The sequence below is a fragment of the Microbacterium imperiale genome, from assembly GCF_017876655.1.
GTDB classification, from domain to species: domain Bacteria; phylum Actinomycetota; class Actinomycetes; order Actinomycetales; family Microbacteriaceae; genus Microbacterium; species Microbacterium imperiale.
Map to the genome: position 1 here is coordinate 2206454 of NZ_JAGIOK010000001.1, position 228692 is coordinate 2435145.

General features: G+C 71.4%; 207 protein-coding genes and 2 riboswitches (2 of these 209 running past the window's edge). Of the genes, 115 read left to right on the forward strand and 92 right to left on the reverse strand.

What is annotated here, in order from left to right:
- Together JOF37_RS10820 and JOF37_RS10825 are read right to left on the reverse strand one after the other, a co-directional pair.
- Window positions 1–88: the 5' end (the start) of an MFS transporter gene (locus JOF37_RS10820; RefSeq protein ID WP_210006817.1), read on the reverse strand. The gene continues 1367 nt to the left of window position 1, outside the view; 88 of the gene's 1455 nt are visible here — the first part of the coding sequence; it begins with the start codon at window positions 86–88; its stop codon lies off the left edge, out of view.
- 126 nt (window positions 89–214) lie between these two features.
- Entirely contained in the window at window positions 215–937 is a 723-nt protein-coding gene (locus JOF37_RS10825; RefSeq protein ID WP_210006818.1) for a response regulator transcription factor, read from the reverse strand.
- A 324-nt stretch (window positions 938–1261) separates the two neighbouring features.
- On the opposite strand from JOF37_RS10825, the gene dnaK reads away from it, so the two are divergent.
- The 5 genes from dnaK (at window position 1262) to JOF37_RS10850 (ending at window position 6546) form a co-directional block, all read left to right on the forward strand.
- Window positions 1262–3130: a molecular chaperone DnaK gene (gene dnaK, locus JOF37_RS10830; protein WP_210006819.1), complete on the forward strand. Its 1869-nt coding sequence runs from the start codon at window positions 1262–1264 to the stop codon at window positions 3128–3130.
- Between the two features lie 2 nt (window positions 3131–3132).
- A complete protein-coding gene (locus tag JOF37_RS10835; RefSeq protein WP_210006820.1) occupies window positions 3133–3744 on the forward strand; it encodes a nucleotide exchange factor GrpE in 612 nt (203 codons plus the stop codon).
- A gap of 11 nt (window positions 3745–3755) precedes the next feature.
- Entirely contained in the window at window positions 3756–4760 is a 1005-nt protein-coding gene (locus JOF37_RS10840; protein ID WP_210006821.1) for a DnaJ C-terminal domain-containing protein, read from the forward strand.
- 86 nt (window positions 4761–4846) lie between these two features.
- Window positions 4847–5314, forward strand: a complete 468-nt coding sequence (locus tag JOF37_RS10845) for a heat shock protein transcriptional repressor HspR (RefSeq protein WP_210006822.1) — start codon at window positions 4847–4849, stop codon at window positions 5312–5314.
- Between the two features lie 23 nt (window positions 5315–5337).
- Window positions 5338–6546, forward strand: coding sequence for an AI-2E family transporter (locus JOF37_RS10850; RefSeq protein ID WP_271175051.1), 1209 nt, complete (start codon window positions 5338–5340; stop codon window positions 6544–6546).
- Here the strand turns inward: JOF37_RS10850 and JOF37_RS10855 are convergent.
- The gene (locus JOF37_RS10855) at window positions 6465–7058 is read right to left on the reverse strand and encodes a hypothetical protein (RefSeq protein ID WP_210006823.1); all 594 of its coding nucleotides are present in this window, start codon (window positions 7056–7058) and stop codon (window positions 6465–6467) included. The two genes, JOF37_RS10850 and JOF37_RS10855, sit on opposite strands and share 82 nt — an antisense overlap.
- 227 nt (window positions 7059–7285) lie before the next feature.
- On the opposite strand from JOF37_RS10855, the gene JOF37_RS10860 reads away from it, so the two are divergent.
- The 5 genes from JOF37_RS10860 (at window position 7286) to JOF37_RS10880 (ending at window position 13984) form a co-directional block, all read left to right on the forward strand.
- The gene (locus tag JOF37_RS10860; RefSeq protein ID WP_245338674.1) at window positions 7286–8434 is read left to right on the forward strand and encodes a glycosyltransferase; all 1149 of its coding nucleotides are present in this window, start codon (window positions 7286–7288) and stop codon (window positions 8432–8434) included.
- Between the two features lie 2 nt (window positions 8435–8436).
- Window positions 8437–9543: a glycosyltransferase gene (locus tag JOF37_RS10865; protein ID WP_210006825.1), complete on the forward strand. Its 1107-nt coding sequence runs from the start codon at window positions 8437–8439 to the stop codon at window positions 9541–9543.
- 217 nt (window positions 9544–9760) lie between these two features.
- Window positions 9761–10780 (forward strand): helix-turn-helix domain-containing protein, encoded by a 1020-nt coding sequence (locus JOF37_RS10870; RefSeq protein ID WP_210006826.1) that lies wholly within the window; start codon window positions 9761–9763, stop codon window positions 10778–10780.
- A 64-nt stretch (window positions 10781–10844) separates the two neighbouring features.
- Complete coding sequence (locus tag JOF37_RS10875) at window positions 10845–13064, forward strand: ATP-dependent Clp protease ATP-binding subunit (RefSeq protein WP_210006827.1); 2220 nt, start codon at window positions 10845–10847, stop codon at window positions 13062–13064.
- Window positions 13065–13156: 92 nt separating this feature from the next.
- Window positions 13157–13984, forward strand: coding sequence for a UbiA family prenyltransferase (locus tag JOF37_RS10880; RefSeq protein WP_210006828.1), 828 nt, complete (start codon window positions 13157–13159; stop codon window positions 13982–13984).
- A 31-nt stretch (window positions 13985–14015) separates the two neighbouring features.
- Here JOF37_RS10880 and JOF37_RS10885 read toward each other — a convergent pair whose 3' ends face one another.
- From JOF37_RS10885 to JOF37_RS10925, 9 genes are all read right to left on the reverse strand, one after another.
- Window positions 14016–15167, reverse strand: a complete 1152-nt coding sequence (locus JOF37_RS10885) for an FAD-dependent oxidoreductase (protein ID WP_210006829.1) — start codon at window positions 15165–15167, stop codon at window positions 14016–14018.
- Window positions 15160–15858 (reverse strand): methyltransferase domain-containing protein, encoded by a 699-nt coding sequence (locus JOF37_RS10890; protein WP_210006830.1) that lies wholly within the window; start codon window positions 15856–15858, stop codon window positions 15160–15162. Before JOF37_RS10890 ends, JOF37_RS10885 begins: the two co-directional genes overlap by 8 nt.
- Window positions 15849–17045: a type III polyketide synthase gene (locus JOF37_RS10895; RefSeq protein WP_210006831.1), complete on the reverse strand. Its 1197-nt coding sequence runs from the start codon at window positions 17043–17045 to the stop codon at window positions 15849–15851. Before JOF37_RS10895 ends, JOF37_RS10890 begins: the two co-directional genes overlap by 10 nt.
- 129 nt (window positions 17046–17174) lie before the next feature.
- Window positions 17175–17756, reverse strand: coding sequence for a nitroreductase family protein (locus JOF37_RS10900; RefSeq protein ID WP_210006832.1), 582 nt, complete (start codon window positions 17754–17756; stop codon window positions 17175–17177).
- Between the two features lie 166 nt (window positions 17757–17922).
- A complete protein-coding gene (locus tag JOF37_RS10905) occupies window positions 17923–19011 on the reverse strand; it encodes an ABC transporter permease (RefSeq protein WP_210006833.1) in 1089 nt (362 codons plus the stop codon).
- Window positions 19008–19904, reverse strand: a complete 897-nt coding sequence (locus JOF37_RS10910; RefSeq protein ID WP_210006834.1) for an ABC transporter ATP-binding protein — start codon at window positions 19902–19904, stop codon at window positions 19008–19010. The genes JOF37_RS10905 and JOF37_RS10910 overlap by 4 nt, the downstream gene beginning before the upstream one ends.
- A gap of 134 nt (window positions 19905–20038) precedes the next feature.
- Complete coding sequence (locus JOF37_RS10915; protein WP_210006835.1) at window positions 20039–20806, reverse strand: ABC transporter ATP-binding protein; 768 nt, start codon at window positions 20804–20806, stop codon at window positions 20039–20041.
- Window positions 20803–21834, reverse strand: a complete 1032-nt coding sequence (locus JOF37_RS10920) for a FecCD family ABC transporter permease (RefSeq protein WP_271175052.1) — start codon at window positions 21832–21834, stop codon at window positions 20803–20805. Before JOF37_RS10920 ends, JOF37_RS10915 begins: the two co-directional genes overlap by 4 nt.
- Window positions 21831–22874 carry an ABC transporter substrate-binding protein gene (locus JOF37_RS10925; RefSeq protein WP_210006837.1) on the reverse strand — a complete coding sequence of 348 codons (1044 nt, stop codon included), beginning with the start codon at window positions 22872–22874 and terminating at the stop codon, window positions 21831–21833. The genes JOF37_RS10920 and JOF37_RS10925 overlap by 4 nt, the downstream gene beginning before the upstream one ends.
- A gap of 142 nt (window positions 22875–23016) precedes the next feature.
- Here JOF37_RS10925 and JOF37_RS10930 point away from each other — a divergent pair, with 142 nt between their 5' ends.
- The gene (locus tag JOF37_RS10930; protein ID WP_210006838.1) at window positions 23017–24357 is read left to right on the forward strand and encodes a glycosyltransferase family protein; all 1341 of its coding nucleotides are present in this window, start codon (window positions 23017–23019) and stop codon (window positions 24355–24357) included.
- A 22-nt stretch (window positions 24358–24379) separates the two neighbouring features.
- Here JOF37_RS10930 and JOF37_RS10935 read toward each other — a convergent pair whose 3' ends face one another.
- From JOF37_RS10935 to JOF37_RS10945, 3 genes are all read right to left on the reverse strand, one after another.
- On the reverse strand, window positions 24380–25030 hold the full coding sequence (locus tag JOF37_RS10935) for a response regulator (RefSeq protein WP_245338678.1): 651 nt from the start codon (window positions 25028–25030) through the stop codon (window positions 24380–24382).
- A gap of 47 nt (window positions 25031–25077) precedes the next feature.
- Window positions 25078–26388: a sensor histidine kinase gene (locus tag JOF37_RS10940; RefSeq protein ID WP_210006840.1), complete on the reverse strand. Its 1311-nt coding sequence runs from the start codon at window positions 26386–26388 to the stop codon at window positions 25078–25080.
- A gap of 75 nt (window positions 26389–26463) precedes the next feature.
- Window positions 26464–27303, reverse strand: coding sequence for an exodeoxyribonuclease III (locus tag JOF37_RS10945; protein WP_210006841.1), 840 nt, complete (start codon window positions 27301–27303; stop codon window positions 26464–26466).
- Between the two features lie 63 nt (window positions 27304–27366).
- On the opposite strand from JOF37_RS10945, the gene JOF37_RS10950 reads away from it, so the two are divergent.
- The 3 genes from JOF37_RS10950 (at window position 27367) to JOF37_RS10960 (ending at window position 29932) form a co-directional block, all read left to right on the forward strand.
- Window positions 27367–27861 (forward strand): metallophosphoesterase family protein, encoded by a 495-nt coding sequence (locus tag JOF37_RS10950; RefSeq protein WP_210006842.1) that lies wholly within the window; start codon window positions 27367–27369, stop codon window positions 27859–27861.
- A gap of 41 nt (window positions 27862–27902) precedes the next feature.
- Window positions 27903–28481 (forward strand): orotate phosphoribosyltransferase, encoded by a 579-nt coding sequence (gene pyrE / locus JOF37_RS10955; protein ID WP_210006843.1) that lies wholly within the window; start codon window positions 27903–27905, stop codon window positions 28479–28481.
- Between the two features lie 359 nt (window positions 28482–28840).
- Window positions 28841–29932, forward strand: coding sequence for an alkene reductase (locus JOF37_RS10960; protein ID WP_210006844.1), 1092 nt, complete (start codon window positions 28841–28843; stop codon window positions 29930–29932).
- Between the two features lie 41 nt (window positions 29933–29973).
- On the opposite strand, the gene JOF37_RS10965 is transcribed toward JOF37_RS10960, so the two are convergent.
- Complete coding sequence (locus tag JOF37_RS10965; protein WP_245338149.1) at window positions 29974–30159, reverse strand: hypothetical protein; 186 nt, start codon at window positions 30157–30159, stop codon at window positions 29974–29976.
- 138 nt (window positions 30160–30297) lie between these two features.
- Window positions 30298–31107: an HAD-IIA family hydrolase gene (locus JOF37_RS10970; protein WP_210006845.1), complete on the reverse strand. Its 810-nt coding sequence runs from the start codon at window positions 31105–31107 to the stop codon at window positions 30298–30300.
- A 42-nt stretch (window positions 31108–31149) separates the two neighbouring features.
- Between JOF37_RS10970 and JOF37_RS10975 the strand changes: the two genes are divergently transcribed.
- Window positions 31150–32112 carry an SDR family NAD(P)-dependent oxidoreductase gene (locus JOF37_RS10975; protein ID WP_271175053.1) on the forward strand — a complete coding sequence of 321 codons (963 nt, stop codon included), beginning with the start codon at window positions 31150–31152 and terminating at the stop codon, window positions 32110–32112.
- Between the two features lie 13 nt (window positions 32113–32125).
- Here the strand turns inward: JOF37_RS10975 and JOF37_RS10980 are convergent, their stop codons facing one another.
- Entirely contained in the window at window positions 32126–32764 is a 639-nt protein-coding gene (locus JOF37_RS10980; RefSeq protein ID WP_210006846.1) for a metal-dependent transcriptional regulator, read from the reverse strand.
- Between the two features lie 161 nt (window positions 32765–32925).
- On the opposite strand from JOF37_RS10980, the gene JOF37_RS10985 reads away from it, so the two are divergent.
- On the forward strand, window positions 32926–33531 hold the full coding sequence (locus tag JOF37_RS10985) for a TrmH family RNA methyltransferase (RefSeq protein WP_245338680.1): 606 nt from the start codon (window positions 32926–32928) through the stop codon (window positions 33529–33531).
- Between the two features lie 16 nt (window positions 33532–33547).
- Here JOF37_RS10985 and JOF37_RS10990 read toward each other — a convergent pair whose 3' ends face one another.
- Both JOF37_RS10990 and JOF37_RS10995 read right to left on the reverse strand, forming a co-directional pair.
- Complete coding sequence (locus JOF37_RS10990) at window positions 33548–34057, reverse strand: hypothetical protein (RefSeq protein ID WP_210006848.1); 510 nt, start codon at window positions 34055–34057, stop codon at window positions 33548–33550.
- Window positions 34058–34160: 103 nt separating this feature from the next.
- Window positions 34161–35477, reverse strand: a complete 1317-nt coding sequence (locus JOF37_RS10995; RefSeq protein WP_210006849.1) for an MATE family efflux transporter — start codon at window positions 35475–35477, stop codon at window positions 34161–34163.
- 118 nt (window positions 35478–35595) lie between these two features.
- On the opposite strand from JOF37_RS10995, the gene JOF37_RS11000 reads away from it, so the two are divergent.
- The 3 genes from JOF37_RS11000 to JOF37_RS11010 are packed head-to-tail and all read left to right on the forward strand — an operon-like array spanning window position 35596 to window position 40403.
- Window positions 35596–37392 carry an alpha/beta fold hydrolase gene (locus JOF37_RS11000; RefSeq protein WP_210006850.1) on the forward strand — a complete coding sequence of 599 codons (1797 nt, stop codon included), beginning with the start codon at window positions 35596–35598 and terminating at the stop codon, window positions 37390–37392.
- Window positions 37393–37438: 46 nt separating this feature from the next.
- Window positions 37439–39436 (forward strand): M13 family metallopeptidase, encoded by a 1998-nt coding sequence (locus JOF37_RS11005; RefSeq protein ID WP_210006851.1) that lies wholly within the window; start codon window positions 37439–37441, stop codon window positions 39434–39436.
- A 46-nt stretch (window positions 39437–39482) separates the two neighbouring features.
- Window positions 39483–40403, forward strand: coding sequence for a serine hydrolase (locus JOF37_RS11010; RefSeq protein ID WP_210006852.1), 921 nt, complete (start codon window positions 39483–39485; stop codon window positions 40401–40403).
- Between the two features lie 25 nt (window positions 40404–40428).
- Here JOF37_RS11010 and purU read toward each other — a convergent pair whose 3' ends face one another.
- From purU to JOF37_RS11035, 5 genes are read right to left on the reverse strand one after another with little or no spacing between them, the layout of a single operon-like run.
- On the reverse strand, window positions 40429–41307 hold the full coding sequence (gene purU, locus JOF37_RS11015; protein WP_210006853.1) for a formyltetrahydrofolate deformylase: 879 nt from the start codon (window positions 41305–41307) through the stop codon (window positions 40429–40431).
- A 43-nt stretch (window positions 41308–41350) separates the two neighbouring features.
- On the reverse strand, window positions 41351–41986 hold the full coding sequence (locus tag JOF37_RS11020) for an alpha/beta fold hydrolase (RefSeq protein ID WP_210006854.1): 636 nt from the start codon (window positions 41984–41986) through the stop codon (window positions 41351–41353).
- A 56-nt stretch (window positions 41987–42042) separates the two neighbouring features.
- Window positions 42043–43236, reverse strand: a complete 1194-nt coding sequence (locus tag JOF37_RS11025; protein ID WP_210006855.1) for a cobalamin-independent methionine synthase II family protein — start codon at window positions 43234–43236, stop codon at window positions 42043–42045.
- A gap of 5 nt (window positions 43237–43241) precedes the next feature.
- Window positions 43242–43511, reverse strand: coding sequence for a hypothetical protein (locus tag JOF37_RS11030; RefSeq protein WP_210006856.1), 270 nt, complete (start codon window positions 43509–43511; stop codon window positions 43242–43244).
- Between the two features lie 27 nt (window positions 43512–43538).
- Window positions 43539–45023: a peptide MFS transporter gene (locus JOF37_RS11035; protein ID WP_210006857.1), complete on the reverse strand. Its 1485-nt coding sequence runs from the start codon at window positions 45021–45023 to the stop codon at window positions 43539–43541.
- Between the two features lie 86 nt (window positions 45024–45109).
- Between JOF37_RS11035 and JOF37_RS11040 the strand changes: the two genes are divergently transcribed.
- Window positions 45110–45841: a GNAT family N-acetyltransferase gene (locus JOF37_RS11040; protein WP_210006858.1), complete on the forward strand. Its 732-nt coding sequence runs from the start codon at window positions 45110–45112 to the stop codon at window positions 45839–45841.
- Window positions 45842–45845: 4 nt separating this feature from the next.
- Here the strand turns inward: JOF37_RS11040 and JOF37_RS11045 are convergent, their stop codons facing one another.
- Window positions 45846–46652, reverse strand: a complete 807-nt coding sequence (locus JOF37_RS11045; RefSeq protein ID WP_210006859.1) for an SDR family oxidoreductase — start codon at window positions 46650–46652, stop codon at window positions 45846–45848.
- A 183-nt stretch (window positions 46653–46835) separates the two neighbouring features.
- Window positions 46836–48215, reverse strand: a complete 1380-nt coding sequence (locus JOF37_RS11050) for an SPFH domain-containing protein (RefSeq protein WP_210006860.1) — start codon at window positions 48213–48215, stop codon at window positions 46836–46838.
- A 141-nt stretch (window positions 48216–48356) separates the two neighbouring features.
- Here JOF37_RS11050 and JOF37_RS11055 point away from each other — a divergent pair, with 141 nt between their 5' ends.
- Window positions 48357–49745 (forward strand): glycine--tRNA ligase, encoded by a 1389-nt coding sequence (locus JOF37_RS11055; RefSeq protein WP_210006861.1) that lies wholly within the window; start codon window positions 48357–48359, stop codon window positions 49743–49745.
- Window positions 49746–49784: 39 nt separating this feature from the next.
- Here JOF37_RS11055 and JOF37_RS11060 read toward each other — a convergent pair whose 3' ends face one another.
- Complete coding sequence (locus tag JOF37_RS11060) at window positions 49785–53390, reverse strand: endo-1,4-beta-xylanase (RefSeq protein WP_210006862.1); 3606 nt, start codon at window positions 53388–53390, stop codon at window positions 49785–49787.
- A gap of 118 nt (window positions 53391–53508) precedes the next feature.
- The gene (locus JOF37_RS11065) at window positions 53509–54087 is read right to left on the reverse strand and encodes an HhH-GPD-type base excision DNA repair protein (RefSeq protein ID WP_210006863.1); all 579 of its coding nucleotides are present in this window, start codon (window positions 54085–54087) and stop codon (window positions 53509–53511) included.
- A gap of 40 nt (window positions 54088–54127) precedes the next feature.
- Here JOF37_RS11065 and JOF37_RS11070 point away from each other — a divergent pair, with 40 nt between their 5' ends.
- From JOF37_RS11070 to JOF37_RS11095, 6 genes are all read left to right on the forward strand, one after another.
- Window positions 54128–55522 (forward strand): protoporphyrinogen/coproporphyrinogen oxidase, encoded by a 1395-nt coding sequence (locus JOF37_RS11070; RefSeq protein ID WP_210006864.1) that lies wholly within the window; start codon window positions 54128–54130, stop codon window positions 55520–55522.
- Between the two features lie 94 nt (window positions 55523–55616).
- Complete coding sequence (locus JOF37_RS11075; protein ID WP_210006865.1) at window positions 55617–55976, forward strand: hypothetical protein; 360 nt, start codon at window positions 55617–55619, stop codon at window positions 55974–55976.
- Window position 55977: 1 nt separating this feature from the next.
- Window positions 55978–56388 (forward strand): phage holin family protein, encoded by a 411-nt coding sequence (locus JOF37_RS11080; protein ID WP_210006866.1) that lies wholly within the window; start codon window positions 55978–55980, stop codon window positions 56386–56388.
- Window positions 56378–56644 (forward strand): hypothetical protein, encoded by a 267-nt coding sequence (locus JOF37_RS11085; RefSeq protein ID WP_210006867.1) that lies wholly within the window; start codon window positions 56378–56380, stop codon window positions 56642–56644. Before JOF37_RS11080 ends, JOF37_RS11085 begins: the two co-directional genes overlap by 11 nt.
- A 226-nt stretch (window positions 56645–56870) precedes the next feature.
- Window positions 56871–57668: a uroporphyrinogen-III synthase gene (locus JOF37_RS11090; protein WP_210006868.1), complete on the forward strand. Its 798-nt coding sequence runs from the start codon at window positions 56871–56873 to the stop codon at window positions 57666–57668.
- Window positions 57669–57745: 77 nt separating this feature from the next.
- Window positions 57746–58138: a hypothetical protein gene (locus JOF37_RS11095; protein ID WP_210006869.1), complete on the forward strand. Its 393-nt coding sequence runs from the start codon at window positions 57746–57748 to the stop codon at window positions 58136–58138.
- A 10-nt stretch (window positions 58139–58148) separates the two neighbouring features.
- On the opposite strand, the gene JOF37_RS11100 is transcribed toward JOF37_RS11095, so the two are convergent.
- Together JOF37_RS11100 and JOF37_RS11105 are read right to left on the reverse strand one after the other, a co-directional pair.
- Window positions 58149–58970: an ABC transporter permease gene (locus JOF37_RS11100; protein ID WP_210006870.1), complete on the reverse strand. Its 822-nt coding sequence runs from the start codon at window positions 58968–58970 to the stop codon at window positions 58149–58151.
- On the reverse strand, window positions 58967–59920 hold the full coding sequence (locus tag JOF37_RS11105; RefSeq protein ID WP_210006871.1) for an ATP-binding cassette domain-containing protein: 954 nt from the start codon (window positions 59918–59920) through the stop codon (window positions 58967–58969). The genes JOF37_RS11100 and JOF37_RS11105 overlap by 4 nt, the downstream gene beginning before the upstream one ends.
- A gap of 130 nt (window positions 59921–60050) precedes the next feature.
- On the opposite strand from JOF37_RS11105, the gene JOF37_RS11110 reads away from it, so the two are divergent.
- Together JOF37_RS11110 and JOF37_RS11115 are read left to right on the forward strand one after the other, a co-directional pair.
- Window positions 60051–61121, forward strand: coding sequence for an enoyl-CoA hydratase/isomerase family protein (locus JOF37_RS11110; RefSeq protein ID WP_210006872.1), 1071 nt, complete (start codon window positions 60051–60053; stop codon window positions 61119–61121).
- A 99-nt stretch (window positions 61122–61220) separates the two neighbouring features.
- Window positions 61221–62144 (forward strand): DnaJ domain-containing protein, encoded by a 924-nt coding sequence (locus JOF37_RS11115; RefSeq protein WP_210006873.1) that lies wholly within the window; start codon window positions 61221–61223, stop codon window positions 62142–62144.
- A 14-nt stretch (window positions 62145–62158) separates the two neighbouring features.
- Here JOF37_RS11115 and JOF37_RS11120 read toward each other — a convergent pair whose 3' ends face one another.
- Window positions 62159–63565: a D-alanyl-D-alanine carboxypeptidase family protein gene (locus JOF37_RS11120; protein ID WP_271175056.1), complete on the reverse strand. Its 1407-nt coding sequence runs from the start codon at window positions 63563–63565 to the stop codon at window positions 62159–62161.
- Between the two features lie 36 nt (window positions 63566–63601).
- A riboswitch (TPP riboswitch) is annotated at window positions 63602–63711 on the forward strand.
- Between JOF37_RS11120 and JOF37_RS11125 the strand changes: the two genes are divergently transcribed.
- The 3 genes from JOF37_RS11125 (at window position 63704) to JOF37_RS11135 (ending at window position 66701) form a co-directional block, all read left to right on the forward strand.
- A complete protein-coding gene (locus JOF37_RS11125; RefSeq protein ID WP_210006875.1) occupies window positions 63704–64339 on the forward strand; it encodes an ECF transporter S component in 636 nt (211 codons plus the stop codon). Its footprint overlaps the riboswitch before it by 8 nt.
- A 2-nt stretch (window positions 64340–64341) precedes the next feature.
- Window positions 64342–65913 carry an ABC transporter ATP-binding protein gene (locus JOF37_RS11130; protein ID WP_271175057.1) on the forward strand — a complete coding sequence of 524 codons (1572 nt, stop codon included), beginning with the start codon at window positions 64342–64344 and terminating at the stop codon, window positions 65911–65913.
- Window positions 65910–66701, forward strand: a complete 792-nt coding sequence (locus JOF37_RS11135; protein ID WP_210006876.1) for an energy-coupling factor transporter transmembrane component T family protein — start codon at window positions 65910–65912, stop codon at window positions 66699–66701. The genes JOF37_RS11130 and JOF37_RS11135 overlap by 4 nt, the downstream gene beginning before the upstream one ends.
- Before the next feature lie 9 nt (window positions 66702–66710).
- Here JOF37_RS11135 and JOF37_RS11140 read toward each other — a convergent pair whose 3' ends face one another.
- Window positions 66711–67691 (reverse strand): sugar-binding transcriptional regulator, encoded by a 981-nt coding sequence (locus tag JOF37_RS11140; RefSeq protein WP_210006877.1) that lies wholly within the window; start codon window positions 67689–67691, stop codon window positions 66711–66713.
- 119 nt (window positions 67692–67810) lie between these two features.
- On the opposite strand from JOF37_RS11140, the gene JOF37_RS11145 reads away from it, so the two are divergent.
- From JOF37_RS11145 to glpK, 3 genes are all read left to right on the forward strand, one after another.
- A complete protein-coding gene (locus tag JOF37_RS11145; protein WP_210006878.1) occupies window positions 67811–69529 on the forward strand; it encodes a glycerol-3-phosphate dehydrogenase/oxidase in 1719 nt (572 codons plus the stop codon).
- Window positions 69530–69638: 109 nt separating this feature from the next.
- Entirely contained in the window at window positions 69639–70391 is a 753-nt protein-coding gene (locus JOF37_RS11150; protein WP_210006879.1) for an MIP/aquaporin family protein, read from the forward strand.
- Window positions 70392–70422: 31 nt separating this feature from the next.
- Entirely contained in the window at window positions 70423–71937 is a 1515-nt protein-coding gene (gene glpK, locus JOF37_RS11155) for a glycerol kinase GlpK (RefSeq protein ID WP_210006880.1), read from the forward strand.
- A gap of 54 nt (window positions 71938–71991) precedes the next feature.
- Here the strand turns inward: glpK and JOF37_RS11160 are convergent, their stop codons facing one another.
- Window positions 71992–72474 carry a GNAT family N-acetyltransferase gene (locus tag JOF37_RS11160; RefSeq protein WP_271175058.1) on the reverse strand — a complete coding sequence of 161 codons (483 nt, stop codon included), beginning with the start codon at window positions 72472–72474 and terminating at the stop codon, window positions 71992–71994.
- Window positions 72475–72592: 118 nt separating this feature from the next.
- Between JOF37_RS11160 and JOF37_RS11165 the strand changes: the two genes are divergently transcribed.
- Genes JOF37_RS11165 through JOF37_RS11175 form a run of 3 tightly spaced genes read left to right on the forward strand, consistent with a single transcriptional unit; the run spans window position 72593 to window position 75037 of the window.
- A complete protein-coding gene (locus tag JOF37_RS11165) occupies window positions 72593–73354 on the forward strand; it encodes an SDR family NAD(P)-dependent oxidoreductase (RefSeq protein ID WP_210006882.1) in 762 nt (253 codons plus the stop codon).
- A 58-nt stretch (window positions 73355–73412) separates the two neighbouring features.
- Complete coding sequence (locus JOF37_RS11170) at window positions 73413–74198, forward strand: enoyl-CoA hydratase/isomerase family protein (RefSeq protein WP_210006883.1); 786 nt, start codon at window positions 73413–73415, stop codon at window positions 74196–74198.
- A complete protein-coding gene (locus JOF37_RS11175) occupies window positions 74195–75037 on the forward strand; it encodes an SDR family oxidoreductase (RefSeq protein WP_210006884.1) in 843 nt (280 codons plus the stop codon). The genes JOF37_RS11170 and JOF37_RS11175 overlap by 4 nt, the downstream gene beginning before the upstream one ends.
- A 28-nt stretch (window positions 75038–75065) precedes the next feature.
- Here the strand turns inward: JOF37_RS11175 and JOF37_RS11180 are convergent, their stop codons facing one another.
- From JOF37_RS11180 to JOF37_RS15795, 6 genes are read right to left on the reverse strand one after another with little or no spacing between them, the layout of a single operon-like run.
- Window positions 75066–76061: an ornithine cyclodeaminase family protein gene (locus JOF37_RS11180; protein WP_210006885.1), complete on the reverse strand. Its 996-nt coding sequence runs from the start codon at window positions 76059–76061 to the stop codon at window positions 75066–75068.
- A complete protein-coding gene (locus JOF37_RS11185) occupies window positions 76058–77278 on the reverse strand; it encodes an amidohydrolase family protein (protein WP_210006886.1) in 1221 nt (406 codons plus the stop codon). Before JOF37_RS11185 ends, JOF37_RS11180 begins: the two co-directional genes overlap by 4 nt.
- Window positions 77275–78816: an ABC transporter substrate-binding protein gene (locus JOF37_RS11190; protein ID WP_210006887.1), complete on the reverse strand. Its 1542-nt coding sequence runs from the start codon at window positions 78814–78816 to the stop codon at window positions 77275–77277. Before JOF37_RS11190 ends, JOF37_RS11185 begins: the two co-directional genes overlap by 4 nt.
- The gene (locus JOF37_RS11195) at window positions 78813–80414 is read right to left on the reverse strand and encodes a dipeptide ABC transporter ATP-binding protein (protein WP_210006888.1); all 1602 of its coding nucleotides are present in this window, start codon (window positions 80412–80414) and stop codon (window positions 78813–78815) included. The genes JOF37_RS11190 and JOF37_RS11195 overlap by 4 nt, the downstream gene beginning before the upstream one ends.
- Entirely contained in the window at window positions 80411–81319 is a 909-nt protein-coding gene (locus tag JOF37_RS11200) for an ABC transporter permease (protein WP_210006889.1), read from the reverse strand. Before JOF37_RS11200 ends, JOF37_RS11195 begins: the two co-directional genes overlap by 4 nt.
- A complete protein-coding gene (locus tag JOF37_RS15795) occupies window positions 81316–82233 on the reverse strand; it encodes an ABC transporter permease (RefSeq protein WP_210006890.1) in 918 nt (305 codons plus the stop codon). Before JOF37_RS15795 ends, JOF37_RS11200 begins: the two co-directional genes overlap by 4 nt.
- Before the next feature lie 188 nt (window positions 82234–82421).
- On the opposite strand from JOF37_RS15795, the gene JOF37_RS15800 reads away from it, so the two are divergent.
- On the forward strand, window positions 82422–83111 hold the full coding sequence (locus JOF37_RS15800) for a GntR family transcriptional regulator (protein WP_210006891.1): 690 nt from the start codon (window positions 82422–82424) through the stop codon (window positions 83109–83111).
- A gap of 7 nt (window positions 83112–83118) precedes the next feature.
- On the opposite strand, the gene JOF37_RS11215 is transcribed toward JOF37_RS15800, so the two are convergent.
- Both JOF37_RS11215 and JOF37_RS11220 read right to left on the reverse strand, forming a co-directional pair.
- A complete protein-coding gene (locus tag JOF37_RS11215; RefSeq protein ID WP_210006892.1) occupies window positions 83119–83601 on the reverse strand; it encodes a GNAT family N-acetyltransferase in 483 nt (160 codons plus the stop codon).
- Window positions 83601–84470: a Cof-type HAD-IIB family hydrolase gene (locus JOF37_RS11220; protein ID WP_210006893.1), complete on the reverse strand. Its 870-nt coding sequence runs from the start codon at window positions 84468–84470 to the stop codon at window positions 83601–83603. Before JOF37_RS11220 ends, JOF37_RS11215 begins: the two co-directional genes overlap by 1 nt.
- Window positions 84471–84544: 74 nt before the next feature.
- Here JOF37_RS11220 and mmuM point away from each other — a divergent pair, with 74 nt between their 5' ends.
- The gene (gene mmuM, locus JOF37_RS11225) at window positions 84545–85432 is read left to right on the forward strand and encodes a homocysteine S-methyltransferase (protein ID WP_210006894.1); all 888 of its coding nucleotides are present in this window, start codon (window positions 84545–84547) and stop codon (window positions 85430–85432) included.
- 27 nt (window positions 85433–85459) lie between these two features.
- Here the strand turns inward: mmuM and JOF37_RS11230 are convergent, their stop codons facing one another.
- The 4 genes from JOF37_RS11230 to JOF37_RS11245 all read right to left on the reverse strand — a co-directional run bounded on the left by JOF37_RS11230 (window position 85460) and on the right by JOF37_RS11245 (window position 90902).
- Entirely contained in the window at window positions 85460–86335 is an 876-nt protein-coding gene (locus tag JOF37_RS11230) for an HAD family hydrolase (RefSeq protein WP_271175059.1), read from the reverse strand.
- Window positions 86336–86449: 114 nt separating this feature from the next.
- Window positions 86450–87865, reverse strand: a complete 1416-nt coding sequence (locus JOF37_RS11235; protein ID WP_210006895.1) for a glycoside hydrolase family 1 protein — start codon at window positions 87863–87865, stop codon at window positions 86450–86452.
- Between the two features lie 77 nt (window positions 87866–87942).
- Entirely contained in the window at window positions 87943–89805 is a 1863-nt protein-coding gene (locus tag JOF37_RS11240; RefSeq protein WP_210006896.1) for a beta-glucoside-specific PTS transporter subunit IIABC, read from the reverse strand.
- A 185-nt stretch (window positions 89806–89990) separates the two neighbouring features.
- The gene (locus tag JOF37_RS11245) at window positions 89991–90902 is read right to left on the reverse strand and encodes a PRD domain-containing protein (RefSeq protein WP_245338151.1); all 912 of its coding nucleotides are present in this window, start codon (window positions 90900–90902) and stop codon (window positions 89991–89993) included.
- A gap of 79 nt (window positions 90903–90981) precedes the next feature.
- Between JOF37_RS11245 and rlmN the strand changes: the two genes are divergently transcribed.
- From rlmN to JOF37_RS11265, 4 genes are all read left to right on the forward strand, one after another.
- A complete protein-coding gene (gene rlmN, locus JOF37_RS11250) occupies window positions 90982–92244 on the forward strand; it encodes a dual-specificity RNA methyltransferase RlmN (protein WP_210006897.1) in 1263 nt (420 codons plus the stop codon).
- Window positions 92245–92316: 72 nt separating this feature from the next.
- A complete protein-coding gene (locus tag JOF37_RS11255; protein ID WP_210006898.1) occupies window positions 92317–93330 on the forward strand; it encodes an aldo/keto reductase family protein in 1014 nt (337 codons plus the stop codon).
- Between the two features lie 22 nt (window positions 93331–93352).
- The gene (locus JOF37_RS11260) at window positions 93353–93835 is read left to right on the forward strand and encodes an NUDIX hydrolase (protein ID WP_210006899.1); all 483 of its coding nucleotides are present in this window, start codon (window positions 93353–93355) and stop codon (window positions 93833–93835) included.
- A 6-nt stretch (window positions 93836–93841) separates the two neighbouring features.
- Complete coding sequence (locus tag JOF37_RS11265) at window positions 93842–94792, forward strand: hypothetical protein (protein ID WP_210006900.1); 951 nt, start codon at window positions 93842–93844, stop codon at window positions 94790–94792.
- A 17-nt stretch (window positions 94793–94809) separates the two neighbouring features.
- Here JOF37_RS11265 and JOF37_RS11270 read toward each other — a convergent pair whose 3' ends face one another.
- On the reverse strand, window positions 94810–95340 hold the full coding sequence (locus JOF37_RS11270) for a ribonuclease H family protein (protein WP_036304688.1): 531 nt from the start codon (window positions 95338–95340) through the stop codon (window positions 94810–94812).
- 107 nt (window positions 95341–95447) lie between these two features.
- Here JOF37_RS11270 and JOF37_RS11275 point away from each other — a divergent pair, with 107 nt between their 5' ends.
- From JOF37_RS11275 to JOF37_RS11290, 4 genes are read left to right on the forward strand one after another with little or no spacing between them, the layout of a single operon-like run.
- Window positions 95448–96110, forward strand: a complete 663-nt coding sequence (locus tag JOF37_RS11275; RefSeq protein ID WP_210006901.1) for a GntR family transcriptional regulator — start codon at window positions 95448–95450, stop codon at window positions 96108–96110.
- Window positions 96107–97627, forward strand: coding sequence for an MmgE/PrpD family protein (locus tag JOF37_RS11280; RefSeq protein WP_210006902.1), 1521 nt, complete (start codon window positions 96107–96109; stop codon window positions 97625–97627). The genes JOF37_RS11275 and JOF37_RS11280 overlap by 4 nt, the downstream gene beginning before the upstream one ends.
- Entirely contained in the window at window positions 97627–98553 is a 927-nt protein-coding gene (gene prpB / locus JOF37_RS11285; RefSeq protein WP_210006903.1) for a methylisocitrate lyase, read from the forward strand. Before JOF37_RS11280 ends, prpB begins: the two co-directional genes overlap by 1 nt.
- Before the next feature lie 41 nt (window positions 98554–98594).
- Entirely contained in the window at window positions 98595–99785 is a 1191-nt protein-coding gene (locus JOF37_RS11290; protein ID WP_210006904.1) for a bifunctional 2-methylcitrate synthase/citrate synthase, read from the forward strand.
- Between the two features lie 107 nt (window positions 99786–99892).
- Here the strand turns inward: JOF37_RS11290 and JOF37_RS11295 are convergent, their stop codons facing one another.
- Window positions 99893–103702: a choice-of-anchor I family protein gene (locus JOF37_RS11295; protein WP_210006905.1), complete on the reverse strand. Its 3810-nt coding sequence runs from the start codon at window positions 103700–103702 to the stop codon at window positions 99893–99895.
- A gap of 119 nt (window positions 103703–103821) precedes the next feature.
- Here JOF37_RS11295 and JOF37_RS11300 point away from each other — a divergent pair, with 119 nt between their 5' ends.
- Both JOF37_RS11300 and JOF37_RS11305 read left to right on the forward strand, forming a co-directional pair.
- Window positions 103822–104598 (forward strand): enoyl-CoA hydratase-related protein, encoded by a 777-nt coding sequence (locus JOF37_RS11300; RefSeq protein WP_210006906.1) that lies wholly within the window; start codon window positions 103822–103824, stop codon window positions 104596–104598.
- Between the two features lie 30 nt (window positions 104599–104628).
- Complete coding sequence (locus JOF37_RS11305) at window positions 104629–105576, forward strand: cytochrome b/b6 domain-containing protein (RefSeq protein ID WP_271175060.1); 948 nt, start codon at window positions 104629–104631, stop codon at window positions 105574–105576.
- A 191-nt stretch (window positions 105577–105767) separates the two neighbouring features.
- On the opposite strand, the gene JOF37_RS11310 is transcribed toward JOF37_RS11305, so the two are convergent.
- Both JOF37_RS11310 and JOF37_RS11315 read right to left on the reverse strand, forming a co-directional pair.
- Window positions 105768–107216: an HNH endonuclease signature motif containing protein gene (locus JOF37_RS11310; protein ID WP_372445458.1), complete on the reverse strand. Its 1449-nt coding sequence runs from the start codon at window positions 107214–107216 to the stop codon at window positions 105768–105770.
- Window positions 107217–107518: 302 nt separating this feature from the next.
- Window positions 107519–108025, reverse strand: coding sequence for a GNAT family N-acetyltransferase (locus tag JOF37_RS11315; RefSeq protein ID WP_210006908.1), 507 nt, complete (start codon window positions 108023–108025; stop codon window positions 107519–107521).
- Between the two features lie 72 nt (window positions 108026–108097).
- A riboswitch (TPP riboswitch) is annotated at window positions 108098–108194 on the forward strand.
- Here JOF37_RS11315 and thiM point away from each other — a divergent pair.
- From thiM to JOF37_RS11385, 14 genes are all read left to right on the forward strand, one after another.
- Window positions 108185–109030, forward strand: coding sequence for a hydroxyethylthiazole kinase (gene thiM / locus JOF37_RS11320; RefSeq protein WP_210006909.1), 846 nt, complete (start codon window positions 108185–108187; stop codon window positions 109028–109030). It overlaps the preceding riboswitch by 10 nt.
- Window positions 109027–109686 (forward strand): thiamine phosphate synthase, encoded by a 660-nt coding sequence (thiE, locus tag JOF37_RS11325; protein ID WP_210006910.1) that lies wholly within the window; start codon window positions 109027–109029, stop codon window positions 109684–109686. The genes thiM and thiE overlap by 4 nt, the downstream gene beginning before the upstream one ends.
- Window positions 109687–109709: 23 nt before the next feature.
- On the forward strand, window positions 109710–111200 hold the full coding sequence (locus JOF37_RS11330; protein WP_271175061.1) for a bifunctional hydroxymethylpyrimidine kinase/phosphomethylpyrimidine kinase: 1491 nt from the start codon (window positions 109710–109712) through the stop codon (window positions 111198–111200).
- A gap of 4 nt (window positions 111201–111204) precedes the next feature.
- Window positions 111205–112254 carry a LacI family DNA-binding transcriptional regulator gene (locus tag JOF37_RS11335; RefSeq protein WP_210006912.1) on the forward strand — a complete coding sequence of 350 codons (1050 nt, stop codon included), beginning with the start codon at window positions 111205–111207 and terminating at the stop codon, window positions 112252–112254.
- Window positions 112255–112342: 88 nt separating this feature from the next.
- A complete protein-coding gene (locus tag JOF37_RS11340) occupies window positions 112343–113674 on the forward strand; it encodes an extracellular solute-binding protein (RefSeq protein ID WP_210006913.1) in 1332 nt (443 codons plus the stop codon).
- Window positions 113671–114645, forward strand: coding sequence for a carbohydrate ABC transporter permease (locus tag JOF37_RS11345; protein WP_210006914.1), 975 nt, complete (start codon window positions 113671–113673; stop codon window positions 114643–114645). The genes JOF37_RS11340 and JOF37_RS11345 overlap by 4 nt, the downstream gene beginning before the upstream one ends.
- Window positions 114642–115550 (forward strand): carbohydrate ABC transporter permease, encoded by a 909-nt coding sequence (locus tag JOF37_RS11350; protein ID WP_210006915.1) that lies wholly within the window; start codon window positions 114642–114644, stop codon window positions 115548–115550. Before JOF37_RS11345 ends, JOF37_RS11350 begins: the two co-directional genes overlap by 4 nt.
- A gap of 41 nt (window positions 115551–115591) precedes the next feature.
- Window positions 115592–117133, forward strand: coding sequence for an arabinosylfuranosidase ArfA (gene arfA / locus JOF37_RS11355; protein WP_210006916.1), 1542 nt, complete (start codon window positions 115592–115594; stop codon window positions 117131–117133).
- Between the two features lie 147 nt (window positions 117134–117280).
- Complete coding sequence (locus JOF37_RS11360; RefSeq protein ID WP_210006917.1) at window positions 117281–117841, forward strand: acyl-CoA thioesterase; 561 nt, start codon at window positions 117281–117283, stop codon at window positions 117839–117841.
- An 81-nt stretch (window positions 117842–117922) separates the two neighbouring features.
- Window positions 117923–121624 carry a bifunctional proline dehydrogenase/L-glutamate gamma-semialdehyde dehydrogenase gene (locus tag JOF37_RS11365; protein ID WP_210006918.1) on the forward strand — a complete coding sequence of 1234 codons (3702 nt, stop codon included), beginning with the start codon at window positions 117923–117925 and terminating at the stop codon, window positions 121622–121624.
- A 21-nt stretch (window positions 121625–121645) separates the two neighbouring features.
- Window positions 121646–121909 carry a hypothetical protein gene (locus JOF37_RS11370; protein ID WP_210006919.1) on the forward strand — a complete coding sequence of 88 codons (264 nt, stop codon included), beginning with the start codon at window positions 121646–121648 and terminating at the stop codon, window positions 121907–121909.
- A 65-nt stretch (window positions 121910–121974) separates the two neighbouring features.
- A complete protein-coding gene (locus JOF37_RS11375) occupies window positions 121975–122256 on the forward strand; it encodes a metal-sensitive transcriptional regulator (RefSeq protein WP_210006920.1) in 282 nt (93 codons plus the stop codon).
- Between the two features lie 29 nt (window positions 122257–122285).
- Window positions 122286–122615, forward strand: coding sequence for a heavy-metal-associated domain-containing protein (locus JOF37_RS11380; RefSeq protein ID WP_210006921.1), 330 nt, complete (start codon window positions 122286–122288; stop codon window positions 122613–122615).
- Window positions 122612–124831, forward strand: coding sequence for a heavy metal translocating P-type ATPase (locus JOF37_RS11385; protein ID WP_210006922.1), 2220 nt, complete (start codon window positions 122612–122614; stop codon window positions 124829–124831). The genes JOF37_RS11380 and JOF37_RS11385 overlap by 4 nt, the downstream gene beginning before the upstream one ends.
- A 59-nt stretch (window positions 124832–124890) precedes the next feature.
- Here JOF37_RS11385 and JOF37_RS11390 read toward each other — a convergent pair whose 3' ends face one another.
- Complete coding sequence (locus tag JOF37_RS11390) at window positions 124891–125781, reverse strand: aldo/keto reductase (RefSeq protein WP_210006923.1); 891 nt, start codon at window positions 125779–125781, stop codon at window positions 124891–124893.
- A gap of 181 nt (window positions 125782–125962) precedes the next feature.
- Here JOF37_RS11390 and JOF37_RS11395 point away from each other — a divergent pair, with 181 nt between their 5' ends.
- From JOF37_RS11395 to JOF37_RS11410, 4 genes are all read left to right on the forward strand, one after another.
- Entirely contained in the window at window positions 125963–127105 is a 1143-nt protein-coding gene (locus JOF37_RS11395) for an aminotransferase class III-fold pyridoxal phosphate-dependent enzyme (protein WP_210006924.1), read from the forward strand.
- Window positions 127106–127188: 83 nt separating this feature from the next.
- Window positions 127189–128853 carry a circularly permuted type 2 ATP-grasp protein gene (locus JOF37_RS11400; RefSeq protein ID WP_210006925.1) on the forward strand — a complete coding sequence of 555 codons (1665 nt, stop codon included), beginning with the start codon at window positions 127189–127191 and terminating at the stop codon, window positions 128851–128853.
- Window positions 128847–129779: an alpha-E domain-containing protein gene (locus JOF37_RS11405; protein WP_210006926.1), complete on the forward strand. Its 933-nt coding sequence runs from the start codon at window positions 128847–128849 to the stop codon at window positions 129777–129779. Before JOF37_RS11400 ends, JOF37_RS11405 begins: the two co-directional genes overlap by 7 nt.
- Window positions 129776–130621 (forward strand): transglutaminase family protein, encoded by an 846-nt coding sequence (locus JOF37_RS11410; RefSeq protein ID WP_210006927.1) that lies wholly within the window; start codon window positions 129776–129778, stop codon window positions 130619–130621. Before JOF37_RS11405 ends, JOF37_RS11410 begins: the two co-directional genes overlap by 4 nt.
- Before the next feature lie 68 nt (window positions 130622–130689).
- Here JOF37_RS11410 and JOF37_RS11415 read toward each other — a convergent pair whose 3' ends face one another.
- The 7 genes from JOF37_RS11415 to JOF37_RS11445 form a co-directional block, all read right to left on the reverse strand.
- On the reverse strand, window positions 130690–130869 hold the full coding sequence (locus tag JOF37_RS11415; RefSeq protein ID WP_210007851.1) for a hypothetical protein: 180 nt from the start codon (window positions 130867–130869) through the stop codon (window positions 130690–130692).
- A 172-nt stretch (window positions 130870–131041) separates the two neighbouring features.
- Window positions 131042–132475 (reverse strand): rhamnulokinase, encoded by a 1434-nt coding sequence (locus tag JOF37_RS11420; RefSeq protein ID WP_210006928.1) that lies wholly within the window; start codon window positions 132473–132475, stop codon window positions 131042–131044.
- Window positions 132476–132572: 97 nt separating this feature from the next.
- Window positions 132573–134609 carry a bifunctional aldolase/short-chain dehydrogenase gene (locus JOF37_RS11425; protein WP_210006929.1) on the reverse strand — a complete coding sequence of 679 codons (2037 nt, stop codon included), beginning with the start codon at window positions 134607–134609 and terminating at the stop codon, window positions 132573–132575.
- A 28-nt stretch (window positions 134610–134637) separates the two neighbouring features.
- A complete protein-coding gene (locus JOF37_RS11430) occupies window positions 134638–135483 on the reverse strand; it encodes an alpha/beta hydrolase fold domain-containing protein (RefSeq protein WP_210006930.1) in 846 nt (281 codons plus the stop codon).
- Window positions 135480–136796, reverse strand: a complete 1317-nt coding sequence (locus tag JOF37_RS11435; protein WP_210006931.1) for an MFS transporter — start codon at window positions 136794–136796, stop codon at window positions 135480–135482. Before JOF37_RS11435 ends, JOF37_RS11430 begins: the two co-directional genes overlap by 4 nt.
- Window positions 136793–137959, reverse strand: coding sequence for an L-rhamnose isomerase (gene rhaI, locus JOF37_RS11440; RefSeq protein ID WP_210006932.1), 1167 nt, complete (start codon window positions 137957–137959; stop codon window positions 136793–136795). Before rhaI ends, JOF37_RS11435 begins: the two co-directional genes overlap by 4 nt.
- On the reverse strand, window positions 137956–138360 hold the full coding sequence (locus tag JOF37_RS11445) for an L-rhamnose mutarotase (RefSeq protein ID WP_210006933.1): 405 nt from the start codon (window positions 138358–138360) through the stop codon (window positions 137956–137958). The genes rhaI and JOF37_RS11445 overlap by 4 nt, the downstream gene beginning before the upstream one ends.
- Before the next feature lie 148 nt (window positions 138361–138508).
- Between JOF37_RS11445 and JOF37_RS11450 the strand changes: the two genes are divergently transcribed.
- Entirely contained in the window at window positions 138509–139516 is a 1008-nt protein-coding gene (locus JOF37_RS11450) for a LacI family DNA-binding transcriptional regulator (protein ID WP_210006934.1), read from the forward strand.
- Between the two features lie 100 nt (window positions 139517–139616).
- Window positions 139617–142496, forward strand: coding sequence for a rhamnogalacturonan lyase (locus tag JOF37_RS11455; RefSeq protein ID WP_210006935.1), 2880 nt, complete (start codon window positions 139617–139619; stop codon window positions 142494–142496).
- A gap of 643 nt (window positions 142497–143139) precedes the next feature.
- On the opposite strand, the gene JOF37_RS11460 is transcribed toward JOF37_RS11455, so the two are convergent.
- Window positions 143140–144486: an MFS transporter gene (locus tag JOF37_RS11460; protein ID WP_245338152.1), complete on the reverse strand. Its 1347-nt coding sequence runs from the start codon at window positions 144484–144486 to the stop codon at window positions 143140–143142.
- A gap of 8 nt (window positions 144487–144494) precedes the next feature.
- Window positions 144495–144965 carry a MarR family winged helix-turn-helix transcriptional regulator gene (locus tag JOF37_RS11465; RefSeq protein ID WP_372445459.1) on the reverse strand — a complete coding sequence of 157 codons (471 nt, stop codon included), beginning with the start codon at window positions 144963–144965 and terminating at the stop codon, window positions 144495–144497.
- 75 nt (window positions 144966–145040) lie between these two features.
- On the opposite strand from JOF37_RS11465, the gene JOF37_RS11470 reads away from it, so the two are divergent.
- A complete protein-coding gene (locus JOF37_RS11470; RefSeq protein ID WP_210006937.1) occupies window positions 145041–145886 on the forward strand; it encodes an alpha/beta hydrolase in 846 nt (281 codons plus the stop codon).
- A 24-nt stretch (window positions 145887–145910) separates the two neighbouring features.
- Here the strand turns inward: JOF37_RS11470 and JOF37_RS11475 are convergent, their stop codons facing one another.
- Together JOF37_RS11475 and JOF37_RS11480 are read right to left on the reverse strand one after the other, a co-directional pair.
- The gene (locus tag JOF37_RS11475) at window positions 145911–147317 is read right to left on the reverse strand and encodes an FtsX-like permease family protein (protein ID WP_210006938.1); all 1407 of its coding nucleotides are present in this window, start codon (window positions 147315–147317) and stop codon (window positions 145911–145913) included.
- On the reverse strand, window positions 147314–148066 hold the full coding sequence (locus JOF37_RS11480; RefSeq protein WP_210006939.1) for an ABC transporter ATP-binding protein: 753 nt from the start codon (window positions 148064–148066) through the stop codon (window positions 147314–147316). Before JOF37_RS11480 ends, JOF37_RS11475 begins: the two co-directional genes overlap by 4 nt.
- Before the next feature lie 138 nt (window positions 148067–148204).
- Between JOF37_RS11480 and lplAB the strand changes: the two genes are divergently transcribed.
- Window positions 148205–149254, forward strand: coding sequence for a lipoate-protein ligase LplAB (gene lplAB / locus JOF37_RS11485; RefSeq protein ID WP_210006940.1), 1050 nt, complete (start codon window positions 148205–148207; stop codon window positions 149252–149254).
- 12 nt (window positions 149255–149266) lie between these two features.
- Here lplAB and JOF37_RS11490 read toward each other — a convergent pair whose 3' ends face one another.
- From JOF37_RS11490 to JOF37_RS11510, 5 genes are all read right to left on the reverse strand, one after another.
- Complete coding sequence (locus tag JOF37_RS11490; protein WP_210006941.1) at window positions 149267–150025, reverse strand: hypothetical protein; 759 nt, start codon at window positions 150023–150025, stop codon at window positions 149267–149269.
- A gap of 6 nt (window positions 150026–150031) precedes the next feature.
- Entirely contained in the window at window positions 150032–150979 is a 948-nt protein-coding gene (locus JOF37_RS11495) for an alpha/beta fold hydrolase (protein WP_210006942.1), read from the reverse strand.
- Between the two features lie 128 nt (window positions 150980–151107).
- A complete protein-coding gene (locus JOF37_RS11500) occupies window positions 151108–151428 on the reverse strand; it encodes a hypothetical protein (protein WP_210006943.1) in 321 nt (106 codons plus the stop codon).
- On the reverse strand, window positions 151425–152012 hold the full coding sequence (locus JOF37_RS11505) for an Asp23/Gls24 family envelope stress response protein (protein WP_210006944.1): 588 nt from the start codon (window positions 152010–152012) through the stop codon (window positions 151425–151427). The genes JOF37_RS11500 and JOF37_RS11505 overlap by 4 nt, the downstream gene beginning before the upstream one ends.
- Complete coding sequence (locus tag JOF37_RS11510; protein ID WP_210006945.1) at window positions 152012–152581, reverse strand: RNA polymerase sigma factor; 570 nt, start codon at window positions 152579–152581, stop codon at window positions 152012–152014. The genes JOF37_RS11505 and JOF37_RS11510 overlap by 1 nt, the downstream gene beginning before the upstream one ends.
- Window positions 152582–152721: 140 nt before the next feature.
- Between JOF37_RS11510 and JOF37_RS11515 the strand changes: the two genes are divergently transcribed.
- From JOF37_RS11515 to JOF37_RS11540, 6 genes are read left to right on the forward strand one after another with little or no spacing between them, the layout of a single operon-like run.
- Window positions 152722–153219: an Asp23/Gls24 family envelope stress response protein gene (locus tag JOF37_RS11515; RefSeq protein WP_210006946.1), complete on the forward strand. Its 498-nt coding sequence runs from the start codon at window positions 152722–152724 to the stop codon at window positions 153217–153219.
- Window positions 153216–153407: a DUF2273 domain-containing protein gene (locus tag JOF37_RS11520; protein WP_023952539.1), complete on the forward strand. Its 192-nt coding sequence runs from the start codon at window positions 153216–153218 to the stop codon at window positions 153405–153407. Before JOF37_RS11515 ends, JOF37_RS11520 begins: the two co-directional genes overlap by 4 nt.
- Window positions 153404–153799 (forward strand): hypothetical protein, encoded by a 396-nt coding sequence (locus JOF37_RS11525; RefSeq protein ID WP_210006947.1) that lies wholly within the window; start codon window positions 153404–153406, stop codon window positions 153797–153799. Before JOF37_RS11520 ends, JOF37_RS11525 begins: the two co-directional genes overlap by 4 nt.
- Entirely contained in the window at window positions 153796–154380 is a 585-nt protein-coding gene (locus tag JOF37_RS11530) for a DNA/RNA endonuclease G (protein WP_210006948.1), read from the forward strand. Before JOF37_RS11525 ends, JOF37_RS11530 begins: the two co-directional genes overlap by 4 nt.
- Window positions 154377–154991 (forward strand): hypothetical protein, encoded by a 615-nt coding sequence (locus tag JOF37_RS11535; protein ID WP_210006949.1) that lies wholly within the window; start codon window positions 154377–154379, stop codon window positions 154989–154991. The genes JOF37_RS11530 and JOF37_RS11535 overlap by 4 nt, the downstream gene beginning before the upstream one ends.
- 56 nt (window positions 154992–155047) lie before the next feature.
- Window positions 155048–155218 carry a CsbD family protein gene (locus tag JOF37_RS11540; protein WP_210006950.1) on the forward strand — a complete coding sequence of 57 codons (171 nt, stop codon included), beginning with the start codon at window positions 155048–155050 and terminating at the stop codon, window positions 155216–155218.
- Window positions 155219–155296: 78 nt separating this feature from the next.
- Here JOF37_RS11540 and galK read toward each other — a convergent pair whose 3' ends face one another.
- Complete coding sequence (gene galK / locus JOF37_RS11545; RefSeq protein WP_210007785.1) at window positions 155297–156448, reverse strand: galactokinase; 1152 nt, start codon at window positions 156446–156448, stop codon at window positions 155297–155299.
- Window positions 156449–156483: 35 nt separating this feature from the next.
- On the reverse strand, window positions 156484–157644 hold the full coding sequence (gene galT / locus JOF37_RS11550) for a galactose-1-phosphate uridylyltransferase (RefSeq protein WP_210007786.1): 1161 nt from the start codon (window positions 157642–157644) through the stop codon (window positions 156484–156486).
- Window positions 157645–157707: 63 nt separating this feature from the next.
- Here galT and JOF37_RS11555 point away from each other — a divergent pair, with 63 nt between their 5' ends.
- Window positions 157708–158679, forward strand: a complete 972-nt coding sequence (locus tag JOF37_RS11555; protein WP_245338153.1) for a LacI family DNA-binding transcriptional regulator — start codon at window positions 157708–157710, stop codon at window positions 158677–158679.
- 123 nt (window positions 158680–158802) lie between these two features.
- On the opposite strand, the gene galE is transcribed toward JOF37_RS11555, so the two are convergent.
- From galE to JOF37_RS11585, 6 genes are all read right to left on the reverse strand, one after another.
- Window positions 158803–159783, reverse strand: a complete 981-nt coding sequence (galE, locus tag JOF37_RS11560; RefSeq protein ID WP_210006951.1) for a UDP-glucose 4-epimerase GalE — start codon at window positions 159781–159783, stop codon at window positions 158803–158805.
- Window positions 159784–159823: 40 nt separating this feature from the next.
- A complete protein-coding gene (locus tag JOF37_RS11565) occupies window positions 159824–161575 on the reverse strand; it encodes a glycoside hydrolase family 35 protein (protein WP_210006952.1) in 1752 nt (583 codons plus the stop codon).
- Window positions 161572–163110: an arabinosylfuranosidase ArfA gene (gene arfA, locus JOF37_RS11570; protein WP_210006953.1), complete on the reverse strand. Its 1539-nt coding sequence runs from the start codon at window positions 163108–163110 to the stop codon at window positions 161572–161574. The genes JOF37_RS11565 and arfA (JOF37_RS11570) overlap by 4 nt, the downstream gene beginning before the upstream one ends.
- Before the next feature lie 70 nt (window positions 163111–163180).
- Window positions 163181–164518 carry an ABC transporter substrate-binding protein gene (locus tag JOF37_RS11575; protein WP_210007788.1) on the reverse strand — a complete coding sequence of 446 codons (1338 nt, stop codon included), beginning with the start codon at window positions 164516–164518 and terminating at the stop codon, window positions 163181–163183.
- Between the two features lie 86 nt (window positions 164519–164604).
- Window positions 164605–165483, reverse strand: a complete 879-nt coding sequence (locus tag JOF37_RS11580; RefSeq protein WP_210006954.1) for a carbohydrate ABC transporter permease — start codon at window positions 165481–165483, stop codon at window positions 164605–164607.
- Window positions 165480–166403, reverse strand: a complete 924-nt coding sequence (locus JOF37_RS11585) for a carbohydrate ABC transporter permease (RefSeq protein WP_210006955.1) — start codon at window positions 166401–166403, stop codon at window positions 165480–165482. Before JOF37_RS11585 ends, JOF37_RS11580 begins: the two co-directional genes overlap by 4 nt.
- A gap of 113 nt (window positions 166404–166516) precedes the next feature.
- Here JOF37_RS11585 and JOF37_RS11590 point away from each other — a divergent pair, with 113 nt between their 5' ends.
- Window positions 166517–167560 (forward strand): LacI family DNA-binding transcriptional regulator, encoded by a 1044-nt coding sequence (locus JOF37_RS11590; protein ID WP_245338154.1) that lies wholly within the window; start codon window positions 166517–166519, stop codon window positions 167558–167560.
- Between the two features lie 13 nt (window positions 167561–167573).
- Here the strand turns inward: JOF37_RS11590 and JOF37_RS11595 are convergent, their stop codons facing one another.
- Window positions 167574–168509 carry an AEC family transporter gene (locus JOF37_RS11595; protein ID WP_210006956.1) on the reverse strand — a complete coding sequence of 312 codons (936 nt, stop codon included), beginning with the start codon at window positions 168507–168509 and terminating at the stop codon, window positions 167574–167576.
- A 35-nt stretch (window positions 168510–168544) separates the two neighbouring features.
- Here JOF37_RS11595 and JOF37_RS11600 point away from each other — a divergent pair, with 35 nt between their 5' ends.
- Both JOF37_RS11600 and JOF37_RS11605 read left to right on the forward strand, forming a co-directional pair.
- Window positions 168545–169039 (forward strand): CGNR zinc finger domain-containing protein, encoded by a 495-nt coding sequence (locus tag JOF37_RS11600; RefSeq protein WP_210006957.1) that lies wholly within the window; start codon window positions 168545–168547, stop codon window positions 169037–169039.
- Window positions 169040–169190: 151 nt separating this feature from the next.
- A complete protein-coding gene (locus JOF37_RS11605; RefSeq protein WP_210006958.1) occupies window positions 169191–173042 on the forward strand; it encodes a glycoside hydrolase in 3852 nt (1283 codons plus the stop codon).
- A 63-nt stretch (window positions 173043–173105) separates the two neighbouring features.
- On the opposite strand, the gene JOF37_RS11610 is transcribed toward JOF37_RS11605, so the two are convergent.
- The 7 genes from JOF37_RS11610 to JOF37_RS11640 all read right to left on the reverse strand — a co-directional run bounded on the left by JOF37_RS11610 (window position 173106) and on the right by JOF37_RS11640 (window position 180922).
- Window positions 173106–175358, reverse strand: a complete 2253-nt coding sequence (locus tag JOF37_RS11610) for a beta-galactosidase (RefSeq protein WP_210006959.1) — start codon at window positions 175356–175358, stop codon at window positions 173106–173108.
- Window positions 175355–176326, reverse strand: coding sequence for a serine hydrolase domain-containing protein (locus JOF37_RS11615; protein WP_210006960.1), 972 nt, complete (start codon window positions 176324–176326; stop codon window positions 175355–175357). Before JOF37_RS11615 ends, JOF37_RS11610 begins: the two co-directional genes overlap by 4 nt.
- Window positions 176323–177432, reverse strand: a complete 1110-nt coding sequence (locus JOF37_RS11620) for a mandelate racemase/muconate lactonizing enzyme family protein (protein WP_210006961.1) — start codon at window positions 177430–177432, stop codon at window positions 176323–176325. Before JOF37_RS11620 ends, JOF37_RS11615 begins: the two co-directional genes overlap by 4 nt.
- On the reverse strand, window positions 177429–178328 hold the full coding sequence (locus JOF37_RS11625; protein ID WP_210006962.1) for a 5-dehydro-4-deoxyglucarate dehydratase: 900 nt from the start codon (window positions 178326–178328) through the stop codon (window positions 177429–177431). The genes JOF37_RS11620 and JOF37_RS11625 overlap by 4 nt, the downstream gene beginning before the upstream one ends.
- A complete protein-coding gene (locus JOF37_RS11630; RefSeq protein WP_210006963.1) occupies window positions 178325–179257 on the reverse strand; it encodes an NAD-dependent epimerase/dehydratase family protein in 933 nt (310 codons plus the stop codon). The genes JOF37_RS11625 and JOF37_RS11630 overlap by 4 nt, the downstream gene beginning before the upstream one ends.
- On the reverse strand, window positions 179254–180582 hold the full coding sequence (locus JOF37_RS11635) for a Gfo/Idh/MocA family protein (protein ID WP_210006964.1): 1329 nt from the start codon (window positions 180580–180582) through the stop codon (window positions 179254–179256). Before JOF37_RS11635 ends, JOF37_RS11630 begins: the two co-directional genes overlap by 4 nt.
- Before the next feature lie 103 nt (window positions 180583–180685).
- Window positions 180686–180922 (reverse strand): hypothetical protein, encoded by a 237-nt coding sequence (locus tag JOF37_RS11640; protein ID WP_210006965.1) that lies wholly within the window; start codon window positions 180920–180922, stop codon window positions 180686–180688.
- Between the two features lie 197 nt (window positions 180923–181119).
- Between JOF37_RS11640 and JOF37_RS11645 the strand changes: the two genes are divergently transcribed.
- The 4 genes from JOF37_RS11645 (at window position 181120) to JOF37_RS11660 (ending at window position 184759) form a co-directional block, all read left to right on the forward strand.
- Window positions 181120–181860: a hypothetical protein gene (locus JOF37_RS11645; protein ID WP_210006966.1), complete on the forward strand. Its 741-nt coding sequence runs from the start codon at window positions 181120–181122 to the stop codon at window positions 181858–181860.
- Between the two features lie 123 nt (window positions 181861–181983).
- A complete protein-coding gene (locus JOF37_RS11650; protein ID WP_271175066.1) occupies window positions 181984–183096 on the forward strand; it encodes a Gfo/Idh/MocA family protein in 1113 nt (370 codons plus the stop codon).
- The gene (locus JOF37_RS11655; RefSeq protein WP_210006967.1) at window positions 183093–184037 is read left to right on the forward strand and encodes a DUF6807 domain-containing protein; all 945 of its coding nucleotides are present in this window, start codon (window positions 183093–183095) and stop codon (window positions 184035–184037) included. Before JOF37_RS11650 ends, JOF37_RS11655 begins: the two co-directional genes overlap by 4 nt.
- A complete protein-coding gene (locus JOF37_RS11660; RefSeq protein WP_307803463.1) occupies window positions 184034–184759 on the forward strand; it encodes a cupin domain-containing protein in 726 nt (241 codons plus the stop codon). Before JOF37_RS11655 ends, JOF37_RS11660 begins: the two co-directional genes overlap by 4 nt.
- Window positions 184760–184856: 97 nt before the next feature.
- Here the strand turns inward: JOF37_RS11660 and JOF37_RS11665 are convergent, their stop codons facing one another.
- Window positions 184857–187826, reverse strand: a complete 2970-nt coding sequence (locus tag JOF37_RS11665) for an NACHT domain-containing protein (RefSeq protein ID WP_210006968.1) — start codon at window positions 187824–187826, stop codon at window positions 184857–184859.
- A gap of 33 nt (window positions 187827–187859) precedes the next feature.
- On the opposite strand from JOF37_RS11665, the gene JOF37_RS11670 reads away from it, so the two are divergent.
- Window positions 187860–188300, forward strand: a complete 441-nt coding sequence (locus JOF37_RS11670; protein ID WP_210006969.1) for a hypothetical protein — start codon at window positions 187860–187862, stop codon at window positions 188298–188300.
- A gap of 32 nt (window positions 188301–188332) precedes the next feature.
- On the opposite strand, the gene JOF37_RS11675 is transcribed toward JOF37_RS11670, so the two are convergent.
- Window positions 188333–188995, reverse strand: coding sequence for a hypothetical protein (locus JOF37_RS11675; protein WP_245338155.1), 663 nt, complete (start codon window positions 188993–188995; stop codon window positions 188333–188335).
- 180 nt (window positions 188996–189175) lie between these two features.
- Between JOF37_RS11675 and JOF37_RS11680 the strand changes: the two genes are divergently transcribed.
- The 15 genes from JOF37_RS11680 (at window position 189176) to JOF37_RS11750 (ending at window position 206761) form a co-directional block, all read left to right on the forward strand.
- Complete coding sequence (locus JOF37_RS11680) at window positions 189176–190954, forward strand: ABC transporter ATP-binding protein (protein ID WP_210006970.1); 1779 nt, start codon at window positions 189176–189178, stop codon at window positions 190952–190954.
- Window positions 190955–191019: 65 nt separating this feature from the next.
- Entirely contained in the window at window positions 191020–192111 is a 1092-nt protein-coding gene (locus JOF37_RS11685; RefSeq protein WP_210006971.1) for a Gfo/Idh/MocA family protein, read from the forward strand.
- Entirely contained in the window at window positions 192108–193082 is a 975-nt protein-coding gene (locus JOF37_RS11690; protein ID WP_210006972.1) for a glycoside hydrolase family protein, read from the forward strand. Before JOF37_RS11685 ends, JOF37_RS11690 begins: the two co-directional genes overlap by 4 nt.
- A 183-nt stretch (window positions 193083–193265) precedes the next feature.
- Window positions 193266–194564 carry an ABC transporter substrate-binding protein gene (locus JOF37_RS11695; RefSeq protein ID WP_210006973.1) on the forward strand — a complete coding sequence of 433 codons (1299 nt, stop codon included), beginning with the start codon at window positions 193266–193268 and terminating at the stop codon, window positions 194562–194564.
- Between the two features lie 77 nt (window positions 194565–194641).
- Window positions 194642–195634, forward strand: a complete 993-nt coding sequence (locus JOF37_RS11700; RefSeq protein ID WP_210006974.1) for a carbohydrate ABC transporter permease — start codon at window positions 194642–194644, stop codon at window positions 195632–195634.
- Window positions 195631–196557 carry a carbohydrate ABC transporter permease gene (locus tag JOF37_RS11705; protein WP_210006975.1) on the forward strand — a complete coding sequence of 309 codons (927 nt, stop codon included), beginning with the start codon at window positions 195631–195633 and terminating at the stop codon, window positions 196555–196557. The genes JOF37_RS11700 and JOF37_RS11705 overlap by 4 nt, the downstream gene beginning before the upstream one ends.
- Before the next feature lie 2 nt (window positions 196558–196559).
- Window positions 196560–197225 carry a hypothetical protein gene (locus tag JOF37_RS11710; RefSeq protein WP_210006976.1) on the forward strand — a complete coding sequence of 222 codons (666 nt, stop codon included), beginning with the start codon at window positions 196560–196562 and terminating at the stop codon, window positions 197223–197225.
- Window positions 197226–197294: 69 nt separating this feature from the next.
- On the forward strand, window positions 197295–198575 hold the full coding sequence (locus tag JOF37_RS11715) for an ABC transporter substrate-binding protein (RefSeq protein WP_210006977.1): 1281 nt from the start codon (window positions 197295–197297) through the stop codon (window positions 198573–198575).
- Between the two features lie 59 nt (window positions 198576–198634).
- Window positions 198635–200158, forward strand: a complete 1524-nt coding sequence (gene arfA / locus JOF37_RS11720) for an arabinosylfuranosidase ArfA (protein ID WP_210006978.1) — start codon at window positions 198635–198637, stop codon at window positions 200156–200158.
- A gap of 116 nt (window positions 200159–200274) precedes the next feature.
- Entirely contained in the window at window positions 200275–201477 is a 1203-nt protein-coding gene (locus JOF37_RS11725; RefSeq protein WP_210006979.1) for a Gfo/Idh/MocA family protein, read from the forward strand.
- Between the two features lie 10 nt (window positions 201478–201487).
- Window positions 201488–202690 (forward strand): dihydrodipicolinate synthase family protein, encoded by a 1203-nt coding sequence (locus JOF37_RS11730; protein WP_210006980.1) that lies wholly within the window; start codon window positions 201488–201490, stop codon window positions 202688–202690.
- Window positions 202687–203571: a sugar phosphate isomerase/epimerase family protein gene (locus JOF37_RS11735; RefSeq protein ID WP_210006981.1), complete on the forward strand. Its 885-nt coding sequence runs from the start codon at window positions 202687–202689 to the stop codon at window positions 203569–203571. Before JOF37_RS11730 ends, JOF37_RS11735 begins: the two co-directional genes overlap by 4 nt.
- 9 nt (window positions 203572–203580) lie before the next feature.
- Window positions 203581–204615: a LacI family DNA-binding transcriptional regulator gene (locus JOF37_RS11740; protein WP_271175067.1), complete on the forward strand. Its 1035-nt coding sequence runs from the start codon at window positions 203581–203583 to the stop codon at window positions 204613–204615.
- A gap of 5 nt (window positions 204616–204620) precedes the next feature.
- Window positions 204621–205778, forward strand: coding sequence for a glycerate kinase (locus JOF37_RS11745; protein WP_210007794.1), 1158 nt, complete (start codon window positions 204621–204623; stop codon window positions 205776–205778).
- A complete protein-coding gene (locus JOF37_RS11750) occupies window positions 205775–206761 on the forward strand; it encodes a Gfo/Idh/MocA family protein (RefSeq protein WP_210006982.1) in 987 nt (328 codons plus the stop codon). The genes JOF37_RS11745 and JOF37_RS11750 overlap by 4 nt, the downstream gene beginning before the upstream one ends.
- 22 nt (window positions 206762–206783) lie before the next feature.
- On the opposite strand, the gene JOF37_RS11755 is transcribed toward JOF37_RS11750, so the two are convergent.
- From JOF37_RS11755 to JOF37_RS11765, 3 genes are read right to left on the reverse strand one after another with little or no spacing between them, the layout of a single operon-like run.
- Window positions 206784–208427: an acyltransferase gene (locus JOF37_RS11755; RefSeq protein WP_210006983.1), complete on the reverse strand. Its 1644-nt coding sequence runs from the start codon at window positions 208425–208427 to the stop codon at window positions 206784–206786.
- On the reverse strand, window positions 208424–209539 hold the full coding sequence (locus JOF37_RS11760) for a substrate-binding domain-containing protein (RefSeq protein WP_210006984.1): 1116 nt from the start codon (window positions 209537–209539) through the stop codon (window positions 208424–208426). Before JOF37_RS11760 ends, JOF37_RS11755 begins: the two co-directional genes overlap by 4 nt.
- Window positions 209536–211422, reverse strand: coding sequence for a heparinase II/III domain-containing protein (locus JOF37_RS11765; protein ID WP_210006985.1), 1887 nt, complete (start codon window positions 211420–211422; stop codon window positions 209536–209538). Before JOF37_RS11765 ends, JOF37_RS11760 begins: the two co-directional genes overlap by 4 nt.
- A 168-nt stretch (window positions 211423–211590) precedes the next feature.
- Here JOF37_RS11765 and JOF37_RS11770 point away from each other — a divergent pair, with 168 nt between their 5' ends.
- The 11 genes from JOF37_RS11770 to JOF37_RS11820 all read left to right on the forward strand — a co-directional run bounded on the left by JOF37_RS11770 (window position 211591) and on the right by JOF37_RS11820 (window position 222821).
- On the forward strand, window positions 211591–213609 hold the full coding sequence (locus tag JOF37_RS11770; protein ID WP_210006986.1) for a DUF2264 domain-containing protein: 2019 nt from the start codon (window positions 211591–211593) through the stop codon (window positions 213607–213609).
- Window positions 213606–214889 carry an ABC transporter substrate-binding protein gene (locus JOF37_RS11775; RefSeq protein WP_210006987.1) on the forward strand — a complete coding sequence of 428 codons (1284 nt, stop codon included), beginning with the start codon at window positions 213606–213608 and terminating at the stop codon, window positions 214887–214889. The genes JOF37_RS11770 and JOF37_RS11775 overlap by 4 nt, the downstream gene beginning before the upstream one ends.
- 93 nt (window positions 214890–214982) lie before the next feature.
- Window positions 214983–215918: a carbohydrate ABC transporter permease gene (locus JOF37_RS11780; RefSeq protein ID WP_210006988.1), complete on the forward strand. Its 936-nt coding sequence runs from the start codon at window positions 214983–214985 to the stop codon at window positions 215916–215918.
- The gene (locus JOF37_RS11785; protein ID WP_210006989.1) at window positions 215918–216838 is read left to right on the forward strand and encodes a carbohydrate ABC transporter permease; all 921 of its coding nucleotides are present in this window, start codon (window positions 215918–215920) and stop codon (window positions 216836–216838) included. Before JOF37_RS11780 ends, JOF37_RS11785 begins: the two co-directional genes overlap by 1 nt.
- Before the next feature lie 4 nt (window positions 216839–216842).
- Window positions 216843–217514 (forward strand): DUF624 domain-containing protein, encoded by a 672-nt coding sequence (locus JOF37_RS11790; RefSeq protein WP_210006990.1) that lies wholly within the window; start codon window positions 216843–216845, stop codon window positions 217512–217514.
- A gap of 21 nt (window positions 217515–217535) precedes the next feature.
- Window positions 217536–218744 carry a glycoside hydrolase family 88 protein gene (locus JOF37_RS11795; protein WP_210006991.1) on the forward strand — a complete coding sequence of 403 codons (1209 nt, stop codon included), beginning with the start codon at window positions 217536–217538 and terminating at the stop codon, window positions 218742–218744.
- A complete protein-coding gene (locus tag JOF37_RS11800) occupies window positions 218741–219595 on the forward strand; it encodes a fumarylacetoacetate hydrolase family protein (protein WP_210006992.1) in 855 nt (284 codons plus the stop codon). Before JOF37_RS11795 ends, JOF37_RS11800 begins: the two co-directional genes overlap by 4 nt.
- The gene (kduD, locus tag JOF37_RS11805) at window positions 219592–220356 is read left to right on the forward strand and encodes a 2-dehydro-3-deoxy-D-gluconate 5-dehydrogenase KduD (protein WP_210006993.1); all 765 of its coding nucleotides are present in this window, start codon (window positions 219592–219594) and stop codon (window positions 220354–220356) included. The genes JOF37_RS11800 and kduD overlap by 4 nt, the downstream gene beginning before the upstream one ends.
- A gap of 55 nt (window positions 220357–220411) precedes the next feature.
- On the forward strand, window positions 220412–221254 hold the full coding sequence (kduI, locus tag JOF37_RS11810; protein WP_210006994.1) for a 5-dehydro-4-deoxy-D-glucuronate isomerase: 843 nt from the start codon (window positions 220412–220414) through the stop codon (window positions 221252–221254).
- On the forward strand, window positions 221251–222189 hold the full coding sequence (locus JOF37_RS11815) for a PfkB family carbohydrate kinase (protein WP_271175068.1): 939 nt from the start codon (window positions 221251–221253) through the stop codon (window positions 222187–222189). The genes kduI and JOF37_RS11815 overlap by 4 nt, the downstream gene beginning before the upstream one ends.
- Window positions 222186–222821 (forward strand): bifunctional 4-hydroxy-2-oxoglutarate aldolase/2-dehydro-3-deoxy-phosphogluconate aldolase, encoded by a 636-nt coding sequence (locus JOF37_RS11820; protein ID WP_210006995.1) that lies wholly within the window; start codon window positions 222186–222188, stop codon window positions 222819–222821. The genes JOF37_RS11815 and JOF37_RS11820 overlap by 4 nt, the downstream gene beginning before the upstream one ends.
- Window positions 222822–222868: 47 nt before the next feature.
- Here JOF37_RS11820 and JOF37_RS11825 read toward each other — a convergent pair whose 3' ends face one another.
- On the reverse strand, window positions 222869–223798 hold the full coding sequence (locus tag JOF37_RS11825) for an NADP-dependent oxidoreductase (protein WP_210006996.1): 930 nt from the start codon (window positions 223796–223798) through the stop codon (window positions 222869–222871).
- A gap of 94 nt (window positions 223799–223892) precedes the next feature.
- Between JOF37_RS11825 and JOF37_RS11830 the strand changes: the two genes are divergently transcribed.
- Window positions 223893–224387, forward strand: coding sequence for a MarR family winged helix-turn-helix transcriptional regulator (locus JOF37_RS11830; RefSeq protein ID WP_210006997.1), 495 nt, complete (start codon window positions 223893–223895; stop codon window positions 224385–224387).
- Between the two features lie 33 nt (window positions 224388–224420).
- Here JOF37_RS11830 and pgm read toward each other — a convergent pair whose 3' ends face one another.
- The gene (gene pgm / locus JOF37_RS11835) at window positions 224421–226061 is read right to left on the reverse strand and encodes a phosphoglucomutase (alpha-D-glucose-1,6-bisphosphate-dependent) (protein ID WP_210006998.1); all 1641 of its coding nucleotides are present in this window, start codon (window positions 226059–226061) and stop codon (window positions 224421–224423) included.
- A 135-nt stretch (window positions 226062–226196) separates the two neighbouring features.
- On the opposite strand from pgm, the gene pheA reads away from it, so the two are divergent.
- Entirely contained in the window at window positions 226197–227162 is a 966-nt protein-coding gene (pheA, locus tag JOF37_RS11840; RefSeq protein ID WP_271175069.1) for a prephenate dehydratase, read from the forward strand.
- A 21-nt stretch (window positions 227163–227183) separates the two neighbouring features.
- On the opposite strand, the gene JOF37_RS11845 is transcribed toward pheA, so the two are convergent.
- Both JOF37_RS11845 and JOF37_RS11850 read right to left on the reverse strand, forming a co-directional pair.
- Window positions 227184–228230, reverse strand: coding sequence for an LLM class flavin-dependent oxidoreductase (locus tag JOF37_RS11845; protein ID WP_210006999.1), 1047 nt, complete (start codon window positions 228228–228230; stop codon window positions 227184–227186).
- 78 nt (window positions 228231–228308) lie between these two features.
- On the reverse strand, window positions 228309–228692 hold the final stretch of the coding sequence (locus JOF37_RS11850; RefSeq protein WP_210007000.1) for a cryptochrome/photolyase family protein. 981 nt of this gene lie beyond the right edge of the window; the window shows 384 of its 1365 coding nt (coding positions 982–1365); its start codon lies off the right edge, out of view — the gene reads right to left on this strand; the stop codon is at window positions 228309–228311.

The following is a 228692-nucleotide window of genomic DNA, read 5'->3' on the forward strand; positions in this document are numbered from 1 at the left end:
GCGTGTCGGCGGTGGTCGGCGGGGCCGGCACGCCGGGCGCGGTCGCCCGCGGAGTGCCCTCACCGGGTGGGTTCGTCTCGGGTGACATGCGGGGCACGCTAGGTCCTCTTCGTGAACAACGGGTGCCGCCCGTCCCGGCCGTCGCATCGTCGCGACGGGGTCAGCGTATCCGCCGGGGCTCCCGGATGCGGGTGCCGGTGCCGCGTGCGTCGATTCAGTCCGTGTGGCGCGCGAAGCGATAGCCGATCCCGCGGACGGTCTCGACCCAGCGGCCCGAGCGGCCGTCGTCGCCGAGCTTGCGGCGAAGGTTCATCATGTGCACCTCGACGGCGTGCAGATCGTGCGCGCTGACGTGCTCACCGCTCGTGCCGCTCTGACGCCGCAGCATGAGCGCCATCCATGACTTCTCGATGACGTCGCCGGGTCGCTGCATGAGCGCCTGCAGAACATCGAATTCCGAGCGCGTCAGATCCAGCAGCTCGCCGTCCAGCTCGACGCGCCGCGACGCCGGATTGAGTCGCAGCGGACCCGCCTCGAGCCACGCGGGCGCGGCGGGCTCGTCCGACCGGATGCTGCGCGGCCGGCGCATCAGCGCATCGATGCGTGCACGCAGCTCGTAGGGGCGCCAGGGTTTGACGACGTAGTCGTCCGCGCCGCTGCGGAAACCTTCGACCGTGGCGGTCTCATCGCCGACCGCGCTGATGATGAGGATGTAGCCGTCGTGGAAGGAACGGATGCGGCGCACGGCCTCGAAGCCGTCGATGCCGCCGAGCATGACGTCCACCGTCGTCAGCTCGGGGCGGAGAAGCCGCACGGCGTCGACGCCGGAGGCGCCGTCGCGGAACGCGTGGACGTCGAACCCGTGCTGCTCGAGGGTCTGGGTCAGCAGGTGGCGCAGGTCGTCGTCATCCTCGATGACGACGACGGTGCGCCTCATGATCGTCTCCCGGCGCGCGGGAACGCTCGACGACCAGCCACCACGGGCTCGAGATCGTCGAGAGGCGAGTTCGGGTTCACGCTTCTTGACATCGGTGGCCTCAGCATATTTTCCGAGCCTGGGAGTATCACCAGATGACGGCCTGGAAACCCTCAGGTTTCACTCAACGCCTCATCACCTCCGCAAGGCTGGCGAAAGTTGATAGCAGTGCACTCAAGTTCGTTTGACACTCGCAAACCGTCGGCGTATCCTTGAGTCATCGCGGCTCAGGTTGGGCCGCCGCAGACTTCCGATCCACCGAACCGAAAGCAAAGGAGACAACTCATGGCACGTGCAGTGGGTATCGACCTGGGTACGACGAACTCCGTCGTCGCCGTCCTCGAGGGCGGCGAGCCCAAGGTCATCGCCAACGCCGAAGGGCTCCGGACGACCCCCTCGGTCGTCGCATTCACGAAGGACGGCGAGGTGCTCGTCGGCGAGACCGCGAAGCGCCAGGCCGTCACCAACGTCGACCGCACGCTGACCTCGGTCAAGCGCCACATGGGCACGACCTGGAAGACCCAGGCGATCGACGGCAAGGCCTACACGCCGCAGGAGATCTCGGCCCGCATCCTCCAGAAGCTCAAGCGCGACGCCGAGCAGTACCTGGGCGACACCGTCACCGACGCTGTCATCACGGTTCCCGCGTACTTCAACGACGCCGAGCGCCAGGCGACCAAGGAGGCCGGTGAGATCGCGGGCCTCAACGTCCTGCGCATCATCAACGAGCCCACCGCGGCCGCACTCGCCTACGGCCTCGACAAGGGCAAGGAAGACGAGCTCATCCTCGTCTTCGACCTCGGTGGCGGCACGTTCGACGTCTCGCTGCTCGAGGTGGGCAAGGACGACGACTTCTCCACGATCCAGGTGCGCGCGACCGCCGGTGACAACCGACTCGGTGGCGACGACTGGGACCAGCGGGTCGTCGAGTACCTCATCAAGCAGTTCAAGGACACGACCGGCGTCGACGTCTCGGGCGACAAGATCGCTCTCCAGCGCCTCAAGGAGGCCGCTGAGCAGGCGAAGAAGGAGCTCTCGAGCTCGCAGTCGACCTCGATCAACCTGCCCTACCTCTCGCTGACCGACTCGGGCCCTGTCTCGCTGTCCGAGACCCTGTCGCGCGCCAAGTTCGAGGACCTCACCAAGGACCTGCTCGACCGCACCAAGAAGCCGTTCGAGGACGTCATCCGCGAAGCCGGCATCAAGGTCGGCGACATCGACCACGTGGTGCTCGTCGGTGGCTCGACCCGCATGCCCGCCGTGTCGGAGCTCGTCAAGAAGGAAGCCGGCAAGGAGCCCAACAAGGGCGTGAACCCGGACGAGGTCGTCGCCGTCGGCGCCGCCCTGCAGGCCGGTGTCCTCAAGGGCGAGCGCAAGGACGTCCTCCTCATCGACGTCACCCCCCTGAGCCTCGGCATCGAGACCAAGGGCGGCATCATGACCAAGCTCATCGAGCGCAACACCGCCATCCCCACCAAGCGCAGCGAGACCTTCACGACCGCCGACGACAACCAGCCGTCGGTCGCCATCCAGGTCTTCCAGGGCGAGCGCGACTTCACCCGCGACAACAAGCCGCTGGGAACGTTCGAGCTCACCGGCATCGCGCCGGCGCCCCGCGGCATCCCGCAGGTCGAGGTCACCTTCGACATCGACGCGAACGGCATCGTGCACGTCTCGGCGAAGGACAAGGGCACCGGCAAGGAGCAGTCGATGACCATCACGGGCGGCTCGTCGCTGCCCAAGGAGGACATCGAGCGCATGGTGCGCGAGGCCGAGGAGCACGCGGCCGAGGACAAGAAGCGCCGCGAGGCCGCCGAGGTCCGCAACCAGGCCGAGACCCTGTCGTACTCGATCGAGAAGCTCATCGCCGACAACGCCGACAAGCTGCCCGAGGACGTCAAGACCGAGGTCCAGGGCGACGTCGACGCGCTGAAGACCGCTCTCGCGGGCGATGACGACGACGCCGTCAAGACGGCGTTCGACAAGCTCAACGCGTCGCAGGGCAAGCTCGGCGAGGCGATCTACGCGCAGGGTCAGGCCGACCAGGCGCAGGGCACCCCGACCGACGCCCCCACCGGCGACGCCGGCAGCACGGCATCCGATGAGGATGTCGTGGACGCCGAGGTCGTCGACGACGAGGACGAGAAGAAGTAACCATGACCAACAAGGACTTCGAAGAGCCCAACGGCAACGACGAGGTCCTCGGCGAGGAGGGGTCGGAGGCGCGAGTCTCCGGCCCTGACGCGCAAGAGGACACCAGCACCGAGGCGCCGGCCGACGACGAGCTGACGATCGACGACATCCTCGGTGCGGCCCAGTCCGACGAGGCGGCGGTGGCCGAGGCGCCGGCCGAGGAGCACGACCTCCTCCTCGACCTCAAGCGTGTGCAGGCCGAGTACGCCAACTACCGTCGGCGCACGGAGGAGCAGCGCGATGTGGAGATCGAGCGCGCGAAGGGTTCGGTGGCCAAGGGGCTGCTGCCCGTGCTCGACGACCTCGACCGCGCGGGCAAGCACGGTGACCTCGTCGAGGGCTCGCCGCTGGCCGCCATCGCCGAGAAGCTCCGGGGCGTCGTCACGCGGCTGGGCGTCGAGACCTACGGCGCAGCCGGCGAGGCGTTCGACCCGCAGCAGCACGAGGCCATCTTCCAGGCGCCCACTCCGGGCACCACCGAGCCGACGATCCTCGAGGTCGTCGAGGTCGGGTATCGCCTCGGGAGCATTGAGCTGCGTCCGGCGAAGGTCGTCGTCGCCGTGCCGGCCGAATAGGAGGCATCCATATGGCCAGTCAGGACTGGTTCGACAAGGACTTCTACAAGGTGCTCGGCGTCGCGAAGGACGTCTCGGACACCGACCTGAAGAAGACCTACCGCAAGCTCGCGCGCACTTACCACCCCGACTCGACGCAGGGCGATCCTGCGGCCGAGGCCAAGTTCAAGGAGATCAGCGAGGCCTACTCGGTGCTTTCCGACAAGGAGCAGCGGGCCGAGTACGACCAGATCCGGGCGATGGGTTCGGGCAATGCCCGCTTCACCGCGGGCGGCCAGGGCGCCGGCGGGTTCGAAGACGTGTTCAGCGCCTTCAACCAGGGCGCACGCGGCGGCGCCGGCGCGCGCGGTGCGGACTTCGACGACATCTTCGCGATGTTCAATCAGCAGACCGGACGCTCCGGGCGCTTCGGGTCGGGCGGCTTCGGCCGCTCGACCGGGGGCTTCCAGGGCTTCGGCGGCCCGCAGCGCGGTGCCGACGTGACCGCGCGCACGACGCTCGACTTCGCCACGGCCGTGCGCGGCGACACCGTCACGCTGCAGGGCGAGGACGGCAAACCGTTCAAGGTGAAGGTGCCCGCCGGCGTCGCGGACGGCCAGAAGATCCGGCTCCGCGGCCGCGGGCGGCCCTCGCCGGACGGCGGCGAGGCGGGCGACATCGTCGTGTCGGTCACCGTGCGTCCGCATCCCGTGTTCACCCGCGACGGGCTGAACCTGCGCGTCGTGGTGCCCGTCACCTTCACCGAGGCGGCGCTGGGTGCGACCATCGAGGTGCCCACTCTGGGTGGCGACCCCGTCAAGCTGCGTGTGGCTCCGGGCACCCCCTCGGGCCGCGTGCTGCGAGTGAAGGGGCGCGGTGTGAGCACGGCGAAAGGCACCGGCGACCTGCTCGCCGAGGTGCAGGTGGCCGTGCCCGCCCACCTCGACGAAGACGCCCGCGCCGCGCTCGAGCGCTTCGCCGAGCTCGAACCGAAAGAGAATCCCCGCGCCGACCTCATGAACAAGGCGCGGACCTGACCCGGTGCTTCGGCCCGCTGCGCCCGGACTGCCCGGCGGCGCAGTGGGTCGGAGCCCCCGCATCCGACTTCCGGAGGTGAGATCCCATGAGCGACGACGCCATCGACGAGGACGCGCCGATCTTCGCGATCGCCGCTGCCGCCGAGCTCGCCGGCATGCACGCGCAGACCCTGCGCCAGTACGACCGGCTCGGACTCGTGGTGCCCGGGCGCACGCAGGGCGGGTCGCGGCGGTACTCGCTGCGGCACATCCGGCAACTGCGCGAGGTCGCGCGGATGTCGGCCGAGGGCATCAGCCTGCCGGCGATCACGCGCATCCTCGAGCTCGAGAACGAGGTGGCGGGGCTGCGCCGTGAGAAGCGCGAGCTCGAGCAGCGGTTGCGCGACGAGCTGCAGCAGCGACCCGGAGCCCGCGTGTTCGCCGCCGGCGCTACGGGAGCGGTCGTCACCCTGCGCCACGGGGCGCGCGTGCGCCGCGCCACCGAGATCGTGCTCTACCGGCGCCCGACCGACCCGGCGCCCGCTGACGAGCCCCGGGCGACCCCCCCGCGGTGAGCGCCCGGCGATAGCCTGACGGCGTGAGACAGAAGGCCGTGCCGCACCCCGAACCCGTTCCCGGCGTGACCCCTGCCGCCTCCGGCGGTCTGCCGCCGATGCTCCGCATCCTCGTCGGACTCGCCGCCGCCGTCATCGTTCTCGCCGGTCTGTACGCGGCGCGCGAGATCGCCGGACCCCTGCTGCTCGGCGCGGTCATCGTGATCATCTGCCACCCCGTGCGCCGCCCCCTCGAGCGCCGCGGCTGGCCGAGCTGGGCCGCCACCACGGCGGTGATCGCGGTGGCCTACCTCATCCTCGCCGCGCTCGCCGCGATGCTCGCCTACGCGGGCGTGCAGTTCACGCGTCTGGTGACCGACTCGACGCCGCAGCTGCGCGCGACGGCCGACGCCGTCCTGGACTGGCTGCAGGCGATCGGCTTCGAGCAGCAGGTCGCCGACGCCGCGGCATCCGTCCTGCAGCCCGGCACCCTCGCGTCGTTCGCGACGTCGCTGGGCTCGAGCGTGCTGTCGGTGCTGACGGCGTTCTTCTTCGTGCTCGCCTATGTCATCTTCATGGCCGCCGACGGGGCGCGGTACGCGCGCGCCGAGGCGACCTTCGGCGAGCGTGCGCGTCCGACGATGCAGCGCTTCCGCGCGTTCAACCACGGCGTGCGCACGTACTACGTCGTCAATGCGAGCTTCGGTGCCGTCGTCGCGATCATCGACGGACTGGCCCTGTGGGCACTGCAGGTGCCGGCGCCGGTGGTCTGGGCCGTCCTCGCGTTCGTCACCAACTTCGTCCCGAACATCGGCTTCGTCCTCGGTCTCGTGCCGCCTGCGCTCCTCGCGCTGGTCGTCGGGGGCTGGCCACTCATGCTGATCGTCATCGCGATCTACTGCGTCGTCAACGTCACGCTGCAGGTGATGATCCAGCCGAAGTTCGTCAGCGACGCCGTCGACCTGAGCCTCACGCTGAGCTTCTTCTCGGTCATCTTCTGGACGTTCGTGATCGGCCCGCTGGGCGCGATCCTGTCCATCCCCCTGACCCTCCTGGTGCGCGCCCTCGTGTTCGAGTCCGATCCCGGCGCGGGATGGATGCGGTGGCTGTCGGGCGACCGGCAGGCTGTGCCGCGATTCGCCGAGCCCGAGCCCGCTCCGCCCGCCCCGACTCAGGCCGGCGGCAGGCGCAGGGTGTTCGACTTCTCGTCGAGCGTCAGATCATCGACCACGCGCAGCGACCGCGCGAGGTGATCGAGTTCGTCGAGCACGGTGCCGACGCGCTCGCGGTCGCTGCAGACGGCCGACAGGGTCACGAGGTGCGTGCCGGTGTCCCACGTATACGACACGAACGGCGGCGTGCGCGGGTCGGGCGGCAGCGTCATGACGAGCTTCTCGCCGCTGCCCAGGTAGGGCGATCGGAAGTCCTCGGTGTCGTCGTACTCCATCGGCATCATCGCCCGCGCGGTGCGCAGCTGCGGAGTCGCCTCCTGCACCTGCGCGAGGACCACCAGCAGCTCGGGGTCGGCCTTCCACATCCACGCGCGCACGCGGCCGCCCGCGCGGCGCATGAGCATCGGCACAGCCTGGCTCGCTGCCCACGCCGCGAACCGGCCGCCGGGCCGCGGGGCACCGCCGATGGCGGCGTTCGCCTGGCCCAGCAGCATCCCGATCGCGCGCTTGCGGGCGCGGCGCCCGGCGAAGCCGAACGATTCGGTCACGGGCACCCAGCGGGCGGGGTCGGCATCGGCTTCGAGACGGGCCATGCCCCCAGCCTAGGGATGCCGCCTGTGCGTCCGCCCCTCCGTGGCCGGTTTGGTCTCTCCCGGCGGTGCCTCCGGGGGGCGCATCGGGCCCTCGGGTAAGCTCGGGGCCGCCGCGACGGCCACAGCCGCCGGCACGCCGCCGTACAGATTGGGCCTGACCCGTGACCGAATCCACGACGACCGAGGGTGTTCCCGCCGCCCGTTCGCGCGCACCTCTGACCATCGTGATGGGCGCCGACACCTTCGCCCCCGACGTCAACGGCGCCGCCCGCTTCGCCGAGCGCCTGTCGGCGGGGCTCGCCGCGCGCGGACACGACGTCCACATCGTCACGCCGAGCGTGAAGCACTCGCAGTCCGGCACCTTCACCGAGAACATCGAGGGTGTCGATCTCACCGTCCACCGGCTGCCGGGGTGGCGCTGGTACCCGCACGACTGGCTGCGGTTCGTCCTGCCGTGGCGCTCGAAGCACTACGCCCGCCGCGTGCTCGACGAGGTCAAGCCCGACGTGGTCCACAGCCAATCGCACATCGTGATCGGGCGCGGGCTGACGCGCGAGGCCCGCAAGCGCGGCATCCCGGTCGTCGCGACCAACCATGTCATGGCCGAGAACGTCATCGATTTCACGACGCTGCCGCCCTTCCTCGACAAGATCATCATCAAGCTCTGCTGGGACGACGCCCGGCGCACGTTCGAGATGTCGCGCGCCGTGACGACGCCTACGCGCAAGGCGGCCGAGTTCCTCGAGAGCACGATCGACATCTCGGGCGTCATCCCCATCAGCTGCGGCATCGACAAGCGCAACTACACCCCCGACCTCACGCCCCGCGAGCACCGCCGCGTCCTCTTCGTCGGCCGCCTCACGACCGAGAAGCACGTCGAGGTCACCCTGCAGGCGGTGGCCAAGCTCGCGCCCGAGCTGGACGTGCACTTCGACATCGTCGGGGGCGGCGACCAGCGGCGGAACCTCGAGCAGACGGCGCAGCAGCTCGGCATCACCGACCGCGTGACCTTCTACGGGCGCACCGACGAGGCGCAGCTGCGCGCGGCTTACACGCGCGCCGACGTCTTCGCCATCGCGTCGATCGCCGAGCTGCAGTCGATCGCGACGATGGAGGCCATGGCGTCGGGGCTGCCGGTCGTGGCGGCCGACGCCGTCGCGCTGCCCCACCTCGTGCAGTCGGGCGTCAACGGGTACCTGTTCGAACCGGGCAATGTCGACGACCTCGCCGACAAGCTGCGGCGCGTGCTCACAGCCTCACCCGAGGAGTACCTGCGGATGCAGCAGGCGTCGCTCGACGGCGTCGAGATCCACGACATCGAGCGCACCCTCGACACGTTCGAGAAGCTCTACCGCGGCGAGCCGCTCGACGCCTGACGATGCGCCTCTTCTTCGACGCGCGCTACATCCGCACGGACTTCCACGACGGCATCAGCCGGTTCTCGCACGAGCTCGCGCACGCCGTGTACATCGCCGCCCCGAAGGCGGGGGTCGAGGTGACCTTCATCGTGCACGACCCGGCACAGGTGGCTTTCCTGCCCGAGGGGGCGCCGCACGTGACGCTGCACGCGCCGACGTCGGTGCTCGAGCCCGTCGCGGCGCTGCGTCTGAACCGGCACCGCCCCGACGTGGTGTACTCGCCGATGCAGACGATCGGTGCGCTCGGTCGCCGCTTCGCGCTCATCCTCACGCTCCACGACACGATCTACTACCGGCACCGCACACCGCCGCGCGACCTGCCGTGGTTCGTGCGCCTGGGGTGGCGACTGTTCCACCTGTCGTACGCGCCGCAGCGGGCGACGCTCAACGCGGCCGACGTCGTCGCGACGGTCAGCGAGACGAGCAAGCGGCAGTTCGCCGACGTGAAGCTGACGAAGCGCGAGGTGGTCGTGCTGCCCAACGCCCCGCAGCGGCTGGCCGACCTGATGCCGGCGGGGGCGATGCCGGGGGCGGCCGCGCCGCGCAACATCGTCTACATGGGCTCATTCATGCCCTACAAGAACGTCGAGACGCTCGTGCGCGCGATGCAGTGGCTTCCCGGGCGCACCCTTCACCTGCTGAGTCGGATCTCGCCGGCCCGCCGCGCCGAGCTCGAGAGCCTCGCGCCCGACGATGCGCGCATCGTCTTCCACGGGGGAGTGACGGATGCCGAGTACGCGGCGCTGCTGGCGGATGCCGGGGTGCTCGCGACGCTGAGCCTCGACGAGGGATACGGGCTGCCGATCGCCGAGGCGCTCGCGCTGGGCGTGCCGGCCGTCGTGAGCGACATGGAGATCTTCCACGAGGTCGGCGGCGGCGGTGCGCGCTACGTGCCCGCGCGCGACGCGCGGGCGTTCGCCGCAGCGGTGGAGGCCCTCGACGACGACGACGTCCGGGCTCGGACGGTGGCGGCGGGGCGCGCGCACATCTCCCGGTTCACGTGGGAGGAATCGGCGGCCCGACTGCTCGCGGCTTCGCGGCGGGCGCTCGAGCTCCGCTCCCGCTGACGCCCGGGTGCGACGCCGTCATCGGGCAGGCGTGATGGGTCCGTCGCGACGGGGCGGTAGCCGTCCCGCATCGTGATGACGAGCGTTCCGGACGCCGCGGCCAGCGCGGCGAGGACGATGATTCCGAGAAGCAGTGCAGCGGTCATGGCGGAAACGCTACGATGGTCGTCATCCTGCCGCGTCTGGCAGTCGGGACATCTTCCGGAGGAAATCTGCCATGCACACCGTCGCCTGCGTTGTTCAGCCCGGTTTCGCGCCGTTCGAGTTCGGGCTCGCGTGCGAGGCCTTCGGGCTCGACCGCAGCGATGAGGGCATCCGCAACTTCGACTTCCGCATCGTCACCCCCGATCCCGGCGCGGTCGACGCGAACCTGCCGTTTTCGATCAACGTCGACGCCGACCTCTCGTTCGCCGATGAGGCCGATCTCGTCGTCATCACGCCGATCCCGCGGGAGCAGTGGGATGCCGTCGACGAGCGCGTGACCGCGGTCGTGCGCCGTGCCGTCGCTCGGGGTGCGTGGGTGCTGACCGTCTGCAGCGGCGCGTTCGTCGTCGCGGCGTCCGGGGTGCTCGACGGCAAGCGCGCGACGACCCACTGGCGCTATGCCGAGACGATGGCCCGGATGTATCCGGAGATCGACGTCGACCCGGACGTGCTGTACGTGCAGTCGGGGCGCATCATCACCTCGGCCGGCACCGCCGCCGGGCTCGATGCGTGCCTGCACCTGCTGCGTCTCGAGCTGGGCGCCGAGGCGGCCAACACGATCGCGCGCCGGATGGTCGTGCCGCCCCTGCGCGACGGCGGCCAGGCGCAGTTCATCGCGCGCCCGCTGCCGGAGGCGGCGTCGCTCTCGCTCGCCCCCATCACCGACTGGATGATCGAGAACCTGGACCTCGATCTGTCGGTCGACCTGCTGGCGGCCCGCGCGCACATGTCGCCGCGCACCTTCGCCCGCCGGTTCAAGGCCGACTACGGCACCACGCCGGCGGCGTGGCTCGGGCGTCAGCGCATCCTTCGGGCTCAGCGCCTGCTCGAGCAGACCGACCTCGGCCTCGAGCAGGTCGCAGCGGACAGCGGCTTCGGCTCGGCGTCGGTGCTGCGACAGAACTTCGCCCGCGCGCTCGGTCTGAGCCCGTCGGCGTACCGGGCGCGCTTCGCCTGCACGCCCGAGGCGGTCGCAGCAGCCGGTGCCGAGCGCCCCGACGTTGCGCGGATCGCCGAGCCCGTAGCGTCCTGACGGCGTCGGTGATAAACTTGAGTCAGCAAGGCTCAAGTTTAAGCCGAGAGATTTCAGGAGAACCATGAACGCCACTCAGCAGCCGGGACAGGAGGACGCGCGAAGCGCCCTCGAACAGTTCGGCATCAACCTCACCGACCGTGCCCGCCAGGGCAAGCTCGATCCCGTCATCGGTCGCGACAGCGAGATCCGGCGGGTCAGCCAGGTGCTCACGCGTCGCACGAAGAACAACCCCGTCCTCATCGGCGAGCCCGGCGTCGGCAAGACCGCCGTCGTCGAGGGTCTCGCTCAGCGCATCGTCGCGGGCGACGTCGCCGAGAGCCTCAAGAACAAGGAGCTCGTCTCGCTCGACATCTCGGCCCTCGTGGCCGGTGCGATGTATCGCGGGCAGTTCGAGGAGCGCCTCAAGAGCGTCCTCAAGGAGATCACCGAGTCCGACGGCCGCATCATCACCTTCATCGACGAGCTGCATGTGCTCATGGGCGCGGGCGGCGGCGAGGGCTCGGTCGCGGCGTCCAACATGCTCAAGCCGATGCTCGCGCGCGGCGAGCTGCGCCTCATCGGCGCGACCACGCTCGACGAGTACCGCGAGTTCATCGAGAAGGATGCCGCGCTCGAACGCCGCTTCCAGCAGGTCTACGTCGGCGAGCCGAGCGTCGAAGACACGATCGCGATCCTCCGCGGCCTCAAGGAGCGCTACGAGGCCCACCACAAGGTCGCGATCGCCGACGGTGCCCTCGTCGCGGCGGCATCCCTGTCGAACCGCTACATCCCCTCGCGACAGCTGCCCGACAAGGCGATCGACCTGATCGACGAGGCCGCGTCGCGCCTGCGCATGGAGATCGACTCGGCGCCCCTCGAGATCGACGAGCTGCGTCGTCACGTCGACCGGCTCAAGCTCGAGGAGCTGGCGCTGAAGAAGGAGAAGGATGCCGCGTCGCGCGAGCGTCTCGACGCCCTCCGCGCGACGCTGAAGGACGAGCAGCAGAAGCTCGATGACTTGCAGGCGCGCTGGGAGCGCGAGCGGGCGTCGCTCAACCGCGTCGGCGACCTGAAGACGCGCCTCGACGCTGCCCGCGTCGAGGCCGAGCGGGCCCAGCGCGAGGGCAACCTCGAGAAGGCGTCGCGCCTGCTGTACGCCGAGATCCCCGCGCTCGAGCGCGAGGTCGTCGAGGCCGAGCGCGCCGAGACCGCCGTCGACGGTCCCGAGCGGATGGTCAACGAGCAGGTCACCGACGAGGACATCGCCGCCGTGATCGCCGCGTGGACCGGCATCCCCGTCGGACGCCTGCTGCAGGGCGAGACCGAGAAGCTCGTCCGGCTGGAGTCCGAACTCGGCAAGCGCCTCATCGGGCAGAAGGTCGCGGTCAAGGCCGTCGCCGACGCCGTGCGCCGCTCGCGCGCCGGGATCAGCGATCCGAACCGCCCGACGGGCTCGTTCCTCTTCCTCGGACCGACCGGTGTCGGCAAGACCGAGCTCGCCAAGGCGCTCGCGGAGTTCCTCTTCGACGACGAGCACGCCATGGTGCGCATCGACATGTCGGAGTACGGCGAGAAGCACTCCGTCTCGCGTCTGGTCGGCGCCCCTCCCGGGTACATCGGCTACGAGCAGGGCGGTCAGCTGACCGAGGCCGTGCGGCGGCGCCCGTACTCGGTCGTGCTGCTCGACGAGGTCGAGAAGGCCCACCCCGAGGTGTTCGACGTGCTGCTGCAGGTCATGGACGACGGCCGCCTCACCGACGGCCAGGGGCGCACGGTCGACTTCCGCAACGTCATCCTGATCCTGACCTCGAACCTGGGCTCGCCGATCCTCATCGACCCGACGCTGAGCCTGGAGCAGAAGCGCGAGCAGGTGCAGATCCTGCTGCGGCAGGCGTTCCGGCCCGAGTTCCTCAACCGTCTCGACGACACGGTCATGTTCGAGGCGCTCAGCCAGGACGACCTCGCGCAGATCGTCGAGCTGTCGGTCGACGCGCTGCAGCGCCGGCTCAAGGACCGTCGTCTCTCGCTCGCCGTGACCCCCGATGCCCGCGCCTGGCTGGCCGAGCGCGGCTACGACCCGGTGTTCGGAGCGCGGCCGCTGCGCCGCCTCATCCAGTCCGAGATCCAGGACCGCCTCGCCATGGCGATCCTGTCGGGCGGCGTCCACGACGGCGACGTCGTGCGGGTGGATGTCGCCGCCGACGGCTCGGCGCTCGTGCTCACGAGCGCCGGCCCCGCGTCGGAGCCGGCGTCAGCGGCATCGGACGACGAGGTGATCGAGGCCGAGCTGCTCGACGACTGATCGCGGCGCGTCGGCGTCCGCTTCCGCCGGAACCGATCTCCTCGGGCGCAAGCCCCGCGGGGCGATCGGTTCCGGCGTGGAAGCATAGGGGCATGCGCACCGTACGGGCCCTGTGGGGCGCCTCCCATCCCGGACCGGCGCTCGTCGTCACGACCCTCTCGCTCGCCCTCGGCCTCGCCGCGGGCCTCGAGCCGTGGCGCGTCGTGGTGCTCGTCGCTGCCGTGCTGTTCGGCCAGCTGTCGATCGGCATCTCGAACGACGCGATCGACCGCGAGCGCGACCGCGCGGTGGGCCGCCGCGACAAGCCGCTCGTGCGCGACGAGGTGTCGAACCGGACGGCGTGGACGGCGGCGATCGGCTCGGTCGTCGTCGCGCTCGCACTGTCGGTGCCGCTCGGATGGGGGATGCTGCTGGCGCACATCGTCACGATCGGCGCGGGCTGGGCGTACAACGTGGGGCTCAAGGGCACCGCGGTGTCGATCGTCCCGTTCATCGTGAGCTTCGGGCTCTTCCCCTCGCTCGCCACCCTCGCCGCTCCCGAGCCCGAGCTGGCCGCCCCGTTCGCGGCCCTCGCCGGCGCCGCGCTCGGCTCGGCTGTGCACTTGACCAACGTGCTGCCCGACCTCGACGACGACCGGGCCACCGGAATCCGCGGACTGCCGCACCGGCTCGGTGCGACGGCGTCGGTGCTCGTCGCGGTGGCGGGCGTCGTCGTCGCGGCGCTTGCGGTCGTGCTCGGCGGCGGCGGCGACGGCCTGCTTCCGTGGCTCTTCTTCGCCGCCGTGGTCGCCCTGGCCATCGCCGTCGTCGTACGGATGCGGCTGCGCGGGCCCGATCGCACCGGTTTCCGCCTCGTCATGGCGGCCGCGCTGCTGCTGGCCGTCCAGCTCGTGGTCACGGCCGGCGCACTCGCCGCCTGATCCGCGGCGCCGCCCGAGCCGGCACGCGGCGTCAGCGGGCGGCGGCGTCGAGCCCCATCGCGTACGCATGCGGGACGAGTGATCCCGTCGCCGCCAGAGCCGCGCCCAGCGTGCGTCCGCGCAGGGCGTGGGTCGCGGCGCTCACGGGGCGGCCGAGGCGCATGTTGACCGCCGCCATCCGCCCCGCCGTGCGGGCCGACCGCAGCCGCTCGCGCTCCCAGCGGGTGAGCGCCGCGGCCGGCTCGACCCCGGTGCGGATCCACTCCGCGAGCAGAGGCGCCAGGGTGACGGCATCCAGCAGGCCGAGGTTCATGCCCTGTCCGCCGATGGGGCTGATCTCGTGCGCGGTGTCGCCGATGACGACGAGGCGGCCGCGGCGCATCGCGGGCGCGAGCACGCGACGCACGCGGAAGCCGGTGGCGCTCGTGAGCGTCTCGGCGGCGTCGGCCTCGCCGCGCTCACGCAGCGCTGTGCGCAGTCGCGCGAGCCGGGCGTCGGGCTCATCGGCGGCGGGATGGTCGGCGACGGCATCCCATGCGACGAAACGTCGACGTCCGCCCGGAAGGGGGAACGACTCCAGCACGCCGGCAGCGGCGAGGTGGACGACGGCGGTGTCGGCGTCGGGCCGGTCGGGCACGTCGGCGTCGCTCATGAGGTAGCGGTCGGGGTAGCTCGTGCGGCGCACCGCGCCCGCACGGAAGACGAGGTCCCGCGCGCCGACTCCGGCGGCCACCACCACGATCGGGGCGCGCAGCTCGTCGTCGCCGCGCGGGCCGGTGACGCGCACCCGGACGTCCGCGTCGCCGGCACGCACCGCCGTGACGGCCGTTCCCCGCCGGGGGGCGGGCGCGCCGACGGCGAGCGCGGCCTCGGTTCGCGCCTGCGGGAGCGTCGCGACGTAGGGATGCCGCACCGACAGCCTGTCGAAGCGCACGACCCCCAGCAGCGCGCCGTCGCTGCGCGCTTCGCCGCGCGACACCCGCACGGCGTCCGCGAGGATGCGGTCGGTCGCGCCGCCCGCCTCGAGGGCGGCGAGCACCGGCGCGTGCAGGCCGATGGCGCGCGACCCGTCACCGGCGTTCGGTCGCCGCTCGACGATCTCGACGTCGACCCCGCGGCGGGCGAGCTCGGCCGCCAGCGTGGTTCCCACGGGACCCGCGCCGATGACGATGACCTCAGGCACGACCCGAGCCTACGGCGAGCAGCCGGAACGGCGCCGGGCGCAGCACATGCCAGGTGCCGTGGCGGGCGAGCGACAGGCGCAGCTCGGGTGCCCGGTAGCTGCGACGGATCGAGCGCAGCCCGTCGGTGCGCAGGAACGTGCCGCGCTGCAGCGGAAGGATCCCGGCGGCGTAGAGGGCGTAGGCGGTGCGGCCGCGCTCGATGTCGGCGTGCAGCACGAGACCGGTCGACAGGGCGAGCGAGTCGTCGAGGAACGAGCGCAGCTCGGGCTCGCCGAGGTGGTGCAGCACGTGGTTGGAGATGACCGCGTCGAAGCGCTCGCCGGTCGCACGAAGCGCGGTGGAGTCGGTGCTGCGGAACTCCACGCCCGGGCGGGCGCGCTCGCGCGCGACGGCGAGAGCCCGTGGGTCGGGGTCGATGCCGAGCCACTCGACGCGCAGGCCGTCGCGCTCGGCGAGGCCGGCGAGGCGCGCCGTGACGTCGCCACCGCCCGAGCCGATGTCGAGCACACGCGCCGGACGGTCGAGACGGGCGAGGGCGGGTCGCAGGTGCCGTCGCCAGACCGTGCCCCAGCCGCTGACGGCGCGATTGACGACGTCGAAGCGTCGCAGCGTGGCCGCCAGCGCGACCGGATCGCAGTCCGGATCGTCCATCAGCTCGCGCAGGTCGACGTCGCGGTGCCTCAGGTCCACGACGCGACGGGCTCGGTCAGGGCGGCATCGGCGTGCACGGGTTCGAGGTTCGCGACGCCGGCCGTGAGCAGTGCCGCCTCCATCGTGAGGCCGGGCCCGAAGGCGAGCGTGGCGATCGTCTCGCCGTCGCGCAGGTCGTCGCCCTGCAGCAGCGAGCGCAGGATGAACAGGATCGTCGCGCTCGACATGTTGCCGTAGTCGCGCAGCACCGCCCGGGATGTCGCGAGCGCGTCGGCGGGCAGTCCGAGTCCCGCCTCGACCCGGTCGACGACCGCGCGGCCGCCGGGGTGGACCGCCCACGTGTCGACCGACGCTCCGCCGAGGAAGCCGTCGACGGCATCCCGGATCTCACGCCCGATGATGCGGGGCACCTCGGCGGAGAGGACCATCTCGAAACCGGCGTCGCCGATGGTCCATGTCATGTCGCGTTCACCGTCATCGGTGACCGCGGTGGCGAACCGCTCGAGGTCGAGCCAGCGCTCACCGCGCCGGGACGGGTCGGCGCTCACGACCGCTGCGGCCGCGCCGTCGGCGAAGAGCGACGCGGCGAGGATCTGATCGGGATCGTCGGCGACGCGGAAGTGCAGCGTGCACAGCTCGGCGCAGACGACGAGTACGACCGCCTCGGGCTGCGCCGCGCACATGCGGGCCGCTGCGCGCAGGGCCGGCACGGCGGCGGCGCACCCGATGAAGCCGAGGTGGTAGCGCTCGACGCTCGTGGGCAGGCCGAGGTCGCGCACCAGGCGGTAGTCGGGTCCGGGGGCGAACATCCCCGTGCACGAGACGGTGACGACGTGGGTGACGTCGGCGGGATCGACGGATGCCTCAGCGAGCGCTTGTCGCGCAGCGTCGGCGAACAGCGCGGGGGCCGTGGCGATGTACGTGTCGTTGCGGGCGCCCGTCGGCGGCGACAGCAGGCGGCCTGCGTCGTCGACGACCGGCAGGCGCTCAGCGGCGGTCGCCGGGTCGTCGGCGAGGGTGGCCGTGCTGCGACCCGCGAGGGCGTCGGCCAGTTCCGTCAGCACGGTGTGCCGGGTCTCGATGGCGGAGGCGTCGAACGCGGCGCGGACGAGTCGTTGCGAGAGTCGACCGATGCCGGGCTGCGACGCGAACAGATCGCGCACGGCGTCCTGTTCCAGCACGGCCGGCGGCACAGCGGTGCCGATCGACAGGATTCGGGCGGTCATGCTTGACGATAACCGGCCGCGGGGGTCTCACGGGCGGTACTGTCGCACGACCCGGGTGTCGTCTATGGTGCGGATGCACGAGCGCCCCGCGAGCCAGGGCTCGGCGGGGCGCTGCGCGGTGTGGACCGGTCAGTCGTCGATCAGCACCGACTCGGCGACGGGGCGACGCGTCCGGGGCGAGAGCTCGCGCTCGCGGACGGCGGCGGGAGCGGCATCCACGTCGCCGAGGTCGCCGACCGCCATGACCGTGATCGGCACGAGGGGCGCCTCGATGCCGAGCTGCTCGGCGAGGACGACCGGGTCGAAGCCCGTCATCTGGTGCGTGTACAGGCCGGCGGCGTGCGCCTGCACCGTGAAGTGCGCGGCCGCCTGCCCGAGGTCGTACAGGGCGGTGGGCACAGGCTTTCCGTCGATCTCGGTCTGAGCGACGAAGACGATGAGGGCTCCGGCCGGGCCGGCCCAGGCCTTGTTGAAGTCGACGAGAGCCGAGACGACCTTCTCGTGCGTCGCGGTGCCGCGGCGGGCGACGACGAAGCGCCACGGCTGGGCGTTGAACGCCGACGGAGTCCAGCGTGCCGCCTCGAGCGCGCTCGCGAGAGCGTCGTCATCGACGGGCGTGACGTCGTCGTACAGGCGGGTGCTCCAGCGGGCGGCGAGGATGTCGAGGATCGGGGCGTCGGTGTCGGCGACGCGCTCTTCAACGAGGGACATGGGTTTCTCCGGTTCGTTCGGCGGACAGCGGCGGACGCCATCGTCCCGTCACCGCAACGACGCGGCATCCCTCCTCATTCCCCGAACACGCGCGAAAGTGGCGCCGGGCGGCAGTCCCTGGCGGGATGCCGCACCCGGCGCCACCGTCGCGGCGAGGGGCGCGGGCTCAGCGGCGCAGCGCCTCGGCGAGCTTCACGCGGGCGCCCATGCGCAGCAGCGAGTTCTCGTAGATCTTCGCGCCCACGAGGATCGCGCCGACGCAGGTCACGAGCAGGATCGCGAGCGAGAGCAGCGGCTCCCACCACAGCGCGTCGCCGAGGAACAGGCGCATCGGCATGCCGACGGGCGCCGAGAAGGGCACGTACGACATGATGCCGAGGATCAGCGGGTTGTCCCAGGCGAAGATGACGAGGAAGTACGGCGCCATGACCAGCATGAGCAGCGGCGTCGTCGTCGCGCCGATGTCCTCCTGACGCGAGACCATCGCGGCGGCCGCCGCGAACAGCGACGCCAGCAGCACGAACCCGAAGAGGAAGAACACCGCGAACCAGGCGATGGGGGCGCCGATGCCGGTCAGCAGCTCGGTCTGGTCGGTCACCGTGAGGCCGACGACCGCCACCGCCGCCAGGATGAGGATCTGCCCCATCGCCAGCACCGTGTTGCCGATCACCTTGCCCGCCAGCAGGGCCCGGACGGGAACCGCCGAGATCAGCAGCTCCACGACGCGGGTCTGCTTCTCTTCGACGACCGACTGGGCGATGGTCGCACCGAAGATCTGCGCCGAGATGAAGAACACCGCGCCGAAGCCGATCGCGACGATGTACCCGAGGAAGCCCGCGTCGCCGGAGGGGTCGAGCAGCTCGACGGGCGGCAGCTGCGCGAGTGAGAGCAGGATCGTGTTCGACACCGAGGTGTCGCCGATGACGACGAAGCCCACCGGCGAGGCGCTGTCGGCGACGATCGCGGCGTCGACGTCGCCGTCGCGCACGGCGGACTCGGCCGCGGCCCGGTCGGCGACCTCCTGCAGCTCGAGCCCCGGTGTGCCCTCGACGTAGGTGGCGGCGTCGGCGCTCACGGCGACCGGCGCACCGCTGTCGTTGCCGGCCGAGAAGCCGCCCCACACCACGAGGGCCAGGGCGCCGAGGAAGAGGATCGCGAACGAGATGACGAACGACTTGCTGCGCAGCTTCGAGCCGATCTCGCGCTCGGCGACGAGCCAGGTGCTCTGGGCGAATGAGGGGGATGCGGCGCTCACGGGGCGACCTCCTGGATGACTTCGGTGAAGATCTGGGCGAGGGAGGGATGCCGCGGCGTGAAGCTCGCCACGTCACCCTGATCGACCGCGCGGCGCAGGACGCGCTGCGCGGTCTCGTCGGCGTCGACGTCGAACAGCGCGTAGCCGCCGTCGAACTCGATCACCGTGACGCCCGGCTCGGTGCGCAGCCAACCGGCGTCGCCGGTCGAGACGAGCTCGTAGCGGTGGCCCTGGTGCTGCCGGCGCAGGCCCTCGCGGGTGCCTGCGGCGCGGATCGTGCCGCCGGCGATGATGACGAGGTCGTCGCACAGACGCTCGACGACGTCGAGCTGGTGGGACGAGAACAGCACGCCGACGCCGCTCGCGGCTCGTGTCTGGAGGACTCCCGCGACGACGTCGACCGCGATCGGGTCGAGGCCCGAGAACGGCTCGTCGAGGATCAGCACCTGCGGGTCGTGGACGAGCGCCGCAGCGATCTGCGCGCGCTGCTGGTTGCCGAGGGAGAGGGTCTCGATGTTGTCGTTCAGGCGCTCGCCGAGGCCGAGCTCTTCGAGCAGCGACCGGGCGCGCGTCGTGGCGTCGGCCTTCGAGAACCCGTGCAGCCGGGCGAGGTAGACGATCTGCTCGAGCACCTTCATCTTCGGGTACAGACCGCGCTCCTCGGGCATGTACCCGAACCGGCGACGGTCGGCCGCGGTGAGCGGTGCGCCGTCGAGCGTGACGCCGCCGGCGTCCGCCGACAGCACCCCGAGCATGATCCGCATCGTCGTGGTCTTGCCCGCGCCGTTCCCGCCGACGAAACCGGTCAGGCGCCCGTCGGGCACCCGGAACCCCACGTCGTCGAGCACGCGGTGCGTGCCGTAGCTCTTGGTGATGCCGCTCAGTTCGAGCATTCCGCCTCCTTGTCCGATGCTTCAACGCTAGGGATCGGGCGGGTGCGGACACCTCCCCCCTGCGGCGGATCTCCGGGCGGCGGCGCCCGCCGGGCGGGGGAGGACCGGAGGGGGGAGGCTCGGTGAGGAGGGCGCTATCGGGAGCGGGTGTAGGTGATGACGGGGTGCCCGCGCCGCTCGTCCCACGCGACCTCGGCCTCGACGCCGTACACGCTCGAGATCAGCGGGGCGGTCAGGACCTCGCGCGGCGGTCCGCCGGCCACGACGCGTCCCTGCTGCATCACGAGCACGCTGTCGCAGTACATCGCGGCGAGGTTCAGGTCGTGGATGGCGACGACGGTCGTCACCGGCAGCGCGCACACCAGGTCGAGCAGCTCGAGCTGGTGCCGGATGTCGAGGTGGTTGGTCGGCTCGTCCAGCAGCAGCTCCCGCGGTTCCTGGGCGAGCGCGCGGGCGATCTGGGCACGCTGCCGCTCGCCGCCCGACAGCGTGTGCCACAGGCGCTCGGCGTGCTCGGTCAGCCCGACGTGGGCGAGCGCCCGGTCGACCGCGGCCTCGTCGGCTTTCGCGTCGCCGCCGAAGGTCCCGCGGTGCGGGATGCGGCCGAGGCGGGCCACGTCGCGGACGGTGATGTCGACCTCGGTGTCGGCGTGCTGGCTGACCGAGGCGATCGTGCGTGCGGCCCGCCGCCGCCCGACTCGCGTCAGGTCCTCGCCGTCGAGGGTCACCCATCCGGCGGTGGGGCGGACGAGCCCGTGCAGCACGCGCAGGAGCGAGGACTTCCCCGAGCCGTTGGGACCCAGGAGTCCTAGGGTGCGCCCGGGCTCGGGCTCGACCGTGACCCCGTCGACGACGAGCGACCCGCCGCGGGCCCACGAGACGTCGCGCGCGTGGAGCGTCATGAGCGCCGCCTCCGTCGCGCGAGCAGAGCCATGAAGACGGGGACGCCGACGAGCGCCGTCCCGACCCCGACGGGCAGCGGTGTCGGCGAGAAGACCACGCGCGAGCCGGCATCCACCCACACCATGAACAGCGCGCCGATGATCGCCGTCGCGGGGATCAGCCGGTGGTGCCGTGACCCCACGACCAGGCGGGCGGCGTGCGGGAGGACGAGTCCGACGAAGCCGATGGCGCCCGCGACGCTCACGAGCGTCGCGGTGATGAGCGCGGTCGACAGCAGCAGGACGGTGCGCGTGGCGCGGACGTGCACCCCGAGAGATGCAGCGACCTCGTCGCCGAAGGCGAACGCGTCGAGGGCATGCGCGTAGCGCAGGCACACCACCGAGCCGAGGGCCACGACGATCACGCACAGCTGGACGTCGTCCCACCGCACCCCCTCGAGCGACCCGAGCAGCCAGAACATCACGCCGCGGGTCTCGTCGGAGTCGGCGAATGCGAAGACGATGAGCGAGGTCAGGGCGGAGAACAGCTGCGTGCTCGCGACACCGGCGAGCACGACGCGGTCGTTCCCGCCGCCCGACAGGCGCGCCAGCAGCAGCACGAGTCCGAAGGCGAGCAGGGCGCCGATGAAGGCACCGCCCGAGACGCCGAGCGCGGCACCACCGAGGCCCAGGATGCCGATCGCGACCGCGCCCGTGGACGCGCCCGACGAGATGCCCAGGATGAACGGGTCGGCGAGGGGATTGCGCAGCAGCGACTGCATGATGACGCCGCAGAGCCCGAGCCCCGCGCCGCACGCGGCGGCCACCAGGGCGCGGGGCAGCCGCTCCTCCCACACGATGGCGTCCTTCGCGACGCGGACGGGGATGTCGGTGAGCCCGAGGTGGTTGGTGACGATGTCGCGGACGTTGACGAGCAGGATGTCCGCCGGGCCGAGCGTGATCGCAGCGCCCACGGATGCGAGCAGCAGCAGGGCGCCGGCGGCGAGCAGGCCCGCTGTCGCCAGAACGCGCGTGGAGCGCGGGCTCACAGCTCGTCGCGATGCGCGCGCCACCAGGCCTCGATCTTCTCGAGGCCGTCGACGAACCGGATGGACGGGTTCAGCTCGGCGCCGTGCAACGCGATGTACCGCTCGTTCTGCACGGCATCCATCGTCCGGGTCAGCGGGTCGGACTCGAGGAAGGCGATCTTGTCGTCGAGGCGGTCACCGGGGAAGCGGTCGCGCTGCAGGTCGCCGAGAACCAGCACGTCGGGATCCCGCGCCACGAGGTTCTCCCACGTCGTCGCCGGCCAGTCGTCGGTGAGGTCGGAGAAGACGTTGTCGAAGCCCGTCGTCGAGGCCAGCAGGGCAGCCGAGCCCAGGCCTCCGGCGACGTAGGGCGTCTTCGTGTCGGCGAACCAGAACGCGACGCTCGCCCCCGCGGCATCCATCTCGTCCGTCGCGGCCGCCGCGCGCGCCTGCAGGTCGGCGATCAGCGCGTCGGCGCGGTCGGACACGTCGAAGATCTCGCCGAGCTCGGCGATCTCGTCGTACAGGGCGTCGATCGTGAGGGGTGTCGTGCGCGTGCCGCCGCCGTTGACGCTCTCGCCGTTGTCGCAGTCGGTGGGGGAGAGGTAGCTGGGGATGCCGGTCTCGGCGAAGCGAGCGCGCTCCGCGACGCCGCCCGCCGCGAAGTGCCGCCCGAACGAGGCCGTCACGAAGTCGGGATCGGCGCCGAGGACGACCTCGTACGTCGGGGCATTGTCGGCCAGGCGGGGCACCGCGGCGTTGGCCTCGGCGAGCGCGGGCAGGATCGGGTCGGTCCACGAGGCCGTGCCGACGATCCGGTCGGCCAGGCCCAGCGATAGCAGGATCTCGGTCGAGTTCTGGTCGAGCGACACCACGCGCTGCGGTGCGCTCTCGATCGTCACCTCGGTGCCGCAGTTGTCGATCACGAGCGGATAGGTGGTCGTGCCCGCCCCGGGTTGCACCGCCGCCGCCCGGTCGACGGCCTCGGACGCTCCGCACGCGGTGAGCGCGAGGGCGATCGCCGGGGCGAGGACGAGGCTGAGGGCGACGCGAGGGCGCATGGCGGTCTCCTGAAAAAGCGAGGCATCGGTGAGAGGCGGGCGCACGCGGGCGGTGCGGCTCACCAAGGATAGCCTTACCTGCCTCGTCGGTTCGACGCTGAGCGTTCATCCCACGGCTAGGTGCGCGGCCTATGATGCGCGGGTGACGTCTGAACCGGCCGCCCCCCGCCGAACGACGCGCCGAGAGCGGCTCGCCGCGTTCGGTCGAACCCGACGCGGTGTCGTGACCGGCTTCGTCGGCCTGCACGTCGCCTATATCGTCGCCCTCCTGCCCCTCATCGTCACCGGTGGAACGGAGGGCGATCTGCCGCTGTACCGCCAGTGGGCTCAGGATGCGGTGCAGGGCACGTGGCCCATCATCGACTTCCCATGGGTGTACCCGGCGGGCGCCTTGATCCCGATCGTCGGCTCGATCGCGCTCGGGCCGTATCTCTACCAGCTCGTGTGGCTGATCATGATGGCGGCGGCCAACTGGCTCGCGCTCGCCGCGATCTCCGGGGCCCGCCTGCAGCGGCGGAGCGCGTACCCCGCCGCCTGGTACTGGCTGCTCAGCGTCTTCCTGCTCGCGCCCGTCTCGATGCTGCGGCTCGAGGGCGTCGCCGCGCCGCTCGCGATCGCCGGCCTCGTCTGGGTGTCGCGCCGCCCGGTCGTCGCGGGGGCGCTCATCGCCCTCGCGACCTGGATCAAGGTCTGGCCGGCCGCCATCGCCGCCGCCGTCGTCGCCGTGTGCCGCAGCCGCTGGTGGGTCGCACTGGGCGGACTCGGCGCGAGCACCCTCATCATGGTGGCGGTCGTCGCCGCGGGCGGTGCGTCGAACCTCTTCAGCTTCCTCACGATCCAGGGCCAGCGCGCGCCGCAGCTCGAGGCTCCCGTCGCCACCCCCTGGGTCTGGGCGACGATCTGGGAGATGCCGGGCGCCCGCATCCGCCAGAACTACGAGCTCGCGACGCGCGAGGTCATCGGCCACGGCGCCATGGCCGCCGGCGAGATCGTCGGCTGGCTGATGATCGTCGCCTTCGTCGCTATCGCGCTGCTGCTGATCCGTGCGCGGATGACCTGGGTTCGCGGTGCCGCGCGCATGGACATCGCGGAAGGTCAGCTGGTCGTCCTGGGGGCGTTCGCGCTGACAGCCGCCCTCATCGTCTTCAACAAGGTCGGCTCGCCGCAGTACATGCTGTGGCTCGCGCCGATCGTGACCGTCGGGCTGCTGGTCGATCCGCAGCGGTGGCGCACGCCCGCCATCTGGATGGCGATCACGAGCTTCCTGACCACGCTCGTCTTCCCGATCTTCTACATGCCGCTCGTTCGCGCCGACCCGTTCGCCGCCAGTCTGCTGCTGGCGCGCAACGCGCTCCTCGTGGTGCTGTTCGTCTGGAGCGTGCAGGCCCTGTGGCGCGTGGCCCGCGCCCGCCGTGCCGACGAGGTCGCCCCGGCAGTGCCGGCGACGCGTCCGTCGCGCTCGCGCGTCTCCGACCCCGCCTGACGCGCACAAGCGGCGCGGCCGGTCAGGCCAGACCGTTGCGGTGCGCGAAGACGACGGCTGCGACCCGGTCGCGCGCGCCCAGCTTGATGAGGATGTTCGACACGTGCGTCTTCACCGTCGCGTCGCCGATGAAGAGCTCGCGCGCGATCTCCGCGTTGCTCAGCGCGCGGGCGAGCAGGCGCAGCACTTCGGCCTCGCGGTCGGTGAGCCCGTGATCCGCCGCTGACGCCGCGGGTGTCGGTGGGGATGCCGTCGGTGCGGATGCCGTCGGCGCGGGCTCCTCTCCCGCCCCCGCGAACCGCTCGATCACGCGCCGCGTGACCTCGGGCGCCAGCAGCGCGTCGCCGGCGGCGGCGACGCGCACCGCGGCGGTGAGCTCTTCGGGGCCGGCGTTCTTGAGCAGGAATCCGCTCGCGCCGGCCTGCAGCGCCTGGAACAGGTAGTCGTCTCGGTCGAAGGTCGTCACCACGACGACAGCGCTCGTGTTGCTCGGTTCGGCGACGATGCGGCGTGTGGCCTCGAGGCCGTCCATCCCGGGCATCTGCACGTCCATGAACACCACGTCGGGGCGCAGGCGGGCGACGGCGTCGAGTGCCTGCGCACCATCGGCCGCCTCGCCGATGACGGCGATGTCGCCCGCGGCCTCGAGGATCATGCGGAATCCCGCTCGCATCACCGCATGATCGTCGACGAGCAGCACCGTGAGCGGCGCCGCGCCGCTCACGCGAGCACCCCGCGGTCGTCGGCGGTCTCGCCGGCGCGGTCGTCGGGGACGGGCGTCGCCGCCCCGGCGGGGACGCGCGCCCGCACGAGGAAGCCCCCACGCGGCCGGGGCGCCGCCTCGAGCCACCCGCCCGAGGCGGCGGCGCGCTCGCGCATGCCCACGAGGCCGAGGCCCGGCGTCCCGCCGTAGCGCACGCGCCCCTCGTTGCCCACCTCGAGCTCGATCTCGTCGCCGTCGTAGCGCAGCCGCACGTCGGCGCGGGCCTCGGGGCCGCCGTGGCGTCGAGCGTTCGTCAGCGCCTCCTGGGCGATGCGGTAGAGGTTCACCTGCGCGACGTCGGATGCCGCAACCGGCGTCCCTACGACGGAGAAAGTCGTCGGCATCCCGTTCTCGTTCGCATACCGCACGAGCTCGCCGATGGCGTCGAGCCGCAGGGTCGAGGCGCCGGGGGCGGCGGCATCCGTCGTCCGCAGGGTCTCGAGCAGCTGCCGCAGTTCGACCAGCGACGCACGAGCGGACTCCTCGACGCCGGCGAGGGCCCGACGCGCCGCCTCGGGGTCGCGGTCGAGCACCGTGCGGGCGGCGCCGGCCTGCACGCCCATCGCCGAGACGTGGTGCGCGACGACGTCGTGCAGCTCGCGCGCGATGCGGACGCGATCGAGGGCGACCGCCTGCGCCGCCGTGAGCTCGCGCTCGCGCTCGAGCTCGCGGGTGCGCTGCTCGAGCATCTCCCGGCTGCGGGCGCCGGCGTACGCACGCTCACCGAACGCGAACGCTCCGGCGAAGAACACGACGTTGAAGAGGAACTGGAGCATCATCATCGCCGCGACCGGGGAGAACAGCGAGAACTCCGCCGCCGTCTGCTCGCCCTCGGCTCCGGTGGCCTGGAACATCGAGACCATCAGCCAGATGAACATCCCGACGATGACGATCACGCGGACGACCATGGCGCGCCGACGGTCGGCGACCCAGGCGCCGACCGAGTACATCGCGATGAACAGGGCGATGCTGCCGACGTAGAGCTCGGGGATCAGCGCCGACATCCCGACGAAGTAGACGATCGCCACGACGATGAGCGTGATCTCCGGCATCCGGCGACGGAGGGCCAGCGGAACGGTGAGCGCGACGGAGTAGAGCAGCCCCCAGCCCAGGTGCGGGGTGTCCTCGCCGAACACGCCGGCGACCTGACCGAGCCACGTGCTGAGGATCGCGCCGACGAGCAGCGCGCCGGCGAGCCAGAGGTCGTTGCGCAGCTGTTCGGGCGTCGGTGCGATGCGGCCGTCGGAAGCGGGAGAGGGCGCGGACATGCCGTCCACGCTACGGGGCCGGCCGCCGCGCGACATCCCCCGTCCGGGGGAGCGGGGCGTCCGTTCCGGGGCGCGTCAGAAGATCATCGGGCGATCGTCGTCGTCGCCGGCGTCGATGTCGAGGTCGACGACGACCGGGACGTGGTCGCTGGGCGCCTCGCCCTTGCGCTGGTCGCGGTGGATCGCCGCGGCCGTGACCGCGTCGGCGAAAGCGCGCGATCCCAGGATGAAGTCGATGCGCAGCCCCTCGTTGCGGGGGAACCGCAGCTGCTTGTAGTCCCAGTACGTGAAGCCGGTCGGCACGAGCGGGCGCACGGTGTCGGCGAGCCCGGCGTCGAGCAGTGCCTGGAAGGCCGCGCGCTCGGGCGGCGAGACGTGGGTCGTCACGCCCTCGACGAGGGTCGGGTCGCCGACATCCTCGGGTGTGGGGCAGATGTTGAAGTCGCCGGTGAGGGCGAGCGGCAGGTCGGGGTCGGCGGCGAGGGTATCGCGCGTGTACTGCTCGAGCGCCTGCAGCCAGTGCAGCTTGTAGACGTAGTGCGGGTCGTCGAGCGAGCGGCCGTTCGGCACGTACAGGCTCCACACCCGCACCCCGCCGACGGTCGCGGCGATCGCGCGGGCCTCGCGCGGGGCATCCGGTCCTTCATGGCCCTTGAGGAAGCCCGGCATGCCGGGGAAGCCGATCTGCACGTCCTCGAGGGGCTCGCGGCTGGCGATCGCGACCCCGTTCCACTGGTTCAGTCCGTGCAGCTCGACGTGGTACCCGGCGGCCTCGAACTGTTCGAGCGGGAACTGCTCGGGCTTGCACTTGATCTCCTGCATCGCCAGGACGTCGACGTCCTCGTTCACGGCGAAGCCGACGATGCGGTCGACGCGAGCGCGGATCGAGTTCACGTTCCAGGTGGCAAGACGCATGCCCCCAGCCTATTCGCCGCCTCGGACCTCGCCCGGCCCGCGGCATCCGGATAGCGTCGGGGGATGGCCACGCGACTGCTGCTGCTAGCCGACACCCACATCCCGGGGCGGGCCCGAGCGCTGCCCGACGCCGTGCTCGCCGCCGCCGACGCCGCCGACCTCATCGTGCACGCGGGCGACTGGGTCGCGGCATCCGTGCTCGACGAGCTCGAGCGCCACGGCGAGGTGCTCGGCGTCTGGGGCAACAACGACGGCGACGACCTGCGCGCGCGGCTGCCCGAGGTCGCCCGTCGGCGCATCGAGGAGGTCGACCTCGCGGTGGTCCACGAGACCGGTGCGGCGACCGGGCGCGAGAAGCGGATGGATGCCGCCTACCCCGACGACGACGTCCTCGTGTTCGGTCACAGCCACATCCCCTGGGACACGACGACCCCGCGCGGCCTGCGCCTGCTCAACCCCGGCTCGCCGACCGATCGGCGGCGGCAGCCGCACAAGACCTTCCTGACGCTGACCGTCGACGGCGCAGAGCTGCGCGATGTCGAGCTGGTGGTGGTCTGAGGCATCCGGATGCCGCCGGTGCGGCTCGTAGACTCGGACGCATGACCGTCGCAGGCACGCCCGAGCTCGAAGCCGACCGCCAGGACCTCATCCGGCTGATCCAGGACGAGGCGGTGTTCCACGGCGACTTCACCCTCTCGAGCGGCAAGAAGGCCTCGTACTACGTCGACATGCGGCGTCTCACCCTCGACCACCGCGCGGCTCCCGCGATCGGTCGCATCATGCTCGATCTCATCGCCGACGTCGACGGCGTCGTGGCCGTGGGCGGTCTGACGCTCGGCGCGGACCCCATCGCCAACGCCGTCATGCACGAGTCGGTGCGCGCCGGCCAGCCGCTCGACGCCTTCGTCGTGCGCAAGGAGCCGAAGGACCACGGCCGCGGCCGCCAGGTCGAGGGAGCGGATGTCGCGGGCAAGCGCGTCGTCGTCGTCGAAGACACCTCGACGACGGGTCAGTCGGCCCTCAAGGCCGTCGAAGCACTGCGACGTGAGGGCGCCGAGCCGGTCGCCGTCGCCGTCATCGTCGACCGCAAGACCGGTGCTCAGGCCGCCGTCGAGGCCGAGGGCCTGCGCTGGCTCGCCGCGATCGACCTCGACGACCTCGGCCTCCAACCCCAGTAAGCCGGGCCCCCGGGCGGTGCGGGCGCGTGCCCGGGCCCGCGCCTCCACCTGGCACTCCCCATCCCTTCGCCTCGCGCGAGGCGCCGTCACCTGTCAACTGAACCCCCACCCCGCAGGGTCCAGCTCGCGCGTGCCCGGGCTCCGCGCTTCACCTGGCACTCCCCGCCCCTTCCCCTCGCGCGAAGCGGCGTCACCTGCCAACCGAACCCGCCACCACTCTCAGCCCGCGCTTCACCTGGCACTCCACGCCCCTTCCCGTCCCGCGAGGCGGCGCCACGTGCCAACGGAACCCGCCGCCAACCCCAGTGCTGCCCCAGGCGGAGGAATAGCCCGGTGGCGGGGTGGGGTTGGGCTTGGGTATGAGCCTGTACGAGCCCGCCGTCTTCGGCGCCCTGAACCTCTCGAATCGCGTCGTGATGGCGCCGCTGACGCGCACGCGCGCCGATGCCGACGGTGTGCCGACCGACGTGATGGTCGAGCACTACCGGCAGCGCGCCGGGCAGGGGCTCATCATCACGGAGGGCACGTGGCCGGTCGCCGAGGGCAAGTCCTACCCGGGCCAGCCGGGCATCGAGACGGACGAGCAGATCGCGGGCTGGCGCCGCATCGCTGACGCCGTGCACGCGGCCGGCGGCACGATCGTCATGCAGCTCATGCACGGCGGACGCGTCTCGCACCCCGACATCACCGGCGCCGACCGCGTCGTCGCTCCCAGCGCCCTCGCTGCGCCGGGCCAGACCCGCACGCCGAAGGGCAAGGCCGACCTGCCCGTCGCGCACGCGCTGACCGCCGCCGAGATCCCCGTCGTGATCGAGCAGTTCGCCCAGGCTGCGCGCAACGCCATCGCCGCCGGGCTCGACGGCGTCGAGGTGCACGGCGCCAACGGCTACCTCGTGCACGAGTTCCTCTCGCCGGTCTCGAACGTCCGCGACGACGCGTACGGCGGGTCGCCCGAGAACCGTGCCCGCTTCGCGATCGAGGTGACGCGGGCGGTCGCCGCGGCGGTCGGCGCGGAGCGCACCGGCATCCGGCTCTCGCCGCAGCACAACATCCAGGGCGTGCTCGAGCACGACGACGCCGACGCCCGCGCCACCTACACGGCCGTCGCCGAAGGGCTCGCTCCGCTGGGGCTCGCGTTCGTCGACGTGCTCAGCGCCGACCCCACCGGCGACCTCGTGCAGCACATCCGTCGCACCGCCGGCGCACCCTTCATCCTCAACTCCGGGTTCGGCTCGCCGACGACGCGCGAAGAGGCCGAGACGCTCGTCACGGCGGACTGGACGGATGCCGTGGCCGTGGGCCGTCCCGTCATCGCGAACCCCGACCTGGCCCGGCGCTGGGAGCTGCGGGCCGAGCTGAACGAACCGCGCCCGGAGCTGTTCTACGGCTCGACCGCTGAGGGCTACACCGATTACCCGTCGCTCGACGAGGTGCGGGCCGGCGTCTCCTGACGCCGCGCTCCGGCTGATCCCGACGCCGCCGGGCGCCGGGGTCAGCCCTGGAAGACGGGCAGCTGCGAGGCCAGGCCCAGCACGAGCCCGAAGAAGGTCAGCAGGATGATGCCGCGGCGAGTCGAGCCGCGATTGGTGCCGTCGTCGCCGATGCGCTGATTGCGCACGAAGATGACGAGCGCGATCAGCAGCACGGCGAGGCCGGTCAGTGCCAGGACGATGGACATCAGTCGTCTCCTCCGCGCCGGCGGCGCACGAACTGCACGACGATGACCACGAGGGTCGTCGTGATCATCAGCGCCGCGCTGATCAGCAGCAGGTTCTGCTCGAACTCGTTCACGCGTCGCCCTCCATTCGCGCGGCCGTCACAGGATCCCCGGGTCTTCGGTCTCGTAGGGCTCCGCGTCGACGAGGTCGGCGACCGAGTCGAGGATCTCGTCGGGACGGAAGGGGTACCGCTCGATCTCGGCGTCGTCCGAGATCCCCGTGCGCACGAGCACCGTGTGCAGTCCCGCCTCGATGCCGGCGACGACGTCGGTGTCCATGCGGTCGCCGATCATGCCGGTGTTCTCGGAGTGCGCGCCGATGCGGTTCATGGCCGAGCGGAACATCATCGGGTTCGGCTTGCCCACCACGTACGGGGCCTTGCCCGTCGCGTGCGAGATGAGCGCGGCGAACGAGCCCGTGGCGGGCACGACGCCCTCGGGCGTGGGCCCCGTCGCGTCGGGGTTGGTGATGATGAACCGCGCACCCGCGTTGATGAACCGGATCGCCTTCGTGATGGCGTCGAAGGAGTAGTTGCGCGTCTCGCCGACGACGACGTAGTCGGGGTCGGTCTCGGTCATGATGTAGCCCGCCTCGTGGAGGGCGGTCGTGAGGCCCGCCTCGCCGATGACGAACGCCGAGCCGCCCGGATGCTGCGAGCGCAGGAACTCGGCCGTGGCCAGGGCCGAGGTCCAGATGCGTTCCTCGGGCACCTCGAGCCCCGATCGGGCCAGGCGTGCGCTGAGGTCGCGCGGCGTGAAGAAGGGGTTGTTGGTGAGCACGAGGAACGGTGTGCCCGTCTCGCGCCACTGCGCGAGAAGCTCCGCCGCTCCCGGGATGGGGTGGTTCTCGTGGACGAGAACGCCGTCCATGTCGGTGAGCCAGCACTCGATATCGGCGCGTGTCCGCATGGCCCCAGCCTAGCCGTGGCGATCGGGCCGTAGTCTTCAGTCGTGGCCCGCGATGACTGGAATCCCCGCATGCTGCCCGACCTGTCGGGCAAGCGCTACCTGGTCACGGGCTCCAACGCCGGCCTCGGCTATTTCGCCTCGCTGCAGCTGGTCTCGGCGGGGGCGCACGTGGTCATGACGGGCCGCAATCCGCAGCGCCTCGCGACGGCGCGCGCGTCGGTCGAGCGGGCCGTCGGCCACGACGCGGGAACGGTCGAGACGCTGCTGCTCGACACCAGCAACCTCGGCTCGGTGCGCGCCGCCGCGGCCACCGCCCGCGGGCGCAAACCGCTGCACGGTCTGCTGCTCAACGCCGGGGTGGTGCATCCGCCGCGCCACCGCGAGACCACCTACGACGGCCACGAAGTGGTCTTCGCGACGAACGTGCTGGGCCACTACGCCCTCGCCGGCGAGCTGCTCATCGCGCTCGCCGCCGGACGCGGGCGCATGGTGTGGGTCGGCTCGGTGTCGACGTCGATCTGGAAGTACGATCCCACCGACATCGAGCTGGCCGAGAACTATTCGCCCTGGCGGGCGTACGTGCAGTCGAAGGTCGCCACCACGGCGCTCGGTCTCGAGGCCGACGACCGGCTGCGTGCCGCGAGCGTGCCGGTCGCGAGCCTCGTCGCCCACCCCGGCTATTCGACCAGCGGCCGCACCCGCGGCATCGCCGGCATCAACGAGCCGTCTCGGATGACCCGCTTCGCCGACAACCTGCAGGTCGCGGTGACGCAGTCGAAGGAGCGCGGCGCGTGGCCCCTCGTCCGCGCGCTCGTCGATCCGGAGGCCGAGGGCGGCGAGTTCTACGGACCGACGGGCGTGCTGCGGGGCGAGCCGCGGCGTGCGACCCCCGCGGCGATCACCCGCGATCCCGAGGTCGCCGCGCGCCTGTGGTCGTACTGCGAGCAGTCCACCCGAGCGCCCTGGCCCTATCTCAAGGCGAGCCGCACCCGCGCGAAGGGCTGACGCCGGCTCCGTCTCAGGCGGTGACCCAGATCGCGGCGGCGGCGCCTGGCGGCAGCACGACCGATCCGCCGTCGTCGACGCGGACGGTGTCGCGACCGCTGACGGTGAGGGCGTGGCCGACATCGACACCCCGTTCCTCGAGCGCCCGCAGCAGCGACGGGTCGCGGTCGCTGACCCGCAGGATGCGGCCGGTGTGACCGAGGGTGGCGTCGGCGAGGAGCACGAACGGCTCGCGGTGCACGTCGCCGGCGGCATCCGGGATCGCGTCGCCGTGCGGGTCGAAGCGGGGGTCGCCGAGGCGTTCGGCGATGCCGGCGAGCAGCCGGTCGCTGATGGTGTGCTCGAGCACCTCGGCCTCGTCGTGCACCTCGTCCCACGCGTAACCGAACTCGCGCACCAGCCAGGTCTCGATGAGACGGTGCCGGCGGATGATGGATGCCGCGCGCAGACGGCCCGCCTCGGTGAGGGCGACGGGGCCGTAGGGGCGGTGCGAGACCAGGCCTTGGGCGGCGAGCTTGCGCACCATCTCGGTCACCGTCGAGGGGGCCAGCCCGAGCGTCGCGGCGAGCTGGGAGGGGGTGATGGGTGCCGGCTGCCACTCGGTGTGGTGGTAGATCGTCTTCAGGTAGTCGTCGACGGCGGGGGAGGGCACACTCCAGAATATCCGGCGCCCGTGGCGGGCCGCAGGCGCCGGGATAGCCTGTCTCGGTGACCCGTCCCGATGCCGCAGACCCGGATGCCGCAGACCCGGATGCCGCAGAGCCCGATGCCGCAGAGCCCGATGCCGCCGACCCGGATAACGCCGAGCCGCAGCTGCCGGTCGGCGTCGGACCGTGGCCGGGCGGGCCCGCGAACTGGCCGGACGATCCGCGATACGACCCGGTGCTGCTCGCGGAGGGAGACCGGCGCAACGTCGTCGACCGGTACCGCTACTGGCGGCTCGAGGCCGTCGTCGCCGATCTCGACGAGCACCGGCATCCGTTCCATGTCGCGATCGAGAACTGGCAGCACGACATGAACATCGGGTCGATCGTCCGCAGCGCCAACGCGTTCGGTGCGGCCGAAGTGCACATCGTCGGTCGCCGGCGCTGGAACCGCCGCGGCGCCATGGTCACCGACCGCTACCAGCACGTCCGTCACCACGAGGATGTCGCGAGCTTCGCCGCCTGGGCGCGCGAGGCCGACATGCCGATCGTGGCCGTCGACAACGTGCCCGGTTCGGTGCCGGTCGACCGGGCCGACCTGCCCGAGCGTGCCGTGCTGCTCTTCGGCCAGGAGGGCCCGGGACTCTCGCCCGAGGCGATCGCCGCGGCATCCGTCGTCGTCGAGATCACCCAGTACGGCTCGACGCGCTCGATCAACGCCTCGGCCGCGGGGGCGGTCGTCATGTACGAGTGGTGCCGCCGGTGGGCGCGCTGACGGACGCGCCGCGGGCTCAGCGCGACGGGTCGGTGTCGGGCGCGACGGCGTAGACGAACAGCCCCGATGCACTCGACGAGAGCTCGACGGTCGCCTCGGCCGGCACGTCCGGGATGGCGTGAGGTTCTGCTCGGGCGTCGACCGCCGCGCACGCGATCTCTCCTCGCTCGATGTCGGCGCCGGCCGCGGTCACCGCATACGACAGCTCGGCGCCTGACCCGCTGACGCATGCGATCGTCACGACGGCGGGCGCCTGATCGGCCGGCACACTGATGATCGGCTCGTTCCCGGGCGCGAGGACGCCGGCTTCGCGCTGCGTCCACGCCGCTCCGCCGAGGGCGTTCTCGGGGATCACGGCGTCGGCCCACGCGACGGCGTCGTCGAGGGTGGGCTCGGGCAGCGTCCGAGGATCATCGGACCGGGTCGGGACCTCGATCGGCGGGGCGCTTCCGGAGCAGCCGGAAGCGAGCATCCCGACCGCGAGGACCGCGACGGTCGCGGCTGCTGCGGAGGTGAGCTTCGGCATGCCGCCACGCTAAAGGCGCAGGCTGAGGTTCGGGCGAGAAAGGGGTTCCGACTCGCTCACAGTCGTGCGCATGCCGGACCGCCGGTCCGCCGTGCGCACCCGGTCAGACCGCGATCGACAGCCAGGCGCCGCGTCGCACCCGCCACCCGAGCGTGAGCAGGCGGGCCACCATGTAGACGCCGAAGAACGACACGGCCAGCCAGGCCAGACCGGTCGCACCGACCGGATGCAGCATGCCGACGATGATCAGCGCCGGCACGAAGGGCACGAGGTTGAGGCCGCCCGCGATGGCGAGGTAGCGCGCGTCGCCCGCGCCCATCAGCACGCCGTCGAGCACGAAGACGATGCCGCAGATCGGCTGGGCCACGGCCAGCACGAGCAGCGCGGGCTGCACGAGGGCGGCGACGGCCGGGTCTCCCGTGAAGACGAATCCGATGACCCCGGATGCCGCGGCGATCCCGATGCCCACGATGACACCGAACCACGCACCCCAGGCGACCGTGCGGCCGACCACGCGTCGGACGAATGCCTCGTCGCCGGCACCCATGCCGCGCCCGATGAGCGCCTGCGCGGCGATGGCGAGCGCGTCGAGGGCGAACGCGGCGGTCGAGAAGATCGTGAACGCGACCTGCCAGCCCGCCAGCTCGCTCGTGCCGAGGCCGGTCGCCACCGCGACGGTGGCCAGCAGCGCGACGCGCAGCGACACCGTCCGCAGGAAGAGCCATCCGCCCAGGCGGGCCGAGCCGCGCATGCCGTCGGCGCTCGGTCGCAGCGACGCGGCGTGCCGGCGGGCGAGCCGGCCCACGACGACGGCGTATGCGCCGACCATGCCCCACTGCGCGACGACCGTGCCCAGCGCCGAGCCGCCGATGCCCCAGCCGAACCCGTAGATGAACAGGACGTTCAGCAGGGCGTTGGCGCCGAAACCGAGGCCCGCGATCCACAGGGGCGTCACCGTGTCCTGCATCCCGCGCAGCAGCCCGGTGGCCGCGAAGACGATGAGCATCGCCGGCAGGCCCCACATCGACAGGCGCAGGTACGTCTCGGCGTCGGTCGAGACGGCCTCGCCGGCGCCGAACAGTCCGACCAGCAGCGGCGTCGCCGCCGACCCCGCCACGGCGAGCACGGCGCCCAGGCCGAGCGCCAGCCACAGCCCGTCGATGCCCGCCGCCACGGCGCTCGACGAGTCGCCCGCGCCGAAGCGCCGTGCGACTGCCGGCGTCGTGGCGTACGCCAGGAACACCATGAGCCCGACGATCGTCTGCAGCACCGCCCCCGCGATGCCCAGGGCTGCGAGCGGCACGACACCGAGGTGCCCGATGAGGGCGGCGTCGACGATGAGGAACATCGGCTCGGCGATCAGCGCGCCGAGCGCGGGAACGGCCAGCCGCAGGATCTCGCGGTTGAGCGTCCGGGGCATGCCACGAGCCTAGGGCGCGGCATCCCCTCGCACGGCCACCGGTCCCGTGTCGAGCGCGCAGGGCCGCGGGCCCCGATTGACTACGGTGGATGATCCGGAAGCGGACGGAGGGATTCGGATGCGGCTGCTCCAGCGCCTGGCGATCGCGCGCCTGCACGCGCGCCTGCCCGCCTGGGTCCGCATCGCCGTCGCGATCGTCGCCGTCGTGCTCGGCGTCGTCATCGTCATCCGGCCGACGACCGCGCTCGACGTGCTGGCGTGGCTGATCGGCGGCGGCATGGTGCTGACCGGCCTGCTCGAGCTCACCGGACGGGAGGGCGAGGTCCGGCGCCCGCGCTGGCGCACCATCACCGGTGTCGCATGGCTCGTCGGCGGCGGCATCGTGCTGCTCGCGCCCGGACTGACGGTGCGCGTCGTGGCGGTCGTCGTCGGCGTGCTGCTGCTCGTCAACGGCATCCTGGGCGTCGTGGCCGTCTTCGCGCGCGGACGCTCGTGGGACGCGCGCATCGCCGACGGTGCTTTCGGCGTCTCGGGCGTCATCTTCGGCGCGCTCGCGCTGTTCTGGCCCGACATCACCCTTCTCGTCGTGGCGGTGGTGTTCGGGGCCCGCCTCATCATGAGCGGCGTCGTCGACCTGTGGACGCGACTGCGGCGCCGACACGACGACCGCGCGGCCGAGCAGACGGGACGGACCGCGACCCCGAAGCGTCGCTGGGGGCGCACGGTCATCGCGATCGCCTCCGTCGCTCTTGCGGTCACCACCACGATCGTCACGACGCCGTTGCGCGAGGGATCGACGGTCGTCGACGACTTCTACGCGGCTCCCCGCGATCTGCCCGACGAGCCGGGACAGCTCGTGCGCTTCGAGCCGTTCACGGGCGGCATCCCCGCGTCCGCGCAGGGCTGGCGCATCCTCTACACGACCACCGGCGTCGACGGTCGGGTGCGCGTCGCGAGCGCCATCGTCGCGGTCCCCCGCGAGGGAGAGGGGCGCTGGCCGGTCATCAACTGGAACCACGGCACGACCGGCTTCGCCCCGCACTGCGCGCCCTCGCTGCAGCCGCGGGGGCTCTGGGCGGGTGCGTTCTACATGCTGCCGCGCGCCATCAAAGAGGGCTGGGCCGTCGTCGGCACCGACTACATCGGGCTGGGGACGGAAGGCCCGCATCCCTACCTCATCGGACCCCCCAGCGCGCACGCCTCGCTCGACGCCGTGCGTGCGGCCCGCCAGCTCGACGACGCGGATCTGGGTGCGCGAAGCGTCGTGTGGGGCCACTCGCAGGGCGGCGGCGCGGCGCTGTGGGCCGGCTCGCTCGCGCGAGAGTACGCGCCGGACGTCTGGGTGCAGGGGGTCGCGGCGCTCGCGCCGGCCAGCGACCCCGCGGCCCTCGTCCAGGGCATCTCGAGCGTGACCGGCGGCAGCATCTTCGCCTCGTACGCGTTCGCGTCGTTCTCGCAGATCTACCCCGAGATCGAATACCGCGACTACGTCCGCCCGGGAGCCGAGACGGCCCTGCGCCAGATGTCCGAGCGCTGCCTGTCCGATCCGACGATCGTGCTCTCGGTCGCGGCCGCGCTGGGCATGAGCCGCGATCCGGCACTGTTCTCGCGCTCACCGGCATCCGGCCCCCTCGGACGCCACCTGCGCGAGAACACCGCTCCGCTGCACTCGACGGCTCCTGTGCTGCTCGCACACGGCGGGGCCGACAGCGTGATCCCCGTGGCCGCGCAGGCCGACTTCGTCGATCGGATGTGCGCCGCCGGTCAGGACGTCGACTTCCGCACGTACGCGGGCTACGAGCACGCGGGGGTGATCGAGCGGCCGTCGCCGCTGATCGACGAGCTTTTCGAGTGGACGCGCGACCGATTCGCGGGGGTTCCGGTAGCCGAAGGGTGTACCACCACCGAACGCTGAACGCGCTCCGAAGTTGGCGTCGCCGGGTCGGCCTAGCATGGGTCACATGACCGACCCCGCCCTTCCCTCCGGCATCGACATCGCCGAGCTCAGCACCGAGATCCGCCCGCAGGACGACCTGTTCCGCCACGTCAACGGCAGCTGGCTCGAGCGCACCGAGATCCCCGATGACAAGGCCCGCTGGGGGTCGTTCCACCTCATCGCCGAGCAGGCCGAGAGCGACGTGCGCGCGATCATCGACGAGGCGACGACGGCAGAGCCGGGCACGGTCGAGCGCAAGATCGGCGACCTGTTCACGAGTTTCATGGACACCGCGCGCATCGACGAGCTGGGCGCCGAGCCGTTGCGCCCGCAACTGGCCCGTGTCGACGCCGTCGACTCGATCCCGGCGCTGCTGCGCACGGTCGGCGAGCTCGAGCGCGAAGGCATCGGCGGCATGATCGGCACCTTCATCGAGCCCGACCCGGGCAACCCCGAGCGCTACGTCGTCTTCTTCGTGCAGGGCGGTCTGTCGCTGCCGGACGAGAGCTACTACCGGCTCGACAGCTTCGCCGCGACGCGCGAGGCCTTCGGCGGGTACGCCGAACGCATGCTCGCGCTCGCGGGCGTCGAGGGCGCCGCCGAGCAGGCGCAGCGCATCGCCCGCCTCGAGACCGAGCTGGCGACCCACCACTGGGACAACGTCCGCAACCGCGACGCCGTGGCCACCTACAACCTCCACTCGTGGGATGACGTTCAGGCCCTCGCGGGCGTCGACCTCGACCCCTGGCTCACCGGGCTCGCTCCGCGCCACCGCGACGGTTTCGCCGAGATCAACGTCAATCAGCCGAGCTTCCTCACCGGCCTCGGAACGCTGCTGGTCGACGACCGGCTCGAGGACTGGAAGGCGTGGCTGCGCCTGCAGGTCGTGCGCGCCTCGGCCCCCTTCCTGCCCGATGCCTTCGTCGCCGAGAACTTCGCGTTCTACGGCACGCAGCTCACCGGTGTGCCCGTCAACCGCGAGCGGTGGAAGCGCGGCGTGAGCATCGTCCAGGCGGCGCTCGGCGAGGCGGTCGGCCGGATCTACGTCGAGCGCCACTTCCCGCCGCGGGCGAAGGAGGAGATGGATGCGCTGGTCGCCAACCTGATCGAGGCGTACCGGCAGTCCATCTCGGGTCTCGAGTGGATGACGCCCGCGACGCGCGAGCGCGCGCTCGAGAAGCTCGCGGCGTTCACGCCCAAGATCGGCTACCCCGAGCGCTGGAAGGACTACTCCGCGCTCGAGATCGACCCGACCGACCTGCTCGGCAACGTTCTGCGCTCGACCGAGTGGGAGTACGAGCGTCAGCTCGCGAAGCTGGGGCAGCCCATCGACCGCGACGAGTGGTACATGACGCCCCAGACCGTCAACGCGTACTACAACCCGCTCATGAACGAGATCGTGTTCCCCGCGGCCATCCTGCAGCTGCCGTTCTTCTCGTCCGACCGCGACGCCGCTGCCAACTACGGCGGCATCGGCGCCGTCATCGGCCACGAGATCGGCCACGGCTTCGACGACCAGGGCAGCGCCTACGACGGCACCGGCGCGCTGAACGACTGGTGGACCGACGCGGATCGCGCCGCGTTCGAGCAGCGCACCGGCGCCCTCATCGAGCAGTACAACGCCCTCGTGCCGCGCGGTCTCTCCGACGAGAACACCGTCAACGGAGCGCTCACGATCGGCGAGAACATCGGCGATCTCGGCGGGCTCGGCATCGCCCTGAAGGCCTACCGGCTCCACCTCGCCGCGACCCTGTCGGCGGACGAGCTGGCGGCCGCACCCGACGGTCCCGTCATCGACGGTTACACCGGTGTGCAGCGTCTGCTGCTGAGCTGGGGCCAGATCTGGCAGCAGAAGGGTCGCGACGCCGAGACGATCCGCCTGCTGACGATCGACCCGCACGCGCCGAACGAGTTCCGCTGCAACCAGATCGTCCGTAACATCGATGCGTTCTACGAGGCGTTCGGCGTCACCGAGAGCGACGATCTCTGGCTGGCACCCGAGCGCCGCGTCACGATCTGGTGACCACCCGACCGCAACCGCAGGAACCGACTCCGACGGAGACGACGAGATGAGCGTGGACGGATCCGAGTCCTCCGGGACCGCCCGATCGCGGGCGGAGCGCCGCACGGACGCGCGGCCGCTCCGCCGCTCGGCGGCGCGGCGGCGCGGCTTCGCGGCGACCGAGAAGGCCCTCGACGCCCTCGCGGCGTCGGGCGCGCGTGTCTCGGTGCGCGTGAGCGACCTCGACCGCGGCACCCCCGTGCTGGCCGGTGACGACTTCATCACGCTGCCGGTGGCGGGGCTGGGCATCGTCCCGCTGCTCATCGAGGTGGCCGCGCGCTTCGAGGCCGGCGGGCTCGACCCCCTCGAGATCGTCGAGCGGTCGGCGATGCCCGGCGTCGCGGTGGCCGGGGTCTGGCGGCACCTCGCCGCGCCCGCGCTGCCCCTCGGCGACCTCGCGGTGCTGGCCGCGGCGACCGGCGACGCCCTGGCGGCGAACGCCCTGCTCGACCGTGTCGGGCTCGATGCGGTGCGGGCGCGACTGGGCGCCCTGGGGATGCCGCGGACGGCCCTGCTCGATCGGTTCCGCGACGACCGCGGGCCTGACGATGCGCCGCACTACGCGCTGGGCACGGCCCGCGAGCTGGCGTCGATGTTCGCGGCGCTGGTCAACACCGACATCGTCTCGCCCGGCGTGAGCGCGCAGGTCAGCGAATGGCTGAGCCTGAATCACGACCTCTCGCTCGTCGGGTCGGTCACGGGCCTCGACCCCTTCGCGCACGACGACGACAAGCACGAGCTGCTCTTCGTGAACAAGACCGGCCGCGCCGACGGCATCCGGGCCGAGGCGGGCGTGCTCGCCGGCCCCCGTGCCGGCCTCGCCTACGCCCTGATCGTGGAGTTCGACGACCCGTCGATGAGCCACCGGCTGCGTTCGCACGAGGCCTTCCGCGCACTCGGGCTCGACCTCATGGAGTACGTCTTCTGACTCGATCGCCCGGACCGCTGCGGGGTCAGAAGACGATCGTGTGGTTGCCGTGGCGGATGACGCGGTCCTCCGCGTGCCACAGGACGGCGCGCGAGAGCACCTGCCGCTCGACGTCCGCGCCACGGCGGGCGAGCTCGGCCACCGTGTCGGCGTGGGTGACGCGGATGGTGTCCTGCTCGATGATGGGACCCTCGTCGAGATCGGTAGTGACGTAGTGGCTCGTCGCGCCGATGAGCTTGACGCCGCGCTGCTTGGCCTTCTTGTACGGCTCGGCGCCGATGAAGGCCGGCAGGAACGAGTGGTGGATGTTGATCACGGGAACGCCGAGCTTCTCGAGGAAGTCCGACGACAGGATTTGCATGTAGCGGGCCAGCACCACGAAGTCGACATTGCCCACGAGCAGCTTGAGGATCTCGGCCTCCGACGCCGACTTGTCCGGCCCCGGCGTCGACGGCACGTGGAAGAACGGCACGTTGAACGAGCGGACGTCCTCGGCCGAGGTGGTGTGGTTCGACACGACCATGGGCACCGACACCGGCAGGTCTCCCCGGCGGTGGCGCCACAGCAGATCGAGCAGGCAGTGGTCCTGCTTCGACGACAGGATCGCCATGCGCTTGGGCACCGACTGGTCGGTCAGTGACCACTGCAGGTCGAAGTCCGCGAGGGTCTCGGCGATCTCGGCCTCGATGGCGGGCCGATCGACGGCGAAGTTGGGCCGGTGGAACACCACGCGGCAGAAGTACGCGCCGCCCGTGGGATCGTCGGAGTACTGGTCGAAGGCGACGATGTTGCCGCCGACACGGGTGACCATCGCCGACAGGGCCGCGATGATCCCCGGCTTGTCCTGACCGTGGACGATCAGGCAGGCGTGGGCGGGATGCAGCGCAGTCGACGAATCGGTCATGCTTCGATTCTGCCCTGTCGCGGCACCGGGTTCGGCACGCGCGTCAGTCGACGTCGAGGTAGTCCTCGATGACGAACGCGGCCTCGCCGGCGTGGGTCGCCGGGAAGAGGTGCCCGCCGCCGTCGAGCGTCACCAGGCTCACGAGGCCGGGCGCCGCAGCCTGCAGCCGCTCGCCGTTGGCCGGGGGAAGCACCTCGTCGGCACCGCCCTGGATGAGCATGACCGGAACGGTCGGTGCGAGCGCCCGCCACTCCTCGGGCGACGCGGATGCCGCAGCCGCCGCCTGCAGCGGCTCGAGGTCGGTGCGCGGCTCTTCGCCTTCGGCGCCGAGCAGCAGCACGCCGTCGACGCGGTCGGTGTGGTCGATCGACACGGTGCGCGCGACGGCGCCGCCGAAGGCGTGACCGCCGACCCACGCGTCGCCGAGTCCGACGTGGTCCATGACGTCGACGACATCCTGGGCCAGATCGCGCAGCGTGACGCCGTCCGTCTGCGCCGTGCGGTAGCCGACCCGCAGGATGCGGAAGTCCTCCTCCGCCAGGACGTGGGCGAGCGTGCCGAGGGCGGCGACGTTGCTGTAACCGGGGATCAGCACCAGGACGGGCTCGCTGCCGGCATCCTCGACATAGGGGATGGCGCGGCCCTCGGGCTCGAAGATCTGCGGCTGTGTCTCGGTCATGGCTTCCTCTCGCGGTGTCGTGCGACCCTTCACGCTAGCCGAATCGCGCGGCGGGGTCAGGCGCGGGCGGCGGCGATGCGGGCGCCCTCGCCGAGGGCGGCGAGCTTCGCCCACGCGATGTCGGGATGGATGCGGCCGCCGAGCCCGCAGTCGGTCGAGGCGATGACCCGGTCGCGCCCGACGATCGCGGCGAAGCGCTCGATGCGCTGCGCGACGAGCTCGGGGTGCTCGACGACATTGGTGGCGTGGCTGACGACACCGGGCACGAGGACGAGGTCGCTCGGCACCGCGGCATCCGCCCAGACGCCGGACTCGTGCTCGTGGCGGACGTTGCCTGCCTCGAACGAGATCGACCCGACGTTCGCCTCGAGGACGACCGGCAGGATGTCGGCGAGCGGGATGTCGGTCGTGTGCGGTCCGTGCCACGAGCCCCAGCACAGGTGCAGGCGCACGAGCTCCTTCGGCAGCCCGGCGATGGCGTGGTTGATTGCCTCGACCCGCAGCCGCGTGAATGCCTGGTAGTCGGCGACCGAGGGCTCCGGGTTGATCTGGTCGAAGTTCTCGGCGAGCGAGGGGTCGTCGAGCTGCACGATGAGGCCGGCGTCGGTGATCGCCTTGTACTCCTCGCGCAGCGCGTCGGCCCACGCGAAGATGTGCTCCTCGTCCGAGCCGTAGTACTCGTTGCGCACGCGCGAAGCCGAGCCCGGCGCGATCGCGGTGAGGAAGCCCTGCTCGCCCTCGCGCAGCGTCGCCTTCAGGTTCGCGATGTCGGATGCCACGGCGTCGTGCCCGCGGTAGCGGATCGGTCCCGTCGTGGTGGGGAACGCGGTGGCGGTGGCGCCGGAGTCGACCGCCTCGGCGTAGACGGCGGGGAAGAGCTGCCGGTCGCGGCGGTCGAGGAACGACGTCAGCCGGATGCGGCCGGGCTCGGAGCGGACGGGCGGCTCGGTGAAGGCGTTGACCTCGGTCAGCGACAGCCCGGTGGCGCGCTGGAACGAGTACGACCACCAGGCGCCGTAGTCGACGGCGTTCGACATCGCCTTGCCGAACTCGCCGTCGCCGACCTGCGTGATGCCGGCGGCGCGCTGGCGAACCACGACATCCGCGACCGCTTCGGCCGTGAGCTCATCGAACTCCGGGCTCGACTGCAGCGTGAAGCCGTCGTCGGCGAAGGTCCGGGCGCGGTTCGCGTCGATGAGCGCCGGCGTCCGGGGCAGGCTGCCGGCGGTGGTCGTCTGGATCCCGGTCACGCGCGTCACCAGATCGTGCCGCCGCCGATCGAGATGCCGCCCCACGTCAGCAGCACGAAGATCGCGGCGAAGACCACCGGCGCGATGCCCTTGCCGCTGCGGGCGAGTCCCTTCAGCAGGGCGATGACCACGAGCACGGCGGCCACGAGCGAGAGCCCGCCGCCCAGGATGAGCCCGATGAACAACGGGATCGGCATGAGGATCAGTCCGAGGAGCGCGACCCAGAAGGCGGCCCAGGCGGTGGGGTTCGAGCGGCGTTCGACGTATGAGGACATGCAGCCATCCTCTCGCGTAGGACCGTGTCAGCGCACCCCGCGCATGAGCCGGAGCACCGGTTTCGCCGAGAACGCCAGACTCACGCCCACCGCGATCGCGATGATGCCGAGGACGGTGAAGTAGGGCGCCTCGTCGGCGGGGTCGTAGAAGGTCGCCGCTTGACCGGCGACGGCCGTGCCCAGCGCGACCGAGAGGAAGAAGAGTGCGACCATCTGCGTCGTGAACCGCGCCGGTGCGAGCTTCGTCGCCGCCGAGAGCCCGACAGGCGAGAGGAACAGCTCGGCGATCGTGAACACGAGCAGGATGCCGATGACGGCCACGAGCGGCGTGCCGTTCGCTCCCGTGCCGGCGAAGGGCAGGAACAGCAGGAACGCCGCGCCCATCACGATCGCCCCGATCGCGAACTTCACCGGCGTGGAGGGCTGACGCCGGCCCAGCCGGGTCCAGGCGGCGGCGAAGACGCCCGAGAGCAGGATGATGAACACCGGGTTGATCGACTGGACCCACGACACCGGCATCTCCCACCCGAACAGGTTGCGGTTGAGCCGCTCGGCGGAGTAGATCGTCACGACGGTGAACTGCTGCTGGTACAGCGACCAGAACGCCACCGAGGTCAGGAACAGCGGCACGAAGCCCCAGACGCGGCTGCGCTCCTCGGCCGTGATCGCGGAGCTGCGCAGGATGACGACGAAGTACGCGATCGCCGCCACGACGGTGGCCGCGATGACGAGGACGGCGAGGTTGTCGGCGCGGATGACCCCGGTCAGCGCGAGCACCGCGATGAGGGCCGCGCCCGCTCCGCCGATGATCCACACCAGCGGCATCCGGTTCTTCGGCAGCGGGTTCGGGACGCGTCGGGCGCTGTCGGGCAGGTGGCGGCGACCGATCGAGTACTGCACGAGACCGGCGGCCATGCCCACGGCGGCGAGCCCGAAGCCCCAGTGGAAGCCGAGCGTCGTCTGCAGCAGACCGGTCAGCAGGGGGCCGGCGAACCCGCCGAGGTTGATGCCGAGGTAGAAGAGCGAGAAGCCGCTGTCGCGGCGGACGTCGTCGGCGGCGTACAGGGTGCCGACGACGCTGGTCGCGGTCGCCTTGAGTCCGCCCGAGCCGAGCGCCACGAGCACGAGGCCCACCCCGAGCCCGACATAGCCGGGCAGCAGGGCCAGGGCGATGTGGCCCGCCATGATGACGAACGCGCTGGAGAACAGCACGCGCTCCGAGCCGTAGAGCCGATCGGCCAGCCAGGCGCCGAGCACCGTCGCGAGGTAGACGGAACCGCCGTAGGCGCCCACGATGCCGGTGGCGATCGCCCGATCGATGCCGAGTCCACCGTCCGCCACGGTGTAGTACATGTAGATCAGCAGGATGCCCTGCATGCCGTAGAAGCTGAACCGCTCCCAGAGCTCGACCCCGAAGATGTGGGTCAGGGCCCAGGGTTGGCCGAAGAAGCGGGTGTCCTTCTCGGAGGTGCGTTCGACGGATGCGGTGGAGGCTGCGTCCTCGTGACTCATGATTAGCGAGACTACGCCTGCCTGGGCCGCCGAGTCCCGCCAGCGGGCCGTCCATGCCGCCGACGGCGGCGGCGTAGGGTGGGCTCATGAGCGAGAGCGTTCCCCCGATCGAAGCCGAAGTGCCCGCCGGGATCGACATCCGCCCCCTCGAGACCGTCGCCGACATCTTCGCCGGCGCCGCCGTGCTGCGCGAGGTGTGGGGTGGCGACCGCGACTCGGTGCCTACGAACCTCATGCGCGCCCTCGCGTACGCCGGCAACTACGTCGTCGGGCTGTACGACGGCGACCGGCTCATCGGCGCCTCAGTGGCGTTCTTCTCCGCGCCGGGCGCCCGGTCGATGCACTCGCACGTCACCGGCGTGCTGCCGGAGTACCAGCAGCAGGGTCTGGGCCGCGTGCTCAAGCAGCACCAGCGGGCGTGGGCGTTCGCCCGCGACGTCGGAACGATCACCTGGACGTTCGACCCGCTGTTCGCCCGCAACGCGCACTTCAACCTGCAGGTGCTCGGCGCCCGCATCAGCGACTACCTCGTCGACCAGTACGGCCTCATGGACGACGGCCTGAACCGCGGCACGGTCACCGACCGGCTCATGGTGACGTGGCCGCTGGCCGCGCCGCCGCAGCAGAAGCCCACCGACGACCGTGTCGTCGCGACGATCGCGGTGCCCGCCGACATCCATGCGCTGCGTGCGTCGGCGCCGGCCGAGGCCGACGCCTGGCGCGACCGGGTACGCTCGCAGTTCCTCGAGCACCTGGCGGCCGGGCTCGTCGTCGGCGGCTTCGACGACGAGCGCGGCTACCTGCTCGTGAACCCCTGACCGGTCACTCGGAGCCGGCGTCGCGCCAGGCGTCGGACTCGAGGTGCGACCCGGCCTGAGGCCCCATCTGCAGCATCCCGCCGTCGACGACCCACGTGGCGCCGGTGACGTACGACGAAGCCGGTGAGGCCAGGAACGCCACGACCGACGCGATCTCCTCGGGCTTGCCCGGGCGGGGGATCGGGATGCCGGGGCGGTGGGTCTGCTCGGCGTCCTCACCCTCCATGTCGTTGATGGGCGTCGCGATCTCGCCGGGGGCGACCGAGTTGACGGTGATGTCGCGGGGTCCGAGCTCCTGGGCCATCGTCTTCACGAGGCCCTCGAGTCCGTGCTTCGAGGCGACGTAGGCGGCCGATCCGACCCGCGGCTGCGAGCCGTGCACGCTCGTCACGGCGATGATCCGTCCGCCGTCGCCCGCGTCGGCCATGAGCTTGGCGGCGGTCTTCATGCCGACGAAGGCCCCGTCGAGGTTGAGGGCGACGACGGTGCGCCACCCGTCGAGGTCGAGGTCGAGCACCGGCCCGCCCGTGCCGCCGCCGGCGTTGTTGACGAAGACGTCGAGGCCGCCGAGCTCGGCGGCGAGGTGCTCGATGACCCCGGGGATCTTCTCGAACTCGGTTGCGTCGAACTGCGCGACGATAGCCTTGCGGCCCCGGGCGCGAACGCCCTCGGCCGTCTCGTTGGCGCCGTCCTCATCGGAATGCCAGGTGACACCGACATCCATGCCGGCGTCGGCGAGCGCAAGGGCGGTGGCGCGGCCGATCCCCGAGTCGGAGGCGGTCACGATGGCACGGCGGGGAGTGAACGTCATGGCTCGACGCTACGAACCGCGCCGCGCGCCGCGCACCCGGTTGACAATCCCGGTCGGGACGGTGAGGGCGAGCGGGGCGCCGCGTCGTAACTCCTCAGATCTGAGCACCCGGAAACGGCGACGCCCCGTCAGCACGCGGTACGTGGGACGGGGCGTCGTCGTTCGTGAGGAGTTAGCGCGGGGTCACTCCGCTGCCGCGGCCGGCGCCGCCGCCGCGTCGTCCTCGCGCAGGCCCTGAGCCACGCCGCGGCCGGTGGCCTGGCCCTGGATGATCTGGCGCAGGTCGATGCCGGTCGTGGCCTGCACGGCGTCGAAGGTCGCGCGCATGCTCGACGCGCTCTCGGAGGCGATGTGGCTCGATGCGCCGTCGCCGCCGAGCACCGTGATCGAGCCGACCTTGTCGAAGCCGCGGGCGAACTCGGTCATGAGCGGCACGAGCGCTTCGATGGCGCGCTGGGCGAGGAGCGCCTCCTGGTTCTGGGCGATGGCGGCCGCCTCGGCCTCGATCGCCTCGGCGCGGGCCTCACCGGCCAGGCGCACGGCGTCGGCCTCGGCCTGCGCGCGCAGCCGGGTGGCCTCGGCCTCCTGCGCGGCGATCTGGGCGCGGGCCTCGGCGGCCTTGACCTCGGCGTAGGCGTCGGCGTCTGCCTTGCGCTGCCGCTCGTACAGCGAGGCGTCGGCGACCTTCTTGATGTCGGCGTCGAGCTGGGCCTGCCGGTTCTCGGCGGCCTGCAGCAGGACGTCCTGCTCGCGCTGGGCGCGGGCGAGGGCCTCGGCCTGCTCGGCTTCGGCGCGGGCGCGTCCGACCTCGGCCGAGGCGGCGGCGGAGTTCTTGTCGTACGCGGTCTGCTCGATGAGGTTGGCCTCGTCGGTGGCCAGCTGGCGCGCCTTGACCTCACGGGCGGCGTTGATGCGGGCGACCTCGGCCTCGCGGCGCACGCGCTCGACCTCGGTCGCACCGAGGGCGTCGATGTAGCCGTTCTTGTCGGTGATGCCCTGGATCTGGAACGAGTCGAGGATGAGGCCCTGCGCCAGCAGGTCGCTCTTGATGCCCTCGGCGATCTGGTCCGACAGCTTCTGCCGGTCCTTCATGAGCTGCTCGACGGTCAGGGTCGCCACGACACCGCGGAGCGCACCTTCGAGCTGCTCGGTCGTGAACTGCTCGATCGCGCCGTCCTGCGAGAGGAAGCGCTCGGCCGCGCGCCGCACGAATTCGGGGTCGGACCCGATCTTCACCAGGGCCACGCCGGCCACCATCACGGTGACGCCGTTGGATGCCTGCGCCGTGGGCTCCATCTTGATCTGGCGTGCACGCAGCGAGATCATCTCGGCGCGCTGCGTCAGCGGGTTCACGAGGGCGCCGCCGCCGGTGATCACCGAGATGCGCGAGGAGTCTCCCGCCGCGTTCTTCTGGTTGCGTCCGACGACGACGAGCGCCTGGTCTGCCTTGGCGACCTTGTACCAGGCCCGCACCATGATCAGCAGGAAGATCAAAAGGATGATGACGGCGATCACGGCGATGCCGCCGATCACGAGCGCGCCTCCGGCGAAGAGAGCTTCCATGCTGACCTTTCCCGTGCGTAACGATGTGTCCTTCGACCGTATCGGGGCGGGCATGCGCGGCGCGACTAGAATCGGGGATGCCGTCGCCTGCGGCGTCCGCGCCGATCGGCGCATCCCGAAAACGACCATTTGGAGCCACCTGTGGCCGAGCAGTCCCGCCTCGACAAAGTCATCGCCCTCGCCCGTCACCGCGGGTTCGTCTTCCAGGCGGGGGAGATCTACGGCGGTTCACGCTCCGCGTGGGACTACGGCCCCCTGGGTACCGAGCTCAAGGAGAACATCCGGCGCCAGTGGTGGCAGACGTTCGTGCGCGGACGCGGCGACATGGTGGGCCTCGACTCGTCGATCATCCTGCCCAAGCGCGTGTGGGAGGCGTCGGGTCACGTCGCGACCTTCACCGACCCGCTGGTCGAGTGCCTGCAGTGCCACAAGCGCTTCCGCGAAGACACGCTCATCGAGGACTTCGAAGCGCGCAAGGGCCGCGCGGCCGAGAACGGTCTTGCCGACGTCCCGTGCCCGAACTGCGGCACGAAGGGTCAGTACACCGAGCCCAAGTCGTTCTCGGGTCTCGTGAAGACCTACCTCGGCGTCGTCGACGACGAGTCGGGCCTGCACTTCCTGCGCCCCGAGACGGCCCAGGGCATCTTCGTGAACTTCTCGAACGTGCTGACAGCGAGCCGCAAGAAGCCGCCGTTCGGTATCGGTCAGGTCGGCAAGGCGTTCCGCAACGAGATCACGCCGGGCAACTTCATCTTCCGCACACGCGAGTTCGAGCAGATGGAGATCGAGTTCTTCACGCCGCCCGCCGAGGCCCAGGAGTGGTTCGAGCACTGGGTCGAGGCCTGCTGGAACTGGTTCATCGACCTCGGCGTGAAGGCCGACAACATGCGGCGCTTCGACGTTCCCGAGGACGACCGCGCCCACTACTCCGCCGGCACGATCGACGTCGAGTACCGCTTCGGCTTCCCCGGCAAGGAGTGGGGCGAGCTCATGGGCGTCGCCAACCGCACCGACTACGACCTCGGCAGCCACACCGAGGCCTCGGGCCAGTCGCTGACGTACTTCGACCAGGCATCCGGTGAGAAGTACATCCCGTACGTCATCGAGCCCTCGTTCGGCCTGACGCGCGCCATGATGGCGTTCCTCGTCGACGCGTACGACGAAGAAGAGGTGCCCAACGCGAAGGGCGGCGTCGACACCCGCACGGTGCTGCGCCTGGACCCGCGCCTGGCTCCCGTCAAGGCCGCGGTGCTGCCGCTCAGCCGCAACGAGCGCCTGTCGCCGCTGGCCCGCGAGGTCGCCGACACCCTGCGCGGCCGCGGCTGGAACGTCGACTTCGACGACGCCGGTGCGATCGGGCGCCGCTACCGCCGCCAGGACGAGGTCGGCACGCCCTTCTGCGTCACGGTCGACTTCGACTCGCTCGACGACCGTGCCGTCACCGTGCGCGACCGCGACACGATGGCGCAGGAGCGCATCGGCCTCGACGCTCTCGAGGGCTACCTCGCCGAGCGCCTGCGCGGCGCCTGACCCCCGAGGCTCAGGCCCAGGGGTTCAGGCGCCGCGGGCTCAGGCCCGCGGGCGGCGGCGCAGCGCCAGGAACAGGCCGCCCGCGGTCAGCAGCACCGCGGCCGCGAGCGCCGCACCCCACGGCAGTTCGCCGCCGGTCGTGCTGAGGCTGCTGCTCGCGCTGCCGCCGCCGCTGACCACGGTCACCGCCACGCGGATGTCGTCGTACCCGGATGACGTGACCACGAGCGTGTGCTCGCCGGTCGCGAGGTCGCGGGGAACGGCGACGGAGAAGCGCACCTCGCCGGAAGCATCGGCCGCGGGGATGCCGCTGACGACGATCGGGTCGCTGTAGAGCGTGGCGCCGATCCGCTGCTGCGGCTCGAGGCCCGAGACCCGCACCGGCAGCGATCCGCCCTGCGCGACACGGCCGTCACCGACGTCGACGGTCGCCCACGCGCCGCCATCCACCGGCTCGCCCGGTGTACCCGGTTCGGTCGGTTCGCCGGGTTCGGTCGGTTCGCCGGGCTCGCCCGGCGCGGTCACCGCGTCGACGAGGTGCACGACGCCCCACCGCGACGTGCTCTGGTAGCCCGTTCCCGTCGGCTCGGCCCACGTGTGCACGGCGAAGCGGGAGCCGCCGCGGGCGTCGTTGACCTGCGCGTCGAAGCCCTGGAACGTTCCGGCACCGCCCAGGGGCACGTCGCTCTGCCCGCCGGACTGCCCGACGAGGTCGATCGCCGCCTCGACGATGTAGCCGCCCTCGGTGCGCGAGGTCGCGCTCGCGAGCAGTCGCGACCGCTGCGCGGCCTCGTTCCCGGTGCCGAAGGTGACGTCGCCGTCGACCGTGATGCGGATCTGCGTGTCGTTCGGACCGTACGCCCCGCTCTTGGTGTTGCCGAGGTCGAGGAAGATCTCGACCCCGTCGCGGTTCCAGGGGTCGCTGTTCGTCGTGTCGATGTCGGGATCCTCGACCTCGAACAGCGTGTAGAGGACGTTGTCGCGCCAGAGGGTGCGAACCGTCGCGGTGGCGCCGGCGGCATCGCCCTCGACCCGCTTCGCGGTCTCGATCACCGGGGCCGAGGCCCAGGCGGCATCCACGACTCCGTCGACGGTGATCTCGTCGCCGCGGGGGATCTCGAGGTACGACAGCTCCTCGTAGAAGGTCAGCTGGCCCGTCGATCCCGCCGAGTTCCACGCGCCGGCGAGCCCGTCCGCGGCGAAGACGCGGACGTCGAAGGCCGCGGTGTCGCCCACGGCCGGGGCGGTGTGGGGCAGCTGGACGACGGTGAAGAACTCGCCGTCGGCTTCGACCGTGCGCCCCGTCAGCGGGCCGTCACCGCCGAAGGCGACCTCCTCGCCGCGATAGGTGAACTCGATCCGTTCGGGGCGCGCGCTCGAGCGGATCAGCGCCGTCAGGTGCTCGTCGCTCCACCGCGCCTGGAAGCCGCCCGCGTCACGGGTGAGCGGGTGCTCGGGCAGGTTCCGCCACTCGGGGACGTCGGCGATCGCTCCGTCGAGGGCGACGTCGCCGCGGAACACGTCGGCTGTGGTCACGAGCGGCGGAAGCCCCTCGTCGTCGCCGATCGCGCCGAAGAACGCCGCCTTGGCGCTCAGGTCGCCCGCGAACAGGAGCGGCGCCTGCTCCGCCCGCCACGAGCGGGTGTCGGTCAGGCCCCACACGGTCACCGCGAAGAGGCTCTCGGATGCCGGCGCCGCGGCGTGGTAGTCGCGGAACACCTCGAAGGCGTCGCGGTAGTAGTACCCCTGACGTGCGAGGTTCGCCGCCGTGGCCGGGTTGACCGTGACGTCGAGCTCGGTCACCGCCTGCATGAGCCCGCGACCGGCGAACCGCTCGAGCGTGCTCGCGAGGGCGGGCACCGGGGTGTTGACCGAAACGTGGAATTGGTGACCCACACCGTCGAGGGGCGTGCCGGCGGCCAGCATCCGATCGACCAGCGCGGCGTACTGCGTGCCCTTGGCGTCCTGCTCGGTGTTGTAGTCGTTGATGAACAGCGCCACCGGCCGGTCGGTGCCGGGAGCGGCGTAGTCCTCGTTGAACGCCTGGTCGGCCAAGCGGAAGGCGAGGTGGATGAACTCCTCGCCGAGGATGTCGTGCCACCGGCTGGTCCGCAGCCCGTCCGGCGTCGCCTGGTCGGAGATGACTTCGTTGACGACGTCCCATGCCACCAGCGGGTTCGTCTCGGACCCGAAGAGGCCGTAGTCGTCGGCGATCGACCGGGCGACGTCGTCGATGTGGGTCGCGAGCCGGTCGCGCAGCAGCTGCTTGTCGGCCTCGGAGTCGGTGAGCTCGCGGCCCGAGGCGTCCTGGAAGAACCACGCCGGGGTCTGCGAGTGCCACAGCAGCACGTGTCCGTACAGTCGCAGGTCGTTCGCGCTGGCGTAGTCGAGCAGCGCGGTGGCCTGCGGGTGGCGCTGGAAGCGTCGCTGGTCGTCGTACCAGGCCTCGACCTTCATGTGGTTCTCGGGGGTGATCTGATCGAAGTGGTGGCGCAGCAGATCGGATGCCGCCCCGCCGGTCTCACGCTCGTCGATGGCGACACCGACCGGAAACTCCGTGGTGTCCTTCAGCGGGGTGAGGTCGAGGTCGCCTTCGCCCGCCTCGGGCACCGCGATCCTGACCTGGTCGACGAGGAACGGTGAGGTGTTGCCGGAGTTGTACCGCGCCTCGATGTACAGCTCGGCCGCGGCGTCGTACCCGGGGATGGTGATGTCGCCGGCGACCGTCGTCCAACCGCTCGCCGACACGCTCTCGGCCTGCAGCAGGTTCGTGTACGACACCGCTCCGCCGTCGTCGGTGCGCATCGAGACGGTGAGGCCCTGGCCGCGGTCGGCTCCCGGCGCGAACCGCAGCGCGGCGGAGAACGCGTAGGTCTGGCCCGCGAGCAGGGTGTCGGTGACGTCGAGGAGGATGCCGTCGCCTTCGTGCGTACGCTCGCTCACGAGGGCCGCGTGCGAGGACTCGTCGGCTCCGCCCGTCACGACCTCGACGGTCGGACCGGCTCCGCCCGAGCCGACCCGCGGCTGCCAGGCGCCGAGAGCGCCGTCGTCGAAGGTGCTGTCGATGAGAACGGTGCCGGGTGCCTGCGGTCCCGTGCCGGGATCGGTGCCCGGGTCGCCGTCCGCCGCGGTGACGGTGACATCGTCCACGAGGTAGGTGTACGCGTCGGCTCCGGGGATGTCGGCGGTGCCGAGGTAGAGCCGGACGGTGTCGGTCGTCGCCGGCGACGTCCACGTGCCGGTGACGATCGTCCATTCGTCGGCCGAGATCGTGGTGTCGCCGATCCAGGTGTATCCCGGGACCCCGACCCAGCGCGCCTGCGTGTCGGGCGTGCCCGCGGCGAGCCGGACCCGGGCGCTGACGGTGTAGGTCGTCTCGGGCTCGAGGATGCCCGGCGCGGTCTGGATGCCGACGTAGTCGGCGTCGCGGTCCTGCACGACGAGGGCTCCGTCGGCGTAGTCGAGCGTCGAGCCGTCGCCGCCGCTCTGCGTCAGGGCATCACCGAGGGACGCCGTCGAGAAGTCGTGGGCGACGACGGTGGTGGCAGCCGTCGGGGCCGCGGCGGCTCCCGTCGCTGCGAGCAGTGGTGCGGCGAGGGCCGCGGTCGCAGCGGCGGCCAGGAAACGGGGTCGACGAGTTCGCATGGTGGAAGCGCTCCTTTGCGCAGACCGGGGGAACGGAATGTCGACTACTCAAACATATTCGCGATGTTCCGCCAGTCTTTTCGAAAACCGCCGCGAACAGCAGGGCGCGGGGCGCCGCTCAGGACGATGCCGCGCCCTTCGCCGCCGCCTTGGCGGCGCGCTTGTGCTCGCGCACCTTCGTCAGCGACTCGGGCGAGACGATGTCGGCGACCGACCGGAACGAGCCCTCCTCGCCGTACGCGCCGGCGGCCTCCCGCCAGCCCGCGCCGGTGAAGCCGTACTGCTTGCCCAGCAGCGCCAGGAAGATTCTGGCCTTCTGCTCGCCGAAGCCGGGCAGAGCCTTGAGCCGCTTCAGGACGGTCGGGCCGTCGGGGTCACCGGATGTCCAGATCGCCGCGGCGTCACCGCCCCATTCGTCGACGATCGTCTGACACAGCGTCTGCACGCGCCCGGCCATCGAGCCGGGGAAGCGGTGCACCGCGGGCGTCTGGCGGAACACCTCGATGAAGCCCTCGGGGTCATACCCCGCGATCGCCGCCGCCTCGACCGATCCGGTGCGCTCCCGGATCTTCAGGGGGCCCGAGAACGCCGTCTCCATCGCGATCTGCTGGTCCAGCAGCATCCCGATCAGCAGCGCGAGCGGGTTCTCGGTCAGCAGCTGGTCGGCGGCGGCGTCGTCGGTGATGTGCAGGCTCATGCTCTCCATGTTCTCATCGGCGACGCGGCAGGATGGGGGCATGAGCGATCTCGTGAGGCACGCCCACGACACCCGGGTCGTCGTCGTCGGCGGCGGAATGGCGGGCATCGTCGCGGCGCTGGAATGCGCGCGGCTCGGCCTGCGCGTCACACTCTTTGAGGCGGCGCCTCACCTCGGCGGATCGCTCGACCGCGTGACGCTGGGCGACGTGACGGTGGATGCCGCGGCCGACGGCATCCCCGCCTCGGCCCCCACCCTCGCGGGGCTGGTCGAGGAGGTCGGACTCGCCGACCAGCTCGAGGCCGCTCGTGACGACGAACTGTGGCTCGCGGCGGGCCCCGACGGGGCGGCACCGGCTCCCGCCGAGACGGTGCTCGGCATCCCCGCCAACCCGTGGGCCGCAGACGTCCGGCGGCACATCGAGACGCGCGGCGCATGGCGGGCCTACGTCGACCGCCTGCGCCCGCCGATGACGGTGGGGCGCCGGCGGAGCCTCGGCGAGCTCGTGTCGTCGCGGATGGGCCAGCGGGTGCGCGACCGACTCGTCGCGCCGTACATGCTGGCGGTGCACGGCGTCGCTCCCGAGCACATCGACGTCGACGTCGCCGCCCCGTCATTGAACCCCGCGCTCACCCGCACCGGCTCGCTCAGCGGTGCCGTCGCCCAGACCGTGCGCCCCAGGTCTGCGCAGCGCCGAGCGCCGCGGGGCGGACTGTTCCGTCTGATCGACGGGCTGGAGGCGCGTCTGCGTGATTTCGACGTCGTCATCCGCACGGACGCCGCCGTCGGCGCGATCGAGCGCGACGGCGCCGAATGGGCCGTGCATCCGCTCGACTCCGACGAGCCGGTGCCCGCCGACCTGCTGATCGTCGCCGTGGATGAAGACACCGCGCGCGGACTGCTGGCGCCGCACGTCGAGCTGCCCCCGAACGCGCAGCCGCAGCCGGCGCCGCTCGACGTGGTGATGCTGCGCATCGCGGGCGTCGCGCTGCCGGACCGGGGATCGCTCGTCATCGGCGCGGGACCCCAACCGGTCGCGGTGCGCCCGGTCTCGCGCACGTGGCCCGGGATCGCGGATGGGCTCGCGGCGGACGAGCACATCCTGCGCGTGACGCTGCCGCACGCCGACGCACCCGATGCCGACGTCATCGCGGCGGCTCGCGCCGCGGCATCCGAGCTGTGCGGCGTGCCGATCCCGGCCGGAGCCGTCCGCGCCGCCGCGCGCGTGTCGTACCGCCGCGCGGCGCCGGGGTCGCTGCTCGGTCACGAGGCCGCCGTCGAGGCCATCCGGGCTCGGGTGCGCACCGTGCCAGGACTGGCGCTCGTGGGCGGCTGGCTATCGGGCAACAGCCTGGAACGCGTCGCCGCCGACGCCGTCACCGAGGCGGATGCCGCCCGGCACGCGGCCCTGTGGCGCGGAACGGATCCGGCATGATAGCCCCCCGCCGACCGTTTCGGGAGTGGATACCCCGCGCGGCATACGGCGATAGCCTGAGACAACGCAGCAACGTCGAACGTGAGGAGACCCCATGAAGGGCAAGATTGGCATCGCCGTCGGACTCGCCGCGGGTTACGTGCTCGGCGCGCGCGCCGGGCGTGAGCGCTACGAGCAGATCAAGGCGAAGGCCCAGGACGTCTGGGAGCTCGAGCCGGTTCAGAAGCAGGTCGGCAAGGTCACCGAGCTCGGCAAGTCCGCCGCGCTCTCGGTGCCGAGCGTCGTGTGGGACAGCGCGAAGAAGGTGGCTCAGGCCGCCGGCAAGAAGGGTTCGGCGGGCGAGAAGCTCGACGCGGCCGTCGCCGAGGGCGAGAACGCGGTGAGCGATGTGCGCAAGGCCGCCGAGCGCGACGCGCGCAAGGTCGCCGACGCGAGCGCCGCGGCGGACAGCTGAGATGAGCACCCCTCGCGGATTCCGCGATCGCGCCGACGACAGCCTGTTCACCCTCATCGGTGACATCCCGGAACTGGTCCGCAACCTCGTCGTCGCCGAGATCGATTCGGCCAAGACCTGGGCGAAGAAGACGGGGAAGGATGCCGGCCTCGGCGGTGTCTGGTTCATCGTAGCGCTGTTCTTCCTCTTCTGGACGATCCCGGCCATCGGCGCTTTCGCGATCATCGGTCTGTCGTCGTGGATGCCCGCGTGGGTCGCGTCGCTCATCGTGATCGGGATCCTCCTCGTCGTCGCGGTCGTGTTCGCGCTGCTGGGGCTGATGCGCTTCAAGCGGTTGAGCTCGCGTCAGAATCCCGCGCAGGCGATCTCCACCGACGCCAAGATCGTGAAGGAAGTGGCCGATGAGTTCTGAGCTGCCCGACACCGCCGTGCCCCTCGGCATCGCCGACCCGGTCCAGAAGGCCCGGGCCGAGCTGAAGGCGGCGCTCGCCGCGATCGAGCACAAGGCGAACCTGCCCAAGCGCGCGGTCATCGCGACCGACCGCGCCTCGCGCGAGGCGCGTGCCTACGCACGCCGCAACCCGACCGGTGCCGCCGCCGCAGCCGTCGGTGTCGCTGTCGCCGTGGGTGCCGTCGTCTGGGGCGTCGCCCGCCTCATCGCCCGCTGACCCCGCGGCATCCGCTCCGATCCGGCCCCGTCGCTGACGCGACGAGACCGGATCGATACGCTGCCCCGAGCATGCCCCCGCCACGGCGGGGGTATGCTCGGAAAACGAGGCAGCGGCAATGGAGCGGATGCTGCCGATGTTGCGTACCCGGGTTGCACCATCCGGGTGCCCGAATCGTGCGTCGGCCGCTCTTCCGGGGGCGGCGGCGCCTCATGAGAGTCACGAAATGGACCCCGAGCCCCGAAACGCAGAGCCGCACAAGCCGCTGCGCGGCTGGCGGGTGCTCGTGCCTCGCGGCGGGCCCTGGGGTGATCAGGTCGCCGCTCTGCTGCGTTCGCACGGGGCGACGCCGGTCATCGCCCCGCTGGTGAACTTCGCGCCCACGACCGAGGTCGCCGAGCTCGACGCGGCGCTGGCCGACCTCGCGGCAGGCGCGTTCGACTGGATCACCCTGACCAGCGCGACGACCGTCGACGTGCTCTACGCCTATCGCGCCGAGATCCCCGCGCACACGCGCGTCGCCGCCGTCGGCGAGACGACCGCGGCCGCGCTGACCGCGGTCGGGTACCGCGTCGATCTCGTGCCCGACGAAGACGACTCCGCCGCCGGCCTGGCCGAGCAGATCATCGCGATCGAGTCGTCGCCCACACGTGTGCTCGCGCTGCGCAGCGAGACCGCCAAGCCCGTCCTGACGCGGATGCTCGTCGAGGCGGGCCACGAGGTGCGCAGCGTCGTCGCCTACCGCACCGTGGGCGTGCCGGTCACCGAGCGGATCGCCGCGGACGTCGCGAGCGGTCGCATCAACGCCGTCCTCGTGACGAGCGGTTCGGTGGCCGAGCAGGTCAGCGAGCAGTTCCCCGATCTGCCCGCGAGCACGCTCGTCGCCGCGATCGGCCCGCGCACGGCCCGCGACGCCCGCAAACTGGGGCTCACCGTCGACGTCGTGGCCGGCGAGACGACCGTGACCTCGCTGCTCGAGGCGATCGCGCGGCAACCCGCGCCGACCGGCGGCGCACCCGCCTGACCGGAGCCGCGCGACCGTGCTGCGATCGTTGTCGGTCTGTGAGCAAACCGGCAGGGGCCGCCTGGCAGACTGAGGTCATGGTGACCCTGCTGCTCGACTCCGCGCAGCTCGAAGTCGTCCTCTCGGCGACGGAACGGGCCGCGGCATTCCGCAAGAGGAATGTCCAGGTGGCGCGCGAGCACATCACGAAGGTCCAGTTGACCGACGACGCGTGGTCGTGGCTGCGCGGCGTCCCGCGTCCCGGCCTGCTCGTGCCCGGGGTCATCGCCTCGGGGTCGTTCGAGTCTGCCGGCGGCGTCGACTTCGTCCTCGTCCGCCGGCGTCGCCCGTCGGTCGTGGTCGACCTCGACGGCGACGCGGAGTTCCAGCGCCTCGTCCTGACCACGCGCCACGGACTGGCGCTCGTGCAGGCGCTGCGGCTCGACGTCGAGGATGAGCCGGCCGACGTCGCCGATCTCGTCGCGCCGTGACGCGGGCTCGTCAGACGACGTCGCGTCGCCACGACGCGGCGTAGCCGAGGAGCGCGAACAGCAGCGCGTAACCGGCCAGCACGAGGCCGCCCGCCCACCATTCGAGCGGCTGGTCGGCGCCGCCGCCCATGATCGCGTAGATGCTGTCGCCCGCGAGGGCATCGGACGCCGCCCCGGGCAGGAAGCGCGCGACATCCCCGAGTCCCTCGACGAGTCCCGCTCCGAGGCGGGCGATCGGCTCGACGAACTGGGTGAAGGCCAGGATGCCGACCACGGCGGCGATCTGGTTGCGGATGAGCGTTCCCAGCCCGATGCCGACGAGCACCCACAGGACGAGGGCGAGGACCATGCGCCCCAGCAGGGCCCAGGTCTCGGCGCTGTCGAGTTGCGGATCGATGCCGAACAGGGCGAGGACGCCGCCGCCGGCGACGACGGTCGAGCCGACGGCGGCGACCGCGAAGACGAGGCCCATGACGATGCCGGCGAGCATCTTGGCCGACAGGGCGACGCCGCGCCGGGGCGTGGCGAGGAAGGTCGGGGTGAGGGTCTTGTGGCGATACTCGCCCGTCACCAGCAGCGTGCCGACGATGAGCGGGAAGACGTAGCCCATGGCGGTCGCGAGCCCGTAGATCAGTCGCGGGATCCGCTCGCCGAGTCCGGTCGGCATCGTCGTCGCGCCGCCGAGCGAACCCGTCTCGCCGGCGGCGATGACGGCGGCCATGCCGCCCGCGGTGCTGCCGATGTAGAGCACGAGGACGATCAGCAGGATCCACCACACGGACGTCGAGAACTGCTTCGTCAGTTCCGAACGGGTCGCGTTCAGAAGGTTCATCGGCCCGCCTCCTCGTCCGCCGCAGGCGGTGCCTCGCCCGCGGCCGACGGGTGCACGCGCGTCCCGCTGACCAGTTCGAGGAAGACCTCTTCGAACGCCGGTCCCTTCCGCTGCAACGACGTCAGTGCGATGCCCGCCGCTGCCGCGATGCGGCCGACCGTGGGCGCGTCGGCGCCGCGGACGGCCAGGCCGGTGCGCCGTTCGTCGCTTTCGAAGCCGGCGGCGCTCAGGGCGGCGCGCAGCGCGTCGCGATCGTCGGCGTCGACGACGGTCGCGATCTCGTCCTGGGGCACGACGCTGTCGATGCCGCCCTGATAGACGAGGCGCCCGCGCGTGATGATCATGAGGGCGTCGACCGACTGCTGGACCTCGGCCAGCAGGTGCGACGACACGAGCACGGTGCGACCCTCAGCGGCGAGGTCGCGCAGGAACCGGCGGATCCAGCGGATGCCTTCGGGATCGAGGCCGTTCGTCGGCTCGTCGAGCACGAGCACACCGGGGTCGCCGAGCAGCGCATACGCCAGCCCCAAGCGCTGGCGCATGCCGAGCGAGAAGCCGCCGACGCGACGGCCCGCGACGTCGGCGAGCCCGACCGTCCCGAGCGCGTCGTCGACGCGAGTGACCGGGATGCCGGCGGCGCGGGCGTACACGCGCAGGTGCGCGGCCGCCGAGCGCCCGGGGTGGAAGCTCGACGCCTCCAGGACGGCGCCGACGGTCTGGAGGGGGTGCTTGAGCTCGCGGTAGCGCTGGCCGCCGATGGTCGCCGACCCGGATGTCGCCGAGACGAGGCCCAGCAGGATGCGCAGCGTCGTCGTCTTGCCGGCGCCGTTCGGGCCGAGGAACCCGGTCACGGTGCCCGGCTCGACGCGCGCCGTCAGCCCGTCGACCGCGGCGACGGGGCCGAAACGCTTCGTCACCTCGGAGAATTCCAGAACCTGTCCGCTCGACATCGCGCCCCCTTTCGCCGGATGGTGTTGCGACCATCCTGCCCGAGGCGGAGCGCCGCACGCGAACTCCCGCCTGTGGGCTGCCGGTTGCGGCAGCCCGCGCGGAGCGTGCGGCGCGGGTAGCGTGGCGAGGGTGACCGACGCCGCTGCATCCGTTTCGCACGTCCGAATCCGCGTCGATCGCGCGCTCGGACACCTGACCCTCGACCGGCCGCGCGCGATCAACGCGCTCGACCTCGGGATGATCCACGACCTGGCGGCGGCGCTCGACGCGTGGGAGCGCGACCCCGGTGTCGACGCGGTGCTGCTCGACGGCGCCGGTGAGCGCGGCTTCTGCGCGGGCGGCGACGTACGCGGGCTGCACGACCAGATCGCCGGTGGCGACGTCGCGGCGGCGGCGCGCTTCTTCCGCGCCGAGTACGCGCTGAACGCGCGCATCAGCTCGTACCCCAAGCCGGTGATCGCCGTCGCCGACGGGGTGACGATGGGCGGCGGTATCGGTCTCGCGGGGCACGCGGCGGTGCGCGTGGTGACGGAGCGCTCGCGGTTGGCGATGCCCGAGACGCGCATCGGCTTCACCCCCGACGTCGGCGGCAGCCTGTTGCTCGCTCGCGCCCCGGGACGGCTCGGGGAGTACCTCGCCCTGACCGGGGGCACGATGGATGCTGCCGACGCCATCTACGCCGGTTTCGCCGATCATCTCGTGCCCGCCGACCGGCTCGACGATCTGCGCGAGGCCCTCGTCAGTCGTGCCGACCCGCAGACGGCCACCGAGCTCGTATTGCTGTTCGACGAGACGGCGGGGCCGTCACAGCTCGAGGCGGACCGTCCCTGGATCGACGACGCCTTCGCAGCCGACACCGTCGACGGGATCGTCGAACGGCTGCGCCGACGGCCCGAGCCGCGGGCCCGCGAGACGGCCGCCGAGCTCGACGCCCTTCCGCCGACGGCGCTCGCCGTCACCCTCGCCTCGGTCCGTGCCGCGCGGCAGCGTCCCGATCTGCGGTCGGTGCTGGCCCGGGAGTACGGCCTCGTCCTGTGGTTCGCCCAGACGCAGCCCGATCTGCTGGAGGGCATCCGCGCGCGCCTCGTCGACAAGGACGGCGCGCCGCGCTGGTCGCCGGCGTCGCGTGCCGATCTCGCCGACGACATCCTCGATCGCGCGTTCGGCTTCGAGCCGCATCCCGCGCTGTGGAGTGACTGAGACGCCCCGCCACCCGAGGCCCGGACGCGCCGAGCCGTAATAGTCTCGGGATGTTGTGCGCCCACGCCCGAACGGAGCGTGCCGGCGTGAGGAGGGTTCGTGTTCGACAGTCCGCTGTCCGCATCGGCGTACGAGGTGCTCGGGGTCGCGCACGACGTCGACGACGACGAGCTGCGCCGGGCGTACCGGCTGCGCCTGCGCGAGACGCACCCCGACACCGGCGGCGACGCGGCCCGGTTCGTCCAGGTCCAGCGCGCGTGGGACCTCGTCGGCACGCGCGAAGCCCGCGCCGTCTACGACCGCGGTCACGGCTTCGCCGACGCGCCGTCGTTCTCGCCGGATGCTCCGGGCTGGCGACCGCCCCAGCGCCCCGCCGACACGCGGCCGCGTGCGCGGTCGTTCGGCCAGCCGGGCGGATGGCGTCGCGAGCGCTACCTGACCCTGATCCGCGAGTGGGTCGGACGCGGGGCGCCGCTCGACGACCCCTACGACCCCGCCCTGGTGCGCACCGCGCCGCACGAGATCCGCCGGCTGCTGGCCGACGCCTTGGCCGAAGAGGCCACAGCCCGCATCGTGGCCGACCTGGGCATGGGCTACACCGTGTGGCACGACGTGGCAGCGGATCCGCGCGATCCCGAGGCGAAGCTCGACCATGTGGTGCTCGGCCCCTCGGGGCTGTACGCCGTGCTGTCGGAGGACTTCGGCAGCCCCGTGCGCACGCGCCGCGGCGAACTCATCGGCGACGGCGTCGGCGCACCCGTCGCCACCCTCGTGCAGCGGGCGCGTGCCCTCGGTCGCGCGGCACGCGTGAAGTTCAGCGGCGCGATCGTCGTGCTGCCCGACGACGACGTGGCGCAGGCCATCGACGAGCTGGGCCGCGTCCGCGGCCTCGTCGTCGCGGTCGTCGGACGCTCGGCGCTGTCGACCGTGCTGCGGCGCGGGGTCGCCGGTGCGCGCGAGATCGGCGGCAACGAGCTCTTCGACGTCCGCACCCGGCTGCAGCAGACGGTTCGCTTCGTCTGACCCGCGCGGGTCGGTCAGTCCGCGAGACCCCACAGCTGAAGCGGGTGGCTGAGGCGCCACCAGGCATCCGGGTCGGGGATGTCGGATGCCAGCTTCAGCGTCGTCGTCGCGGAACCCAGAGGCCCCGTCAGCACGAGCTCGCCGACGGCGTCCCCGGCGGCGCGGGCGTCACCGAGCTCGATCTCGGGTGTCGCTTGGGCGGCTTGGGCGTTCCACAGGGCGACCCGCACATCCGCATCGGTGACGATGTCGGCCGCAGCGCCCCACGCCGTCGTGACGGTGCCCGCCAACGTGCCGGCGGACAGGCTCGGCGATGCCGCGACCTCGGCGAGGGTGCGCTCGAGAAGTGCGGCGGTGGCGGAGTGGCGGGTGTCGTCGTCGGGCTGGCCGAGCGCGACGGCGTACGCGCGGACGGTCGTTCCGTCGAAGGTCGCGTCCTGCGCCGCGACGAGGTTGAACGAGCCGAAGAGGCTGCCGGTCTTGATCCCGACCACTTCCGGGTTCGCCAGCAGCGCGTTCGTGTTCTCGACCAGGCCGGCGCCGGGCAGGTCGACGGAGCGCTGCCCGACGATCTCGGCGACGACCGGATTCGACATCGCGGCCCGGCCGAGCGCGATGACGGATGCCGGGTCGGCGGTGTTGTCGGAATCGATCCCGCTGGGATCGACGACGGTGATCCCGTCGAGTCCATGCTCCGCGAGCCAGGTGTTGGCCGCACGCGCGTAGACCTCGTCGTTGGGCCACAGCTCCGACACGAGCCGGTCGGCGTAGTTGTTCGCTGAGCCGATCAGCACTCCCTGCAGCAGCTGATACTGCGTGAGGACACCGTCGACGGGGACGTCGAGGGCGGACTGGTCGTCGGCGAGGTAGGCGCGGTAGTCGCGCCGGTCGGCCGCGGTGAACGCGTACTCCGGTCCCTGTTCGCCGACGCCCAGCGGCTGCTCGTCGAGAACGACGAGCGCCGTCACGAGCTTCGTGATGCTCGCGATGGAAGCCGGGTCGGTGCTCGAGGCGGCGGTGGCGCCGAGGCCCTCGACCGCCGTCGCCCCGGCGCCGTCGGCCGGCCAGGCGGGCTGGGCCGCGGTGGCGGCGGGCGCGGCGACGAGAGCGGGGAGGACCGTGGGGGCGACGGCGTCGAGGGGCCACAGCAGCGTCGCCGCCGCGTAGCCCCCGACGATGAGCGCGGGGATGCCGAGGGCCGGCACGGCTGCTCCGGGCCCGGGGCGAGAGCGCGGCGGATCGTCCGCGAGCAGGTCGGCGTGCGCGATCGCGTAGGGCCCGGCGGAGGCGGCGAGGTCCTGGCGCGGACTGCGGCCGGCGACGGCATCCTCGTCCACCCAGGCCAGCGCGGTGCGGCGCGACCCCTCGGCGGCAGCCCTCCGGGCTCGACGCGTCGTCGCTGACGCGTCGGGAGAACTCACCCGCCCAACGTACAACGCCGCCGCGACGTATACTTCATCGACAACCACGGGAGTCCGGTGAGCCGGGCTGAGAGGAAGCGATCCACGCTTCGACCGTCGAACCTGATCCGGATCATGCCGGCGCAGGGAGGAGAGAACATGCACACTGCTGCGTCCACGACCGAGACCGCCGATCGTCGCCCCGATGCACCGGGACGGTTCCGGTGGCGCGTCGTCGACATCGTCATCGCGAGCGTCATCGGGGTCGCCTGCGCGGCCGTCTTCCTGCTGTGGAACGTCGGCTACGAGGGCCCGTCCGCGCTGCTCTCGCCGCTGCTGCCCGGCGTGCAGGGGCTGCTCGCCGGTCCCTGGCTGATCGCGGGTGTGCTCGGCGCGCTCATCATCCGCAAGCCTGGCGCGGCGATCTACACCGAGCTGCTGGCCGCCGTCATCTCGGCGCTCGTCGGCAACCAGTGGGGTCCGCTGACGATCGTGTCGGGCATCGTGCAGGGTCTGGGCGCTGAGCTGATCTTCCTGCTCTTCCTCTACGCCTCGTGGCGCCTGCCCGTCGCGATGCTGGCCGGCGCCGGCGCCGGCCTGGCCTGCGGCATCAACGACCGCGTGCTCTGGTACCCCGGCGCCGACACGCTGTTCACGTCGGTGTACATCGCCTCGACGACCATCTCGGGAGCCGTCATCGCCGGCCTCGGCGCCTGGCTCATCACGCGCGCCCTCGCGCGAACGGGCGCGCTCAGCCGCTTCGCCGCCGGGCGAGAAGCGGCGACGCGCGTCTGACGGTGGCGGCGACGGCATCGCCGCGGCCCGCGACGATCGAGGCGCGCGGGTGGGGCTGGCGCTACGCCACCCGGCGCGCCTGGGCGCTGCGCGACACCTCGTTCCGCATCGAGGCGGGGGAGCGGGTGCTGCTGCTCGGGGCATCGGGCTCGGGCAAGTCCACCCTGCTGCAGGGGATGGCCGGCGTGCTCGGGGGAGCGGACGAGGGCGAGCAGCAGGGACAGCTTCTCGTCGACGGCGAGCCCGCCGCCGCGACCCGCGGCCGGACGGGACTGGTGCTGCAGGACCCCGACAGCCAGACCATCCTGGCGCGGGTCGGCGACGACATCGCCTTCGGCTGCGAGAACCTCGGCGTACCCCGTCCGGAGATCTGGGCGCGCGTGCGCGACGCCCGCGATGCGGTGGGCCTCGACGTCCCGCTCGATCGCTCGACCTCGGCGCTGTCGGGCGGGCAGAAGCAGCGCCTCGCTCTGGCGGGTGTCGTGGCGATGCGCCCCGGCGCCGTGCTGCTCGACGAGCCGACGGCGAACCTCGATCCCGCCGGAGTCACGGACGTCCGGGATGCCGTGGCCCGCGCGCTCGATGCGACGGGGGCGACGCTCGTCGTGATCGAGCACCGCATCGAGGCCTGGCTGCCGCTGGTGACCCGGGTGATCGTGCTCGGCCCCGGCGGCGGGGTGGTCGCCGACGGTGACCCGCGCACGGTGTTGCAGCAACGCGGGCCGGAACTCGCCGCGGCGGGCGTGTGGGTGCCCGGCATCCGCCCGCCGTTCCCGCCCCTGCCTCCCGCGCTCGACGGCTCCCCGGCGCGCGGTGACGCGCTGGTCTCGGGCGAGGGGCTCGTGGTGGGCCGGGTGCCCGGTGTGCCGGTGGCCGGTCCGCTCGATGTCGAAGTGCGCCGCGGCGAGGTGCTCGGCATCGTCGGCGCGAACGGTGCCGGCAAGTCGACGCTCGGACTCACCCTCGCCGGGCTCATTCCCGCGCTGGGCGGCACGGTGCGCGCCGCGTCCGCGCTCGCGGACGGTGCGGCGCTGACGCCGCGCGCGCGTCGCCGGCTCCGCCGCGGATCCGGGCCCGCTGCTTCTCCCGCCGATCCCGGTACCTGGACCTCGACGGCCCTGCTGACCCGCATCGGCACCGTGCTGCAGGAGCCCGAGCATCAGATCCTGCGGGCGACGGTGCGCGAGGAGCTCGAGGTGGGACCCCGCGCGCTCGGCCTTCCCGACGCCGAGATCGCGGCGCGCGTCGACGAGCTGCTCGAGCGGCTGCGTCTGGCGGCGCTCGCGCCGGCGAACCCCTACACGCTCTCGGGCGGAGAGAAGCGGCGCCTGACGGTCGCCGCGATGCTGGCCGCCCGGCCGCGTGTGGTCGTGCTCGATGAGCCCACCTACGGGCAGGATGCCCGCACCTGGAGCGAGCTGGTCGCGATCATCGCGGCTCTGCGCGACGGCATCGACGACCGCGGGCCGCTGGGCGTGGCGGCCATCACCCACGACGAGGCCGTGCTCGAGGCGCTCGCTGCTCGGCGGTTCGAGCTGCGCGCATCGGGGCTTCCGACGGAGGCGTCGAGGTGAGCGCCGACGCGACGGCTGCCGAGCGCCGCCGGGGCGTGGCCGGGCTCAACGCGGTCGCGAAGCTCGTCGCCGCGCTGCTGATCGCGTTGCCCCTCGTCGTCACGATCGATCCGGTCTCGGCCGCGGTGGCCCTCGTGCTCGAGCTCCCGCTGCTGCTGGCTGCGGGACTGGGATGGCGGCGGTTCTGGGTGCGCACGACGCCGCTGTGGCTCGCGGCGCCCGCGGCGGCGGTGACGATCGCGCTTTACGGGCAGCGCAGCGGTGAGGAGGTCTTCTCGTGGCTGTTCGTGCACGTGAGCGAGGGCTCGCTCGTGCTGGGGCTGGCGACGCTGCTTCGCGTGCTGGCGATCGGGCTCCCCGCCGTCGTGCTGTTCGTCACGGTCGACCCGACCGATCTCGCCGATGGTCTCGCGCAGATCCTGCGCCTGCCGGCACGGTTCGTCATCGGCGGATTGGCCGGGATGCGGATGCTGGGGCTGCTGGCCGACGACTGGCGCGCGCTGTCGTTGGCGCGGCGGGCGCGGGGCGTGGCCGACGCCGGGCGCATCCGCCGTGCAGCGGGCATGGCGTTCGCCCTGTTCGTGCTCGCGATCCGCCGCGGATCGTCGCTCGCCACCGCGATGGAGGCCCGCGCTTTCGGTGCGCCGACGCCGCGCACGTGGGCGCGAGCGTCGCGCCTGGCCCCCGCCGATCTGCTGCTCATGGCGGCGGGGCTGGCCATCTCGGTGACGGCCCTGGGCGTTGCCCTCGCCGTCGGGGCGTTCCACCCGATCTTCGGCCCCGCCTAGGCCGACCCGTCAGAGCGAGCCGACGGTGGTCTCGGCCACCCGCCGCGCGAGCGACTCCTCGACGACCAGCTCGGTGATCAGGCCCGCCGCGAGCGCGCCGCGGAGCGCATCGAGCTTCGACAGGCTCGAGACGGCGCAGAGGCGGCGCGGGATGCGCCGGATCGACTCGAGCGACGGACCGCTCGAGCGGGCGTTCAGTTCGATGCCCGTCGCCGACCCGTCGAGGCGGTAGAAGACCGTCGCGCAGTCGCCGACCACGCCGTCGCGCAGCAGTCCGCGCAGGTCGTCGCCGGTGAGGTACCCGCCGGCGTAGACATGGGAGGGGACGTCCGCCTGCGGCGAGCCGAGGCCGAAGACGAACACCTGCACGCGCGATTGGGCGTCGAGTACCCGGCGGATCGACCGCTCCCGCCACAGCAGCTGCTTGGTGAGCGGATCGTCGAAGAGCGCGGGCACGGGGAACTGCTGCACATCGGTGCCGAAAGCCTGCCCGAAACGTTCGAGGATCGCGCCGGAGTACGAGATGCCCGAGGTCGACTCATTGGCGGCTCCGTTCATCTGCACGATCTGCGAGTCGTGCAGGCGCTTGGTCGGCAGGTGGCGGGCGATCGCCGATACCGTCGCACCCCACGCGATGCCGATGCTCGCATCCGGATCGAGCGTCGACGCGAGCACGTGCGCCGCGGTGCGCGCCGTCCGCTCGAGGCGTTCGGCGTCGGTCGAGCGCGGCGGCGTGCTCACCACGTGCACCGAGATGCCGAACCGCTCGGCCAGGCGCCGGGCGACCACCGAGTTCGCCTCCTGCGGCGAATGGACCGTGATCTCGACGAGCCCGATCTCGCGCGCGTGGGCGAGCAGGCGCGACACCGACGATCGCGAGAGCGTCATCTCCGCCGCGATCTGATCCATCGTCTGGTCCTGCACGTAGTACAGCTGCGCGGCGTGCAGGGCATCGCGGGTGCGGGCATCGGCCTCGGCGTCGGCGCTCATCCGTCTCCGTCCTGCACGATCGTGCACTGAGCCGCGGGTTCCGCACGTTTGTTCACAACGGTTGCGCATCCGTGCGGCGGCATCCCAGTGTAGAAGAGACCGCTGGGAAGAGAGACACGATGACCGAGTCGACGACGACCACACGCCCGAACATCCGAGCCCTGCGCGACCGCCCGCATGCCGAGGTCCTGGTCATCGGCGGAGGGATCAACGGCATCGCGACGTTCCGCGATCTGGCGCTGCAGGGTGTCGACGTGGCGCTCGTGGAGCGCGGCGACTACGTCAGCGGGGCCTCGTCGGCCTCCAGCCACATGATCCACGGCGGCGTGCGGTACCTCGAGAACGGCGAGTTCCGCCTGGTCAAGGAGTCCGTCACCGAGCGCAACCGCCTCGTGCGCAACGCGCCGCACTTCGTCAAGCCGCTGCCGACGACCATCCCGATCCACCGGACGTTCTCGGGCATCCTCGCCGCCCCGTTCCGGCTGCTCGTGACGCACGGCCGCGGCAAGCCCCGCGAGCGCGGCGCACTGCTGATCAAGCTCGGCCTGATCATGTACGACACCTTCTCGCGCGACGGCGGCGCCGTGCCGCGTCACAGCTTCCGGGGACGCCGAGCGTCGCGGCGCGAGTTCCCCGAGCTGGACGAGCGCTTCCGCTACACCGCCACCTACTTCGACGCCTCGATGCACGACCCCGAGCGCATCGCCCTCGACGTGCTGCGCGACGGCGGGCGCGAGGAGTCCGCGCGCGCTGCCAACTACGCACCGGTCGTCGGGGCGGAGGGCTCGGCGGTCGTCATCCGCGATGACGTCACCGGCGAGGAGTTCCCCTTCACCGCCGACGTCGTGATCAACACGAGCGGCCCGTGGACCGACATCACGAACACCGCGCTCGGCGCCCCGTCCCGGTACATGGGCGGCACGAAGGGCTCGCACATCGTCCTCGACAACCCGGCGCTGCTCGAAGCGACCCGGGGCAACGAGATCTTCTTCGAGGCCGCCGACGGCCGCATCGTCCTCATCTACCCGCTCAAGGGGCGCGTCATGGTCGGGACGACCGACATCGACGCCGACCCGGCGCAGTCGACGGTGTGCACCGATGACGAGATCGATTACTTCTTCGACCTGATCGCGCAGGTCTTCCCGGATCTGGCGGTCGATCGCTCGCAGATCGTGTACACCTTCTCGGGCATCCGGCCGCTGCCCCGCCACGACGACCTCGCCCCCGGCTTCGTGTCGCGCGACTACCGGATCGAGCGGGGAGACCTGGGCGGCGTCCCGGTGCTCAGCCTCGTCGGCGGCAAGTGGACGACCTTCCGCGCACTCGCCGAGCACCTGTCGACCGACGTGCTGAGCCTGCTCGGGCGACAGCGCCGGGTCGACACGACCGACCTCGCGATCGGCGGCGGCGCCGGCTATCCGCGCAGCGACGCCGAGCGGTCCGCATGGCTCGACGCTCACCGCGGTGCGCACTCCCGCGAGATCGCCGATCGGATGCTGGAGCGCTATGGCACGTACGCCGCCGAGGTGCTCGCAGCGCTGCCGGTGACGCAGCAGTCGCTCCCGCACGCACCCGGCTACTCCGCCGAGGAGATCGCGTTCCTCGCCGAGCGCGAGGAGGTCGTGTCGCTGCTGGACCTGCTGCTGCGCCGGACGCACATCGCCTTCGTCGGCGGCGTGACGACCGAGACCCTCACCGAGGTCGCCGAAGCCGCCGCACCCGTGCTCGGGTGGGACCGCGACGCGGTCGAGGCCCAGGTGCACGACGCGGCGACCACGCTGCTGACCCGGCACCGCATCGACGTCACGACGTCGTCGCTCGCTCCGACGGGAGCGTGACGGCGGCTGACCCCAGCCCCGGCGCGGCCTGACGCCGGCATCCGTTCAGGCCACTTCTCATCGCGGCGCGTCGTCGCGCGCGTGATCCTGCAGAAAGGTCAATGTTGACATGCAAGACATCAACCTCGGGCTCTACTTCGTGTCGGAGCTCGTCGGGACGGCGATGCTGCTCCTGCTCGGCGGCGGCGTGGTGGCCAATGTCATCCTCGCCAAGTCGAAGGGCTTCGGCGGCGGCACCCTGATGATCAACTGGGGCTGGGGCCTCGCGGTGTTCGCGGGTGTGCTGGTCTCGTCGTACTCGGGAGCGCAGCTCAATCCCGCCGTCTCGATCGGGCTGCTCGTGGCGGCCAAGATCGGCTTCGCGCAGTTCCTCGTCGCAATCGCCGCGCAGTTCGTCGGCGCCTTCGTCGGCGCCGTGCTGTGCTGGTTGGTGTACCGCGACCACTTCGACGCCGAGCCCGACCCCGGCGCGAAGCTGGGTGTGTTCTCGACCGGCCCGGCGATCCGCTCCTACGCCTCGAACCTCGTGACCGAGGTCATCGCGACCTTCGTGCTGGTCTTCGTCATCTTCGCGTTCGCCGACTACGGCGACATCGAGATCGGCACGCCGGGTGCGCTCGGGCCGCTCACCGCCGTGCCCGTGGCCCTGCTCGTGGTCGGCATCGGCGCGTCGCTCGGTGGACCGACGGGATACGCGATCAACCCGGCCCGCGACCTCGGTCCGCGTATCGCCCACGCGGTGCTGCCCATCAAGGGCAAGGGGTCGAGCGACTGGTCGTACGCGTGGGTCCCCGTCGTCGGACCCCTCATCGGCGGTACGCTCGCGGCACTCGCTGCTCCCGTCCTGCTCAACCTCGCCTGAACCGAACCCCGAACAGACAAGGACGTCACTCATGACCGACTACATCATCGCCCTCGACCAGGGCACGACCTCCAGCCGCGCGATCATCTTCGACAAGAAGGGATCGATCATCTCCGTCGGCCAGAAGGAGCACGAGCAGATCATGCCGCGGGCCGGCTGGGTCGAGCACGACCCGATCGAGATCCGCGACAACATGCGCGAGGTCATCGGTATCGCGCTCGGTCGCGCCAATCTGACGCGTCACGACATCGCCGCGATCGGCATCACCAACCAGCGCGAGACCGCCGTGGTGTGGGACAAGAACACCGGCATCCCGATCTACAACGCCATCGTGTGGCAGGACACCCGCACGCAGTCGATCGTCGACCGGCTCGCGGGCGACGCCGGCGTCGAGCGGTACAAGGACATCGTCGGGCTGCCGCTGGCGACCTACTTCTCGGGCACCAAGATCGTGTGGATCCTCGAGAACGTCGAGGGGGCGCGCGAGAAGGCCGAGGCCGGCGACCTCATCTTCGGCACGACCGACACCTGGGTGCTGTGGAACCTCACCGGCGGCCCCGCCGGCGGCGTGCACGCGACCGACGTGACGAACGCCTCACGGACGCTGTTCATGGACCTGCACACCCTCGAGTGGCGCGACGACATCCTCGCCGACTTCGGTGTGCCGCGCTCGATGATGCCGGAGATCCGCTCGTCGAGCGAGGTGTACGGCGAGGCGCGCGAGACGTCGCTGCTGCGTGAGACGCCCGTCGCGGGCATCCTCGGCGATCAGCAGGCGGCGACGTTCGGCCAGGCGGCGTTCGACGCGGGCGAGAGCAAGAACACCTACGGCACCGGGAACTTCCTGATCTTCCAGACCGGCACCGAGATCGTGAAGTCCGAGAACGGACTGCTCACGACCGTCGGCTACAAGCTCGGCGACGGACCCACCCACTACGCCCTCGAAGGCTCGATCGCCGTCACGGGCTCGCTCATCCAGTGGCTGCGCGACCAGCTCGGCATCATCAGCACCGCTCCCGAGGTCGAGCAGCTGGCGCTGTCGGTCGAGGACAACGGCGGCGTGTACTTCGTGCCCGCGTTCTCGGGTCTGTACGCGCCGTACTGGCGTCCCGACGCCCGCGGCGCGATCGTCGGCCTGACGCGCTACGCCAACCGCGGGCACCTGTCTCGCGCCGCGCTCGAGGCGACGGCGTTCCAGACGCGCGAGGTGCTGGATGCCGTCAACGCCGACTCCGGCGTCGACCTGACCGAGCTCAAGGTCGACGGCGGCATGATCGCCAACGACACGCTGATGCAGTTCCAGGCCGACATCCTCGGCGTTCCCGTGGTGCGTCCGGTCGTCGCCGAGACGACGGCGCTGGGCGCGGCCTACGCCGCCGGGCTCGCGGTCGGGTTCTGGAACGACCTCGACGAGCTGCGGGCGAACTGGCAGGAGGACAAGCGCTGGACGCCGAACGACGACGTCGAGGAGCGCGAGCGCCAGCTGCGACTGTGGAAGAAGGCCGTGACGAAGTCGATGGACTGGGTCGACCAGGACGTCCGCTGATCCCCGGCGCCTGATGTGCGGCCCCGAGTCCCGCCGGACTCGGGGCCGCTGGCGTCAGACGTCGCGGGCGAAGCAGACCGATCGCGGCATCGTCTCGACGTACGGCTCGTAGACGGGGATGCGGGTGAAGCCCATCGACGCGTAGAGCGCCATCGACTCGGGCTGCTGCAGGCCGGTCTGCAGGATGACCCGGTCGGCGCCGTCGTCGCGCGCGGCCTCGAGGGCCGCGGTCATGAGCCCTCGGGCGATCCCGCGGCCGCGGAACGCGGACAGCACGATCAGACGCTTGACCTCCCACTGGTCGCCGAGCCGCCGCACGATGACGTGGCCCGCGGGTGCGTCTCCGACGAGGGCGATGAGGGTCGCGACGATCTGGTCGGCGTGCGTCGCGAGCGCTCGCGCGCGGGCGCGACGCCGTTCCTCGGGCTCGTCGCCGTGGAAGCCGTCGTAGCGCGCACCGAGGTCGGCGTCGAGCTCGCGCCGCAGTGCCCGCGCCCGCGGGTCGGTGTACGGCACGCTCTCGATGCGCCAGGTCACGTCTCGTTCCACAGCGATCGATAGTAGGCCAGATGCGTCGGGGCGATTCGGCCCTGGGCTGTTCCCGCCTCGGCGCAGGGTCGTTCTAGGGTGGAGGGGCGAGTTCGAGGGAGAACACATGCAGATCGCGGGAACCTCCGCCCTCGTCACGGGCGGCGCCAGCGGATTGGGCGCTGCCACGGTGCGGCGCCTAGCGGCCCGGGGCGCGCGCGTCACGGTCGTCGACCTGCCCGGCTCCGCCGGGGCTGCCGTCGCCGCAGAGGTGGGCGGCGCCTTCGCCCCGGCCGATGTCACCGACGCCGCCGAGGTCGCGGCGGCCGTCGATGTCGCCGCCGCAGCCGCGCCCCTGCGTATCGTCGTCAGCTGCGCGGGGATCGCTCCGCCGGCGAAGGTGCTCGGCCGCGACGGCGAGCCCACCCCGCTCGCCGACTTCGAGCGCGTCGTACGCATCAACCTCGTCGGCACCTACAACGTCCTGGCGCAGGCGTCGGCGGCCATGGCGCGGACCGAGCCCACGACCTCGGGAGACCGCGGAGTCATCGTCAACACGGCATCCGTGGCGGCCTTCGACGGCCAGATCGGCCAGCCCGCGTACGCGGCGTCGAAGGGGGCGGTGCACGCCATGACCCTGCCGATCGCCCGTGAGCTGGCGCGCCACGGCATCCGCGTCTGCACGATCGCGCCGGGGATCATGCAGACGCCGATGATGGCGGGACTTGCGGATGCCGCCCAGCAGTCACTCGGTCAGCAGGTGCCCTACCCGCAGCGGTTGGGTGCCCCCGAGGAGTTCGCCGACCTGGCGGTCCACATCGTCGAGAACGACTACCTCAACGGCGAGACCATTCGCCTCGACGGGGCGATCCGGATGGCGCCGCGTTGACGCCGCGCCGCACGAGCGTCCCGCCACCCGCCGCCGCCCGACCCCCACGAGGAGACCGATGAGCGACACCGTCCTGCTGAGCCGCGAGGGAGCCCTCGCCCGCATCACGCTGAACCGACCCGCCTCGCTGAACGCCGTCGATGCCGAGATGGCGGAGCGATGGCGGCAGGTCGCGACCGAGGTGGCCGCCGACGAGACGATCGGAGCGGTCGTCCTCGACGCGGCCGGGCGTGCGTTCTGCGCCGGCGGCGATGTCGTGTCGATGTCGACGTCCGGCCTGGGTGGACGCGAGGTGACCGAGATGGCCGGGGTGATCAACGACGGCATCACCGCGCTCACCGCGAGCGCCGTGCCGATCGTCGCGGCCGTGCAGGGGGCCGTCGCCGGAGGCGGGCTCGGCATCATGCTCGTCGCCGACTACGTCGTCAGCTCGCCCTCAGCGGTGTTCGTGAGCAAATACGCCAACATCGGCCTCACGCCGGACCTCGGCGTCTCGACGCTGCTGCCCGCGGCCGTGGGTCAACGTCGCGCTCTGCAGCTGCTGCTGCACGACACCTCCCTCGATGCCGAGACCGCCCGTGACTGGGGGCTCGTGACCGAGGTCGACCCCGATCCAGCGGCCCGCGCGAACGCGATCGCCGCCTCCTGGCTCGCGGGAGCGACCGCCGCCTTCGGTCAGGCCAAGCGCCTGGTGCGCGCCGGTGGGCAGCGCCCGTTCGCCGACAGCCTCGAGGACGAGGCGCGCACCATCGGCGCGCGTTTCGACACCGACGAGGCGCGCGTGCGCATCGACGCGTTCGCCGCCGCATCCACCCGCCGTCCCCGCCCCGAGGAGAAGCCGTGACCGATCCCCAGCCGCTCGCCGGCAAGACTCTGCTGATGTCGGGAGGAAGCCGCGGCATCGGCCTGGCGATCGCCCTGCGCGCCGCCCGCGACGGCGCGAACATCGCGCTGCTGGCAAAGACCGATCAGCCGCACCCCAAGCTCGAGGGCACGGTGCACACCGCCGCAGCCGCCATCGAGGAAGCGGGCGGACGGGCGCTGCCGATCGTCGGCGACGTGCGCGACGAGGACTCCATCACCGAGGCTGTGCTCAAGACGCAGGGCGAGTTCGGCGGCATCGACATCGTGGTCAACAACGCCTCGGCCATCGACCTGTCGGGCACGCTCGAGCTCGCGACCAAGCGGTTCGACCTGATGCAGGCGGTCAACGTCCGCGGGACCTTCCTGCTGTCGCGGGCGGCGCTGCCGATCCTGCGCGAAGCCGCCAACCCGCACATCCTCTCGCTGTCGCCGCCGCTGAACCTGTCGCCGCGGTGGCTCGGCGCACATACGGGGTACACGCTCGCGAAGTACGGCATGACGATGGCGACCCTCGGGATCGCCGCCGAGTTCGCCGCGGAGGGCATCGCGGCGAACACGCTGTGGCCGCGCACGACGATCGCGACCGCGGCGGTGCAGTACTCGCTCGGCGGCGAACGGATGATGGCGGTCAGTCGCACCCCCGAGATCTACGCCGACGGCGCCTACGCGGTTCTCACGCAGCCCGCGCAGACCCATACGGGGCAGACGCTCATCGTGGAGGACGTGCTCGAGGCCGCGGGCGTCACCGACTTCTCGGGGTACGCCGCGGTGCCCGGTACGCCGGACGACGCGCTCTACCCCGACGTGTTCCTCGACTGAGGCCGCGCGCCGGCGTGTGGCGCCGGGCTCACGCGTTGAGGTCGACGCGCGTTCCGACGCCGCGCCGGTTCGCGGCCTCGAGCAGGACGGCGGCCACCGCGACATCCTGTGCGCCGATCCCGACCGAGTCGAAGAGGGTGATCTCGTCGGCGGTCGACCGCCCCCGCGCGCGGCCGGTGAGCACTTCGCCGAGCGTTCCGACGACGTCGTCGAGCGTGAGAGCACCCTCGGCGACGGCGAGCAGCAGGTCGCCCGACTTGGTCTCGGCCGTCGCGCGGTCGTCGACCCAGACCGAGGAGCGCGCCAGCGCGGCGCCGTCGACCTCGCGCTCGTCGGGACGCGGACGCGCGCCGACGACGTTGAGGTGCTGCCCGGGCCGCAGCCACGCGCCGGCGAGGATCGGTTCGACCGACGGCGTCAGGGTGCAGACGACATCCGCCGCCTCGACGACCGCGCGGGGATCGGATGCCGCGACGATATCGCCCGTCCAGTCGCCGTCTCGCTCGAGATCGCCGGCGAACCGCGCGACGGTGCCGGCCGAGCGGGACCAGACGACGAGGCGCTCGAACGGGCGGACGCTGCGGAGCTGACGGACGTGCTCGCGCGCGAGCGCTCCGGCGCCCAGCAGCCCGAGCGTGCGGCTGTCGTCGCGGGCGAGGGCGCGCGTGGCCACGGCGCTCGCCGCGGCGGTGCGCACCCGGGTGGGCACGCGGCCGTGCAGCAGCGCGACCGGCGCGCCGTCGGCCCGATCGACCACGAGGATCATCGACCGCTGCGTCGGCAGGTCGCGGGCGGCGTTGTCGGGCACGTCGGCGAGCAGCTTGACCCCCGCCAGGCCCGTCGCATCCGAGGCGGCCGCCATGAGGATGTACCGCCCCGAGTCGCCGGGGGTCGCCATCGATGTGGGCGCGGGCTGGTGGGCGCCGCCGTCGGCGATCTCGGCGAAGGCGCGTGCCACCGCCTCGAGCGTGGCGTCGCGGTCGACGAGCGACTCCAGCTCGGAGGCCCCGAGCAGCAGCGTCACGCGGCGACCTCGCCGGTGAGCTCGAGCCCGTCGGCGACGACGACGCCGCGATAGAGCACGGTGCGGTCGGGGGAGCGGTCCATGACCGCCGCCGTCACGGTGTCGCCGGCGACGAGCACGAGGTCGGCGGGGTCGCCGACCTGCAGGCCGGGACGGTCGCCCGCGCCCGCGAGCCCGGCGGCGCGACCCATGACGGCGCGGCCTCCGACGGTCGCGATCGCGACGCAGTGCTCGATGTCCTCGTCGCGGCGGAACCCGTTCGTGAACGCCAGCTGCCAGGTGCGGTCGAGCATGTCGGTGTTGCCGTACGGCGACCAGTAGTCGCGCTGCCCGTCCTGGCCGAGCCCGAGGCGGATGCCGTACTCGGCGAGCATCAGGGTCGGCAGGGGCGTCGGCGGAGCGATCGTGGCCATCGAGATGTCCAGGTCGCGCAGCTCGTCGAGCAGGGGACGCAGCTGCGCCTCGGGCAGCCGGCCGAGCCCGTAGCCGTGCGAGATCGTGACGCGGCCCTGCATCCCGAGCGCGCGCGTGCGCTCGATGATCAGCTCGGTCGAGAAGCGTGCGAGCTGGTCGGGCTCATGCAGGTGGATGTCGATGGGCGCGGCGTACTTCTCGGCGATGCCGAACACCATGTCGAGGTGGCGCACCGGATCGCGGTCGAGCGCGCAGGGGTCGATGCCGCCGACGACATCGGCGCCCCGGGCCATCGCCTGATCCAGGACGTCGGCCGAGCCCGCCTCGCGCAGCAGGCCCGCCTGCGGGAAGGCGATGACCTCGACGTCGCAGCGCCCGGCGTTGGCCTCGCGGACGGTCAGCACGGCGTCGAGGCGTTCGAGCCCGGCATCCGTGTCGACCTGTGCGTAGGTGCGCACAGCGGTGGTGCCGCGGGCGATGGCGCGCTCGAGCGTCGTCGCGACCCGCGCCTCGATCGGCGCCTCGGCGTGCCGCCAGTTGCGGCGGTCGTTGAGCATCATGCCCCACACCCCCGGCGATCCCGTGTGGGGGCGGAACGGCAGGCCGATCCGCGTCGAGTCGAGGTGCACATGGACATCGGCGAAGGAGGGCAGCAGGATGCGGTCGCGCCCGTCGACGACGGTCGCCGACGTCGTGTCGGCCGCGCCGGGGGCGGCGACGCCGGTGATGGCGCCGCCGTCCACGATCACGTCGGCCGGTGCGCCGCCCCAGGGGCGGACGCGGGTGAGGATGGTGCGGGTCATTCGAAGCTCGTCTCGGTGAAGTCGTACAGGCCGTCGGCGCGGGGAGTCCACTGCAGCGACGCCCCGGCGGCGAAGTTGTTGGCGGGCACGTACAGCGGGACGAAGTAGACCTGGGCGTTGCTGTAGTCGAGCAGCTCGGCGAAGACGTCCTCGCGCTCGGCGCCTTCCACGCCGCGCTGGCGCTCGGCGAGCTGCGTCGTCATCGGGTCCTGAGCGTAGTTGTTGTTGCCGGCCGGCTCGTAGAAGTCGGTCAGCGGCAGGTCGCCGTCGAGGGTGGAGGGCGCCCAGGTGTTCAGGTAGATGCCCTGCATCTCCCGGCCGCGCACCTTGAGGGTGTGGCTCTGCTGGTCGGCTCCGCGCATCTCGACGGCGATGCCGACGGTCTCGAGGTAGCCCTGGATGCTCTGGGCCACTTCGCTCGAGAGCGGGATGCGGCCGTCGGTCGCATAGTCGAACGGGATGGGCGTACCGTCGTAGCCCGCCTCGGCCAGCAGGGCGCGTGCCGCCTCGGGGTCGTAGCCGATCGCCTCGACGTCGTCGGTGTAGCCCTCCACCGCCGGGGCGAGCATCGCCTTCGCCGGTTCGGCGAGGCCGGCCAGCAGCGACTCCACGATCGCGTCGGTGTCGATGGCATGGCCGATGGCCTCGCGGATGCGGACATCCTGCAGCGCTCCCGCGGTCGAGTTGGCGCCGAGGAAGACCACGCCGTTCGAGAGCGCCGAGAACACCTGCGCGTTGCCGGCCGACTCGATGCTCGACACCTGCGTCGGACCGATCTGCGCGACGTCGAGGTCGCCCGAGAGCACGCCGCTCGCGCGCGACTCGGCCGACGAGACCGGCTGCAGCGAGATCGTCTCGATCGCCGGCGCCTCACCCCAGTAGTCCTCGTTGCGCACGAGGTCGTAGGTCACGCCCGGGGTGATGCGCTCGAACACGTACGGGCCCGAACCGATCGGCTCGCGGGCGTACGCGTCTGGCCCCATCTCCTGATAGGTGTCGGCCGGCACGATCGAGATGAGCGACGTGTTGCGGGGGAACGCCGAGAACGGCTGCTTCAGCCCGAACCGTACGGTCAGGTCGTCGACCTTCTCGACCCGCTCGACCGATGACAGGTAGGCGTAGTTCTCGCCCGTCGGGTCACCCAGGATCGTCTCGTACGAGAAGACGACGTCGTCGGCGGTGATCTCCTCGCCGTTGCTGGCGGTGACGTCGGGCTGCAACGCGAACTCCCACTCGGTCAGGTCGGCGTTCGCGGTCCATTCCGTCGCGAGCTTGGGCTCCATCTCGCCCTCGGCGGTGATTTTCACGAGCTGGTCGTGGGTGTGGAAGAACACCGACAGCACCACGAGCGCACCCGAGCGGATCGGGTCCATCGACGTCGGATCGGTCGGGAGCGCTGCGGTGATGGCGGTCTGCGCGGACCCCGAGGCCGATCCGGACGGCTCGTCGAAGCCTCCGGCGCAGCCGGCGAGCACCAGGGCTCCGAGGGTGAGGAACGAGCCGCCGGCGAGAGCCCGGCGGGTGGCGGAACGGGTCATGTGAGTGCCTTTCGAGCGGTGAGTCGGGGAATGGCGTCGAGCAGGGTGCGGGTGTAGGGATGCTGCGGGGCGGTGAACACGTCTTCGGTGCGGCCTTCCTCGACGATGCGGCCGCCCTGCATCACGACGACGCGGTCGGCGATGCCGCGCACCACGCCGAGGTCGTGCGAGACGAAGAGGTACGCGAGGCTGTGCTCGCGCTGCAGGTCGCGCAGGAGGTCGAGGACCTGAGCCTGGATCGACACGTCGAGGGCCGAGACCGGCTCGTCGAGGAGCACGAGCGCGGGGTCGAGGGCGAGGGCTCGGGCGATGCCGACGCGCTGCCGCTGCCCGCCCGAGAGCCGGCGAGGCAAGCGCTCGTCGAACGACGCGTCGAGGCCGACGCCCGCGAGCAGTTCGCGCACGCGCGCGGCGGAATAGGCGTGCCGCACGCGCAGGGGCTCGGCCACGGAACCGGCGACGCTCAGGCGCGGGTCGAGGGCGGAGGACGGGTCCTGGAAGACGATCTGCGCGCGGGCCCGTTCGGCTGCCGAGCGTCCCGCGATCGCCGGGGCCGCCGTCTGCCCGGCGATCGAGATGCTGCCCGAAGCGGCGGGGGTCAGCCCGAGGATGGCGCGCAGGAGCGACGACTTGCCGCAGCCGGACTCGCCGACCACGGCGAGCGTCTCGCCCGCTCGGATCTGCAGCGAGACGCCGTCGACGGCACGCACGGACTGGCGGCGCCGACCGGGGTACTCGACGACGAGGTCGGTGACCGCCAACGCGACCTCGGATGCCGCGGCGGCGCGCGCCGGCCGCTCCGGTGCCTCGTGGGCCGAGGGGATCGCGGCGAGCAGCCGCTGCGTGTACGCCTCGGCCGGAGCGGAGAGCACACCCGACGTGGTGCCACGCTCGACGATGCGCCCGGCCCGCATGACCGCGATGTCATCGGTGTGCTCGCCGACGAGGCCGAGGTCGTGCGTGATGAGCGCCAGCGCAGATCCGGTGCGCTCCCGGACCTCGTCGAGCAGGGCCATGACCTGCGCCTGCACGGTGACGTCGAGCGCCGTCGTCGGCTCGTCGGCGATGAGCAGCAGCGGGTCGTGGGCGATCGCCATCGCGATCATCGCGCGCTGCCGCATCCCGCCCGACCACTGGTGCGGGCGCGACGCTGCCCGCTCGGCGGCGTTGCGGACGCCGACCGACGCGAGCAGCTCCACGGCACGTCGCCGGGCACCGGCGCGGCCGAGGCCCGGCGCGTGGACGCGGACGGCGTCGGCCACCTGGGCGCCGACCGCGCGCAGCGGATTGAGCGACGACATCGGGTCCTGGAAGATCATCGCGGCCACCCGGCCCCGCGTCGAGCGCAGCTCCCGGTCGCTGAGCGCGGTGACGTCTCGTCCGTCGAGACGAATCCGCCCGCCCGCGATCCGCACGCCTTCGGGCAGCAGCCCCATCGTGGCGAGCATCGTCAGGCTCTTGCCCGACCCCGATTCGCCGACGATCCCGAGTGCGCGTCCCCGCTCGACCTCGAGGGAGACCCCGGAGACGAGGGGACGGATGCCGCCGGGCGTCACGGCCTCGAGCGACAGGTCGTCGATCGTGAGAACTGCGGTCATCGCCGGCCTCCCTTGTGCAGCAGGGCGCCGCGCGCCTCCGCGGTGAACTGCTGACTGACGAACTGCGCACCGGCGACGGCGAGGAACATCACGAGACCGGGGAGGATCACGAGCCACGGGTCGGTTGACAGGTACTTCTGGCCGTCGAAGATCATCGCGCCCCAGCTGGGCGTCGGCGGCTGCACCCCGAGGCCGAGGTATTCGAGCGACGCCTCGATGAGCACGATCGTCGCGATGTCGGTCGCGGCGATGATGAGCGTGTGCGGCCATACGTTCGGCACCACGTGGCGGGTGAGGGTCCAGAACGTGTCGGCCCCCTGGGTGAGCGGTGCCACGACGAAGTCCTGCCGGCGCAGCGCTGCGGCGATGTTGCGGGTGACGCGGGCGTAGCCCACCCACCAGGTGCACCCCACGACGAGGATCGTCAGGCCCGCGCTCGGCGAGACGACGGCGCAGATGGCGATCAGCAGAAGCACGACCGGCATCGCGAGCACGGTGTTCGACACGACCGTGAGTCCGGCCTCGAGTCGGCCCCCGAAGTATCCCGAGACGATGCCGACCGTCGTGCCGATGAGGGCGTTGAGGACGACGATGGCCAGGGTGATGCCGAGAGTCACCGACGAGGCCAGGGCGACCCGGCTGAGCAGGTCGCGCCCCAGCGGATCGGTACCGAGCGGATGCGCCGCGTCGGTGAACGGCGGCAGCAGCGCGCGCGAGAGGTCCTGACCCATCGGGTCGAAGCCGGGCAGGAGCGGGCGCAGCGCCGCGAGGCCGATCACCGCGCCGACCATGGCGAAGCCGATCGCGGCCGACGGTCGCAGCTGCAGGCGCGGGGTGCGGGCGGTCGACGCGGCGTCCCGGGGAGCGGCGGTGACGGGTGCGGGGGTGACGGGCGTGAGAGTCATGAGTGAGCCGTCCGGGTGTCGATGCGGGAGACGAGGACGTCGACGAGGGTGTTCACGAGCACGAACATCACCGCGACGAAGAGCAGGCCGGCCTGCACGATCGGGAAATCGCGCTGGCTGACCGCGTCGGTGAGCAAGCTGCCCAGGCCCGGCCAGGCGAAGACCACCTCGACCACGACCGTGCCCCCGAGCAGGCCGCCGAGGTTCAGCCCGGCCATGCCCAGGACGGGGGCCAGCGCATTGGGGAGCATCTGGGTGAGCAGGATCGCGGCGCGGCTGCGGCCCTGGGCGAAGGCGGTGCGGACGTAGTCCTGCTCGGCCTGCTCGCTCAAAGCGGCATCCAGCAGTCGCAGGTACATCACGAACTGGCCGGTCGCGAGCGTGATGACCGGCAGCACCAGGCTGGCGGGGCTCGTGCGTCCGAGCGAGGGCAGCACCCCCAGCAGCACGGAGAACACGAGCACGAGCAGCAGGGCGAAGAAGAAGTCGGGGACCGACTGACGGATCGCGCCGCTCCAGCCCGCGATCGCCCGGAGCAGGCGGCTGCCCGTCAGCTGGATGGCGAGCGCTGCGGCGAGGGCGAGGGCGAACCCGACCACGAAGGCCCAGAAGGCCAGCTCGACGGTCGCGGGCACCCGCTCGAGGACGAGTCCGAGCGCTGACTCGTGCCGCCGGTACGAGTCCCCGAAATCGCCGACGAAGAGCCCGCCGAGGAAGTCGAGGTACTGCAGCACGATGGGGCGGTCGAACCCGAGGCTGGCGTTGAGGGCGTCCACTTCGGCGGGCGAGGCGTTGTCGGGCAGGAGCAGGGCCCCGGGCGCGCCGGTGAGTCGCCCGAGGACGAAGCCGACGGTCACCACCAGGAAGATCGTGGCGACGGCGAGGCCGAGGCGGCGGAGGAGGAAGGGGAGCACGAGCCAGACGCTATGGCACGTGCTGCGCCGGATCGGGTGGCGTAACGAACACGCAACATAACCCTTACGCTAGTGTCACTTTGGCGTACCGAAACGCGCAGATAGGCGTCGCAGGGCGCCTGTAAGTGCCCTTCGGGATACCAAACGGCAATTGTCGCCGCAGCCGCCGGACCTGCCAGGATGGTCGGGTGGACGACGAGACGGGCGCTGCGGGACGGCGCATCGCGTATGCGCTGCGAGAGCGCATCATCACCGGCGAGATCGCAATGGGCGACAAGCTCGGTGAGCGAGACGTCGCCGAGCAGCTCGGGGTGTCACGCGTGCCGGTGCGCGAGGCGCTGCAGCTGCTCGAGTCCGAGGGGTTCGTGTCGTCGTCGCATCGGCGCGCGGCCATCGTGCACACCTTCACCCTCGACGACGCGGTCGAGCTGTTCGACATGCGCATGCAGCTCGAGCCCTTCGCGGCCTCCCTCGCGGCACGGCGCGCCGCCGCGGGGGCGGACACGACCCATCTGGTGGCGGCGCTGGAGGTCGCTCACGTCGCCCACGACGAGGACGCGCCCGCCTCGACGCGCAACTCCGACCTGCACGAGGAGATCTTCGCGCTCGCCGCGCACCGTCTGCTGCTGCGCATGAGCGGTCTGCTGACGGGACGCACCCGCTGGCTGTTCCGGCTGACGCCCGAGCGCGACACGCAGGGACGGTGGGACGAGCACGATGAGATCGTCGAGGCGATCCTGGGCGGGCATGCCGACCTCGCGTTCGCCCTGGCGGCATCCCATGTCGAGCGCGGTCGTGTCGAGTCGCTGCCGCGGCTGGCGGACCGGCTGCCCGTGGAACCGGTGCGTCGGCGCCGCCGCGGCCCGTCGTCGGTGTGACGCAGGGTCAGGTGAGCTGCTTGCGCATGAACACCTGGAACGTGCCGTCGTCGTGCGGCACGCGCTCGGACTCGACGTAGCCCTCGCGTTCGTACAGGCGCAGGTTCGCTTCGCTGAGCGACCCGGTGAACAGCTCGGCCACGCGGGCTCCCGCGGTGCGCCCGCGCTCTTCGACGGCGGCGAGCAGGGCGGTGCCGATGCCGGAGCCCTGCTGGTCGGGGGCGATCGCGATGCGCCCGACCAGCAGCAGCTCGCCATCGATGCGGGCGCGGACGGAGCCGACGATGCGGTCGCCGGCGAGGGCGACGCAGCCGAGGTTCTCCTCGAGCTCGGCTCGGAGCTCGTCGAGCGTCTGCGTGAGCGGCGGCATGTCGGCCGCGTCGTAGATGAGCGCTTCCGACACAAAGGCGGCGCGCTGCAGCGTGAGCACCTCGCCGGCGTCGTCGGGGACGATCGGGCGGATGCTGCGCTCGTCGGTCTCGGCGGACATCAGGCGGCCGTCCGAGGGTCGATCAGCCCGTGGCGGGCGAAGGCGTTCCAGATGCCGTCGTCGAGCACGCCGGTCGTGACCTCACCGGCGATCTGCTGCAGTGCCGGGTCGGCCTCGGCCATCGCGATGGCGGTGCCGCACACTTCGAACATCTCGACGTCGTTCCAGCTGTCGCCGATGCCCACGGCCTCCGAGGCGTCGCGACCGAGGTGGTCAAGGACGGCGGCGATGCCGGTGCCCTTGTTCGTGCCGCGCATGCCGACCTCGCCGTTCGACCCCGTCGGCAGCGGCATGCTGCCCGGGATGACGTGGAATTCGTCGCCGAGCGCCCGCTGGGTCTTCTCGACGGCGTCGGGGTCGGGGCTGACGAAGACCGCCTTGGCGATGTGGTCGAGGTCGGCCTCCTCGACGGGCGTGAAGCTCGGCGCGGCGACGACGTCTTCGGCGAGAGCGACGGTGGACTGGTCGTCCTGGTGCCGGCGCCGGCGCTCGGCGATGAAGTCGGCGATGAACGTGCGCACACCCGCGCTGGCGTAGACGCCCGCGTGCGACTGGATGAAGTAGCGCGTGCCCTGCTCGTCGAAGTACGACATGACGCGTTCGACGGCGGCGCGCGGCATCGTCTCGGCGAGGACGGTCTCGTCGCCGACGACGGCGAGCGCACCGCCGTTCGAGATGGCGCCGTCGAAGCCGATGTCGAGCACGCGGGGGTGGATGTCGCCGGCGGCGCGGCCCGTGCACAGGAAGACGAGGTGCCCGCGGTCGCGCGCGGCGCGGACCGCGGAGACCGTCGAGGGAGCGATCGTCTCGCCGTGCGCGAGGATGGTGCCGTCGACGTCGAGGAAGATGATGCGAGAATCCGACGTCACTCCTCCAGCGTAATGCGGCGTCGCATGGGCAGACGGTGAACGGTCGCGGTCGCACGCGGACCTAGAGTGACGACATGCCCGATCTGCGCACCGCCCTGGCCGCCGGCCCGGTCGTGCTCGATGGCGGCTTGGGCACCACGCTCGAGGCGGCGGGGCACGACCTCTCGGGCGATCTGTGGTCGGCGCGGGTGCTCGCCGAGACGCCCGCCGCCGTCCGGGCCGCCCACGCGCGGTACGCGGCCGCGGGCGCCGACGTCCTCACGACGTGCTCGTACCAGATCGGGTTCGACAACCTCGCCGTCGCCGGCTTCGACGCCGCGCAGACGCGTCGCCTGCTGCACGTCGCGGTGCGGGTGGCCCGCGAGGGTGCGGCCGAGGCGGAGCGTGACGCGTGGGTGGCGGCATCCGTCGGTCCCTACGGCGCCACGCGCGCGGACGGCAGCGAGTACACCGGCGACGACGGCCTCTCGGTCGCCGAGCTCGAACGCTGGCACCGGCGGCGCCTCGAGGCGATCGTCGACGCCGAACCCGACGTGCTGGCCATCGAGACGATCGCCTCGCCCGCCGAGGCCGAGGCTGTGGCGCGGGCGGTCGAGGGCATCGGCATCCCGTCGTGGATCGCCCTGTCGGCCTCGAGCAGCGCGTTCGACACCGCGTCGCTGCGCGCTACCCTCGCCGCGAGCGCGCGCGTCGCGGGCGTCATCGCGGTGGGCGTCAACTGCTGCCCGCCCGACACCGTGGCGTCCGCGCTGGCGGACCCGGTGGGTGTGCCGTTCGTCGTGTACCCCAACAGCGGGGAGACGTGGGATGCGGCAGCGCGGACCTGGACGGGTGACCCGGGTCTGCCGCTCGCCGACCTCGACGACTGGCTCGCCGCGGGTGCTCGCCTGATCGGCGGCTGCTGCCGGACGACGCCCGACGACATCGCGGTCCTCGCCGGGCGGCTCCACGCCCCGCGCTGAGGTCGCCCGCTGAGCCGCTGCCCGGGCTCAGATGAGGCCGTGGCGGACGAACGCGTTGTGGATGCCGTCGTCGTCGATGGCCGTCGTGACCTCGTCGGCGAGGGCCTGCACGGCGGGGTCGGCGTTGCCCATCGCGATCGACGTGCCGCACACCTCGAACATCTCGACGTCGTTCCAGTTGTCGCCGATCCCGATCGCGTCGGCCGGGGCGACACCGAGGCGGGCGAGCACCTCGAGGATCGCGGCCCCCTTGTTCACCCCGCGCGGCGCCACCTCGCCGGAGCTGCCCTCGGGGAGCGGGATCGTGCCCGACACGACGGCGAAATCGGGCGCGAGCTCGGCGAGCAGATCCGCGACGGCCTGAGCGTCGTCGCCCAGGATGACGGCTTTGGCGATCTCGGCGTCGGAGAAGTGGATGTCGTCGTCGAAGGTCTTCATGCCCACGCTGAAGAACTCGAGCTCGTCCGGGTCGACCCCGGCGGCGCGGGCCCGTTCGTCGTGCCGGATGCGGTCGCGCTCGAGCCGGTCGGCGAGGACGGCCGGCAGCCCCGGGCTGGCGAAGAGACGGTCGTACGACTGGAAGTACCAGTGGATGCCGCGGGCCGCGAACTGCTCGGCGAGCCGGGCGATCTCGGCCGCCGACATCAGGCGCGAGACGATGAGCTCGTCACCGACGCTCGCGAAGGCGCCGCCGTTGGTGACGGCCCCGTCGAACCCGACGTCGAGGATGGGGCCGCGCAGCTCGGCCATGCCGCGCCCCGTGCTGAGGAGCACGAGATGTCCGTTGCCGCGGGCGCGGCGCACCGCGGCGACGGCGGACGGCGGCAAGTGCGTGCCGTCGTGCAGCAGGGTGCCGTCGACGTCGAGGAAGACGGCGCGGCGGCGGAAGGGGGACATGGTCATGGCGGTCCTCTCGGGGCGAAGAGAAGGGCGCGGCCGCGGGCCAGAAGGAGGGCCCCGCGACCGCGCCCGGTCGGGTGTGGCGGGGGGATGCCGCGCCGCCAGCGAATCAACGGATCAGCGGGTCAGCGAGGCCCCGTTGGTCCGGATGACCTCGGCATACCAGTCGAACGACTTCTTCTCGTAGCGCTCGAGCGTGCCCGAGCCGTCGTCGTTGCGGTCGACGTAGATGAAGCCGTAGCGCTTGCTCAGCTGCGCGGTCGAGGCGCTGACGAGGTCGATGCAGCCCCACGGGGTGTAGCCCATCACCTCGACGCCGTCGGCGATGGCCTCGCCGACCTGCACGAGGTGGTCGTTGAGGTAGGCGATGCGGTAGTCGTCGACGACCGTCTTGACGCCGTCGACCTCGACGAGCTGGTCTTTCGCGCCCAGGCCGTTCTCGACGATGAACAGCGGCTTCTGCCAGCGGTCCCAGAACTGGTTCAGCACGAGGCGCAGGCCGATCGGGTCGATCTGCCAGCCCCACTCGCTCGCCTCGAGCGTGGGGTTGGGCACGCCGCCCATGATGTTGCCCTCGCCCGTGGCCTTCTTCGCGGGGTCGGCGGTCGCGGCGACCGACATGTAGTAGCTGAACGAGACGAAGTCGACGGTGTTCGTCAGGTCGTCGCGGTCCTCGTCGGTGATCTCGAGCTCGATGCCCTTCTCGCTCAGCGTGCGCAGGAAGTAGCCGGGGTACACGCCCCGCGTGTGGACGTCGCCGTAGACGAGGTTCGAGTGGTCGAACGCCATGACCTCGAGCGCGTCGGCGGGCGACGGCGAGAGCGGGTACACGGGCATCGACAGCACCATGCAGCCGATCTGCGCGTTCGGGGCCACCTCGCGCGCGATGCGCGTCGCCCGGGCGGATGCCACGAGCTCGTGGTGCATCGCCTGGTACAGCTGCTGCTCGGTCAGCTGCTCCTTGGGGGTGTTGATGCCGCCCGACATGAAGGGCGCGTGCAGCAGCGAGTTGATCTCGTTGAAGGTCAGCCAGTACTTCACGCGCGAGCCGTAGCGCTCGAAGAGGGTGCGCGCGTAGTTCTCGTAGAAGCCGATGAGGCGGCGGTCGGTCCAGCCGTCGTAGGCCTCGGCGAGGTGGAGCGGCGTCTCGTAGTGCGAGATGGTGACGAGCGGCTCGATGCCGTGCTTCTCGAGCTCGTCGAGCACGCGGTCGTAGAAGGCGAGGCCCTCTTCGTTCGGCTCGCTCTCGTCGCCCTTCGGGAAGATCCGGCTCCAGGCGATGGAGAAGCGGAACGTCTTGAAGCCCATCTTCGCGAAGAGGGCGATGTCCTCCGCGTAGCGGTGGTAGAAGTCGATGCCGACCAGCTTGAGGTTGTCGGGCGTCGGCTCGGCGGTGCGCGGGCCCACGATGCCGCGGGGCATGACGTCCTGGACCGACAGGCCCTTGCCGCCTTCGTCGTAGGCGCCCTCGAGCTGGTTGGCCGCGGTCGCGCCGCCCCAGAGGAATCCGTCGGGGAAGGTGATGCTGCTCATGTCTCTCTCGTTTCGTATCGCGGTTCGGAAGGGAGGGGGCGCGGTCGGGTTCCGCGCCCCCTCCGCGGGGGACGGGTTTACGCGGTCAGCGTCGACTCGACCGAGACCGCCGTGAACAGCGGCTCGCCGTGGGCGATGGGGCCGGTCGCGCGGCCGGCCAGAGCCGGGTACAGCTCACCGTTGGTCACGATCACCGGCGTGGTCAGGTCGTAGCCGGCCCGCTCGATCGCGTCGCCGTCGAACTCGACGAGCAGGTCGCCCGCCTTGACCTCCTGGCCGGTCGTGACCTTCACGTCGAAGTGCGAGCCGCCGAGCTTGACGGTGTCGATGCCGATGTGGATCAGCACCTCCGCTCCGTCGGCGTGGCGCAGCCCGATGGCGTGACCGGTGGGGAACGCCGCAGCCACGACCGCGTCGAACGGTGCGTAGACCGCGCCCGAACGGGGCTTGATTGCGACGCCGTCCCCGAGGCTGCCCTCGGCGAAGGCGGCATCCGGGGTCTCGCTCAGGGGCGCGACCGTACCGTCGACCGGGCTGAGGATGACGACGTCGTTGCCGGATGCGGCGGGGGCGGCCGCCGGCGCGGCATCCTCTTCCGGCTCCTTGAAGCCGACGATCGCGGTCAGCAGGAACGGGATGGCGATCGCGGCGGCGAGGCCGATGATGAGCATGACCATGTTGCCGTTGCCGAACAGGGCCGGAAGCGCCAGGCCGGAGGGGACGACGAACGCGGTCGAGAAGACTCCGCCCATCGCGATGATCGCGCCGCCGACGACACCGCCGACGATGCCGAAGGCGAAGGGACGCTTGAGCGGCAGGTTGATGCCGTAGATCGCGGGCTCGGTGATGCCGGCGAGGAAGCCCGAGAGGGTTGCGGGCGCCGCGAGCGACTTGAGGTTCTTGTTTCGGGCGCGCACCCAGACGCCGGCGACGGCGGCGGCCTGTGCGAGCACCGCCGCGAACACGGGGCCGATGAGCAGGATCTGACCGGTGGTCTGGTACTCCAGCGTGAACAGCGGCACGAGGCCCCAGTGCAGACCGAAGATGACGAAGACCTGCCAGAAGCCGCCCATGATGGCGCCACCGGCCCACGGGGCGTTCTCGAAGACCCAGCCGATGCCGTTGCCGAGCGCGCCGCTGAGGATCGCCGAGATCGGGCCGATCACGACGAAGACGATCGGGACGGCCAGCAGCACGACGATCATCGGCGTCACGAAGCGGCGGACAGCGCCGGGAAGCTTCGCGTAGAGGAACTTCTCGGCGTGGCTCTGCAGCCACACGATCACGATGATCGGGATGACGCTCGAGACGTACGTGACCATGGTGAACGGGATGCCGAAGAAGGTCAGCCCCTCGGCGCCGACGAGCGGCGTGATCGTGGGGTACAGCAGGGCGGCGGCGATCGCGAAGGCCGTGAACTCGTTGGCCTTGAAGTAGCGGGCCGCGGTGAACGCCAGTGCCATGGGCAGGAAGTTGATGAGCCCGTCCGACAGGGCGTTGAGCACGGCGTAGGTGGAGTTCTCGGTGCCGATCCAGCCGAAGGTGACGGCTGCGGCGAGGAACGCCTTGAGCAGGCCGGTACCGGCCAGGGCCCACAGCAGCGGCGTGAAGATCGCCGAGATCATGGAGATGAAGCGGTTGAAGAGGTTGCCCTTCGGGGCGTCGTCCGCGCCGTCGTCGCCGGCGCCCGAGCCGAGCTTCGAGATCTTGCCGATCTCGGCGTAGACGTCGGGGACGTCGTTGCCGATGACGACCTGGTACTGGCCGCCCGCCTGAGCGACGGTGACGACGCCGGGCACGGCCTTCACGGCGGCGCTGTCGGCACGGGACTCGTCCTTCAGCACGAAGCGCAGTCGGGTCGCGCAGTGCACGAGGGAACGCACGTTCTCCTCGCCGCCGACGCCCTGCAGGACGCCGGCCGCGGTCTTCGAGTAATCCATCGGGACTGCTCGCTTTCTGCCGCAGCATTGCGGCTCTCGGGTGGAGGAGCCCCCGCATCCCTGTTTCCGGGCAACAAAAAAACCTGAACTCGTTCACCGCCGATTCGGCGATGTGAGTTCAGGTTTTGCCCGCTGCCGCGGTAACAATCCGGAGACTTCTGCAGGGCAGCGACGCCCTGCGCGAGTCACGGTACCACGGGTGTTTCGTTCTCGCCAACGCCGTTCGCGCCCACCTGCGAGGCGAGGCGCTCGACGTGCACGATGACGTACAGCAGCTCCTCGTCGGTCAGCTCCGACTCCGTGGCGGCGCGCACGTACGCCTTGACCTCTTGCGCGATGGCGTACGAGCGCGGGTAGCTGTGCTTGGCGAACTCGAAGAACGAGGTGTCGGCGCTGCGCAGCATGCTCTTGGACACCAGTCGCTGCAAGAGGAACTGGATGTGCAGGATGAAGCGGGCGTAGTCGGGGCTGTCGACGTCGAGCTTGACGCCGAGCCCGTTCTCGACCGTCAGGACGACGTGCTGCAGCCGGCGGAACAGCAGCGCGGCGGTGCCGTTGGGCTCGTCGCGCGTGGCGTTGAGCAGATGCATCGTGAGGAACACGGCCTCTTCGGCCGGCAGCTCCCGCTCGAGCGACTCGGAGATCGCGGTGGCCATGCGCTGCGCCGCCGAGAACTCGTGCGGGTGCAGCACCCGCAGCTCGGGCATGTTCGTGACGGGGATGCGGATGCCGTTGTCGAGGCGTTCCAGCACGAACTGGATGTGGTCGATGACCGCCATCGTGAAGTACCGGTCGAGGTGGTGCCCAAGGCGGCGCTCGGCCTCGTCGACCGCGCGGGTGACGGCCTCGATGACCGGGTACGGCACGTCGGTGAGCAACTGGCGCTCGCGGTCGCCCTGGTCGCCCGCATCCAGGATGAAGGTCTTCTCGACCTTGTCGGGGTCGAGGGTGTCGGACGGCTTCAGCTGGAAGCCGAGGCCCCGGCCCATGAGCACGCGTTCCCGCCCGTGCTCGTCGATGGTGATGACGACGTTGTTGTTCAACACCTTATGCACGACGGTCCCGCGCGCGGGCGGGGCAGCATCGTCGATCGCCATGCGTGCAGTCTAAAGCCGGGCGCGACGGAAACCGGTGCGGCCAGCCTTCGCGCAGGCGGGCGCCGGTAACCTGGATCCTATGACCGAAACCACTCCCGTGCGCTCGACCCTGTCCGCCGTGCGCACCACCGGGTCGCGTCAGGTGCGCCCGGCGACGGAGGGCTGGTCGCAGCAGAAGGACGAGTCCGGTCGCCCGCTGCTGCAGTTCGCGAGCCCCAAGCGCGGCAAGCCGCCCGTGCACCTCGCCGACCTCACACCCGAGCAGCGCGTCGAGAAGGTGAAGGAGCTCGGGATGCCGGGCTTCCGCGCCAAGCAGCTCGAGAAGCACTACTTCACCCACTTCACCTCGGATGCCGCCGAGATGACCGACCTTCCCGCCGCGGGGCGCGACGAGCTCGTCGCGGGGCTGCTGCCGCCGCTGCTGACCGAGGTGCGCCGCCTCGAGACCGACCGCGGCGACACGATCAAGTTCCTGTGGAAGCTGCACGACGGCGCGCTCGTCGAGTCGGTCCTCATGCGCTACACCGGGCGCATCACGCTGTGCGTGTCGAGCCAGGCCGGCTGCGGCATGAACTGCCCCTTCTGCGCGACCGGTCAGGCGGGCCTGACCCGCAACATGTCGGCGGCCGAGATCATCGAGCAGGTGGTCCGGGCGAACCGGCTCATCGCCGACGGCGGCCTCGGCGACCCGCGCAAGGTCGGCCACGAGGGCGAGCGCGTGACGAACATCGTGTTCATGGGCATGGGTGAGCCGCTGGCGAACTACGCGCGCGTCATGCAGGCGGTGCGCGTCATGGTCGACAAGCAGCACGGCATCGGCATGAGCGCGCGCGGCATCACCGTCTCGACTGTGGGTCTCGTCCCGGCGATCCAGAAGCTGACGAAGGAGGACATCCCCGTCACCTTCGCCCTCTCGCTGCACGCGCCCGACGACCAGCTGCGCGACGAGCTCATCCCGGTGAACTCGCGGTGGAAGGTCGACGAGGCGCTCGACGCCGCGAAGGCCTACTTCGACGAGACCGGCCGCCGCGTCTCGATCGAGTACGCGCTCATCAAGGACATGAACGACCACGCGTGGCGCGCCGACCTGCTGGCCGAGAAGCTCAACGCGCGCGGTCGCGGCTGGGTGCACGTCAACCCGATCCCGCTGAACCCGACGCCGGGTTCGATCTGGACCTCGTCCGAGCCCGAGGTGCAGGACGAGTTCGTGCGACGGCTCAACGAAGCCGGCATCCCAACGACCCTCCGCGACACCCGCGGCAAGGAGATCGACGGGGCCTGCGGTCAGCTCGTCGCCACCGAGGACGATCAGCGCGCCGCTGACACCGTTCCCGTCGACTGACCCGCGGGGTCGCTTCCGTCATCGAGCGCAACCCCCGCCTCGGTCCGCTCCACGCGGGGTAGCGTGAGCCCCATGGTTGAGTATCGCTACCTCGGCAACAGTGGATTCAAGGTCTCGGAGATCACGTACGGCAACTGGGTGACGCATGCGTCGCAGGTGGAGAACGACGCCGCCATCGCGACCGTTCACAAGGCGCTGGATCTCGGCATCACCTCGTTCGACACCGCGGACGCTTACGCGAACACGGCCGCGGAGGTCGTGCTCGGCGAGGCGCTGAAGGGTCAGCCCCGCGAGACGCTCGAGATCTTCACGAAGGTCTACTGGCCGACCGGCCGCAAGGGCCCGAACGACCAGGGCCTCTCGCGCAAGCACATCTTCGACAGCATCAACGGTTCGCTCCGCCGTCTCGGCGTCGACTACGTCGACCTCTACCAGGCGCACCGCTACGACTACGAGACGCCGCTCGAAGAGACGATGCAGGCCTTCGCCGACATCGTGCGCCAGGGCAAGGCGCTCTACATCGGCGTCAGCGAGTGGACGGCCGAGCAGCTGCGCGAGGGTCACGCCCTGGCGAAGCAGCTCGGGTTCCAGCTCGTGTCGAACCAGCCGCAGTACTCGGCGCTCTGGCGCGTCATCGAGAGCAAGGTCATCCCCACCTCGCAGGAGCTCGGCATCTCGCAGATCGTCTGGTCGCCGCTCGCGCAGGGCGTGCTGACGGGCAAGTACCAGCCCGGACAGCCCGTGCCCGAGGGGTCGCGCGCCACCGACGAGAAGAGCGGCGCGAACTTCATCAAGCGCTTCTTGAACGACGAGGTGCTCACCGCTGTCCAGAAGCTGGGTCCCATCGCCGATGAGGCCGGTCTCACCGTCGCGCAGCTCTCGCTCGCGTGGGTGCTGCACAACGAGAACATCGCGGCGGCGCTCGTGGGCGCCTCGCGCCCCGAGCAGCTCGAGGACACCGTGAAGGCCTCGGGCGTGAAGCTCGAGCAGTCGGCCTACGACGCGATCAACGACGCCCTGGCGGGCGTCGCGGTGACCGACCCGGCCGAGACCGACACGGTCTCGCCGAAGACGCGCCCGGCCTGATCCGGCCGAACTCCGCCTGATCGTGGTCACGACGAGCGCCGGCATCCTGCCCTACCGCATCGCTGCGGACGGCACGGTGTCGGCGCTCGTCGCACACATGGGCGGGCCGTACTGGTCGGCGAAGGACGAAGGCGCCTGGTCGATCGTGAAGGGCGAGTTCGACCCGGACGGCGAGGCCGCTCTGGATGCCGCGCGGCGTGAGTTCCGCGAGGAGCTCGGACTCGAGCCCCCGGACGGCGAGTACGCCGAGCTGGGCACGTTCTCGTACTCGTCGGGTAAACGCGTCACGGTGTTCGTCGTCGACGGCAGTGCCTTCGATGCTTCGGATGCGGTCTTCGGGGAGTTCGAGATGGAGTGGCCGCCGCGGTCGGGACGCACGGCGTCGTTCCCCGAGGTCGACCGGGTCGAGTGGGTCGACCTCGACCGCGCCCGCGAGCTGCTGGTGAAGGGTCAACGACCGGCCCTCGATCGGCTCGACGAGCTCGTTCGAGCGAGCGGCAGGTAGCCCAGGGTGGCGCAGCATCGCCTCATTCCCGCCGACCGATGGGAGCCGTTCTCCGACGAGCATCTGGCGCGTGTCGTCCCCGTCGCCACGGATCGCATCGTCCGGGCCTCCGCCGCTACCGACTTCACACCGCGGCAGGCGGAGATGGTCATCTTCGACGCGTCCGGTATGAGCGCGGACGGCGTGCGTATCTGGCATGCCGCCCGCCGGTTGGGCGAATCAGCGAACGCGCGCGCCCGGTCGTCGGCTCGGCTTCGCTTCGGCGGTCGCACGTCCAGCATCGGCTGGATCGGGTGGGTGCTCTTGCTCGCCGCCCTCACGGGCGGGCTCGCATTCGCCGTCGCGCTGCAGGCGGAGGACGCGGTGCTCACGGCCGCGTTCTCCGCCGCGACGGCGATGGCGGTGCTGGTGGCGGCCGCGGGCGCGCGAGGACGCCCGCTCGATCGTGCGCTGTGGCGGCCGCAGGCTGTCGCCCTCGTCGGGACGGCGGTTGCCGTCGTCTTCGTCGGCGGCGGCGCGACCGCCCCCGCCATGACCGTGTTGGTGGGTGCGCCGATCATCGTCGGCACCTCACTGGTCGCCGGCATGATCATCCGGGGCGCCAAGCCGCAGCAGGCCCGCGAGGTGGATGACAGTCTGACCGCCGCTTACCGGGCGGTCATCGCGGACCTCCCCGCTCATGTCGAGCGTCTCGAGCGCGAGACGAGCGCTGCGCTGCCGCCGGAGCGAGCACGATTCGTCGAACGCGCCCGCACCGCCGTCTTCGAACGGGTGCGGGCCGACGAGCGCGTGCGCGAACGGGCTCGTCGGCGACTGGCACCGCACGGTGACGCGCACGGCGCAGGGGGCGTCATCATCGCGGATTTCGCCGATCCGCTCACCTGGATGCCGGAGGCGCTCGCGCGGTCGGCGTACACCACGGACGATCCGCGGCATCCCGACAACCGGGACGGCTGACAGGTCTCGCCGTCCCGTCAGCGCTTCTTCTTCGGTGCCTCCGACACGTCGAGCTTCTCGTGCAGGCCGCCGAGCGACGACCAGGCGCTCGCGGTGCCCTTCGCGGCGTGCTCGGCGCCGCGCACGGCTCGCTCGTCGGCCCACTCGTTCAGGACGTGGCCGCGGTGCCCGCGCACATGCTCGAGGATGACGTCGGGCAGGCCGCGCGCACGGCGGGCGTCGCGGGCGGCGATGAGCTGCTCGAGGATGTCGCGGTTCTTCGTCGGCGCGCCGGTCGAGGTCTTCCAGCCGCGGCGGCGATGGCCGTCCATCCACGAGGCATAGGTGTCGATGGCGTACTTCGAGTCGGCCTGAACGACGAGCTCGCGGACGTCGGGGTGGTCCTCGATCGCCTTCAGCAGGCCGAGCAGCTCGCCGATGTTGTTGGTGCCCTGCGGGATCGCTCCGGCGGCCCAGTGGCCGTCCTCACCGACCCAGGCCCAGCCGGTCGGTCCGGGATTGCCCTTGCAGGCGCCGTCGGTGGCCACGGTGTATCGGTCGGAACTCACTCGGGCAAGGGTACCCGGGGCGTCGTGTGATGCGGTTTCTGTATACGTTGGAGTCGGATTCCGCGCTTTTGACCCGCCGGCGCGGGCTCTGTGTATACAATCGTCGCATGGTGGCCGAGGGCGGAGCACGGGCGGGAAAGCGCGCGTACGCCGCTCTGCTGACCGAGATCCAGAACGGCGACCTGGCTCCCGGGGCGGTGCTCGGCGAGGTGGAGCAGGCGACGCGACTGGGCGTCAGTCGCACTCCGCTGCGCGAGGCCCTGCGACGGCTCGCGGCCGACGGCCTCGTGCGCCAGGCCTCGCCGCGGGTGACCGTCGTCGCCGACATCGATCGCGACGACATCCGGTCGCTCTTCGAGGTGCGGCGCGCGCTGGAAGAGACCGCCGCACGGCTCGCGGCATCCCGGGGCGACGCCGCGCTGTTCGCCGAGCTCGCCGCGGCGTTCGACCGTACTGCTCAGTCTGAAGCACCCGCGGCGGGTGACCCCGACGCGTACTACGCGCTCATCGCTCGCTTCGACGCGGCGCTCGACGAAGCCGCCGGAAATGCCTACCTGACGTCGGCGCTCGGAATCGTGCGCACGCATCTCGTGCGGGTTCGCCGCCTCGCCCGCGACAACCCGGCGCGGCTCGCGGCGTCGATCGAGGAGCACCGGCTCATCGCGAGCGCGATCGCGGCCCGCGACGCCGACCTCGCCGCCCACGCCACCCATGTCCACCTGCACAACGCCCTGACCAGCATCCTCGACTCTCTGGAGGCATCCGCATGACCGTCAGCCATCACGTCCGGGTCCACCGCAGCGACGAAGAACTCGCGCGCGAGGACCAGCTCGCGTGGAAGATCGCCGAGGTCGCCGTCGACCCCGTCGCGGTCGAGCCCGCCGTCGCCGACATGGTCGTGAACCGCATCATCGACAACGCCGCCGTCGCCGCGGCATCCCTCACCCGGGCTCCCGTCAGCTCGGCCCGCGCGCAGGCGCTCGACCACCCGGTCTCACGGGGCGGCGCCGGGGCGAGCGTCTTCGGCGTGACCGACGTGACGGCCCCCGAGTGGGCCGCGTGGGCGAACGGCGTCGCGGTGCGCGAGTTGGATTACCACGACACCTTCCTCGCGGCGGATTATTCACACCCCGGCGACAACATCCCGCCGATCCTCGCGGTCGCTCAGCACGTCGGTGCCGACGGTGCGGCGCTCGTGCGGGGCCTCGCGACGGGATACGAGATCCAGATCGACCTCGTGCGGGCCATCTGCCTGCACAAGCACAAGATCGACCACGTCGCCCACCTCGGGCCTTCGGCCGCCGCGGGAATCGGCACGCTTCTCGGCCTCGACGCCGCGACGATCTACCAGGCGGTCGGCCAGGCGCTGCACACCACGACCGCGACGCGTCAGTCGCGCAAGGGCGAGATCTCGACCTGGAAGGCCCATGCCCCGGCATTCGCCGGCAAGCTCGCGGTCGAGGCCGTGGACCGAGCGATGCGCGGCGAGACCAGCCCGAACCCGATCTACGAGGGCGAAGACGGCGTCATCGCGTGGCTGCTCGACGGACCGGATGCCGCCTACACGGTGCCGCTTCCCGCGCCGGGGGAGGCCAAGCGCGGCATCCTCGACTCGTACACGAAGGAGCACTCGGCCGAGTATCAGGCGCAGGCGTGGATCGACCTCGCCCGCAAGCTGCACGGTGAGCACCCCGAGCTGCTCGACCCCGCGAACGTCGAGAGCATCGTGCTGCACACGAGTCATCACACGCACTACGTCATCGGCTCGGGTGCGAACGACCCGCAGAAGTACGACCCGACCGCGTCGCGCGAGACGCTCGACCACTCGATCCCGTACATCTTCGCGGTCGCGCTGCAGGACGGCGGCTGGCACCACGTCGACTCGTACACACCTGAGCGCGCGGCTCGCCCCGACACCGTGGCGCTCTGGCGAAAGATCACGACCGCCGAGGATGTCGAATGGACGCGGCGCTACCACTCGGAGGACCCGGCGGAGAAGGCCTTCGGCGGACGCGTCGAGATCCGGCTGACCGACGGTTCGACGATCGTCGATGAGATCGCCGTCGCCGACGCCCATCCGCTCGGCGCTCGTCCGTTCGCGCGCGAGGACTACATCCGCAAGTTCCGGATCCTCGCCGAGCCCGTGCTCGAACCGGCCGAGATCGAGCGCTTCCTCGACCTCGCGCAGCGTCTGACCGAGCTGACGGCTGACGAGGTGCGCGAGCTGAACATCGTCGCTCGTGACGGTGTCATCGCGTCGGCGCCGAACCCGCGAGGTCTGTTCTGATGCTGTACTCCCAGACCACCCCCGCCGACAAGCGCCGCATCCTGCGTGAGCACCTCGCCTCGGGCGAGACCCTGCGGTTCCCCGGCGCCTTCAACCCGCTCTCGGCCCGGCTGATCGAGCAGCACGGCTTCGACGGCGTGTACGTCTCGGGCGCGGTCATCGCGGCCGACCTCGGTCTGCCCGATGTCGGCCTCACGACGCTCAGCGAGGTCGCCGGACGCGGCCAGCAGATCGCCCGGATGACCGAGCTGCCGGCGATCATCGACGCCGACACCGGGTTCGGCGAACCGATGAACGTCGCCCGCACCATCCAGACGCTCGAAGACGCGGGGCTCGCCGGGTGTCACATCGAGGACCAGGTCAATCCCAAGCGGTGCGGCCACCTCGACGGAAAGAGCGTCGTCGACGAGAACACCGCGGTCGGCCGCATCCGGGCCGCCGTCGATGCCCGGCGCGACGCGGACTTCCTCATCATGGCGCGAACCGACGTGCGGGCGATCGAGGGAATGGATGCCGCGGTCGACCGAGCCCGTGCGCTGGTCGACGCCGGCGCCGACGCGATCTTCCCCGAGGCGATGCGCGACCTCGCGGAGTTCGAAGCCATGGCGGCGGCCGTCGACGTGCCGATCCTGGCGAACATGACCGAGTTCGGGAAGTCCGAGCTTTTCACGGTCGACCAGCTGCGCGACGCGGGTGTACGGATCGTGATCTGGCCTGTCTCGCTGCTGCGCATCGCGATGGGGGCGGCGGGCCGTGCGCTCGACGAGCTCACGACCGCCGGCAACCTCACCGGGAAGCTCGACCAGATGCAGCACCGCGCCGATCTCTACGACCTCGTCGACTACGAGGGGTACGCGCGTTTCGATTCGTCGGTCTTCGACTTCACCCTGTCGACTCGCCAGAATGAGTCGACCGACCGGGACTGAGACCCGCGAATTCTGGCTACTCGACGGAGAGGGAACAGAACATGACCGAGCAGGACGTCCGGAAGGGACTCGTGGGGGTCGTCGCCGATGTGACGGCGATCTCGAAAGTGAACCCGGAGACGAACTCGCTGCTCTACCGGGGCTACCCGGTGCAGGAGCTCGCCGCGACGCAGCCGGTCGACGCCGTGGCGCACCTGCTCTGGCACGGCGAGCTGCCGACCGACGAGCAGCTCGCCGAGCAGCGCCGACGGGCCCGGCTGCAGCGGGCGCTGCCGCCGGAGCTGCGGGAGGCGATCGACCGGATGCCGCTCGACGCGCACCCGATGGACGAGGTCCGCACGGCGGTGAGCGTGCTCGGTGCGCTCGACACCGCCGGCGCGGCATCCGTGCTGGACGCGGTCGGAACGCCCGAACGCAACCGCGAGCGCAGCCTGCGCCTGTTCGCGGTGCTTCCCGCCATCGTCGCGTACGGGCAGCGCCGGCGACGGGGGCTCGGGCTCATCGAACCGCGTGACGACCTCGACGACGCGGCGAACTTCCTATGGATGACGTTCGGCGACGAGCCGCATCCCGTTGTGGCGGAGGCGTTCAACCGGTCGCTCATCCTGTACGCGGAGCATTCGTTCAACGCCTCGACCTTCACGGGCCGCGTCATCGCCTCGACGCTCAGCGACCTCTACTCCGCGGTGGTGGGGGCTATCGGTGCGCTGAAGGGTCCGCTGCACGGTGGTGCCAACGAGGCCGTGATGCACGTCTTCGACGAGATCGGCGATGCCGCCGGCGTCGAGGCCTGGCTCGACCGAGCGCTCGCCGACAAGCGCAAGATCATGGGCTTCGGTCACCGCGTCTACAAGCGCGGCGACTCGCGGGTGCCGACGATGAAGGCCGCGCTCGACACCCTCGTGGCCCACTACGAGCGGCCGGATGTCGCCGAGCTGTACGACACCCTCGAGCGCGCGTTCACGCAGCGCAAGGGCATCTACCCGAACCTCGACTACCCGTCGGGCCCCGCCTACAACCTCATGGGCTTCGACACCGTGACCTTCACGCCGCTGTTCGTCGCGGCGCGGGTGATCGGCTGGACCGCGCACATCATGGAGCAGTACGCCGCGAACGCGCTCATCCGCCCGCTGTCGGCATACGACGGCCCGGACGAGCGGCACGTCGACGGATATGTGGCTGATGAGGCCGAGGTCGAGGCGGCCGAGCGCCCGGAGGAAGCCGCGGGCTGAGCGGACCGCGACGCCGTCGTTCCGGCACGCGCCGGAACGCGGATCGACCCGCCGCCCCCCCGAGTGCTCGGGGTGCGGCGGGTCGATTCGTCGTGCGGATCAGCGGGTCAGGCGGTGCGTCGGCGACGCGCGGCGATGAGGACGCCGCCCGCGGCCAGGGCGAGGACGCCCGCCACGATGAACCCGATCGGAACCGCGCCGCCGGTGACGGCGATCGTGCCCGCCGGCGCGGCGGCCGTGATCGTCACGCCGACCTCGATCGGTGTGAGCGAGCCCGACGTCACGACGAGGCGGTGTGCGCCGACCTCGAAGTCGCGCGGGATCGCGATCGAGAACGCCGTGCGGCCCGATGCGTCGGCCGCGGGGATGCCGCTGACGACGATCGGTTCGCTGAACAGCGTGGCCTCGATCCGCTGGCCGGGCTCGAGGCCCGTCACCGTCACCGCGAGCGTTCCGCCCTGCGGCACCGACGTCGCGCCGAGCTCGACGGTCGCCCACGGCTGCGCCGGCTCGCCGTCACCGGGCTCGCCGGGCTCGCCGGGCTCGGTGGGCTCGCCGGGCTCCGTGGGCTCGCCGTCACCGGGGGCGCCGGGGCCGGGGAAACCGGGCTGCTCGACCGGCGGCTGCTCGCCGGCGACGTAGGCGCGGTTCGCCGGTGCCGGTGAGACCGGGCCGACGGCGGCGAAGAACTCCACCGTCGCCTGCAGGTCGACCTGGCCGGAGTCCGCCGCGCCGGTGCCCGTCGCGAAGGTGCCGAAGTTGTCGCCGCCGCCCGCGAGGAACGAGTTGGTGACGACGCGGATCTTCGTGCTGGTGTCGTCGAGCGCGAGCTGCTCACCGTTCAGCTGCATCGAGCGGATGTGCGAGCCCTTCGTCGCCGCGGGGTCGTACTCGAACGTGAAGCCCTTCGAGACACCCATCGCGAGCTTGGGGCGCGAGGCGGTGGCCGGCTGCCACTGCTCCTCGAGCACCTGCTTGATCTGTGCAGGGGTGAGCTCGAGCGTGACCAGGGTGTTCGCGAACGGCTGGACGTTGGCGACCTCACGGTACGACACGGCGCCGTTGTCGTCGCCGAACAGCAGGTCGGCGCGCAGGCCGCCCGGGTTCATGAACGCCACCTCGGCGTCGCGCCCGCCGTAGGCCGGGTTCTGCGACGTGGCCCACAGGTAGACGTCGGCCACGGTGTTGCCGAGCGTCGAGTGCACTCCGCGATCCTCAGCGCCCGTCGCGGTCTTGCCGCGCAGGATGTCGGCGGTGATCGATCCGACCTGCACCCGGCCCTTCTCGTCCGCGATGCGGACCGCGTCCGCGACGACCTGGGCCGTGTCGGTGTCGGGGTAGGCGATGTACTGACCCAGCGTGGCGTTGTAGAGCGACACCGTGCTGGGGGTGATCGACTCGAGTTCGCCCGCGTCGGTCAGCTCGATGTCGAGCGAGCCGAGCGTCGTGCCGTACTGGTGGGCCTGCAGCACCGGGCGTCCGCCGATCTCGCACGCGTACTTCTGGTGCGTGTGTGCCGAGACGATCGCGTCGATGTCGGACGAGGCGCCGCGGACGAGGTCGCCGAAGTCGCCGGCCTCGGTCGCGATCGCGGCGCAGTCGGAGCCCGCGGACCCTTCGTGCGCGAGCAGCACCACGATGTCCGCGCCCTCGGCGACGGCGTCGGCGGCAGCGTCGTTGGCCGAGGCGACCTGGTCGCGGAACTCGATGCCCGCGATGCCCTGCGGGCTGACCATACCGGCGGTCTGCTCGGTCACGGTGCCGACGAATGCGACCTGCGTGCCGTCGACCTCCTTGATCGTGTACGGCTTGAGCGCGTGCTCGTCGGTGCCCTTGCGGAAGACGTTCGCGCCCAGCGCGAAGTCGCTGAAGGCACCGGCATCCGCGTTCTCCTCGAATCGAGGGATGACACGCTCGGTCAGGTCGTCGAATCCGCGGTCGAACTCGTGGTTGCCGACGGCGCTGACGTCGAGGCCGGCGGTCTTCAGCGCGTCGATCGTGGGGGTGTCCTGGTCGATGAACGACTCGAACGCCGAGGCGCCGATGTTGTCGCCGGCCGAGACGAGCAGGGTGTTCGGGTTCTGCTGACGGAACTTGTCAACCGCACCCGCGAGGACCGCGGCACCCGCGACCCCGCCGGACTCCTGCACGAGGCGGCCGTGGAAGTCGTTGATCGTCAGCACGCGGATGTCGGGCTGTGCGACGGGAGCGCCGCCGACGAGCTGCTCGATGCTGTAGAGCGTCGTCGTGCCGGACACCTCGTTGCCGACCGCGAGCAGCGGCTGGCCCGTGGGGGAGCGGTGTGCCCCGATGAACTGGACGCCCTCGGGGCCGAGGTCGCCCGCGGCGGGGGAGTCGGCGGTGGCGCCGAAGTCGCGGTTGTTGACGTACGTCACGTACGTCGCCGCCTTCGGGTCGGTGATGTCGTAGACGATGACGCCGCCGACGCGCTCGAAGCCGATGAAGGCGTAGGTGCGGCCGCCGACCGTGCCGATCGACAGGTTCTCGGGCTCGGGCCCCTTGTCATCGCTGCGGCCGTCGAAGTTGGCCTCGGAGTGGTTCGAGTTGAAGTACTCGGGCGCGACGCGCGCGAGGATCTGCTCGAACTGGTCGCCGGAGTCGAACACCAGCGAGCCGTCGGTGCCCCAGATCGAGAACGAGCGGCTGCCGAACGAGTAGAGCTCCTCGTAGCAGGTGCCGTCGGCGCGCAGGCCGTTGGCGGTCGAGACGTTCAGGCGTCCGAGGGCTGCATCGCCCAGCTGGGCGGCAAGGGGGGAGTCGGCACAGACGGCCGGGAGGTCCTTCTTGCCGAGGTCCTTCACGCGGGCGGCCTCGGCGTAGTCGCCCCACTCACGGGCGTCGCCCTCGTTCGCGGTGACGAGGTACGTGGTGGCCTTGCCGCCCACCATGGCCGAGTACGACTGGATGCCGTCGGGCATGTAGATGCCCTTCAGACCGGCGTAGGTGGCGATGTTGATCGCGCCGTCCCTGTCGCTCGCGTCGAGCCCGTTGCCCGCCGCGCCGTGGTCCTTGAACCCGAGCGGGAGGACCTTGGTGACCTCGGCCTTGGCGAGGTCGACGACAGCGATCGCGTTCGCCTCCTGCAGGGCCGCATAGGCGGTCGTGCCGTCGACGGTGATGTACTCGGGCTCGAGGTTGCGGCTCACGCGGTTGGCGGTGAGCGGCTTGTCGCCCTGGTTGGGCGCGGCGACGTCGGGGCCGAAGACGCGCACACCGGCGGGGAGGGCCGTCGCTTCGAACGCGCCGAAGCCGGCGATGCGGACGGCGTTCTGCGCCGGTGCGGTGACCGTCTTCGGCAGCGCGACGACGCCGATCGAGCCCTCGGGGTCGGTCGAGAAGTCTTCGGCGGGCTCGCCCTCGTTGGCGACGACCGCGTAGGCGCCGTCCTTCGAGATCGTGACCATGTCGGGCAGGGCGCCGACCGTGACCGAGCCGAGGCGGGCGGATGCCGCGTCGTCGGCGTTCGCGTCGAAGAAGACCAGCGACCCGTTCGCGGTCTTGTCCTCGGCCTCGAACGCGACGACGCCGAGACCGTCGTCGCGGATGGCGAGGGAGTTCGCCGTGCCGGCATCCGCGATGGTGAACAGCTCGACGGGAGCCGTCGGGTCGCTGTTGTCGAGCACGCTGACGGAGCCGGCCAGTGCGTTGACGACGTAGAGGCGGTCGCGGTACGACTGCACGATCTCGGCGGCGGACTCGTCGAAGACGCCGGTCTCGTGCGATCCGATCGGCGTCAGTGCCAGGGTCGCGCCGGGCGCGGAGTCGCGGATGGGGTCGGGAACGACGGCTGCGGATGCCGCCGTCAGCGGTGTGAGTGCGAGGGTGCAGGTCAGTGCGGCCGTGGCGACGGCCGCGAGCGTGCGGGGAACCGTGCGGTTCCGGGCAGGCGAAGGCATAGGTGTCCTCTGGTCGGGTGAACGGGTGCGGGTCGTGCTTATCGCGCGGACGTGTCCGGCACGTGAATGCACGGCAACCGATCGGGGACGGCCGGAGGGGCGCGTGGCACGATGAGGGCATGAGCGAGTACACGACGATCGTCACCGAGACGCGCGGCCGCGTCGGCTGGATCACCCTGAACCGCCCGGAGGCGCTCAACGCCCTCAACTCGACGCTCGCGGCGGAGCTGGCCGCGGCGGCGGTCGCCTTCGATCGCGATGAGGAGGTCGGCGCGATCGTGGTCACCGGATCGGAGCGGGCGTTCGCCGCCGGCGCCGACATCAAGGAGATGGCGGGCAAGAGCGCCCGTGACATGTCGGTCGACAACCCGTTCGCCCCGCTCGAGGACTTCGCGCGGGTGCGCACGCCCGTCGTCGCCGCGGTCGCCGGTTACGCGCTGGGTGGCGGATGCGAGCTCGCCATGATGTGCGACATCATCCTCGCCGCCGACACGGCCGTGTTCGGACAGCCCGAGATCGACCTGGGCGTGATCCCCGGCATCGGCGGGACGCAGCGGCTCGCACGCGCGATCGGTTACTACAAGGCGGCGGAGCTCGTGCTGACCGGGCGTCGGATGGCCGCGGATGAGGCCGAGCGGGCGGGGCTGGTGTCGCGGGTCGTTCCCGCGGCCGACCTGCTCGCCGAGGCGGGGGCCGTCGCCGATCGGATCGCGTCGCGTTCGCTGCCCGTCGCGTACGCGGCCAAGCAGGCGCTGCGCGCATCGCAGGAGACGACCGCCGCCGAGGGGCTGCGTCTGGAGCGAACGATCTTCGCCTCGCTGTTCGCCCTCGACGACCAGAAGGAGGGGATGTCGGCGTTCGCCGAGAAGCGTGCGCCGGAGTTCCGCCACCGCTGACCCGTCGCAATGCGAGGAGCGAAGGACCCGGTGGCCGAGCGGCGTCACGGGCCGGCTGCCGCGCGCTTCACCGTGAGGCAGTGGGTGGGCGTGATCGCCGTCGGTGCGATCGTGCTCGTCGTGGGGGCGGCGACCGCCGTGATCGCCGCCCGGTGGATGCTGAGCGTCGAGGCGGTGCGCGACTTCGTCACCCGGTATCCCGGCGTGTACGAGCTGCCGGCGTCTGCGCCCGTCGGGGTGCCGGCGTGGCTGGCCTGGCAGCATTTCTTCAACGCCTTCCTCATGGTGCTGATCGTCCGGACCGGCTTGCAGGTGCGTCGAGAGAAGCGGCCGTCGGCGTTCTGGTCGCCCCGCGGCGCGCGGAAGCGCAAGACGAGCCTCACGATCTGGTTCCACCAGGCGCTCGACGTGCTGTGGGTGGTCAACGGTCTCGTGTTCGTGATCCTGCTGTTCGCGACCGGGCAGTGGACGCGCATCGTCCCGACCAGCGCGGAGGTGCTGCCCAACGCCGCGTCGGCGGCGCTGCAGTACGTCTCGCTCGACTGGCCCACCGAGAACGGCTGGGTCGCCTACAACAGCCTGCAGCAGCTCGCCTACTTCTCGGTCGTGTTCGTCGCGTCACCGCTCGCGGTCCTCAGCGGCGCGCGATTGAGCACCGCGTGGCCTCGGGGTGAGCGCCGGATCAACCGCCTGATCTCGATCGACGTGGCTCGGCGCATCCACGTGCGGGTGATGGTGTTCTTCGTGGCCTTCATCACCGCCCATGTCACGCTCGTGCTCGCGACGGGGGCGCTGCGCAACCTCAACCACATGTTCGCGGCGCGGGGCTCGGTCGATCCCGGCGCCTACGCTGACGATCCCACCGGGTTCTGGCTCTTCGTCGCGTCGATCACCGTCACCGCGGTGGCCGTCTTCGCGGCCCGTCCGGCGGTGCTCGCGCCGATCGCCCGGCTCTTCGGCACGGTGACGGTGCGCTGAACCGTGCTCCATCGGTGCACCGGTCCGATGATCCGGTGATCCGGTGATCCGGTGATCCGGTGATCCGGTGATCCGGTGATCCGGTGATCCGGTGATCCGGTGATCCGGTGATCCGATGATCCGATGATTCACTCCGCGAGGGCGCGTTCGGGCGGCGGCCCGCAGAGCGGCGAGTCATACGAGGGGGCGGGTCAGAAGGGTGGCGGTTCGCTGAGCCGGGTGCGGACGCTCGCTTCCGGTGGCGGATCCGCCGCGGGTGTGAAGCAGACGGCGGGGATCGGCACGTCTTCGCGGTAGATTCGCCCGCCGGGGGAGGTCCATTCGAGGACTCCGTCGCCGAGTTGCCTCACGTTCCAGTCGGTGAATTGCTTCATCGAGTGGTGTCGCTGGCAGAGGTGGGCGAGGTTGTAGATGTGGGTGTGGCCGCCGAGGGCGTGGTCGATGGTGTGGTCGATCTCGCAGCGGATCGCGGCCCGACGGCACCCGGGGAACCGGCAGTGCTGGTCGCGGGCTTGCAGGAGGCGTCGCATCGAGGCGGTGGGCCGGTAGGTATCGATCTCGACCGGGGTGCGGGTGATGGGGTCGATGAAGAGCCGGTCCCACGAGGTCGTTTGCCCGGCGAGTTCGCGGGCCGTGTCAGCGTCGACCAGCCCCGTTCCGACAGCTTCGGCGGGACCGTGGTCGGTTCCGGTGAGCGTGTCTGCGGTGACCACGACCTGCACGCGTGCTCGGATGGCGCCCAGTGGCCCCGGAGCGTCGATGCCGTAGGTGGGGTCGACCGCCGGCGCACCCGCGAGGACGAGGTCGGCGAGAGCGTCGGCGCGGAGCTGATCCATCGTGCGCGTATCCGGCTCCTCAGGCTGGGCGGTCGTAGTCGCCGCGGCCTCGCCGAACGCGGTGCCCGCGGCATCGGGCCCGTCGCCGAACGCCGCCCCGGCTGCACCCGCGCCCGCGGCATCCATCCCCTCGCCCGGTACCCCCATTCCGGCACCCCGGGCGCCCTTCACGGACTGGCCCATCTGCGTCAGCCGGTCCAACATCCCCGCGGCGATCACGGTGGGCAAGGTCGCGATCAGATCCGACATCCCGTCCGCCCCGGGAAGCACCCGAACGCACCGCCCGGCGGCGGCGTCCCGGTGTCGCTCAGTGAACTCCCGCGGATGCATCCGCTCCGCCAACGCTCTCAGCGGCTCCTTCACCCGCACCGCGATGTCCTGCTCGCAGATCTCGATCGCAGCGTCCGCGAACGCGCCCCGAACCTCAGCCGGCACCACCGTCCCGGCTTTGACGATCACCTCCACGTGATCCCGCGTGATCCGCCGGGTCTCCCACGCCGCGAACACGGCCGGGTAGTCGTCGACGATCGTCATCGCGTGGTCGATGTCGTGCTGCAACCGCCGATCCGACCGCCCCGCCAAACCCGCCGCCTCCGCAGCGACCGACCGTAGCTCCATGTCAGACGCCATCCCCCGCACACCGCCGACGTGCGCGACCCGCAACGCCGACCGTCCGACCTCAGCGAGGGCGCGAATCAGGGCGACATCCCCGGCGTGAGCAGCATCCAACGCCTCAGCAAACGCCCCGAGCGCACCGGCATGGGGACTCCGTCCCACTCCGTCACTGCCGCGCGTCGTTGCCATATGTCCATGATCGCGCGGACCACCGACATCCGACACGGACCGGCCGACGATTGTGGACAGGTCACCTCCCCCTCAGTCGGGGGAGGACACCGTCGCAACTCCTCAAGATCGGCGTGCAGGCGCTGCTCCATGCCGCTGTTGCCGTCGGATTGGCCCGGGCTTGAGGAGTTAGGGCGCGGGCTGTCCGCTGACACCCGCCGCCGGTCTGGCCGCCCGGCCGGTTCGGTGGCGCGGCGGGGCTGGGGCTGGCAAGCCGACGGCAACTCCTCAAGGTCGGCCATTCGCCCGCAGGAAGCCGGGACTCAGCGGACGAAGCGGACTTCCGTCAGCGTCTCGCCGAGGAACGGTTCGGTGTGCGTCGCACCGTCGAGCGTGAAGCCGTTGCGCTCGTAGAAGCGGTGCGCGCGCGGGTTGTCTTCGGCGACCCAGAGGTACACGCCTTCGTCCTTCTCGATCGCGGCGTCGAAGAGCCGCTGACCGATGCCGGTGCCGTGCCAGGCGTCGAGCAGGTAGATGAAGTACAGCTCGCGCATGCGCGGTGCGTCGCGGTCACGCGCCGGTCCCGAGCCGACGAAGCCGACGATCTCGCCCCGTACGAGAGCCGCGTGCATGCGGAAGTCCTCGCCCTGCGCAGCCCAGTGCGTCCACAGCTCGGCCAGCCGTCGCGGCGAGACGCTCTGCAGCGCCGCCGTGCTGATGAGGTGGTCGTAGGTCTCGTGCCAGCAGGTGGCGTGCACGCGCCCGAGGGCTTCGGCGTCGACATCCCGCACCGGACGGACGACGATGTCGGTCTGCAGTTCGGCTTCCATGGCCAGACTCTACGCTCGGCCGACGGTGACGTGAAATCCGCTCTCGACGCCGCGTGACGCCTGCTATGGTCGTTCCCCGACACGGGGTGCCCGCATCCGCGAGCTGAGATCAGACCCGTCGAACCTGCTCCAGTGCAATGCTGGCGAAGGGATGTCGAAATGCGCGATGTCGTGCCCACCGTCCGCGGCCCCGAGGATGCGCTGGCAGCGCTCCGGGATGCCGCTCCGCTCACCCACTGCGTGACCAACGCCGTCGTCACCGGCTTCACCGCGAACGTGCTGCTCGCTCTCGGAGCGAGTCCCGCGATGGTCGACATCGAGGGCGAAGCCGGCCTGTTCGCCGGCGTCGCCGACGGGGTGCTCGTGAACCTCGGCACGCCGAACCCCCAGCAGCAGGCGAGCGCGCGCGAGATCGTCGGCGCGACGCGGCGCTGGGTGCTCGACCCCGTCGCCGTCGGGGTGCTGCCCGTGCGCACGGCGCTCGCGGCCGAGCTCGTCGCTGCCGGTCCCGCGGTCATCCGGGGCAACGCCTCCGAGATCGCCGCGGTCGCGGGACGCGGCGCCGGCGGCCGCGGTGTCGACAGCACCGACGACCCCGACTCGGTCCACGAGGCCGCCGCCGAGCTGGCGCTGCGGTCGGGCGCCGTCGTCGCCGTGTCGGGGGCCGTCGACCTGATCACCGACGGCGTCCGCACCGTCCGCGTGCCGGGCGGTGACCCGCTGCTCACGCGCGTCACCGGCGGCGGGTGCTCGCTGGGAGCGACGATCGCCGCGTTCCTCGGCGTGGCCGAGCCCCTCTCGGCCGCCGTCGCCGGGTCGCTCGTGCACAAGCGGGCCGCGGAGGTCGCGGCATCCGTCTCGTCCGGCCCGGGATCCTTCGCGGCGGCCTTTCTCGACGCGCTCGCCGGTCTGCGGCCCGACGGGCTCGATGCGACGCGCTTGATCGAGTCCGAGCGCGGGGCCGCCGTGCCCGCGGCAGCCGCTGCGGCGGGAGACGCGCGGTGACCCGCGGGGTCGACCTCGCGCTGCACCTCGTCACCGACGACCGCCTGCCGATCGACGCCCTGCCGTCGGTCGTCGACGCGGCCGTCGCGGGCGGGGTCACGGTCGTCCAGCTGAGGGACAAGCGCGTCGACGCCGCCGAGCTCATCCGCCGCGCATGCCTGCTTTCGAGCGTCATCGCGGGACGGGTGCCGTTGCTGATCGACGACCGCGTCGACGTCGCGCTCGCTGCTCGCGACGCGGGGGCGGTGGTCGACGGCGTGCACCTCGGCCAGGCCGACATCCCGCCGGTCACCGCTCGGCGCCTGCTGGGCGCCGACGCGGTCATCGGCTGGACCGCGCACACGCCGGCCCACCTGCGTGCCGCGGGCGAGCTGCCCGCGGGAACCCTCGACTACCTCGGGGTCGGGGTGATCCGGCCGACGGCGACGAAGGCGAACCACCCGCCCGCCCTGGGCATCGACGGATTCGCGGAGCTCGCCCGCGTCGCACCGCTGCCGTGCGTCGCGATCGGCGGCGTGCGCCCCGACGACGTGGCGCCGTTGCGTCGCGCCGGTGCCGCCGGCGTCGCTGTCGTGTCGGCGATCTGCGCGGCCGACGATCCCGGGGCAGCTGCGCGCTCGTTCGCTCGCGACGCCGATGCGAAGGCCGGGCGATGAACGGCGGCGAAGGAGGCGTCCGCGTGCTCAGCATCGCCGGCACCGACCCCACGGGCGGGGCCGGCATCCAGGCCGATCTGAAGACGATCGCGGCGTTCGGGGGCTACGGCATGGCCGTCGTGACCGCGCTCGTCGCGCAGAACACGCTCGGCGTGCGCTCCGTGAACGTTCCCCCCGCCGCGTTCCTGCGCGACCAGCTCGACGCCGTCGGCGACGACGTGCAGATCGACGCGATCAAGATCGGGATGCTGCACTCCGAGCCGCTCATCGCGGTCGTCGACGCCTGGCTGGCGCAGCGCTCGGGCGACGTCGTGGTGCTCGACCCGGTCATGGTCGCCACGAGCGGCGACCGGCTGCTGGACGCCGCCGCCGAGGATGCCGTGCGGGCGCTGTGCCGCCGGGCCGATCTCGTGACCCCGAACCTGCCGGAGCTGGCGGTGCTCGTCGACGAACCCGTCGCGACGTCGTGGGATACCGCTGTCGATCAGGCGCGACGTCTCGCGGCGGCATCCGGCGCGGCCGTGCTCGTGAAGGGCGGGCATCTCGCCGGCGATGCCTGCCCCGACGCCATCGTCACGGCGAGCGGAGTCGTCGCGCAGCTCGACGGTGCGCGCGTGGCCTCGACGAACACGCACGGCACCGGATGCTCGCTGTCGTCGGCGATGGCGACGCTCCGCGCCGACGGGTGGGACTGGGCCGATGCCCTCGCCCGCGCGAAGGTCTGGCTCGCCGGAGCCATCGCCGCCGGCGCGGCGCTCGAGGTCGGGCGCGGCAACGGACCCATCGACCATCTGCACGAGCTGCGGCCCCGGCTGGCAGGCCCGCCCGCCGCCCCGCGCCCCGCCGGGTGGACCGAGACGGCATGGACGGATGCCGCGCCGGTGCGGGCAGCCGTCGACGCGTGCGCGCTCGTCGACGGTCTGCGCACGGGCGACCTCGATCGGCGGGTGTTCGCGTGGTACCTGGGGCAGGACGCGCTGTACCTCGGCGAGTACGCGCGGGTGCTCGCTCGCGCCAGTGCCCTCGCGCCGCGACCGGAGGAACAGGTGTTCTGGGCCGAGGCCGCGGCATCCGCCATCGCCGTCGAGGCCGAGTTGCACCGCTCGCACGCCGGTGAGAGCGAGCCGGATGCCGCAGCCACGACCCTCGCGTACACCGATCACCTGCACGCCGCGTCGGTGCGCGGTTCGTACGGCGAGCTCGCCGCGGCGCTGCTGCCCTGCTTCTGGCTCTACGCCGATCTCGGCGACCGGTTCGCGGAAGCGAACCACGACGCGCACCCGTACCGCGACTGGCTCGCCACGTACGCCGATCCCGCGTTCGCGGCCTCGACGCGGCGCGCGATCGAGCTGGTCGAACGCGCCGCCGCCGAGGCGTCGCCGACCGAGCGGGAGCGCATGGGCGTGGCCTTCGCGCGCTCGATGGCGCACGAGCTCGCGTTCTTCGAGGCGCCCGTGCACGCGCAGGCCGCCGACGCCGACGCCCGGGGAGGTCGCGCACGGGGCCTAGCATGAGCACATGCCGAAGGACAGACCCGGCCGAGCCACCATGAAGGATGTCGCCGCGCTGGCGGGGGTCTCGGCGAAGACGGTCTCGAACGTCCTGACCGGCAGCGCGGTCGTTCGGCCCGAGACGCAGGAACGGGTCGAGGCCGCCATGCGCGAGCTCGACTTCGTTCCCAATCTCAGCGCTCGCGGGTTGCGCAACGGGCGCTCGGGGGTCATCGCGATCGCCCTGCCCGACCTCGCGACGTCATTCTCGGCCGAGATGCTGCACCACCTCGTGAACGCGGCGCACCAGCGCGGCTACGCCGTGCAGGTCGAAGAAACCGCACTGGCCCCCGAACGTGAGCGCGACCTCGTCTCTCGCGCCCGGGCTCACCTCGTCGACGGCCTGGTGCTGAATCCGATCCGCATCGAGGACAGCGTCATCGATCGCGACGAACGGCTTCCGCCGATCGTGCTCATCGGCGAGGTCGAGCAGCACGTCACCGACCGCGTGCTCATCGACAGCCCGGGCGGCGCGCGTGACGCCGTGGCGCACCTCATCGAGCGCGGGGCGCGTCGCATCGCCGCGATCGGCGGCGACGAGCGAGCGGATCGTGCGACCGCGACGAGCCGGCTGCGACTGGCCGGGATGCGCGAAGCGATCGCGGCCGCCGGTCTCGCGCACGATCCGCGGCGCGAGGTCAACGTGCTGCCCTGGAATGCGGAAGCCGGTGCGACCGGGGTACGGACGCTGCTCGAACGGGGCGTGGAGTTCGACGCGCTGCTCTGCTTCACCGATTCGATCGCGATCGGCGCGCTGCACGCGCTCGCCGCTGCCGGCCTCCGCGTGCCCGAAGACGTGCTGGTGTGCGGTTTCGACGACATCGAGCAGGCGCGCTACACCACCCCCGAGCTGTCGACCGTCTCGTTCGACCGCGCGGAGTTCGCCCGCGCCACGATCGCTCTGCTGGAGGAGCGGATGACGGCGCCCTCGGCGCCGATCCGCGCCGTGGCGATCCCGCACCGCGTCGTCGCCCGCACGAGCACCGCTTCCGCTCCGGGTGGTGCCGCCGTCCCGTGAGTCCGCCGCGTGCCGCGACCCCCCTTGCGGCAGCCATTACATCGATGTAAAAGTAGAGGAGTCCCTGTACGTCACGAAGGAGTGACCGATGGCCCCACCACTCGAACTCAGCAGACGCCGGTTCCTGACAGGTGCCGCAGCTCTCGCCGGTACCGCGTTCCTGGCCTCGTGCGCCGGACTGCCCGGCGGCACCAGTGCCCGGACGCTTCAGTTCTGGCACCTCTTGTCGGGCGCCGACGGCGTCACGATGTCCGGACTGATCGACGGCGTGAACGCCGCGCAGTCCGACTATCGCGTCCGCCCGACCGTGCTCGCCTGGGGCGAGCCCTACTACACGAAGCTCGCGATGGCCGCGGCGGGCGGACGAGCCCCCGACGTCTCGATCATGCACGCCTCGCGCGTGGTCGGGTACGCCCCGGGAGGCCTGCTCGACACGTGGGACACCGCGCGGCTCGCCGAGCTCGGCGTCGACAGCAGCACCTTCACCGAGGCGATCTGGCGCAAGGGCTTCATCGGCGACGACCTGTACAGCGTCGCGCTCGACGCGCACCCCTTCATCCTCATGTACAACACCGACATCTGCGACGCGGCCGGCGTGCTCGACAGCGACGGCAAGCTGCGGCCGGTGACCTCGCCCGAGGAGTTCCTCGAGATGGCGCGGGCCGTCGCGGGTGCCTCGGAATCTCACGGCCTGTCGTACGGCTACCTCGGCGACGGCGCGCAGATGTGGCGCCTGTTCTACACGCTCTACACGCAGCACGGCCTCGAGATGGGGCTGCCGCAGGGCGGTCCGGCCGAGATCGACGAAGACGCCGCGCTCGCGTCGCTCGGCTTCATGCAGCAGCTGCTCGACGACGAGATCGCCTCGCGCAGCGCCGACTACCAGAGCGCGATCGCCGAGTTCGCCACCGGCCGCAGCGGGCTGTTCCTCACGGGCGTGTGGGAGCTGCGCTCGATGCAGCAGCAGAACCTCCCGATCGACGCGACCATCATCCCGACGCTGTTCGGCACGCCGTCGGTGTACGCCGACTCGCACTCGTTCACCCTGCCCCACCAGAGCGCCCCCGACGAGGCCACGCGCGACCTCGTGTACCGCTTCGTCGCCGACATCCTGAAGGGCTCGTTCGACTGGGCCGGCGCCGGGCACATCCCCGCCTACCTGCCGGTCACGCAGTCGTCGGCCTACGCCGACCTGCTGCCGCAGGCCAACTATGCCGAGGCGGCCGAACTCGTCCGGTACGACCCGCCCGCCTGGTTCACCGGCTCGGGCTCGCGGTTCCAGGCCGACTTCGGCGCCGCCGTGCAGAACGTGCTGCTGCGCGGCGCCGACCCCGCCGAGGCGATCACCCGCTTCCGGGCGCGCATCGACCAGCAGCTGCGCACCCCGAACCCGGCCGACCCGGAAGGAGCGGGAGCATGACCCTCGACACCGGATCCGGCCGCGCCGGCATCGCCGACAGCGCCGCGACGCGCACGATCGTCACCGGCCGTCGCGGCGGCGCCTCGCGTCGGCACGTCGGCGACCGCGGCGAGCAGCGCATCGCGTGGCTGTTCCTCGCCCCGTTCCTCGTGGCCTTCGCGCTCTTCCTCGTGTGGCCCCTGCTGCACGGGCTCTACCTGAGCTTCACGGATCAGTCGCTGACCGGCGCCGGCGGCTCCTTCGTCGGCATCACGAACTACATCGAGGCGCTGGGCGACCCCGTGATGTGGCGCTCGCTCGGCAACACGGCCTGGTTCACAGTGCTCTCGACCATCCCGCTCGTCCTGCTCGCGCTCATCATGGCGCTGCTCGTGCAGCGGGGACTGCCCGGACAGTGGCTGTGGCGCCTGTCGTTCTTCATGCCCTACCTGCTGGCCTCCACCGTCATCTCGCAGATCTGGGTGTGGATCTTCAACCCGCAGATCGGTGCCGCCAACGGCATCCTCGAAGCGTTCGGCCTCGAACCGATCGCGTGGCTGCAGAACCCGGACACCAACATGCTCGCGATCGTCATCGCGACGGTCTGGTGGACGGTGGGCTTCAACTTCCTGCTGTACCTCGCGGCCCTGCAGAACATCCCCGAGAGGCAGTACGAGGCGGCATCCATCGACGGGGCGGGGGAGTGGCGCAAGCTCTTCTCGATCACGATCCCGCAGCTCGGACCGATCACGGTGCTCATCGTGATCCTGCAGGTCCTCGCCTCGCTGAAGCTGTTCGACCAGGCGTACCAGATGCTCGGCGGCATCGCGAGCGAGACGACCCGCTCGATCGTCCAGTACATCTACGAGTCCGGCTTCGTCGGATACCGCTTCGGCTACTCCGCCGCCATCTCGTACGTCTTCTTCGCGGTGATCGTCGTCATCGGCGTCATCCAAGCCCTCGTCACCCGCCGCCGGAAGGAGCACTCATGAGCGCCACCGCCACCGCCACCCGCTCCGTCGTCGCACCGGGGGTCCCGTCCGACTCGCGCGCCCGTAAGCCCGGGCAGCGCCGCTTCGGCCCGCTGAACATCGCCGCCTTCATCGCTCTCGCGCTGATGGCCGTCGGCTGGCTGCTCCCGTTCCTGTGGGCCGTCGCGACCGCGTTCAAGACCGAGACGGATGCCGCCTCGGGTGCCGGCGGCTGGGTCGGCGAGAGCGGCCCGACGACCGAGGCCTTCACCTCGATCCTGTCGCAGGGCAACGTCTGGATCTGGGCGGGCAACAGCCTGTGGACCTCGGCTGCCATCACCCTGATCACCCTCGCGATCTCGGCCGTCGCCGCGTACGCGTTCTCGCGGCTGGACTTCCGCGGCAAGAAGCTGCTCTACGGCGCGGTCATCGCCTCGATCGTCATCCCGCCGCAGGTGCTGATCATTCCCCTGTTCTACGAGATGCTCGCCTTCAACCTCGTCGACACCCCGTGGGGCCTGATCCTGCCGCAGGTGGTCGCGCCGGCGATGGTGTTCATCCTGAAGAAGTTCTTCGACCAGGTGCCGATCGAGCTCGAGGATGCCGCACGCGTCGACGGAGCCGGACGCTTCCGGGTGTTCTGGTCGATCGTGCTGCCGCTGTCGCGTCCGATCCTCGGCGCCGTCGCGATCTTCGTCTTCATCACCGCCTGGAACAACTTCCTCTGGCCGTTCCTCATCATCAACGACACGACCCTCATGACGCTTCCGGTCGGCCTCCAGACCGTCATCAGCGCCTACGGCGTGCAGTACGCCCAGGTCATGGCCCAGGCCGTGCTGGCGTCGCTGCCGCTGATCATCGTGTTCCTGATCTTCCAGAAGCAGATCGTCCGCGGCGTCGCGACGACCGGCTTCGGCGGTCAGTGACCGGCCTCCTCGTCCCCGCACCCCGAAAGAACAGGAGCATCATGCCCCGCGCCCGTATCGTCCTCGATCGCGATTTCACCGTGGCCGACGTGCCGCGCCGCCTCTTCGGCTCGTTCGTCGAGCACATGGGCCGCTGCGTCTACACCGGCATCTTCGAACCCGGTCATCCGCAGGCCGACGAACGCGGGTTCCGCCGCGATGTGCTGGCGCTGGTGAAGGAGCTCGGCGCGACCGTCATCCGCTACCCCGGCGGCAACTTCGTCTCGGGCTACAACTGGGAGGACGGCGTCGGACCGGTCGAGGACCGACCGCACCGCCTCGACGGCGCCTGGCACACGGTGGAGACGAACGCGTTCGGACTCCACGAGTTCGTCGACTGGGCCCGCGAGGCGCAGGTCGAGGTCATGGAAGCGGTCAACCTCGGCACGCGCGGCGTCGACGAGGCACGCGCCCTCGTCGAGTACGCCAACCACGCAGGCGGCACGTACTGGTCGGACCTGCGTCGCCGCAACGGGGCCGCCGCGCCCTTCGACATCCGGCTGTGGTGCCTGGGCAACGAGCTCGACGGGCCGTGGCAGATCGGTCACAAGACGGCCCACGAGTACGGCCGGCTCGCGCAGGAGACGGCCAAGGCCATGCGCCTGGTCGACCCCGACATCGAGCTCGTCGCGGTCGGGTCGTCGAACCGGCAGATGCCGACCTTCGGGACGTGGGAGCACACCGTGCTCACCCACGCGTATGAGGAGGTCGACTACATCTCGATGCACGCCTACTACCAGGAGGACGGCGGAGATGCGGCATCCTTCCTGGCCGAGGCCGTCGACATGGATGCGTTCATCGACGGCGTCGTCTCGACGATCGACGCGGTCAAGGCCGCGGGCAAGCACCGCAAGCAGGTCGACATCTCGTTCGACGAGTGGAACGTCTGGTACCAGCGGGGTCTCGACACCGAGGACCAGCCGCACATCGTGTCGGCGTCGAAGGAGTGGCGCGCGCACCCGCGTCTGATCGAAGACACCTACAACGTCACGGATGCCGTCGTCGTCGGAACCTTCCTTCACAGCCTGCTGCGCCACGGCGACCGCGTGCGCATCGCCAACCAGGCGCAGCTGGTCAACGTCATCGCCCCGATCCGATCCGAGGAGGGCGGGCCGGCATGGCGCCAGTCGATCTTCTGGCCGTTCGCCCGGATGTCGCAGCTGGCGCAGGGCCGCGTCCTGCGGCTCGCGATCGAGTCCGACCAGACGCCGACCGCCAAGTTCGGCGATGTGGATGTCGTCGACGCCGCCGCGACGTGGGACGAGTCCACCGGTCGCGTCGCGCTGTTCGTGGCCAACCGGTCGCTCGAGTCCGAGACCGAGGTCTCGCTCGAGCTGCGGGGGCTGGGGGCCTCGAACGTCGTCTCGGCCGAGGTGCTGACGGTGCCCGAGGGTGGCGACCGCCGGTCGGCCAACACCGAGCACGACCAGGACTGCGTCGGTCTCGAGCCCCTGCGCGGCGTCGGCCTCGACGAGGGCGTGCTGCGGGCGACCCTGCCCGCGCTGTCGTGGTCGGTCATCGTGCTCGACACGAAGCGGGCCTGACCCCGCACCCGCCTGCGCGGCATCCCTCTCGCACGAACCCGCGTACGTCGGATCGCTCCCTCGGGAGCGTCCGACGTACGCGCGTTTTGTGTGGTCGGCACAACGGATGCCGCCCGGGGCGCGGGGGATCCGCTAGCGTCGGCCCTCGTGAACGTGTGGCTGCGAACCCTCCTGACGATCTGGCGAGCCCGAGCGCACGTACGCCGGCGCGGCCTGCGCCCTCCGATGACGATCGGGCGTGTGCGGCTGCGGACGCTGCCCACGGACATCGACCTGCTCGGGCACATGAACAACGGGCGGTATGCGTCGCTGTTCGACCTCGGCCGGTTCGACCTGCTGATCCGCACCGGCATCCTGCAGATCTTCCAGCAGAAGGGCTGGTACGGCGTCGTCGCCAGCAGCACGATCACCTTCCGCAAGTCGCTCAACCTGTGGCAGCGCTTCACCATCGAGACGCGGCTGCACGGGCATGACGACAAGTCGGTGTACATGGTGCACCGCGCGGTCGTCGACGGCGAGGTCTACGCCGAGATGCTCGTGCGGTCTCGGTTCCTGCGCCGGTCCGGCGGCATCGTTCCGCTCGACGAGCTGTTCGAGGCCCTGGGGCGTCCCGATGACCTCCCCGAGCTCGAGCCGTGGATGACCGAGTGGGCGACGGCGACGGCTCTGCCCTCGACCCGCGCGGCCGCGCCGAGCGTCTGGGAGTGACGCCCGCGCCCCGCGATGTCACGGCGGCGCGCACCGGAGCGCCGCGACCTCGCAGCGGGGCCCGCGATATAGGCTGACGGCATGTCCGACACCGCTGCGTCCGGCACCACCCCGCCGGGCTTCCCCTCCGACGACGACCGCGCCGACCAGGCGATCGCCCTGGCGCAGCAGTGGGTGCACACGGCGGCCGACTATCCGGCGGATGCCGCGGCGCAGCGCCTCGCCGGCGTGCTGCGCGACCCGAACGGGCTGCCCTTCACGATCGGCTTCGTCGACGGGGTCATGCGGCCCGAGAGTGTGACGGCGGCGGCGACCCGTCTGCACCACGTCGCGCCCCTCGTGCCGGAGTTCCTGCCGTGGTACCTCCGCGGCGCGGTGCGCGTCGGGGGAGCGGTCGCCCCGGTGCTGCCGACGCCCGTCGTGCCGATCGCCCGCACGGCGCTGCGCGAGATGGTCGGGCACCTCGTCGTCGACGCCCGCCCGCACAAGCTCGGGCCCGCCATCGCGCGCATCCGAGAGTCGGGTGCGCGCCTGAACCTCAACCTGCTGGGCGAAGCCGTGCTCGGCGAGGGGGAGGCGAAGCGGCGCCTCGAGGGCATCCACGAGCTCATCCGGCGCCCCGACGTCGACTACGTCTCGGTGAAGGTGTCGGCCATCATCAGCCGCATCTCGATGTGGGCCTTCGACGAGGTCGTCGCCGACGTCGTCGAGCGCCTGCTGCCGCTGTACCTCAGCGCTGCCGAGGACGGCACCTTCATCAACCTCGACATGGAGGAGTACCGCGACCTCGACCTGACGATCGCGGTGTTCACGCGTCTGCTCGAGGACGAGCGGCTGCGGGGCCTCGAGGCCGGCATCGTGCTGCAGGCGTACCTGCCCGACGCGGTCGACGCGCTCGACGAGCTCACCGCGTGGGCGCAGACCCGTGTGGATGCCGGCGGCGCGCGCATCAAGATCCGCCTCGTCAAGGGCGCCAACCTGGCGATGGAGCGGGTGGATGCCGCGGTCCACGGCTGGCCGCTGGCCACCCACGCGAGCAAGCTCGACGCCGACGCGATGTACCTGCGCTGCCTCGACCGCGCGCTGCACGCGGAGCGGACGCGAGCCGTGCGCCTCGGCGTTGCCGGGCACAACCTCTTCGACATCGCCTACGCCTGGCTGCTCGCGGGCGAGCGCGACGTGCGCGACGACATCGAGATCGAGATGCTCCTCGGCATGGCGCAGGGTCAGGTCGCCGCGGTCACGCGCGATGTGGGTCACGTCCTGCTGTACGTGCCGGTCGTGCGACCCGACGAGTTCGACGTCGCGATCAGCTACCTCGTGCGCCGCCTCGAAGAGAACGCGTCGAGCGAGAACTTCCTGTCGGCGGCGTTCGATCTGGCGACCGACCCCAGCCTGTTCGAGCGCGAGCGCGACCGGTTCGTCGCCTCCCTCGCCCGCGCAGCGGATCCCGCGCTGCCGTCCGGTCCGAACCGCACGCAGGACCGCACGCTGCCGGTGCGCGGCCTGTCGACGCAGCGGATCACGCGCGACCCCGCCACCGACGACGCCGCGAACCTGACGCAGGCGGTGCTGGGCATCGCCGACGCGGCCGACGCCGACGCCGCCGACACGAGCGCCGTCGGCGCTCACGACGATGTCCTGTTCGGCGGCGAACGGTTCGTCGAGACGGCCGTGTACGCCCCGCGCGAGTCGCGCCGCTCGCCCGCCCTCGGCGCCCCCGGTTTCGCGAACACGCCCGACTCCGATCCCGCGCTCGCGGCCAACCGGGCGTGGGCGCGTGGCATCCTCGCCCGCGTCGCGAGCAGCACGGTCGGTGACGACACCCTCGCCGCCGCGCGCGTCGACGACGCCGAGCGGCTCGACGGCATCGTGGCGGGAGTGCGCGCCGCGGCATCCGAGTGGGGCCGGTTGCCGGCGGCCGATCGCAGCGTCGTGCTGCTCGCCGCATCCCGCGCGCTCGAGGCGCACCGGGCCGAGCTCATCGAGGTCGCCGCGTCCGAGACGGGCAAGGTTCTCGCCGAGGCCGACGTCGAGGTGAGCGAGGCGATCGACTTCGCCGCGTACTACGCCGCGACGGCGCGCGAGCTCGACCGTGTGAGCGGCGCCGTCTTCGTGCCCGCGGCGGTCACCGTCGTCGCTCCGCCGTGGAACTTCCCCGTCGCCATCCCCGCGGGCGGTGTGCTGGCGGCGCTCGCCGCCGGGTCGGGCGTGGTCTTCAAGCCCGCACCCCAGGCTCGCCGCTGCGCCGCGGTCGTCGCCGAGGCGCTGTGGGAGGCCGGCGTACCGCGTGACCTGCTCGCGCTGGTCGACATCGACGAAGGCGAGCTCGGCCGCCAGCTGATCACGCACACCGACGTCGACCGGGTCATCCTCACCGGTTCGTGGGAGACCGCGGCGCTGTTCCGGTCGTGGCGTCCGGAGCTGCCGCTGCTGGCCGAGACGAGCGGCAAGAACGCGATCATCGTCACGCCCTCGGCCGACCTCGACCTCGCGGCCGCCGATCTCATCAAGAGCGCGTTCGGTCACGCCGGCCAGAAGTGCTCGGCGGCGTCGCTCGCGATCCTCGTGGGCTCGGTCGGGCGCTCCAAGCGCTTCGCCCGTCAGCTCGTCGACGCGACGCGTTCGCTGCGCGTCGGCCCGCCGACCGACCCGCGCAGCGAGGTCGGCCCGGTCATCGAGCCGCCGCAGGGCAAGCTCGCGTGGGCGCTGACGACGCTCGAGGACGGTGAGCGCTGGCTCGTCGAGCCGCGTGAGCTCGATTTCGGCCCCGAGACGGCGGGGCGCTTCTGGTCGCCCGGCGTCCGGGTCGGCGTCAGCGCCGGGTCGCGCATGCACCTCGAGGAGTTCTTCGGTCCCGTGCTCGGCGTCATGCACGCGCGCACGCTCGAGGAGGCCATCGAGATGCAGAACGCCGTCGCGTACGGCCTCACGGCGGGTCTGCACACGCAGGACGCCGACGACCTCGCGACGTGGCTCGACCGGGTGCAGGCGGGCAACCTCTACGTCAACCGCGGCATCACCGGAGCCATCGTCCAGCGGCAGCCCTTCGGAGGATGGAAGCGCTCGTCGGTGGGGGCGGGCACCAAGGCCGGCGGCCCGAACTATCTGATCGGCCTCGGCTCGTGGCGCGCGTCGAGCGGCGCGGCCTCGAGCACTCTGCACCTGCGCGGGCTCGACTCGCGGATCACGACGCTCATCGAGTCGGCGCAGCCCACCCTCGACTACGAAGCCTTCGAGTGGCTGCGACGCGGCGCGCTGTCGGACGCCGTGGCCTGGGACCGCGAGTTCGGGCAGGTGCGGGACGTGTCGGGCCTCGGCGTCGAGCGCAACCTCTTCCGGTACCGGCCGGTCGACGTCGCGGTGCGCGCGGGATCGGATGCCGCCTGGCAGGCGGTGCTCCGCGTCATCGTCGCGGGCGTCCGCGCGGGCTCGCACGTCACGCTCAGCACTCCCGTCGGGCTTCCCGCCGAGGTGCGGCGCGCCCTCGGCGAGGTCGAGATCCCGGTGTCGGTCGAGACCGACGGCGAGTGGCTGCAGCGCATCGCCGTCGCGGAGCAGCGGCCCGGCCGCATCCGGCTGGTCGGTTCCGCCGAATCGGTCGTCGAGATCCGGGCCGCCGTGGCCGCGGCGACCGAGGGAGACCCGGATGTCGCCGTCTACGCCGACGAGGTCACGACCGCCGGGCGCATCGAGCTGCTGCCCTTCGTGCACGAGCAGTCGATCACGATCACGGCGCACCGCTTCGGCAACCCCGACGACTGGTCCGAAGCGGTCATCTGACCGGGTGGGTAGCGTGGAGGGATGACCGACACCGCTGCGCGCTCCCGGATCCTCGACCGCATGGCCATCGAGCGGGAGGCGCTCGTCGGGGCGCTCTTCGTCGCGCTCGGCGCCGTCGGCCTCGCCGTGGCGGTCACCGCCCTCGCGTTCAGCGTCACGCTCAGCCTTCCGGTGATGCTCGGTGGCGGCGTGGGGATCGTCTTCCTCGTGCACGGCATCCTGCGCCGTGCGAGCGCGGCACGCGCCGACGCCGCGCTGCGCGAGCTGGACCGCCCCGCCGGCTGAGTCGGAACCTCGCGAATTCTCGATCTTCGCCCTGCTGAATACCCTAGGGGGGTATAGTATCCAGCGTGAACGGATACGACGCGAACAAGGACGACCTGCAAAAGCGGTTGCGACGCATCGAGGGGCAGGTGCGGGGCATCGCCCGCATGGTCGACGAGGACAAGTACTGCATCGACATCCTGACCCAGGTATCGGCGGCCACGAAGGCCCTCGAGACCGTCGCGCTCTCGCTGCTCGGCGACCACCTCAGCCATTGCGTGGCCGAAGCGAGCGCCGAGGGTGGAGCCGTCGCCGACGAGAAGATCCGCGAGGCGAACGCGGCGATCGCGCGCCTCGTCCGTTCCTGACCGACCCCACGACCTCTGAAGGAGACATGATGACCGAGCGCAACGACCTGGGACTGACCGCGACCGGTGGAAGCGGGGGCGGCTGTTCCTGCTGCGGCACCGCGTCGACGTCGGGCGCGGCCGCAGCGCCGTCCGCCGTGACCGCCGAGGTGATGGTGTCGGGCATGACCTGCTCGCACTGCGTCGCGAGCGTCACCGAGGAGCTCGTCGAGGTGCCGGGCGTCGAGGGTGTCGACGTCGACCTCAACGCCGGCGGGCTCTCGCGCGTGACTGTCCGGAGCGCCGAGCCCATCGACGACGCGGCCATCACCGCCGCGATCGAGGAGGCCGGCTACGCCCGCGAGGACGCCCGCTCATGAGCGCCGTCGACGTCGAGCTCGACATCGCGGGCATGACCTGCGCCTCGTGCGCGACCCGCATCGAGCGCAAGCTCAACAAGCTGCCCGGGGTAGAGGCGACGGTCAACTACGCGACCGAGAAGGCGCACGTGCGCACCGACGGCGCCGACGCCGACCAGCTCATCGCCGCCGTCGAGGCGGCCGGATACCAGGCGGCCGTGCCCGCACCGCCCGCCAGCGCGGACGGCGATGCGGCGCCCGCAGCCGATGACGGGGTGGCGGCGCTGCGCCACCGCCTGCTCGTCAGCACGGCGCTCGCGCTGCCGGTCGCGGTGCTGTCGATGATCCCCGCACTGCAGTTCGAGTACTGGCAGTGGCTCGCCCTGACCCTCACCGCGCCCGTCGCGGTCTGGGGTGCGTGGCCGTTCCACCGTGCCGCGGCCGTCAATGCGCGCCACGGGGCTGCGACGATGGACACCCTCATCAGCCTGGGCGTCATCGCATCCTTCGGCTGGTCGCTGTACGCGCTGTTCTTCGGCGGGGCCGGCATGCCCGGCATGACCATGACCTTCACGCTCATCGGCGCCCCGCGCGCGGGCGGGCACGAGATCTACCTCGAAGTCGCCGCGCTCGTCACCGTCTTCATCCTGGCGGGGCGCTACGCCGAGGCGCGGGCGAGGAAGTCATCGAGTGAAGCGCTGCGCGCGCTGCTCGAGATGGGTGCGAAGGATGCCGTTCAGCTCGTCGACGGACGCGAGCGACGGGTGCCCGTCGGCCAGCTGGCCGTGGGAGACACGGTCGTCGTCCGCCCCGGAGAGAAGATCCCGTCCGACGGCATCGTGGTCGGCGGCGCCTCCGCCGTCGACGCCAGCATGCTCACCGGGGAGTCGGCTCCCGTCGACGTCGCCGAAGGCTCGCGCGTCGTGGGCGCCACCGTCAACGCCGGCGGCCGCCTCGTCGTCGAGATCACCCGCGTGGGCGCCGAGACCGAGCTCGCGCGCATGCAGCGGCTGCTCGCCGAGGCGCAGTCGGGCAAGGCCGACGTGCAGCGGCTCGCCGACCGGGTCTCGGCCGTCTTCGTCCCGATCGTCATCGGCTTGGCGGTCGTCGCGTTCGTCGGATGGACGCTCGCCGGCGGATCGGTCGAGCTGGCCTTCACCGCCGCTGTCGCGACGCTCATCATCGCCTGCCCGTGCGCCCTGGGGCTGGCCACGCCCACGGCACTCCTCGTGGGAACCGGGCGCGGCTCGCAGCTGGGCATCCTCATCCGGGGACCGCAGGTGCTGGAACAGACGCGGCGCGTCGACACGATCGTGCTCGACAAGACCGGCACCGTGACGTCCGGCGTCATGAGCGTCACCGAGGTCCACCCCGCCGAAGGTGTCGCACGCGACGAGCTGCTCGCGACCGCTGCGGCCGTCGAGGCGGCATCCGAGCACCCCGTCGCTCGTGCGGTCGCGGCGGCGTCGCCCGTGGCGTGGCCCGACGCCGAGGCGTTCGCCTCGCACGCGGGCTTCGGCGTGCAGGCGGTCGTGAACGGTTCGGCCGTCGTCTGCGGCCGGCCCTCGTGGCTGCGCGAGCAGTGGAGCGTGCCGATCCCGCCGGCGACGGCGGCCCTGCTGGCCGACCTCGAGACGCGCGGCACGGTCGTCGCGGTCGCGCGCGACGGCGGCTACCTCGGGGCGATCGTCGTCGCCGACACGGTCAAGCCGACGAGCGCAGCAGCGGTCGCACGGTTCCGGGCACTCGGCCTCGAACCGGTGCTGCTCACCGGCGACAACGCGGTCACCGCTCGTCGCGTCGCCGGCGAGGTCGGCATCGACACGGTGCATGCGGGCGTCAGCCCGGCCGAGAAGCTCGACGTCGTCCGCGCGCTGCGCAGCGACGGTCGTGTGGTGGCGATGGTCGGCGACGGCGTGAACGACGCCGCGGCGCTGGCGGCCGCCGATCTCGGGCTCGCGATGGGCGGAGGCACCGACGCCGCGATCGCGGCCAGCGACATCACGATCGTGTCGGGCGACCTGCTGGTCGTCGCCGACGCCATCCGGCTCGCCCGCCGCACGCTGGGGACGATCAAAGGCAACCTGTTCTGGGCGTTCGCCTACAACGTCGCCGCGATCCCGCTCGCGATGGCGGGGCTGCTCAACCCGCTGCTGGCGGCGGCCGCCATGGCGCTGTCCTCGGTGTTCGTCGTGACCAACAGCCTGCGACTGCGCGGATTCCGCCCCGGCGCCTGAGCTCACCCGCACGGACGACGGCCCGCCCCGAACACCGGGGCGGGCCGTCTTCGCGTCGGTCAGCCGTCGATGCCGACCGACCGCGACAGGCGCGCCCGCTCGTCGCCCGAGAGCTCGAGGTCGGCGGCACGCGCGCTGTCGATGATCGACTCGGCGCGGCGGGCGCCGGGAATCGGGATGACGGTGTCGCCGAGGCCCAGCTCCCACGCGAGCACGACCTGCTGCGGGCTCACGTCGTGGGCGCGGGCGACCTCGCCGAAGACGGCGAACCGGTCGCCGACGGCCCGCGCCGCACCGCCGGTGCCGCCCAGCGGGCTCCAGGGCAGGAAGGCGATGCCGTGGTCGGCGCAGTACCGCAGCTCGTCGTAGCTGCCGGGGTGGCGCGGCGAGAACTCGTTCTGCACGCTCGCAAGGCCGCCGTCGCCGAGGATCTGCTGCGCGATCTCGATCTCTTCGACGCTCGCGTTCGATATGCCGACGGCGCGGACCTTGCCCTCGTCCTGCAGTGTCTTGAAGCTCTCGATGACGTCGCCGTAGACCAGCCAGCGGTCGGGGCGGTGGTACTGGTACAGGTCGATCACGTCGACGCGCAGCGCGCGCAGCGAGGCTTCGACGGCGCGACGCAGGTAGTCGAGCGAGCCGTCGCGGCCCCACTTCTCGCCCTCGCTACGGGTGATGCCGCCCTTGGTCGCCACGACGATCTGCGACCGGTCGCCGCCCCACGTCGCGAGGGCTTCGGCGATGATCTCCTCGTTGTGGCCCATCGAGTCCCAGCTGGGAGCGTAGATGTCGGCGGTGTCGAGCAGGGTGACGCCGGCGTCGAGCGCCGCGTGGACGGTGGCGACCGCGTCGGCGCGCTCCGGGATCTGCTTGTCGTTGTTCATCGACATCGGCATGCCGCCGAGCCCGATGGCCGAGACGGTGAATGGTCCGAGGGTGCGCTGCTGCATGGGTCTCCTTCGACGGTTCTCGGTGATGTGGTTCTCAGCCTTCCAGGCCGGACGCCCGATGGGGACGGCCTTGCGCAACGCGGGCGGCGGTGCTCCGGGTATCCGAAGAAGAACCATAGGACCGCGGTGGAACAATGGTCGCTCTCCGCGCCCGACCCGACGACCGACCCGGGAGATCCGCATGACGACCGCCGACCACGACCCGCGTTCCGCCACCGATCGGACGATCGAGCAGGATCGCCGGCATCGTGCGGGCCGTACCCCCGTGCTGCCCGTCGTCGTCGCGACGGGCGAGGGCGCGTGGGTGACCGACATCGACGGCCGGCGATACCTCGACCTGTCGTCGTCCACCGGCGCGCTGACCTTCGGGCACCGGCATCCGGCCCTCGTCGCGGTCGCCGCCGACCAGCTCACCCGCAGCGCCTTCACGAGCGCGGCCGTCCACGACGACCGGCAGGCCGGCTTCGCCGCCGCCCTCGCCGAGCTGGCGGGAGGCGACTCGGTGCTGTCGGTCGATTCGGGCGACGAGGCGATGGATGTCGCGCTGCGGGCTGCCGCCGCGCGGGCGCAGCGCGACGCCGCACCCGCGTCGGTCGTCGTGGCCGCCGGCTCGCACGAGCCACTCGTCGCATCGGGCGCCCGCACCGTGCCCTTCGGCGATGCCGGGGCGCTCGCCGACGCCCTCGACGACGCGACCGCCGCGGTCGTGCTCGAGCCGGTGCAGGCGGGCGCGGGCGTCGTCGCCGCACCCGCCGGGTACCTCGCCGCGGCGCGCGAACTGTGCGCGGAGCGCGGCGTGACGCTGATCGTCGACGAGACGCGCTCGGGCCTCGGCCGCTCGGGCTCGACCTTCGCGATGGGTCCGGGCGACGGCGTCCCCGACATCCGGTTGCTCGGGCCCGCCCTCGGCGGCGGCATCGTTCCGAGCGCCGCCGTGGTCGGCACGCGGGAGCTCTTGCGGGACGTCTCGGCAACGGCATCCGGTTCCGCGCTCGCCGCGGCGATCGGGCAGCGGGTCGTCGAGATGCTCGGCACGGGGGAGATCCAGACGCGGGCGGCGGCCCTCGCCGAGCACCTCCGCGGACGCCTCGACGCCCTGCCCGGCACCGGCGTGACCGCTGTGCGGACGGCGGGGGTGTGGGCCGGCGTCGACATCGATCCCGCGGTGGGCAGCGCTACCGACATCGCCCGGCGACTCGTGGCTCGGGGCGTGCTCGTCGAGTCGGTGGGGCCGGCGACGATCGTGCTCTCGCCGCCGCTGGTCATCCGTGCGACCGAGCTCGATTGGGCGATCGAGCAGCTGCGGGTCGTGCTCGCGAGCTGAGCCGATGTAGCGCACAGGCGCTGCCACGTCGACACGACGCCGGGAAACATCGCCGCAACACGGCCGCGATTAGGCTCGCACCCATGGGTGACCTGTTCGACGGCTACGGCTCGACGCTGACGCCGCGCAAGACCGTGTCGGGCGTTCCGCCGTTCGACGAGATGTTCGAGGTCTCGGGCACCCTGCCGGCTCCCGGCAGCTCCCGAGCGGCGTACCGCGAGCTGTACCAGGCCCTCGCGCAGATGACGCAGGAGGAGCTGCGCGGACGCACCGAGTCGCTCGCCAGCTCGTACCTCGCGCAGGGCGTCACCTTCGACTTCGCCGGTGAGGAGCGCCCCTTCCCGCTGGACGCCGTTCCCCGCGTGATCGACTACGACGAGTGGTCGCACGTCGAGTCCGGCGTGAAGCAGCGCGTGCGTGCGCTCGAGGCCTTCCTCGACGACGCGTACGGGCACCAGTTCTGCGTGCGCGACGGCGTGCTGCCGGCGAAGCTCATCGCCTCGTCGCAGTACTACTACCGGCAGGCCGCCGGCATCCGCTCGGCCAACGGCGTGCGGATCCAGGTGTCGGGCATCGACCTCATCCGCGACGAGCACGGCGAGATGCGAGTGCTCGAAGACAACGTGCGCGTCCCCTCGGGCGTGAGCTACGTGATCTCGAACCGCCGCGTCATGGCGCAGACCCTGCCCGAGCTGTTCGTCTCGATGCGGGTCCGACCCGTCGGCGACTACCCGAACAAGCTCCTCCAGGCCCTGCGCGCCTCCGCGCCCCCCGGAGTGGACGACCCCAACGTCGTCGTCCTCACCCCGGGCGTCTACAACTCCGCGTACTTCGAGCACACGCTGCTCGCGCGACTCATGGGCGTCGAGCTCGTCGAGGGCCGCGACCTGGTGTGCTCGGGCGGCAAGGTCTTCATGCGGACGACGCGCGGCCCGCAGCGCGTGGACGTGATCTACCGCCGGGTCGACGACGACTTCCTCGATCCGCTGCAGTTCCGCGCCGACTCGATGCTGGGCGCGCCGGGGCTCATGCTCGCAGCGCGCCTGGGCAACGTCACGATCGCCAACGCGGTGGGCAACGGCGTCGCCGACGACAAGCTGCTGTACACCTACGTCCCCGACCTCATCCGCTACTACCTCGCCGAGGAGCCCATCCTCAAGAACGTCGACACCTGGCGCCTGGAGGACCCGGACGCGCTCGAAGAGGTGCTCGACCGCCTCGACGAGCTCGTCGTGAAGCCGGTCGACGGATCGGGCGGCAAGGGGCTCGTCGTGGGACCGGATGCCTCGCCCGCCGAGCTCGAGCAGCTGCGCCGCAAGCTCCTCGCCGACCCGCGCGGCTGGATCGCGCAGCCGGTCGTCATGCTGTCGACGATCCCCACGCTCGTCGAGGACGGTATGCGCCCCCGCCACGCCGACCTGCGGCCGTTCGCCGTCAACAACGGCGACGAGGTGTGGGTGCTGCCGGGCGGCCTCACGCGCGTCGCGCTGCCGGAAGGCCAGCTCGTGGTCAACTCGAGCCAGGGCGGGGGCTCCAAAGACACGTGGGTCGTCGGCGGCGACGCGCCGCGCACGGTCGAGTACAGCCAGGGCAACCTCGCCGGACTCGTCGCCGACCAGGCGTCGACCCAGGCGATCCCCATCGTCTACGACGCGCAGGCCGAGCCCGCGCATTCGCCGCAGGATCACGCCGGCGGCCTCAGTGAGCAGCAGGAGCAGCAGCAGCAGACCGGGGGCGCGACGTGCTGAGCCGCATCGCCGAGAGCCTCTTCTGGATCGGCCGCTACATCGAGCGCAGCGACGGCACCGCGCGCATCCTCGACGTCCACCTGCAGCTGCTGCTCGAAGACCCCTGGATCGACGAAGACACGGCGTGCCGGTCGCTGCTATCGGTCATGGGGTCGTTCCCGCCCGAGGGACTCGACTCCGTCACCCGCCAGGACGTGCTGACCCGCCTCGCCGTCGACCGCACCAACCCGTCGAGCATCGCCTACTCGCTGCAGTCGGCTCGCGAGAACGCCCGCCGTGCGCGCGAGATCGTCTCGACCGAACTGTGGGAGACCCTCAACACGACCTATTCCCGGATGCCGCGACGGCTGAACGCCGAGAAGGTGCACGAGTTCTTCCGCTGGGTGCGCGAGCGCGCGGCGCTCGCCGTCGGCGTCACCGACTCGTCGACCAGCCGGGACGAGGCGTGGCAGTTCTTCACCCTCGGGCGCTCCATCGAGCGCACCGACATGACCGCGCGGCTGCTGGCGACCCGGTCGCTGACGGAGGAGTCGGGGCCGTCGTGGACGACGATCCTGCGCTCCTGCGGAGCGTACGAGGCGTACCTGCGCACCTACCGCGGCATGCCCAGCGCCCACAAAGCGGCCGAGTTCCTGCTGCTCGACCGGCTCTTCCCCCGCTCGATCATCCACTCGATCCAGCGCGCCGAGGAATGCATGAGCGCGATCGACCCCGTCGCCGACCGCGTCGGTCACTCCAACGCGGTGCTGCGGGCCCTCGGGCGCATCCGCAACGACCTCGAGTACCGCCCGCTCGGCGAGATCCTCTCGGAGCTGCCCGAGCACATGGACAACGTGCAGAAGGTGACGCGTGAGGCCTCCGAGGCGATCCGCGGCCGCTTCTTCCCCACGGCGGCGGAGCCGAACTGGATCGGAGAGACCTCGTGAAGCGACTACGCATCGAGCACGCGACCGGATTCACCTATCCCGGGGACGTCGCCGCGTCGTACAACGAGGCGCGGATGCTGCCGAGCTCGACCGACAGTCAGTTCGTGCTGAGCTCGCAGCTCGACATCGACCCGACCACGGCCGTGAACCACTACGTCGACTACTTCGGCACGCGCGTCGCCGCTTTCGACGTGCTCGCTGCGCACCGGTCGCTGTCGATCACGGCCCGGTCGCTCGTCGAGGTGCGCCCCCGCCCGATCGAGCACCGATCGTTCTCGTGGGACGAGCTCGCGGCCGAGTCCGAGCGCTCCATTCACACGGTCGAGCAGCTCGGTCAGACGCCGCGCACCGCTCCGCACCCCGAAGTCGCCCAGCTCGCCCGTGAGATCGCCGACGCGCACGGTGAGCCGGGTCCGGCGGCGCACGCCATCGCTGTGGCGATCGGTGACGCGGTGGAGTACATGCCCGGCGTGACCGGGGTGCACTCGACGGCGTCCGAAGCGTGGCCGGCACGTCAGGGCGTGTGTCAGGACATCGCGCACATCACCCTCGGGGCCCTGCGGAGCGTCGGCATCCCGGCCCGGTACGTGTCGGGGTATCTGCATCCGGATCCCGAGGCCGCCGTCGGCGTGCCGGTGACGGGCGAGTCGCACGCGTGGATCGAGTGGTTCGCGGGCGACTGGCAGGGCTTCGACCCCACGAACAACATCGAGATCAGCGACCGCCACGTGCTCGTGGGTCGCGGCCGCGACTACAACGACGTGCCTCCGCTGCGCGGAGTCTTCGCCGGGCCGTACAAGAGCGCACTGCACGTCGCCGTCACGATCACTCGCGAGGCGTAGCCCCGCGACGCGATCGGCGCAAGAACGGCCGGCCCCCGCGAGGGAACCGGCCGTTCTCGAGGCGCCTCTCAGGCGGGCGGATCGCCCGGTTCGAGGGTCTTCAGCATGTCCTCTTCGGCGGCGTTGTCGGCGGTGAGCTCGTCCTCGGTCGTCGTGTCGCCGCCCGTCGGAGCGTCGTCGGTGATGGACTGCTCGGCGCTCGTGTCGTCGTCGTGCCGGTCGCCGGTGGGGGTGTCGTGGCTGCTCATGGACGCGACGTTACGCTCGCGCACCCGGGCCGCGGCACCCCTTGACACCCTCGACGCACGCGGTGCCGATACGCGCGTCGGACCCGCGAGGCCGATGACAACTCGACGTCGCGCCGACGCCCCATGCGCACCGCCGGTCCGACGAACGTCTCGCCGCAAGATCGCGCGGGCCCTATGCGCCGGCGCGGGGCTCGTAACGGCGGGGCTCGTGGGTGCGGGCGACGAGGTCGCGCAGCGACTCGAGTGAGCCCGACACGAAACCCGCAGCGCGGGCCTGCACGAGCACGTTGCCCAGCGCCGTCGCCTCGACCGGTCCGGCCAGCACCGGCATGCCCGAGCGGTAGGCCGTGCGCTGGCAGAGCAGCTCGTTCAACGCGCCGCCACCGACGATGTGGATCGTGCGGACGTCGACGCGACCGAGGCGCGCCGCGGTCGCGACGGCGTCGGCGAAGGCCTGCGCGAGGGACTCGACGATCGAGCGCGTGTACTCCGCGCGGGTGCGGGGCGCCGCGAGATCGTGCTCGGCGCACCATGCGTCGATGCGCGGGGTCATGTCTCCGGGCGCCAGGAACCGCGGGTCGTTGACGTCGAACACGACGCCCTCGGCCTCGCGCGCGGCATCCAGCAGCGTCGGCAGGTCGATGCGGTGACCCTCGCGGCGCTCCCATTGACGCACCGCTTCGCTCAGCACCCACAGGCCCATGACGTTGTGCAGCAGCCGCACCCGTCCGTCAACGCCGCCCTCGTTGGTGAAGTTCGCCTCGAGCGCGGCCCGGGTGAGCACGAGGTGGTCGACCTCGACACCGACCAGGCCCCACGTGCCGCACGAGATGTACGCGGCGGCGTCAGCCTGCATCGGCACCGCCACCACCGCGGAGGCCGTGTCGTGCGACCCGACCGCCGTCACCGGGGTGCCTGCCGCAGCGTCGATCGAGGCGGCGACGTCCGCGCGCAGCGGCGCCAGCGTCTCGCCCGGGGCGATGAGCGGAGGGAGGATGCCGCGGGGCAGACCCAGCGCCGAGACGAGACCGTCGTCCCACGCCGCTTGCAGCACGCGGAGCAGTCCCGTCGTCGAGGCGTTGGTCTGCTCGGCGCGAGCCACGCCGGTGAGCCAGTAGCCGATGAGATCGGGCACGAGCAGGGCCGTGTCGGCGAACGCGAGCACCTCCGGGTCCTCGGCGGCGAGCTGGTACAGCGAGTTGAACGGCAGGAACTGCAGCCCGTTGCGCTCGAACAGCTCGGCGTGGGGGAATCGCGCATGCACCGTCTCGACGCCGCGCGCCGTCCGCTCGTCGCGATAGTGGAAGGGCTCGCCCAGCAAGCGTCCGCGACGCAGCAGGCCGTAGTCCACGGCCCACGAGTCGACGCCGATCGAGGCGATCTCGGGGGTCGACCGGAAGGCCTCGCGCAACCCTCCCAGTACCGAGCCGTACATGCCCACGAGGTTCCAGTGCAGGCCATCGCCCGCGTGGACCGGATCGTTGGCGAATCGCGCGACCGTCTCGGTCTCGAGGGTGTCGGCCCCCACATACCCGACGATGACGCGCCCGCTCGTGGCCCCGAGGTCGACGGCCGCCACATTCCCTGACGCGCTCACGCGCGGCATCCTTCCCGCGAGTGCACGGCCTGTCGCCGAGTGCACGACTTCGGAGCGTGCGGATGCCGTGCACTCGGCGCGAAGCCGTGCATTCGAGTGCCTGCCCTCACCGGAGGAACGCGGCGGCGACGCCGGAGTCGACCGGGATGTGCAGGCCGGTCGTGCGCGAGAGCTCGGGGCCGGTCAGCACGTAGACGGCGTCGGCGACGTTCTCGGGCACGACCTCGCGCTTGAGGATCGTGCGGTTGGCGTAGAACTGGCCGAGGTCCTCTTCCCGGACGCCGTACGTCGCGGCGCGGTTGGCGCCCCAGCCGGCGGCGAAGATGCCCGAGCCGCGCACGACGCCGTCGGGGTTGATGCCGTTGACCCGCACGCCGTGCTCGCCGAGCTCGACCGCGAGCAGCCGCACCTGGTGGGCCTGGTCGGCCTTCGTCGCCGAGTACGCGATGTTGTTGGGCCCGGCGAAGACGGAGTTCTTCGAGGAGATGTAGATGACGTCGCCGCCCATCTTCTGCTCGATGAGTGCCTTCGCTGCGGCCTTCGACACGAGGAACGAGCCCTTGGCCATGACGTCGTGCTGCAGGTCCCAGTCCTTCTCGGTGGTCTCGAGCAGCGGCTTCGACAGCGACAGCCCGGCGTTGTTGACGACGAGGTCGATGCCCCCGAACGCCAGCAGCGTCGCGTCGATCGCGGCCTGTACGCCCTCGGCGTCGGCGACGTTGGCTGCCACGCCGATCGCGACATCCGTGCCGCCGAGCTCGGCGGCGGCGGCCTGCGCCTTCTCGAGGTCGAGGTCGGCGACGACGACGCACGCGCCCTCGGCCGCGAGCCGGGTGGCGATGGCCTTGCCGATGCCGGATGCCGCACCCGTGACGAACGCGATGCGCCCCTGGTGGGTCTTGGGCTTGGGCATCCGCTGGAGCTTGGCCTCTTCGAGGGCCCAGTACTCGATGCGGAACTTCTCGGCGTCCGAGATGGGCGCGTACGTCGAGAGCGCCTCGGCGCCGCGCATGACGTTGATCGCGTTGACGTAGAACTCACCGGCGACGCGTGCGGTCTGCTTGTTCGCGCCGTAGGAGAACATGCCCACGCCCGGGACGAGCACGATGAGCGGATCGGCGCCGCGGATCGCCGGCGAGTCCGCGTCGGCGTGGGCGTCGTAGTACGCCTGGTAGTCGGCGCGGTACTCGGTGTGCAGCTCGTGCAGGCGGGCGATCTGATCCTCGACCGAGGCCGTCGCCGGCACGTCGAGGATGAGCGGCTTGACCTTGGTGCGCAGGAAGTGGTCGGGGCAGCTCGTGCCGAGCGCGGCGAGAGCGGGGGCCTTCTCGGATGCCAGGAAGTCGAGCACGACGTCCGCGTCGGTGTAGTGGCCGACCATGGGCTTGTCGGTCGACGCGATCCCCCGGATGGTCGCGGCGAGGGCTGCGGCCCGGGTGCGACGCTCGGCCTCGGGCAGCGCCTCGAAGCCGGGACGCACGCCACCGAACGGCTCAGCCATGCCGTGCTCGTCGATGTAGGCCTGAGCGGTCGCGATGATCCAGAGGCTGTTCGCCTCGGCCTCGTCCGAGGTGTCACCCCACGCCGTGATGCCGTGCCCGCCGAGGATGCATCCGATCGCCTCGGGGCTCTTCGCCTTGATCTCGGCGATGTCGAGGCCGAGCTGGAAGCCGGGGCGGCGCCACGGCACCCACACGACCTTCTCGCCGAAGATCTTCGCGGTGAGCGCCTCACCGTCGGCGGCGGTCGCGATCGCGATGCCGGCGTCGGGGTGCAGGTGGTCGACGTGGGCGGCATCCACCAGTCCGTGCATCGCCGTATCGATCGACGGAGCGGCCCCGCCCTTGCCGTGCAGGCAGTAGTCGAACGCGGCGACCATCTCGTCCTCGCGCTCGACTCCCGGGTAGACGTTCACCAGCGCGCGCATCCGGTCGAGGCGGAGCACCGCGAGCCCCTGCTCGGTGAGGGTGCCGAGGTCGCCGCCCGATCCCTTGACCCACAGCAGCTCGACGGGTTCGCCGGTGACCGGGTCGGTGTCGGTGCCCTTGGCGGAGGTGTTCCCGCCGGCGTAGTTGGTGTTCTTGGGGTCGGAGCCCAGGCGGTTGCTGCGCGCGATGAGGTCGGCGGCTGCGGCGGAGGTCATGGCTTTCCTTCGGGGTAGGGAGAGGAGGTCAGGATGCGGCGAGATCGGCGAACCGCTGCACGATTCGTGCCATCGATGCCGCGAAGCCCGGATGCTCGGGCCGGTTGAGGTGGCCGTGGTCGGTGCCCGGCTCGACGACGAGGTCGACCCGGCGGCCCGCCGTGCGGAGGGTTGCGGCGAAGACCTCGGCCGACACGCTGAGCTCGTCGATCTCGCTCGTCACGATGAATGTCGGCGGAAACTCGTCGAGCTCGCCGACGTTTGCGAGGCCGGGGACCGCGCCGATGGGTGCTCCGACGACCGGGCCGCCGAGGTAGTTCTCGTACATCGCCCGGACCACATCGGGACCGAACCGGTCGTGCTCCGGGTGCGCGTCCAGCGCGGCGCGCAACGCCAGGCCGGGAGCGGGCTGCACCGCGAGCAGCGTCGGGTAGGCGAGCACCACGAGCGCGGGTGCTGGCTCATCGGAGCCGAGCAGGCGCAGCGTCGCACCGGCGGCGAGGTTCGCACCGGCGCTCGCGCCGCCGATCGCCAGCCGCGACAGGCCGAGCCGGTCGGCGTTGTCGCCGGTCCAGCGCCAGGCGCGCAGGACGTCGTCGGATGCCGCGGGGAACCGGTTCGCGCTCCGGTCGTCGTCCGCGGCGTCGGCGCCGTCCCATTCCGGCGGGATCGGGCTGAGGCGGTAGTCGACCGAGACGACGGTGGTGCCTCGGGCGGCCAGGCCGCGGGCGACGGCATCCGCTTCGGGCATGTCGAGGTCGCCGTACGCGAACCCGCCGCCGTGCATCCAGACCAGGCCGGTGCCGGTCGGCTCGGCGGCGGGATAGACGCGCACGAGTCCGTCCGCCGCACTGTACGGCGTCGGCTCGCTCATCGCTTCACCGGGATGCCGGCGGCGGTGGTCACATGCCGCCCGTAACGCTCGAACTCGATGTCCTCGAGCGACTTGCCCTCGGTCTTCGGCGCCCAGATCGTGCCGATCAGCAGCGCCGCGACGAGCAGGCCGAGGATGATCACGCCGAGGCCGCCGAGTCCGAGTCCCGACAGCAGGACGGGGAACACGAGGCTCAGCAGGCCGACCATGACTCGCGCGAGCATGAAGAGCACGCCCTGCGCGCTCGCGCGGTAGCGCGTGGCGAACAGCTCTGCAGTCCACAGGCCGTAGAAGGCCTGGGCTCCGATGCCGGCCGAGATGCCCCACGCGACCGCGAAGAACAGCAGCGAGAAGAGCCCGGGAGGGGCGTAGATCAGCACGGCCCACGCGACGACACCCAGCGCCGCGCCCCCGAGATAGAGCCACTTGCGCCGGACGCGGTCGCCGTAGCGCATGAACCCGAAGAACGTCGCGGCGGCGGTCAGGGTCCACACGAGCACCTGCAGCAGGTTCTGCTGCATCGGGTCGTGCAGTCCGGCTGCGTCGTAGACGCGCGGCTGGAAGATGCCCGCCTGGCCGGCGACGGTGTTCCACAGTCCGTAGACGCCGATGAGGAAGGCGAGTGCTCCCCAGTTCTTCGGCTCCTTGAGCAGGCCGGCGATGCCGGAGAAGAAGGACGGACGCTCACCCGCGCCGAGGGCGGCCTCACGTTCGCTCTTCCAGCGCCGCGACTCGGGGAGTCCGCGCCGCACCCACCAGGTGACGGCGGCGATGACGAACAGGTGGAAGAAGATCAGGCGCGAGCCGAGCAGGCCGAGCGGGCCGACGATGACGGCGAGCAGGAACCCCGCCGCCGGGCCGATGGACCAGGCGAGCTGCGCCGTGCCCACGTGCGCGGCCCGGTGCTCGTTCGGCGCCTCCTCGGCGATGTAGGTCCACGACGCCGGAACACCGGCACCGACGGCGATGCCCATGAGGATCACGCCGACGAGCAGGACCGCCAGGTTCGGGGCGAAGGTCACCGCGAGCGCCCCGACCATGAACACGATGAGGTCGTACGTGTAGATGAATTTGCGGCCGAGCCGGTCGCACAACGGGCCGCCGATCGCGGCGCCGATCGCCGCGCCGAAAGCGTTCGCCGACAGCGCCGCGACGATCCCGACGACGCCGTCGTCGAACCCGAAGGCCTCTTGCCACAGCGTCAGGCTCGTCGCCAGCGCGATGATCGCGCCGGCCTCGATGTAGTTCGACATCGCGACGGCGATCGTCGCCTTCCAGGCACTCAGGGGACGGCGGCGGCGGGTCGTGCTCATGCGCCCCACCCGGCCTGTGTGCCGCCGACGCGATCGGCTTCGATCTTCTGCTGGTAGCCGGATGCCGCGTAGGCGGCCATCGGGTCGGCGGGCAGGCCCCGCGACTCGCGCCACTCGGCCAGGGCCGAACGCACGTCGGTGTAGAACGCGTCCATGAACACCGCCTGCGCTCCGAGGACGTCGTTCGCTCGCTGGGCCGCGGCCAGGGCGTCGCGGTCGAGGAGGAGGGCGCGCGCGGTCATCTCCTGCACGTTGAGCACCGAGCGGATCTGCCCGGGGATCTTCGCCTCGATGTTGTGGCACTGGTCGAGCATGAACACGACGTCGGGGTTGTCGAAGCCGCCGCCGCGCAGCACCTCGACGAGGATGCGGAACAGCTGGAACGGGTCGGCCGCGCCCACGATGAGGTCGTCGTCGGCGTAGAAGCGCGAGTTGAAGTCGAACGAGCCGAGCTTTCCGAGGCGCAGCAGCTGCATGACGATGAACTCGATGTTCGTGCCGGGAGCGTGGTGGCCCGTGTCGAGGCACACCATCGCGCGCTCGCCGAGGGCGGCCACCTGCACGTAGCTCGTCCCCCAGTCGGGGACGTCGGTGTGGTAGAACGACGGCTCGAAGAACTTGTACTCCAGCACCAGGCGCTGCTCGCCCGTGAGGCGGTCGTAGATCTGCTGCAGCGAATCGGCCAGGCGGTCCTGGCGGGCGCGCATGTCGTTCTGCCCGGGGTAGTTCGACCCCTCGGCCAGCCAGATCTTCAGGTCGCGCGAGCCCGTGGCATCCATGACGTCGATGCACTCGAGGTGGTGGTCGATGGCCTTGCGGCGGATCGCGTCATCCTCGTGGGTCAGGGCGCCGAACTTGTAGTCCTCGTCCTGGAACGTGTTCGAGTTGATCGTGCCGAGTGCGACGCCGAGATCTTCGGCGTGGCTGCGGAGGGCGCTGTAGTCGTCGACCTTGTCCCACGGGATGTGCAGCGCCACCGACGGGGCGAGCCCGGTCACGCGGTTGACCTCGGCGGCATCCGCGATCTTCTCGAACGGATCGCGGGGTGTGCCGGCGGTGGGGAAGACCCGGAAACGCGTGCCGGAGTTGCCGAACGCCCAGCTGGGGAGCTCGATGCCCTGGCGTTCGAGCAGGGCGAAGTGGTCGGGGGAGAGTGCGGTCACGATGCGTCGTCGCTTTCGTCGTCGGGGGTGGGGGAGGCGCCGTCGCGGTCGTCGTCCGCGGCGGCGAGCTGGTCGTGCAGGTTGAAGATCTCGGTGAGCGGGGTCGCCGCTTGATCGGGGCGCCCGTCGAGGCCGACGAAGAAGCGCGCCATCTCGGCTTCCCAGCGGGCAGCGACGGGCGACGCGGCGAGATAGGCCTGCGCCGCCTCGTCGTCGTCGACCTCGTAGTACCCGATGAGGCGGCCGCCGTCGCCGAGGAAGAGCGAGTAGTTGCGGCGCCCGGACGCGGCGATCTCGGCGAGCATGTCGGCCCAGACGGGGGTGTGGCGTGCGACGTACTCGTCGAGCAGGTCGGGGTGGATCTGCAGCGAGAAGCAGACCCGGTGGGCGGTTGCGCTCATCGTCGAGGCTCCTGGTCGGTGCCGACGATGGTGTCGGCGAGGGGATGAATCGTTTCATGCAGGCTAGTGCGTCGTGACGGGCGACGCAACTGGCAAGCGCTTACCGCTTCTGGCGCGCTCGCGAGGCCGGCGCGCTACGGTTGAGCGCATGGCAGTGAGCGTGCGGGATGTCGCGGTTGCGGCATCCGTGTCGGTGGGGACGGTCTCGAACGTCCTCAACAACCCGGCCCGCGTGTCACCCGAGATGGTCGCGCGCGTGCAGCAGGCCATCGCCGACCTCGGCTTCGTCCGCAACGACGCCGCGCGGCAGCTGCGAGCGGGCCGCAGTCGCTCGATCGGGATCGTGGTGCTCGACATCGGGAACCCGTTCTTCGCCGAGGTCGCGCGCGGCGCCGAGACCCGGGCCGCCGAGAGCGGCATGGCCGTGCTGCTCAGCACGAGTGACGAGAAGCCCGAGCGCGAGGCGGCTCACCTCGACCTGTTCCGCGAGCAGCGCGTCAACGGCGTCCTCGTGACGCCGGCGGGGGACGACCTGGGGCGCCTGGACGCGCTGCGTGCCGCGGGGGTGCCGGTCGTGCTGGTCGACCGCGAGGTCGACGACGACGCGTTCGCCTCGGTGTCGGTCGACGACGTCGAGGGCGGGTACCTGGCCGTCGCGCATCTGCTCGCACGCGGACGCCGCCGTATCGCGTTCGTGCGCGGACCGGCGTCGATCCGGCAGGTCGCGGACCGTCTCGAGGGGGCTCGGCGCGCGGTGGCGGAGGTGCCGGGGGCGACGCTCGAGGAGGTGCCGGTGCCCGCGCTGTCGGTGCTGCACGGACGTTCCGCCGGAGAGCGGCTGCGCGAGCGCGCCGGCGACGACCGGGTGGATGCCGTCTTCGCCGCCAACGATCTGCTCGCGGTCGGCGTGCTGCAGGCGTTCTCGGTGCTCGGCCGCGTCCGGGTGCCTGAGGAAGTCGCACTCATCGGGTACGACGACATCGACTTCGCGTCCGCTACGGTCGTGCCGCTCAGCTCGATCCGGCAGCCCGCGCATGAGATCGGTTATCGCGCCGTGGATCTGCTGCTGCGCGGGTTGGACGACCCCGCCGGCGCCTACGAGCGCCGGGTGCGATTCCGCCCGGAACTCGTGGCGCGGGACTCCACCGGAGGCTGACGCTCCCACGCCTGATGAGAGAAACCTCATCAGGCGCGAGAGCCGCGGCGCTTAGGCTCATCCCCATCGCAGGAAAGCGCATTCCGATGGGATTGATTCGATGAAGAACACATTCCGGTCCACCCTGCTCGCGGGCCTCACGGTCGCGACTCTCGCCGCGGGCGGTGTTGTGGTCGCCCCGGCCGCGAGCGCCGAGCCCTCGATGGCGGCAGCGGTTCCCCCCGAGGGGCCTGTGCCCCGGCTCGAGTCGCTCGACCGCGGACTCGTCGCCGCCACGACCAGCGAGGGAGTCTTCCTCAGCTGGCGGCTGCTCGCGGGCGAGGCCAGCGGCGCCGGCGACACGGGGCTGACCGGCACCGACTTCGTGATCTACCGCGACGGCGAGGCGATCGCGACGGTCACCGACAGCACGAACTATCGCGATGCCGGCGGGGATGCGGCATCCGTGTATCGGGTCGCGGCTGTGACCGCGGGGATCGAGGCAGCGCCGAGCGCCGAGGCGCTCGCGGTACGCGACGGGGCGCTCGACATCCCGCTGCAGCGTCCGGCCGACGGCGTGACGCCCGCCGGCGAGGCCTACACCTACGCGGCGAACGACGTCTCAGTGGGCGATGTCGACGGCGACGGTCGGTACGAGCTCATCGTGAAGTGGGATCCCTCGAACGCGAAGGACGTCTCGCAGGTCGGTTACACCGGCAGTGTCTTCGTCGACACCTACACGCTCGAGGGTCGGCTGCTGAACCGCCTCGACCTCGGCGTGAACATCCGCGCCGGCGCCCACTACACGCAGTTCCTCGTCTCGGACTTCGACGGTGACGGCCGATCCGAGACGATCCTCAAGACGGCGCCCGGCACGAAGTCGATCACCTACGCCGAAGACGGCTCGGTGGCCGAGGAACGCTACGTCACGATGCCCGCGGACGACGTCGCGGCCGGTTTCTCGCACGACGACGACTACCGCATGAGCGCCGGCGACTACTACGAGCACCTCGTCGAGATGTTCCGCGGCTGGGCAACGCGCGACGAGGTGGTGTCGGGGCAGTGGCCCGCCACTCTCGAGCAGGCCTTCGGCATCGAGCCGCGCTACGACTATCCGCTGTCGGACGCCGACGCTCGCGCGCTCGCGGACCACTTCATCGACGTCTACGCACCCTCGCGCAGCGGACGCAACGCTCTGCGCGCCTTCGAGGGCTTCATCCTCGAGGGGCCCGAGTACCTCACCGTCTTCGACGGCCAGAGCGGCGCCGAGCTGCAGACCGTGCGGTACGAGCCCGGGCGCGGCGACGACGGCCTGCTGTGGGGCGACTACGCGATGGCGCGGATCGAGCCCGGAAACCGGGTCGACCGCTTCCTCGCCGGCGTCGCCTACCTCGACGGCGAGCGTCCCTCGGCGGTCTTCGCCCGCGGTTACTACACCCGTACGACGATCGCGACCTACGACTGGGACGGCGAGAACCTCGCGCAGCGCTGGTTCGTCGACAGCGGTCACGCCCCCATGAGCAACCCGTTCAACGACGGTCCCCACGGAGTCGACGGCACCGATCCGGTGTACGGCGGCATCACGACGCAGGGCTTCCACAGCTTGTCGGCGGCGGATGTCGACGGCGACGGGCGCCACGAGATCGTCTACGGCTCGGCGACGCTCGACGACGACGGCGGCCTGCTGTACAGCTCGGTCGCCGAGATGCCCGAGGGCTCCGCGACCCCCGGCGAGACGGCGCGCCTCGGCCACGGCGACGCGATGCACGTCGCCGACATCGACCCCGACCGCCCGGGGCTGGAGATCTTCACCGTCCATGAGGGCGGCGCCTACGCCCCGTACGGCAGCGCGCTGCGCGACGCCGCCACCGGTGAGGTCATCTTCGGGGCCTACTCCGGCCGCGACACCGGCCGCGGCATGATCGGCGATGTGCGTCCCGACGTCCGCGGCATGGAGGTGTGGTCGAGCATGCCCGGCGGCACGGAGGCATCCGGACTGCTCAGCGCGCGCGGTGAGGTGCTCGCCGCGGCGACGCCCGGCACCAACCAGTCGATCCGGTGGGCGGGCGACCTCACGACGCAGATCGTCAACGGCAGCGGTACCGCCACGCCGACGATCGACGACGCTGCGCGCGGCACCGTGCTGACGGCATCCGGCACGCTGACCAACAACGGCACCAAGGGCAACCCGGGTCTCGTCGCCGACGTGCTCGGTGACTGGCGCGAAGAGCTCGTCGTCCGCACCGCGGACTCGTCGGCGCTGCGGCTGTATCTGTCGACCGAGGTGACCGCTCACAAGCTCTACACGCTCATGCACGACCCGCAGTACCGCGCCGAGGTCGCCCGCCAGCAGACCGCGTACAACCAGCCGAGCTACACCGGGTTCGCCCTCGGGTCCGACATGGACTTCGCCGGGGTGCCGCTGCGTCCCGCTCCGGCGCCCGTGGCGGCGCCGGGCATCGGCGTCGACTCGGCAGGCGTGAACGTCACGTGGAAGGCGACGGATGCCGGCGCCCCCGCCACCGGCTACACGGTGACACTGCGCTCGGCCACCGGCGAGGCGATCGCGCAGCAGGTCGGAGCCGAGGCGCGGACCGCGCGGTTCGCCGGCGTGCCCGAGGGGGCGTGGACGGCCAGCGTGTCGGCGACCGGCCAGTACGGCGCGGCAGCGGAGTCGCAGCCGTCGGCGACGGCCACGGTGAGCGCCGGTCAGCCGGTGCCGCTGCGGGTCAGCGCACGATCGCAGTGCGTGAACGGATCCGTGCAGGTCGCGGTCCACGCCGCCAACCAGGCGGACGGGCCGGTCGATGTGCGACTGACCGCCGTCGGCGGCGAGCACGCTCAGAAGAAGGTCGCAGCCGGTGCAGCGGCGTACCAGCTGTTCGACTCGAAGCGCGACTCGCTCGTGCCGGGAAGCGCGAAGGTCACCGCCTACCGATGGGTCGACGGCGTCGGCTACCACGCCACCTACGACGTTCCCTACCTCGCCCGGCTCTGCTGACCGCCGGGGCCCGGGGCCGGGGCTGGGGCCGGCGTCGGGGCCGGGGCTGGGGCGTTGCGTCGCGGAGGCGTTGCGTCGCGGTAACTCCTCAGAATCGGCCCCAGCCGCGGCTTCGGGCCGCTGCGGGCACCAGATCCGGTCGATCTTGAGGAGTTAGCGCCGGCTCTCAGCCCAGACCGACCCGCCGACCTGGGCGGCCGACCTGGGCGGCCGGCCGGTTCGGTTGATCGGCCGGTCCCGGAACGGCCCCGCCGGGGCCTGCGGCAGCCGCCGGCTCGGCCATGTCGGCGCACCGGCCCGTCCGTCCTGGCGCTCGCCGTAACTCCTCGGAAGCGGCGAGTCCCCGCGGCGTTAGGCCGCTGTGGCCGCCAGATTGACTCGACTTTGAGGAGTTAGCGCGGGCCGTCCGCTGACACCCGCCGCCGGGCCTGGCCGACCGGCCGGTTCGGTGGCGCGGCGGAGCTGGGGCTAGCAAGCCGACGGCAACTCCTCAAGGTCCGCCATTCGCCGCGGCTGTAGGCCGCCTCAGCCGTCGAATCGGCCCGGGTTTGAGGAGTTAGCGCGGACTCGGTGCCCCGACCCACGCGCCCAACCGACCACCCGGCTGGGCCGACCGCCCGGCTGGGCCGACCGCGCGGCGGGGTCAGCGGGCGGGGCGGGGGCGGCGGGTGTCCGCGGCGGGATCGGGCAGGGGGATGGCGGTGGTTCCGGCGACCTCGTCGCTGAACTCCTCCGGCGCGACGACCGAGATCGGTCGGGTCTCGTCGAGCGCGAGGGCGAACCGGCGCGAGCTCGAGCGGTGCACGCGACCGGACACCAGCATCCACGTCGCGCCGACAGCGAAGGCGAGGAACGCGGCGATCGCCCCGAGCCCGATGGCCGCCCGCGGGCCGAACTGGTCGGCCACCCACCCGACGATCGGTGCGCCGACGGGCGTGCCGCCCATGAGGATCGCCATGTACAGCGCGAGCACGCGGCCGCGGAGTGCCGGGTCGGTCGTGGTCTGCACGTAGCCGTTGGCGGTGGTCAGCGTCGTGACGACCGCGAAACCGGTGAACATCAGCGTGAGGGCGTACAACCAGTACGTCGGCATGAACGCGGAGACCGCCGCGGCCGCCGCGAACAGGCCCGCTCCGAAGATCACCACGCGGATGCGGGCGCGGTCGCGGCGCGCGGCCATGAGCGCACCGGCGAGCGAGCCGATCGCGAGGATCGAGCTGAGCAGACCGTAGCCGTCGGCGTCGCGCCCGAACTCGATCGCCATCGTCGAGGCGAAGATCGGGAAGTTCATGCCGAACGCGCCGAGCAGGAAGACCATCGCGAACGCGACCATGAGGTCGGGGCGTCCGCGGACGTAGCGGAATCCGTCGGCCAGACGCGCCGCACCGGGCGACTGCACCCGCGGGATGAGCTCGCCGGGACGGATGAGGAACAGCGCCACGATCATGGCCATGAAGGTCGCGGCGTTGATGAAGAAGACCCACCCGGTACCGACGGCGACGATGACCACGCCGGCGACGGCGGGACCGATCATGCGGGCACCGTTGAAGGATGCCGCGTTGAGCGCCACCGCGTTGGCGGCGATCTCACGCGCCACGATGTCGGACACGAACGCCTGCCGCGCCGGGTTGTCGAACGCCGAGATCAGGCCGAGCCCGAAGGCGAAGGCGTACATGAGGGGAAGGGTCATCACGCCCTGCAGCAGCAGCGTGCCGATCACCAGCCCGACGAGCAGGAGAGCGGTCTGCGTGACCATGAGCAGCCGCCGCCGGTCGAAGCGGTCGGCGACCCAGCCGGTGACGCCCACCAGCAGAAGCGGGGGAGCGAACTGCAGGGCCATCGTGACGCCCATGGCGCCGGCGTCGTTGTCGGTCAGGCCGGTGAGCACGACCCAGCTGAGGGCCGTCGCCTGCATCCAGGCGCCGACGTTCGACACCAGGGCGCCGATGAACCAGACGCGATAGTTGAACACCGAGAAGGAGCGGAACATGGCTGAGCTCATCGGTCGGCCATCCCCCGCATGATGGCGGCGGCCGCGGCGAGCGTCGCGCGTTCGGCCGGCGTGAGGTCTTCGAGCGCGTGCTCGAGCCACGAGTCGCGCCGACGCGTCGTCTCGACGACGACCGATCGGCCTTCGTCGGACAGCGCGATGTTGACCTTGCGTCGGTCGATGCCGTCGGGGGTGCGCGTGAGATACCCGAGCTCTTCGAGGAAGTTCACGGTGCGGTTCATCGAGGGCGCCGACACGCGCTCGCGGTCGGCGAGCTCGCCGAGGGTGTGGGGTCCGTGCACGTGCAGGTTGGCCAGCACCGCGAACTGTCCGTCGCTCATCGAGTCGATCGCGCGCTGTGCGCGCAGCCGGCGGGCGAGGCGAAAGGTCGCCATCCGCAGGTCGGTCGCCTCGTGTGCCAGGTCGACGGCGGGCGTGGGCGTGGGCATGGGCGCGGAGGCGGGGGGAGAGGTGCTCATCGGTGATCTTTAGCTTAGCTCATTAGTCTTGCTAACGGTCTGGATCGGCCGGATCGCGCACCGTAGAATCTCGGCATGCCCGAGTTCACCGACGCGCACGGGATCGCGATCGTCTACGACGTCCACCCGGCGGCCGGCGCGACCCGCGGTGTCGTCCAGCTGCTGCACGGCGTCGGCGAGCACGCCGGACGCTACCGCGAGGTGATCGCCGTGCTCACGTCAGCCGGATTCACCGTCTACGCGGACGACCACCGGGGTCACGGCCGCACCGGCATCCGGCAGCACGGCGACCCGCGCAAGCTCGGGCGTCTCGGACCGGGCGGGCTGCGCGCCGCGCGCGACGCCTGCGCTCAGCTGACGCGCATCATCGAGCGCGAGAACCCGGGGCTGCCGATCGTGCTGCTCGGGCACTCGTGGGGCTCGTTCCTCGCGCAGATGCTGTTCGACGCCCGCCCCGAGGCCTACGCCGCGGTCGTGCTCGTCGGCTCGGCCCTGCGCTGGCCGGGGTCTCTCAACTCGGGAGCCCTCAACGCGCCGTGGAAAGCGCCCGACGCCAACGGTGTCGAGTGGCTCAGCAGCGACCCCGAGGTGCAGCGGGGTTTCCTCGACGATCCGCTGACGACCACCACTCCGCTGCTGCGGCTGTTCGGCCCGATCGACGCCGTGCGGCTGCTCGGTCGACCGCGGCGCGACCTGGGCGTCGATGTTCCGATGCTGCTCCTCGTCGGCCGCGACGACACGGTGGGCGGACCCCGCAGCGTGCACCGGCTCGCCCACGCCTATCGCACCCGGTCGGGTCTCAGCGACGTGACGACCCTGGTGTATCCCGGCGCTCGCCACGAGATCTTCCAGGAAGCGGTGCGCGGCGAGGTCCACAGCCATCTGCGCGCGTGGCTCGACGCTCGCATCCCGCCCGCCTGAGCCGCACCGGATCGGGTGCCGCGCTCAGCCGGAAGCGCCCCGGCGGATCGCCGTGACGAGCGGCCGCGACGCCAGCAGCGCCAGCGCCACCGCTCCGAAGCCCGCGGCGAACGTCAGCGCGATCACGAGCACGGACAGCGGCGCGATCACCAGGCTGAGTCCGACGATCGGCAGGGCGAGCATCGCCCCGACCGCGGCGCCGCCTGCGGCCGCCCACCGCAGCGGAAGCATGACGGTGATGCGGCGTGCCCGCGCGAGGTCGGCCGGTGGCATGCCGAGCCGATCGAGGCCGATGATGAGGTCGCGGTCGTCGAGCACGGACGCCGCCTGGCTCACGCCCACCGACGCAGCCAGGAGCAGGAACCCGCCGCCCAGTGTCACGAGCACGCCGGTGCGGATGTCGGCGAACAGCGTCATGCCCGGCTCGGCCTCGGCCAGATCGGCGATCGCGATGCCGCTGCCGCCGACGACCGCGATGAACGAGATCATCGCGATGCTCGAGACGCGTCGCCACGCCGTCGGGGCATGAGCTGCGAGCTCACGGCCCGCGATGAGCTGCGACGCGGTGCGGGCGCGACGCGCGAGGGAGCGGCCGCGCGCCGCGACGATCGGCGCTCCGATGAGATTCACGAGGGCGAGGGCGCCGGCGAACAGGGCCAGGAGCACACCGAGTGAGGCGGCCGGTGCGAGCAGCGCCGAGACGCTGCCGAACTGCGCGACGACGACGCCGACGCCGACGATCCCGATCGCCGCGACGACCAGCACAGCCGTGCGTCGCGGCGGCGCCTGGGTGCGGCGGCGCACGCCGAGCGGGGTCAGTCGCACGCGCCGCAGGCTCGCCGCAGCGCTGAGCGTCGCGATGAGTCCGACGCCGACGACGGCCGCGGCGACGATCGGCCAGCCGGCCCAGACGGCGGCGGCTCCGACCGGACCGCCGAAGAACGGCAGCATCCCGATGAGGGGCAGCGCGGCCGCGTACGCGAGGGCTCCGACGACAGCGCCGGCTACCGCGACGACGGATGCCTCACCGACGGCCATCGCCGACACCTCGGTGTTGGTCGCGCCGAGCAGGCGCAGAGTCGACAGGCGGTCGTTGCGCCGGCGGCTCGACAGGCGCGCCGCCGCGGCACCGAGCGTCGCCGTCGGGATCGCGAGCAGCAGCAGCGCGAGCACGCTGAGCACGCCGTACATGAACGCCGCGTCGCCGGCGCGAGGGTCCGTGAGGAACATCCGGGTGCCGCCCGCCACGGTCAGCAGCAGCGTCGTCGTGACGGCGAAGGCGATGAGCGGCAGCAGGATCGCCGACGAGCCCTGTCGGCTGGGTCGCGACAGCAGCATCGTCAGGGCGATCAGTCGTCGGATGCCGCCGCTCGCGGCACCGGTCGCAGGAAGGCGCGCAGGCGGCGCCGCGGGGCTGACGAACGCGCTCATCGTGTCACCGCCGCGGTGGACGCCGCGGAGCTCGCGCCGCCAGCGGTATGCGGGCCGTCGACGATCCGGCCGTCGCGCATGTGCAGCACCCGGTCGCAGCGCCGGGCGACCTCGGCGTCATGGGTGACGACGACGAGGCTGCGCCCCTGACCCGTGGTGGCGTGGAGCAGCGCGTCGAGCACCTCGGACGAGGTCGTCGAATCGAGCGCGCCCGTCGGCTCGTCGGCGAACACGACCGGCGCGCCCGTGACCTGCGCGCGGGCGATCGCGACGCGCTGCGCCTGGCCGCCCGAGAGCTCGCCGATCCGCCGGTTCTCCATGCCCGACAGCCCGAGGGCGCCGAGCCACGCGGCCGCGTGCGCCTCCGCCGCGGCGCGCGCGGTGCCCACGAGCAGAAGGGGCAGGGCGGCGTTCTCGACGGCGGTGAGCTCGGGCAGCAGCAGGTGGTCCTGGAACACGAACCCGAGGTGACGGCGGCGAACGGCCGAGCGTGCGGCATCCGGCATCCCCACCAGTTCTTCCGGGCCGCTGCCCGGAGCCGTCAGGCGTACCGAGCCCGCGTCGGGCGAGATGATCGCGGCGAGGCAGTGCAGCAGGGTCGTCTTGCCCGACCCCGAAGCGCCCATGATGGCGACGGCCTCGCCCGCGCGAACGGTGAGGTCGACGCGGTCGAGGGCGGTCAGCGATCCGTAGCGCTTCACGAGCCCGCGGGCTTCGAGGACGGGAGCGGAAGAGAGCGGAGTGGTCATGCCCTCCACTCTTCTCAACCGCGGCGTCGGTGTCGTCCACCGCCGGGTGTAGCGGCATCCGTCGTTCGGACGATCCTCGGGGCGTCCCGTGGTGCCGGTGCGGGGCCGCGGCGCGCCCGCCGGTCCTAGGCTGGAGCCATGCACGGCGAATACAAGGTGCCCGGAGGAAAACTGGTCGTCGTCGACCTCGAGGTGCGAGACGGCCGGATCGCCGACTTCCACCTGGCGGGTGACTTCTTCCTCGAGCCGGACGACGCGCTCGCCGACATCGACGCGGCCGTCACCGGGCTGCCGGAGGAGTCGGATGTCGCGGCGATCGCCGCCGCCGTCCGTTCGGCGCTCCCCGAGGGGGCGCAGCTGCTGGGCTTCACCCCCGAGTCGGTGGGAACCGCCGTCCGCCGCGCCATGATCACGGCGCCGGGCTGGCGCGAGTTCGACTGGGAGGTCGTGCACGACCGTGCCGTGTCGCCGGGCATGAACCTCGCGCTCGACGAGGTGCTGACGACCCGGGTCGGCGACGGTCGTCGCAACCCGACCCTGCGCATCTGGGAATGGAACGAGTCGGCGGTCGTGATCGGGTCGTTCCAGTCGTACCGCAATGAGGTCGATCCCGACGGTGCCGCCAAGCACGGCTTCGACGTCGTCCGGCGCATCTCGGGCGGCGGCGCGATGCTCATGGCCGCGAACTCGATCGTGACCTATTCGCTGTACGTGCCGGCATCCCTGGTCGCGGGGCTCACCTTCGCCGACTCGTACGCGTTCCTCGACGACTGGGTGCTCGAGGCGCTGCGTTCGCTCGGCATCGACGCGACCTACCAGCCGCTCAACGACATCGCCTCGCCCTCGGGCAAGATCGGCGGCGCAGCGCAGAAGCGTCTCGCCAACGGCGGCGTGCTGCACCACGCGACGCTCTCGTACGACATGGACGGGCAAGTGCTCACCGAGGTGCTGCGCATCGGTCGCGAGAAGCTCAGCGACAAGGGCACCGTCTCGGCTGCGAAGCGCGTCGACCCGCTGCGCAGCCAGACCGGTCTGCCGCGCGACGCGATCATCGACCGCTTCATCGAGGTGTTCTCGAAGCGTTACGGCGCCGTGCCCGGCACGATCTCGGACGAGGAGTACGCCGAGGCCGAAGCCCTCGTCGAGTCGAAGTTCGCGACCGACGCCTGGCTCAAGCGCGTTCCCTGATCCGCGGCGTCGTCAGCGGCGGCGCGCTTGAGACAGCGCCCAGTCCGCCCGGGCGAGACCGCCCAGCGGCGCCCGCGTGAGGGTGGCGGCATCTGCTTCGCTCAGGATGCCGCCTTCGACCGCCACGTGCAATGCGGTGGCGATGTCTTCCCGTGCCCGTTCCTGTCGCGCCGCCGGCAGCGCGGCGACGGCGGCGCGCAGGGCTTCGACTCCCGTCCGCGGAGCCGGCGACCCTCCGGCGCGACGCCCGGCTCGGAAGATGGCGGCGACGGTGACGGCGGAGGCGATGCCCTGCACGGCGAAGGCCCCGATGGTGAGGCCGGGGGTGCCGGCGTCATCCGAGCGCAGCGCGACGATGATGATCGCGAACGCGGCGAAGAGCACCGAGATGGCATTGATGGACAGCTGGGAACCGCTCGCCTCGGCGCGCCCGCTCGCCAGCTGCCGCCACAGCACCGTACGCGATGCCGCCGCCACGATCGCCAGAGCACCGGCGACGAGGGTCGGCACGGTCAGGTCAGATGCCGTTCGGGCGGGGATCACGACGACCCCGGCGGCGATGATCGGCAGGAACTCCAGCAGTGCGACGCCCAGTGAGCGGAACATCGACCCGCGGCCGACCGGGCGGCGGCGCTCTTCGTCCGTCACGTCCAGCAGATCCTGGACCGCCGGTACGTCGGCGAAGGCGGCGCGCTCGATCAGCGCGGCGTCGAATCCGCGCCCGGACTCCACCAGGTCGCGGGCCGCCGCAGCGGCGGAGCTCTCACGCATCGTCGTCTACTCTCCCAGAAGCTCGCGCACCTGGGCGACGATGATCTCGGGCTGCTCTGCCGGCACCAGGTGCCCGCTGCGCTCCGCGACGACCAGGCGGCTGTCGGTCGACAGGGCGAGCATGCGGCGCTGCCCGTCCTGCCAGATGCGCTCGAGCTCGGCACCGGTTCCCGCGTCGATGCCGGCGGCGGCGTAGTCCTGCGGCAGGCCTCGCGTGATGATGCGCACCGGCAGCGCGCCGAGGTCCTGATCGCGCAATGCCTGCTCGGTCGGCCCGATGAGGTCGGCTTCCTCCCGCTGCGTGGCGAAGTAGGTGGGCGACGCCGTGACGTCGAGGAACTCGCGTCGCTGGCTCGCGGGGACCAGGCCGTCCAAGAGCACGCCCTGCCCGAGCCGGAGCACCCCGGTCGCCTTCAGCAGCGACGGGATCCAGGTCGGCAGCGCCGCCGTTCCCGCGCCGTTCGGCACCAGCTCGGCGGTACGGCGGGCGTCGTCTTCGGGGCGGGCGTCGACCAGCACGAGTCCCGCGACGTCGTCGGGGTGCTGCCGTGCGAACTCGCGGACATAGAGCCCGCCGAGGCTGTGTCCGACGAGGATGTACGGCTTCGGTGCCCCGATCTTATCGAGCCCGGTGTGCAACTCCGCGACGATGGCGTCGGCCGTGCGCGGAGTGCCGGCCGGCTCGCTCCAGGCGGTGCCGGCGCGGTCGTACCGGATGACGGTGGTATCGTCCGCGAGCGCTGTCGCCACCGCTTGCCAGCCCGAGGCGACCTCGCCGCTGCCGGCCTCGAGCACGACGGTGGGTCCGCCCTCACCCGCGCGAACCACGTGCAGGGAGTGGCCGCCCACGTCGACGAGCGCGCCCGGCATCGGGTGCTCCGCGCGTCCCGCTGCCGCCTGCGCCTGCTCGATCGTCACTGATGCGCCGACGGCGACGACGAGAACGACGAGCACCGTCAGGAGCCGACGAGGCCACCGCCTTTTTGTTAGTACAGCCGTAGTCACAAAAGGAGACGCTAACACGGCGGCGCCTGCGCTCGAGGTCGGAAGGCGCCTGCGCTCGGCGCCGGGGGGCGCGGGGGCTACGCGATACGGCGGACCTGGACGGTGATCCGGTCGGCACCCGGATGCTGCACGCGCAGCTCGTCGGCGACGGCGCGCGCGACATCCGGTGTGCGTGCCGACATGCTGACCGTGACGGCAGCCGCCGCGGTCATCCCGTCGGCATCCGCCGAGACGAACACGCCGTCCGCCGGCGGCACGGTGTCGATGCGAAGAGCGCTGCTCGCGGCGCCGAGGACACGAGCCAGCGGCGGGCGGGGGTCGTGCACGGCGCCGACCCCGGGGATCTCGGCGAGGGGACGCGGGGCTGTCGGTTCGGCGACGGGCTCGGGCGCGATCATGCGGTGTCCTTGGGCGGGAAGGGACGGTGGAGATCTTCGACGGTGACGTCGACGGCGGTGACGTTGAGCTCGGTGTGCTGGGCGAGCGCCTCAGAAACGGCGCGGCGCACGGCGCCGGCGGCGGCGGGCAGCGAGCTGCCCCACGCGACCGAGGCGGTGATGTCGATCTCGATCGGCGCGTCGGGCACCTCGACGTCGCCGACGATCCGCGAGTGCCCGATGTAGACGCCCTCGATGGCATCGCCGCTCGCGCGGATGAGCGCCTGGACCGCGCCCTCGGTGACCGTCATCGACACGCGCGGGTCGGGGTGGGACAGCGGGATCGACCGGCCGGCACGCAACTCAGCGCGCACCGCCGTCATGACACCGTGGAACCAGTTCTCCGACGGCTCAGGCAGGTCGGCGGCATCAGCGGCGATGAGCTCGCGCGAGAGGCGGCCGGCACGCGACAGGGCATCGAGGGCGTTGAGACACTCCGGGCAGGTCTCGATCTCGGCATCGTAGGGCGCACGTCCGCTCTCGAGATAGTCACTGATCTCGTCGATCGTCTTGCCGCAGTCGAGCACGACCGGGTCCGCGGACATCAGCGCCACCCCGCCATCTGGATCGTGATGCTCGCGCGGGCGCGGGAGAGGTTTCCGCGGACGGTGCTGACAGGGAGCTTCATCTCTTCTGCGATCTCTGTATAGCTGAGTGACCCGACTTCTCGGAGCAGCCAGCAGCGGCGTTGGGCTTCCGGCAGCGCATCGAGTGCAAGGGAGAGCGCTTGCAGCTGTGCGTTGCGGATCGCGGCCGCCTCAGGGAGGAGACCCGACTCCGCGGCTCTGTCGAACCCGTCCAGTGTGTCATGGGCGGGTCGTTTTCTCAGGTGGGCGTACGCCTCGCGGCTCGCCACCCGCATGAGCCACGCCTTCACCGCATTCGGATCGTTGAGGGTCGACAGCTGGCGCCAGGCGGTGAGGAACGCCTCCTGGACGACGTCGTCCGTCTCGGACACGGTTCCCACGATCCGGTACACGAAGGCGCGGACGATGCGCGTGTGCCGGTGCAGCAGGGCTTCGAACGCCTCGACGTCGCCGTCGGCCGCGCGGGCGGCGAGGATGCCGTCGGGCGCGGCGCGCAGGCCGCCGTCAGGCGCGTCGTCGTCCCGCATCGTCCCCCCAGAAAATCGTTTCCAACTTTTTTGTGACGAATCCGAACCGGTCGCCCTCTCATCTGTAGAGCGAACGTAACGCTCACCGAATGTCGAGCGGAGAGCTTGCATCGGACAACGCAGACAGATAAGGAAACGTCATGGCTGAGGACCAGAAGAACACCGCTCCGGTCGCTGAGACCCCCAAGACCGCCAACGCCGCATCGGGCTCGCGCGTCGACCGCTCGTTCTCGGCGACGCGGGTTCCGGCCGACACCGAGGCCGCGGGCAAGACCGTCATCGCCGATGCCGTGGTGGCGAAGGTCGCTGGTATCGCGGCTCGCGAGGTCACCGGCGTCTACGCGCTCGGTGGCGGCGGAGCCCGCGCGTTCGGCGCGATCCGCGACGCCATCAACGCCACCGACCTGTCGCAGGGCGTCAAGGTCGAGGTCGGCGAGACCCAGGCCGCCGCCGACCTCACGATCGTCGTCGAGTACCCCGCGCCGATCCAGGAGGTCGCCGACAACGTCCGTGCCGCCGTCGCCGGTGCCATCAGCCGACTCGTGGGCCTCGAGGTCGTCGAGGTCAACGTCGAGGTCAACGACGTGCACATCGCCGGCGCTGACGACGACGACGAGTCCGAGTCGCGCGTCGCATGAGTGCCACCGTCTCGGGTGCGCTGATCGGCGCCATCCTCGCCGCCGCCGCCCTGCTGTTCGGCTTCTGGGGATTCCTCCTCGTCGCCCTCTTCATGGCGATCGGCGCGGCGGTCGGCCGCATCGCGTCCGGCAAGCTCGACGTCCGCGGGCTGGCCGACGTGCTGACCGGGCGGCGCACCTCGTCATGACCGTTGCAGAGGCCATCCGTCCCGGTGGCGGCGTCACGGCCGCCACCGGCGCGGCGTCCGGTCTCGCCGGACGGGTCGATGTGCGCGAGCGCGTGGTGCGGAAGGTCTCGGAGCAGATCGCATCCCAGGTCATCGGAGTGGACGTGGACCGCGTGTCGGTCACGGCATCCGATCACCGGGGTGGGGTGGCCGTCCGCATTCAGGCTCCGTTCCCCGTCCCGTCCCTCGACGACACCGACGCGGTGCGAGCCGCCGGGGCCGTCGTCGACACGGCCCGTGAGGCGCAGCGCCAGGTGCAGGAGGAACTCAGCCGAGTGCTGGGCAAGCCCGTCACCCGCGTCGACATCACCGTATCCGGCGCCACGACACCCGCAAGGAGGAGAGTCCGATGAGCAGTCCCGTGCTGCGCCGCGTCGTGCGGCGTGAGACGCACTCGCCGCGCACCGTCGCGATGATCGTCGCCGTCGTCCTCGTCATCCTCGCGCTCGTCTACGTCGGTGTCGAGATCGTGCTGAGCCTCGCCGGCCAGCCGGCGCTGCTGCTCGGACCCGCCGCCGCTCTCGGGGCCGTCGTGAGTCTGCCGACACAGGTGCCCGCGGGTGCGAGCATCGCGATCGGCGCTGTCATCGCGGTGCTCGGCCTGATCCTCGTGGTGCTGGCCATCGCTCCCGGGCGGTTGTCGAAGCACCAGCTCGTCGTGGGTGAGAACGCCGTCGTCGCCGACAACGGCGTGATCGCCTCGGCGATCGCGCAGCGGGTGAGCGATGACACGGGTCTGCCGCGCGATCAGGTGCGCGTGGGCGTCGGTCACCGTTCGGTCGACGTCACCCTCACCCCGGCGGTGGGAGTGCCCGTCGACGAGGGGAACGTCCGCAGCGTGGTCGACGCCGAGCTCTCGTCGTACCGGATCGCCTCGAAGCTGCGCACCGCGGTGCGCGTCGACCGGCCCCGCGACCAGGAGGAGAAAGCATGAACAACACCAACCGTGCCGTGAACCGCACGATCCTCCTGGTCCTCGGCCTCGTGCTGATCGTCATCGGCGGCGGGATCATCGCCGGGGTCGCTGTGCCCGCCGCGGCCGACGCGTGGACATCGGTCGGCGCCGGCGCCGAGGACTGGGCGAAGCAGGCCTGGGACGCGACCGCGATCGCGGGCACGAACCTCACCTGGCTGGCCATCGGGGTGCTCGCCGCTCTCGCACTGCTCGTCGTCCTGCTGATCGTGCTGATCGTGCGCAGCATCCACGGGCGGCGCCGCACGGCACTGCGGGCGACCGGAGCCGAGAGCGACCGGGGACGCATCACCGTCACCGAGGGCTTCGCGGCGGACGCGCTGAAGAACGCGCTCGCCGACCGCGACGAGATCCTCAGCGCCCGCGTCACCGCGAACGACATCAAGAAGGAGCCGGTGCTGCACGTCAGCGTCACTCCGCGGCAGAACACCTCGCCGCTGCACGTGGCCGAGACCGTCGAACGTCTCGTCGGCAACCTCGGCACCCTGACGGGTCAGCAGCTGGTGACGTACATCTCCATCCACACCGGCCTGCGGGCAAAGCTGGCGCAGGACCAGCGACGCCTGTCCTGAACGAACACCTCCCCGCCCCATCCCGGGGCACACCCTCTGAGAGAAAGGAGCCCGACATGGGCCTCGACGACAAGATCAAGAACGCCGCACAGGACATCGCCGGCAAGGCGAAGGAAGCCATCGGCAACGCGACCGACAACGACAAGCTCGCCGCCGAGGGCCGGGCCGACCAGGTCAAGGCCGACGCGAAGAAGGCGGGCGAAGACGTCAAGGACGCCTTCAAGTAAGTCTTCGGACGGACGAGAAGAGGGGGGATGCCGCGACGGCATCCCCCCTCTTCTCGTGCGCCGACCGGCGAGTCGGGGTCAGCCGTCGCGTCGGGCGCCCGCGGACGGGGTGACCGGGAAGATCGTCGGTGCCGTGAAGCCCGCGTCGGCGAACGCCTGCTCCACCGCCCGGGTGACCGTGTCGACGGCATCCGTCTCGACGAGCGCGATCGCCGCGCCGCCGAAGCCGCCGCCGGTCATCCGGGCTCCGATGGCGCCCGCGGCCACGGCCGTGTCGGCGGCGAGATCGAGCTCGGGGACGGAGATCTCGAAGTCATCGCGCATCGAGGCGTGCGAGGCGTCCAGCAGCGATCCGATCGCCCGCGGCCCCTGCTCGCGCAGGGTGCGGACGGTGTCGAGCACGCGCTGGTTCTCGGTCACGATGTGGCGCACGCGCCGGAAGGTGACGTCGTCGAGCAGCTCGGCGGCGCGGTCGAGATCGGCGACGGACAGGTCGCGCAGCATCGGCACGCCCATGACCCGCGCGCCCTTCTCGCACGACGCGCGGCGCTCGCCGTAGCCGCCGGTCGAGTGCGCGTGCTTGACGTTCGTGTCCATGACCAGCAGCGACAGACCCGCGGCGGCGAAGCCGAGCTCGACCTCGTCGGTCTCGAGCGAGCGGCAGTCGAGGAAGGTGGCGGCATCCGGCTCGCCGAGCATCGACGCCATCTGGTCCATGATGCCCGTGGGTGCTCCGACGGCCTCGTTCTCGGCGCGACGGCCGACCTGCGCGAGCGCGACGCGGTCGAGTCCGAGGCTCCACAGCTCGTTCAGCGCCGAGGCGGTGGCGCCCTCGATCGCCGCGGACGACGACAGGCCCGCGCCGACCGGCACGTTCGACGCGAACGCGAGGTCGGCACCGGTCAGCGTGGTCGGGTCTGCGCCGGCGGCCTGAATGAGCGCCCACGCGACGCCGAGGGGGTACGCCGACCACTCGGGCACAGCGTGCTCGCCGTCGACGGTCGGGAAGATCGCGTCGAGGTCGGCGATCGCGACCTCGACCGGCACGGTGTCGAACGTCGAGATGACCCGCAGGCGCCCGTCCGCGCGGGGGGCGAGGGCGACGTGCGTGCGGTGGGGTGTCGCGAACGGGAACACGAAGCCGTCGTTGTAGTCGGTGTGCTCGCCGATGAGGTTGACGCGGCCCGGTGCCGACCACTCGCTGGCCACGGTGGTGCCGAGCGAGGTCAGGAGGTCGCGCGCCTGGGTGTGCGGATCGGTGTCGGTCACAGGGTCACTCCTTCTACGGCCTCGCGGATGCGTGCGGCAGCGGTCTCGGGCGGGATGTCGCCGATCCAGGCGCCCATGGCGGCCTCGGACCCGGCGAGGAACTTCAGCTTGTCGGCGGCGCGGCGCGGGCTCGTGAGCTGCAGGTGCAGACGCGCGGTGTCGCGGGCGTGCCGCACCGGCGCCTGATGCCACGCCGCGATGTAGGGCGTGGGCGTCTCGTACAGTGCGTCGATGCCGCGCAGCAGCCGCAGGTACAGCGGCGCGAGCTCGTCGCGCTCGGCCTCGTTCGTCTCGGCGAAGTCGGCGACGTGGCGGTGGGGGAGCACGTGCAGCTCGATCGGCCAGCGTGCCGCGAACGGCACGAACGCCGTCCAGTGCTCGCCGCGGAGCACGACCCGGGGACCCGCCTGCTCGAACTCGAGGATGCGCTGGAACAGGTCGGGTGCGGTGCGGTCGATCGAGTCGAGCAGGCGCGTCGTGCGCGGCGTGAGGTACGGGTAGGCGTAGATCTGCCCGTGCGGATGCGGCAGCGTGACGCCGATCGCCTCGCCGCGGTTCTCGAACGGGAACACCTGCTCGATGCCGGGCAGCGCCGAGAGGGCGGCGGTGCGGTCGGCCCACGCCTCGATCACGGTGCGGGCGCGCGTGACCGTCTGCGTGCCGAACGAGCCGGCGTGCTCGGGCGAGAAGCACACGACCTCGGTGCGTCCGACGCTCGTGCGCGTGCGCCCGAGGCCCAGGTGCGTGAGGTCTTCGATGCCCCGCGGAGGATCGGATGCCGCGGGCACGCCGTCGAACGCCTCGGCGAGGGCGGGGCCGAACGACGGCGACTTGTTCTCGAAGACGGCGACGTCGTAGCGCGAGGGGATCTCGGAGGGGTTGGTCGGCGTCTGCGGGGCGAGCGGGTCGAGCTCGGCCGGGGGGAGGAAGGCGCGGTTCTGGCGCGATGCGGCGATCGAGATCCAGTCACCGGTCAGGACGTCCTGCCGCATCGTCGCGGTCTCGGGACGCGGGTCGAGGGTGCGGGCGTCGACCGCGCGCTCGGGGCCGAGCGTCGTGTCGGGGTCGTCGTAGTAGATGAGCTCGCGGCCGTCGTCGAGTCGCGTGGAGCGTTTGACGACGCCCGCGCCGAGCGGCACCGCCGTGGGGCTGATCATGTTCACGATAACACGCTACATTCCGGTCGTGCTATCGTCAACACACCCGACGGAAGGACCGACATGCGCGTGTCGATGGCCCAGGTGGCGGCACACGCCGGCGTCTCGGCGCAGACCGTCTCGCGCGTCGCCAACCGCAGCCCGCGCGTCGATCCCGAGACGAGAGCCCGCGTCGAGGCATCCATGGCGGCGCTCGGCTACCGCATGCATCGCGCCGCCCGCGCGTTGCGCACCGGCCAGACCCGCACGATCGGGCTCGTCGTCTCGACTCTCGCCTCGGTCGGCAACTCCCGCATGCTGCAGGCCATCGCCGACGCGGCGGGGGAGCGCGACTACGCCCTCGCCGTGGTGACGGTCGCCGGTGCGCGCGACATCGCGGAGGCCTTCGCCCAGTTGCGCGACCAGGGCGTCGACGGAGCGATCGCGCTCAACGAGGCGACGCGGCTCGCTCGCGACACCGCACCGCCTGCCGGCCTGCGGCTCGTCGTCGTCGATTCGCCGCTCGACGATCGCTTCGCCATCGTGCAGACCGACCACGCGGACGGTGCCCGACAGGCGACGCGGCACCTGCTCGAGCTGGGGCACGCGACGGTGCACCATCTCGCGGGGCCCGCGGCCTCGTTCGCGGCTCAAGAGCGCGAGCGCGGCTGGCGCGAGGCGTTGATCGACGCGGATGCCGCGGTGCCCGAGGTCGTCCGCGGCGACTGGACCTCGCGCGGCGGTCACGCGGCCGGTACAGCGCTCGCGGGTGCCACCGCGGTCTTCGCCGCGAACGACCAGATGGCTCTCGGCCTGCTCCGAGCCTTCAGCGACGCCGGTCGCGCGGTGCCGGACGACGTTGCGGTCGTCGGCTTCGACGACGTCGTGGATGCCGCCGAGTACCGGCCGCCGCTGACGACCGTCCGCCAGGACTTCGACGCCCTCGGCGCGCTCGCCGTCGCTGCGTTGGTCGAGGTCATCGAGACGGGAGCCTCGGCCTCCCTGAAGACGGTGCCGACCGAGCTCGTGGTGCGCGCCAGCTCAACGCGCGCCTGAGCCGAGCCGCGGCGCGTGCCGCGGCACGGGCGTCGGGCGCACTTGTGCGCGTCGAGCGCGGTTCGAGCCGCGCTTCACTCCCGAAACTGCGCTTCACCTGCGCGGGCGGAACCCGCGGGCTGGTCAGACGGATGCCGCCCGGCGGGCCTCCCACCCGGTGCGCACCATCTCGTCGACCGAGTAGCGGTTGGCCCACTCGAGGTCGCGGGCGGCGAGCTCGCCCGTGGCGACGATGCGGTCGGGGTCGCCGGGGCGACGCGGGCCGATCCTCGGAGTGAAGTCGATGCCGGTGACGCGGGCCATCGCGTTCATGATCTCGCGGACCGACAGACCGTTCTGCGACCCGAGGTTGTAGGCCGGCTCGACGCTTTCGCCGGCCGCGAGGCGCTGGGCGGCGACGACGTGGGCCGCGGCGATGTCGGCGACGTGGACGTAGTCGCGCACGTTCGTGCCGTCTTCGGTGTCGTAGTCGTCGCCGTTGATCTGCGGGGTCTCGCCGGCGATCAGCTTCTCGAAGACGATGGGGAAGAGGTTGTGCGGGCTCGTGTCGTAGACGGACGGGTCGCCCGAGCCCACGACGTTGAAGTAGCGCAGCGAGGTGTGGCGCAGGGGTGCGGGAGAGTCCGCCGTCGCGACCGCCTGGTCGCGCAGCAGCCACTCGCCGATGAGCTTCGACTCGCCGTAGGGCGATGCGGGGCGCTTGGGCAGGTCCTCCGTGACGAGCGGAACGTCGGGGGTGCCGTAGACGGCGGCGCTGGAGGAGAAGACGATCTTGTCGACGCCCGCGGTCTCCATCGCCTCGAGCACGATCCGCGTGCCCTCGACGTTCTGCGCGTAGGTGTGCAGCGGACGGGTCACCGAGACGCCGGCGTACTTGTAGCCGGCGACGTGGATGACGCCCTCGACGCCGTGCTCGCGCAGGGCGCCCTCGACGAGCGGACGGTCGAGGATCGAGCCGCGGACGAACGGAACGCCCTCGGGGACGAACCCGGCGTGCCCGCTCGACAGGTCGTCGAGGACGACAGGGTCGAGACCCGCCGCGGCGAGGGCGCGCACGACATGCGCGCCGATGTATCCAGCACCACCGGTGACCATCCAGCTCATGACATCCATCCTGCCCGATCGCAGCGGCGCCGCCTCACGCTCACTCCTCGCGGTGGCCGAGGTCGGGTGCGGCGACGAACGCGGCGACGGGCTCGATGACGTGCTCGAGCTCGACGACGACGATCTCGTTCGCCCCGGCACGCGTCGCGGGAGCGGGCACATACAGGGTGCGCTGCGGTCCGTTGCGCCAGTAGCGGCCGAGGAAGAACCCGTTCACGAACGCGTAGCCCTTGCTCCAGGCCTCCGTGTCGAGGAAGAGGTCGGCGGGCTCATCGAGGTCGAACGTGCCCGCGAGACCGGTGCGGCCCGCCGTCGTCTGCTCAGAAGCAGCGGGGATGCCGGCGGCGACGGCCGCGAGGTCGACGGGCTGCGCCGACCAGCCGGTCAGCTCACGTCCGCCGAGGGTGACGGTGCCGACGAGGCCCTTGTTCTCGCCGAGACGGACGTCGTAGTTGACGCGCCCCTGATCCTCGACGAGCACCGTCAGGTGCGCGCCGCGGGGGATCGGCAGCGACCGCTCGTGCAGCGCGCGCTGCAGGCGGCCGATCGGCGCGCTGTCGACCGCGATCCAGGCGAGGTCGCGGACCTCGGTGAACGACAGCACGGCGGTGCCGGCCTCGCCGAACGCGCCGGCGGGAAGGGGGATGTCGTAGCGCACGAGGGGCCCGAGCTGCCCGAGGTCCTCGAAGGCCGGGGGAGTGGCCGCCCCGCCCGCGGGCTCGGTCGACGCCGGCAGCCAGTCGCCCGTCGCCCGCAGGGGGACCGACAGCACGGGAGCCGCGGGCCGCGCCGGCGGCACCTCGTCGGGCACCGGGGCGTAGCGGGCGATGACCTCGCGGAACGCGTGGAACTTCTCGGTCGGGTGGCCCGACTCGTCCAGCGGAGCGTCGTAGTCGTACGAGGTGACGATGGGCGCGTAGCGGCCCTTGTCGTTCGCGCCGTTCGTGGTGCCGAAGTTCGACCCGCCGTGCAGCATGTAGATGTTCACCGAGGCTCCCGCGGCGAGCAGGGCGTCGAGCTCAGCGGCCGAGGCAGCGGCATCCGTCGTGTGGTGCACGCCGCCCCACCAGTCGAACCAGCCGTCCCAGAACTCCGAGCACATGAGGGGCCCCGTCGGCTGGTGCTCGCGAAGCGTCGCGAGGCGCTCGGTCGCGCGCGAGCCGAACGATCCGGTCGTGTGCAGGTCGGGCAGCGTGCCGGCCGTGAGCATGTGCGGCTCGGGCTGGTCGACGGTCGTCAGCGGCACGGTGATGTCGCAGGCGCGGGTGAGGTCGGTGAGCGTGCGGAGGTAGTCGTGGTCGGACCCGTAGGCGCCGTACTCGTTCTCGATCTGCACGAGCACGACGTTGCCGCCGCGATCGATCTGACGCGGGGCGACGATCTCGTAGACGCGGCGCAGGTAGGTGCTGACCGCCTCGACGTACTGCGGCTCGGAGCGGCGCAGGCCGATACCGGGTGTGCTCGTGAGCCAGACCGGCAGGCCGCCGTTGTGCCACTCGGCGCAGATGTACGGGCCGGGGCGGACGATCGCGTGCATGCCCTCGGCCGCGATGAGGTCGAGGAAGCGCCCGAGGTCGTTCCAGCCCGTGGCATCCCATTCGCCCCGCACCGGCTCGTGGGCGTTCCACGCGACGTAGGTCTCGATCGTGTTGAGCCCCATGAGCCGTGCCTTGCGGATGCGGTCGGCCCAATGATCGGGGTGGATGCGGAAGTAGTGCAGGGCTCCCGCGATGACCCGGTGGGGCCGCCCATCGAGGAGGAAGTCGGTGTCGCCGATGGCGAAGGTCGTCACGATGTCTCTCGATTCGTTGCGGGTGCCAGGCGCACGATCACGCGCGTCCAGGCGATGGGGGGAAGGGTCAGGGTGAGAATGCGCCCGCTCACGGCGACCGCGAGCGGTGCCGGCGCGACCGGCCGGTCGTCCGCGGAGTTGACAGTGTGACGGTCGCCGCCGTCCGGGACGGTGACGACGACGGCGTCGGCGTCGACGGCGTCGCGGTCGAGCTCGACGCTCAGGGTCGTCGACTCGTCGAGACCGCGGTGCACGGCGAAGAGCGTGACGACGTCGCTGTCCACGGTCGTCACGGCGTCGACGACCGGCACCGCGCCGTACTGCGGCGTCTCGACGGCGGCCGCCTCGATGGCGGGCACGACGACCCGACCGGATGCCGCGGCCGCGGTCAGCTGGAAGGGGAAGAAGGTGGTCTGCCGCCAGGCCGCGCCGCCCGGCTCGGTGCGGATCGGGGCGATGACGTTCACGAGCTGCGCGAGGTTCGCCATCGATACGCGATCGGCGCGGCGCAGCATCGTGATGAGGAGGGACCCGACGACGACGGCATCCGTGACGGTGTAGTCGTCCTCGATGAGGCGCGGGGCGACGGGCCAGTCACCGCTGAATACGGCGGGCTTGTCGACCTCGTTCCACCGGGTCTGGTTCCACACGTTCCACTCGTCGACGCTGATCCCGATGGGATTCTCGATGCCGCGCTCGGCGCGGACCTCGTCGATGATGTCGGCGACCTCCGACAGGTAGCGGTCGAGCCCGACACCCGAGGCGAGGAAGCTCGCCGGATCGCCCGGCTTCTCTTCGTAGTAGGCGTGCACCGAGATGTGGTCGACGAGACCGGCGGTGTGGCGCAGCACCGTGCGCTCCCACTCGCCGAAGGTGGGCATCTCGTGGTTGGAGCTGCCCGCGGCCACGAGTTCGATGTCGGGATCGATGAACCGCATGAGGCGGGCGCTCTCCGCGGCGAGGCGGCCGTACTCGTCGGCGGTCTTGTGGCCGATCTGCCAGGGGCCGTCCATCTCGTTGCCGAGGCACCACAGGCGGATGCCGAACGGCTCGGTGCGTCCGTTGCGCCGCCGCTGCTCGCTCAGCGTCGTGCCGCCGGCGTGGTTGGTGTATTCGAGCAGTTCGGCGGCTTCGGCGACGCCGCGCGTGCCGAGGTTGACCGCCTCCATGACCTCCAGGCCGGCCTGCTCGGCCCATGCCGCGAACTCGTGCAGCCCGACCTGGTTCGTCTCGGTGCTGTGCCACGCCGCGTCGAGGCGCACGGGACGCTCGTCGCGCGGACCGACGCCGTCCTCCCAGCGGTAGCCCGAGACGAAGTTGCCGCCGGGGTAGCGCACGACCGTGGCGCCCAGCTCGCGCACGAGCTCGAGCACGTCACCGCGGAAACCCGCCGCATCCGCGGTGGGGTGGCCGGGCTCGAAGATGCCGTCGTAGACGCAGCGGCCCATGTGCTCGACGAAGGTGCCGAAGATGCGCCGGGGCACGTCGGGGCCGGATGCGGCGGTGTCGACCGCGATGCGGGTGGGGGAGGTCATGCTCTGTTCTCCTGGACATGGCGAGGGGCGGGCCGGATCGAAGCTCGATGCGACCCGCCCCCGTCGGATATCACTGGTTGACGGTGAAGCCCTGGTCGTTGCCGTACTGGACGAGCTGCTCCTGCCAGGTGGCGAGGCCCTCGTTCAGGTCGGACTTCGACGCGTAGGACTGGCCCACGGTGTCGCCGAAGATGCTGTTGGCGTAGACCTGGAAGGGCAGGTACTGCCAGCCCGGACGCACGTCCTTCGCCGCCTGCACGAGCACCTCGTTGATCTTCTGGCCGCCGAAGTACTCGGCCTCCTGGCCGAGGAACTCGTCCGACTCCAGCTGCGCGTTCGTCGACGGGAACCCGCCGCTCTCGGCGAAGATCGTCAGGCTCTCCTCGTCGTTGTTGAGCCACTTGAGGAACGCCGCAGCCAGCGCGGGGTTCTTGCTCTGGCTCGTCACGGCCTGGCCGCCGCCGCCGTTCTCGGCGGAGACGGGCGTGCCGTCGTAGGTCGGCATCGGCGCGACACGCCAGTCTCCCGCGGCGTCGGGCACCGACGACACGAGGTTGCCCGGCATCCAGGCGCCGATGATCAGGGTCGCGATCGAGCCGTCACCGAGTCCCGTGAACCACTCGTCGCTCCAGCTCGACGTGCTCGCCAGCAGGTCTTCCTCGACGAGGGTGTTCCAGGTGTCGGCCCACTTCTTCGAGCCCTCGTCGGCGAGGTCGATGGTGACGTCGGTGCCCTCGGCGGTGAAGGGCTGACCGCCGGCCTGCCAGATCATGCTCGTCGCGAAGCCCGCGTCACCGGTGTCGTTGGTGATCTTCTTCGACGGGTCGGCCGCGGTCAGCTGGCGCGCAGCCTCGATGTACTCGTCCCACGTCGTCGGGACGGCGATGCCGTACTGGTCGAAGACCGTCTTGTTGTAGAACAGCGCCATGGGGCCCGAGTCCTGCGGCAGGCCGTAGACCTTGCCGTCGAAGTCGACGGAGTTCCACGTCGAGGCGGTGTAGTCGTCCTCGAGGTCGGCGAAGCCGTAGGGTGCGAGGTCGAGCAGGCCCTCGGTCAGCGCGAACTGGGGGAAGGCGTAGTACTCGATCTGCACGACATCCGGCGCGCCCGAACCCGCCTTCAGCGCGTTCTGCAGCTTCGTGTACTCCTCGGTGTTCGTACCGGCGTTGACGACGTTCACCGTCACCTCGGGGTACTTCGCCATGAAGGCCTCGGCCTGCGCCTCGGCCGAGGGGGTCCACGACCAGTAGGTGATCTCGCCGCCGGCTTCGAGTGCCGCCTCGAGGTCGTCCGGGTTGCCGCCGCCGGCCGCGGGGCCGCCCGACGAACAGGCGGCGAGAACCAGGCCGGTGGCCGCGGTCAGAGCGATGACGGATGCGGCGCGACGCAGCGCCGATCCCTTGCGCATCGGTGTCATGGGAGTTCCTTCACTTCGTTGTTGTGGATGGGGACGGGTGCCCCGGGGTGCGGGAGGGACGGGCGGGTGGTCGCGGCTCACTGCTTCACGCTGCCGGCGCTCAGGCCGGACTGCCAGAAGCGCTGCAGCAGCAGGAACGCGACGACGATGGGGATGATCGACAGCAGCGAACCGGTGATCACCAGGTTGTAGATCGGTTGCGCGGCGGCGCCGGTCGCCTGCGCGTTCCACTGGTTCAGGCCGACCGTGAGCGGGTACCACGCGGGGTCGCTCAGCATGATGAGCGGCAGGAAGTAGTTGTTCCACGTGGCCACGACAGCGAACAGCAGCACCGTGACGATGCCGGGCATGAGGAGCTTCGTCGAGATCGTGAAGAAGGTGCGCATCTCGCTGGCGCCGTCCATGCGGGCCGCCTCGAGCAGCTCGGTGGGCACGGCATCGCTCGCGAACACCCACATGAGGTACAGGCCGAAGGGGCTGATGAGAGAGGGGATGATGATCGCCCACGGGGTGTTCGTCAGCCCCAGCTGGCTGAACATCAGGAAGGTCGGCACCGCGAGAGCCGTTCCCGGAACCGCGACGGCCCCGATGACGACCGCGAAGACCGCCTTGCGCCCGCGGAAGTTGTACTTGGCCAGGCCGTAGCCGGCCATCGTCGCGAGCACCGTCGCGCCACCGGCGCCGACGACGACGTAGAGCAGCGTGTTGCCGAGCCATCGCACGAAGATGCCGTCGCGGTAGGTGAAGGTCTCGACGATGTTGTTCCAGAGGTTGAAGCTGTCGCCGAACCACAGGCCGAAGGTGGTGAACAGGTCGCCCTGGGTCTTGGTCGCGTTGATGATCAGCCAGAACAGCGGCAGCAGTGTGTAGAGGATGAACAGGCTCATCACGACGGTGAGCACGAGCGACTTGCGTCGCGCGAACGGCGTGCTGCGGGCGAGGGCGGGGGCGGTCATCGCATCTCCTGTCGGGATCCGCGCAGCTGGACGACGTAGGCGATGAGCGCCGTGATGACGCCCATGATGATCGCGACGGTGGCGGCGTAGTTGTACTGCTGGCCCGCGAACGACAGGTTGTACGCGTACATGTTCGGCGTGAAGAACGTCGTGATGGTGTTCGGTGCGAGCGGCTTGAGGATGTTGGGCTCGTTGAAGAGCTGGAAGCTTCCGATGATCGAGAAGATCGTCGCGATGACGATGGATCCGCGCAGAGCCGGGATCTTGATCGACAGGATCGTCCGCCACGCGCCGGCGCCGTCGAGGGATGCCGCCTCGTACAGCTCGCCGGGGATGGTTTTGAGCGACGAGTAGAAGATCAGCATGTTGTACCCGACGAACTGCCAGGTCACGATGTTGCCGATCGACACCATCATCCACTCCGGGACGAACGGACGCAGGACCGTGGCGCCGAGCAGGTCGTTGATGTTGCCCGCGAGGCCGAACTGATCGCCGTAGATGTAGCCCCACATGAGGACGGCCACCACGGCGGGCACCGCGTAGGGCAGGAAGATCACGATCCGGTAGAAGCCGGCGGCGTGCAGTCGTGCGCTGTCGATCGCCAGGGCGGCACCGAGCGCCAGCACGAGCATGATCGGAACCTGGATGAGCAGGAACAGCAGCACCCGTACGAAGCCGTCCCACAGCTTGGGGTCGGCGAAGGCGGTCGCGTAGTTCTCGATGCCGACGAAGGCGTTGCCGCCGACGATCTGCTCGCGGAAGAAGCTGAGATACAGCGCGTAGGCGAGCGGGGCGAGGAAGACGAGGGCGAACACGATCGCGAACGGCCCGACGAAGAACCATCCCTGCTGCTCGACGTTGGTCCGTCGCCGCTTCCGCGCGGTGCGCACGGCGGGAGGGGGTGCCGTTGTGGTCGTCATCGTCCAGTGCCTCTTCTGTGATGCGTGCGTCGCGGCGGCGAGCGCGGATGTTGACGTAAACATAACTCGCCTCGCGCTAGCATGTCAACGTCAACATCGGGGAGGATCCGGAGATGGGTGAATCACAGCCGGCCACGCGCGTCGATGCGCGTCCCCGCCGCCGCGAAGTCTCGATGGCCGACGTCGCGGCGATGGCCGGGGTGTCGGGGCAGACCGTCTCGCGGGTCGCCAACGGCCGGACGAACGTCGATCCCGAGACGCGCGCACGCGTTCGCGAGGCGATGGATCGCCTCGGCTACCGGCCCAACAGCGCGGCCCGGGCGCTGCGGTCCGGCCGCTTCCGGAGCATCGGCGTGATCATGTTCTCGCTCTCCAGTTACGGCAACACCCGCACCCTCGACGCCGTCGCCTCGGTCGCGGCCGACGCCGGGTACTCGCTGACGGTCATCACCGTGCAGTCGGCGACCCAGTCCGACGTGTCGGGCGCCTTCGTGCGCCTGGCCGAGCACGCGGTCGACGGCGTCGTCATCCTCATCGAGACCCACCGGCTGGGCGAGACCGAACTGGCGCTGCCCACCGGCCTGCCGGTCGTCGTCGTCGACTCGAGCGCCGATTATCCCTACCCGGTCGTCGACAACGACCAGGCTCTGGGCGCGCGCCTGGCGACCGAGCATCTGCTCGACCTCGGACACGAGACGGTGTGGCACATCTCCGGTCCGCGGGAGTCCTTCGCCGCTGAACGGCGCCGCGTCGCCTGGCATGACACGCTCGTCACGCGCGGCGCGCACGTGCCCGACGTGCTGGTCGGCGACTGGACCGCCGAGTCGGGCTACGAGCTGGGCAGGACGCTCGTCGCCGACGAGGCCGTGACGGCCGTCTTCGCCTCGAACGACCGTATGGCGCTCGGCCTGCTGCGCGCCCTGCACGAGGCCGGTCGCCCGGTGCCGGCCGACGTCAGCGTCGTGGGCTACGACGACGCTCCCGAGTCGGCGAACTTCTGGCCGCCGCTCACGACGGTGCGCCAGCACTTCACCCGGGTCGGCGAAGCGGCGGTGCGAGCGCTGCTGACGGAGATCGACGGCGGACCGGTGCCGGCCGAGCGGACCCTGGTGCCGACCGAGCTCGTCGTGCGGACGAGCTCGGGCCCGCGTTCCTGACCCGGCACCGAGCTCATCCGATGCCGGCGAGGACATGCAGCGCCACCGGCAGCGAGACGAGGGACAACAGCGTCTGCACGCCGGTGATCGACGCCATCAGCCGGACGTCGCCGCCCATCCGTGCGGCCAGGACCGTGGCGGACGGCGCGGTCGGCAGTGCGGTGATCAGCACGATCGCCGTGAGACCCGGACCGGTGACCCCGAATGCGGCCGCGAGGGCCGCCGCCGCCCACGGCACCGCGACCAGCTTGATCCCGCTCGCGAGGGCGACGTCGCCGATGTCGCGGCGGCGTACGTCGAACCGGATCGCGGCGCCCGCCGCGAGGGTCCCCGCGACGAGCGCCGGCGAGGCGAGCAGATCCACCGTCGGCGCGACGGCCTCGGGTACACCGATTCCCGAGAGGCTCAGCGCCATCCCGACGGCGCACCCGAGGATGAGCGGGTTGCGGATGAGCTCTCGGATCGCGCGCGTTCCCGAGGCGCCGGCGGCGCCCGCGTAATGAGCGAGCGTCGACACCGACAGGATGTTGACCAGAGGGACGACGACGGCGCTGGCGATGGCGAAGGCGGCCACGCCCGGCTCGCCGTGCAGCGCCGCAGCGAAGGTCAGGCCGACGTAGGTGTTGATGCGGATGGCGCCCTGCACCATGGTGCCGACCGCCGGCCCGTCGATGCGGAGCGCTCGGCGCAGCGCCAGCACGAGCAGCGCGGCTCCGACGAGCGGAACCGTCACGCTGATCATGAGAGGCGCGAGGTCGAGGGAGCGAAGGTCGGAGCGGCCGATCGAGCCGACGAACAGCGCGGGCGTGAACACGAAGTAGCTGAGCCACTCGATGCCGCGCCATACCGCGGGGTCGCGCAGGGCGGTTCGGCGCAATGCTGCGCCCAGCGTCAGCATCAGGACGATCGGCACGACGGCCGCGAGGACGAGCATCACGGCTTCGACCATGCTGCAATGGGTCAGTGCAGTTCAACCATGACAACATGACGGGCGCACGACTGGCCGCGCACCTCGTCGGACTCGTGCCCGAGTGGAGTGGGTCTCGGGTCCAGCGGGCGCTGGCGGCCCACGACATCCGCCGTCCCGAGCTCGACGATCGTGCCGTCGCCGAACTCCTCGGCTGGACGCTCGTCGTCCGCGAGGTCTTCGCCGCCACGAGCGTCGCCGACACCTGCGCCGCCGTGAACCGGCTCCTGCAGCAGGGGACACGCACCGCTTATCTCTCGACTCATGACGGCCGCCGCCCGCACCTGCACTTCACCCCCGAGGACGACGACCTCGTGGGGCGCGTCCGCTCGGTCACGGCCGGAGGGCTCGCGCTCTTCGTGGTGGAGGCCGAAGGACGGCGTCTTGGTCTCTGTGCGCGGCCCGGGTGCCCGCGTGCGTTCGTCGACACCAGCCGCAACGGAACCCGGCGGTACTGCTCCGCGCGGTGCGGGAACGCGGTCGCGGTCGCCCGCCACCGCGACCGGCCCTGACCGAGGCGGTCGATTTCGACCATTGCCTCGGTCCGCGTCGGTCGCTTAGGCTCGGTGTTGACGTCAACATGTTGACGTCAACATCACCCCCTCGAGGTCGCGCCGATGCGGCCGGATCGGAATGACGATGAAGTCAGCTCGACTGTTGTCGATGACCTGCGCGGTGGCGCTCGCGGCAGGCGGTCTCAGCGCGGCCGCAGCCGTGGCGCCCCCGCCCGCGCTGGCAGCAGCGCCCACCCCGGTGCGCATCACCCCCAACCCCGCCACCGCCTCGGAGCGGCCCTTCGAGGGCTGGGGGACCAGCCTGGTCTGGTTCGCGAATGCGACCGGCGGCTACCCGGCGGACGTTCGACAGGATCTCTTCGACGCCGTCTTCGGCGAGGAGGGGCTCAACCTCAACATCGCCCGCTACAACATCGGAGGCGGCAACGCCTCGGACGTCCCGCCCTACCTTCGCCCCGGCGGCGCGGTCCCGGGCTTCTGGAACCCCGACCTCGAAGCGACCGACGCTGAGGGCGAGATCACCTCGAACTTCGCCGACCGTGACCGCTACAAGGCGGCGTGGAATCCCGACGACCCGAACGCTTACGACTTCTCGCAGGACGCCGCCCAGCGCTGGTGGATCGAGGCCCTGAAGGACAAGATCACCCACTGGGAGGCGTTCAGCAACTCGCCGCCCTACTTCCTGACCCAGAGCGGCTACGTCTCGGGCGGCATCAACAACGCCACGAGCGAGCAGCTCGCCCCCGCCGACATGGACAAGTTCGCCGGCTACCTCGTCACCGTGATGGACGAGCTCGAGAAACAGCACGGCATCTCGTTCGACACGATCGACCCGTTCAACGAGCCCAACACCAACTACTGGTCCACGCAGATCCCCGCCGGCGCGACCTGGCCCACGGGCGGCCGCCAGGAGGGGGCGCACATCGGCCCGCAGGCGCAGGACGCCATGGTCACGGCTCTCGCGGAACGTCTCGCACAGCCGGGCACCGCAACCGACGCCGTCATCTCGGCGATGGACGAGACGAACCCCGGCATCTTCGCGACCAACTGGAACACGTGGTCGGCCCGGGCGAAGGAGCTGGTCGATCAGCTGAACGTCCACACGTACGGCACCGGCGGCCGCCAGGTCGTGCGCGACATCGCCAAGGCGGCCGACAAGCCGCTGTGGATGAGCGAGGTCGAGGGCAACTGGACCGACCAGAGCAAGGGCTTCGTGACCGACGACATCGCCAACGGCCTGGGTATGGCCCAGCACATCGTCGGTGACCTGCGCGAGCTCGAGCCGGATGCCTGGGTGTTCTGGCAGCCGGTCGAAGACCTCTACAACATGGAGAAGGTCGAAAAGCTCAACTGGGGCAGCGTCTTCATCGACTTCGACTGCAACGCCCAGGGGCAGTCCGAGCGGCGTCTCGCCGACGGCGACGCCGACCCGTCGTGCAAGGTGCTGACGAACGAGAAGTTCAACACCGTGCGCAATTTCACGCACTACATCACCCCGGGCGACCGCCTCATCGCGACCGACAACGCGCAGTCGACCGCGGCGATCGACGCCGGCGGCGAGGGCGCGACGGTCGTGCACGTGAACGCCGAGGCGGCCGAGCGCACCGTCGAGATCGACCTGACCGACTTCGGCACGGTGGCCCCCGGTGCGACGGTGACGCCGATCGTCACGACTCAATCGACCGCGGCCGAGCCGTCCGTCAACGCCCTCCGCCGCGGTGAGCCGGTGGCCGTGGATGCGGCATCCCGGACCGCGACCCTCACCATCCCCGCGCGGTCGGTCGTGACGTTCGTCATCGACGGCGTCTCGGGAGTCTCGCCGGATGCCGCTGCGTTCCGCGACGGGCAGACGGTGCAGCTCACGGGGCTGCAGAGCGGCCTCGCGCTCGACGGCGGTTCGACCCTCGCCGTGCGATCCGTCGCGACGACGGCCGACGAGGCGCGCGCGCAGTCGTGGACGGTCCGCACGATCGACGGAGAAGGCACCAACCGGCACCGCTTCACCCTGCAGAACGGCTCCGGCGCGTTCCTCGCGTCCCGCGGCACGAGCACCGCGCTCGTGGCGGCCGATCCCGCGGCGGCAGCCGCCGATCCCGCGCTGCAATGGATGTCGTCGACCACCGACGGCACGTACTACTCGGTGCTGAACGTCGCCGCCGAGCGCGTGCTCGACGTGGGCGGCGGCAGCACCACGTCCGGCGCGGCGGTGGGCCTGTGGACCTCGAACGGCGGCGGAAACCAGCAGTGGCGCATCGCGAGCACGAGCATCGCGGGCACCGAGCCCGTCACGGTCGCGACCGCGGTCGGGGTCGCCCCGGTCCTGCCCGACACCGTGTCGGTTCGCTACACGGGCGGAACGCTGCGCTCCGCGCCGGTGACCTGGCAGCTCGACGGGGTCGACTTCTCACGCGCCGGCACCGTTCAGGTCGGCGGCACCGGCACCGACCTGTTCGGGGGCTCGTTCGAGGCCACCGCAACGGTCGAGGTCGGCGCCTACACGGCGACGCGGCCGGCATCGGTCACCGTCCCGGCGGGCAGCGCTCTCGACACCGTCGCACGTCAGGCCGACAGCACGGTCCAGGCCGAGCTGCGTCCGTCAGGGGCGGGGTTCGCGGTTCCGGTCACATGGACGTGGGACGGCCTCAGCGATGCCGCGTTCGCCGAGCCCGGGGCCGTCTCGGTGCCCGGCGTCGCGACCGGTCCGAGCGGCGAGCGGCTCGACGCGCAGCTGACGGTCATCGTCACCGCGGCGTCCGAACGCAACGTCGCCCCCGAGAGCCAGCCGAGCGCGACCTTCACCGAGAGCACGCAGTACGACGTGCGCAACACGATCAACGGGAGCACGACTGACAAGGGCTGGTCGAACTGGCGGTCGGGGACGAAGAACCCGCAGGACACCCTGACCTACGCGCTGGCGGACACCGAGACGCTTACGCGCGTCGGTGTGCAGTTCTACCGCGACGGCGGCGCCCTCAGCTGGCCCGTGACCATGCGCGTCGACCACCGGGTGGGTGACGGCGCGTGGGTCGAGGGTGAACTCGTCACCGTGCCCGACGCCTCGGACGGTGCGCCGCGGATCGACGTGCCGGTCACCGGTGCCGCCGACGAGGTGCGGGTGGTCCTGAACGCTCGCGCCGAGACGCACATGATCGTCTCGGAGGTCGAGATCTTCGCGGCGGCGGCCGCGCCGGCGGGCATGGCCGACCTCGCCCGCCTCACCGTGGGCGATGAGCCCGTCCCCGGGTTCGCGGCGGACACGCTCGACTACACCGTCACCTCGACCGGTTCGGCGTGGCCGACGCTGCACGCTCTCGCGGTCGACGACGACGCGACGGTGGTCGTGTCGCAGCCGGGTGACGCCGCCGCTCCCGACGGCGTCCGAGCGGCGGCGGCCGGGGTCGGGACGGTGCAGGTCACGGCTCCCGACGGCACGTCGCGCACCTACTCGGTGACCGTGAACCGGGCCGTGGCGGTGGCCGAGCCGATCGTGTCGGGCGAGCCGCGCGTGGGGTCCACTCTGCGGGCGACGGTGGCGACCGACCCGGTCGACGCCACGCGCGCATTCGTCTGGATGCGCGACGGCGTCGCGATCGACGGTGCGACCGGCGACGCCTACCCGCTGACGGCGGCGGACGCGCGGCGCCAGATCACCGTCGAGGTGACCGCCACGGCGGAGGGCTTCGCCGCGGGCAGCGCGCGCTCAGCGGCGCTGGTGCCCACCGCGCCGGTCGTCGACCCGGGAACGGGCGGCGGCTCGGACGGCGGCGCCGGCGACGGCTCGGGCGCACCGGGTGCGGGCGGATCGGGCACGGGGACGGGAAGCGGGTCGCCCGCCGGTTCCGCAGCGGACGGAGCGAACGGGTCGGCCCCGAACGACCGTGACCTCGCATCGACGGGTCAGGACGGCGCGGGCGTCGCCGCCGCGACGATCGGGGCGGTCGTTCTGCTCCTGCTCGGCGCGGGGGCGCTCATCCTGCGCCGTCGCCGCTCGCACGCCTGAGCGACCGAACACCGAGGCCGTGCCGATCGACGTGAACACGATCGGCGCGGCCTCGGCCGTTGGTCAGGCGAGCGGGAGCCAGGGCCCGCGCAGTCGCACGGTCGCGCGGAGGGTCGTGGTCGCGGCATCCGTCCGGCGTGCGCTCGCCGCAGCGCCGAGCGCGACCGTCGACTCCGGCGCCAGGGCGAGCACCTCGACGACGAGGTCGCCGGCAGTGACGGCGGCATCGCGCAGCGACACGGACCATGGGGTGCCGTCCCAGAAGCGGTCGTCGACGATCGCGCCATCGACCAGTACCCGGCCGACGTCTCCCGTCCAGTCGAGATCGAGCACGGCATCGGCGCGCGGGTCGAGCGCCTCGGCGGGCAGGTGCAGCCGGTACCGAGCGGACCGTTCGCTGATGGTCTCGTCCGCCGGGGCGCGGTGGCGCCGGCCCCCGAAGCCGTAGTCCTCCGCCGGCGCCGCCGCGGGGCGCTCGAGCTCGACCGTCACGGCGAGGGAACGGCCCGCGGTGACAGCGGCACGCAACCCGCCCGCCGGGGACAGGGCCGTCCACGCGCGTGCGGCAGGGTCGTACCGCCGTGCCGACGCGGCGCCCCGGAGCATCGCGCCGCCGGCATCCCACGTCAGCTCGCCGTCCGCGAGCCACAGCTCGGGGCGCGGACCCGGGGTGATCCACAAGCGGGCCGCGTCGGCGGCGGGCAGCACCAGCACGTCGAGCCCGTCGAAGGCGACCGGCTCGTAACCCGCGTCGACGGGGCGAACGCCTGCGCCATCGGTCGCGAGCTCGACAGGGATGCCGTCGTCCTCGAGCAGCACGAGGGTGGGACGGGCCGAGCCTGCACCCAGCATCGTGACGAGTGACGCGGTCGCCCACGTGATGCGGGCTCCGCCCACCGTCAGGCACACGGGCCACCGCGCGAGCGTTCCGGCCGGGACCGTGATCGGCTGCGACGGGAACACCGTCTCGACCCCGCCCTGGACGACCCGCAGCTGCACATCCTCGATGTCGCGCACCGGGTCGAACGGCTGGTGGTGCGACACGACGACGATGCCCTCGTCGCCGTTCGAGCGCAGCGCCCACCGCAGCGTGTCGCGATCATCGAGCGTCTGCGGGCGCTCGTCGGGCAGCGACGACGTCATGCCGGCGAGTCGGTCGCCGAACGCGGCCAGGAAGGCGTGCTGCGCGCGCAGCAGCGGTGCGGTGTCGGTGAGATCGCCGGATTGCCCGATCGGGGCGTGGAAGTCGTAGCCGTACTCGGGCAGGTCGTTCGGGTACCCGGTGGCGATGCTCTCCTGCAGCTCGGGGCCGGGGTTCCGTCCACCCGCGAACATGTAATAGCCCTGCCAGGCCGAACCGTTGCCGATCTTCACGTGCGCGAGAGCGGCCACGTCGCGGCCGCTCAGGACGGGCCGACGGTGGTAGGCGGTGGCCATCCCGCCGCCGAGCTCGCACGTCGCCGGGGGGAACCCGTGCAGATCGGCGGTGCTGCTGGCGGCCGCGAAACCCTGACTGGCGCGCACGTCGGCTCCGACACCGGGGTCGTCCCAGTCGTGCGAAGGGAAGTAGTGCGCGCGGAAGGTCGGGTCCCATGCAGCGCCGGGATCGACCCAGAACCCGTCGGCGTAGCCACCGAACAGCGGCAGGACCTCGCCGTCGGGCAGCTGCGCACCGCCCCATGCGGTCGCCGTCCACAGCGGAGCCGACATGCCGGCCTCACGGGCGAGGCGCTTGAGGGTCACGATGTGATCGGGGCGGTCGTAGAGCTCGTTCTCGAGCTGGATGCCGATCACCGGGCCTCCGGGATGAGCGCGCCCGTCGAGCGCTCGGGCGAGTTGCCCGAACCATTCGCGCACGAGTTCGAGGTAGGCGGGATCGTCGCTGCGGTGCTCGACGGGTGCCGCCTGCACCCAGTCGGGGAACCCGCCGTTGCGCGACTCGCCGTGCGCCCAGGGGCCGATCCGCAGCACGATGTCGAGTCCGGCGTCCACGGCGGTGTCGACGAAGGCCGCGACGTCGAGGTGGCCGTCGAAGCGGGGTCGGCCGCGTTCGGCGGCGTGGTGGTTCCAGAACACGTAGGTGGAGACGACCGTCACGCCGGCGGCTCGCAGTTGCCGCATCCGCTCCTCCCACCGCGCGCGCGGCAGCCGGCTGTAGTGCACCTCGCCCGACACGGGCACCCAGCCCCGGCCGCCGCGGAACAGCGCCCGGTCGGTCACCGAGATTCCGCAGCCCCGCTCGTGCGGTGCCGGCAGAGCCGCGGGCGTCTCGGGCATCGGCCAGTCGCGGTGGGTGACGCCGACGACAGCGGTCACAGTGCTCCGATGATCGCGTTGTCGAGCTCGTCGGCGTCGACGCCGGGACGCTGGGCGCGGTTGGTCAGCAGCACCCAGGCGATGCCGGCGCCCGGGTGGACCCAGAACTCGGTGCCGGCCCAGCCGCCGTGCCCGTAGACGTCGCGGTCGATGAGGCCCGGCGCGCGGGAGCGCAGGTTCCACGCGAAGCCCCAATCCTGCCCGCGTTCGGCCGGGTAGGGGTCGAGTCGCGGGATGTCGCCGGTGAGCGGGCGCAGCATCATCGCGAGCGTGGCGGGCGAGAGGATGCCGTCGCGGCCGCCCTCATGGATGCGCAACAGCTCGCTGCCGATGGCGAGCAGGTCGCGGGCGCGGCCGCCGAGGCCGGCGCCGGGGTTGCGCTGCGCCGCGAAGGCGGTCATGTCGACACCGGCGTCCGCGGCATCGACGACGGGCGCCGTGCCCTCGAGGTCGATGCTGAGCGCGTCCGCCCCGACGGTGGTCGCCCACGAGGCGACGTCCTCGTGCCAGGGGCGTTCCGTGACGTCTTCGACCAGCGCCGCGACGCCTTCGAACGCGATGGTGGAGTAGCGCGACGCGGTGCCCGCCGCGAAGTCGCGGCCTCGGGTGAGCAGCTCGGTGCGCAGCGGTCCGCGCGTGTCGAGCGGGGGCTCGGCGATGCCGCTGGTGTGGCTGACGAGGTGGGACAGTCGCACGATGTCATCGCGGCCGGCTCCGAAGGTCGGCAGCGCCCGGGTCAGAGGCGTATGCGGCGTCAGCGCGCCGCGTTGAATGCTGCGGGCGGCCGAGATGCCCAGCAGCGGCTTGGTGATGGAGAAGAGGGCGTAACGGTCGTCGACGCCCGCGGCGACGGCATCGAGGGCGAGGATGCCGCGGGAGTCGGCGACCCCCACGACGGCGGAGGGCAGGCGGCCGGCGCCGACCTGACGGCGGGCCCAGTCGAAGGCGGCGTCGAACGTCGGGTTCATCGCGCCAGCCTAGGGGAGCCCTCCGGCACGAACCGCAGCCCGAGACCGACGTGTTCCCTCTCGCGCAGCACACCCCGCGCGATCGCCACCGGCGACGGATCGCGCAGGGCGCCGAGCGAGGCGAAGCCGGCATCCTCGACGTCCTCGACCCACGGCTCGGCGACGGTGTCGGGCAGCGTCAGGGCGATCTGCCCCGACAGTTCGGGCAGCAGATGCGGATGCACCTGCGCGCCGTGTTCGACCGCGAGGGCGGCGATGCGGCGGAGCGGTGTGATGCCGCCCACCCGCACGACATTCGGCTGCACGATCTGCGCCGCCCCGCTGCGCAGCACCTCGGCGAAGCGGTAGGCGGTGTGCAGGTTCTCGCCCACCGCGATGGCGATGCGCTCGCCGGCCGCGAGGCGCCGGGCGAGCTCCGCATGACCTGCGACATCGTCGGCGCGCAGCGGCTCCTCGATCCAGGCGGGGGCGACAGCCGCGAGCACCTCGAGCGAGCGGGTCGCGCGCTCGAGGTCCCAGCGCTGGTTGGCGTCGATCATGAGCGCGCGGTCGGGGCCGAGCACCTCGCGCACCGCGACGAGGCGGTCGAGGTCTTCGGCGACGTCGGGCTTGCCGACCTTCACCTTGACCGCGGGATAGCCCGCGTCGACCCATCGCCGCACCTGCGCCACGAGTTCGTCGATCGGGTAGTGCAGGTTGACGCCGCTGCCGTAGACGCGTGCCGTCGCGCGGCGCTGTCCGAGCAGACGCGAGACCGGCGCGCTCGCCGCGCGGGCGGCGGCATCCCAGATCGCAAGGTCGAGTCCCGCCAGGGCGATCGTCGTGACGCCGCCACCGCCGGCCTCGTGCAGGTGCTCCCACAGCCCCTGCCAGGCCGCCCCCGGCTCGGCGGAACGACCCGCGGACGCGGGCGCGATGTCGTGCTGCAGCAGGGCGAGCACCGCCTCGGCACCGATCTGCGGCGTCCACGAGAAGCCCCAGCCCTCGGCGCCGTCGCTGCGCCGCACGTGGGTCTCGATCACGGCGACCGACGTCACCTCCGCCGCCCACGGGCGCGTCAGCGGGACGCGCAGCAGGCGGCATTCGAGCGATGCGATCGTCGTCACAGCAGGGCGCGTCCCGCGTCGAGGATGGCGGCGAGTCGCCGCTCCTGGTCGGCCGTGGGGTCGACGAGCGGCGCGCGCACCCCGCCGACGGGGACGCCCTGCAGGCGCAGTCCCGCCTTGATGAGCGACACCCCGAAGCCGGGGGTCTCGTCGCGCAGATTCACCAGCGGCGTGTAGAACCGGTCGAGCAGGGCGAGGCGCGCAGCGTCATCCCCGGTCGTCGAGGCTCGGTAGAACGCGGTCGCGATCTCGGGCGCCATCGCGAAAGCGGCCGACGAGTACAGCTCCACGCCGATCCCGCGGAAGGCGGCCTGCGTCAGCTCGGCCGTGAGCAGTCCGTTGAAGAACGCGAAGTCGGGGCGCCCCGCCTCGGCGACGGCGCGCACGATCAGCTGCGTCGTGCCGATGTCGCCGATGCCGTCCTTGAAGCCGACGACGCGCGGGTTCTGCGCGAGACGGCGCATCGCGTCGGGCGTGTAGCGGGCGTTGGCCCGGTGGTAGACGATCACCGGCAGATCGGATGCCGCGATGACGGCCTCGACATAGGCGATGAGCCCCGCCGCCGGGGCGCCGACGAGATACGGCGGGAGCACCAGCAGGGCGTCGGCTCCGGCGTCGGCGGCGCCGCGTGCGACCTCGAGCGCATGGCCGAGCGGCCCGCCCGTTCCCGCGACGACCGGGACGCGGCCCCCGACCCGGCTCACGGCGGTGCGCACCACCGCGGTCGCCTCTGCTGCCGACAGTGCGTGGAACTCGCCGGTGCCGCACGCCGGGAAGACGCCGCCCGCGCCGTGCGCGACACCGGCCTCGACGTGGGCGGCGAGCAGGTCGTGGTCGATCGGACCGTCGGCCGCGAACGGTGTGACGGGGAAGAAGAGGATGCCGTCGAATCTCATGCCGGCACGTCCTTTCGCTGAGCGGTGGGGGCGTCGTCGCGCAGCTCGGTGCGCCAGCTGCGCTGAGGCGCCCAATCGAGCAAGCGGCGCGCCTTGGCGTTCGAGAAGGCGGGGGTCGTGCCCGTGAGCACCGCGGCGACGTCGGCGGTGCCGGGATGGAACCGCGGGATGAGCTCGGCGAGCGGGCGGCGGGCGAGCGCGTCGTCGGCGCCGACGAAGAACGTCTCGGCGTTCGGGATGCCGGGCAGGGCCGACAGCAGGGCCTCAACGAAGGAGGCCACATCGCGGGCGTCGACGTAGTTGAACAGCGCCGGAGCGGCGAGTGCGGGGTCGTCGAGCCGCTGCCGCACCGTGTTGCCCTGCTGCGTCGGAGCGCCCGCCCACTCCTCGGGAGCGATCACGTAGCAGGGGCGGAAAGCGGCGAGACGGATGCCGTCGCCGCTCTGACGACGCAGCATGTGCATCGTCTGCTCGACGACGAGCTTCGACAGTGCGTACGCGTTCCACGGGCGTGGCAGGGTGTCTTCATCGAGCGGAAAGCGTTCGGGGACCCAGCCGTGCGGCGCGCCGTAGCCCAGGACGGTCGGGCTCGAGGCGGCCACGACGCGGGGGATACCGGCGGCGACGGCGCCGCCGAGCACGGAGACGGCCAGGGCGCTGTTGGTGCGCATGATGACGTCTTCGGGGGCGCTGAAGGGCACGGCGATCGCGGCGAGGTGGATGACCGCGTCCGCCCGGTGCGCCCGCAGCGCGGCTGTGGTCGCCTCGGCGTCGAGCAGGTCGATCGCGACTTGGTCGGCGCCGCGCAGGTCGTCGACGTCCGAGACGGTGCGGTCGAACGAGACGACCCGATGCCCCGCCGACACGAGCCCGGCGACGAGGCTGCGGCCCAGACGCCCGCCGCCGCCGGTCACGACGATGCGGCTCACGATTCGAGCAGGCGGATGCCGAGATCGGAGGTCAGCACGGGCGCGCCCGTGGCGAGCGAGAGGTTGCCGGCGATCCCCACCGCGATCGACCGCACACCGTCGGTCCAGCCCGCGGGCCGCTCGAGCGGGTCGTCGCCCGGGCCGACGAAGACGTCGGCGAGCAGCAGCTCGTCGCCGCCGCCGTGCCCTCCGTGTCCGCCGTCGATCTCGACCTCGGCGGCATCCTCCCAGTGGCGTTGCACGAGCAGACGCTCGCCCTGCGGGCGGAGCGAGCGCGCCCCGGTGTCGGCCACGGCCGACGGATCGAGCACGGGGTGCAGCCCCTCGTCGGCGAGGACCGCGCCGCGTTCGACGACATCGAGTTCCGCGCGCCCCTCGGTGCCGTTGACCGCTACGCGGTAGCCCTCCCACGGAGCGTGGGCGTTGAGGGAGTACGACAGGGTCGCACCCGAGGCGTAGTCGACGACGAGGGCGAGGTTGTCTTCGATGGTGATGCCCTCGCCGAAGACATCGCGGTCGCGCAGATAGCCGTCGTGCGCTTCGGCGTCGAGGTACAGCGATCGCAGACGCTCGTCGTCGCGCAGGTCGAGTTCGAACGGGTCGTGGTCGCCGTCGTGCGTGCCGCGCGCCGGGCGCTCGCCGAGCCGTCTCGCGCGGGCGTTCTCGGCGCCGTAGAAACGCAGGCCACCCGAGGCGAAGACGCGCGCCGGCGCGTCGCGCAGCCACCAGTTCACCAGGTCGAAGTGGTGGCTGGCCTTGTGGACGAGCAGGCCGCCCGAGTGCTGCTTCTCGCGATGCCAGCGACGGAAGTAGTCGGCGCCGTGCTTGGTGTCGAGCATCCACGAGAAGTCGACCGACGTCACGCGGCCGATGCGACCGTCCTGGATGACCTGTCGCAGGGCGCTGTTGCGGGGGGAGTACCGGTAATTGAAGGTGAGGACGACGGAGCCGCCCGTGCGGTCCACGGCGTCCTCGATCGCCGCTGCGCTCGGCGCATCGATCGTCAGCGGCTTCTCGACCACGACGTCGGCACCGGCGTCGAGGGCGCGGACGATGAGCGGTGCGTGCAGGTCGTCGCGCGCCGTGATGATGACGCGGTCCACGCGCTCGGTGTCGATCATGCGCTCGAGGTCGTCGGGAGTCCACAGCGTCGGGGCCGGGTGGCCGAGCTCGACGATCCGGTCCCGATGCAGCGCAGCGCGTACGGGATTCGGCTCGCAGATGGCAGCGAGCTCAGCCCGCTCGGCGTGGGGGCCGGCGATCGCCTCGACGTAGAGCTGGGCGCGGTGACCCGCTCCGACGAGGGCGTAACGCGTGCGGGTCATGGGCTCTCCTTCGTGCCGACGGCGCCGGGGGAGCGAGATGGGAAAGCGCTCTCCGCGTGCCCTGCGTCACGCTAGCACGAGCGGAGGGTCGGGATCGAGACCTTCAGGACGGCCAGTCGATGCCGGCTTCGGCGTCCCGCACGTCGCGGGGCACGAGGACGACACTGATGCCCGGTCCGATCAGCAGGCGGGCCGGACCCGCCGTGCCGTAGCCGTCTGCGGCCTCGAGCCATCCGAACGATCCCGATGCCAGCGTCGCCTCGACGTGTTCCTGGACGTCCGAGAGCGAGCGGTCGCTGATGGTGTAAGTCGCGCCGCCGTAGACCACTTCGATCTGCACCGGTGTCCTCCGATCTGCGGGAGGTGGCCGGAGCCGGATGCATGCCCGCGCATGTTCTTCGTCGCCTGGCGCGGATCGGATGGGGGGATGCAGCTTAGGCCACGGCTGCAAGGCCGTCGATGGGCAGCCGTCCCCATCGGCGCGGGGCCGCGCGGCCGGTAGCGTCGAGCGGACGCCGCAACCCAGGAGTGCTCGACATGATTCTCACCGCGACCGCCGCTGCCCGTCTCCGCGCCGGGGCGCTCGTCGCCGCGCTCGGCCTCGCAGCGCTCACGGGCTGCTCCGCAGCGTCCGAGAACTCGACCGACGACATGAGCTCGAGCTCCGCCCCGACGACGGCTGCGCCCACGCCGTCCGCCTCGGACGCGACCGCGAATGCCGACGTGCCCCTCAGTGCGTCCGACCTCGAGGCGCTCTTCACCGGGATCGAGTTCCGCCCCGGCGAGTACGACTCCACCGCTGCGATGCTCGAGTCGATCTACCCCGGGCTGACGGTGTCGGATGCCGCATGCCTCGCCCCCTTCGGCGCCGGCTGGGAGTCGGGCTCGAGCGGTGCCGTCGAGTTCGGCACCAGCAACGACCGGTCGATGACCGCCGTCGTGGCGTCGACGCCCAGCGCCGACGATGCCGCGTCGTTGCTCTCGGAGGCCGAGGATGCGATCGCCCGTTGCGCCGACGGGCAGGAGCTCTTCGCGATGCAGGGCACCCCCGTGACCACGACGGTCGAGCCGTTCGATCTGGCGCTGAGCTCGGGCGACGAATCGCGCGGGTGGCGCGTCACGGGCGATGTCGGAGGTGCGCCGTTCTCGCTCGTCGGCGCGACGGTCCGGGTCGGTCAGAACACGCTCGCCCTCGTCGGGTGGGATCCGCAGACCAACACGGAGTACGTGCCGATGGCGACGCAGATGTTCGTCGACCGCATCGAGGCAGCGGGCTGATCTCGGGCGTCGGCGACGGCCGACGCCTCGCCCGGCGTGGTTGACCAGCGCGCGGGAAAGCGGTTACCGTCGAGCGGACAGCGCTCGCCGCCGGGGACGAGCGCCCACCGACCGGGAGGCCCCGTGACCGTCCCCCTGCGCGCCGCGATCATCGGCACCGGCGCCATCGCCCATGCCCACGCCGAGGCCATCGCCGCGCTCGCCCCGCGCGTCGAGCTCGCCGCTGTCGTCGACGTCGACGCCGATCGGGCCCGCACGTTCGCCGAGCGCTTCGGTGCCGCTACGGTGCACAGCGAGGTCGATGCGCTGCTCGCCGAGCGCCCCGACCTCGTTCATATCTGCACGCCGCCGCAGACGCACGTTCCCCTCGCGGTGCGCGCGCTGCGCGCCGGCATCCCGGTGCTCGTCGAGAAGCCGACCGCGCTGAGTCTCGCCGAGATGGACGAGCTCGTCGCGGTCTCTCGCGAGACGGGCGTGCCCGCGCTTACCGTCTTCCAGCACCGGTTCGGCGAGGCGGCGCAGCGTCTCATGCGGCTGCGTGACGAGGGGGTGCTCGGACGGCCGCTCGTCGCCGTGTGCGAGACCCTCTGGTATCGCTCGGCCGACTACTTCGACCTGCCCTGGCGGGGGCGGTGGGACGTCGAGGGCGGCGGGCCGACCATGGGCCACGGCATCCATCAATTCGATCTGCTGCTCGCCGTGCTCGGGTCGTGGCGGCGGGTGTCGGCCGTCGCGGCGCGGCAGGCGCTGCCCACCGACACCGAGGATGTGTCGATGGCGCTCGTCGAGTTCGACAGCGGCGCTCTGGCCAGCGTGACGAACTCGATCGTCTCGCCGCGCGAGGTCTCGCGCCTGCGGTTCGACTTCGAGCATGCCACCGTCGAGGTCGAGCATCTCTACGGGTACGCCGACGCCGACTGGGTCTTCACCCCCGCTCCCGGGCACGAGGATCTGGCCGAGCGGTGGTCCGCGGAATCCTCGACTGCCGATGCCGCTGCGACCAGCAGCCACCGGTCGCAGCTGGGCGCGATCCTCGACGCATTCGCGACGGGCCGCGAGCCCGGCGTCGCTGCCGACGACGCGCGCCGCACGCTCGAGTTCGCCGCCGCCACCTACGCGTCGGCTTTCCGCGGGATGCCGGTGCGAGCCGGCGACATCACCCCCGGCGACCCGTTCTACCGGTCGATGGACGGGGGAGCGGTACCGTGGCCCGCGGTGAAGGGAGCGACGGCATGACGCTCGAGATCGTCCACGAGGTCGGGACGGCGCTGACGGTGCGCGATGCGGATGTCGAGCTCTTCCGGTACACCTACGTGCCGGACTCGCCCCAGCTCGAGTCGCCGAAGCCGTACGTGCACCCCATCCGCACGCGCGCCGGGCGGCTCGTGAGTCTGTTCCGCCCGTGGGACCACGTCTGGCACAAGGGCATCGCGTGGTCGCTGCCGGTCGTGGGCGACGAGAACTTCTGGGGCGGGCCGACGTACGTGCACGGCCGGTTCTACGTCCAGCTCGACAACGACGGAACGCAGCGCCACCGCGATCTCACGCGCCTGGGCGTCGAGGTCGACGGTGCCCACGCGGTCGCCCGGGTGAGCCATGATCTCGAATGGATCGCGCAGAGCGGGGCGCGGATGTTCACCGAGCAGCGGGCGCTCACGGCGCGCGTGGTCGACGAGACCTGCTGGGCCCTCACCTTCGAGACCGCGATGACCAACGTCACCGGTGCCCCCGTCGCGATCGGATCGCCCACGACCCGGGGCCGCGAGAACGCCGGGTACGGCGGCCTGTTCTGGCGCGGCCCCCGATCATTCACCGGCGGGGTGCTCGTCACGAGCGAGGGCACGGGGACGGGAACCGATATGCGGGGGCAGCGCCACGAGTGGATGGCCTTCGCCGGCCGGCACGACGACGTCGACGCATCGTCGCTCATCGTCATGGTCGACGCCGCCGAGAATCCGCACCACCCGCCGCAGTGGTTCGCGCGCTCCGAGGAGTTCGCCTGCCTGAATCCCGCCCCCTTCTTCAGCGAGGAGGTCGTCGTCGCCCCGGGCGAGACCGTCCGGTTCCGCTACGGCGTCGGGATCGCGGACGCCGACGCGGATGCCGCCGGGCGAGTGGCTGACGCCGTCCGGCACGTACTGGTGCGCTCGGCGCCCCGGGGCGGGGCGGCCGGGTGATCTCGCCGTCGAGCTTCCCGGGCGGCACGTCGGTCACCGACCTCGCCGTCTACGCGGATGCCGCTCCCGATGGCGTCTGCGGGGGCACGCCGCACATGCACCTCGCCTCGACGGAGGCCTACGTCGTGACGGGAGGTTCGGGCGAGCTGCAGACGATCGACGCCGCCGGCTTCCGTCGCACCCCGCTGGCCGCCGGAGCCGTCGTGTGGTTCACGCCCGGCACGATCCACCGCGCCGTCAACCACGGCGGCCTCGCGGTGGTCGTGATCATGAGCAACGCGGGCCTGCCCGAGGCCGGGGACGCCGTCATGACCTTCCCCGCCGACGTGCTCGCCGATCCCGCACGCTACGCCGAGGCCGCCCGCATCCCGCCCGACGCCGACGAGAACGAGCGCGCCGCCGCGGCCTCCCGCCGTCGAGACCTCGCCGTCGCGGGGTTCGCCGTGCTGCGCGAGCGGGTGGACGGCGGTGACGCGTCCGCCTTGACCGAGTTCCATGGGGCGGCGGCGCGCATCGCGTCCGCGCGTGCCTCCGGGTGGAGCGACATCGTCCGCGCCCGCCCGCTGCATTCGGCGGAGCGTGCGCTCGAGGCCGCCCGAGCCGTTGCGGCCGGCGAGAGCGCCCACCTCGCGGACGCCGCCGTGCACGTCGCCGAGCCCGGCGCCGGCCCGCGGGCCTTCGGGATGTGCGGACGGCTGCGCACGTACGACGTGGCCGACTGAGCAGCATCCGTTCCTCGACAATGGGCCGAGTGCCAGCCGTCAGCGTGAGGTGATGGCCCTCGATCGTTGGCGGGCTGAGGACGGCCTCTCGTGCCGGCTACCTGACCCGGTCGCCCAACACGTGGGAGCGATTCTCCGCATCGACAAATTGTTGTCTCCCCTCGGCCCATGCCCGCAGCCGCTCCTTGACCGGTGATTCCTCAACCTGGTCGAAGTGCGAAGAGTTCCATTGCCCGCGCTTGAGCGCCGCGCTCGCCGAGGTGATTATGGTGGGAACCGAGAACGCGGCGACAAGGTCGTCGAGGCGTGACCCGATCATTTCCACGAAGGCACACGCGAAAACGAGTGCCGCCGTCGCTTGTCCCGGCGAGAGCTCGAACTCTGGTTCATCGGGCGCGTCGATCGAAAAAAGTAATTCCTGAGCGTCCACGACTCTCGCGCTTGCCAAAGGGGAAGCTGCGCTATCTCGCAGCCACTCGCCTATCTCGTTGGCGAGCGAACCGAACCACCTACGACCTGAGGTTGAGTGGGTACGCGCGATTCTCTCAGAACCGATTCGATCAAGAAGAATCACAGACGAAGCCATGCTGTAGTATCCGCCGTGGTAAGGAGACTCGCTCGCAGCCAAATCGACCAACCAAGGATCGAGTGGCCGCGCTCCCACCGCTAGACTCTTCGCCACGATCTCTGGCAGGTCGATGATGTTCAAGAAGTACGCGAATCTTAGCGAGTCAAACTCAAGCCATTCTTTGTCGCTCCACGAGTCGATAAACGCATCGCGGAATATCTTCTCCTCGTCTTCGCTCGTCTGCCTGTTCCGAAGACAGCTCTTGGCGACGAACAACTTCGCTCTGTACTTCGTTTTGTCCGAGGTAGGTGAAGCCCCCACGTAATCGCGCATCTCAGACAGGAGAATCGACTCTCCCGTAACATCCTGCCGATAGACCAGCGCGAGCGAGTACTCGAGTTGATGCCAGACCGCAACCGAGCCGTTGCTGGCGAACATATCATCAACGAGCGCAGTGAGATGGATGAAGCCCAGCCGCAGCAGGGCGGGCGCTGGCGGGAGGTCTTGAAGGCACCGAGCGACGAAAGACAGCGTGTTCGACTTATACTCGAGCGTGCGGTTGACCGCGGTTGCGGACCTGATCATCTTGGAAATCGCGCGCTCCGCGCCTTTCTCCACGGATCTGTTTATGAGCTGGATAGCAAGCTGTCCGACCGTGTCCCACTCGCTGCGTGAGACTCGCTTCACGAGCTGCAGTGCAAGCTTCTCCGGCTCCGGGTATTTGCGAGTAACTTGAGCGGCCGCATAGAACTCTAAGAAAGTTCGATGCGCGAATGTAAAAAGGGGCTCGTCTTCCGGGCTCAATCCGGTTTCTGTAAGGACCCAGGCTCTACCCTTACAAAATCCGATGAAGGCTTTTGCTGCTTCGGCGGCCTTCTCTTCGGTCTCGTAAGCCTGGTTCGCAAAAAACGACCCGATCTCGGCGACGAGTTGCTCTTCGGTGACGCCCTCCCCGCCCTCATCGTTCGTGAACATCCAGAACGCGAGATGCTTCAGTGCGGCGTCAATATGGGAGTCGAACGCAAAATCGTAGACGAGTCCGCGGCTGCGATCCCATGTCTCGAAAAGAAGCTCAGTGCACTTCTCGTATATCCCTACCCGGTTCCGCGGCAGATAGTTCTGTCCCCGATAGATAATGCACAGGAGGGCGAGAAGGAGAGGATTGCTGCGCAGATCCGATATCGACTGACTCTCCTCGAGGAACGCCTGCACGACGTCAGCGACAACGGTGCCAGGCGCGAGTTGCAGACCAGATGCGTTGAGACTAAACCACTTCGCGACGTATGCCGCCACGTCTTCATCGGTGTATGCGCTGAGTTCGAAGGCGCGAAAAACCGTTGGATCGAGTTGCGCCTCGATATACCCGACTCGGCGCGACGTAATCAGAACAGCGGCCGAAGGGTAGTTATTCGAGAACAGCTCCACCTTCTCGGCCATGACACCGCGCTTGGTCGGGTCCAGCAGTTCGTCGAGTCCATCCAAGAGGACCACCGCTTTACCGTGCCGGAGAATGCGCTCGATGAGGCCGTCGGGCGGTGCGGAGGTTTCGTATCGGGACGCAACTGTGCGTTGAATATAGCCCGCAATTGATTCTTCGTGCATCACGGCAGCGAAGTCTCGGAGAATTACCACGAAAGGAAGTCGATCGGTCTCTTCGCTAGCGATCTTATGCGCGAGTGCGTTAGTTGCCGTCGACTTCCCACCCCCGGGGTCACCGAGGATGACATGGCGATCCAAGTCCGGCGCAAGGTCGTAAACAGTGAGTGTTTCTGTCGCGCGCATGGAGGTGGCGATCCTCCCCGGAACGTATATCTCGTCCAGCGGAACCGGCGTCCGCTTGTTGTTGTCGGGGGGGATGATAATGCCGTGGCGTCGAACGCACTGGGCGCGGTAGCGCTCCTCCCATTCCCGATCAGACTCCGAGTCGCGCTCGTGGTTTCGGCTGAGTATGGCCACATCTGCTGCGATCGACTCAAGCGTGGCCTGTAGGAGAACTGTACGGGCCGTCTGCTCGGCTACGGCCGCAGAGTGCGGACTGGAGGTGACGTTTTGAAGCGCAAGCTGTGTCAGCTGGTAAAGGATGTCGAGCAGGATTTGCGCCGTTGACTCTGGAATCTCAAGCCCCTCCGCGCTCAGAGCGGCTTTGAGTAGCTTACCAAGTTCGTCGCGGCGTGACTCGTACTCGCTCAACAGCGCGCACGCTGCGACCTGCGAAAAAACTGTGCGCGTTCTCCTCGCGACCAGCGCCGACCGCACAGTCACAGCATCAGCGTCGAGTTGGGGGATCCCTGCGAGGAGGGCTATCGATGGAGTGAACGCGCGGTCATCCCAGCGAAGGGCGTCGAGCACGTCGACTTTGCGCGAGGCTCTACGTGTGCGTTCCCTTGCCGAGCGGATCACTCGCTGAATCATGAGCGAACACGCATCCGTCACCAACCCGATGATCAGCTGGTTCATCATCGGATCCCCAGTTGCGTGTGCCGCGATCTCCGCTTCCATGCTTACCCCCAGTCACGCCCAACATAGCGGGCCGTGGCGCATTGCGGTGTTGGCCTGATCTCGACCTTCCCCGCCGACGTGCTCGCCGATCCCGCACGCTACGCCGAGGCCGCCCGCATCCCGCCCGACGCCGACGAGAACGAGCGCGCCGCCGCGGCCTCCCGCCGTCGAGACCTCGCCGTCGCGGGGTTCGCCGTGCTGCGCGAGCGGGTGGACGGCGGTGACGCGTCCGCCTTGACCGAGTTCCATGGGGCGGCGGCGCGCATCGCGTCCGCGCGTGCCTCCGGGTGGAGCGACATCGTCCGCGCCCGCCCGCTGCATTCGGCGGAGCGTGCGCTCGAGGCCGCCCGAGCCGTCGCGGCCGGCGAGAGCGCCCACCTCGCGGACGCCGCCGTGCACGTCGCCGAGCCCGGCGCCGGCCCGCGGGCGTTCGGGATGTGCGGACGCCTGCGCACGTACGACGTGGCCGACTGAGCAGCATCCGTTCCGCGCGGGGCGGATCGGGGTCAGCGGCCGAGTCCGACCCGGTCGACCTTGCGGTGGTAGCGCATCCCGGCGAGTCCGCCGAGGATGGCGCCGACGAGGGTGACGACGGCCGCGCCCAGCGCGGTGAGGATCCCGGTGACAGTCGCGGTCTCGGGGGTGACGGGGATGCGCGGGAAGCCCTGCAGGTTGCTGAGGATGTCCCACTGGGATCCCGCGATCGCGGTGATGACGGCGACGATGATCGCGATCGCGATCGCCCAGATCCACACCGCGATCCCCTGCTTGGCGCCGCTGAAGCGGGCCATCCGCCCCGCGACATAGCCGCCGGCGAAGTAGGCGACGAGGAGGACGAGTCCGATGACGACGGCGCTGACGATCGTGACTGTCGTGCTGTTGTCGGCGGCCGCGTCGGCGGCCTCGTCGGCTGTCGCGCCGCCGCTGAACCCGATGGCCGCGCCGATGGCGGCGACGAGGGCGGTGAGGAGGATGGTGCAGCCCATCGCGGTCAGCCATCCGAAGAACGCGGATCCGAACTTGAATCCCCCGAACTCCGCCTTCTCGCGTTCGTGGACCTCGTGACGCACCGAGGCAGCCGTCGTGGCGGAAGCGGTCGCGCCGGCGGCGTCGGGGTGGGAAGCCGGCGTCCGCGGGTCGCGATACTCAGGAGTGCTGTCGCTGCTCATGGCGCCACGGTAGGCCGCTGACGTCCGTGCACCGGAGGCCGTTGTCGCGTCGGGGGAATGGGCGTATGGTCTTCGAATTTCGAAAGCGAGCCGGATGCGGTTCGAGCGGCGATGGGGCGGGACGTGGCGCATTCCGCGCGGACTGTGGTGCCCGACACCGCGCGCGGCTAGCATGGCGGAGTGGCCAGGAAACCGCTTTCCCACCCGCTGGACCTGATCGACGGCGCTCATCCCGCGCGATCCGTCCTGCGGCTCCTCGCCCGGCGCCCGGGCCGGATGGCGCTCGCCGTGCTCGCCTTCACCTTCAAGGAGATCCCGCTGTGGTTCCTGCCGGTGATCACCGCGGCGATCATCGACATCGTGGCCGAGGGCGGCGAGGTCAACGCCGTCATCGGCTGGTTCGTCCTGGCCGCGGTGCTCCTGCTGCAGAACTACCCGAACCACATCCTCTACACGCGCAGCTTCATGACGGTGGTGCGCGACACCGGGGCCGACCTGCGCAACGCGCTCGCCGCCCGACTGCAGAGCCTGTCGATCGGCTACCACTCGCGCGTGAGCTCGTCGATCGTCCAGACGAAAGTCGTCCGCGACGTCGAGAACGTCGAGCTCATGCTCCAGCAGGTCACCCACCCGCTGTTGTCGGCGACGATGGTGATGATCGGCGCTCTGTCGATGACCGCTGTCGCGGTGCCCCAGTTCCTGCCGGTCTACGCGCTCGCGGTGCCCATCGCGATCGGCATCCGCTACGGCATGCGGAATCGGTCGCGCCAGCGCAACGAGGTGTTCCGCCGTGAGGTCGAGGTGTTCTCCGCCCGCGTGGGCGAGATGGCCTCGCTCATCCCGGTGACGCGCGCGCACGGCCTCGAAGAGACCGCCGTCACGCGGGTGAGCACGGGTGCCGAGGGCGTACGGCGCGCAGGACTGCACCTCGACATGCTGAACGGCCACGTCGCCTCGATCTCGTGGGTCGCTATGCAGCTGCTCGGGGTCGGGTGCCTCGTGCTGGCGGCGGTGTTCTCGCTCACCGGCATCCTGCCGATCTCGCCGGGCGAGGTCGTGCTGCTGTCGACGTACTTCACGCTGCTGACGCAGGGCCTCACCCAGCTGCTGATGCTCATCCCGGTGGGAGCGCGCGGCCTCGAATCGGTCCGCTCCATCGCCGAGGTCATGCAGGAGCCCGACCTCGAGCAGAACGAGGGCAAGCGGCGGGTGGATGCCGTCACCGGGGACATCCGCCTCGAGCGGGCGAGTCACCGCTACGCGGGGGCCGACGAGGACGCCCTGCACGAGATCGATCTGCACGTCCCGGCGGGACGAACGTTCGCCTTCGTCGGCTCGTCGGGCTCGGGCAAGTCGACGCTGCTGAACCTCGTGCTCGGGTTCGTCCGTCCCACCGCGGGCCGCCTCACGATCGACGGCGCGGACGTGCAGGAGGTCGACCTGCGCTCGGTGCGTCGGGCGGTGTCGGTCGTGCCGCAGGAGTCGGTGCTGTTCGAGGGCACGATCCGCGAGAACATCGCGTACGGCCTGCCCGACGTGTCGGACGCCCGCATCGAGCAGGCGCTGCGAGACGCCAACGCGTGGGACTTCGTGCGCGAGCAGCCCCACGGCTGGGACACGGTCGTGGGCGAGCGCGGCGCGCGCCTGTCCGGTGGGCAGCGGCAGCGCCTCGCGATCGCGCGGGCTCTCGTGCGCGACCCGCGCATCCTGCTGCTCGACGAGGCGACGTCGGCGCTCGACCCCGAGTCCGAGAAGCTCGTCAAAGAGGCGCTCGGTCGGCTCATGCGCGGGAGGACGACCCTCGTCGTCGCCCACCGCCTCTCGACGATCCGGCAGGCCGACCGCATCGTCGTGCTCGAACGCGGACGCATCGTCGAGCAGGGGACGCACGACGACCTGCTCGCCGCGGGTGGGCGATACGCGCACCTGCACGCGACGCAGTCCGGGCTCCCACGGTGATCGGATAGCGCTTTCCGACTTCGGGTCATAGGCTGGGGGGCGACCGATCCGAAGGGGGATCCGCCATGCCCGCATCGCTGCGCTGCGCGCTCGTCGGCACCGGCGCGGTGGCGAACCTGCACGCCCGCGCCGTGGCCGCGCATCCGCGTGCCGAACTCGTCGCCGTCACCGATCTCGAGCCCACCGCCGCGCAGGCCTTCGCCGAGCGTCACGGCGCACCCGCCGTCCACGACGACCTCGAGGAACTGCTGCGCGCGCAGACGCCCGATGTCGTGCTCATCTGCACGCCGCCCGCCGTCCACCGCGAGCAGGCGATCGCGGCCCTCGCCGCCGGCGCTCACGTCGTCGTCGAGAAGCCCCCGGCGCCCTCGCTCGACGAGCTCGACGACATGCGCACCGCGGCTGCGGCGGCCGGGCGGCACCTCGCCGTGGTCTTCCAGCAGCGCACCGGGACCGCCGCCGCGCACGTGCGGTCGCTGCTGTCGTCGGGAGCGCTCGGCCGCCCGCTGCTCGCCACCTGCCAGACGCTCTGGTACCGGGATGCCGCGTACTTCGCGGTGCCCTGGCGCGGCCGGTGGGAGACCGAGGGCGGTGGCACGACCCTGGGTCACGGCATCCACCAGCTCGACCTGCTGGCCTACCTGCTGGGGGAGTGGCGGACGGTGCAGGCGCGCCTGTGGCGACTCGATCGCGAGACCGAGACCGAGGATGCCTCGACCGCGACGGTGCTGTTCACCTCGGGCGTCGTCGCGCAGGTCACCACGAGCGCCGTGTCGCCGCGCGAGACGAGCTCGATCCGCATCGACACGCAGAAGGCGACGGTGACCGTCGACCACCTCTACGGGCACGGCCACGAGAACTGGCGCATCACCCCGGCCCCCGGCTTCGAGGACGAGGCGCCGGCCTGGGCGCTGCCCGAGCGGGAGGAGCGCAGCGACCACGCTCCGCTGCTGCGCGACGTCTTCGACGCGATCCTCGACGGCCGTCCCCTGCCCGACACGGCGTCGGACCCCGAGCGTTCGCTCGAGCTCGTCGCGGCCGTCTACGCCTCGGCAGCCGCGGACGGCGCGGTCGTGACGCCGGCCGACCTCGCGTCCCACCCGACGCATCGCCGGGGCTTCGCGAGCCCCGTCACCGATCTGCGAGTCGGACGATGACCGTCGCGCCGGCGGGGACCCATCCGCGCGAGCTGTACCGCGACCCGGTCTACGACGGCGCGACCGACCCGGTCGTCGTGATCGACGCCGCCGGCGGCTGGTGGATGTTCTATACGCAGCGTCGCGCGACGCATCCCGCTCCCGGTCCGGGCGTGGCGTGGGTGCACGGTTCGCGGATCGGTGTGGCGCGATCGCGCGACGGGCGACGGTGGAGCTACGCCGGCACCCTCGAGCCGAGCGCCGCCGGTCTCCGGCTCGACCCGCACGGCCCGCCGCGAGAGGTCGACCGCACCCACTGGGCGCCGGAGGTCGTCTTCGACGGAGCGGGGTGGCGCATGTACCTGACCGAGATCGCGGGAATCCCCGATCGGTGGCCCGGTCACGCCCGGGCGATCGTCGAATACGCGTCGGACGACCTCGCGTCGTGGCGCCGGGTCGGCCGGGTGGACCTGCCGACCGACCGCGCCATCGATGCGGCGGTGGCGCGCACTCCGGACGGGCGATGGCGCCTCTGGTACAAGGACGAGGCGGCCGATTCGGTGACGATGAGCGCCGTCTCGGACGACTTGCGCGCCTGGCGGCACGAGGGTGTGGCGATCGGGGGCCGTCCGCACGAGGGGCCGGCGGTGTTCGAGCTCGGCGGTCGCTGGTGGATGATCGTCGACGAGTGGCGCGGGATGGGCGTGCACGTCTCGGACGACGCGGTCACCTGGCGCCGGCAGGGCGGCCCCGACGAGGTCGTGCTCGGCGCGGGGTCCGTGCCCGGGCGAGGTCTCGGTCATCACGGCGCTCCCGTCCGCGCGGGCGGAGAGCTCTGGTACTACTTCTTCGCGCAGCCCGCGGCGACGCCGGAGGACGGCGCCGACGGCGCCGGGGCGGCCGAGCTCGACGCGCGCCGCTGCGCGGTCTATCGGGTGCGTCTGCGTGTCGACGGCGACCGCCTGGTGTGCGAGGCTGAAGCGGCGGTCTGAGACCGGTAACAGCCCCGCGATCACGGGATGGAATCGGATGCCGCGGCATCCTTGCGAAACGTTTCACGGCGTAGTACGGTTGCCGGCAAGCGCTTTCCCGAAGCGGGGCGGTGCGGACCTGCACACACGGACAATGGACGTTCGCGCGCACCGAGACGACGACGTTCGGCAGAGAGGACAATGATGTTCAGCAGAAATCGGGCACTGGCCGCAGTCGCGATCGCGACCGGCGCTGCTCTGGCCCTGGCCGGTTGCGCCGGTGGCGACACCCCCGCCGCTGATGCGACGTTCGACCCCGAGGAGAAGGTCACGCTCGACCTCGCCTTCTGGGGCAACGACGTCCGCGCGGAGCTCTACAACGAGGCGATCGCGGCGTTCAACGAGGAATACCCGAACATTACCGTCAACCCGACCTTCCTGACCTTCCCCGAGTTCTGGGAGAAGCGTCAGACCGAGGCGGCCGGCGGCGGACTGCCCGACGTCATGCAGTTCGACTACTCGTACCTGCGTCAGTACTCCGAGAACGGTCTGCTGCTCGACCTCGAGCCCTACCTCGGCGGCATCATCGAGACCGACCCGCTGCCCCAGAACATCCTCGACATCGGCGTCGTGAACGACACGACGTACGGCATCGCGACCTCGACCAACGCATGGGGCATGTTCACCAACCCCGTTCTGCTCGAGCGAGCGGGCGTGGAGGAGTTCCCCGGCGGCTCGTGGGAGGACTACGACGCCTGGATGCAGTCGGTCACCGAGGGGTCCGGCGGGGAGTTCTGGGGCGGCGGCGACTGGACCGGCCGCATCCAGAACTTCGAACTCCAGCTGCGCGCCGAAGGCGGCAACCTCTTCACCGAGGACGGCGAGCCCGGCTTCGACGAGGAGCAGCTCACGGAGTTCTGGGAGCAGGGCGCCGACATCCGCGAGAACGGCACCGTCATCCCGCAGGCCCGCGTCGAGGAGCTCGCCCCCAAGGGCGGCTTCGACTCGGCGCTGACGGCGTCCGAGCTGACGTGGGACAACTTCGGCGGCGGCTACCTCGGCGGCCTCGGCGAGGGCTACACCGAGCTCGGCCTGGTCGAGCCGCCCGTCACCGAGGAAGGCGCGAAGGACCTCTACCTGAAGCCCTCGATGCTGCACACGATCTCCAAGAGCACCGAGCACCCCGAGGCCGCCGCGACGCTCGTGAACTTCCTGGTGAACTCGCCGGAATCGGGTGAGATCTTCGGCACCAACCGCGGTCTGCCCGCCTCCGAGACCGCCCTTGAGGCGGCCGACCTCGACCCGCTCAGCCAGCAGGTCAAGGACTACGAAGAGAGCATCGCCGACCGCCTCGGCGAAGCGCCGCCGGTGCCGGTCGTTGGCTACGGCACGATCGAGGAGGAGTTCCGCCAGATCGGCCTCGAGCTCGTCTACGGCACGATCACCGTCGACGACGCCGTTGATCGCTTCTTCTCCGAGATGGACATCGTCCTCAACGGTTGACGCACCTCCTCCGGGCCGGCCGCCGAGCGCGCCGGCCCGGAGGACCCCACTCTCTTCCCTCACTCCCCGGGAGCATCGTGAGCACAACAGCCACACGGGTGATCGTCACCAAGCAGTCCCCGCGGCGCGGTCTCGTGCGCCGCAGCCGTCCCGAGCACCTCGACCGCCCCGGTGCCCGCAAGCGCGCGATGCGCGAGAACGCCACCGGGTACGCGTTCCTGCTGCCGTGGCTCGTGGGCTTCTTCGGTCTCACCCTCGTGCCGATGGCGTACTCGCTGTACCTGTCGTTCACGAGCTACAACATCTTCTCGCCGCCCAAGTGGGTCGGCCTGGACAACTACGTCCGGCTGTTCACGAACGACCCGAGCTTCATGCAGTCGGCGCAGATCACCCTCATCTACGTGCTGGTCGGCACCCCGATCGCCCTGATCGCCTCGCTCCTCATCGCGATGCTGCTGAATTACCGCGACAAGGGCGCCGCGTTCTTCCGCTCGGCCTTCTACGCCCCCTCGCTCATCGGCGCCTCGGTTTCGGTCGCGATCGTCTGGCGGGCGATGTTCGCCACCGACGGTCCCGTCGACGGCGGGCTGAGCTTCCTCGGCCTCGAGCTCGGCGGCTGGATCGGCAATCCGTCGCTCATCCTGCCGATGATGATCCTGCTGGCCGTCTGGCAGTTCGGCGCGACGATGGTCATCTTCCTGGCCGGCCTGAAGCAGATCCCGAAAGAGCTGTACGAGGCGGCCGAGATGGACGGAGCCGGTGCCATCCAGCGCTTCCGCGCCGTCACCCTGCCGATGCTGTCGCCGGTCATCTTCTTCAACCTGCTGCTCGGCCTCATCGGCGCGTTCCAGGTCTTCGCCTCGGCGTACATCATCTCCAACGGCAGCGGTGGTCCCGCCGGCATGACGAACTTCATCACGGTCTACCTCTACAAGACCGGCTTCTCGGACGGCCGCATGGGTTACGCCGCCGCGATCGCGTGGGTGCTCCTCGTCGTCGTCGCCATCATCGCCCTCATCCTCTTCCGCACCCAGAAGTCGTGGGTGCACTACTCGGGAGACAACCGATGACCACGACACCCACCTCGCCGCTCGCCAGCGAAGCGATGTTCGCCGTGCAGCAGACCACGCCGATGCCCCCGCAGCGGCGGAAGATCAAGCGCAAGACCTGGCAGACCATCGTCTGGTTCGTCGTGCTCATCGTCATCACCGCGATCGTGCTCTACCCGCTGGTATGGCTGCTGTTCTCGACGTTCAAGCCCAACAGCGAGTTCGGCCAGAACATGGGGCTCCTGCCCAACGCCCCGACCCTCGACAACTACGTCAAGGTGATGGAGGGCATCGCGGGCGTGCCGATGTGGCGCTTCTTCGCGAACTCGCTGCTGATCGCCGGTGTCTCGGTCATCGGAACCGTGATGTCGTCGGCGCTGGCGGCCTACGCGTTCGCCCGCCTGCAGTTCAAGGGCCTGGGCATCCTGTTCGCGGCGATGATCGGAACGCTGCTGCTGCCGTTCCACGTCGTGATCATCCCGCAGTACATCCTCTTCAACAATCTCGGGATGGTCGACACCTACTGGCCGCTGCTGCTGCCGAAGTTCCTGGCGACCGAGGCGTTCTTCGTGTTCCTGATGGTGCAGTTCATCCGTCAGATGCCGCGCGACATGGACGAAGCAGCCAAGATCGACGGCGCCGGTCATCCGCGGATCTTCTGGTCGATCATCCTGCCGCTCATCAAGCCGGCGCTCATCACGTGCGCGATCTTCAGCTTCATCTGGGCCTGGAACGACTTCCTCGGCCCGCTGCTGTACCTGACCAGCCCCGAGAACTACCCGCTGCCGATCGCCCTGCGCCTCTACAACGACCAGACCTCGTCGAGCGATTACGGCGCCACGGTGACCGCCTCGTTCATCGCGCTCGTCCCGATCCTGCTGTTCTTCATCGTCTTCCAGAAGTTCCTGGTCGACGGTGTGGCCACGCAGGGGCTGAAGGGCTAGCGATGTCGATCGAGCAGCGCCCGCGCACGCGACGCGAGGAGCGAGCGGCCGACCGCGCCGACCGCTCCGGCAGCGGCCCCACGCGCGACGGGCGGCCCATGCTGCGGCATCCGGGAGCCGCCGGCGCGTTCGCGCTCCTGGGCGAGGTGCTGCTCACCGGCATCCTGGTCACCGTCGTCTCGCTGCCGGTGATCACGCTGCCGATCGCGCTGGCTGCCGGCATCCGTCATCTGCGGCGCTACGTCGCGGCCGAGGACTCGCGCGTCCGCCTCTTCTGGGCCGACGTCCGCACCGGGATCCTCTCCGGCGCCGTCGTCGGAGCCGCGGCGCTCGTCGCGACGCTCGTGCTGCTGCTCGACATCGATCTGGCCCGCTCCGGCTTCCTGCCCGGCGCCGCGGTCGTCGAGGGCGTCGGCTGGGCGGGGCTCGCGGCGCTCGCCGTCGCGATCCTGCTCGCGGCGGGCGCCTGGACACCGACCACCGGATGGCGCGCCGCGGTCCGCGCGATCCCGGATGCCCCTCGCGGCGACGTCGTCGGCGTGCTGTACCTGGTCGCCACCGCGGCGTTCGTCGTCGTGGTGACCTGGGCGCTGCCGCCGCTGTTCGTTGCGGGCATCGGATGCGCCGCGCTCGCCGTCGTCGCCATCCCCGCCCGGCCGCGTCGCTGAGCGCGTCTCCGCCCGGCTTCTTCCCCGCAGACCCGTCCCCCCGGGTTCTCACCCGACGAAAGGACCACCATGAAGGCGAACCGTCTTCTCGCATCGATCGGCATCGTCGCCGCCGGTGCGCTCGCCCTGAGCGGATGCGGCGGCGCGCAAGCGCCGGCGGCCGCGGAATTCGATCCCGACGAGAAGGTCACGCTGACCTACGCGTTCTGGGGCAATGACGACCGAGCGCAGCGCTACGACCAGCTGATCGCGGCGTTCAACGAGGAACACCCGAACATCACCGTAAACGTCAGCTTCACCGACTTCCCGAGCTACTGGGAGAAGCGGCAGACCGAAGCGGCGGGCGGCGGTCTGCCCGATGTCTTCCAGTTCTCCGACAGCTACCTGCGCCAGTACGGCCAGTCGGGCCACCTGCTCGACCTCGCCCAGGTGGCCGACCAGATCGACATGACGACCTTCGACGGAGGTCTGCTCGGGACGGGCGCGCTCGAGGGCACGCAGTATTCACTGCCCACGGGGTACAGCCTCTGGGCGAACTTCGTCAACGACGATCTCGTCGCGCAGGCCGGGGTCGATGCGCCGGAGGGCGGCACCGACTTCGTCGCCTTCGACGAGTGGATGGCGGAGGTCACCGAGAAGACGGGCGGGGCTGTCTACGGCGGCACGGACTACACCCAGCGCATCCAGGCGTTCGAGCTGGCGCTGCGCGCCGACGGTGAGAACCTCTACACCGACGACGGGGAGCTCGGATTCACCAAGGACCAGCTGCGCGAGTTCTGGGAGAGCGGCGCGAGCCTGCGCGACGGTATCGCCGTGCCCCAGCAGCGCCTCGAGGAACTCTCGCCCAAGTCGGGCTTCGGCGCGGCGCTGACCGCCAGTGAGATGAGCTGGAGCAACTTCCTGGGCGGCTACCTCGCCGACTCGGGCGCCTCGTCGATCTCGATCGTCGCGCCGCCGACGGCCAAGGAGGGCTCGAAGGACCTCTACCGGCAGGCAGGGTTGCAGGTCGCGATCTCGGCGAAGACGAAGCACCCGCAGGCCGCCGCGCTGTTCCTGGACTTCGTGGTCAACTCCGAGGCCGCCGGTGAGATCTTCGGCACCACACTCGGGTTCCCGGCCTCGACGTCCAAGCTCGCCGGTGCCACGCTCGACGGCGCCGACAAGCAGGTCGCCGACTACATCGAGGCTGCTGCGGACCGCATCGGAGACGCGCCTCCCGTTCCGGTTGCCGGATACGGCACTCTGGAGCAGACGTTCTGGGAGCTCGGCAAGTCGCTGGGCCTCGGCACCACATCGGTGGACCAGGCTGTGGATCAGTTCTTCTCCGAAGCCGAGGTCGTCCTCGGCTGACCACCCCGGGGATGCCGCGCGACGGCGTGCGGCATCCCCTCACCACCTCGAGGAAAGCCATGACGTCAACGAACGCCGCCATCGACCCCCGCTTCGAGATCGCACGGATCGACCGCCGCATCTTCGGCGGATTCGTCGAGCACCTCGGCCGTCACATCTACGACGGCATCCACGAACCGTCCCATCCCACCGCTGACGCCGACGGCTTCCGCGCCGACGTCGTCGAGCTGGTGCGCGAGCTCGGGGTGTCGACGATCCGCTACCCCGGGGGCAACTTCGTCTCGGGCTACCGCTGGGAGGACGGCGTCGGCCCGGTCGAGCAGCGGCCGCGGCGGCTCGACCTCGCCTGGCACTCCACCGAGACCAATGAGGTCGGCCTGCACGAGTTCGCCCGCTGGCTCGAGCTCGTGGGCAGCGACCTCATGCTCGCGGTCAACCTCGGCACCCGCGGCACGCAGGAGGCGATCGACCTGCTCGAGTACGTCAACGCCGACGCCGACACCGCGTGGACCCGGCAGCGCATCGCCAACGGCCGGTCCGAGCCGTTCGGCGTGCGGATGTGGTGCCTCGGCAACGAGATGGACGGGCCCTGGCAGCTCGGCCACCGCAACGCCGACGACTACGGCAAGCTCGCCTCGCGGACGGCGAAGGCCATGCGCATGCTCGATCCCGGCGTGGAACTCGTCGTCTGCGGGTCGTCGGGCAGCGGCATGCCGACCTTCGGGTCGTGGGAGCGCACCGTCCTCGAGCACACCTTCGACGACGTCGACTTCATCTCGTGCCACTCGTACTACCAGGAGCGCTTCGGCGACGCGCAGGAGTTCCTCGCCTCGGGCGTGGACATGTCGCGGTTCATCGCCTCGGTGGTCGCGATCGCCGACGCGGTGGCGGCGACGAAGAAGAGCGACAAGCGCATCATGATCTCGTTCGACGAGTGGAACGTCTGGTACCTCCACAACGACGAGGGCGGGCAGGACGACAAGCCCGTCGAGCCGGGATGGCCCGTGGCGCCGCGGCTGCTGGAGGACCAGTACCACGCGCTGGATGCCGTCGTCTTCGGCGACCTGCTCGTCACGCTGCTGCAGCACAGCGACCGGGTGCGCTCCGCCTCCCTCGCCCAGCTCGTGAACGTCATCGCGCCGATCATGACCGAGCCGGGCGGCCCCGCGTGGCGGCAGACGACCTTCTTCCCGTTCTCGCTGACGTCGCGGCTCGCGGGCGACCGCGCGATCTCGGTCCCCGTCGAGTCCGGGACGTTCGAGAGCGAGCGTTTCGGGACGGTCGCGAACGTCAATGCCGTCGCGACGCTCGACGACGACGGCGCGAGCCTGTTCGTGGTGAACCGCTCGACGACCGCCGGCGAAGAGCTCCGCATCGACGTCTCGGCCCTGGCCGAGGCGCTCGGACGCAGTCTCTCGATCGCCGAGTCGCACCTGCTTCACGACGACGACCGCTACGCGGCCAACACGCTCGCCGACCCCGAGCGTGTCGGTGTGGCGCCGCTGACGGACGCCGCGATCGACGGCGGCATCCTGACGTTCGCGCTGCCGCCGATCTCGTGGGCGGCCGTGCGGCTCGGCTGAGCCCGGGCCCCTCGCCACCCTCGGCTTCGCGGCTTGCGCGGAGCCGCCACCCCCCTCTACAGTGTGGGAAAGCGCTTACCAATCCCACCGTGAGCGAACGATTCGAAGGACGAACCGTGTCAGAGACGACCATCCTCAGCCCCGCGCCGGCGACGGCGACCGCCCCGCAGGTCCGCGAGATCGGCATCATCATGAACGGCGTCTCGGGCCGCATGGGATACCGCCAGCACCTCGTGCGCTCGATCCTCGCCATCCGCGAGCAGGGCGGCATCGAGCTGCCCGACGGCACGAGAATCACCGTCAAGCCGCTCCTGGTGGGTCGCAGCGAGGCGAAGCTCGCCGAGCTCGCCGCGCGTCACGGCATCGAGGACTACACGACCGACCTCGACGCGGCCCTCGCCGACCCGCGCTGGGAGATCTACGCCGACTTCCTCGTCACGAAGGCCCGCGCGACGGCGCTGCGCAAGGCGATCGCGGCGGGCAAGACGATCTACACCGAGAAGCCCACCGCCGAGTCCGTCGACGAGGCGCTCGAGCTGGCGAAGCTCGCCGCCGAGGCCGGTGTGAAGACGGGCGTCGTGCACGACAAGCTCTACCTGCCCGGGCTGCAGAAGCTCAAGCGGCTCATCGACTCGGGCTTCTTCGGCCGCATTCTGTCGGTGCGCGGCGAGTTCGGGTACTGGGTCTTCGAGGGCGACTGGCAGCCCGCGCAGCGTCCCTCGTGGAACTACCGTGCCGAAGACGGCGGCGGCATCATCGTCGACATGTTCCCGCACTGGAACTACGTGCTCGAGAACCTGTTCGGCGCGGTCGAGACGGTCTACGCGCAGGCCGCCGTGCACATCGCCGACCGCTGGGACGAGAAGGGCGAGCACTACACCGCGACCGCCGAGGATGCCGCCTACGGCGTGTTCGAGCTCGAAGGGGGCGTCATCGCGCAGATCAACTCGTCGTGGACCGTGCGCGTCAACCGCGACGAGCTCGTCGAGTTCCACGTCGACGGCACCCACGGCTCGGCGGTCGTCGGTCTGTTCGGCGCGAAGATCCAGCCGCGTAACGCCACCCCCAAGCCGGTCTGGAACCCCGATCTCGAGGACGACCACGACTACGACGCCGACTGGCAGAACGTGCCCACCAACGACGTCTTCCTCAACGGGTTCCGTCAGCAGTGGGAGGAGTTCCTCATTTCCTACGTGACCGAGACCCCGTACGAGTTCGACCTGCTCGCCGGTGCCCGCGGCGTGCAGCTGGCCGAGGCCGGGCTGCAGTCGAGCCGCGAGGGCCGCAAGGTCACGCTGCCGTCCCTCAGCATCGACTGAGCATCGCGACATGACCGAGCTCACCCTCCTCGGCGCCGACGGCGTCGTCACCTCCGTTGCGCTGCAGGACGCCCCCGGCTTCACCCGACCCGATGCGCCGCTGAGCAGCCGTGTCGCGTACGCGGCGGCGCACGTCGTCCCCGTCGTCTCGGCCGACAACACGCCCGGTCAGCCGGCGCAGATCGACTGGGATGCCACCCTCGGGTTCCGCCGCTCCGTCTACGGATGGGGTCTGGGTGTGGCCGATGCCATGGACACCGCCCAGCGGAACATGGGCCTGGATGCCGCCGCGACGCGCGAGCTCATCGCCCGGTCGGCCGAGGTCGCGCGCGAGGAGGGCGGCTCGGTCGTCGTCGGCGTCAACACCGACCACATCGACGACGAGCACATCCCGCTCGACCGGGTCATCGACGCCTTCAAGAGCCAGCTCGCCTATACGGAGGACCAGGGCGCCGGACCGGTGCTCATGGCGTCCCGGCATCTGGCGCGGGCGGCGTCGTCGGCCGACGACTACCGCCGGGTGTACCGCGAAGTGCTCGCCGCGGCATCCGGTCCCGTCGTGTTGCACTGGCTCGGCACGGCGTTCGATCCGGCCCTCGCGGGCTACTTCGGGTCGTCCGACTGGCGGGTCGCATCCGATGTCCTCATCGAGATCATCGGCGAGAACGCCGACAAGGTCGCGGGCGTGAAGATGAGCCTGCTGGATGCCGCATCCGAGGTCTCGGTACGCGAGCGCCTGCCCGAGGGTGTGCGCATGTTCACCGGGGACGACTTCAACTACGTCGGTCTGATCGGAGGTGCCGACGTGCCGCAGGCGGCCCAGCCCGAGCGCGACCCCGCGTCGGCGCGCCGGCACTCCGATGCGCTGCTCGGCGCGTTCGCGGCGCTCACGCCGGTCGCGTCGGCCGCGATCCAGGCGCTCGATGCGGGGGATGCCGACCGGTATCTCGCGATCCTCGGGCCCACCGAGGAGCTGAGCCGCCAGATCTTCGCGGCGCCGACGTTCTACTACAAGACCGGCGTGGCCTTCCTGTCGTGGCTGAACGGGCATCAGGCCGCCTTCCAGATGGTGGGAGGGCTGCACTCGGCCCGCAGCCTGCCGCACCTGTCGCGCATCGTCGAGCTGGCGAACGCGTCGCACGCGCTGGAGCAGCCGGAGCTGGCCGCCGACCGCTGGCACGCGATGCTCCGACTGAACGGGGTCGGGGCGTGAGCGCCGACCCGCGCCTGTCGATCAACCAGGCCACGATCAAGCACGCCGATCTCGCGACGGCGCTGCGGGTCACCGAACAGGCGGGCGTCGAGGCGATCGGACTGTGGCGCGAGCCGGTCAACGAGGTCGGTCTCGCCACGGCCGCCGCCATGCTCACCGATTCGGGCCTGCGGTTCACGACGCATTGCCGGGCGGGCTTCTTCACGATGCCCGAGGGCCCCGCTCGCCGGGCGTCGCTCGACGACAACCGAGTCGCGATCGACGAGACGGCGACCCTCGCCGCGGCGGGGGCGGCCGGATCGACCGCGGTCCTCGTGCTCGTGGCCGGCGGACTGCCCGAGGGGTCGCGCGACCTCGTGGGTGCTCGTGAGCGCGTGCGCGACGCGATCGGCGAGCTCGCCCCGCACGCGCGAGCCGCGGGGGTCACGCTGGCCATCGAGCCGCTGCATCCGATGTTCGCGTCGGACCGATGCGTCGTCTCGACGCTCGGGCAGGCGCTCGACATCGCGGCGGACTTCGAGCCGCGCGAGGTCGGAGCCGCCGTCGACACGTTCCACATCTTCTGGGACCCGGACATCCTGCCGGCGATCGCGCGCGCCGGACGCGAGGGGCGCATCGCGACGTACCAGGTGTGCGACTGGAAGACCCCGCTGCCGGCCGACGTCCTGCTCAGCCGCCACTACCCGGGCGACGGCGTGATCGACTTCGCCGCCCTGACCCGTGCCGTCGAGGCGACGGGCTACGACCGCGACATCGAGGTCGAGATCTTCAACGCCGACATCTGGGCCGACGACCCCGCGGCCGTCGTCGCCCGCACCGCCGCCGCCTTCGGCGATGCCGTGGCTCCTCACCTCGCCGGCGCGCGAGCGGTCTCGGCATAGACTCGGGTCGTGGGACAGACGGGGATGTCGCCGCGTGGCGCGGCCACGCTGCACGACGTGGCACGAGAGGCGGGAGTGTCGCTCGCGACCGCCTCGCGAGCGCTCAACGGCTCGACCCGGAAGGTCGCCGACGCCTACCGCGAGCGCGTCGAGCAGGCCGCGGCGCGGCTGGGCTACACCGCCAACCTGTCGGCGCAGGCGACCGCTCGCGGTACCTCGGCGATCGTCGCGCTGCTCGTGGCCGACATCGCCGACCCCTACTTCGGACAGCTCGCAGCGGGCGTCGCACGCGGCGCCGACGAGGCGGGACTGGTCGTGACCGTCGCGATCACCGAGCGCGACCCGGCCCGTGAGCTGCGCCTCGTGCGCGCTCTGCGGGGACAGCGACCCCGCGGCATCATCCTCGCCGCATCGCGGACCTCGCGCGAGATGTCCGACGAGCTGACCGCCGAGCTCGACCTCATCACCGCCGCCGGTGGCACCGTCGTGGCCCTCGGGCCGGGCGCTCCGACCGTGCGCAGTGTGACGATCGACAACCGCAGCGGCGCGCGAGAGCTCGGCGCCGCTCTCGCCGCGCGCGGGTACCGCTCGGCCGTCGTCCTCGCCGCCGCCGAGGGCGTCGTCACGAGCGATGACCGCCTCGCCGGCTTCACCGAGGGATTCGTCGCCGGCGGCGGCACCGAGCCCCGCGTGTATCGCGGCGGCTTCAGTCGCGAGTCCGGCACGGAATCGATGGCGGCCGCCCTGTCCGACGGCGTCGAGCCCGACACGGTGGTGTTCGGCATCAGCGACGTCGTCGCCATCGGAGCGCTCACCGCGGTGCGCGCGGCCGGTCGCGAGCCGGGCTCCGACATCGCGCTCGCCGGTTTCGACGACATTCCCACGGGTCGTGACGTCACGCCGCCGCTGACCACCGTGCGGGTGCCGCTGCTCGAGGTCGGCCAGCGCGCCCTGCGGGCCGCGATCGATGCGCCGAACGACGCCGATACCGCGTCGCTGCCGCTCGAGGTGCTCGTGCGCGAGAGCACGCCCTCGCGCGCGTGAACGCCGTGACGCGCGTCGTCGTCGCGATCGACAGCCTCAAGGGCTCGATCTCGGCCGCCGCCGCAGCGCGCGCCCTGGCCGACGGGTGGGCAGCCGCCGACCCCTCCGCGCGGATCGACCTGCGACCCATGGCCGACGGCGGCGAGGGAACGCTCGACGCGTTTGCCGCGGCTGTCCCCGACGCGCGACGGATGCCGGTGACGGTCACGGGCCCGCACGGCGAGCCCGTCGCGGCGTCGTGGCTGTGGCTGCCGTCCCCGGACGGCGGGGGCGGCGTCGGCGTCGTCGAGCTCGCGTCGACGTCGGGGATCGAGCTGCTCGGCGACGAGCGCCGCGGGCTCGAGGCCGACACGACCGGCTTCGGCCAGGCGATCGCGGCGGCGCTCGACGCCGGCGTATCGCGTGTCGTCCTCGGCATCGGATCGAGCGCCTCGACCGACGGCGGCGTCGGCATGCTGCGGGCGCTGGGCGGCCGATTCGTCGACCACCGCGGTGTGGACATCGCGTCCGGCGCGCGCGGCCTCGCCGACCTCGCTGCGGTGGATCTCGCGTCGCTGCGGCCGCTTCCTTCCGGTGGAGCCGTCGTGCTCACGGACGTGTCGAATCCGCTGCTGGGCGCGCGCGGCGCCGCCGCCGTCTTCGGTCCGCAGAAGGGTGTGGATCCCGCCGGGGTCGTCGCCGCCGAGTCGGCGCTCGCCGGCCTGTCGCGCATCGTCCCGCGTGGCGATGCCTTCGCCTCCACGGCGGGGGCCGGAGCCGCCGGCGGCACCGGGTTCGGGCTGCTCGCGTGGGGAGCCGAGCTCACACCCGGCGCCCGCGAGGTCGCGACCCTCATCGGGCTCGCGGATGCCGTCGCGTCGGCCGATCTGGTCATCACCGGCGAGGGCTCGTTCGACGGTCAGTCCGCGGCCGGCAAGGTGCCCGCGTTCGTCGCCGACCTCGCCGCGAGAGCGGGGGTGCCGACCGCGCTCGTGGCCGGCCGGATCGCCGCCGACGCCGACACGGCCGCGTTCGCGGCATCCGTATCGCTCACCGACCTGGCCGGGTCGCCCGAGGCGTCGCTCGCCGACCCGGCGCGCTGGCTGCGGGCGGCAGGCACCGCCCTCGCTGGCGCCGTCCGGGCCGAGCGGGCCGACAGCCACGGCGGGGGAGTCGGGGCGTGACGGCGGTGCGGTGGGCCATCCTCGGGCCCGGGCAGATCGCCGAGAGCTTCGCAGCCGGACTGCGCGCGTCGCGGTCGGGTGTGCTCGCGGCGGTCGGCAGCTCGGACGCCGGGCGGGCGCGCGCCTTCGCCGACCGCTACGGCGCCGAGTACGCCGGCGGCTACGACGAGGTGATCGGCCACGCCGGCGTCGACGCGGTGTACGTCTCGACCGTCCACCCGGCGCATCGCGACCTCGTCGAGGCGGCGCTGCGGGCGGGTCGCGCCGTGCTGTGCGAGAAGCCGCTGACGACCAGCGAGGCCGACACCCACCGCCTCTTCGCCGTCGCGGCCGAGGCCGGCGTGCCCCTCGTCGAGGCCTACAAGAACCGCTTCTCACCGTTCGCGGGGATGCTGGGCGACGTCGTCGCGACGGGCGAGATCGGCGCGGCCCGGCGCCTCACCGCGTCGTTCGGGTTCCGCGCCGAGGAACGCGCCGCCCGGCTCTTCGATCCCGCGCTGGGCGGGGGAGCGCTCCTCGACGTCGGCGGCTATCCGCTCTCGTTCGCCGTGCACGTCGCGGCTGCGGCGGGGATCGCGCCCGATGCGCTGCGCATCGCCGAGGCCGAGGGGCGCATCGGCCCCACGGGCGTCGATGAGCACGCCACCGCCGTCGTGGCGGGCGGCGACTTCGCGGCCCACATCGAGACGTCCATCCGCGCGGTGCTGCCGCGCTCGGCGAGGCTGGTGGGCGACGCGGGCACGATCGAGATGCCCGATGCCTGGGGCTCGCGCACCGCTTCGGCCGAGCACCTGCTGATCGAGACCGGCGGACAGTCGCGCACGCGGACGGCAGCGGTGGTGCATCCGTTCGCGGCCGAAGCGGACGCCGTCGCCGCGCTGCTGGCAGGCGGTCGGGTCGAGGCCGACGAGATGCCCGGGTCGCACAGTGTCGCCGTGGCGCGGCTGCTCGACGAGTGGGCGGCGGCGCTGCCCCGCGGCTGACGCTGCGCCGCGGGCGGGCCCGTCAGCCGAGCGGAGCCGGTTCGGGGCGGTGGACGCCCCGCGGCCGGTACCCCAGCGCGTCCGAGAGCCCGACCAGATCGGCGAGGTACCAGACGATCGCCAGCCACATCTCGGTGCCCTGCAGCCCCGGCTCGGCGTCGGCGAGTCGGAAGCTCATGCCGGCTCCGGCCTGCCACCCGGCGAGCACATCGTCGAGCAGGCGCGTCGCGACGGCCGAGACCTCGGCGCTGCGATAGCCCGACGACCGCGTGAGCCACAGCGGATGCGCGACGTCGAGGACGTTGCAGGCGTCGAGCTGCGCCGCGGCGAACCAGCGCGGATCACGGGCATGGCGCAGCGTCGTGTCGACGACGGCCTCGGGATGGGGGAGCGGGATGCCGTGCTGCGCGAACGTCCCGCGCGAGGCCCGGTAGAACCCGTTGACGAGCAGCAGCAGGCCGCGGTCGGCCGAGGGGCGCCCCCACATCCCGCTGGCCGGATCGGCGTGCGTCACGAGCCAGCCGAAAAGCGCCTCCGCGACGCCCGGTGCGACCGCGTCGCCGCGTCGGCGGGCCCACAGCAGCGCCGTTCCCAGCGCGTCGACATGGTGGCCCGCGTGCCAGGGATCGCTGTGCCACGGCAGGGCGTCGAGGCGCTCGACGATCGAGGTCGGCGTCGCGTCGACGATGAGCCCGATCGGGTGGGCGAAGGATGCGCCGAGCAGGTCGAGCGCATAGCCGGTGCTGAGCACGTGGTACGCCGTGTCGCCGTCGTCCCACCCGGGAACGCCGGAGGCGTCCAGCGGCGGCACGGCGCCCGTCGCGGCATCCTGCCAACCGCGCAGGAGGGCCACGAGGTCGGCGGATTCGCTGCCCGGCGGAACCGAGCCCAGCAGGAGGTCGGCGATCTCGATCGCGTCGCCCTGCGCGCGCACCGTGGGACGGACGCCCGGTCGGTCGGCGAAGAGCCCGGTCGCGGCGTCACGCGATCGGGCGAGCAGGGCGGGAGCCTCGGCGCGCGCGCGATCGGCGAAGCGGGCGAGCCGCGCGCGCAGGTCGCTTGCGACGGGTTCGCGTCGGGGCGCGGCCGCGTCGATCGCGGCATCCGCCGGCGGTACGCGCCACCGCAGCAGGCGTGCCGGGTTGCCGCCGACGACGGCCCCCGCTGGAACGTCCTTCGTGACGACGGCTCCGGCGGCCAGCACCGCCGATCCGCCCACGGTCACGCCATCGAGCACGACGACATGCGACCCGATCCAGACGTCGTCGCCGATACGGATGCCGCGACTGGTGAGCGGTTGCCGGAAGACGGGCGTGCCCGGCTCCATCGAGTGGTTGAACCCGAGCACCGAGCTGAGGGCACCCATCCGCACCCCGTCGCCGAGGACCACGTCGCCGCGCACGACGGCCGAGGGGTTGATGGAGCAGTCGGCGCCGATGCGGACGGTTCCGGTGAGGTAGGCGCCCGCGGCGATGTACGAGCGGTCGCCGAGCGCCAGCTCGTCGGCGTCGACGGCCGCGAGCTCCGAGATGAAGCAGTCGTCGCCGATGGTCCACGCGGGATGCTCGCGCTCGAGGCGCTGCTGCCACGACCGCTGCGCGCGTCGGCTGTCGTCCGATGCCGTGGACCAGAAGTCCCACGGCGAGTAATCGTGGCGGTCGATCACGCGGTGGTCCCGGCGCGCGGCGCGACCGTCGACTCGCGCACCACCAGGGTGGGGTTGAGCATCACCCGCCGGGTCGGACGCCCGGGATCGGCCATGCGCGAGACGAGCAGCTCGACCGCGGTCTCGCCGACGCTCACGCGCGGCGGCGCGATGGCGGTGAGGGCGGGGGTGAACAGCTCGGCCACCTCGTCGTCGTAGGCGATGATCGACAGGTCGTCGGGCACCGAGATGCCGCGATTCAGGGCGAGGTCGACGAACGCCATGGCCTCGGGATCGGAGTGCACGAGCAGCGCGGTCACGCCGCTGCCGAGGGCCCGGTCGAGGGTCGTGTCGACCGCGGCCGAGAACTCCGGGCTGGCCCGGTCGGGCAGCGTCGTCTCGATGTGCTGCGCGGGGGTGAGTCCCAGCTCGTCGCAGGCCGACTGCCAGCCCGCCGCGATCTTGCGCGAGGTCGGGGAGTTGCGCGAGAGCACGAGTCCGACCTTCCGGTGTCCGAGCGAGGCGAGGTGGCGCGCCGCGAGCACGGCGCCGAGCGCATGGTCGGTCGTGACCGCCTCGGCGGGCACCCCCGCGGGCTGGATGATCGCGTCGCGCTCGACGAGGACGCTGGGAGTGCCGCACTCGGCGAGCCACTGGACGACGTCCTGCGAGTGCTGCGTGTCGGTGTTGGGCGCGACGATGAGACCGCGCACGTCGCCGCTCGCGACGAGCCGCTCGAGCACGGGACGCTCGTCCTGCAGCTCGTACGACGCGCCGCGCAGCTGCACCTTGAGGCCGTGGCGGCGCGCCGCCGCCTCCATGCCCCGCACCACGCCGGGCCAGTAGAAGTTCAGCGAGGGCACGAGCACGGCGATCGAGCCCGCCGACGTCTCGGTGCCGGCCGGGGCCGCCGGCGCGTGCCCGTGCTGCCCGTTCGCGGGAATCGCGCCGCCGTGCACGCGCTGCAGCAGACCCTCCTGCTCCATCTGCGCGAGGTCGCGGCGCAGGGTCACGGTCGCGGCGCCGAGCTCGTCGGTCAGCTGCGAGATGCGCACGGCGCCCTCGCGCTCCATCGTGGCCAGGATGTGGGCGCGCCGTTCGGCGGCCAGCAGTGCCGGTGTGGGGTCGGTCATGATCGCTCGTCCTCGTTCCGTTCCTGTTCTACCGTGACACGCAGCTCGGTGCGGCCGTCGGCACCGACGGCGAGCCGGGTGAGTCGCGCGCCCCAGACGCCCGAGAGCATCGGATCGTCGAGCTCGCGCACGCTGAGCGTGTGCGGTGCGTCGGCGGGCCACGTGATGCGCACGGGCGTCGCGCCCTCGAGCGGCGTCACCTGCGCCCAGCCCTCGCCGGTGATGACCGTGCCGGCGAGCAGCAGCCTGACCTCTGTGCCCGGCCCGGCCCCGTCCCAGCGGTCGTCGAGGACGACGTCGCCCGATCGGCGCAGGGCAGCGCGACGCCGCCAGGACTGCACCGAGCCCGCGGGGTACGCGCCGCCGATCTCGAGATCGAGCGCCGACATTTCGTCCGTTCGGATGAGACGCGGACCGGATGCCGCGAAGGCGGCGCCCTGCGGCTGGGCATTGCCCGACACGCGCGGCACGCTGTGCCAGTCACTCTGCATCGTCCAGATGTCGTATCGATCGGGGCCGAAGGTCTGCGCCGTGTAGGTCGGGCGGCCCGCGTCGACGACGACGGGTACGCCGTCGGAGGCGACGATCACCGACCCGACGTCGTTGTGGTTGTGGTTCTCGTCGTTGTGACCGCCCTTGAGGACGACGGTGAGACCGGCGGCGCTGCCCGCGCGCTCTCGCGCGAGCCAGACCTGCGTGGAGGGCAGCCACACCTCGGCAGGCAACGGACTGACTTCGGCCGTCTCGGCGAGCCAGACGTCGTCCGCCAGCGCGCGCAACAGGCGTCCGAGGCCCGCGTCCTCCGTCGCGGCCGGTGCGCCCACGGGCCGCTGAGCCGCGGCGTGCCGTCGGGCCTCGTCGTTCCCGACGGCGCGCGCCGCGCGGTGCAGGGCGTGCCACGGCTGGTCTGCCGGCGGACGCGCCGGTCCGTCGGCCAGGTTGACGTACCAGGGGCCGCCGAGGTGCGACCGGTGCGGGAAGCCGATCGTCTCGCGCAGCGCCGGCACGGAGGGCACCGGGTGCCACGCGCCGTCGGTGGCGTAGGCGAGCAGGTCGAGAGCCTCCAGTGCGCGACACGCGCCGTTCCACCAGTACGCGTAGCCTTCGTCGATCGCGCCGTCCGCGGGCAGCACCGCGACGTAGCGGTCGAGCCCCTGCGCTGCGAGTGCGACGATCCGCTCGCGTTCGGCCGTCTCGTCGCACAGGACGAGGGCGGCGACGAGCACGTTGCCGTGGATCCACGGGTTCCAGTTGTGAACGTGGCCGTCGAGTCCGAGCCAGTGCCAGTCGCGTCGCCGCAGGAACGGCTCGAAGACGCGCGCACGGGCCTCGTGGCGGATGCGGTGCCGCAGCCCGGGGTAGTGCTCGTCGAGCCGCGCCCCCAGGACGTGGTCGATCCAGGCGAGCTGGCCGACGACCTCGCCCGCACCGAGGTCGAGGAACGGATCGGTCGCCGTCGCGAGGACGGAGCCGTGCCGCCGGAGAGTGTCGTCGTGTGCGGGCCAGCACCAGGTGGACTGCTCGCACAGCAGCCAGACACCGTCAGCGACCTCGTCGAGTCGGCGCGGATCATCGTCCGCGAGGGCGGCGACGACCGCGCGGCTGAGCCGGGCCTGCCGGGCGAAGACCTGCTGCTCGTATCCGTCCCGGTCACCGTCGCGGTGCACGCGCGCGGCAGCGCTCGCGAGCGGCTGCGGCCAGGGCGTTCCGCGGTCGGCCCGCGCGCGGTCGAGGATCGGCCGCACCGTCTCGCCCGGCAGGGGGCTCGGCCAGTCGTCCGCGGTCGGCACCGGGAGCGCTGCGGCGGGCGGTCGCAGGCGCGCGGGGATGTCGGCGCACACCGCCGCCAGCGGGCCGGCGAAGCCTTCGGTGTTCCACAGCACGGCTGCTCCTTCGAGATGACATCGGTGTCGCCCGACCCATCAAATGAATCGATCAGAAACGATCATAAGGAAACGAACCGGATCTTGCAATGATCGAAATGGGTTGCTAATCTCCGAATCGGTCGAGATCGATGACGACGACCGCGATAGCCCTTCAAAGGAGAACCGGTGGCATCCGAGCACCCGCACCCGTCCGCGGACGGCGCGATCCGCGACGCATGGATCGCCCGGGCCGACGTCCTGCTCACGGCCGCCCGCCGCTACGCGACGCCGGGCGCCGGCCGCATCCACTTTCCCGGTGAGGAAGGCGGCTACGGCCACGCCGTGGATGGGCTCGAGGGCTTCGCTCGCACGTTCCTGCTCGCCGGGTTCCGCATCGCGGGGGCCCGCGGCGAGGGCGTCGACGACCTCATCGCGCACTACCGCCGCGGCGTCGTCTCGGGCGTCGATCCCGACGCGCCCGACCGCTGGGTGCGCATGGACGAGCACGCGCAGGCCAAGGTCGAGGCCGCCTCGATCGCGCTCGTGCTCGACCTCACACGCCCCTGGATCTGGGATCACCTCGACGAGACGACCCGCGGCCGCGTCATCGACTACCTTGCTCCCGTCGTCGGCGACGACACGTACCCGCAGACGAACTGGGTCTGGTTCCGCCTCGTCGTGCAGACCTTCCTCCGCTCGGTCGGCGGCCCGTGGTCGGCCGACGACATCGCCGCCGACCTCGCCCGTCACGACTCGTTCGTGCGCGAGGGCGGCTGGCTCTCCGACGGCGATGAGCGCTCGTACGACCACTACGTCGGATGGGCGCTGCACGTCTACCCGATCCTGTGGGCGCGCATGGCCGGCGCCGCCGACCTCGCGGGCGACCGGACGCCCGTCGACGTCGCACGGCTCGACGCCTTCCTCTTCGACGCCTTCGCCCTCGTGGGCGGTGACGGGTCGCCGCTCATCCAGGGGCGCAGTCTCATCTACCGCTTCGCGGCTGCCGCGCCGTTCTGGGCCGGCGTCATCGCCGAGGTGCCGTCCCACAGCCCCGGGCGCCTGCGCCACGCGGCCGAGCGCATCGTCGACCACTTCGCCGAGCGCGGAGCGCCCGACGCCGACGGCATCCTGACGATGGGCTGGCACGGGCCGTGGCGCGCTCTGGCGCAGTCTTACTCCGGACCGGGGTCGCCGTACTGGGCCGTCAAGGGTTTCCTCGGCCTGCTGCTGCCGGCCGACCACCCCGTGTGGGCGGCTCCCGCCGAACCGCTGCCTGTCGAGGACGGCGACGCCGTGCGGGCGATCGCCGCGCCCGGGTGGATCGTCTCGGCGACGGCGACCGACGGCATCGTGCGCGTCGTCAACCACGGCACCGACCACGCCTTCCCCGACGCCCGCGTCGCCGATTCACCGCTCTACGCCCGCATCGGGTACTCCACCGCGACCGCGCCCTTCGTCGATGAGCGCGGCTGGCTCGAGCCGCTCGAGCAGTCCGTCGCCCTCGTCGACGCCGACGGCCGGGCGACCCACCGCACCGCGATGACGCTGCTGACCGCGCGCGTGCAGGACGACGCCGACGGACGCGTGGGCGTCGCCGCCTCGACCTGGGACGCCCACGTCGTCGAACCGGCGCCCATGACGCACCGGCACGGCTCCGGTCTCGCGGGGATCGTCACCCGCGTCGGCCGGCTCACCGTTCACTCGCTCGTGCGCGGGTCCGCCGAGGTGCGCATCGCCGTCGTCGACGAGCTCGAGCCGGAACAGGATGCCGCAGCGCTGCGCCTGCGCGTCGGCGGCTGGCCGCTGTCGGGCGACGAGCTGATCGGCGGCACCGACGACACCGGCGCCTGGGTCTTCGCGCGCGGCCGCAGCAGCGGCATCCGCGCCCTCGACGCCACCGCGGCTCCCGTGCTCGTCTCGCGCGCCGACGCCGACCCGTTGGGCGTGCGCGCGCTGGTTCCCACCGTCGAGCACGCCGTGGTCCCGGGCATGCCGGTCGTGACCCTCATCGACCTGGCCGGGGGCGAGCGCATCGCCCCGACCGTCGACGTCTCGCTCGACGACGCCACGGCGACCGTGGTGTGGCCCGACGGCATCCGCACGGTGAGCCGTCTCACGAACTCCGAATCGCCCGCCCCGGCGGCTCGGCACCACGAGGTCCGAAGTGGGACCTCGCACGCAATCGCAAAGGAGCAGCACGCATGAAGCGCAAGTTCGCAGCCGCCGCGGGGATGGCAGTCGTCGCCACCCTGTCGCTCGCCGCCTGCAGCGGGGGATCCGAGCCCGCTCAGACCGCCGACGGCCCCGTCACCCTGACCCTCTCGGGATGGAGCCTCGACACCACCCCCGAGTTCCAGGTCCTCGCCGACGCCTTCCACGAGAAGAACCCCGACGTGACCGTCGAGCTCAAGCAGTACGACGCCGCCGAGTACAACACGCTGGTCACCGCCGACCTCGCCGCCGGCGTCGGGCCCGACATCATCACCCAGAAGGAAGTGAAGTTCGTCACGACCTTCCAGGAGGGCGGTCAGCTCATGGACGTCTCCGACGTCGAGCTGCCCGACGGCATCGGCGGCGCCTCGTCGTTCGAGATCGACGGCACCGCATACGGCGTGCCGTACCGCCAGGACCGCTGGGTGCTGTTCTACAACAAGGCGCTCTTCGACGCCGCCGGCCAGGAGTACCCGGACGGCACGTGGACGTGGGAGGACTACGACGCCGCCGCCGAGGCCATCAACCAGGCGGGCGTCGCGAAGGGCACCTACCAGCACCGCTGGCAGTCGACCGTGCAGGGCTTCGCCTCGGCGCAGGAGGACACCGACGTGCTCTCGGGCGACTACGGCTACTTCGCCGACTACTACGACCGCGTCCTGGACCTGCAGACGTCGGGCGCCCAGGTCGACTTCAACACCTCGACCGCCAACCAGCTCACCTACCAGGGCGAGTTCGGCACCCAGAAGGCGGCCATGCTGCCGATGGGCACCTGGTACGTCGCGACCCTCATCTCGCAGCAGGCCTCGGGCGAGGCGAACGACTTCGAGTGGGGCATCGCGCCGATCCCGCAGCTCGACGCCTCGACGGCCGGAACCGACAACACCCCGGTGACCTTCGGCGACCCGACCGGCTTCTCGATCAACGCCAACATCGACGGCGCCAAGACGCAGGCGGCGAAGGACTTCCTCGCCTACGCCGCGAGCCTCGAGGCCGCTGAGGAGCTCGCGAAGATCGGCATCACACCGGCCGTGGCGAACGACGACGTCACCGACGCCTACTTCGCCGTCGAGGGCGCGCCCACCGACGATCTGTCGAAGTTCGCGTGGTCGACCGGTGACGTCCACCCCGAGAACCCGACGTCGAACAAGACGGCGGCGATCCAGAACATCCTCAACGACATGCACAGCGCGATCCTCTCGGGCTCGACCCCGGTCGAGCAGGCCATCACCCAGGCCGAGGACCGCGTCGCCAGCGAGGTCGGTCTCGACTGACCCCGCCGGCCGTCGAGCTCTTCGACGGCACCCGCGGCCGGCGCGGTACGCCCGCGCCGGCCGCATCCCCCTCCGTCCTCGCCAGGAGTACCCATGACCACCACCGCCGCCGCCCCGAAGGTCGGCCGTCCCGAGCCGACGCAGCGTCGCCGGCGCTCGAAGCTGACGCTGCGCAACACGCTGCTGGGCTGGAGCTTCATCCTCCCGAACTTCCTCGGCTTCGCCCTGCTGACGCTCGTTCCCGTCATCACGCTGTTCTACATGTCGCTGACGAACTGGAACATCTTCGGCACGGCGAACTGGGTGGGGCTGGCGAACTTCGAGCGACTGCTCGGTGACGGCAGCTTCCGCATCTCGTTCGTCAACACCCTCTACTACGCCGCTCTGCACATCCCGCTGACGATCATCGCGTCGCTCGGTCTCGCGCTGCTGCTGAACAACAAGCTGCGCGGGGTCGCGTTCTTCCGCACCGCCGCGTTCTTCCCGTACATCACATCGATCGTCGCGATCGCGGTCGTGTGGAACCTGCTGTTCAGCCCGGAGTACGGGCCCGTGAACGAGATCCTGCGGGCGATCGGCATCGCCAACCCTCCCGGCTGGCTGACCTCGTCCGAGTGGGCCATGCCCGCCGTCGTCATCGTCAGCACCTGGCGCGACATGGGCTACTACATGATCCTGTTCCTGGCCGGTCTGCAGACCGTGCCGCGCGAGCTGTACGAGGCGGCACGCATGGACGGCGCCAACGCGTGGGAGCGGTTCGTCAACGTGACGCTGCCGTGCCTGCGCCCGACGATGTTCTTCGTCACCGTCATGCTCACGATCAACTCGTTCAAGATCTTCGACCTCATCCTCGTCATGACCGAGGGCGGGCCGGGGCAGTCGACGCTCGTGATCTCGCAGTTCATCTACCGCAAGGGCTTCGAGGAGAACCAGTTCGGCTACGCGTCCGCCGCGGCCGTGGCGCTGTTCTTCCTCTGCATCTTCGTGACCATCATCCAGTTCGTCTGGAACAAGCGGAGGAACGTCTGATGACGAATCTTCTCGTCCCGCAGGACGACCGTCGAGCGCTGCGCAAGCTCGCCGCCGACGCCATGCCCGAGGGCCCCCGGCCCGACACCGTCAGCCCGCTGCGCCGCGTCGGCCGCATCGCCGGGTACGTCGCGCTCATCGTCGCGGCCGCCGCGCTGCTGCTGCCGTTCTTCTGGATGATCATGAGCTCGCTCAAGACCGCGAACGAGGTCTTCTCGGTGCCGATCCAGTGGATCCCCGAGGTGTTCATCTGGCAGAACTACGTCGACATCTGGAACCAGTCCGGGATGCTGACGTGGATCCGCAACACGCTCGTGCTCGCGGTCGTCGTGACCTTCCTGCAGGTGCTGACCGGATCGTTCGCGGCCTACGGGTTCGCCCGCATCCGCTTCCCCGGGCGCGACGTGCTCTTCCTCGCCTACATCGGCACGATCGCCGTGCCGTGGCAGTCGTACATGATCCCGCAGTTCATCCTGCTCTCGAACGCGAAGGTCTCGAACACCCTCTGGGCGATCATCCTGATCCAGGCCTTCGGCGCCTTCGGCGTGTTCCTGATGAAGCAGTTCTACGAGACCATCCCCGAGGAGCTCTCCGAGGCGGCACGTCTGGACGGCCTGAGCGAGTACGGCATCTGGCGCCGCATCATGCTGCCGCTGTCGGTGCCGGCACTGGCGAGTCTGACGCTGCTGACCTTCGTCAACACCTGGAACGACTACCTCGGACCGCTCATCTACCTGCGCAACCCCGACCTGTGGACCATCCAGCTCGGCCTGAAGAGCTTCGTCAGCAACCTCTACGACACCAACTACGCGCTGCTGTTCGCGGGTCTGGTCATCTCGGTGGTGCCCATCGCGCTGATCTTCCTGCTCGGGCAGAAGTACTTCGTCGAGGGCATCGCGACCAGCGGCATGAAGGGCTGAGGCCGTGAAGCGCATCTCGCACAACACGTACGCCACGGTCTTCGGGGTCGTCTACCTCGGCCTGATGACCAACCTGCTGCTCCTGGCGTCGTGCCTGCCGTTCGTCGTGCTGCTGGTCATCACCGACCCGGCGCTGTCGTGGCCGATGCTCGCCGTCGTCGCGCCGCTGTGCGCGCCGGGGATCACGGCGGCGTTCGCGACCTTCCGCGCCCACGGCGACGGCGACACCCAGGTCGTCCGCACCTTCGTCCGAACCTGGAAGCGCTCGTGGCGCAAGGCCATGCTGCTGGGCGCGGTCGTGGTCGCCGCCCTCGTCGTCGTGCTCGTCGACGTGCGCTTCTTCGCGCCGCTGCAGGCGGGCGTCGCCGTGGTGCCGCTGCTGGCCGTCCTGACGGTGCTGGTGCTGGCCGCGTCGCTCGTGGCTTTCGCCGCCCTCGCGGAGGAGCGGGATGCCGCGCTGCGCTCGATCGCCCGCGCGGCTCTGTTCCTGAGCGTGCGGCGGTGGTGGCTGAGCCTCGTCTCGCTGGCGGTCATCGCCCTGCAGGCCGGGCTCTTCGTCACGATGCCGGCCGTCGCGATCGGCCTCTCCGCGGCGCCGGCGCTCTACCTCGCGTGGGCCAACGCCCGCTACATCCTCCGTCCGGTGCTCGGCGACCCCGAGCCCCGGACCGTCTGAACCCCGAAGGAACCCCTCGACATGACATCCCTCCCCGGTACCGACCTCGACGCGCCGGCGGGCCCGGCACCCGCCGACCCCGCCGCGATCGAGGCGGCGATCGCCGCCGCCCTGACGACCCTGCGTCGCAACATCGAGACGTTCGGCCTGAGCTACCCGGACGACACGACGGACGGCGACCGGTACCCGATCCGACCCGCTGCGGGCGGGTTCGCCGCGGGCGCCAACCGCGGCTGGACCACGAGCTTCTGGCCGGGCATGATGTGGATCGCGTGGGAGCTGACCGGCGACGCCTTCTTCCGTGACGCCGGGCTCGCGCACGCCGAGGACTTCGCCCGACGCGTGCGCGACGAGGAGGACCTCGACACCCACGACCTGGGCTTCCTGTACACGCTGGCGTCCGTCGCGCCCTACCGCCTGCTCGGCGACGAGGACGCGCGCGCGAGCGCGCTCGACGCCGCCGACCACCTGATGCGCCGCTTCCTCGAGCCGGCCGGCATCGTGCAGGCGTGGGGCGACCTCTCCGACCCCACGCAGCGCGGCCGGACGATCGTCGACAGCCTCATGAACATGCCGCTGCTGACCTGGGCCGGCGAGCAGACCGGCGAGGAGCGGTTCGCCGACGCCGTGCGCCGTCACACGACGCAGCTGCGCACGCACATCCTGCGCGACGACGACACCACGTTCCACACCTTCTACTGGGACGCCGAGACCGGGGAGCCCCTGCGCGGCGCCACGGAGCAGGGCGCGTTCGACGACTCCTGCTGGGCGCGCGGTCAGGCGTGGGGCGTCTACGGCTTCGCGCTGAACCACCGGGCGACCGGCGACCCGGCGCTCCTGGACGCGTCGCGGCGCTGCGCGGAGCGATTCCTCTCGAAGCTTCCGAGCGACCGCGTGCCCTTCTGGGACATGGTCTACACCGACGGCGCCGACGCCCCGCGCGACAGCTCGTCGGCGGCGATCGTCGTCTCGGGACTGTTCGAGCTCGCCGACGCCGAGACCGACGCCGCGGCCGCGGATCGGTACCGGCGCTCGGCGTACGAGATCCTCGGGTCGCTGATCGCGAACTACACTCCCGAGACGCCGGAGGCCTCCGACGCGGTCATCCTGCACAGCGTGTACGACTTCCCGAAGTCCGTCGGCGTCGACGAGGGCACCCTGTGGGGCGACTACTTCTACCTCGAAGCGCTCGTGCGCGCCGCGCGCCCCGGCTGGAAGCCGTACTGGTGAGGCTCGTCCGCTACCGCACCGAGTCGGGCGTGCGCTCGGGCGTCGTCGTCACCCGAAGCGGCGAGGACGGCGTCGTCGACCTCGGCGACGAGCCGCTCACCGCGATCCTCGCGACCGGGATGCATGCCGTCCGCGACGCGGTCGCCGATGCGGCGGCATCCCTTCCGGCCCTGTCGTCGCTGCGGCTCGAGCCGCCGGTGCGGCCCGGCAAGATCCTCTGCCTCGGGTACAACTACCGCGGTCACGTGCCCGACGGCGTCGATCCGACGGCCGATGACCCCGACTTCCCGGACGTGTTCGTCAAGACCTCGAACACCCTGGGCGGCCCCGCCGACCCGGTCGTGGTGCCGCCGGTCGCGGACGACGTCGACTACGAGGGCGAGATCGCTGTCGTCATCGGCCGCCGCGCGAAGGACGTCCGTATCGAGGACGCGCTCGACCATGTCGCCGGCTACACGATCCTCAACGACGTCTCGGACCGCTCGTGGCAGCGGCGGCAGAGCCAGTGGGCCATGGGCAAGTGCTTCGACGGGTTCGCTCCGCTCGAACCGTGGCTCGTGACGCCCGATGAGGCCGGCGACCCGCAGGACATGCTCGTGGAGGTCGTGCGAGACGGTGTCGTCACCGTCTCGCAGTCGACGGCGACGACGATCTTCTCGGTCGCGTACGTCGTGTCGTACCTCAGCAGCGTCATGACGCTCGAACCCGGCGACGTCGTCTCGACCGGCACGCCGCAGAAGCTGCCCGACGCCCAGCGCGCCCACCGGCCGCTGCGCGCGGGCGATGCCGTGACCGTCCGCGTCGAACGGCTCGGCGAACTGACCACCACCTTCATCGGAGGCCCCGCATGATCCTCGACTCCTTCCGCCTCGACGGCCGGGTCGCCCTCGTGACCGGCTCGACCCGCGGCCTCGGCCAGGGCGCCGCGCTCGCGCTCGCCGAGGCCGGCGCCGACGTGGCCCTGCTCGACCGCGGCGACGCCGCCGAGACGGCCGAGCGCATCGCCGCCCTCGGACGTCGAGCCCACCGGATCCGGCTCGACCTCGGCACGGCGACGCCCGAACAGCTCGCCGAAGCGGTCGCCGAGACGGTCGCCGAGCTCGGGGGCATCGACATCCTGGTCAACAACGCCGGCACCATTCGTCGCGCGCCCGCCGCCGAGCACCCGGCGACGGACTGGGACGAGGTGCTCGCCGTCAACCTCGACGCGGTGTTCCACCTGTCGCAGGCCGCGGGTCGTCGGATGATCGCGCAGGGCTCGGGCCGCATCCTGAACGTCGCTTCGATGCTGTCGTTCCAGGGCGGCATCCTCGTCCCCGGATACGCGGCATCCAAGCACGCGGTCGCGGGGCTGACCAAGGCGCTCGCGAACGAGTGGGCCGCCTCGGGAGTGACGGTCAACGCGATCGCGCCGGGCTACATGGCCACCGACAACACCGCGCCCATCCGCGCCGACGCCGACCGCGAGGCATCCATCCTCGCCCGCATCCCCGCCGGCCGGTGGGGCACCCCCGGCGACCTGCAGGGCGCGTTCGTCTTCCTCGCCTCGGATGCCGCGGCCTACGTCACCGGCGCCATCGTGCCGGTCGACGGCGGCTGGCTCGTCCGCTGACCCGAACCCATCCCGTCCCCGGCCTCGCGCCGACCCGCCCCCGAAGGGAACCCCCATGCAGCAGCGTTACGCGACCAACCCGGCGCAGATCCCCGGCATGACCACCGCCGACCTGCGCGAGCAGTACCTCGTGCCCGAGGTCTTCGTGCCGGGTGAGATCACCGTCGTCTACACCCACCACGACCGCATCGTCCTCGGCGGCGCGGTGCCGGCCGGCCGAGACCTCGTCCTGCCCGGCTACCCCGAGATCCGCAGCGACTACTTCCTCGAGCACCGCGAGGTGGGCATCGTCAACGTCGGCGGCACCGGCACGGTCACCGCCGACGGCGAGGTCTACACGCTCGTGACGGGCGCGTGCCTGTACCTCGGCCGCGGCATCCGCGACGTGGTCTTCGCCGACGCGGCGGAGGGCGAGGGCACGGACGCCGGGGCGCAGTTCTACCTGTTCTCGGCGCCCGCGCACACCGCCTATCCGGCCGCGCTCGTGTCGCCCGGCGAGGGGACGGTGCGCGAGCTCGGCGACCAGGTCACGAGCAACCGTCGCACGCTCAACCAGTACATCCACGAGAACGGCGTGAAGAGCTGCCAGATCGTCATGGGCGTGACGACGCTGCACGAGGGCTCGATGTGGAACACCATGCCCGCGCACACCCACGACCGGCGCACGGAGTGCTACCTGTACTTCGACGTGCCCGAGGACGCCCGCGTCATCCACCTGCTTGGCGAGCGCGAGGAGACGCGTCACCTCGTCGTCGCCGACCGCCAGGCGATCATCTCGCCCAGCTGGTCGCTGCACTCGGGCGTCGGGACCGCCGCCTACTCGTTCATCTGGGCGATGGCCGGCGAGAACCAGGCGTTCGACGACATGGATGCCGCTCCCGTCACGACCCTGAAGTGAGCGCCACGGTGGGGCGGGGCTTGCTGGCGATCGGCGAGACCATGGGGATGGTCGCGCCGGTCGCCGCCGAACGGCTCGAGCGCGCCGACGTCTTCCGCGTCGACGCCGGGGGAGCGGAGTCGAACGTCGCCGCGCACGTGGCCGCGCTCGGCCAGCCCGCGGCCTGGTACTCGCACGTCGGCGACGACGCGCTCGGCCGTCGCGTCGTGGCGCGGGTGCGGTCGCGCGGCGTCGACGTGTCACGCGTCGTCGTCGACTCCCGCCACCCCACCGGCCTCTATCTGAAGGACCCCGGCCACGGTGTCGCCTACTACCGTGCCGGGTCGGCCGCGGCGCATCTCGACATCGCCGACGCCGAGCGCCTGACGTGGGACGGCATCGCCGTGGTGCACCTCTCGGGCATCACGGCCGCGCTCGATGCCACCGCCCCGGCGTTCCTCGACCGCGTCATCGACCGCGCCCGCGACGCCCGCGTCACGGTCAGCTTCGACGTCAACCATCGCGCGGCGCTTTGGCCCGCCGACGCCGCGGCGGCACCGCTGCTCGATCTCGCGCGCCGAGCCGACATCGTCTTCGTCGGCCGTGACGAGGCCGAGACGCTGTGGGATGCCGCGACGGCGGACGCCGCACGCCGCCTCCTGCCCGAGACGGCCCAGCTCGTCGTGAAGGACGGTGCCGTCGGCGCGACGCTGTACACCGGCGAGGAGCGCGTGTTCGAGTCGGCCCTCGTCGTCGATGTCGTCGAGCCGGTCGGGGCGGGCGATGCGTTCGCCGGCGGCTACCTGGCTGCGCTGCTGGCAGGCGCCGCTCCCGCTGAGCGGCTGCGGGCAGGGCACGACCGCGCCGCCCTCACGATGGCCACCACCGGCGACTTCCCCGACGACGCGGCGGAGTCGCCCGTCGCCGACATCCCCTCCGAAAGGACTTCCGCATGACCACGCCTTCCGTCGACCATGCAACCACCGACCAGGCCGCTGCGCTCGATGTCGTCTTCGCGGGCGCCCCGCTGATGGCGATCCTGCGGGGCATGGGGCTCGAGCGCTCGGTCCGCCTCGCGACGACAGCCTGGGACCTGGGCATCGACTCGGTCGAGGTGCCGCTGCAGACCGACGAGGACGAGCGGGCGCTGCGCGAGGTCGCGCGGCTCGGCGCCGAGCGGGGCAAGGCCGTCGGGGCCGGCACGATCCTGACGCCCGCGCAGGTCGCCGTCGCCGCCGACGCCGGCGCGGCGTACGTCGTGTCGCCGGGCCTCGACCCCGACGTCGTCCGGGCTGCCCAAGAGCGCGGCATCCCGATCCTGCCCGGCGTCGCGACGCCGAGCGAGGTGCAGCGCGCGGTCTCGATGGGGCTGACCTGGCTGAAGGCTTTTCCCGCGCAGTGGCTGGGCGCCGACTGGTTCGCGCACATCCGCGGGCCGTTCCCCGGGGTGCGGTTCGTCGCGACGGGCGGCATGAACGCCGCCAACGCCGCCGACTTCCTCGATGCCGGTGTCCGTGTCGTCGCGGTGGGCTCCGCCCTCGAAGACGAGGCGCAGCTGCCACGACTGGCCGAGCTCCTCGCGCGCTGACGCGGCGCGGGAGCTCGGCCCGACGTGACGGATTCGGCTCACGTCGCTCAGGGGAGGACGATGACCTTGCCGGCGATGCCGCTCTCGGCCGCCTCGGCGTGCAGCGCGGGGAGCTCGGCGAGCGGGATCCGCCGCGTGACCTCGACGGTGAGCGCGCCCTCGTCCACGAGTCGGACCAGCTCGGCCAGCCGGTCGCGGTCGCGGCGGACGAACACCGTCGCGGCGCGGACGCCTCGTGCCTCGTCGCCCGGGGTGGCCATGAAGGCGGTCGTGCTGACGACCGCTCCGCCGTCGGCGACGGCCCCGACGTAGGCCTCGAACAGCTCGGGTTCGATCGGGGCGAGGTTCAGCAGCACGTCGACCCGCCCGTCGATCGCGCCCAGCACGTCGGTCGCGGTGTGGTCGATGATCTGGTCGGCCCCGGCCGCGCGGACGGCGTCGACGCTGCGGGGGCTCGCGGTGGCGATGACGTGGATGCCGGCGCGCTTGGCGAGCTGCACGGCGTACTTGCCGACGACACCGCCGGCGCCGACGATCAGCACCCGCTGGCCCGGCTCGAGGCGACCGTCGTCGAAGAGGGCCTGCCACGCGGTCAGCGCGACGGAGGGAAGCGCGGCGGCATCGGCGAGCGGGACGCTCGTCGGTGCCGCGACCACGGCGTCGGCGGGAGCCAGCACGAACTCCGCCGCGCCGCCGTCGCTCTCCATGGGGAGGAAGGCGATCACGGCGTCGTTCACGGCGAGGTCGGTCACGCCCGCGCCGACCGCGTCGACGTGCCCCGAGACGTCGTAGCCGGGCACGTGCGGCAGCTGGATCGGGATGGGGAGGAAGCCCGCGCGCATCCCGCCGTCCGCCGCGTTGTACGCCGACGCGGCGACGCGGATGCGAACCTGCCCGGGGGCCGGCTCGGGGCGGTCGATGTCGACGACCTCGAGGACGTCGGGGCCGCCGGTCTGAGAGAACTGCATTGCATTCATGGTCTGATCCTTTTCGCTCAAGTGCTTCGAATTCGAAGCGATACGAGGAACGTAGCACTGCTTCGAACGTGAAGCAACATGTAGGATCGAGAACATGACGAACACGCCGCGCTCCCTGACTCCGACGCAGCTGGCGGCCTACCTCGCGTTCACCGAGGTGGGCAGCCTGCTGCGTCCCGCCGTCGAGACGCAGCTGAAGGATGCCGGCGGCCTGAGCTACGTGCAGTTCCAGCTGCTGGCGCGGTTGAACGACGCCCCAGGCGGCACCCTGCGCATGACCGACCTCGCCGACGGCGTGGTGTACAGCCGCAGCGGACTGACCTACCAGGCCACGCTGCTCGAGCAGCGCGGGTACGTCACGCGGTCACCGTCTCCGGAGGACGAGCGCAGCACGGTGGTCGCCCTGACCGGCGCCGGACGCGACGTGCTCGCCGCTGTGTTCCCCGGTCACATCGAGACGGTGCATCGGCTGCTGTTCGCACCGCTGTCGGAGGCGGATGCCGCCGATCTCGCGCGCATCCTCGGCAGCGTGACGACGCACCTGCGCTCGGCGCCGCCGCGTTCGGCATCCCGCCGTCGTCCGAGCTGACCGTCGCGCCAGGGCGCGACGGTCAGAGGGGTGTCAGGCGCCGAGCGCGGCCGACACCACGGCACGGGCCTCGGCCTGCACCGCGGCGAGGTGCTCGGGCCCGCGCAGGCTCTCGGCGTACAGCTTGTAGACGTCCTCCGTGCCCGAGGGACGCGCGGCGAACCACGCGTGCTCGGTCTGCACCTTCAGGCCGCCGATCGCGGCGCCGTTGCCGGGTGCGTGCGAGAGCTTCGCCGTGATCGGCTCGCCCGCGAGCTCGGTCGCGGTCACCGCGTCGCCCGACAGCTTGCCGAGGGCGGCCTTCTGCTCGGGGGTCGCCGGGGCGTCGACGCGCTGGTACGCGGACGAGCCGAACTGCGCTTCGAGCTCGGCGTAGCGCTGCGACGGGGTCTTGCCGGTGACGGCGAGGATCTCGGCCGCCAGCAGGCACAGCAGGATGCCGTCCTTGTCGGTCGTCCACACGGTGCCGTCGGTGCGCAGGAACGACGCTCCCGCCGACTCCTCGCCGCCGAACGCGACCGAGCCGTCGAGCAGGCCGGGGACGAACCACTTGAACCCGACGGGCACCTCGAGCAGCGTGCGCCCGAGCGCGTCGGCGACGCGGTCGATGATCATCGACGACACCAGGGTCTTGCCGACAGCGGCATTCTGCGGCCAGCCGGGCCGGTTCGAGAACAGGTAGTCGATCGCGACGGCGAGGTAGTGGTTGGGGTTCATCAGGCCCGCGTCGGGGGTGACGATGCCGTGACGGTCGGCGTCGGCGTCGTTGCCGGTGAGGATGTCGTACTCGTCGCGGCGCGCCACGAGCGCAGCCATCGCCGACGGCGACGACGGATCCATGCGGATCTTCTCGTCCCAGTCGAGCGTCATGAACTTCCAGGTCGGGTCGACCTCGGGGTTCACGACCGTCAGGTCGAGGCCGTAGACCTCGGCGATGAGGGCCCAGTACTCGACCGAGGCGCCGCCGAGCGGGTCGGCGCCGATGCGGATACGCGCGTCGCGGATGGCATCGATGTCGATGATCGTGGCGAGGTCGCGCACGTAAGCGTCGCGGAAGTCGTACTGGCCGAGGGCGTCGAGGTCGATGTCGGCGTGACGGGTCCGCTGCACGCCCGCCAGCCCCGCCGCGATGAGCTCGTTGGCGCGATCGGCGATCCAGGAGGTGGCGTCGGTGTCGGCGGGGCCGCCGTGCGGGGGGTTGTACTTGAAGCCGCCGTCCCGCGGCGGGTTGTGCGACGGCGTGACGACGATGCCGTCAGCGCGGCCGGCGTCAGCGGCATCCCGGCCCCGGTTGTACGTGAGGATCGCGTGGCTGAGCGCGGGCGTCGGCACCCACGAGTCGCGCGCGTCGACGCGGACGTCGACGCCGTTGGCGACGAGCACCTCGATGGCGCTGCGCTCGGCGGGCAGCGACAGGCCGTGCGTGTCGCGGCCGAGGAACAGCGGACCCTCGATGCCCTGGCTGCGGCGGTAGTCGACGATCGCCTGGGTCGTGGCGAGGATGTGGTCCTCGTTGAAGCTCGTCGCCAGCGACGAACCGCGGTGACCGCTCGTGCCGAACGCGACGCGCTGCGCGGGCACCGATGCGTCGGGCTTGCGGTCGTAGTAGGCGGCGATCAGCTCATCGATGTCGATGAGGTCGGATGCTTCGGCGGGCTGTCCTGCGCGGCTCATGGTGCTTAGTCTGCCCCCTAAACGGCCGATGCGCTGGTCGGTCACGCCGGGTTCGCACCGACCTCTCGGCCGTGATACCGGCGGGTGCTGCCACCCGGCGGGGGGTGCGAGCCGGTCGCAGTAGGCTGAACCCCCGTGAGCATCGCTTCGGAGGCATCCGGTTCCCCGCGCCGCACCTACAGCTATCTGGGTCCGGCGGGAACCTTCACCGAGGCGGCGCTCGCCCAGGTCCCCGAGGCGCGCGACCAGATCTGGCGGCCCGTGCGCAACGTCGGCGAGGCGCTCACCGACGTCGTCGAAGGGCGCTCGGACGCCGCGATGATCGCGATCGAGAACTCCGTCGACGGCGGCGTGTCGACCGCGCAGGATGCCCTGGCCACGATGCCCGGGCTCCGGATCATCGGCGAGTACCTCGTGCCGGTCAACTTCGTGCTCGTGGCTCGGCCCGGAGCGCGCCTCGACGATGTCTCGCTCGTCGCCGCCCACCCGGTCGCCTACGCCCAGTGCCTGCAGTGGCTGCTGAAGACCCTGCCCGAACACGCGCACCTGCCCGCGGCCAGCAACGTCGCCGCTGCGGTCGGCCTGATCGACGGAGTGAGCGACGCGGACGCGGCGATCGCCCCGCCCGGCATCCTCGAGCATCACGACCTCGAGCTGCTCGCCTCCGACATCGGCGACAACCAGCACGCGGTGACGCGGTTCGTCCTCGTGAGCCGTACCGTGGCGCCGGCGCCGCCGACCGGTGCCGACAAGACGTCGCTGATCGCCGAGCTGCCCGACGATCACCCCGGCGCCCTGCTCGAGCTGCTCGAGCAGTTCTCGACCCGCGGCATCAACCTCTCGCTCATCGAGTCGCGGCCCATCGGCGACGCCCTCGGCCGGTACCGCTTCGTCATCGACGCGGAGGGCCACATCGCGGACGAGCGCATGGCCGACGCGCTCATGGGCCTGCGCCGCTTCAGCCCCAAGGTGCTGTTCCTCGGATCGTACCCGCGCGCCGACCGCGCGATCGTCCGCTACCCCGAGCGCTACTCGGACGACGTCTTCGCCGAAGCGCGCGACTGGCTGCGCGCCCTTCTCTCGGGGGAACCCGAGGCCTGACCCCGGCCCGGGCGCCTGGGGTCAGGCGGCGAGGAGCTCGAGGGTGCGGATGCGGCTGGGGGCGGCATCCGGCTGCTCGCCGTCGTACGCTGCGGCGACCGGCGAGATCATGACCTCGTCGACGCCGTGCTGCGACGCGAAAGCCGTCAGCGCGGACTGAGCGTCCGGCCCGGTGCCGACGAACCAGCGCGAGCGCAGCGCGTCGAGCAGGGGAGCGGCGAGATGGTCGGACGCCTCGGCGGCGGCGGCCTCTTCGACGGTCTCGAGCGCGACGAGCGGGCGATTGCCGCGCAGACGGGCCATCATGCGAGCCTGCGGCAGCATCAGCGCCTCGACTTCAGCGTCGGTGTCGGCGACGACCGCGTTGGCGGTGAGGAAGGTGCGCGGCGCGCCGAGCGTCTCGGACGGACGGAACTGGTCGCGGTACAGCCCGAGCGCACGGTCGAGCCCCTCGCCCGAGAAGTGGTTCGCGAAGACGTAGGGCAGGCCCAGCGCGGCCGCCAGCTGCGCGGAGTAGTCGCTCGACCCGAGCAGCCAGACGTCCGGGGTCGTGGTCGCGGCGGGCGTCGCGTGGACGTCGTAGGTGCCGCCCGAGGTGAACCGCACCGTCGCGCCGTCGCCCGACACGAGCGCGAGGATGTCGCGGATGTTGTCGGGGAACCGGTCGACATCGCTCGTCGTGCCCGACTGGCGCAGCAGCTGGGTGATGACCGGGTCGCTGCCGGGAGCGCGCCCGATGCCGAGGTCGACGCGCCCCGGGGCGATGGCCTCGAGCGCGGCGAACTGCTCGGCCACCACGAGCGGCGAGTGGTTGGGCAGCATCACGCCGCCCGAGCCGACGCGGATGCGCGAGGTGCGCGACGCAGCCGCGGCGATGAGCACGGGCGGCGTCGTCGAGGCGACGGCCGGCATGTTGTGGTGCTCGGCGAACCAGTAGCGGCGGTACCCCAGTTCGTCCGCGCGCTGCGCGACCGTCAGCGACGCCGCGATCGCCTGGGCGCTGGTCTGTCCGGTGCGCACCGGCACCAGGTCGAGCACGGACAGGGCGGGGCGGGCTGCAGCAGTCATATCGGTGAGGGCAACCTCGTGCCCGGTGCGGCTATTCCCGCACCGCATCCGGCCCCGACGTGGGCCTGCTCGCGCAGCTCAGCGGGCCCGCTTGACGTGCTCGTATGCCGCGAGGGCCTCGCGGCGGGTGGCGGCCAGGTCGACGATCGGCTCGCGCGCGGCGCTGTCGGGCGCCCACTGTCCGATGTACACCCCGCGCGGGTCGAACTTCTCGGCCTGCCGCTCGGGGTTGAAGATGCGGAAGTACGGCGACGCGTCCGCGCCCGACCCGGCGACCCACTGCCAGTTGAACGCATTGCTCGCGCCGTCCGCGTCGACGAGGGTGTCCCAGAACCACTGCTCGCCGAGCCGCCAGTCGATCAGCAGGTTCTTCGTCAGGAAGGATGCCGTCACCATCCGCACCCGATTGTGCATGTATCCGGTGTGCCAGAGCTCGCGCATGCCGGCATCCACGAGGGGGAT

Excerpts from the sequence above, each read along its gene's own strand:
- JOF37_RS10825 (WP_210006818.1), bottom strand. The coding sequence starts at position 937 with ATGAGGCGCACCGTCGTCGTCATCGAGGATGACGACGACCTGCGCCAC.
- dnaK (WP_210006819.1), top strand. The coding sequence starts at position 1,262 with ATGGCACGTGCAGTGGGTATCGACCTGGGTACGACGAACTCCGTCGTC.
- JOF37_RS10835 (WP_210006820.1), top strand. The coding sequence starts at position 3,133 with ATGACCAACAAGGACTTCGAAGAGCCCAACGGCAACGACGAGGTCCTC.
- JOF37_RS10840 (WP_210006821.1), top strand. The coding sequence starts at position 3,756 with ATGGCCAGTCAGGACTGGTTCGACAAGGACTTCTACAAGGTGCTCGGC.
- JOF37_RS10845 (WP_210006822.1), top strand. The coding sequence starts at position 4,847 with ATGAGCGACGACGCCATCGACGAGGACGCGCCGATCTTCGCGATCGCC.
- JOF37_RS10855 (WP_210006823.1), bottom strand. The coding sequence starts at position 7,058 with ATGGCCCGTCTCGAAGCCGATGCCGACCCCGCCCGCTGGGTGCCCGTG.
- JOF37_RS10860 (WP_245338674.1), top strand. The coding sequence starts at position 7,286 with ATGGGCGCCGACACCTTCGCCCCCGACGTCAACGGCGCCGCCCGCTTC.
- JOF37_RS10865 (WP_210006825.1), top strand. The coding sequence starts at position 8,437 with ATGCGCCTCTTCTTCGACGCGCGCTACATCCGCACGGACTTCCACGAC.
- JOF37_RS10870 (WP_210006826.1), top strand. The coding sequence starts at position 9,761 with ATGCACACCGTCGCCTGCGTTGTTCAGCCCGGTTTCGCGCCGTTCGAG.
- JOF37_RS10875 (WP_210006827.1), top strand. The coding sequence starts at position 10,845 with ATGAACGCCACTCAGCAGCCGGGACAGGAGGACGCGCGAAGCGCCCTC.
- JOF37_RS10880 (WP_210006828.1), top strand. The coding sequence starts at position 13,157 with ATGCGCACCGTACGGGCCCTGTGGGGCGCCTCCCATCCCGGACCGGCG.
- JOF37_RS10895 (WP_210006831.1), bottom strand. The coding sequence starts at position 17,045 with ATGACCGCCCGAATCCTGTCGATCGGCACCGCTGTGCCGCCGGCCGTG.
- JOF37_RS10900 (WP_210006832.1), bottom strand. The coding sequence starts at position 17,756 with ATGTCCCTCGTTGAAGAGCGCGTCGCCGACACCGACGCCCCGATCCTC.
- JOF37_RS10910 (WP_210006834.1), bottom strand. The coding sequence starts at position 19,904 with ATGCTCGAACTGAGCGGCATCACCAAGAGCTACGGCACGCACCGCGTG.
- JOF37_RS10915 (WP_210006835.1), bottom strand. The coding sequence starts at position 20,806 with ATGACGCTCCACGCGCGCGACGTCTCGTGGGCCCGCGGCGGGTCGCTC.
- JOF37_RS10925 (WP_210006837.1), bottom strand. The coding sequence starts at position 22,874 with ATGCGCCCTCGCGTCGCCCTCAGCCTCGTCCTCGCCCCGGCGATCGCC.
- JOF37_RS10935 (WP_245338678.1), bottom strand. The coding sequence starts at position 25,030 with ATGCGAGCGGGATTCCGCATGATCCTCGAGGCCGCGGGCGACATCGCC.
- JOF37_RS10940 (WP_210006840.1), bottom strand. The coding sequence starts at position 26,388 with ATGTCCGCGCCCTCTCCCGCTTCCGACGGCCGCATCGCACCGACGCCC.
- JOF37_RS10945 (WP_210006841.1), bottom strand. The coding sequence starts at position 27,303 with ATGCGTCTTGCCACCTGGAACGTGAACTCGATCCGCGCTCGCGTCGAC.
- JOF37_RS10950 (WP_210006842.1), top strand. The coding sequence starts at position 27,367 with ATGGCCACGCGACTGCTGCTGCTAGCCGACACCCACATCCCGGGGCGG.
- pyrE (WP_210006843.1), top strand. The coding sequence starts at position 27,903 with ATGACCGTCGCAGGCACGCCCGAGCTCGAAGCCGACCGCCAGGACCTC.
- JOF37_RS10960 (WP_210006844.1), top strand. The coding sequence starts at position 28,841 with ATGAGCCTGTACGAGCCCGCCGTCTTCGGCGCCCTGAACCTCTCGAAT.
- JOF37_RS10965 (WP_245338149.1), bottom strand. The coding sequence starts at position 30,159 with ATGTCCATCGTCCTGGCACTGACCGGCCTCGCCGTGCTGCTGATCGCG.
- JOF37_RS10970 (WP_210006845.1), bottom strand. The coding sequence starts at position 31,107 with ATGCGGACACGCGCCGATATCGAGTGCTGGCTCACCGACATGGACGGC.
- JOF37_RS10990 (WP_210006848.1), bottom strand. The coding sequence starts at position 34,057 with ATGCCGAAGCTCACCTCCGCAGCAGCCGCGACCGTCGCGGTCCTCGCG.
- JOF37_RS10995 (WP_210006849.1), bottom strand. The coding sequence starts at position 35,477 with ATGCCCCGGACGCTCAACCGCGAGATCCTGCGGCTGGCCGTTCCCGCG.
- JOF37_RS11000 (WP_210006850.1), top strand. The coding sequence starts at position 35,596 with ATGCGGCTGCTCCAGCGCCTGGCGATCGCGCGCCTGCACGCGCGCCTG.
- JOF37_RS11005 (WP_210006851.1), top strand. The coding sequence starts at position 37,439 with ATGACCGACCCCGCCCTTCCCTCCGGCATCGACATCGCCGAGCTCAGC.
- JOF37_RS11010 (WP_210006852.1), top strand. The coding sequence starts at position 39,483 with ATGAGCGTGGACGGATCCGAGTCCTCCGGGACCGCCCGATCGCGGGCG.
- purU (WP_210006853.1), bottom strand. The coding sequence starts at position 41,307 with ATGACCGATTCGTCGACTGCGCTGCATCCCGCCCACGCCTGCCTGATC.
- JOF37_RS11020 (WP_210006854.1), bottom strand. The coding sequence starts at position 41,986 with ATGACCGAGACACAGCCGCAGATCTTCGAGCCCGAGGGCCGCGCCATC.
- JOF37_RS11030 (WP_210006856.1), bottom strand. The coding sequence starts at position 43,511 with ATGTCCTCATACGTCGAACGCCGCTCGAACCCCACCGCCTGGGCCGCC.
- JOF37_RS11035 (WP_210006857.1), bottom strand. The coding sequence starts at position 45,023 with ATGAGTCACGAGGACGCAGCCTCCACCGCATCCGTCGAACGCACCTCC.
- JOF37_RS11040 (WP_210006858.1), top strand. The coding sequence starts at position 45,110 with ATGAGCGAGAGCGTTCCCCCGATCGAAGCCGAAGTGCCCGCCGGGATC.
- JOF37_RS11045 (WP_210006859.1), bottom strand. The coding sequence starts at position 46,652 with ATGACGTTCACTCCCCGCCGTGCCATCGTGACCGCCTCCGACTCGGGG.
- JOF37_RS11050 (WP_210006860.1), bottom strand. The coding sequence starts at position 48,215 with ATGGAAGCTCTCTTCGCCGGAGGCGCGCTCGTGATCGGCGGCATCGCC.
- JOF37_RS11060 (WP_210006862.1), bottom strand. The coding sequence starts at position 53,390 with ATGCGAACTCGTCGACCCCGTTTCCTGGCCGCCGCTGCGACCGCGGCC.
- JOF37_RS11065 (WP_210006863.1), bottom strand. The coding sequence starts at position 54,087 with ATGAGCCTGCACATCACCGACGACGCCGCCGCCGACCAGCTGCTGACC.
- JOF37_RS11070 (WP_210006864.1), top strand. The coding sequence starts at position 54,128 with ATGAGCGATCTCGTGAGGCACGCCCACGACACCCGGGTCGTCGTCGTC.
- JOF37_RS11075 (WP_210006865.1), top strand. The coding sequence starts at position 55,617 with ATGAAGGGCAAGATTGGCATCGCCGTCGGACTCGCCGCGGGTTACGTG.
- JOF37_RS11080 (WP_210006866.1), top strand. The coding sequence starts at position 55,978 with ATGAGCACCCCTCGCGGATTCCGCGATCGCGCCGACGACAGCCTGTTC.
- JOF37_RS11085 (WP_210006867.1), top strand. The coding sequence starts at position 56,378 with ATGAGTTCTGAGCTGCCCGACACCGCCGTGCCCCTCGGCATCGCCGAC.
- JOF37_RS11090 (WP_210006868.1), top strand. The coding sequence starts at position 56,871 with ATGGACCCCGAGCCCCGAAACGCAGAGCCGCACAAGCCGCTGCGCGGC.
- JOF37_RS11095 (WP_210006869.1), top strand. The coding sequence starts at position 57,746 with ATGGTGACCCTGCTGCTCGACTCCGCGCAGCTCGAAGTCGTCCTCTCG.
- JOF37_RS11100 (WP_210006870.1), bottom strand. The coding sequence starts at position 58,970 with ATGAACCTTCTGAACGCGACCCGTTCGGAACTGACGAAGCAGTTCTCG.
- JOF37_RS11105 (WP_210006871.1), bottom strand. The coding sequence starts at position 59,920 with ATGTCGAGCGGACAGGTTCTGGAATTCTCCGAGGTGACGAAGCGTTTC.
- JOF37_RS11125 (WP_210006875.1), top strand. The coding sequence starts at position 63,704 with ATGCACACTGCTGCGTCCACGACCGAGACCGCCGATCGTCGCCCCGAT.
- JOF37_RS11140 (WP_210006877.1), bottom strand. The coding sequence starts at position 67,691 with ATGAGCGCCGACGCCGAGGCCGATGCCCGCACCCGCGATGCCCTGCAC.
- JOF37_RS11145 (WP_210006878.1), top strand. The coding sequence starts at position 67,811 with ATGACCGAGTCGACGACGACCACACGCCCGAACATCCGAGCCCTGCGC.
- JOF37_RS11150 (WP_210006879.1), top strand. The coding sequence starts at position 69,639 with ATGCAAGACATCAACCTCGGGCTCTACTTCGTGTCGGAGCTCGTCGGG.
- glpK (WP_210006880.1), top strand. The coding sequence starts at position 70,423 with ATGACCGACTACATCATCGCCCTCGACCAGGGCACGACCTCCAGCCGC.
- JOF37_RS11165 (WP_210006882.1), top strand. The coding sequence starts at position 72,593 with ATGCAGATCGCGGGAACCTCCGCCCTCGTCACGGGCGGCGCCAGCGGA.
- JOF37_RS11170 (WP_210006883.1), top strand. The coding sequence starts at position 73,413 with ATGAGCGACACCGTCCTGCTGAGCCGCGAGGGAGCCCTCGCCCGCATC.
- JOF37_RS11185 (WP_210006886.1), bottom strand. The coding sequence starts at position 77,278 with ATGACCCGCACCATCCTCACCCGCGTCCGCCCCTGGGGCGGCGCACCG.
- JOF37_RS11190 (WP_210006887.1), bottom strand. The coding sequence starts at position 78,816 with ATGACCCGTTCCGCCACCCGCCGGGCTCTCGCCGGCGGCTCGTTCCTC.
- JOF37_RS11195 (WP_210006888.1), bottom strand. The coding sequence starts at position 80,414 with ATGACCGCAGTTCTCACGATCGACGACCTGTCGCTCGAGGCCGTGACG.
- JOF37_RS11200 (WP_210006889.1), bottom strand. The coding sequence starts at position 81,319 with ATGACTCTCACGCCCGTCACCCCCGCACCCGTCACCGCCGCTCCCCGG.
- JOF37_RS11215 (WP_210006892.1), bottom strand. The coding sequence starts at position 83,601 with ATGTCCGCCGAGACCGACGAGCGCAGCATCCGCCCGATCGTCCCCGAC.
- mmuM (WP_210006894.1), top strand. The coding sequence starts at position 84,545 with ATGCCCGATCTGCGCACCGCCCTGGCCGCCGGCCCGGTCGTGCTCGAT.
- JOF37_RS11230 (WP_271175059.1), bottom strand. The coding sequence starts at position 86,335 with ATGACCATGTCCCCCTTCCGCCGCCGCGCCGTCTTCCTCGACGTCGAC.
- JOF37_RS11235 (WP_210006895.1), bottom strand. The coding sequence starts at position 87,865 with ATGAGCAGCATCACCTTCCCCGACGGATTCCTCTGGGGCGGCGCGACC.
- JOF37_RS11240 (WP_210006896.1), bottom strand. The coding sequence starts at position 89,805 with ATGGATTACTCGAAGACCGCGGCCGGCGTCCTGCAGGGCGTCGGCGGC.
- JOF37_RS11245 (WP_245338151.1), bottom strand. The coding sequence starts at position 90,902 with ATGGCGATCGACGATGCTGCCCCGCCCGCGCGCGGGACCGTCGTGCAT.
- rlmN (WP_210006897.1), top strand. The coding sequence starts at position 90,982 with ATGACCGAAACCACTCCCGTGCGCTCGACCCTGTCCGCCGTGCGCACC.
- JOF37_RS11255 (WP_210006898.1), top strand. The coding sequence starts at position 92,317 with ATGGTTGAGTATCGCTACCTCGGCAACAGTGGATTCAAGGTCTCGGAG.
- JOF37_RS11275 (WP_210006901.1), top strand. The coding sequence starts at position 95,448 with ATGGTGGCCGAGGGCGGAGCACGGGCGGGAAAGCGCGCGTACGCCGCT.
- JOF37_RS11280 (WP_210006902.1), top strand. The coding sequence starts at position 96,107 with ATGACCGTCAGCCATCACGTCCGGGTCCACCGCAGCGACGAAGAACTC.
- prpB (WP_210006903.1), top strand. The coding sequence starts at position 97,627 with ATGCTGTACTCCCAGACCACCCCCGCCGACAAGCGCCGCATCCTGCGT.
- JOF37_RS11290 (WP_210006904.1), top strand. The coding sequence starts at position 98,595 with ATGACCGAGCAGGACGTCCGGAAGGGACTCGTGGGGGTCGTCGCCGAT.
- JOF37_RS11295 (WP_210006905.1), bottom strand. The coding sequence starts at position 103,702 with ATGCCTTCGCCTGCCCGGAACCGCACGGTTCCCCGCACGCTCGCGGCC.
- JOF37_RS11300 (WP_210006906.1), top strand. The coding sequence starts at position 103,822 with ATGAGCGAGTACACGACGATCGTCACCGAGACGCGCGGCCGCGTCGGC.
- JOF37_RS11310 (WP_372445458.1), bottom strand. The coding sequence starts at position 107,216 with ATGGCAACGACGCGCGGCAGTGACGGAGTGGGACGGAGTCCCCATGCC.
- JOF37_RS11315 (WP_210006908.1), bottom strand. The coding sequence starts at position 108,025 with ATGGAAGCCGAACTGCAGACCGACATCGTCGTCCGTCCGGTGCGGGAT.
- thiM (WP_210006909.1), top strand. The coding sequence starts at position 108,185 with ATGCGCGATGTCGTGCCCACCGTCCGCGGCCCCGAGGATGCGCTGGCA.
- JOF37_RS11335 (WP_210006912.1), top strand. The coding sequence starts at position 111,205 with ATGCCGAAGGACAGACCCGGCCGAGCCACCATGAAGGATGTCGCCGCG.
- JOF37_RS11340 (WP_210006913.1), top strand. The coding sequence starts at position 112,343 with ATGGCCCCACCACTCGAACTCAGCAGACGCCGGTTCCTGACAGGTGCC.
- JOF37_RS11345 (WP_210006914.1), top strand. The coding sequence starts at position 113,671 with ATGACCCTCGACACCGGATCCGGCCGCGCCGGCATCGCCGACAGCGCC.
- JOF37_RS11350 (WP_210006915.1), top strand. The coding sequence starts at position 114,642 with ATGAGCGCCACCGCCACCGCCACCCGCTCCGTCGTCGCACCGGGGGTC.
- arfA (WP_210006916.1), top strand. The coding sequence starts at position 115,592 with ATGCCCCGCGCCCGTATCGTCCTCGATCGCGATTTCACCGTGGCCGAC.
- JOF37_RS11365 (WP_210006918.1), top strand. The coding sequence starts at position 117,923 with ATGTCCGACACCGCTGCGTCCGGCACCACCCCGCCGGGCTTCCCCTCC.
- JOF37_RS11370 (WP_210006919.1), top strand. The coding sequence starts at position 121,646 with ATGACCGACACCGCTGCGCGCTCCCGGATCCTCGACCGCATGGCCATC.
- JOF37_RS11380 (WP_210006921.1), top strand. The coding sequence starts at position 122,286 with ATGACCGAGCGCAACGACCTGGGACTGACCGCGACCGGTGGAAGCGGG.
- JOF37_RS11385 (WP_210006922.1), top strand. The coding sequence starts at position 122,612 with ATGAGCGCCGTCGACGTCGAGCTCGACATCGCGGGCATGACCTGCGCC.
- JOF37_RS11390 (WP_210006923.1), bottom strand. The coding sequence starts at position 125,781 with ATGCAGCAGCGCACCCTCGGACCATTCACCGTCTCGGCCATCGGGCTC.
- JOF37_RS11395 (WP_210006924.1), top strand. The coding sequence starts at position 125,963 with ATGACGACCGCCGACCACGACCCGCGTTCCGCCACCGATCGGACGATC.
- JOF37_RS11400 (WP_210006925.1), top strand. The coding sequence starts at position 127,189 with ATGGGTGACCTGTTCGACGGCTACGGCTCGACGCTGACGCCGCGCAAG.
- JOF37_RS11415 (WP_210007851.1), bottom strand. The coding sequence starts at position 130,869 with ATGAGCAGCCACGACACCCCCACCGGCGACCGGCACGACGACGACACG.
- JOF37_RS11420 (WP_210006928.1), bottom strand. The coding sequence starts at position 132,475 with ATGCCGCGCGTGAGCGCGTCAGGGAATGTGGCGGCCGTCGACCTCGGG.
- JOF37_RS11425 (WP_210006929.1), bottom strand. The coding sequence starts at position 134,609 with ATGACCTCCGCCGCAGCCGCCGACCTCATCGCGCGCAGCAACCGCCTG.
- JOF37_RS11430 (WP_210006930.1), bottom strand. The coding sequence starts at position 135,483 with ATGAGCGAGCCGACGCCGTACAGTGCGGCGGACGGACTCGTGCGCGTC.
- JOF37_RS11435 (WP_210006931.1), bottom strand. The coding sequence starts at position 136,796 with ATGAGCACGACCCGCCGCCGCCGTCCCCTGAGTGCCTGGAAGGCGACG.
- JOF37_RS11445 (WP_210006933.1), bottom strand. The coding sequence starts at position 138,360 with ATGAGCGCAACCGCCCACCGGGTCTGCTTCTCGCTGCAGATCCACCCC.
- JOF37_RS11450 (WP_210006934.1), top strand. The coding sequence starts at position 138,509 with ATGGCAGTGAGCGTGCGGGATGTCGCGGTTGCGGCATCCGTGTCGGTG.
- JOF37_RS11455 (WP_210006935.1), top strand. The coding sequence starts at position 139,617 with ATGAAGAACACATTCCGGTCCACCCTGCTCGCGGGCCTCACGGTCGCG.
- JOF37_RS11460 (WP_245338152.1), bottom strand. The coding sequence starts at position 144,486 with ATGTTCCGCTCCTTCTCGGTGTTCAACTATCGCGTCTGGTTCATCGGC.
- JOF37_RS11465 (WP_372445459.1), bottom strand. The coding sequence starts at position 144,965 with ATGAGCACCTCTCCCCCCGCCTCCGCGCCCATGCCCACGCCCACGCCC.
- JOF37_RS11470 (WP_210006937.1), top strand. The coding sequence starts at position 145,041 with ATGCCCGAGTTCACCGACGCGCACGGGATCGCGATCGTCTACGACGTC.
- JOF37_RS11475 (WP_210006938.1), bottom strand. The coding sequence starts at position 147,317 with ATGAGCGCGTTCGTCAGCCCCGCGGCGCCGCCTGCGCGCCTTCCTGCG.
- JOF37_RS11480 (WP_210006939.1), bottom strand. The coding sequence starts at position 148,066 with ATGACCACTCCGCTCTCTTCCGCTCCCGTCCTCGAAGCCCGCGGGCTC.
- lplAB (WP_210006940.1), top strand. The coding sequence starts at position 148,205 with ATGCACGGCGAATACAAGGTGCCCGGAGGAAAACTGGTCGTCGTCGAC.
- JOF37_RS11490 (WP_210006941.1), bottom strand. The coding sequence starts at position 150,025 with ATGCGTGAGAGCTCCGCCGCTGCGGCGGCCCGCGACCTGGTGGAGTCC.
- JOF37_RS11500 (WP_210006943.1), bottom strand. The coding sequence starts at position 151,428 with ATGATCGCGCCCGAGCCCGTCGCCGAACCGACAGCCCCGCGTCCCCTC.
- JOF37_RS11505 (WP_210006944.1), bottom strand. The coding sequence starts at position 152,012 with ATGTCCGCGGACCCGGTCGTGCTCGACTGCGGCAAGACGATCGACGAG.
- JOF37_RS11510 (WP_210006945.1), bottom strand. The coding sequence starts at position 152,581 with ATGCGGGACGACGACGCGCCTGACGGCGGCCTGCGCGCCGCGCCCGAC.
- JOF37_RS11515 (WP_210006946.1), top strand. The coding sequence starts at position 152,722 with ATGGCTGAGGACCAGAAGAACACCGCTCCGGTCGCTGAGACCCCCAAG.
- JOF37_RS11520 (WP_023952539.1), top strand. The coding sequence starts at position 153,216 with ATGAGTGCCACCGTCTCGGGTGCGCTGATCGGCGCCATCCTCGCCGCC.
- JOF37_RS11525 (WP_210006947.1), top strand. The coding sequence starts at position 153,404 with ATGACCGTTGCAGAGGCCATCCGTCCCGGTGGCGGCGTCACGGCCGCC.
- JOF37_RS11530 (WP_210006948.1), top strand. The coding sequence starts at position 153,796 with ATGAGCAGTCCCGTGCTGCGCCGCGTCGTGCGGCGTGAGACGCACTCG.
- JOF37_RS11535 (WP_210006949.1), top strand. The coding sequence starts at position 154,377 with ATGAACAACACCAACCGTGCCGTGAACCGCACGATCCTCCTGGTCCTC.
- JOF37_RS11540 (WP_210006950.1), top strand. The coding sequence starts at position 155,048 with ATGGGCCTCGACGACAAGATCAAGAACGCCGCACAGGACATCGCCGGC.
- galT (WP_210007786.1), bottom strand. The coding sequence starts at position 157,644 with ATGATCAGCCCCACGGCGGTGCCGCTCGGCGCGGGCGTCGTCAAACGC.
- JOF37_RS11555 (WP_245338153.1), top strand. The coding sequence starts at position 157,708 with ATGCGCGTGTCGATGGCCCAGGTGGCGGCACACGCCGGCGTCTCGGCG.
- galE (WP_210006951.1), bottom strand. The coding sequence starts at position 159,783 with ATGAGCTGGATGGTCACCGGTGGTGCTGGATACATCGGCGCGCATGTC.
- arfA (WP_210006953.1), bottom strand. The coding sequence starts at position 163,110 with ATGACCTCCCCCACCCGCATCGCGGTCGACACCGCCGCATCCGGCCCC.
- JOF37_RS11575 (WP_210007788.1), bottom strand. The coding sequence starts at position 164,518 with ATGCGCAAGGGATCGGCGCTGCGTCGCGCCGCATCCGTCATCGCTCTG.
- JOF37_RS11580 (WP_210006954.1), bottom strand. The coding sequence starts at position 165,483 with ATGACCGCCCCCGCCCTCGCCCGCAGCACGCCGTTCGCGCGACGCAAG.
- JOF37_RS11585 (WP_210006955.1), bottom strand. The coding sequence starts at position 166,403 with ATGACGACCACAACGGCACCCCCTCCCGCCGTGCGCACCGCGCGGAAG.
- JOF37_RS11590 (WP_245338154.1), top strand. The coding sequence starts at position 166,517 with ATGGGTGAATCACAGCCGGCCACGCGCGTCGATGCGCGTCCCCGCCGC.
- JOF37_RS11595 (WP_210006956.1), bottom strand. The coding sequence starts at position 168,509 with ATGGTCGAAGCCGTGATGCTCGTCCTCGCGGCCGTCGTGCCGATCGTC.
- JOF37_RS11600 (WP_210006957.1), top strand. The coding sequence starts at position 168,545 with ATGACGGGCGCACGACTGGCCGCGCACCTCGTCGGACTCGTGCCCGAG.
- JOF37_RS11605 (WP_210006958.1), top strand. The coding sequence starts at position 169,191 with ATGACCTGCGCGGTGGCGCTCGCGGCAGGCGGTCTCAGCGCGGCCGCA.
- JOF37_RS11615 (WP_210006960.1), bottom strand. The coding sequence starts at position 176,326 with ATGAACCCGACGTTCGACGCCGCCTTCGACTGGGCCCGCCGTCAGGTC.
- JOF37_RS11625 (WP_210006962.1), bottom strand. The coding sequence starts at position 178,328 with ATGAGATTCGACGGCATCCTCTTCTTCCCCGTCACACCGTTCGCGGCC.
- JOF37_RS11635 (WP_210006964.1), bottom strand. The coding sequence starts at position 180,582 with ATGACCCGCACGCGTTACGCCCTCGTCGGAGCGGGTCACCGCGCCCAG.
- JOF37_RS11645 (WP_210006966.1), top strand. The coding sequence starts at position 181,120 with ATGATTCTCACCGCGACCGCCGCTGCCCGTCTCCGCGCCGGGGCGCTC.
- JOF37_RS11655 (WP_210006967.1), top strand. The coding sequence starts at position 183,093 with ATGACGCTCGAGATCGTCCACGAGGTCGGGACGGCGCTGACGGTGCGC.
- JOF37_RS11665 (WP_210006968.1), bottom strand. The coding sequence starts at position 187,826 with ATGGAAGCGGAGATCGCGGCACACGCAACTGGGGATCCGATGATGAAC.
- JOF37_RS11675 (WP_245338155.1), bottom strand. The coding sequence starts at position 188,995 with ATGAGCAGCGACAGCACTCCTGAGTATCGCGACCCGCGGACGCCGGCT.
- JOF37_RS11685 (WP_210006971.1), top strand. The coding sequence starts at position 191,020 with ATGCCCGCATCGCTGCGCTGCGCGCTCGTCGGCACCGGCGCGGTGGCG.
- JOF37_RS11690 (WP_210006972.1), top strand. The coding sequence starts at position 192,108 with ATGACCGTCGCGCCGGCGGGGACCCATCCGCGCGAGCTGTACCGCGAC.
- JOF37_RS11695 (WP_210006973.1), top strand. The coding sequence starts at position 193,266 with ATGTTCAGCAGAAATCGGGCACTGGCCGCAGTCGCGATCGCGACCGGC.
- JOF37_RS11705 (WP_210006975.1), top strand. The coding sequence starts at position 195,631 with ATGACCACGACACCCACCTCGCCGCTCGCCAGCGAAGCGATGTTCGCC.
- JOF37_RS11710 (WP_210006976.1), top strand. The coding sequence starts at position 196,560 with ATGTCGATCGAGCAGCGCCCGCGCACGCGACGCGAGGAGCGAGCGGCC.
- JOF37_RS11715 (WP_210006977.1), top strand. The coding sequence starts at position 197,295 with ATGAAGGCGAACCGTCTTCTCGCATCGATCGGCATCGTCGCCGCCGGT.
- arfA (WP_210006978.1), top strand. The coding sequence starts at position 198,635 with ATGACGTCAACGAACGCCGCCATCGACCCCCGCTTCGAGATCGCACGG.
- JOF37_RS11730 (WP_210006980.1), top strand. The coding sequence starts at position 201,488 with ATGACCGAGCTCACCCTCCTCGGCGCCGACGGCGTCGTCACCTCCGTT.
- JOF37_RS11760 (WP_210006984.1), bottom strand. The coding sequence starts at position 209,539 with ATGACCGACCCCACACCGGCACTGCTGGCCGCCGAACGGCGCGCCCAC.
- JOF37_RS11775 (WP_210006987.1), top strand. The coding sequence starts at position 213,606 with ATGAAGCGCAAGTTCGCAGCCGCCGCGGGGATGGCAGTCGTCGCCACC.
- JOF37_RS11780 (WP_210006988.1), top strand. The coding sequence starts at position 214,983 with ATGACCACCACCGCCGCCGCCCCGAAGGTCGGCCGTCCCGAGCCGACG.
- JOF37_RS11785 (WP_210006989.1), top strand. The coding sequence starts at position 215,918 with ATGACGAATCTTCTCGTCCCGCAGGACGACCGTCGAGCGCTGCGCAAG.
- JOF37_RS11795 (WP_210006991.1), top strand. The coding sequence starts at position 217,536 with ATGACATCCCTCCCCGGTACCGACCTCGACGCGCCGGCGGGCCCGGCA.
- kduD (WP_210006993.1), top strand. The coding sequence starts at position 219,592 with ATGATCCTCGACTCCTTCCGCCTCGACGGCCGGGTCGCCCTCGTGACC.
- kduI (WP_210006994.1), top strand. The coding sequence starts at position 220,412 with ATGCAGCAGCGTTACGCGACCAACCCGGCGCAGATCCCCGGCATGACC.
- JOF37_RS11820 (WP_210006995.1), top strand. The coding sequence starts at position 222,186 with ATGACCACGCCTTCCGTCGACCATGCAACCACCGACCAGGCCGCTGCG.
- JOF37_RS11825 (WP_210006996.1), bottom strand. The coding sequence starts at position 223,798 with ATGAATGCAATGCAGTTCTCTCAGACCGGCGGCCCCGACGTCCTCGAG.
- JOF37_RS11830 (WP_210006997.1), top strand. The coding sequence starts at position 223,893 with ATGACGAACACGCCGCGCTCCCTGACTCCGACGCAGCTGGCGGCCTAC.
- pgm (WP_210006998.1), bottom strand. The coding sequence starts at position 226,061 with ATGAGCCGCGCAGGACAGCCCGCCGAAGCATCCGACCTCATCGACATC.
- JOF37_RS11845 (WP_210006999.1), bottom strand. The coding sequence starts at position 228,230 with ATGACTGCTGCAGCCCGCCCCGCCCTGTCCGTGCTCGACCTGGTGCCG.